Consider the following 230,686-nt stretch of genomic DNA (forward strand, 5'->3'; position numbering starts at 1 on the left):
GTCCGCCACTCGTCAGCGAAGCAGCAAGCTGCTTCCTGTTACCGTTCGACTTGCATGTGTTAGGCCTGCCGCCAGCGTTCAATCTGAGCCATGATCAAACTCTTCAATTTAAAAGTTTGATGCTCAAAGAATTAAACTTCGTAATGAATTACGTGTTCACTCTTGAGACTTGGTATTCATTTTTCGTCTTGCGACGTTAAGAATCCGTATCTTCGAGTGCCCACACAGATTGTCTGATAAATTGTTAAAGAGCAGTGCAACGCGGCTTTCGCTCACCGTTGCGAGGTGGCGTATATTACGCTTTCCTCTTTCAGAGTCAACCCTGAATTTCAGGATTTTTCTCTTCAACCGACCGGCTGTTTGTGTGAAGTGATTCACATCCGCCGTGTCGATGGAGGCGCATTATAGGGAGTCGGTTCAGGAAGACAAGCGGAAAAATGCATTTTTGTTTTAACCGCTCATCTTTTATCCATAACGCTTATTTTTGCTGCTTTTTTATCGCCGATGGCAGATCGGCAAGGCTGTTTAACACCCAGTCCGCCGCGTTTTCTGCTTCTGCCGTGACCGGTTTGCCCGTACGCACCAGCACTTTTGTCCCGACATTTGCCGCCGCAGCCGCCTGCATATCTTCCAGCTTGTCTCCCACCATATAAGAAGCCGCCATATCGATATGCAGGAAATCACGCGCCGAGATAAGCATTCCTGGATGCGGCTTGCGGCAATCACATACCTGACGGAACTCTTCTATACTGCCCTGCGGATGGTGAGGACAATAATAGATGCCGTCCAAATCAACATCGCGATCCGCCAACGACCAGTCCATCCATTCGGTTAACGTTTCAAACTGCGCCTCAGTGAATTTGCCGCGCGCGATTCCGGACTGGTTCGTCACCACCACCAACGCATAGCCCATTTTTTTTAGCTCGCGCATCGCGTCAATAACACCGTCTATAAACTCGAATGCATCGATTTCATGTACGTAGCCGTGATCCACATTAATGGTGCCGTCACGGTCGAGAAAAATTGCGGGTACAGACTTTGCCACCTTTTATAGCTCCTGAGTAAAGCAAGTGGCGCTAGTATCGCATGTTTCAGCAGGCAAGAAAGTGCTCATCGTATAAAGCCTGATTGATTTAGACGTCTGGATGCCTTAACATCCATTCTGTTGACGGCGTTGACCGTATTAGACAGACGAAAATGCCACGGCTAACTTAATTACGATAATAAATAACCAATGATTAAACTTTCTAATATTACCAAAGTGTTCCAGCAGGGGACGCGCACCATTCAGGCGCTAAATAATGTCAGCCTGCACGTGCCTGCCGGGCAGATTTATGGCGTCATTGGCGCCTCCGGCGCCGGTAAAAGTACGCTTATCCGCTGCGTTAACTTACTTGAACGCCCAACCGAAGGTAGCGTTCAGGTCGGCGGTCAGGAGCTGACAACGCTTTCAGAGTCTGAGTTGACCAAAGCTCGCCGTCAAATCGGCATGATTTTCCAACATTTTAACCTGCTCTCTTCCCGTACCGTGTTTGGCAACGTCGCGTTGCCGCTGGAACTGGATAACACACCAAAGGAAGAGATCAAACGCCGTGTCACAGAGCTGCTGGATTTAGTCGGTCTTGGCGACAAGCACGACAGCTATCCGGCAAATCTTTCCGGCGGTCAGAAACAGCGTGTCGCGATTGCCCGCGCGTTAGCCAGTAATCCAAAAGTGTTGCTGTGCGATGAAGCCACCAGCGCGCTTGATCCCGCAACGACCCGTTCGATTCTGGAATTGCTGAAAGATATCAACCGTCGTCTGGGGTTGACGATTCTGCTTATCACTCATGAAATGGATGTCGTGAAACGTATCTGCGACTGCGTTGCCGTTATCAGTAATGGCGAGCTTATTGAGCAGGATACGGTCAGCGAAGTCTTCTCGCATCCTAAAACGCCGCTGGCGCAGAAGTTTATTCAGTCCACTCTGCACCTGGACATTCCGGAAGATTACCAGGCGCGTTTGAAAGCGTCGCCGGAAACTGACAGCGTGCCGATGCTGCGCATGGAATTCACCGGACAGTCTGTGGATGCCCCGCTGCTTTCTGAAACCGCGCGTCGTTTCAACGTGAACAATAATATTATCAGCGCGCAGATGGATTACGCGGGCGGTGTGAAGTTCGGCATTATGCTAACGGAAATGCACGGCACACAAGAAGAGACGCAAGCCGCAATTGCCTGGCTGCAGGATCACCATGTGAAAGTAGAGGTACTGGGTTATGTCTGAGGCAATGATGTGGTTACTGGTTCGTGGCGTCTGGGAAACGCTGGCGATGACCTTTGTCTCCGGTTTCTTCGGTTTCGTGATTGGCCTGCCGGTTGGCGTATTGCTGTATGTTACGCGCCCGGGGCAGATTATGGAGAACGCCAGGCTGTATCGCTCCCTCTCTGCGGTGGTCAATATTTTCCGCTCGATTCCCTTTATCATCCTGCTGGTGTGGATGATTCCTTTTACCCGAATAATTGTCGGCACCTCCATTGGTTTGCAGGCCGCGATTGTACCGCTGACCGTCGGTGCCGCGCCTTTTATCGCCCGTATGGTGGAAAATGCATTGTTAGAGATCCCTGCCGGGCTGATTGAAGCCTCGCGAGCGATGGGCGCCACGCCGCTGCAAATTGTACGTAAAATCCTTTTACCGGAAGCGCTGCCTGGTCTGGTGAATGCGGCAACCATTACACTGATCACCCTGGTCGGTTACTCCGCAATGGGCGGCGCCGTCGGCGCAGGCGGCCTCGGTCAAATCGGCTATCAGTACGGTTATATTGGATACAATGCTACCGTGATGAATACGGTGCTGGTATTACTCGTCGTTCTGGTTTATTTAATTCAGTTATCCGGCGATCGCATCGTCAGGGCTGTCACGCATAAGTAACGTTAAACACAACACAAATACTCATTAAGGAAATAAGCATGGCGTTCAAATTCAAAACCTTTGCGGCAGTGGGTGCTCTGATTGGTTCTCTGGCACTTGCGGGTTGCGGTCAGGATGAAAAAGATCCGAATCATATTAAAGTCGGCGTAATCGTTGGCGCAGAGCAGCAAGTTGCCGAAGTCGCGCAGAAAGTCGCGAAAGAAAAATACGGCCTGGACGTGGAATTGGTGACCTTTAATGATTATGTTCTGCCTAATGAAGCACTGAGCAAAGGCGATATCGATGCCAATGCCTTCCAGCACAAACCGTATCTGGATCAGCAAATCAAAGATCGCGGCTACAAACTGGTTTCTGTTGGTAAGACTTTTGTCTATCCCATTGCAGGATATTCCAAAAAAATCAAATCTCTGGATGAGCTCAAGGACGGTTCCCAGGTCGCTGTGCCTAACGACCCGACCAACCTTGGTCGTTCCCTGCTGCTGCTGCAAAAAGTAGGGCTAATTAAACTGAAAGACGGCGTCGGTCTGCTTCCTACCTCGCTGGATATCGTGGAAAACCCGAAAAATCTGAAAATTGTTGAGCTGGAAGCGCCGCAGTTGCCGCGTTCGCTGGATGACGCGCAGATCGCGTTAGCGGTCATCAATACGACATACGCCAGCCAGATTGGCCTGACGCCAGCGAAAGACGGTATCTTCGTTGAAGATAAAGATTCTCCGTACGTTAACCTGATCGTGACGCGTGAAGATAACAAAGACGCCGAGAATGTGAAAAAATTCGTTCAGGCTTACCAGTCTGATGAAGTGTACGAAGCCGCAAATAAAGTTTTTAATGGCGGTGCGGTGAAAGGCTGGTAAGTTTTAGGCTGATTCCACAATCTGTAATATTATTCAGGACGGGCTATTGCCCGTCTTGTCATTTATGCAAGCTCCTGATTCAATATCTGGCAATTAGAACATTCATTGAGGAAATATTATGCGTGCTTTACCGATCTGTTTATTGGCACTCATGCTGGGCGGTTGTTCCATGCTAAGCAGATCCCCTGTTGAACCCGTTCAAAGCACCGCAACCCCGCCAAAAGCGGAGCCGGAGAAACCTAAAGCGCCGCGTGCCGCTCCCGTCAGGATTTACACCAATGCTGAAGACTTAGTCGGCAAACCTTTCCGCGATCTTGGCGAAGTTAGCGGCGAATCCTGCCAGGCGACAAATCAAGACTCTCCGCCTAACATTCCAACTGCGCGCAAGCGTATGCAGATTAATGCATCTAAAATGAAAGCCAACGCCGTCCTGCTGCACAGCTGTGAAATTACCAGCGGCACGCCAGGCTGCTACCGTCAGGCGGTTTGTATCGGGTCCGCCCTGAATATTTCGGCGAAATGAGCAGCTTTCAGTTTGAACAAATCGGCGTTATTCGCTCCCCCTATAAAGAAAAATTCGCCGTTCCGCGCCAGCCTGGTCTGGTCAAAAGCGCCTGCGGCGAACTGCATCTGATAGCGCCTTACAACCAGGCCGATGCCGTTCGCGGCCTGGAAGCGTTCAGCCATTTGTGGGTGCTTTTCGTTTTTCATCAGACGATGGACGGCGGCTGGCGGCCGACAGTTCGTCCGCCCCGTCTTGGCGGTAACGCCAGAATGGGCGTTTTTGCCACGCGCTCCACGTTCCGCCCCAATCCGATTGGCATGTCGCTCGTTGCGCTAAAAGGTATCGAGTGCCGGAAAGAGAGCGTAATTCTGAAATTAGGCAGTCTGGATCTGGTGGATGGCACGCCGGTGGTGGATATCAAACCGTATTTACCGTTTGCCGAGGCCTTACCGGACGCCGCCGCCAGCTATGCGCAACAGGCGCCGATAGCTGAAATGCCCGTGAGTTTTACCGCTGAGGTGGCTCAACAGCTTACGACGCTGGAAAGGCGTTATCCGCAGCTACGGACATTTATTTGCGATGTGCTGGCGCAAGATCCTCGCCCGGCTTATCGTAAGGGTGAAGAGACGGGCAAAACCTATGCCGTCTGGCTGCATGATTTTAACGTGCGCTGGCGTGTGGTTAACTCGGGATTTGAAGTGTTTGCGCTGGAACCACGGTAATTTCACGCCCTTCTCTTTTGACATCTCTTGCACGCTGGTAAACTAAATCACTTTTTTTGTATCAGGCTCACATTGAGCCTGTTCGATCGTTCAACTGGAACCGTAACAACATGCGTACTAGCCAATACCTGCTCTCCACTCTGAAGGAGACACCTGCCGACGCCGAGGTTATCAGCCACCAGCTGATGCTGCGCGCCGGGATGATCCGCAAGCTCGCCTCCGGGTTATATACCTGGCTGCCGACCGGCCTGCGCGTCCTGAAAAAAGTCGAAAACATCGTGCGTGAAGAGATGAACAACGCCGGTGCTATCGAGGTGTCGATGCCAGTCGTTCAGCCAGCCGACCTGTGGCAAGAGAGTGGTCGTTGGGAACAGTACGGTCCGGAACTGCTGCGTTTTGTCGACCGTGGCGAGCGTCCGTTCGTACTCGGCCCGACCCACGAAGAAGTTATCACCGATCTGGTGCGTAATGAACTCAGCTCTTATAAGCAGTTGCCGCTGAACTTCTTCCAAATCCAGACCAAATTCCGTGATGAAGTGCGTCCGCGCTTTGGCGTGATGCGTTCGCGCGAATTCCTGATGAAAGATGCTTACTCTTTCCACACCTCTCAGGAGTCGTTGCAGGAAACCTATGACGCCATGTACGCCGCGTATAGCCGTATCTTCAGCCGTATGGGGCTGGATTTCCGCGCGGTACAGGCCGATACCGGTTCTATCGGCGGCAACGCCTCGCATGAATTCCAGGTGCTGGCGCAAAGCGGCGAAGACGATATCGTTTTCTCTGATGTTTCTGATTACGCGGCTAACATTGAACTGGCAGAAGCTATCGCGCCGCAAACGCCGCGCGCAGCGGCGACGCAGGAAATGACTCTGGTCGATACGCCAAATGCCAAAACCATCGCGGAGCTGGTGGAACAATTCAACCTGCCAATTGAAAAAACGGTAAAAACGCTGCTGGTGAAAGCGGTGAAAGACAGCAAGTCTCCGCTGGTGGCTCTGCTGGTTCGCGGCGATCATGAACTGAATGAAGTTAAAGCGGAAAAACTGCCGCACGTTGCCAGCCCGCTGACCTTCGCTACCGAAGAAGAGATTCGCGCCGTGATTAATGCCGGCCCTGGCTCCCTCGGCCCGGTCAATATGCCGATTCCGGTCATCATCGATCGCACCGTTGCCGCCATGAGCGATTTTGCCGCTGGCGCCAACATCGACGGTAAACACTACTTTGGTATTAACTGGGATCGCGATGTGGCGACGCCTGTTGTTGCCGACATCCGTAACGTAGTCGCCGGCGATCCGAGTCCGGATGGTCAGGGAACGTTGCTTATCAAACGCGGTATCGAAGTGGGTCACATCTTCCAGTTAGGTACCAAGTACTCAGAAGCGCTGAAAGCCTCCGTTCAGGGTGAAGATGGCCGTAACCAGATCCTGACAATGGGCTGCTACGGTATCGGCGTAACACGTGTCGTTGCCGCGGCTATCGAGCAGAACTTTGACGAGCGCGGCATTGTATGGCCTGACGCCATTGCGCCTTTCCAGGTCGCTATTCTGCCGATGAATATGCACAAATCCTTCCGTGTGCAGGAGCTGGCGGAAAAGCTGTACAGCGAATTGCGCGCGCAGGGCATTGAAGTGCTGATGGACGACCGTAAAGAGCGCCCGGGCGTGATGTTTGCCGATATGGAGCTGATTGGTATTCCACATACTATCGTGATTGGCGATCGCAACCTGGATAACGACGATATTGAGTATAAATACCGTCGTAGCGGTGAAAAATCGCTGATTAAAACCGGCGATATCGTTGATTATCTGGTCAAGGCCATTAAAGGCTAAACGACATTTTGTTGGGATTGCCCGGCGCCATCCGGCAGATATGTAAAGGCCTCGCACCCTGCGAGGCCTTTTATTAGTGAGTGCAATCTTTACCCGGCGCAAACTTCACATTTTTATCAGCTATTAGCGTTTTTACCGGCTCGCCCGTGTCCGGATTCGCGGCTAACACAAAATGCCCTTCTACCGTCAGCAGCACCGGTTTTTCCGCTTCACCTTTCGCCGCCAGATAGCCGCGCTCAAGCTGGGCGTTACTGGCGACCGGCAGCCGTTTTCCGGTCGCGCAATCGGTAAAGGTCGCCGCATCGGCCCTGTATACATACATACCACGCAGCGGCATTGGCGTTACCGGCAGGCTGGCGGTAACAGGCACCAGCGTATAATTAAGCTGCGAAGCCACCGGATTGCCTTCTCTGTCGAGCATCTCCAGCGCATTGCCTTTCGCGCGATAATACGATTTCTCGCCATTGCTGTCGGTTAACACCAGTTTATCCGCCGTCCGCGCCCAGGTACCGTATGACGCAAAAGAGGAAGGTTCTTCGCGCACGCCCTGATAGCGCTCGTTCATCACCCATGTGCCGTCTTTTTCCAGAAACAGTGACGTTTCAATACCTTCACAATCCGCACAGGGCAGCACGCCGCGCCAGCTTTGCTGCATGGGTTTTAATTCCGCCGCCTGCGCAGGTTGCAGGGCGTCAACTTCCGCACGGTTATTACACCCTATCAATGCAAATAGCGTACAGGCTGCCGCTACTGACAATATTGCTGTTCTCACCATAAAATCCTTATGAAATTGCTATTCCTGCCCGTCAATCCAGTGGACGACGAACTTTGCCGCGAAGCGCCTTTACAGAAGATTTTTGCGCCTTTGAGGATAAGCGGCGCTCTTTCGAGGCACGCGTCGGACGGGTTGCGCGACGGCTTTTCTGCTCCGCGGTTAATTCTTTTATGACGGCAACCAGCCTGGCGATAGCCGCTTCCCGGTTGAGCTCCTGGCTCCGGAACTCCTGCGCCTTAATGATAATGACGCCATCATCGCTTATCAGATGGTGGCTGGCCGTCAGCAAACGCTGTTTATAATACTCTGGCAGGCCAGAGGCCCGAATGTCAAAGCGCAAATGAATCGCGCTAGAGGTCTTATTTACGTGCTGACCACCCGCGCCCTGCGCGCGAATGGCCGTAATTTCCAGCTCATTGTCGGCTATGGAGACCGTCCGGGAGATGGCAATCATGAGGGCTGTTGCCAGGCGGTTAGCTGTATTTCCAGATTATTCCGAGCATCAGAAAGCCAGATTGCGCCGTCCTGAATCGTCGCCTGTAGCGTCATGGTACGATCGGCAAATTCACTGAGCTGCGCCAGTTGCCCGTCATCCAGATACCAGACGGACAGGTTAGCGAACTGCGCGCACTTGCTTTGATGCTGCTGCCACCAGATTTGCGCCGCCCGGGAGTTATAAGCAAAGAGCGCGACGTCGCTCGCCTGAGTACAGGCTTTCTTAATACGGCGCTCATCCGGCAGCCCCAGCTCTATCCAGAGATCGATGCCCAGATGATCGTTACGCAGCCAGGCCTCCGGCTCATCTTCCGCGCTGAGCCCGCGTGTAAACTGCAACCGTTCATCAGCATATTTTATCCATGCCAACAGGCGCAGCATCATGCGCTCCTGCGTTTCAGAAGGGTGACGCGCCAGCGTCAATGCCGCATCCAGAAACCGGTTGCGATCAAGGTCAGCCACATTGACGACGGCTTTATAAATTGTCGCTTTAAGCGCCATGAGAAAACTCCTTTCGAATCAGGCGCCCATTGTAGCGAAAACCGCGCTAAAAGGCTGTTAACGAATCTTTTACCCACTCGCGTCAGGCGCTGATATTGCGCAAATGAGTATGGTATAGTCACCTTGCTAAACAAGATTTAACTTCGTAGGCTTAGACTTGCATCCACGGTTAAGTCAGAATGCTGACAGGAGGGCATGTGGAAAAATATTGTGAGTTAGTACGCAAGCAGTATGCGGAAATCGCCAGCGGAGACTTAGGGTATGTCCCGGATGCGCTGGGTTGTGTATTGAAAGTGCTTAATGAAGTGGCGGCAGATAGCGCCCTTTCAGAGTCGGTCAGGGAAAAGGCAGCTTATGCTGCCGCGAACTTACTGGTGAGCGATTATGTCAATGAATGAAACGTATCAACCCATTAATTGCGATGACTACGATAGTCTTGAGCTTGCCTGCATGCATCATTTAATACTGACGCTAACGTTAAAAGATGGCGAGGTTTTGCAGGCAAAAGCGAACGATTTGATCTTACGTAAAAACGTAGAATATCTGCTTGCCGAAGTTTCCGGCGAGTCTTGTGAGCTTCGTCTCGATAAAATCGCCAGTTTCAGCCACCCGGAAATTGGTACCGTGGTAGTTAGCGAATCCTGAGTATTTTGTTGCCGGATGGTGGTGCAAGCACCTTATCCGGCCTACGTTCCATGCGATACGCAGGCCTGATAAGCGCAGCGCCATCAGGCATGCCAAACCAGACTCACCCCTTCTTTATCTTCTGCTGCTCCCTCACGCGTCACAAAAACACCCGCAGCCGCAATCAGCGTTTCGCCGTAAAACAACAGCGGCGTGGTATCTCGTCGCCAGGGCGGGATCCCCTGCTCCTGCCAGATTTTCTTTAACTTACGTCCACCGTTACGCCCGACAATATGTAATACGCCTGGCGCTTTAAACCGAATGCTGACGGATTCTTCCTCTCGCGGTCGGCGCAGTTCGCCGCCAGGAGCGAGCTGTACCGTCCCTAAGCCGGCAGGCAGCGCCAGCGGTGTTTGCCAGACGGGCCAGGCGACCGTCGTTTCGTGTTGTCCGGCCACGGATTTAATCCACCACAGTTGCGACTGATAACGGCGAATCTCGTGATCGCCAAAACGTAAACAGGGAGAGGCATCGTCGCGCGCCAGCGCCACCTCCTGCCAGATACGTTCCAGCGCGTCGCGAGAGGGCATCGGCGCATTACGCATCGCCAGCCAGCGACGCAAAATCGCTGCCCGCCGTACATCGCTCATCGACATTAATGGAGAGAGCCGCAATGTTCCCTCCGTCGTGATACAGTCCGTAAGATCGCTGGCCAGAAGCTCGTCCAGCAGCCTTTCTTGCTCGGCGCAGAGCGTCGCGCTACGGGCTACCGCCGCAGGAAAATGCGGCCAGCGCTGCTGCAAGAGCGGAAGCGCGCGCAGGCGTAAAAAATTGCGATCGTAGGCATCATCCTGATTGCTTTCATCTTCAATCCAGCATAAGCCATGACGCACAGCCCACTGTTCCAGCGTCTTCCGCGTTTCTCTCAACAGCGGGCGAAGAAGCAGAGTTCCGGCAAAAGGCGAGCGTTCTCCCATCGCGGAAAGTCCGGCCGGACCGCTGCCGCGCTTTAACGCCAGCAGAAACGTTTCACACTGATCGTCAAGGTGCTGCGCGGTTGCCAGCACTTCGCCAGGCAATAGCGTCTGTGCGAACGCCCGGTAGCGCGCTTCACGCGCATGGGCCTCGATACCCAGGCCATTATCCGCCAGCGTCACCCGCTCCACTACCAGCGGAACCTGCCAGCGTTCGCATACGGTTTCGCAATGCCGCACCCAGCTATCAGCATGAGGGCTTAAACCGTGATGAATATGGATAGCACGCAGCGTGACGTCAGGATGGCGTTCTCGCCACAACACCAGTTGATGCAACAGCACCGTAGAATCCAGGCCGCCGCTAAAGGCAGCCAGAATACGGCGAGAAGAGAGTAACGAGGTATTCAACGTGAGAGTGGTCATGATCCATGCTTATAGTGACTTAGCCCGGCAACGTTACCTGGCGAGCGTCTTAATGACAAGCCTTACTGCTCATACAGCTCAAGCGGTAAACCGTCCGGATCGTTGAAAAAAGTAAAGCGCTTCCCGGTATACGGATCGATGCGTATCGGTTCGCACTTAACCTGATGCTTTTCCAGATGCGCAACGGCGTTTTCCACATTTTCCACGCTGAAAGCCAGATGGCGCAGGCCGCAGGCTTCAGGTCGGCTTGGACGCGCCGGAGGGAAGGGAAAAGAGAAAAGCTCAATCACATACTGCCCGTTTAGCGCCAAATCGCCCTTCCACGAGTCACGCTCTTCCCGCCAGACTTCGCTTAGCAGATCGAACCCCAGAATATCGCAATAAAACGCCTTGCTCACCGCATAGTCTGTCGCAATGATCGCGATGTGATGAACCTGTTTTAATCCCAGCATAGCGTCTCCTTTATTGATTATCAGTACGTTACTCGTCACATTCCCGTCAGGCAAGCTAGCAGGCGTGTTTTAAGACTCGTACCTGGTACACCCCGTCTTCATTCCGTTTCGCGCCGTGAATATCCGTTTCAAAACCGGGATAATGCTGGCCAATCGAGCAGAGCATCAGCAGAAAATCGAGCACGGCCCGACTCTGTTGCGTGATCCTCTCGCCGGGCATCAACAGCGGAACGCCTGGCGGATAAGGCAGGATCATATTCGCGGAAACGCGCCCTGGCAGTTGATCGAGCGCCACGGTTTCCACCTCACCTTTGATCTGACGCTGCCAGGCCTGGTGCGGGGTCATGATCATCTCCGGTAAAACCTCGAACGCCCGCAGCATCAGCCCCGGAAGATCGTGCTGGCGGATCAGTTTATGGATCCCCTGCGCCAGATCCTGAATGCGCATATTGCGATAAAAATCCGGATCTTCCGCATACAGATCCGGCAACATATTTTTGACGCGCAGGTTAAGATCGTAGGCGCGTTTAAATTCCGTCAGTCCGCGCAGCAGCCCCATCGCACGGGTCTTATCAATCCCTATGCTGAACAAAAACAGCAGATTATACGGCCCGGTTTTTTCCACCACCACGCCTCGCTCATCAAGGAACTTCGCCACCAGCGCGGCGGGTATCCCCTCTTCGCTCATGTTGCCCTGTTCATCCATCCCCGGCGTCAGGATTGTCACCTTAACCGGATCGAGGAACATATGATCGTCATCGGCATCGGTGAAGCCATGCCAGGTTTCTCCCGGCGTGACCGGCCAGCATTCGGCCTCATCAACCTCTTCCGGCTGCCAGATATCAAAGAACCAGCTATCGGACTCTTCACGTAGCCGCTGTACCTCTTTACGAAAATGGAGCGCCCGTTCCACCGAACGATTAATCAATCTTTTCCCTGGATTGCCGCGCAGCATCGCCGCTGCGGTCTCGATAGAGGCGACAATGGGATAGCTCGGCGATGTGGAAGTGTGCATCATAAACGCTTCGTTAAACGTCTCTTCGTCATATTCCCCTTTGATATGAATAAGCGACGCCTGCGAAAAAGCCGCCAGCATTTTATGGGTGGATTGCGTTTCGAAAATCACTTTTCCGGGCACCCGATCGCCGCTCATCCCGCTTTTCCCCTGGTAGATCGGATGGAAATGGGTATAGGGTACCCAGGCGGAATCAAAATGGATCGAGGGAACGTCCAGCATTTGCTTGATCCAGTTAGTGTTATACAGCAGACCATCGTAAGTCGAATTGGTGATAACCGCATGCACCGGCCATTGCGCCTGAGGGGTCTCCTCTATCTTGCTTTCGATGCTTGCACGGGTAAATTCCCTTCGGGGAATACCGCCGAGAATGCCGAGCGCATTGCGCGTCGGCTTCAACCAGAGAGGCACCACATCGCTCATCATCAGCAAATGCGCCAGCGATTTATGGCAATTGCGATCAATAAGTAGCGTACTTCCCGCAGGCGCGGCATACATACCGACAATTTTATTCGAGGTCGACGTACCGTTCGTCACCATATAACTCTGCTCGGCGCCAAAAGTACGGGCGATATACTCTTCCGCTTCCAGATGCGGCCCGGTGTGATCCAGCAGCGATCCCAGTTCAGTCACCGAAATCGACACATCGGCCTTTAAGGTATTGCCGCCAAAAAAGTCATAAAACAGACAGCCTGGCGGGCTTTTCTGATACGCCGTTCCCGCCATATGACCCGGCGTACAAAAGGTATATTTTCCTTCTTTGGCGTAGGTAAACAGCGCTTTGGTAAACGGCGGCGTAATATTATCGAGATATTCGTTTGTATATTGATGAATGCGCGTCGCGATATCTTCAGCCAGCCCCAATGCATACTCAAAAAACCACAGCGCCATGCGCATATCGTGAACGCTAACGTCCAGCGTGGAGTTGGTATTGATAAAGGCGTAGAGAGGAAGGTATTCATTTAGCTGGTTGATTTCGCTACAAAGGTCGAGACTGTATTCATCCCAGTCAAAAATAACGCCGCAGATGCGCGGGTTATGTTCAATAAACTTCAACAAGTCAACGCTATTTTGCGGCCAGATAATTTGAAATCCCAGGGATTGTAATGCACGCTCAAGCTCCTTGATGGGTTCATCTTTATAATAAACCCCGTGCGGCCCCATAATGGCGATGATGTTCATGCTTTCTCCTGAAAAAACCTGAGATAAGCATAGTAACAATCCTGCCGATGCAAAGCACCGACAGGATTTATCTTATTACAATGCGTTCCATGCATCGGCCCAGGCAATCCCTACGCCGGGCTCATAGTAGGCAGGCGCAACATTACACCATGAGCCTTCCGGGAACGGTTTGCACTGGTACAATGCGCCATTACTGTTAACGATGTCGCCCGGATTCCATTTCTGGCTGCTGCTCCAGGCAGGGTAGCTGGTGGTCTTATCTTCGTCATCCGCAGCGGCGGCCTTCGCTTTCACATTCAGCGTATAAACCGCTGTACTGGAGAGCGTACCGTCGCTAACGGTCAGATTCACCACATACTGGGTGTTCTGAGTGACATCCGGCGCGTTGAAAATCACAACGGCTTTATCCTGGCCGCTCAGCGTTTTGCCATCCTGCGACATCCAGGTATAGGTGAGCTTGTCGCCATTCGCGTCGGTCGATCCTTCCGCGCTGAGTGAAACCGGGCTACCAGCTTCCACCGCCCCGACCGGCCCGGCAATGCGCGCGACTGGCGCCACGTTTTCATCCGTCACTGGCGCCGGAGTTGGCGTGACATCCGGTTCAGTGGTTCCGTTATCATCGACGACATTAACGTTGAAATAATGCTGTACACATTTCGTGTAGTCGCCCTCTTTAAAGGCGGTATACGGCGTCTGATATCCCACTAACTGGCAGGAATAGGTTTTACCGTCCGCAGTATCGGCGCTCCAGCCCCAGTCTTGTTCCCAATAGATCGGTAACGCGCCAGCGCCGCCCTCATCGAACTGCTTCATCTTTTTACAGCCCAACACTTCGTCCGCCGGCACCGGCACTTTCAGGTAGTTGGCAAACTCTTTGTAGTAGGCGATACGGTTAAGCGACTGCGCATTCTCATCTGCGCCGCCGCACTCCACGCCGCCATTGATGATCTGAATGGTGACGCCGAAACCTGATACCAGGCCGTTTGCTTTATCGCGATCGTTTGGCTGCCAGGTACCGTCAATCACATGTAGCATAGACGGCTTCGGCGGCTGCGGGTACACAAAGAAGAAGACGGCGCTCGCCAGGTTCATCCAGGTATCCGCCACCAGCTCGGGTTTATCCAGCAGAGGGCGAACGTCGCCATACATCGCGTCAGAGAAAGGCCCATAGTTGTAGTTATAAGAAAGCTGTTTTGCCCCGCGACCAAAATAGCTGAGGAAATCGCCGTCCTTATCTTTACCGCACGGCCAGGTCTGGCCCTGCCATACATCCGGGTTACATTCGCCGTTGTAGCCGCCTTTCTGCCCTTCAGTCCAGCCGACTTCGCGCAGATAGACCAGCGCCTGACGCCATTCCGGAATGTCACGCCAGCTTTCGTGACCGCCCGTCTCCTGGGCAAAATGCGCAAACATAGTAGCCAGGGTTTTACGGCAGATAGCGTCGCTATCGCGTCCATCGGTGTAGGTACCACAAACCGCCGGGAATTTACCTATCGCTTTCAGGAAGTTAGAGTAAGTGTATTCCGGCGCGCGCATCGGGAACAGATAATCCCAGTCGGCCTCTTTCAGAATACTTTCAACGCGTTTTACGTTTGCCGGGTTAGCGGCGCGCCCCGGTTCGATTTGTTCGACCGCGCTGTTATCCAACGTCTGGATAGAGGATTTCACTGCCTCCATTAACGGAAAATCCGTCAGCGCTTTCTCTTTCGCCGCCAGATCGCTGGCGTTGATGGTCATTGGCTCACTACTGCTAAGCAGCGGCGCGGCCTGCGCACCGGATAAGCTCAACATGATTCCTGCCGCCACGGCGCTGAGCGCCAGTGTTTTTTGCAATCCCATAATTTTCTCCTTGAAGGGTAGTTCACTGCCTGCCCTGGCCACACGCCTGGCAGTTGCTACAGTGTCAGGGAGAACATGCCGTTGCGTTTAATCACATCAACTCATCAGCGTCTCATTTTTCCTCGTCCAAAAAAAAGAGGCCGGATTATCCGGCCTCCTGGGAAAAATGAGGTAAATGATTAGGCGTAACCGTAGCTCATCAAACGCTGGTAACGACGGTTTTTTAAATCATCGGTGCTTAACACATCGAGATCGGCTAAATCTTCCAGCAGCTGCGCTTTTAGCGATGCCGCCATCGCTTCCGGATTACGGTGCGCGCCGCCCAGCGGCTCCGGAATGATGGAATCGATTAGCTTCAGCTCTTTCAGACGCGGCGCGATGATGCCCATTGCTTCAGCAGCCAATGGCGCTTTGTCGGCGCTCTTCCACAAAATAGAGGCGCAACCTTCCGGGGAGATAACGGAATAGGTGCTGTATTGCAGCATATTCACTTTATCACCCACGCCAATCGCCAATGCGCCGCCGGAGCCGCCTTCGCCAATCACGGTGCAGATGACCGGTACGTTCAGACGAGACATCTCACGCAGGTTGCGGGCGATGGCTTCAGACTGACCACGCTCTTCCGCGCCCACGCCAGGGTAAGCGCCCGGGGTGTCGATGAAGGTGATAATCGGCATGTTGAAGCGTTCAGCCATTTCCATCAGGCGCAGCGCTTTGCGGTAGCCTTCCGGCGCTGGCATGCCAAAGTTACGACGAATTTTTTCTTTGGTTTCACGACCTTTCTGATGACCAATGATCATCACCGGTCGCCCTTCCAGACGCGCGATACCGCCGACGATGGCTTTGTCATCAGCATAGGCGCGATCGCCCGCCAGCTCATCAAACTCATCAAACGCCAGACGGACATAATCCAGGGTGTACGGACGCTGCGGATGGCGCGCCAGTTGGGCTACCTGCCATGCGCCGAGATCGGCGAAGATTTTGCGCGTCAGTTCTACGCTTTTTTCGCGCAGGCGATGGACTTCTTCATCGATATTAATATCCAGTTTCTCATCCTGGCGGCTTACCGCAGTCAGAGAATCGATTTTCGCTTCCAGCTCTGCTATCGGCTGTTCAAAATCAAGGAAATTCAGACTCATAGTATTCCTGTATTAGTCAAACTCCAGTTCCACCTGCTCCGAACCAATGAGGCCACGCAGATCGTTAAGTAAACGATCGCTCGGAGAGACACGCCACGTTGCGCCAAAACGCAGCCGCGCACGCGCATCCGCCCTCTGATAGTAGAGATGTACTGGAATGGTCCCCGAGCGGTGGGGTTCCAGAGACTGACGGAGTCGGTTTAAAAGCTGGTCATCAATTTGCCTGTCCGTCAGCGAGATAGCAAGCCCGCGAGCGTATTTTTCGCGAGCTTCGTCAATATCCATCACTTCGCGGGCGGTCATTTTAAGCCCCCCGCTGAAGTCATCAAAGCTGACCTGTCCGCTGACGATAAGTATGCGGTCTTTTTCCAGCAACTGCTGGTATTTATCCAGCGCGTCGGTAAATAACATCACTTCCAGACGCCCGGAACGGTCATCCAGCGTACAGATGCCGATACGATTGCCGCGCTTGGTGACCATAACCCTTGCGGCAATCACGAGCCCCGCAGCCGTGGTGACTTTACCACGTTCTGTCGGATGCATGTCTTTGAGCCTTACCCCGCCGACATAGCGCTCAATTTCTTTTAAATACTGATTGATAGGGTGGCCCGTCAGGTACAGCCCCAACGTTTCACGTTCCCCATCTAACACCACCTGCTCCGGCCACGGCTGGCAGCTGGCATAGGATTGCTCAATTTGTTCCGGCTCTTCCGCCAGTACGCCGAACATATCCGCCTGACCGATAGCTTCCGCTTTGGCGTGCTGGTCGGCGGCTTTCAGCGCATCGCCCAATGAGTTCATCAGCGCGGCGCGGTGCGGCCCCAGGCGGTCGAATGCCCCGGACATGATCAGCTTTTCCAGCACCCGGCGGTTGAGCTTTTTGGTGTCGGTCCGCGCGCACAGATCAAACAGCTCGCGGAAATAGCCGCCCTGATTACGCGCGTCGATGATCGCTTCGATCGGACCTTCGCCGACGCCTTTGATCGCGCCAATACCGTAGACGATCTCGCCCTCATCGTTAACGTGGAAATGGTACAATCCGGAGTTAATATCCGGCGGCAGAATTTTCAGTCCCATCCGCCAGCACTCGTCCACCAGGCCGACGACCTTCTCGGTGTTATCCATATCGGCGGTCATTACCGCCGCCATAAATTCAGCCGGATAGTGCGCCTTTAGCCATAGCGTCTGGTAAGAAACCAGCGCATAAGCGGCGGAGTGCGATTTGTTAAACCCGTAACCGGCGAATTTCTCCACCAGGTCAAAGATTTTCATCGCCAGTTCGCCGTCGATACCGTTCTTTTTCGCGCCCTCTTCAAAAACGGAACGCTGTTTGGCCATCTCCTCCGGCTTTTTCTTACCCATCGCACGACGCAGCATATCCGCGCCGCCGAGAGTATACCCGGAAAGTACCTGGGCAATCTGCATCACCTGTTCCTGATACAGAATGATGCCGTAGGTCGGCTCCAGTACCGGCTTCAGGCTTTCATGCTGCCACTGAACGTCCGGGTAAGAGAGTTCTTCACGACCGTGCTTACGGTCGATGAAGTTATCTACCATCCCTGACTGCAACGGGCCGGGACGGAACAGGGCCACCAGCGCGATCATATCTTCAAAGCAGTCCGGCTGCAGACGTTTGATTAGGTCTTTCATACCGCGCGATTCAAGCTGGAAGACCGCCGTGGTTTCCGAGCGTTGCAGCATGTCGAAGCTTTTCTTGTCATCCAGCGGAATGGCGGCGATATCCAGCGGCGGCTCGCCGTTTTTCTCGCGCCGCTTGTTGATCATCTCCAGCGCCCAGTTGATGATAGTCAGCGTACGCAAACCGAGGAAGTCGAACTTCACCAGCCCGGCATATTCCACGTCGCTTTTATCAAACTGGGTAACCGGATGCTTGCCCTCTTCATCGCAGTACAGCGGCGCAAAGTCGGTAATTTTGGTCGGCGCGATGACCACGCCGCCAGCGTGCTTACCGGCGTTACGCGTGACGCCTTCGAGCTTACGCGCCATATCGATCAGCGCTCTGACCTCTTCATCCGCCTCGTAAATTTCCGGTAGTTGCGGTTCCGCTTCAAAGGCTTTTGCCAGCGTCATGCCCGGATCGGGCGGCACCAGCTTCGAGATACGATCGACAAAACCGTACGGATGCCCCAGCACGCGGCCCACATCGCGGATAACGGCTTTCGCCGCCATCGTACCGAAGGTGATAATCTGCGATACCGCATCACGCCCGTACATGTCTGCGACGTGCTCAATCACCTGGTCGCGTTTCTCCATACAGAAGTCAACGTCGAAGTCAGGCATCGAGACACGTTCCGGGTTCAGGAAACGTTCGAACAGCAGGTCAAATTCCAGCGGATCAAGGTCGGTAATTTTCAGCGCGTAGGCCACCAGCGAACCAGCCCCGGAACCACGTCCCGGCCCTACCGGCACGCCGTTATCTTTTGACCACTGGATAAACTCCATCACGATGAGGAAGTAGCCAGGGAACCCCATCTGGTTGATAACCTGTAGTTCAATATCCAGACGCTCGTCATATTCCGGGCGACGCTTTTTGCGCTCTTCTTCGTCCGGAAACAGGAAAGCCAGACGCTCTTCCAGCCCCTCTTTCGCTTTTTTGACCAGATAATCTTCGGTGGTCATATCGCCGGTCGGGAACTGCGGCAGGAAATATTCACCCAGACGCACCGTTACGTTGCAGCGTTTGGCAATCTCCACCGTATTTTCCAGCGCCTCCGGAATATCGGAGAACAGCTCGCACATTTCTTCTTCACTGCGCATATACTGCTGCGGTGAATAATTGCGTGGACGTTTAGGATCGTCGAGCGTGAAACCGTCGTGGATCGCGACACGAATCTCATGGGCGTCAAAATCATCGCTTTCAAGGAAACGGACATCGTTTGTCGCGACAACCGGCAAACCACGTGCCTCAGCCAGTTCAACCGCAGCATGGAGATAAGTCTCTTCATCCTGTCTGCCGGTGCGGATCAGTTCCAGAAAGTAGCGATCGGGAAAATGCGTTTCATAGAAAGCAACGCACTCCTCCACCAGCGCCTGGTTGCCGCGTAGCAGACAGCGGCCTACGTCGCCCATGCGCCCGCCGGAAAGCAGGATCAAACCTTCTTTAAGCTCTACCAGCCAGTCGCGCTCGATAATCGGGCCTGCCGCGCCGTAGCCGCGCTGATACGCTTTCGAGATCAGCAACGTCAAGTTCTGGTATCCCGTATTATTCGCCGCCAGTACCGTCAGATGAGTCAGCTCATCTCCCAGCAGTTCGTTGTGAACGTTAAAGTCCGCCCCGACGATGGGTTTAATGCCCGCGCCATGACCCGCTCCGTAGAACTTCACCAGACCGCAGAGGTTGGTAAAATCGGTGATCGCCAGCGCAGGCATACCTAATGAGGCCGCCTTTTTCACCAGCGGCCCGGTCTTCGCCAGCCCATCGATCATAGAGTAGTCGCTGTGCACCCGCAGGTGAACGAAACGTGGTTCAGACATCTTCAGATTTCTCGATACAAGAATCAGGACACAAGTCCCAGAGCGCGTTTAACAGGCGCAAAACTGCGTCGGTGGTGCGCCGTCGCGCCATACTGGGCCAACTTTTCCAGATGAAAAGCGGTTGGATAGCCTTTGTGCTGCGCAAAGCCATACTGAGGAAAAACGATATCCAGCGCCGCCATTTCTGCGTCGCGGGTGACTTTCGCCAGAATAGACGCCGCGCTAATCTCCGCCACGCGGCTGTCGCCTTTCACCACGGCCATTGACGGCACAGGCAGTTCCGGACAGCGATTGCCGTCGATCAGCACATATTCTGGCGCAATATGCAGACCAGCGACAGCGCGCTGCATGGCGAGCATGGTGGCGTGCAAAATATTCAGCTCATCAATTTCATGCGCTTCCGCGCGTCCCAGACTCCAGCTTAACGCCTTTTCTTTAATCTCGTCATACAATGACAGACGACGCTTTTCAGACAATTTTTTGGAATCATTCAGACCGACGATCGGGCGAGCCGGATCGAGGATCACGGCGGCGGTCACTACGGCGCCCACCAGCGGGCCACGGCCCACTTCATCCACACCCGCCACTAAATGGGTGTGTGGATAAACAAATTCGATCATTGTGCTAACTCCAGGACGGCATCTGCCGCCTGCTCATCGGCATTACAGCGGATCTGCTGATGCAGTTCACGGAAGGTGTCGTGCATCGCATGGCTGGTTTTACCGTTCGCCAGTAGCGGCAACAGCGCTTCGGCGAGTTTTTGCGGTTCGCACTCTTCCTGCAACAGCTCTTTGACTAATTCTCTTCCCGCCAGCAGGTTAGGCAAAGACACATACTCCGTTTTCACCAGACGTTTCGCCAGCCAGAAAGTGAAGGGCTTCATACGATATCCCACGACCATCGGGCATTTTGCCAGCATACACTCCAGCGCCGCCGTACCCGAGGCCAGCAACGCCGCGTCGCTGGCGATCATCGCCTCGCGCGCCATGCCGTCCAGCAAATGAACGGCGAGATCCGGCGCAACCTCCGCTTTAATTTTTTCAAACTGCTCGCGGCGTTTCGCGTTCACCAGAGGCACTACCACTTCCAGATCGGGATAGCGCTGTCGCAGCAATTGTGCGGTTTTCAGGAAGTCGGCGCTGAGCATTTCCACTTCCGCGCCACGGCTGCCTGGCAGTAGCGCCAGACAATGGGCGTCATGCGGGATACCCAGCACGTCGCGCGCCGCATTTTTATCCGGGTCCAGCGGCATGGCATCCGCCATGGTGTGACCGATAAAGCGGCACGGGACGTTAAATTTATCGTAAAACGCTTTTTCGAAAGGCAGAAAAGCCAGCACCATATGGGTGGATCTGCCTATTTTGAAAACGCGTTTCTGTCGCCAGGCCCAAACGGACGGGCTGACATAATGAATGGTCTTAATCCCTTGTTTTTTCAGATTACCTTCGAGGGTAATATTGAAATCAGGGGCGTCAATCCCGACAAAGACATCGGGCTTGAGTTCGGTAAAACGGCGGGTCAGATCGGCGCGGATATGCAACAAACGGCGTAAACGTCCGAGCACTTCAACAATGCCCATGACCGCCAGCTCTTCCATTTCGTACCAGGCTTCACACCCTTCGGCCTGCATACGCGGCCCCGCAACGCCCACAAAGCGGGCGTTGGGTACGCGCGCTTTCAGCGCACGAATTAAGCCTGCACCAAGAATATCGCCGGACGTTTCACCGGCGACCAGGGCAATCGTTAAAGGACGCTGTGCCGCCATTAACGAATCGGACCGCGCGTTGAACGCTCAAAGAACTCGGTAAACGCCTTCACTTCCGGATGCTTTTCAGCAAGTTCAGCGATTTCCAGCTTCGCTTCGTCGAGCGTTTTACCACTGCGGTACAACAGTTTGTAGGCATTACGAATCGCCACCAGCCCTTCACGGCTAAAGCCGCGACGCTTCAGCCCTTCGATATTTACCCCGAACGGCGTCGCATGGTTACCCTGCGCAATCACATACGGAGGGACATCCTGCGCCACGCCGGAGCAGCCGCCGACCATCACATGCGCACCGATAATGCAGAATTGATGAACTGCCGTCATACCGCCGATGATCGCAAAATCATCGACTGATACATGCCCCGCCAGCGTGGCGTTGTTGGCGAGGATACAGCGATTACCTACCGTACAATCATGTGCGACATGCGCATTGATCATCAGCAGGTTATCGCTACCCACCTTCGTCAACCCACCGCCCTGCACTGTACCACGATGAATGGTGACGCTTTCGCGGATGCGGTTACGATCGCCAATTTCCACACGGGTCGGCTCACCCGCATATTTCAGATCCTGGTTCACTTCACCGATGGAGGCAAACTGATAAATCTCGTTGTCGCGGCCGATTTTGGTTTGACCATTCACGACCACATGAGACTTCAGTACGGTTCCCTCACCAATTTCGACCTGCGGCCCAACAATACAAAAGGGACCAATGTGGGCATTAGCGCCAATTACAGCGCCGTCTTCCACAATGGCGGTAGGATGAATAAAGGCGGATTTATCAATCACGAATCAGGCCTCCCGGCTACGAGCACACATCATGGTTGCTTCGCACACGACTTTACCGTCGACCAGCGCAACCCCTTTAAAGCGGGTCAGGCCACGGCGCGTTTTCTCGAAAGTGACTTCCATGATCATCTGATCGCCTGGCACCACCGGACGCTTAAAGCGCGCTTCATCAATACCCGCGAAATAATACAGTTCGCCAGGTTCCAGTTTACCAACGCTTTTAAACGCCAGAATACCGGTTGCCTGCGCCATCGCTTCCAGAATCAGCACGCCTGGCAAAATCGGTTTGCCCGGGAAGTGTCCCTGGAAAAACGGCTCGTTGACGGAGACATTTTTCACCGCACGCAGAAAACGACCTTCTTCAAAGTCCAGCACGCGATCGACCAGTAAAAACGGAAAACGGTGCGGCAGAAGCTCTAAAATCTCTTCAATCTGCAGAGTATGAGTGTTAGTAGTCAAAATACTCTTCCTGTCCAAATATACAAAAAGGCAATAATAACACGGCCTGCCGCAATCGTATGAATGTGACAGGCCGGAAAAGAATGGCAACTACAAGGCGGAACGTTAGTCTTGTTGATTAACCTTGCGCTCAATCGCTTTGAGACGCTTGCTCATATCATCAATGTTCATCACCAGTGCAGCAGTTTTACGCCATACTTTGTTGGGTTGCAGCGGAATGCCTGAGGAGTAGACGCCCGGTTCCGTGATGGGACGCATCACCATACCCATGCCAGTTACCGTGACTTTGTCGCATATTTCCATATGCCCATTGATCACGCTGGCGCCGCCAATCATGCAGTAACGGCCAATCTTCAGGCTACCCGCCATAATGACGCCACCGGCAACTGCCGTATTGTCGCCAATCACGACGTTATGTGCAATCTGGCACTGATTATCAATAATCACGCCATTGCCAATAACAGTATCATCCAACGCTCCACGGTCAATGGTGGTACAAGCGCCGATCTCGACACGATCGCCAATAATGACCCGGCCCAGTTGTGGGATCTTCACCCAGTTGCCACGATCGTTAGCGTAGCCAAAACCGTCCGCGCCGATCACCGTACTGGACTGGATCAGGCAATTCTCACCGATCTGAATGTCGTGGTAAATCGTTACGTTCGCCCACAAGCGTGAACCCGCCCCGATTTTGCTATTTTTTCCGACGAAACAGCCTGCGCCGATAACCACGTTATCGCCCAGTTGTACGCCAGATTCAATCACCGCATTCGCGCCGACTGAAACATTGCTACCCAGCGTTGCCGTCGCATCAATCACGGCGCTTGGCGCGATATTCTGCGCGGGCTGCGGCGTAGTATCTAAAATTTGCGCCATGCGCGCGTAGGTCAGGTAGGGATTTTTAACTACCAGCGCCGCGCTCTTAGCAAAAGGAAGATCGTCCTGCGTCATGACAACCGCAGAAGCCTGGCATAAACCTAAGTGTTCACGGTACTTAGGATTTACCATAAACGTAATGTGGCCTGTTGTTGCAGATTGCATGGACGCAACGCCGGTGATGACGATATCGCCATCACCGTGTAATTCTGCATCCAACTGTTCTGCTAAGTCAGCCAGTCGAATTGAAGGCATTACTTATTTAACCTGTTTCAGTACGTCAGCGGTGATGTCTTTCACATCGCTGCTGTTGTAAGCAACGGTGTTTGCGTCTACCACCAGATCGATACTCTGGTCGTTAGCCACTTTTTTCACCGCAGTCTGGATACGAGTCACCAGTTTGTTGCGTTCTTCGTTGGAACGACGAGCGCGATCTTTCTCAAAAGCCTGCGCTTTTTGCGCGAAAGTCTGGCGCTGAGACATCACGTCTTTTTCCAGCTTAGTACGATCGCTACCTGCTTTCATGGATTGCAGACGCTGCATTTTAGATTGCAGATCGGTTTCCATTTTTTGCAGTTCAGCCGCACGGCCTTTAAATTCATTTTCCAGTGTATTGGATACACCCGTCTTCTGCGCAACCTGTTGGAACAGATTACCCATGTTGACGATTGCAATTTTGTCAGCAGCCTGTGCGGACGTTACCATCGCCAAACCAAGACCTGCAGCTAATAACCACTTTTTCACAATAAACTCCTTACCATCCCATTTGCACCCGAAGGTACAGCTCTTTGCGTGGCCTGGCGATCCCTGGGGGCATCGCCAAAAGTCATCGCTACACTACCAATGCATTCCTTTGCAGTGAACAATTACCAGGTTTTACCAATGTTAAACTGGAACTGCTCGGCTTTGTCTCCATCGTACTTTTTAAACGGCTGGGCGTAGGAGAAGACCAACGGCCCCAATGGGGACATCCATTGTAATGCGATACCCGCGGACATACGGATGTTGCTCGGATCGCTGTAGTCCGGATAACCAGAATACTGGCTGGAATCCCAATTAGTATCCCAGACGGTCCCCATATCCCAGAAGAAAGAAGTACGGACCGAATTAGCATATTTCTCGCTGATAAACGGCGTCGGCGTGATAAATTCCAGGCTGGCGACCGCCATCGCGTTACCCCCTACCGCATCATCCGACTTACACATATCTTTTGCGCCGTCCTGCGTCGCGCAATCGTAGTCTTCATCAGCATCGTAATTTTTAGGGTTATAGGGATAATAGACCGCCTTAGGACCAATGGTATTGGACTGGAAGCCACGAACGGTACTGGAACCACCGGCATAGAAGTTCTCATAGAACGGCATTTCTTTACCGCCTAAACCATCGCCATAACCAAAGCGGGTACGGCCCAGAATGACCCACTTATGATCGTTATCGATCGGTACATAGGTCGCGGTATCCAACGTCGCTTTATAGTATTCGTTATCCGATCCCGGAATCGTCACCTTACCCGTCAGGTTGATACGCGTACCTTCCGTCGGGAAGTAACCACGGTCTAGTTTGTTGTAGGTCCAGCCGTAGTTAAAGGTGAAGTCATCAGTGCTAAAACTATTATCCTGATCATTAGTACTCGGATACTGACCCATTGATGCCAGATAACGCCACATTGCAACCTGCGGTTCCATATTGGACAGGGAGTTATGCACATACCCTAAACCAGCACGCAACGTGTTGTACTCGTTGATGGGGAAGCCAAGCGTCACATCCGTACCGTAACTCTTGTTGGTATAGTCGGATAGATCCGCGTCGTCCGCCTGGAAGTCGTTATAGAAGATACGACCACCGAGGCTCACGCCGTCAACGGTAAAGTATGGGTTAGTAACGGACAGTTCGCTGTAGGTCTGGTAGTCGTTTTTGGTGCCGTTAATCCCCACGGAATAACCGGTACCTAACCAGTTGTCCTGCTGAACGCCGGCCTGGAAGCTAACGCCGCTTTCTGTACCGTAACCGATACCGAAGTTAAAGCTACCGGTGTTGCGCTCTTTCACCTTGTACACCACATCAACCTGATCCGGGCTACCCGGAACGCGCTGCGTGTCGGTGTCGACGGTTTCAAAGAAGCCGAGACGGTTCAGACGCTCTTTCCCCTGGTCAACCAGGTCGCTGCCCAGCCACGCCCCTTCCATCTGGCGCATTTCACGGCGCAGAACGGAATCTTTTGAGGTGTCGTTGCCTTCAAAGCGGATCTTACGCACGTAGAAACGGTTGCCCGCATCGACGTTTACGCGCAGTTTTACGGTTTTGTCAGCATCGTTAATTTCAGGCTGTGACTGCACGCGCGGATAGGCGTAACCATAGCGACCCAGAAGCTTTTTGATGTCATCTTCCATTTTGGTCACTTTGGTGCCGTTATAGAGCTCGCCCGGTTCAATTTTCGTCAGGTTCTCAATTTCAGCGGAATGTCCGGCCAGGTTACCGCTCACCTGAACCCCGGAAAGCTTGTACTGATCGCCTTCGGTGATATTGACGGTGATGTAGATCCCTTTCTTATCCGGCGTCAGACTCACTTGCGTGGAGTCAATATTGAAACGCGCGTAGCCGCGATCCAGATAGTAGCTGCGCAAGGTTTCAAGGTCGCCCGCCAGCTTCTGTTTCTGGTATTTACGATCGCCGACGACGTTCCACCACGGCACTTCGTCACGCAACTGGAAATGAGAAATGAGTTCTTCGGTGCTAAAGGCATGGTTACCGACGATGTTGATCTGTTGGATCTTCGCCGATACGCCCTCCTGGAACACCAGTTTAAGATCAACACGGTTGCGCGGTAGCGGCGTGACGACCGCCTTAACGCTGGCGCTGTATTTACCTACGCTATAGTAAAAGTCTTCCAGACCTTTTTCGATATCAGACAACGTGGTGCGATCCAGAGACTCGCCAACACGTACGCCAGACGCTTCGAGGTTTTGCTTGAGCATGTCATCTTTCACCGACTTGTTCCCGGAGAAAGTGATGCTGGCAATGGTCGGACGTTCTTTTACCTGAACCAGAAGGGTATTACCATCGCGCAGGACGCGGACGTCCTCAAAGTTGCCGGTGGCGAACAGAGCGCGAATGGTGTTACTGATATCTTCATCATTAACCGTGTCGCCTGTGCGCACCGGCATACTGAGGAGAGCCGCACCAACGGCGACTCGCTGCAGGCCTTCGAAATGAATGTCCTTCACTACGAACCCTTCAGCACCGTATACGGTGGCGCTGCTGAACAGCAGCGACGCTATGAGCAACTTTTTCATCGCCATCGTTATTATGCGTTCTTCCTAACTAACTCTCTTACAACCGAGAGAAATCATTGAAAAGTGCAAGCCCCATTAACAACACCAGCAAAATCGAGCCAATGCGATAACTAAAGTCTTGAACCCGCTCGGATACCGGCCCGCCCTTAAGCTTTTCAATCGCCAGGAACAGCAGATGACCCCCGTCAAGAACGGGCAGCGGAAACAGGTTAATTATCCCTAAGTTCACGCTGATTAGCGCAAGGAACATCAGGTAATAAATCACCCCGAACTCCGCTGACATCCCAGCCCCCTGAGCGATAGAAATCGGCCCACTGAGGTTGTTCAGTTTCACATCACCGGTTATCAATTTACCCAGCATACTGACCGTCAGCTTCATCAACTGCCACGTCTTATCCGTGGCTTCGAGGATGGCGCTAAAAGGCCCATACTGGCGTATAGTCTTGTACTCTTCCGGCAGAGGAATAATTTTAGGCACCACGCCTGCAAACCCTTCCGCCTTTCCGTTAACCGATTTCGTATCCGGCGTTAACGTCAACGACAAGGCGCTCCCCTGCCTTTCAATCTCTAACGCTAACGGCTTACCGGGATTATCGCGTACAAACGTCACGAATTTCATCCACTGCGTTAACGGCTGACCATCGACTTTAACGATCCTGTCGCCCGCTTGCAAACCCGCTTTACTGGCTGCGGAATTCGCCTGCACTTCTGACAGTACCGGTTCAATCTGTGGCCCGCGGGGCCGAATCCCTAAAGAAGATACAGGATCTTGCTTATCAGGCTCAAATGCCCAGTGACGTAAATCAAGCGTTTTATCCTGCCGCTGGTCGCTACCAAACGGCGCGACGCTCACCGTCGTCTGCTGATCGCCAATTTTGGACACCAGTTGTAAACGCACGGCATCCCAATCAGGGGTTTCGATACCATCAACGGCTTTAAGTTCCGTACCAGGCGCAATTTGCGCCTGCGCAGCAATCGAGTTGGGCGTTATTTCGCCAATGACCGGACGAACGCCAGGGACGCCGATGATAAAGACCAGCCAGTAAGCAAAGATAGCAAAAATGAAGTTCGCAACCGGACCTGCGGCAATAATTGCGGCGCGCTGGCCCACCGTTTTGTTATTGAAGGCGTGACGACGCAATTCCGGCGCTACCGGTTCGGCGCGCTCATCCAGCATTTTGACGTAGCCGCCCAGCGGGATCAGGGCGATGACATACTCGGTGCCGTACCGATCGGTACGACGCCAGAGCGCTTTGCCAAAACCGATGGAAAAGCGCTCAACTCGCACACCGCAGCGCCGGGCAACCCAGAAATGACCAAATTCATGCACAGTGATCAGCACGCCCAGTGCGATGATGAATGCAGCCAGATTCCAGAGAATACTCAGCATAAAACCTTCCGTTAGAGCGTCCTGAACACCAGTAACAACAGGCAAGCAAAGACCGGTACGGCAGCCGTCAGGCTGTCAATTCGGTCCAGAATGCCGCCATGGCCTGGAATCAAGTGGCCGCTATCCTTAATTCCTGCTTCGCGCTTAAACATACTCTCGGTGAGGTCGCCCAGTACAGAAGCCAGAGCCGCCACCACAGAGCAAATCAGCAAGATAACAGGCGCAACATCCAGATTCGCCCACATACCGTAACCCCATGAGATCACGGCAGCTGTAGCAAGCCCGCCGATAAACCCTTGCCAGGTTTTACCCGGGGAAACCTTCGGCGCCAGCTTATGTTTGCCAAACAATTTACCAAACATATACGCGCCAGAGTCCGCTCCCCAGACCAGGATCATGACATAGAGTAGCCATATTGCGCCACTGTAATGATTCTCGTCATAGTGCCAGGCGCGCAGCGCCAGCATGCCCCAGAAAAATGGCACAATAGTTAACAAACCGAAAATGAGACGCAATGTTTTTGAGTTGCGCCAGATTGCCGCCGAACCGGGATAAAATAGCACCAGCAGTAGCGCGACAACCCACCATCCTAACGATGCCCAAAGCGACATCTCAACCAGCGGTTGACGAATGTTGTGATGATACTCAGGCAACAAAAATAGCATCAGCGCCAATAACAGACCACACAGCACCGCCAGCCAAACCCGCTGTGAACGCGCGGCGAAACCGCTTAACTGTCCCCATTCCCACGCGGCCAGCATACAGACAACCAGCGTAATAATGGCGAACCCCACCGGCGGCAATAAAAAAAGCGCAGCGATGACCGCGGGTATTAACACAAAAGCAGAAATCAGGCGATACTTCAGCAAAAGCAACCCCCATCAGGCTTTGTCATCACCAGGCTCGGTACCGCCGAAACGACGCTCTCGATTAGCAAAGGCATGCAGCGCACCTTCAAAGTCTTGTTCATCGAAATCGGGCCAAAGAACATCCGTAAAGTAAAGTTCGGCATAGGCAATTTGCCAAAGCAAAAAGTTACTAATGCGATGCTCTCCCCCAGTCCTAATTACTAAATCCACAGGCGCCAGCTCATTCATACAGATTTGCTGGCCTAGTCTCTCTTCATCAATCTGATCGGGGCGCAGCACTCCAGCCTGCACCTGTTCCGCCAGTTGTCGGACTCCCTGGACAATATCCCAACGTCCGCCGTAATTCGCAGCGATATTCAGCGTTAGACCCGTATTATGGGCGGTAAGCGCTTCTGATTTGCGAATACGTTCTTGTAAACGTGAGTTGAATCGACTGATATCGCCGATAATACGCAGGCGAACGTTATGGCGGTGCAGGCTTTTGACTTCGCTATCCAGCGCCCACACAAACAGCTCCATTAACGCGCTCACTTCCTGCGCCGGTCGGTTCCAGTTTTCACTACTAAAGGCATACAGCGTTAACGCATCAATACCGTTATTGGCAGCAAAAGAGACCGCTCGCCGGACGGACTTCGCCCCGGCTTTATGCCCAAAGGCCCGGATCTTCCCTTGCTTTTTCGCCCAGCGACCATTGCCATCCATAATTATTGCAACATGACGGCAGCCATGCGCTGGCAAATTTTCGCTTACTGGTTGAGTTGCAGACAACATAACGCGTTTTTTGTCCCTGAAAGGATTTAGCGGTACTCAGGAATACTGAAGCCTTTATACACATTCTCTTCGGTTCGCTTCGCGGATGACCGCGCGTCATCGCCCCTGTCGTGCGCTGTCTGCGCACGCCGGGAACGTACTCGCCTGCCGTCCCGATGCGTCCTGAATGATTTTGTGTATCCACAAAAAAGCCGTGTAAAACCACGGCTAACCTGACCGAAAAAAGCCAAAAACCTGCGATCAGGTGGCGCAGACTATATCACCGAAGCCCAACGCTAACAAATAGCACGATCTTCTGTCGCGGGATAATCGTCAGCGTGAGAGCCGTATCACTTGTTTTCTGGCTACTTCACGCGCGATGGCGTCAACCTGCAATACGTCCTCAACGCTTGCCGGTTCCTGTAAATCCATCCTCTCCAGCACCGCTAAATTGAGCCCGGCGATATCGGTAAAACGAATCTGTTGCGCCAGAAACGCGGCAACGGTGATTTCGTTTGCCGCATTGAGCGCCGTCGTTGCCGCCTGACCTTGCTCAAACGCCTCCATCGCCAGCTTCAGGCACGGATAACGCTGATAATCTGGCGCGCTAAACGTCAGCGCGCTGAGTTTGCAAAAATCAAGCGGCTGCGCGCCGGACGTGGCGCGATTCGGCCATGCCATCGTATGCGCAATAGGCGTACGCATGTCAGGTTCTCCAAGCTGCGCCAGGACGCTGCCGTCCTGATAACGCACCATCGAATGAATGACCGATTGCGGATGGATCAACACTTCCATCTGACGTGCGCTGGCATTAAATAACCAACGCGCTTCAATGTATTCCAGACCTTTATTCATCATGGTGGCGGAGTCGACGGAGATTTTTCGCCCCATCGACCAGTTCGGATGACGACATGCCTGATCCGGCGTCATCGCTGCCAGATCGCACATTGGCGTTTCACGAAACGGGCCACCAGACCCGGTAAGCAAAATCGACGTTACGCCATTTTGCTCAAGGTCAGCGTATCCCAGATTATGCTGAATAGATTGCGGCAAACTCTGAAAAATCGCGTTATGTTCGCTATCGACGGGTAAAAGCCGGGCGTTGCTGCGTTTTACTTCGTCCATAAACAGCCGCCCGCAGGTCACCAGCGATTCTTTATTCGCCAGCAGAATCGTCTTCCCTGCGCGAATCGCCGCCAGGGTCGGCAGTAAACCAGCCGCGCCCACAATGGCCGCCATCACATGCCCGACCTCATCAAGCGCCGCCATCTCACAGGCAGCCTGCTGACCGCTCAGAACCTCGGTGCGGCTGCCATGCTGCTGAAGCATTATTTTGAGCTGTTCTGCGCTCGACGTATCGTCCATCACGGCATAACGCGGCGAGAACTCCAGGCACTGCTCCGCCATGCGGGCGACATTTTTACCCGCCACCAGCGCGATAACGCGGAAGCTATCAGGATTATGGCGCACCACGTCCAGTGTGCTGCAACCAATAGAGCCGGTCGAGCCCAGAATGGTTAATTGCTTCATGAAACGTCCAGAAGTGTTGAAACGGAATAAAAAGCAAAACGCCGCACAGGAGACCTGATAATGTCTTCTGCGCGGCGCTTTGTACACCACTCATCCGCCAGGTTTAGCGGTGGAATGAGTTTATATCTGCGTACAGATCAATCAGAACTGCATCAGTTCTGCTTCTTTATCTGCCAACGCCGCATCCACTTTCTTAATTGCCGCGTCGGTCATTTTCTGTACTTCTTCCTGAGAGCGACGATCGTCATCTTCACTGATCGCTTTATCTTTCAGCAGAGCTTTTACTTTATCGTTCGCATCACGGCGGACGTTACGAACGGCGACACGCGCCTGCTCCGCTTCGCCACGGACAATTTTCGTCAGATCTTTACGACGTTCTTCGGTCAGCGGCGGCAGCGGAACGCGAATGTCGGTGCCCGCAGAGCTTGGATTCAAACCGAGGTCTGACGCCATGATCGCTTTTTCAACGGCTGGCCCCATAGAACGGTCAAACACGTTAATTTTTAAGGTACGGGAGTCTTCTACCGTTACGCTTGCCAACTGGCGCAGCGGGGTCGGAGTGCCATAGTATTCTACGACAATACCATCCAGCAGGCTGGGAGAAGCACGACCCGTGCGCACTTTGCTGATTTGGGTTTTGAACGCTTCAACGCATTTTTCCATGCGTACTTCAGCATCTTTTCTGATATCGCTAATCACGTTACGAATCCTTGAAAACTAGTCTCAGTCAGACCAGACGGTCACACAATACAAAGATGTGCTAAGTATAGTCTCGTTTAATTTCTGCCAGGTAATAAGACCCGTCAATAGAACAGAATCTTACCCGTATTTGGCGCTCACGGGAATTATTCCGTGATTAACGTCCCTTCTTTTTCGCCCATCACCACACGACGCAGCGCGCCTGGTTTGTTCATGTTGAAAACACGAATCGGCAGTTTGTGGTCACGAGCCAGCGTGAACGCCGCCAGATCCATCACTTTCAGCTCTTTATCCAGCACTTCGCTGTAGGTCAGCTGATCGTACATGGTCGCGGAAGGATCTTTTGCCGGATCGGCAGTGAATACGCCATCCACTTTGGTCGCTTTCAGTACGACATCCGCTTCAATTTCGATCCCGCGCAGACAGGCCGCAGAGTCGGTAGTGAAGAACGGGTTACCCGTACCTGCAGACAGAATCACAACACGGTTATTACGCAGCAGGCTAATCGCCTCGGCCCAACTGTAGTTGTCGCACACGCCGTTTAAAGGAATTGCCGACATCAGGCGGGCGTTCACATAGGCGCGGTGAAGCGCATCACGCATTGCCAGGCCGTTCATGACGGTGGCCAACATGCCCATGTGGTCGCCCACAACGCGGTTCATCCCCGCTTTTGCCAGACCCGCGCCACGGAACAGGTTACCACCGCCAATCACCACACCAACCTGAATACCCAGTTCAACCAGTTCTTTGATCTCCTGAGCCATACGATCCAGTATGCTTGCATCAATACCGAAGCCTTCCGTACCCTGCAGAGCTTCGCCGCTTAATTTAAGCAGAATGCGTTTATAGACGGGTTTTGCATTGGTAGCCATGTTTCTTTCCTGAGACTGTCAACGATTGATATGAGTTAATTCCGGCGACATTGTACGTCGCATTTCAGCGCAGACGCCAGGCGTCGGCTGATTTTACAAGAGAGGCGCAAAAAGAAGCCGCCCTCAGGCGGCTCCTCAGGAAAATCAGGACTGCTTAGACATCGCAGCAACTTCTGCTGCAAAGTCAGTCTCGACTTTCTCAATGCCTTCGCCCACTTCAAAGCGGATGAAGCCAGTCACGTCAGCGTTGTGCTCTTTCAGCAGTTGGCCAACAGATTTGCTCGGTTCCATGACGAAAGGCTGACCAGTCAGAGAAACTTCGCCGGTGAATTTCTTCATGCGGCCTTCAACCATTTTCTCTGCGATTTCTTTCGGCTTACCGGACTGCATCGCGATGTCCAGCTGTACCTGGTACTCTTTCTCTACCACGTCAGCAGACACGTCTTCCGGCTTAACGAATTCCGGCTTGCTTGCCGCAACGTGCATCGCCAGCTGCTTAACCAGCTCTTCGTCAGCGCCTTTAGCGGCAACCAGAACGCCGATGCGCGCACCGTGCTGGTAAGAACCCAGAACGTCGCCTTCCAGGGAAGCGACGCGACGAATGTTGATGTTCTCGCCGATTTTCGCTACCAGAGCAACGCGCTCTTCTTCGAACTGTGCTTTCAGAACTTCTACGTCAGTGATTTTGCCAGCAACAGCGGCGTCCAGCACTTTGTCAGCAAATGCCTGGAAGCCAGCATCTTTAGCCACGAAGTCAGTCTGGCAGTTAACTTCCAGAATGAAAGCGACGTTGCCGTCGATTTTGGTTTTGATTACGCCGTCAGCAGCCACGTTGCCTGCTTTTTTCGCCGCTTTGATAGCGCCGGACTTACGCATGTTTTCGATTGCCAGCTCAATGTCGCCATTCGCTTCAGTCAGCGCTTTTTTGCAATCCATCATGCCTGCGCCGGTACGCTCACGCAGCTCTTTTACCAGGGATGCGGTAATTTCAGCCATTCTAAAATCCTCGAAAGATTTGATCTGCCCGGCATCAAACCGCACAGATATAAAAGTGAAAAAGGGGGCCATATACAGGCCCCCTAACCAAACGTGATACTACCTGGTCTATAAGGGCTCTCCCCTTCATATTTCGAGCCGCAGGCGCGTTGCCTTCACTCGCTCATCCCGGTCACTTACTGATGTAAGCTCCCGGGAATTCTCGAGCTTGCCGCCTTCCTGCAACTCGAACTATTTTAGGGAGTTATCAAGCCTTATTACTCGGCTTCTACGAAGCTTTCTTCCGCCTGGGAAGCCAGATCCTGAGAACGGCCTTCACGAACGGTTGCAGCGACAGCGCCCAGGTACAGGCTAACAGCACGGATTGCGTCATCGTTACCCGGGATAACGAAGTCAACGCCGTCCGGATCAGAGTTGGTATCAACGATAGCAAATACCGGGATACCCAGGTTGTTCGCTTCTTTGATAGCAATGTGCTCGTGGTCAGCATCGATAACGAACAGAGCGTCCGGCAGACCGCCCATGTCTTTGATACCGCCCAGGCTGTTTTCCAGTTTCTCAAGCTCACGAGTACGCATCAGCGCTTCTTTCTTGGTCAGCTTTTCGAAAGTACCGTCCTGAGACTGAGTTTCCAGGTCTTTCAGACGTTTGATGGACTGACGAACTGTTTTCCAGTTAGTCAGCATACCGCCCAGCCAGCGATGGTTCACGAAGAACTGGTCGCAGCTGTTAGCAGCTTCTTTCACCGCTTCGCTTGCAGCGCGTTTAGTACCAACGAAAAGGATTTTACCTTTACGAGCAGAGATCTTGTTCAGTTCAGCCAGAGCTTCGTTGAACATCGGTACAGTTTTCTCAAGGTTGATGATGTGAACTTTGTTACGCGCGCCGAAGATGAAAGGCTTCATTTTCGGGTTCCAGTAACGGGTCTGGTGACCAAAGTGAACACCAGCCTTGAGCATGTCGCGCATGGAAACAGTTGCCATGATTTAAAACCTCTATAGATTAAGTTGGGGTTATGCCTCCACGTATCCCATATTACCGACCCCAAAGGGCACCCCGGAATATGTGCCGATACGTGTGTGTTGTTACACAAAGTGAGATTTGTCGCTCCCGTCCATCGTGTGTAGTCTTCGAATGGATCGGAAGTCCGGCGCGCTTTATACCACAAATACGCCACCGACACCAATAATTGTTGGCACTCAGTGCTGAATTGAACGATGAATTTCGTGTTACAGGCAGGCGGCAAATTTTTGCATCCCCGAGAGCTTACGGCCAGTCAGTGACTGGGGTGAAAAAATGTCGCCAACGCACCTGTGGCACGAAAGGCGAAGTTCAGAATGATTCTCAATTTGGCAGGGCACACCCCTGACTGATACCATTGTCAGCACTTACACAATTATTGCCGAAATCATCGGCACTGATGGACAGAATTCATGGCTATCTCTATCAAGACATCTGAAGACATCGAAAAAATGCGCGTCGCGGGCCGTCTGGCAGCCGAAGTGCTGGAAATGATCGAACCGTATATCAAACCGGGCGTCACCACCGGCGAACTGGACCGTATCTGTAACGATTACATCGTTAACGAACAACACGCGATCTCCGCCTGCCTCGGCTACCACGGCTATCCGAAATCCGTCTGTATCTCTATTAATGAAGTGGTGTGCCACGGCATTCCGGATGACGCTAAACATCTGAAAGATGGTGATATCGTCAACATCGACGTGACCGTGATTAAAGATGAATTCCACGGCGATACCTCGAAGATGTTTATCGTCGGCAAACCGACCATTCTGGGCGAGCGTCTGTGCCGCGTCACGCAAGAGAGCCTGTATCTGGGCATCAAAATGGTGAAACCGGGCATCCGCCTGCGCACCATTGGCGCCGCCATCCAGAAATATGCCGAAGGCGAAGGTTTCTCCGTGGTACGTGAATACTGCGGACACGGTATTGGTCGCGGCTTCCATGAAGAACCGCAGGTGCTGCATTATGATGCAGACGATGGCGGCGTCGTGTTGCAGCCTGGCATGGCCTTTACCATTGAACCGATGCTGAACGCCGGGGATTACCGTATCCGCACCATGAAAGACGGCTGGACGGTAAAAACCAAAGACCGCAGCTTGTCTGCTCAGTACGAGCATACTATTGTGGTAACGGAAAACGGCTGTGAAATTCTGACGCTGCGTAAAGATGACACCATCCCGGCGATCATCACACACGACGAATAATGTTTTGCCTGATGGCGATGCCTTCGCATCTTATCAGGCCTACAAATTACACCTTTACTCAAAATCATTCGAGTTGCCTCAAGGCGGCAAGAGAGTGAATCTTCAGGAGCGTACATAAGTACGTGACTGGAGTGAACGAGCGCAGCCAACGTAGAAGCAACTTGAAGGATGAAGAGTAAATACGTAGGCCGGATAAGGCGTTCACGCCACCATCCGGCTTTTTAATGGGTGGCGCATATGAATACTCTTCCTGAACAGCACGCGAATACCGCACTCCCCACCCTCCCGGACCAGCCGCAAAACCCTGGCGTCTGGCCGCGCGCTGAACTGACCGTCGCCGGTATCAAAGCCCGCATCGACATCTTTCAACACTGGCTGGGAGAGGCATTTGACAGCGGCATTTGTGCTGAACAGCTTATTGAAGCTCGTACCGAATTTATCGACCAGTTGTTGCAACGCCTGTGGATTGAGGCCGGTTTCGGTCAGATTGCCGATCTGGCGCTGGTCGCCGTCGGCGGCTATGGACGCGGCGAACTGCATCCGCTTTCCGATATTGATCTGCTCATTTTAAGCCGCAAAAAGCTGCCCGATGAACAGGCGCAAAAGGTCGGCGAGCTGCTGACTTTACTTTGGGACGTCAAGCTGGATGTCGGGCATAGCGTACGTACGCTGGAAGAGTGTCTGCTGGAAGGTCTGTCTGATTTAACCGTTGCGACAAACCTCATCGAAACGCGCCTGCTGATCGGTGATGTCGCTCTGTTTCTGGCACTACAAAAACATATTTTCAGCGAAGGTTTTTGGCCGTCCGACAAATTTTACGCCGCCAAAGTAGAAGAGCAGAACCAGCGCCACCAGCGCTATCACGGTACCAGCTATAATCTGGAGCCGGATATTAAAAGCAGCCCCGGCGGCCTGCGCGATATCCATACGTTACAGTGGGTCGCCCGACGTCACTTCGGCGCTACCTCGCTCGATGAGATGGTGGGATTCGGCTTTTTAACCCCCGCTGAGCGCGCGGAGCTCAACGAGTGCCTGCATATCCTGTGGCGCATTCGCTTTGCGCTACATCTGGTGGTCAGCCGCTACGATAACCGCCTGCTGTTCGACCGCCAGTTAAGCGTCGCTCAACGCCTTAACTACAGCGGCGAGGGCAATGATCCGGTTGAGCGGATGATGAAAGACTACTTCCGGGTTACGCGCCGGGTGAGCGAACTCAATCAGATGCTGCTTCAGCTATTTGACGAGGCGATTCTGGCGCTGCCTGCGGATGAAAAACCACGTCCTGTTGACGATGAGTTTCAACTGCGCGGCACGCTTATTGATCTGCGTGACGACACGCTGTTTATCCGCGAACCGCAAGCGATCCTGCGCATGTTTTATATGATGGTGCGCAATAGCGCGATCACCGGCATTTACTCTACGACGTTACGCCACTTGCGCCACGCCCGCCGCCACCTGAGCCAACCGCTGTGTTACATCCCGGAGGCGCGCACTCTGTTTCTTAGTATGCTGCGCCATCCCGGCGCGGTCAGCCGCGGCCTGCTGCCCATGCATCGCCACAGCGTACTGTGGGCTTATATGCCGCAGTGGTCGCACATCGTCGGACAAATGCAGTTTGACCTGTTCCACGCATACACGGTGGATGAACACACCATCCGCGTAATGCTCAAACTGGAGAGCTTTGCGAAAGAAGAGACGCGCCAGCGCCATCCGCTATGCGTCGATCTCTGGCCGCGGCTTCCCCATCCGGAACTGATCCTGATCGCCGCGCTGTTCCACGATATTGCGAAAGGTCGCGGCGGCGACCATTCGGTACTGGGCGCGCAGGATGTACTCACCTTCGCCGAACTGCACGGTTTGAACTCACGCGAAACGCAACTGGTCGCCTGGCTGGTGCGCCAACACCTGCTAATGTCAGTCACCGCCCAGCGCCGCGACATCCAGGATCCGGAAGTCATTAAGCAGTTTGCCGAAGAGGTGCAAACCGAAACACGGCTGCGTTTTCTGGTCTGCCTGACCGTCGCGGACATCTGCGCGACCAACGAAACCTTGTGGAATAGCTGGAAGCAGAGCCTGCTACGCGAGCTGTACTTCGCCACGGAAAAACAGCTCAGGCGCGGAATGCAAAATACGCCGGATATGCGTGAGCGCGTGCGTCACCATCAGCTTCAGGCGCTGGCGCTGCTGCGAATGGACAATATTGATGAAGCCGCGCTGCACAAAATCTGGACCCGCTGTCGCGCTAACTATTTTGTTCGTCATAGTCCAAATCAGCTCGCCTGGCACGCACGCCATTTATTGCAGCACGATCTGCGCCAACCGTTAGTGTTGCTTAGTCCGCAGGCCACGCGCGGCGGAACCGAAATTTTTATCTGGAGTCCGGACAGACCCTATCTGTTTGCCGCCGTCTGCGCCGAGCTGGACAGGCGTAATTTAAGCGTCCATGACGCGCAGATCTTTACCACTCGCGACGGCATGGCAATGGATACGTTTATCGTTCTGGAACCAGACGGCAGCCCGCTGGCGGCGGATCGCCATGAAGTCATTCGCACCGGTCTTGAACAGACCATTACGCAGCGTAGCTGGCAGCCGCCGCAGCCGCGTCGGCAACCGGCAAAGTTACGGCACTTTACGGTCGAAACGGAAGTCAATTTTTTGCCCACCCATACCGACAGAAAATCATTCATGGAATTGATCGCGCTCGATCAGCCTGGTCTGCTGGCCAGGGTCGGACAAATTTTTGCCGATCTGGGAATTTCGCTTCATGGCGCCCGAATTACAACCATTGGTGAACGAGTAGAAGATTTATTCATAATCGCCACAGCGGATCGGCGCGCACTTAATAATGTGCTGCAACTTGAGGTGCAACAACGGTTGACAGCGGCCCTCAATCCAAACGATAAAGGGTAGTGTGTTTATTTATATGAAAGAGTTTAACAATGCAGCAGTTACAGAACGTTATTGAGACCGCTTTTGAGCGCCGCGCCGATATTACGCCGGCTAATGTAGATACCGTGACCCGAGAGGCGGTAAAACAGGTCATTTCTCTACTTGATTCCGGCGCGCTGCGTGTCGCAGAAAAAATCGACGGTCAGTGGGTCACTCACCAGTGGTTGAAGAAAGCGGTTCTGCTCTCTTTCCGTATTAACGATAACCAGGTTATCGACGGTGCGGAAAGCCGCTACTTCGATAAAGTCCCGATGAAATTCGCTGATTACGACGAAGCGCGTTTTCAGAAAGAAGGCTTCCGCGTCGTTCCGCCTGCGGCCGTTCGTCAGGGCGCATTTATCGCCCGCAACACCGTGCTGATGCCGTCTTACGTTAACATCGGCGCCTACGTTGACGAAGGCACCATGGTTGACACCTGGGCGACGGTGGGTTCCTGTGCGCAGATTGGTAAAAATGTTCACCTTTCCGGCGGCGTGGGTATCGGCGGCGTACTGGAGCCGCTGCAGGCTAACCCGACCATCATTGAAGACAACTGCTTTATTGGCGCGCGTTCTGAAGTCGTGGAAGGCGTCATTGTCGAAGAAGGTTCCGTCATTTCCATGGGCGTATACCTCGGCCAGAGCACCAAAATATACGATCGCGAAACCGGTGAAGTTCACTATGGCCGCGTACCGGCGGGCTCCGTGGTCGTTTCCGGCAACCTGCCGTCAAAAGACGGTAAGTACAGTTTGTACTGCGCGGTGATCGTGAAAAAAGTCGACGCCAAAACGCGTGGTAAAGTGGGCATTAACGAATTATTGCGCACTATTGATTAAGCGAGTGAAAAGCGGGGGCGACAGCCCCCCTTTGCATTACGGCGAATGCGGTAACACGGTTTCCGGCGCAATCTTTGCCGCAAACGCCGAAGCCAGCGCAGTCAAAACGACATAACCGGCAACCAAAGTCCAACTGTTATCATAGACTGCGCTTAACGCTTTAGCGATAAACGGCGTGAATCCCCCTGCCACAACCGCCCCCAACTGAGCGCCAATTGATGAACCGCTGTAGCGTACAGGCGGATGAAACAGTCCGGCGAAAAAAGAAGGTTGCACGGCATTCAGTGAATTATGACCAATGTTAATAAGCAAAACGTAGCCCATTGTCATCAGTATGAGCGAACGGCTTTCCAGCAGCCAGAAAAAGGGAAAAGCCATTGCCGCGACAAAAAGCGCGCCGAAAATATACACCTGACGGCAGCCACGCCGATCCGACATGATGCCAAATAGCACGTGCATGGGATACGCCAGCAGACAGGTGAACATTACAATGTACAGAATAGTCAGGCTGGCAATCCCAAGCTGCGTCGTCGCCCAGGAAACCGCGAAGACGGTAGCAAGAAAAAAGGGAACGCTTTCCGCAAAACGCAGAATTATAATCAGCAAAATGCTGCGCCATTGTTCTCGTACTACTTTGACCACCGGCCTTTCTTCTCTTTGCTGCCTATGATTAATGGCCTGCTGCTTTTTAAACGCACGGAAGACAGGCGTCTCATCCAGACGATGACGCATATATAATCCAGGCAACACCAAAAGCGCACTGAGCAGAAAAGGAATACGCCATCCCCACGATAACAACGCCTCCTTCGGTAATTGGGTCACGACTATAAATACGCCTGTCGCCAATAATTGTCCCGTGAGTCCTCCTGTTTGCGATAGCGCGCTTAACCGCCCCCGGTGCTTTCCAGCAGCATATTCCACGACCATCAACATGGCGCCTCCCCATTCGCCTCCAACCATAAATCCCTGTAGAAAACGCAGAATAACCAGTAAAGCAGGCGCCAGCGCGCCGATACTGGCGTAAGAAGGCAGGCAACCGATGAGAAACGTGACCGCGCCCATCCCGCCTAACGTGATTAATAACGTGTTTTTACGCCCAAGCGTATCCCCCCTGTTGCCAAAAAATAGCGCGCCCAGCGGTCGGGAAATAAATCCCACGCCGAAACTGGCAAAAGAAGATAACGTTGCAGTCAATGGGCTGGCGCCAGGGAAAAAAAGCGGGCCAAATACCAGCGCGCTTGCCAGGCCATATAATAGAAAATCATAATATTCAATGGAGTTTCCTATCCAGGCGGAAATCACCACCCGGCGAATAGTGGCATTATACGTTCCGGACATAGATTCCGCCTCTCAAGGTTATCGACCACTGCATCCGGTCAATTTCCCACACTGACCTCAAACGCTTTCTCTATAAACGGAATATCGCGTTGAATTACTTAAGCTATCAATAACCGCCGCCCTTTTGCTCATGACGTTGCCGAGACGTCTTCTGCGATCAACCGCGCTTTTTTTGTAAACACTGGTGGCGAAAAACCAATTTTTCGTTAATTATTCAAAAGTTATAGTGTGATGAAGGATACCGCTATGTATGACAATCTAAAAAGTCTGGGCATTACCAATCCTGAGGAAATCGATCGTTACAGCCTGCGGCAAGAAGCCAATAACGATATCCTGAAAATCTATTTTCAAAAGGATAGAGGTGAATTCTTTGCTAAAAGCGTGAAGTTTAAGTATCCACGCCAGCGTAAAACGGTGGTGGCCGATGGCATCGGTCAGGGTTATAAAGAAGTACAGGAGATTAGCCCTAACCTACGCTATGTGATTGACGAGCTGGACCAAATCTGCCAGCGCGACCGCTCAGAACTCGATCTCAAACGTAAGATCCTCGACGACTTGCGCCACCTGGAAAGCGTCGTCGCGAATAAGATCAGTGAAATCGAAGCCGATCTGGACAAGCTTACCCGTAAGTAAGCTGTGTGTTGCCGGATGGCGACGTGTTACGCCTTATCCGGCCTACAGATATATCCCCGTAGGCCTGATAAGCGTAGCGCCGCCGGGCTTAACGCTGTTCATCCAGTTGTAGCGCCACATACAGCAACAGCCGATCGTCAAAATTTCCCAAATCCAGCCCGGTCAGTTCCGAAATACGATTTAGCCGATATTCCAGCGTGTTACGATGAATAAACAGCGCCTTAGAGGTCGCCAGCGGCTGGACATTATGGCGAAACCACGCCGTCAGCGTCCGACGTAATAACCCGTTGTTATCCATCGCTTTGAGTTTTACCAGCGGGCGCGCCAGCTCATTGGCCTGCCAGCCGCCACGCAGGCTATCTAACAGAACCGGCAGCATCAAATCCTGATAAAAATAGCTGCGGCTTTCTGGCATCCGCTGTTTGCCGACCATCATCGTAGTGCGCGCCGTGCGGTATGAACGTGCAATACTGCCCGGCCCGGTAAAGTAATTGCCCAGCGCCACGCGAAAACGTAGCTGACCATTCTCTTTCATTCGCGAGATAAGCTGCTCTACGCGCTTACGATGATCTTCAGCATCCCAGCGACCAAACGAGTTTAAGGCGGGTTTGAGCACCACCATCTCGGTGAGAGAAACAATGGCTATCAGGTTGTTACGCTCCGGCGTGGTAAGCGCATTCTGCAACTGCTGAAGTTCCGCCATTGCGCTATCGACGCCAAGCTGGCCGCTGTCGACTTCCACCACCGCCGCCACACGCGGCTGGTTCAAATCGATCCCCAAACGCTGCGCCCATTCCACCAGCGCCGGCGTATTTTCTTCGGCCTGAATCAGGTTCATCACCAGCTCTTCGCGCAAACGGCTATCCTGCGCCAAAAGGTGCATTAACCGCGACTGCTCCAGCATCATTTCGGCAGTCATACACACCAGCTCGCCATATTTACGCAGATGCTCTGGTTCGCCGGTGAGGCCGATCACGCCGACAATTTCGCCCTCAAGACGTAAGGGAAGATTAATCCCCTGACGCACCCCGTGCAGGTGTCGCGCCACGGCGTTGTCAATATCCACAACCCGGCCCTGCGACAGCACTAACAGCGCGCCTTCGTGCAATTCACCAATACGTTCCCGATCGCCGCTGCCGATAATACGCCCGCGGGCATCCATTACGTTGATATTGGTATCGATGATGCGCATAGTGCGCGCCACGATATCCTGCGCCATTTTGGTATCAAGATGCCAGCCAGCCATAAATCCCTCCTGTGAGCAGAGCACAAGCATAAGGAAGATAACAGGTCTCGACATTGTGCAAATGCACAAAACGGTGCAAATAAGTATGGAGTTGTGGGGGGTTTCACAGAAAAGTGTTGCCCCCTTCCATGGCGGAAGGGGGACAAAGGTGATTACTGCATCAGCAAATAAATAGAACTATCACCACGCTGAATATTCAGAGCCAGAACCGACGGCTTGCTGTCGAGAATCTTACGCAGTTCGGCGATATTTTTCACCGGCTGCTGGTTAGCGCCGATAATCACATCACCTTTTTTGAGGCCAATTTGCGCGGCGGGTGAGTTCGCTTTCACGCTGCTCACCACAACGCCTTTATCCTGGCCTTTATTGCTCATTTCAGCGCCTTCAATCCCGCTGAAGATGGTGCTGGAATCAACCTGACTCTGGCTGCTCTGCTGCAGTTCCAGATTAACCGTAATCGCTTTACCTTCACGCAGCAGACCGAGGCTGATTTTGCTGCCGACCGGCATAGTGCCAACCTGAGCGCGCAGCGCCGCAAAGCTGCTGATCGGTTTACCGTTCAGCGAGGTAATGACATCCCCGGCTTTGATACCCGCTTTCGCCGCGGACGAATTCGGCATCACCTGGCTGACGAACGCGCCACGCTGGGCATCGACTTTCATCGCTTTCGCCAATTCGGAATTCAGCTCAGTCCCCATGATCCCCAGTTCGCCGCGTTTCACCTGGCCGTATTCCACCATCTGCGACGTCAGGTTTTTCACCATGTTACTGGGGATAGCGAAGCCAATACCGATGTTGCCGCCGTCCGGCGCCAGAATCGCGGTGTTAATACCGATCAGCTCACCGTTCAGGTTCACCAGCGCGCCGCCGGAGTTACCGCGGTTAATCGCGGCGTCGGTCTGAATAAAGTTCTCATAATTTTCTACGTTCAGGCCGCTACGCCCCAGCGCCGAAACGATACCTGACGTCACCGTTTCGCCCAGACCAAACGGGTTACCAATAGCGACGGTATAATCCCCCACGCGCAGCGCGTCGGAGTCCGCCAGCTTAATCGCCGTCAGGTTCTTCGGATTCTGAATTTGAATCAGCGCGATATCAGAACGCGGATCTTTGCCTACCACTTTAGCATCGAATTTACGCCCATCGCTAAGCTGTACTTTAATCACGCTGGCGTTATCAACCACGTGGTTGTTGGTGACGACGTAGCCCTTCGCGGCGTCAATAATTACGCCGGAGCCCAGCGCCATGAATTTCTGTTGTTGACCGCCGTTGCCGCCGTTACCGCCGCCCTGGCAGAACGGAGAATTCTGGAACGGAGAACCGTCCTGGCAGAACGGGGAGTCATCGCCAAAGAACTGCTGGAAATTACGCGGCATACGCGGCGTATTCACCGTGGTGCTACCTTCTACATTAATACTGACCACCGATGGCATCACTTTTTCGAGCATCGGTGCCAGGCTTGGCATCTGCTGGGCAGTCATTGCTGAAGAGGACGTTTCAGCCGCCGTGGCAGACAGAGGCGACAATGCCAAACCTAAACTCAGAGCCAGTGCACTCATTGCTAATGTGGTTTTTTTCATGTGTTTCAATCTCGATTAACAGGTAACGCAAAATTGCTGTGTACGTCAGATTCATTTTATAACGCGAAGTTCCGGAACAAAGTTTCTGGAAAAAGTAAAAATTTATTGTCCATCTTTACAAAAGTCCATTTACTGTTCGACCGCCATCAAACGCCGATATTCATCCCATGCGTAAAGGTCAGTCATCCCGCTGATATAATCCTGAATCAACCGACAGCGATAATAATATTCCAGTACCGGGTACTCCGCCGAATCCGTGGGTAATTTACTGACGACTTCCACGTAGGCCAAACGATGGCGCGTAGAAAGTTTCTGAAATAAGCGCGATTCTATAGGGAAGCGTTTCAACCGTTCTTTTTCCACCAGCTCGCGAAAGTCGTTAAGCGACAAGCTTAATAGCGGCTGATAGATATCTAATAACCCGCTGATCACCCGGTATCCCTGTAGTTCAAGCTGTTCTACATCCGGATGGCTAAACACATGTTCAACCGCCACATTCTTATAGAGTTCAAGCAGGCGGCTAAAACCGCTGGCATCTTCCAGCAGCGCCTGATTGAAGGTACCGGCAAAAATCTGCGGCAAATTATCAATAAAACGCTGAGCGGCATAGGGCACCAGTTTATTTAATGTATTTACCCGTAAATACATAAAAAACTGATCTTCGGTACTGCGGCTTAATGTATTGGCGCGTGATTTTTCCCACGCATTTCCTACCACCAGCTCAAACAGCGAATCCTTCTCATGGTGGCCCCACGCGTGATATAAATGGTGATAAAGCTGCTCAACGCTAAAGATTCTTTTCTCTACCGCGTCTTCAAGATCGGCGACACAATAAGAAATATCATCTGCGGCTTCCATAATCCACGTTAATGGAAAGCGACTGTAAGGCGCTAACTGCAGTTCTTTACGTAACCTCGCAATATACTTCTCTTCAGAAAGATAATAGCCCGGTTTCTTCATTAAATAGCGATGGGAATCCGGCACCGGCCCTCGCCACCATGCCGGACGGGTATATTTTAAAATTCCGCCAACCTGCGCCCAGGTAAGATTCATCCGCATGAGCGTATGTACCAGACGAATTCCCTGTGCATTGCCTTCAAAATGGCAGATATCCTGACGTACCTTGCGGCGAATATCGTTCAGATTTTCTTCGCCTTCCTGTAGCCGTAGCGAGGAAACCACACAGCGATCATGCGTGAGCGGCTGACTTTCCGCATCTTCCGGATGCAGCCGCTGACGAAACCAGTCATTGATCGCCGCCTCGCCAAAATGACCGAACGGCGGATTACCGATGTCGTGCATCAGGCAGGCCATTTCCACAATACTTTCAAAGGGACCGGTCAGCGCATCCAGACCGTACTCCTCCAGTCGGTTTTGCTCTTTCAGGCGGCTTAAAACCTCTTTCGCGATATAACGCCCCACCTGCTGCACCTCCATCGAATGCGTCAGACGAGTACGCACCGCGGCATTGCGCTCCAGCGGGAAAACCTGCGTTTTTTGCTGCAAACGGCGTATAGCCGGAGAGTTGATAATCCGCCCGCGATCGCTTTCAAAAATCCGCAGGATCTCATGTTCCGTCTTTACGCCCTGCGGTGAACGATAACGACGATGCCAGTTAATTTTATTTCGGAAATCGATCGATGCCATATCCTCTCCCCGCCTGAGAAATGCGCTTCCCCATAAGCGCATGATAAACTATGCCCCCAAAACTGACTTATCGCGAGTAAATCTATGAAAATCGGCATCATTGGCGCAATGGAAGAAGAAGTTACGCTGCTGCGTGACAAAATTGACAACCGTCAGACGATTACGCTGGGCGGCTGCGAAATTTACACTGGCCAGTTGAACGGCACCGAAGTGGCGTTGCTGAAATCCGGTATCGGTAAAGTCGCGGCGGCGCTGGGCGCAACGTTGCTTCTGGAGCACTGCAAGCCGGACGTGATCATCAATACCGGTTCCGCAGGCGGTCTGGCGTCCACGCTGAAGGTCGGCGATATCGTCGTCTCTGACGAAGCGCGTTACCACGACGCTGATGTGACCGCTTTCGGCTATGAATACGGGCAATTACCGGGCTGTCCGGCCGGATTTAAGGCCGATGACAAACTGATCGCCGCCGCGGAATCCTGCATCAGAGAGCTGAATCTGAACGCGGTACGCGGCCTTATTGTTAGCGGCGACGCGTTTATTAACGGCTCCGTCGGGCTGGCGAAAATCCGGCATAACTTCCCCGACGCGGTCGCCGTAGAGATGGAAGCCACCGCTATCGCCCACGTCTGCCATAACTTCAACGTGCCGTTCGTGGTGGTACGCGCTATCTCTGACGTGGCCGATCAGCAATCGCACCTCAGCTTTGACGAATTCCTCGCGGTGGCGGCGAAACAGTCGACTCTGATGGTCGAAACGCTGGTACAGAAACTGGCGCATGGCTAAGCAAATGTTCAGGGCGCTGGTCGCCCTGCTGCTTACGCTCCCGGTGTGGCTTTACGCTGCGCCGCGCGTCATTACCCTCTCTCCCGCCAATACGGAGCTCGCTTTTGCCGCCGGGATTACGCCCGTTGGCGTCAGCAGCTATTCCGACTACCCGCCCGAAGCGCAAAAAATAGAACAGGTCTCTACCTGGCAGGGAATGAATCTGGAACGCATTGTGGCGCTGAAGCCGGATCTGGTCGTCGCCTGGCGCGGCGGTAATGCGGAACGCCAGGTAAACCAACTGACGTCATTAGGTATTAAGGTCATGTGGGTGGACGCGGTAAGCATCGAACAGATCGCCGACACGCTCCGTCAACTGGCCGCCTGGAGCCCGCAGCCGGAAAAGGCTCAGCAGGCAGCGCAGACATTGCTAAACGAGTACGCCGCGCTCAACGCCGAGTATGCCGGTAAAGCTAAAAAGCGCGTCTTTCTTCAGTTTGGCATGAATCCTCTGTTTACCAGTGGTAAAGGGTCTATTCAACATCAGGTTTTGACGACCTGCGGCGGAGAAAACGTCTTTGCTGACAGCCGCGTGCCGTGGCCGCAAGTCAGCCGTGAGCAGGTGCTGGCAAGGCATCCTCAGGCCATTATCGTGGCCGGAAAAGCGGGCGAAATTCTCAAAATTGAACAATACTGGGGAAACCTGTTAAAAATTCCGGTTATTCCGCTTAACAGCGACTGGTTTGAACGCGCAAGCCCGCGTATTATCCTCGCCGCAAAACAACTCTGTAATGCGCTTTCACAGGTGAATTAGAGCCTGTCTTACCAGGCTCCCAGTGGGGATTCGACAATGCTCGTCTATTGGCTGGATATTGTAGGCACGGCTGTATTTGCTATCTCTGGCGTGTTGCTGGCCGGGAAATTACGTATGGATCCGTTCGGCGTCCTGGTGCTCGGCGTCGTTACTGCCGTCGGCGGCGGGACAATCCGCGATATGGCGCTGGATAACGGCCCGGTATTCTGGGTTAAAGATCCTACCGACCTGGTCGTCGCCATGGTCACCAGTATGCTGACCATCCTACTGGTTCGCCAACCAAGACGTCTACCGAAATGGATGTTGCCGGTACTGGATGCGGTCGGGCTGGCGGTGTTTGTCGGCATTGGGGTGAATAAAGCCTTCCTCGCTGAAACGGGGCCATTAGTGGCTGTCTGTATGGGCGTGATTACCGGCGTCGGCGGCGGGATTATTCGCGATGTTCTGGCACGCGAGATCCCCATGATCCTACGCACCGAAATCTATGCCACGGCCTGTATTATCGGCGGGATTGTTCACGCCACCGCGTTTTATACGTTTTCAGTACCGCTGGAAAGCGCCAGCATGATGGGCATGGTGGTCACGCTGTTCATTCGGCTGGCGGCCATTCGCTGGCATTTGAAATTGCCGACGTTTGCCCTGGATGAAAACGGACGTTGATATTGTTTTGCCCGATGGCGCTACGCTTATCGGGCCTGGAACATCTTTCCTGTAGGCCGGATAAGACGCTCGCGTCGCCATCCGGCACAACGAACAGCAATCAAATGCTGAAGGAAGAGCCACACCCGCAGGTACTTTTCGCATTCGGGTTGGTTACAATGAAGCGGGAACCTTCCAGGCCTTCGGTATAATCGACCGAACCACCCACCAGATACTGCAAACTCATCGGGTCAACCACCAGGCCAACGCCCTGTTTTTCGATGGTCATATCCCCTTCGTTAACCTGATCGTCAAAGGTAAAACCATACTGGAAGCCGCTGCAACCACCGCCGGTGATATACACGCGCAGTTTCAGATTCGGGTTATCTTCGTCAGCGATAAGACTTTTTACTTTATTCGCTGCTGCGTCGGTAAACTGCAGCGGCAGCGCTACGTCATCACTCATATTTTGCTCCAAACGACATCGGTAATTGGATAAATTTTCACCCAATATTGGCAGTCATTATCTAATACCCTGGTAATTCGTTCAAGTATTCTCGCCCGCAGGCGCATTCTGGTTTTTCGCCGCCTGTTCCGCATCCTGCTTCGCCAGAGTGCGCGCCAGGATGGTTGAGTATAACGGTTTCCCGCCCAAAAACTGGGCTAATAGTGTCGCGCCAAGACAGGTGATAATCATTGGCAAAATGAGCTGATAGTTATCGGTCATCTCCAGCACCAGCACAATCCCTGTCAACGGGGCGCGCACCGACGCCGCCATCAGCGCCCCCATCCCGGCAATCGCAAAGGTACCGGCCTCCAGGTGATACTGCGGGAAAAGCACTGCCGCCGCCATACCGAAGGCCGTACCAAGCAGCGTTCCCAGCGCCAGCATCGGGGCGAAAATGCCCCCCGGCGCGCCGGAAGAAAAGCAAAGCAGCGTCGTGACAACCCGGGCAATAAAGATGAACAGCAGTAGCCCGACGCTAAAATTACCTGCCGCGGCGATAGGAATAAGGTTAAATCCGCCGCCTGCCGCTTCCGGCTCAATCAACCCCAGAATACCGCACAGGCCGCCGATCGCGCCGCCCATAAGCACCCATTTTTTAATTTCGCCGCCATGAAAGCGCTGAAACATATCCTGGGTACGCAGCACCAACGAATTAAATACCGGCCCGACGCAGCCAAAAATAATGCCGAGGATAAGGTATAACCACAGTGTATTAACCGGCGCATCAGACAGTTTGCCGACTTCAATAATCGGCGCTTCGCCGTTAAATATGCGGAACACAATGCTCGACATGATGACGCCGGTAAACACCGCTTTAATCGAAATCAGGTTGTAGCGAAACTGCGGGCGCATCTCTTCAATAATGAACAGGATACCCGCCAGCGGCGCGTTAAACGCCGCAGAGAGCCCCGCCGCCGCGCCGGTCGCCAGCAACGTATGCCGCGCTTCGGCGCTGCGCATACGAAAAACATCCAGCACCATGCGCCCCAGGTTGCCCCCGATTTGCACCGTTGGCCCTTCGCGCCCTAATACCATTCCTGCGCCCAACGTTCCCATCCCGCCGATAAACTTCACCGGCAACACGCGCCACCAGCGCACCGGACGTAGCTCCTCCAGCGCGCCTTCAATTTCCGGGATACCCGAGCCGCCGGCTTCCGGCGCAAATTTTCGCACCAAAAAGTAGCCGACCATCGCCAGTAACGCCGAAAGGATAAAGGCCAGCGGCCAAAGCAAAAACGCATGGTCCGCGACCTGAACCAGCGCGCCAATGCGCATGTTTTGTACCCAGGAAACCGCCTTTTCAAAGGCGACGCCAACCAGTCCGGTAAGCGTGCCGACAACGGCCGCCATGAACAGGATGGCCAGCGGCGTTTTATCCCGCTGCATTAACCGGCGAATCTGATCTCTGCGCCGTAAGCGCACAATTTGCTGAGCTAAAAAGGTGGAAGTGTCTGTTTTCATCAGAAGATCATTAATTGGTAATACAAATCTAAAGTCGGCATTCTACTCGCCAACGCCGCGAAAATCCCCTGCAAATCGTATTGTTTCAAATGCGTAAAACTTTCATAACCTTCTCTGAATAACTTAGAATAGCGGGTATTCACTTTTTCTACGAACCAGGAATCTTTCCATGAGTAAGTCTGAAAATCTCTATAGCGCGGCCCGCGAGCTGATCCCCGGCGGCGTGAACTCCCCTGTTCGCGCCTTCACTGGCGTAGGCGGTACTCCGCTGTTTATCGAAAAAGCGGACGGCGCTTATCTTTATGATGTCGATGGCAAAGCGTATATCGACTATGTCGGTTCCTGGGGGCCAATGGTACTGGGGCATAACCATCCGGCTATCCGCAATGCGGTGATCGAAGCTGCGGAGCGCGGTTTAAGCTTCGGCGCGCCAACCGAAATGGAAGTAAAAATGGCGGAACTGGTGACCAACCTGGTGCCGACCATGGACATGGTGCGCATGGTGAACTCCGGCACCGAAGCGACGATGAGCGCTATTCGCCTGGCGCGTGGTTTTACTGGCCGCGATAAGATTATCAAATTCGAAGGCTGCTACCACGGCCACGCAGACTGTCTGCTGGTCAAAGCCGGTTCTGGCGCGCTGACGCTCGGTCAGCCGAACTCGCCGGGCGTGCCGGCGGATTTCGCGAAACATACGCTGACCTGCACTTATAACGATCTGACGTCAGTGCGCGCGGCGTTTGAACAATATCCGCAGGAAATCGCCTGTATCATCGTCGAACCCGTAGCGGGCAATATGAACTGCGTCCCGCCGCTGCCGGAATTTCTGCCAGGTCTGCGCGCCTTGTGCGATGAGTTCGGCGCGCTGCTGATTATCGACGAAGTGATGACCGGTTTTCGCGTAGCGCTGGCCGGAGCCCAGGATTACTACGGCGTCGTGCCTGACCTGACCTGTCTGGGTAAAATCATCGGCGGCGGGATGCCGGTAGGCGCGTTTGGCGGTCGTCGCGATGTAATGGATGCGCTGGCGCCGACGGGCCCGGTTTACCAGGCGGGCACCCTTTCCGGCAACCCGATTGCGATGGCGGCCGGTTTCGCCTGCCTGAATGAAGTCGCCCAGCCCGGCATTCATGAAACGCTGGATGAGCTCACCACCCGCCTGGCGGAAGGGCTGTGCGAAGCGGCGCAGGAGGTGGGGATCCCACTGGTCGTCAACCATGTCGGCGGGATGTTCGGGATTTTCTTCACCGACGCTGAGAGCGTAACCTGCTATCAGGACGTGATGGCGTGCGACGTGGAACGCTTTAAGCGTTTCTTCCACCTGATGCTGGAGGAAGGCGTATATCTGGCGCCGTCCGCGTTCGAAGCAGGCTTTATGTCCGTGGCGCACAGTGAAGAAGATATCAATAACACCATCGACGCCGCGCGTCGGGTGTTTGCGAAACTGTAAAAGAGAACGTCCAGAAACAACGTAGGCCGGGTAAGGCGAAGCCGCCACCCGGCTTTTTTTTGGTTCATACCAGGTTAGCGTGAATCTTCGCCAAACACCCAGACAACCTAAATCTCATCAATAATATACTGGAAGCTACAGGTCGACGTGAACTGCCCGGAGCCAATGTTGCGGGTGTTCACCGCTACATTAATGTCATGAAGCTCAACATCGGTTATCGGATGATCAACGGCGCTGGTCGTGACGCTCGACTGGTCGCAGCCCAGCACATTGAGCGTAATACCCGATGAGACAAAACGGCAATAAGCGCCACGGTTGTCAAATTTGCTGCCATCGCACAGTTTCCCCCCCTCCATCAAATAGGTATGTAACGTGCGATTCACCGTGCCACCGGTGGCATCAAGCATGAGGGTTGTTTTCTGTTTCGAAACGTTCGCATCCCAGGAGATATCAAAAGTATCAACGGGAACTTTCGGGCAAACTGAGCTGCGCGTATCCGGCGCGCTATAGGTTTCCCCAGAAACCAGATCCTCAGCGGTGCTATGAGTGGCGGCCAGCCACGGGCAACCATAATTGTCGCTTTGTACGGTAATATCAACGGTATAATAACCGCAGCCATTCCAACTTGAGGGGAGGTTTTTACAGTTGGATTTCGAAATGCTGTTATCAAAATCCCGCAGAACAATAGTCGGTGCGGGGTCAGGCCCGGTCCAGGAGAGTAAGGTCGCAGTAGCTCCTTTTCTTGCCATTCCTGAGAATTTCCAGGAACCATAGTACACGCCATCAGGCGTGGTTACTGTAGAGTTCAGTATAACCGCTCTATCCGCATAACTAGGGCCAATACCATAATATAGCGTGGTGCTCCCAAACGTCGCTTTCAGCATGGGTCTGGCCGATACCGAACCACCATAAACGGCAATCAGCAGCAAAAATAAAGTCCGTATTATTTTCATCATAAATACTCAAAGGTAACTAGTGCGCTTGCGAAGAACGTTCCCGGAACCAGGTCCTCGCCAGGAAGGCGTTGTACCCAGGCATTCAGGTTTAGCGCGTTATTCCCCGTCACCAGCGTGAATATCGCACCCTCTTTATCGTTCATGCCCACGGGAACGCCGGATAGCGTTTCAATGCCAATCCCGATCCCGGAAGCGCCTGAATAGCTATCGATGGCCAGGATACCGCGCATTCCGGTCGCTTCGGTTCCAGTGAAAATTACCTGCACTCCGTTACTCAGCGCCGAATCGCAATCCGTTAGTTCAAACACCACAGGTTTGCGGGCAGACTGGCCGCCGGGAATAAAGTCAGAAGCATCAAGCGATGAAAAATCGACTTCAGCAATATCGGCTCCCTGCATTGTTAAGGTACACGGACTGGCGACCAGACTACCGGAAAAATGCAGATTATCTGCCGCTGAGACCGGCAATATCAGCGTTCCCCAGAGGATGAAGGCCACGCCGTGTAATAACGTCTGTTTTTTAACCATTACTGATAATCCACCTGTAATGTTGCCGTCGCATCGAAGTCGCCTTCTGTCAGCGAGGCTCCGCTCTTTTTAACCGGTATGGCTTTCAGAACAGGTGCCGACTGCTCATTTACAGTAATGGTGGACCCCAACGTAAACGGTTGGTCGTTCTGCCTGAGTTCAATCCCCAGCCCCGCCACGCTGGTGTTTATCGCCGCCTGATTAAAATCAGTCACAGAGCCGCTTAGTGTCAGGGTCATTGTCATCGTATCGTCGCGCACCGCTGAATCACAGGTGATCTCATACGGAACATTCTGTGCGTAACGCGTACCATCTATTTTACTAATCAGCATGTTACCGAACTTAACTTCGATCGTCTGATTATGGCTAATCGTGCAATTCGGCGGTGATATTAACGTACCGTGAAACTTAAGATTCTCAGCCGACTGCGCGGCAAAACTGCTGCTTATTAACACCATCAAAGCCATTTTTTTCATTGGTAATCCACCACCAGCGTAGCGCCTGCGTTAAACGCGCCACCTGTTAACGTTACGCCATTATCTTTGACAGGAATCGCCTCGATGGCCGGACCGCTGCCACCGCTGTATTGAAATGACAACCATTGCGTATTGCCGGGTGAAATCAGCTCGCCATCCGTGGCGGTTTGCAGACGGATACCCAATCCATCGACATCGGTTTGCAATACCGGCTCACCATTGATAGTCACCGCATTCCCCTGAATCTGTAACTTCAGGTAATCACTCACTCTGCCGTTACAGCTCAGGCTATAGCCCACCGCCTGCCGATAATTCACCCCATCCACTTTCGTCGTCAACACATTGCCAAATTCCACCTCACCGCCAGTCACAGTACAGGGCGGCGCGGCATTAACGACTATCGTCAGCGTCATGTTGACCGTCTTACTTCCCGCTGCCAGCGGCATACTGACCGCACTCAGCATGGCCGCACACGTTACCGTGCCCAGCCGTAACCGCCATTGCCTCATCTTGCGTCTCCTTGTCGGTTACGACTTTCTGCTTTTTGCTTCATCTACCGCACAACTGTTGTCAGTACAGTTAAAAATCAGCGGTAACCGCGCACCATAATCGTTGACGTAAGTCAGCACAGGCGAGTGACCTAATTCACTGGCGTCCCCTCCCAGCGTCACGTTGCTTTTTGGTGCAATCACTAAAGGGCTAAAGCCTCTGGCTGGTGTGCCGTCCATGCGGTTGCTGGCGTTGCTTAACACCACGTAGTAACCGGTCGGATTGCTCACCTGATAGCCATTGCCCTGACGCTGAAGGGTGATCTTGTATTGCCAGGGATGCTGCATATCGATTTTCGATAGCGCCTGCGGGCGGTAAAAAACTTTGATGCGCGTTTGCAGGGCGATTTGCAGCGTATTGGGCTTGTCGCTTTGCGGCGGAATTTCGCGCACGTTGTAATAAAAAAGGGTTTCCCGATCCTTAGGGAGCGACGCCAGCGCCGGCATCCCCTGAATTTTGACCTGTCCGATTGCCGACGGCTCAATGCGCTGGACCGGTGGGACGACGATTAAAGGCGAGGTGATTTTGACGCCCTTCTCATCTTCCACCCAGGACTGCGCCAGATAGGGCAGTTTGCTGTTGGCGTTTTTCAGATCGACGCTTATCGATTTATCTTCGCCGCGAAACACCAGGCGGGTGCGATCGGGCGCGATGGCAGCCTGGGCGCTACCGTAGCCGCCCAGCAAAAGCAGCAAAACAGCGGCCAGGTTATAACGTTTTAATGGCATCATGAATGCGGTTTCCTGAATCAATGTGTTGGATAACGAGAAGAGAGCGCTTCGGGTTGCGTCGAAGACGTCCGCCGCTGCGTATGAAGCTGGAGTAATGGTTTCTCTTCGGGCTGCGTTGCCTCAGGTGATGAAGCGTCGCCGATGCACGGCAGCAACAGGCCGCTAAACAGATCGCCCGGCAGCGGATCGGGCAACGCCGCTTCACACTGCGTTTTACCTTCCCATGTCACCTGCAACCGCTCGCCGGGGTTAATGCCGATCAGATAAACGCTGCCGCCTTCGCCGACGATCCCTAACTGTTGCTGGCGGCTGTTGTAAACCTCTGCGCCGAAGGGCGGCGTGCCGCCATCGCGCAGGCGGATACTGGCCATGGCTTTTTTACCGCTGAGCACCTCCATGCGGCGATAACCGATCGCCCCTTCCGTCAGGGTCGCCTGAGCGATGGAGAGGATTGCTTCCGCGTCTTCCGGCAACTGGGTAATGTCGATTTTCACCTGGTTGCGGTAGTAGTCGTTGACGTCGACAATGACGGCTTTACCAAACGCGTTGGTATATACCGGCGTGCTGTAGCCGGAGATGGGTACGTTCGCTTCATCGCCGACATCCACCAGCAGCCGCGAGCCGCCGTTGACGCTGGTGCGGTGCAGCGCCCCGCCTTTAGCAGTCAGCGTCGCGCCGCCCTGGATGTTCAGCCCGCCGGAGGTATAGTCGCCTTCCTGATAGTTTGCACTGACGTCAATGTCGGCATAGCTCGCTTGATGACGGTAATAGCCGTCGAGAGTCGCACCGTTATCCGCGCGGCCAGCGTTGATCTGGTAGTTATTGCGATCGTCAATGCGCTCGTAATAGCCGACCTGATTACTGTTGTTGTCATCGCTAAAGGAGCCGTTGTAGCTCAGCGTGCGGTTGTTGCCCCACGGAATACTGAGCGAGACGTACACGCCGTCATCTCGCTCATCATCATATTCATTGCGAAAACCGTTCACCGACAGACTGATCCCGCGCACTTCACCGACATCGAAATAGTGCGACAGCGTCAGGTTATAGCTGTCCTGGTTGGGTTGATTCCAGTAGGTGCGATGGGTGTAGTTGATATAGGCGTTAACGTTTATTGCCGAAAAGTTCTGGCTGTACGTCAGGGTATACATCTCTTTATCGTGGCCGGTGCGCTGACGATCGTTATCGTCATTATGCGTATCGATAAACTCGTCCATCGTCATGTAGTTTTCTTCGGAAAAGCGATAACCAGCAAACGTCAGACGGCTGTCTATATCATCAAAATCTTTAGCGTAGCTGGCACGGAACGAGTTACCCTGAATGGTGCCGTCGCCGTAGGCGCTACCCTCTGGCAGCGTCGCACGGGAATGGGTGACATCGACGGAAAACGCGCCCAGCAGCGCCAGATCGCGCCCCAGTCCTAACGCCAGCGCCTGATAATCCTGCTCGCCGATGGCGCCGCCGTACAGCGACCAGCCGTTAGCAATCCCCCAGGAGGCTTCGGCTGAAGTGAAAAAGCCGCCTTCCATATTGTGATCCCAGTCCTGCGGTCGCCCGGCGGCCAACTTGTAGCGCACCTGGCCGGGACGGGTCAGAAACGGAATGGAGGCGGTGCTGACGTCATATTCCTGTACCTGACCGCTTTGTTCTTCAATTTTGACGTGTAGATCGCCGGATACCGTTTCATTAATGTCCTGAATGCGAAACGGCCCCGCCGGGACCTGCGACTCATAAATCACCCGCCCGCGCTGGGTCACGGTAACTTTGGCGTTGGTGCGCGCCACGCCTGATATATCCGGGGCGTAGCCGCGCAGATTAGGCGGTAACATCTGATCGTCGGTGATAAGGCTGCCGCCGACATAGTTAAAGCCGTCGAAAATATCGGATTCCAGCGATCCTTCGCCCAGCGTTAGCTGCGCCTGAAGTTGCGGGATAGCCCGCCAGGCGTAATAGCGGTTCCAGTCCCAGTTCTGTTCGGAACTGGAGCCAAAGTTGTCTTTATCTTCGCTGTCATTTTCGTGACGATAGTTAGCCTGCCAGTCCGCGCGCAGACGCCACGCGCCGAGGTTGGCACCCACCGTGCCGTTGCCGCTGATGTCATATTCATCGCCGTCATCATGTTCAGCATGTCGCCACTGGCTGTTAACGTTGTAGTCAAATAATACGCCGGGAATCCCTTCATCCCAGCGGGAAGGTGGATCCCACTCTTCATCGCTGTATTCCAGATAGGCCTGCGGAATAATCACCGTCAGCGTTGACTGGCTTAAATCCGTTTGGGTTTCCATCCCTTCCAGTTGATCTGGTTGCAGACACTGACCGGCATTTATCCAGATCATTTTATCTGCTATTTCAGGTTTTAACCCCAGCAGCGATACCAGTTCAGGCGATAAACAGGGATAGGTGTTATCAGGATCGTTATTATCAACGGAATACGTAATAACATTATCCTGGGCAATTTGACTCTGGTTGACCAACACCTGGAGATGATAGCTCCCCGGCATAATGTAGCCTTTACGGGAAAAACGGGAGAGATCCAGGCTGGCATCATCTTTAACATCAAGAAATCGGGTATTAAATTGAATGGGCGCTTCCGCATAGCTATTTTCCGGACCGACAGCCAGAACAATACCCACCACGGCCGCAAGCGTGCTCAGACGAAATTTTTTATAGTGAGCCATCAGACAATCTATCCCTGAAATATATAATCTATTTTTTTACTTTAAGCATTATCCTGCGGCAGACTGCCGCAGGATGATATTTCACTTACAGATAGCTGATCGTGAAGTTTACGGTGCTGCTGAATTCGCCGGTATCGATAGTGGTGGCAGCGGAATCGCCTTTCACCCAGGCTTTGAAGTTAAGAGTCTGTTTCGCCGCCGCAACGCTGCCGTTCATCGTCAGATTTTCGCTGTAAGCGTCGCCCAATTTGATCGCGGAACCCAGGTGGTTGCCGATGACAATGCTGGAACCCGCCATTTCGCCGCCGCCGATACGCATCAGCGCAACGCTACCCGGATTAGCGCTGGATTCGTTACCGATGGCAGAGAAAACGGTAGACGCTTCTTTCTCAGTGGTGAATGCGCAGTTTTCCAGACCGATATGGAAATCGACTTTTGAAGATTCTTTACCGCCCATCAGAGAACCGGTACCGATATGGCCCAGGTTAACGGTCTGGTGTTCGTCGCCAACCACGATTGAACACGGTGAATCTTCAATAGTACCGGTAAAAGTCACCGTACCAGTATTACTGCCTGCAGCATTGGCAAAGCTGGAAACACCCATAACCAGTGCGGCAGCAACCGCAGCTTTTACTGCTGTATTCATTTTTCATCCTTATTAAAAGTTGGTGAGTATTTTTACGCTATTCACACGGAGTTATACTCAATACCCCATGTTTATATTAGTAGATATATATTATATGACGAGTTATGAAATTGCCGATGCAACATTCAAAAGAAGCAAACAACACGTTAATAAATAACATCCCTTAGGCGCGGTGAAGTATTTTCCATTAAAAACCCAAAGACAAGTGTTTTTTATTTAAAGGATTATCAGAATTAAATAATAAATATTTTTACCGTTCAAAAAACAAACAAAGCAAGCAAGACGGGAGAGCCAAAAAAGCAATAAACATGTCAAAATGAATAAAAAAAGATCAGAATTACAGTACTGAATATATAGCAATGACGCGTAACATTTATTTTTGGTATAAATTTCATTAAAAAAAACAAAAAATGCTAAATTACATTTTTTTTGTTTACTCGTGGCAATTAATTTATTTTAATAGAGTTGTTTTTTATTACTTCGATAAAAAAATAATATTTTATTATCGAAGTTTTATAATGAAAATTTATTATTAAATTAAAATTGATTTACGAGATGCATTAAAGATGCGGCATCCACATCTTAATATTTAAAAAGGCTTAATACCGAAACCGGTAATTCTTATTATTGAATAGATCATGCCGCAATTTATCATCAACGTTTCGGGCCTGGATATGTTGAAATTAGTCACCCTGTTCAGAAGACAGCAGCGCGCCACTGAAATAGCACATGACTTATCGATACAGAAATAACACCTGCTTCTTGCTGAAAATAAAAGCAGAATTCCCTCGATAAAACGTGACAGGACAGCTCTCGCACCTGATAGCGTTCAGCTATTTTTAGGTCTACAAAATATTGCCACAACATATTGATATTGTGTAATTTGTAGGTCGGGTTGAGCATGGCTGCCACCCGACATAAATGTGGCACAGCCTTTTTTTACCGGCTCTGTTTACGTAGCAAATAGATAAAATACGGCGCGCCAATAAAGCTTGAAAGCAGTCCCGCCGGGATCTGATACGGAAATAGCGCCATCCTGCCGCACCAGTCGGCAAAGACCAGTAAAACGCCCCCTGCCAGCGCCGAGATGACCATATGCGGCATCGTCCGGCGAAAACCGAGCATCCGCGCAATATGCGGCGCCATCAGTCCAACGAAACTCAGCGGCCCAATGGTCATCGTCGCGGTTGCCGTCAAACACGCCGCCAGCGCCAGCAGCGCGATACGCGACGGCGTAAGCGCCATGCCCACCGCGCGCGCGGCATCGCCGCCCAGGGGCAAAATCGTTAACCAGCGGCGACACAACGGCACAATGGCCAGCAAAATCACCATCACGATCGCGGTTCGCGTAACCTGCCCGCCAGTGGCGTTATAGGTAGATCCTGCGATCCAGGTCAACACTTCCGCCATCCGCGGGTCGCCGCTCGCCTGGAGCATCATTAGCAGCATGGTAAACGCGGTGCTGAGCGCCATCCCCGCCAGCAACATCCGTTGCGGCGAGAAACCGCCGCGCCCGGCGGCTAACATAATAATCAGCAGTGTCGCCGCCGCGCCCAGGCTTCCGGCAGGCAGTAGCCAACCGAAAGCATTCCCCGGCACCAAAAACAGCATCAACACCACGCCAAACGCGGCTCCGGAACTGATCCCCAGCACTTCCGGACTGGCCATTGGATTACCGGTCAGACGCTGAATAATGCAGCCCGCCACCGCCAGCATGACGCCCGCCATTAACGCCGCCAGTATCCGCGGCCAGCGCCACGGCATCAGTTCTTCAAGCAGCGTTCCGCTCGCCCACGTCCAGCCGTGCGCGTCGCGACCAAAAGAGAGCGCGCCCCATGTTGCCAGCAGCAGGAGCGCGCCACCGGCAACGGCAAAAGCAAGAACGTGCCGACGTTCCGCCGCCACACGATCGCTGGCGTTCATATCCGGCGCGCTCATGCTTTTAAGCCGCGGCAGCAGCCACAGGAGCAGCGGCGCGCCGATTAACGCCGTCACTGACCCGGTGGAAACCTCCATCCATACGCGGGTTAGCCAAAGGATAATCTGATCGGATAGCCACAAAATAAGCGCCCCAATGAGCGGCGCCAGCATCAGGCGCGCCAGCAGACGTCTTGCGCCAAGCATTTTCGCCAGCAGCGGCGCAAACAGGCCGATAAAACCGATAATGCCCACCGCGTTGACCAGCAGAGCGCTCAACACAATCGCCAGCGACAGCGCCGCCAGACGCGCTAACGACAGCGCCAGACCCAGATTACGCGCAACGCCGTCATCCAGCCCCATCAGCGTCATCGGACGTAACAACAATAACGTGAGCATCACACCGCCCAGCAACTGCGGCCACAGACGCTGCACGCCGCTCCAGTCGGTTTGCGTTAGCGTTCCGGTGCTCCATAAAAACATGCTTTGCAACTGATCGTGGTGGAAAATCACCAGTAACTGGTTGATTGCGCCACAGTAAAGGCTGACCACCAGCCCGGCGAGGATCAGGGTCACTGGCGACAGGCGTTTGCCCCACGCTACGCCAAACACCAGCGCGCCGACGATGCAGGCTCCCGTCAGGGCGGCAAACTGCGTCGCCAGCGCGCCGGGAATCGCCCAAAGCGTAGTCACCGTGATCCCCAATTGCGCGCCGGTCGCCACGCCCAGCGTGGTCGGTTCCGCCAGCGGGTTACGCAATACTTGCTGGAACAGGACGCCTACCAGCCCAAGCCCCGCGCCCACCAGCAGCGAAATCGCCAGTCTTGGCAACAGGCTGTAATGAAAAATCATCTGCTCAATGATGTCGATATCCGGTGACCAGATAGCCTGTTGCCACTGGCTGCGCGGTAGCGCAACGGAGAAGTTAACCCATGTCAGCCAGCAGGCGGCAACAAACAGCGCCAATAACAGCAACGCCGGATGGCGGCTTCGCCTTATCCGGCCTACAAAGCGCCCGAACCGTAGGTCGGATAAGGCGTTTTTCACGCCGCCATCCGGCATTTCACGTTTTCTGCTCACGCTTTGCCTCCCAACACGTTATTCAGGATGCGGACAAAATGCATCGTGGAGAGGGTCGCGCCATAGAACCAAACGGCGGGCACCCGGTGAAAGCGCCCGGCGCGGACAAACGGCATGGCCTGCCACAGCGGCGTTGCCATCAGCGCGTTCATATCGGTGCTATTCCCGTGATCGAAGCAGATCACATCCGCTTCTTTATACATCGCCAGCCGATCGATGCTAACCGCCGTACTGCCCCAAAAGTTGGTTTCACCCTGCCAGGCATTGACAATGCTATACTCGTCCAGCACCTCCTGGAACAGGCAATTCGGGCCGAGCACCAGCATATGCCGCGGATCGATAAGCGTCGTCATCAGTAACGGACGCCCCCCGCGGCGGATAAAATGCGGCTTCTGGCTGGCGATGAAGCGATCGTATTGCGCCAGATGTTTTTCTGCCGCAGCTTCCAGATTCAGCGTCTGCGCCAGTTCAACCAGCGAGCGTCGGGCTACCGCCAGCGGCTTTTTGCCGTCGCTAAAATCGAACCCGCGCCCCGGCGCGATCCGCGCCAGTTTTTCCGGCGAGGGACCGTAACCTGCCGACCAGACCATAAACGACGGCTTCATCTCCGTCAGTAGTTCGAGATTGGGTTCAGTGCGAAGACCCACATCAATCACCGAATCCGGCAACGGCGGTTCGCTAACCCACAGCTTATAATTTGGCACGTCCGCCACGCCATAAGGCGTAATACCGAGCGCCAGCAGCAGCTCAACCGGCAGCCACTCCAGCGCCACAATCCGGCGGGGATCGATAGCGGCAGCCTGCGCCGTATTCATTTGCCACAGCAGCGGCGAGAGCGCCATCGCCGTTAATAAACGGCGGCGAGTCAGAGGATATAAATCACGCATTAATACACAAAACTCACAGGTGCCGCGCCCGCCGGATGCGGAAGGATACCCATCGGGATACCGTAAATCCGTTCCAGCGTGTCACTGCGCATCAGTTCCGCAGGCGTTCCTTGCGCAATCATTTCACCGCCGCGTAGCGCGACTAAATAATCACAGTAGCGGGCCGCCATGTTGATATCGTGCAGCACCGCAACCACCGTCAGCCCGCGCTGCTGGCTTAAACGATGCACCAGCGCCAGCACGTCCACCTGATGGGCGATATCCAGCGCTGACGTCGGCTCATCCAGCAGCAGACAACGGCTGTCCTGCGCGACCAGCATGGCAATCCACGCGCGCTGGCGCTCGCCGCCGGAAAGGCTGTCTACCAGACGATGCGCCAGCGGTTTTAAGCCGACCAGCGTAATCGCCTCGTCTACTTTTTCCCGGTCCGCGACGCCAAAGCGTCCCAGCGCGCCGTGCCACGGATAGCGGCCAATCGCCACCAGTTCGCGCACCGTCATTCCTTCCGCCTGCGGCAATTGTTGAGGCAGATAGGCAACTTTGCGGGCAAACGCCTTGCTGCTCCAGCTCGCCAGCGGCTGATTGTCGAGCAGAATATCCCCTTCGGAAGGCGGCTGATGGCGGCCCAGCATTTTTAACAGCGTGGATTTACCGGAACCATTATGACCGATAAGTCCGGTGACGCGACCTGCGGGAAACGTTAACGAGAGAGGGTGTAAAAGCGTGCGGCCCGGCACACGAAAGGCGACGCTTCGCAGCGCAAAGGTGGTATCGGAATGAATGTGGTTTTCCTGCATCGCAGCCAACTTGTAAAACGGGCACGGCAAGCCGTGCCCAAAAAGAAATTAGAAACGGAAGGTTGCCGTTGCAACGACCTGACGTTCTGCGCCCCAGAAACAGCCGTAGGTCTGGAAGCAGCTGGCGACGTATTCGCGGTCGAGCAGATTATTAACGTTAACCGCAATGCTGGAGCCCGCCATACCAAAACGCGCCAGATCGTACTTGACGACCGCATCCATCACCGCTGCGCTGCCTACCTTGAAGCTATTAGCCGGATCGCCGTAACTGGAACCAATAAAACGACCGCCTGTTCCCAGCGTTAAACCTGACAACGGACCGTCGTTGAAGGTGTAATCGCCCCACAACGACGCCATGTGTTCAGGCACCTGCTCTGGCGTATTCCCTTTCAGATTAGTGTCTTTCGTGTATTCAGCATCAGTATAAGTGTAAGACGCCGTCATATTGATGTTAGCCGTCAATGCTGCTTTGGCTTCCAGCTCTACACCTCGCGCACGAATTTCGCCTGCCGGCACCTGCGCTAATGGGTTGGTTGGATCGGCGGTCAGGTTATTGGTTTTGGTCAGCTGATAAACGGCACCCGTAACAACAACCGGCATGTCTTTCGGTACATATTTCACCCCTGCTTCATATTGCTCGCCTTTTGACGGCTTGTAAGAAACGCGTGGGGTGCTCCACAAATCGAAGGCGCTTGGCTCGAAAGATTGGCTATAGCTGAAGTAAGGTGAAATTCCATTATCGAATACGTAGTTTACGCCACCGCGCCAGGTGAACTGGTGGTCATTACGTTCAATATATCCTTCTGTCGGCGTAGTGGAATTCTGACGCACCGTTGTCGCTTGTTTAGACCAGTCATAGCGGCCGCCGAGAGTAAATACCCACTTATTCCATTCCGCCTGATCCTGAACATAGAGGCCTGTTTGTTTACTTTCGTTCATCTGGTACGGCTCAGCGCCGCCGAAAGCAAAGTATTCAGGATGGTAATTGTTATAGAGATCGATTGACGGCGCGCTACCAAACGTCGCGTTAATATCATTACGCATACGCATGAAATCGACACCCGTCAGCAACGTATGATCAATATCGCCGGTCGCGAATTTACTTTCCAGTTGTGTATCTACGCTGAAATTCTGTAAACGCTCGTTGTCAACGATAGTACCGCGGTTAAGCGTATGTCCGTCCGCCGCAATCCCCGTGCCATAGACGCTTTTTTGCGCGGTTTTCATTTCGACAAAACGTAAATTCTGGCGCACGGTAAAGGTGTCGTTGAAGCCATGCTCGAAACTGTATCCCACCATTTTCTCGTTACGAGAATAGGTGTTGTTTGACGCCCCTTCATTAAAATCTGTTGGCAAGCGTTTACCATTCGGTAACGGTTCAACCGTTCCTTCTTTCGGCAGCCAGCCGTAGTAGCCGGTCTCTGGTTCGTTCTGGAAATAAGAAAGGAACGTAAAATTCGTTTTCTCATCAGGACGCCAGGTAAAAGAGGGCGCAATCGCATAGCGCTGCGACTCAGAACTCTTTTGCTGCTCATTTGTCGAACGCGCCAGTCCCGTCAGACGATATGAGAACTCACCGTTGTCATCCAGGGAATCACTAAAATCAAAACCGGTCTGGAACAAATTGTCCGTCCCCATTTTGAATTGAATTTCTTTCAGCGGCTCAGTAGTCGGCCGCTTGCTAACCATCGAAATGATACCGCCCGGGTTGCTCTTACCGTAGAGGACGGACGTTGGGCCACGCATCAACTCAACACGCTCAAGCATGTAGGGATCAATAACCGCATCGTTGTAGAAGTTCCCCTGCAATTTCAGGCCATCCAGATAGTTGTTCTGGCTCAGGCCGACGGAAGAGAAGCCACGGATAATCACGAAGTCATAGGTATTGGAAGCGCCGCGGCTGCTTACCGTTACACCCGGCGTGTAACCCAACGCTTCTTTTACTGACTGGAATTGATGCATCTGCATCTCTTCGTTAGTGACCACCGAAACCGACTGTGGCGTTTTTTCGATAGGTGTATCAGTTTTGGTGGTGGTGGCGGAACGCTTCGCGGCGATGGTCGGAGCCGGTCCCCAGGCACTTTCCTGCGCGGCAGGCGCTGCGGTTACGGTAATGGTTTCTTCTTTCGGTTGAACCGCCGCCTGTGCATAGACAGACATGCCGCTAACCGCTGTGGCTACTACAACTGCGATTTTACGCAGTGAGGAGTTTGGCTGAGCAGTTTTAAGACGCGCCATTGGTATATCTCTGATGAAAGTGAATGATAACGTAAACGATAATTATTATTATAACCGCAGCATGATAGGCGAAATATCGTCGCAATGGCAAGCGATACGCGGCCCTACGAAAACTAAGGGGTTAAGAAACAACCAGATGAAAAGGAAGGGTTAATAAATTAGACTGAAATGTTATTTATGGAGGATTTGCCGGATGGCGACGTAAGCGTCTTATTCGGCCTACGTCGCACATAATGGAGTCGTAACGGTGTAGACCGGGTAAGCACAGTGCCACCCGGCACTATTACCGTGATTAATTGCCGCCGAACATCTCCTTAATCCAGCCGGCAACGCCGTCGCTCTTCTCTTCTTTCGGCGGCTGTTGCTGCGCAGGCTGCTGCGGCTGAGACGACTGATCGAACGGATTGCCTGACGGCTGCTGCTGTTGCTGCATCATCTCGCCCTGCTGGCACAGCGTATTTGGATCGTCCGTCCAGACCGGCAGAGTGCGCATACCGCCGCTACAGACAAAATTACCGTCGTAATCAACGCCCATATCCACCACATCTTCCGGCGGCGTCAGAACTAAAGGCGTCGGCGTCTGGTTCGCCAGATAGCGCTGGTAAATCGCCATCGCGCCGCTGGCGCCGTACAATTTCGTCGGCTGGTTGTTATCACGGCCTACCCAGGTGATAGTCACCTGGCTGCCGTCGATACCGGCAAACCAGGTATCGACATTGTTGTTTGTCGTCCCGGTTTTACCCGCCAGATGCAGACCCGGATATTTCGCGCCAAGCTGACGCCCCGTACCACGCTGGACGACCTGCTGCATTGTCCAGAGCGTCAGGTAAGCCGCCTGTGCCGGTACGGCGCGTTCAGCTTGCGGATAACTTTGGTACAGCACCTTACCATCTTCCGCAATAACCGAACGCAGCGCTGATAACGGCGCGCGATTTCCGCCGCTGGCGATAGTCTGGAACGCCTGCGCCACTTCGATCGGCGTCAGGTTCAGCGCTCCTAACAGCATAGCCGGAACCGGATTGAGCTGATCTTTCGGCACGCCGAGCTTCGTCCAGGTATCGGTTACCGCCGGTAAACCTAACGCCATCCCCAGATTGACCGTCGGTACGTTCATTGAGCGAGTTAACGCATCCACCAGCATCACTTTCCCGCTTTCGCTGTAGCGACGATCGTCGTTCTGCGGCGACCAGACCTGACCATTCGGCTGGCGCAGAGAAATCGGCGCATCGGCAATCCAGGTGTTCAGACGGTATAAGTTCGGCTGACTTAACGCGGTCAGATAGGTCGCCGGTTTCGCCAGCGACCCGATGGAACGGCGCGCCTGCATGGCACGGTTATAGCCGGCATACTGCGGCTCCGCCCCGCCAACCATCGCGCGCACCTCGCCGCTAAAGCGATCCACTACCACCATCGCGGTTTCCAGATCGCTCAATTTACGCTGCTTCTTCAACGCCGGAATGCCTTCGACAACGGCTTTTTCTGCGGCATCCTGCGCCACGGAGTCAAAGGTGGTGAAGATCTTCACGCCGGAGAGATCTTTAATTTTATCCCCCAGCTTCGCCTGCAGTTCCTGACGAACCATCTGCATAAACGCTGGCTGCGGTGAAATAACGCCGCCGCGCGGCTGTACGCCAAGCGGACGCGCGCTCAGCATGTCATAGAGTTCCTGATCGATGATTTTCTGCTGCTGTAACAGGCGTAACACCAGGTTACGACGCTCCAACGCCAGTTTCGGGTTACGCCACGGGTTATAAATCGACGCCCCTTTTACCATCCCCACCAGTAACGCCTGCTGATCGAGGCTCAGTTCCTCTACCGGACGACCAAAGTAATACAGGCTCGCCAGCGGAAAACCGCGAATTTCATTGTCCCCGCTTTGACCGAGGTAGACCTCGTTCATGTACAGCTCAAGAATACGATCTTTACTGTAACGGGCATCCATGATCAGCGCCATGTAGGCTTCATTCGCTTTACGCCAGTATGATCTTTCGCTGGAGAGGAACAGGTTCTTCACCAGCTGCTGGGTCAGCGTACTGGCCCCCTGCACCGTGCGTCCCGCCGTCAGGTTGGCCAGCACCGCACGCCCGATAGAGTAAAGACTAATGCCATCATGCTCATAGAAATGACGGTCTTCCGTCGCCAACAGCGTATCGACCAGCAGATCCGGGAAACCGCTGCGCGGGACGAATAAACGCTGCTCGCCATTTGGCGAAGAAAGCATGGTGATAAGCCGCGGATCGAGACGGAAGAAGCCAAACTGGCGGTTGTTATCCAGATTGACGATGGTTTCCAGACGCCCGTCACTGAACGTCAGCCGCGCGCGCACCTGCCCTTCTTTGCTGTCCGGGAAGTCAAACGGACGACGGATCATCTCAATGCTATTGGCCTGCACGGTAAATTCGCCGGGACGGGTCATCTTCGTCACCAGACGATACTGCGTCGCTTCCAGCAATTTCACCATCTCGTTTTTGCTGACAGGCATGTCTGGCTCAAGGTTCACCATCCGGCCATATACCGCCGCCGGAAGCTGCCAGACCTTGCCATCGATACGGCTGCGGATTTTTTGATCCAGATAGACGCCGTAAATGGCGAACAGCACCACAAAAACGATAAACAGTTTTAGCAATAGCCACAGCCAGCCGCGCTTGCCACGAGGCTTACGCCCTTTGCCCTTACCTTTACGCGGCATCGGTTCTTCATCCTCATAGTCATCATCATAATCGTCGTCATGCTGCCGACGACGGCTCACCTTTTGTTTCACAGGACGTGACGGTTTCCCCTTACGTCCAATCGGCTCGCGGTCATTCCCCGCCATGCTTTTTCTCCGCAACATACAGGCGCAAAGGCCCGATTCTCTATTCTTCCGCCAGACGACAGAAGAAGAAATCTCTCAATTTACTCTTTTGCCGGATGGCGATTAACGCCTTATCTGGCCTGGAGGCAACGTATAACACGTCACGAATACTTCTTCGTGCGCCGCGTTGGGGCCGTATTCGCCGGATCGTCCGGCCAGACATGTTTGGGGTAACGGCCCTTCATCTCTTTTTGCACTTCGCGATACGCCCCCTGCCAGAAAGCGCTTAAATCGCGCGTAATCTGTAGCGGTCGCTGCGCTGGCGAAAGCAGTTCCAGCACCAGCGGCACGCGGCCCTGAGCGATGGTTGGGGTCTTCGCTTCGCCAAACATTTCCTGCATTCTGACCGCCAGCGCGGGCGGGTTATCTTCATGATAACGAATCGTTATTCGGCTTCCCGTCGGCACAGTGTAATGCCCAGGCAGTTCACTATCCAGACGTTGCAGCATGGCATAGTCAAGCAGTCCCCGTAACGCCTGATTAACGTTCAGGGATTTTAGCCCTCGTAACGACTGTACGCCTGTCATGTGCGGCAGCAACCAATTTTCCAGAGTTGCCAGCAGCGACGCCTCATCCACGGCAGGCCAGTCATATTCCGGCAGCCATTTCGCCGCACAGTGCAGACGCAGACGGAACTGCTCCGCTTCCGGCGTCCAGTTAAGGACGGACAGACCTTTATCGCGGATGCCGTTCAGCATCGCCTGATGAAGCTCCTCTTCAGACGGCTTCGCCAGTGGCTGAACGCTAACCGTCAACTGTCCAATACGCATTCTGCGCCATGCTTTCAACGTTCCCTGCGCCTCGTCCCATTCAACCGTGTCGGACTGGCGCAGTAAATCAGGACACGCCTGAATCAGCGAGGCAATATCCAGCGGCTGCGCCAACAATATTCGGGCGTCCGGCGAGGCGCTACCTTGCAGTAACAGCGGCGCGATCAGCCATTCATGACGTCCCAACGCGTCATCCGCATCTAACATCGCGCCCATACCATTGGCTAACTGATAGCGCCCTTCCTGACCACGACGCCGCGCGATGCGGTCGCTAAACGCTCTGGCCAACAGCGGCATAATAAGCGCGCTATCCGGCTCGCCATTACGCACCTGCAGCCGTTTTAAAAGCTGCTGGCTACGCTGCTGCCAGCCCGGCTGTCGCCGCGAAAATACTACGCTTAAATCCGTACCGCCGCCGCGCGGCGGGTCCTCAAGGATGGCCGCGAGCATGGCGGCAGTGGCGGCGCTATCGCCCTCGCCAGCGTTGACTAACATCGCCGCCAGGCGCGGATCGTTACCCATTGCCGCCATTTTCCGGCCCCGCGCGCTTAACCGCTCGCCCTCCAGCGCGCCTAACATCAATAATAAACGGCGGGCGGCCTGAAGATTCACCTCCGGCGGCCTGTCCAGCCAGAAAAGCGATGCCGGATCGTGACATCCCCACTGCAACACCTCCATCAATAAACCGGAAAGGTCGCTGTGTAAGATTTCCGGATCGCTTTGCGCCGCCGCCCGCTCCGCCTGTTCTTTGGCCAGCAGATGTAAACAGATACCCGGCGCCAGTCGTCCGGCGCGCCCCGCGCGCTGCGTCATTGATGCCTGACTGATACGCTGCGTAACCAGCCGCGTCAGTCCCGTTCGCGCGTCAAATCGCGCCACGCGCTCCTGAGCGCTATCGACGACCAGACGAATCCCTTCAATCGTCAAACTGGTTTCGGCAATGTTAGTCGCCAACACCACTTTACGCATCCCGGCGGGTGCCGGAACAATCGCTTTGCGTTGCGCCTCCAGAGACAATGCGCCATACAGCGGACAAAGCAGGACATCGCTGCCTACCCGCGACGCCAGATGTTCATGAACGCGCTGTATTTCGCCTACGCCGGGTAAAAATAGCAGCAGCGAACCGTTTTCATTGCGCAACAGTTCCGCTGTCGCCATCGCGACGGCTTCATCAAAACGCAAATGCGTCGCGAGCGGCTGATAACGTCGCTCCACCGGGAACGCGCGCCCCTCCGAGACGATCGTCGGCGCATCAGGCAGTCGCTGACAAAGCCTGTCGTTATCCAGCGTCGCAGACATGATTAACAGCCTGAGATCGTCACGGAGCCCTTGCTGGATATCCAGCAACAGCGCTAACGCTAAATCCGCCTGTAAACTGCGCTCATGAAATTCATCCAGTATCACCAGCCCCACGCCGCGTAATTCGGGATCGCGCTGAATCATTCTGGTCAATACGCCTTCGGTCACCACTTCCAGCCGGGTACGCGGCCCCACGCAGCTTTGCGCGCGCATCCGGTAACCTACCGTTTCGCCAGGCTTTTCATTCAACGCTTCCGCCAGACGCTGCGCGACATTACGCGCCGCCAGACGACGCGGTTCAAGCAGGAGGATTTTTCCAGCAACCGGCCCCTGTTGCAGGAGTTGCAACGGCAGCCAGGTGGATTTCCCCGCCCCGGTAGGCGCGGACAACAAAACCTGCGGCGCGGTTTTTAGGGCTGTCAACAATTCAGGCAATACGGCGGCAACGGGCAATGACGTCACAAACGGCTCCACGGGGTTAACTTTCTTTGCGCCGCATTGTAGCATCGTGTTAATCCATAACCGAGTATCCCTATGTCTGAGCCAAAACGGCTGTTTTTTGCGATTGACTTACCCGACGACGCGCGCGCGCAAATTATCGCCTGGCGCGCCGCCCATTTTGCGTCTGAAGACGGACGCCCCGTCGCAGCGGCGAACCTACACCTGACGCTGGCCTTTTTAGGCGACGTCAGTAGCGATAAGCAGCGCGCTCTTGCGCAACTGGCCGGACGAATTCGCCAGCCGGGCTTTACGCTACATCTGGATGACGCCGGTCAGTGGCTGCGTTCACGCGTGGTGTGGCTGGGGATGCGCCAGCCGCCGCGCGGGTTGTTGCAGTTGGCTAATATGCTGCGCGCGCAGGCCGCCCGCAGCGGTTGTTACCAAAGCCCGCAGCCTTTTCACCCGCATATTACGCTGCTGCGCGACGCCAGCCATACGGTGGCTATCCCGCCGCCGGGCTTTTGCTGGTCATTTCCGGTCACGTCGTTTGCACTTTACGCCTCTTCGTATGGGCAAGGCCGTACCCGCTATGCCGAGCTGCAGCGCTGGACGCTGGGCGAATAATAATGAAGGAATGTCGATGCTATTCTCACCCCCTTTACAACGCGCTACGCTGATTCAGCGCTATAAACGTTTTTTAGCCGATGTGATCACCCCTGACGGTACAACGCTTACGCTGCACTGTCCTAATACTGGCGCGATGACCGGCTGCGCCACGCCTGGCGATACCGTCTGGTATTCGACATCAGAAAATACTAAACGCAAATATCCGCATACCTGGGAATTGACTGAAACGCAATCCGGCGCATTCATTTGCGTGAATACGCTGCGGGCGAACCAGCTAACGAAAGAAGCAATTCAGGAGAATCGCCTGCCGGCGCTGGCGGGGTACAATATTCTGAAAAGTGAAGTCAAATATGGCGCCGAGCGCAGCCGTATAGATTTTATGTTACAGGCAGATTTCCGCCCGGACTGCTATATTGAAGTGAAATCGGTCACGTTAGCGGAAAAAGAAAACGGTTATTTTCCCGACGCCATCACCGAACGAGGGCAAAAACATCTTCGGGAATTGATGGGCGTTGCGGCGGCAGGTCATCGCGCAGTGGTGGTGTTCGCGGTGCTGCACTCCGCCATTACACGTTTTTCACCCGCACGTCATATCGATATAAAATACGCGCAGCTATTGAGCGAGGCTCAGAATAAAGGCGTGGAAGTTTTAGCTTATAAAGCAGAACTTTCAGCCCAAAAAATGGAACTGAACGAACCAGTACCCATAACGTTGTAGTGGAATAACAGCCTGATTATTAAGTATTCTGGCCGCGTGCGTAAATACGCTTTTCCTCACAGGGTTGTCAAGTGTTACGTTTAGATAATTGCTATCCGGAAAAGCATCTGCTATTTATAGCGACCTGATTTTCCCCCGAACATGGGGATCGATAGTGCGTGTTAAGGAGAAGCAACATGCAAGAAGGGCAAAACCGTAAAACATCGTCCCTGAGTATTCTCGCCATCGCTGGGGTGGAGCCGTACCAGGAGAAACCGGGCGAAGAGTATATGAACGAAGCCCAGCTATCGCACTTCAAGCGTATTCTTGAAGCATGGCGTAATCAACTCCGGGATGAAGTCGATCGCACTGTGACGCACATGCAGGACGAAGCCGCCAACTTCCCCGATCCGGTCGATCGCGCCGCGCAGGAAGAGGAGTTTAGCCTGGAGTTACGTAATCGTGACCGTGAGCGCAAACTGATCAAAAAGATCGAGAAGACGCTGAAGAAAGTGGAAGATGAAGACTTCGGTTATTGCGAGTCCTGCGGGGTGGAGATTGGTATCCGCCGCCTGGAAGCGCGTCCAACAGCCGATCTGTGCATCGACTGCAAAACGCTGGCTGAAATTCGCGAAAAACAGATGGCGGGTTAATCCCGTTCGTTTCTACCCTATTTATGACAGGCGGGAGTTTTCCCGCCTTATTCTTTATTGCCCGCAGCATGACTGACTCACACTATATTGGCCGTTTCGCGCCGTCGCCATCCGGCGAACTGCATTTCGGCTCGTTAATCGCCGCCCTCGGCAGCTATCTACAAGCCCGTGCGCAACGCGGAATTTGGCGCGTTCGCATCGAGGATATCGACCCCCCACGTGAAGTTCCCGGTGCCGCAGCGACCATTCTGCGCCAGCTGGAACATTACGGCCTGCACTGGGATGGCGAGGTCTTATGGCAATCACAGCGTCATGAGGCTTATCGCGAGGCGCTGGCCTGGCTTCACGAGCAGGGACTGAGCTACTACTGCACTTGCCCCCGCTCGCGCATTCAACGTCTGGGCGGTATTTACGACGGCCATTGTCGGACGTTATGCCACGGGCCGGAGAATGCCGCCGTCAGAATTAAACAGCAGCATCCGGTGATGCATTTCCATGATGCCTTGCGCGGCGACATCCAGGCTGACCCACAGCTGGCGAGCGAAGATTTTATTATCCACCGCCGCGACGGACTGTTTGCTTATAATCTGGCCGTGGTGGTCGACGATCATTTTCAGGGGGTGACGGAGATCGTCCGCGGCGCAGATTTAATCGAACCCACTGTCCGACAACTTTCGCTGTATAAACAGTTTGGCTGGCGTGCGCCAGGCTACGTGCACCTTCCGCTGGCGCTCAACGAACAAGGCGCTAAACTTTCCAAGCAAAATCATGCCCCTGCCCTGCCGCAAGGCGATCCGCGCCCGGTACTGGTCCAGGCATTGCGCTTTTTAGGCCAACGCGACGTCGTAGCGTGGCAGGAGATGTCTGTTGAGGAGTTGCTGCGCTTTGCGGTGGCGCACTGGAGGCTTACAGCCGTACCCACATCGGCTAATGTAAATCCGGCATTCTCAAATGCGTCTCGCTGAGCTATGATTAGCCGCTATTTTTGCTCATCGTCTTTCGCATTGCTGCGGCGTTAATGATGCTTACAGCCCAGGTCGCGTTGCTCTCTTACGCCCGTCTGCCGTAATGCGAAAGACATAGAGTAAGTTGATCTTATTAATGTATGACACTACCGAGGTGCGCTATTTTTACCCGAGTCGCTAATTTTTGCCGTAAGGTGTTAAGCCGCGAGGAGAGCGAGGCAGAACAAGCCGTCGCCCGTCCACATATGACGATTATCCCGCGTGAACAGCACGCTATCTCCCGCAAAGATATCAGTGAAAATGCCCTCAAGGTACTGTACAGGCTGAACAAAGCGGGCTATGAAGCCTACCTGGTCGGCGGCGGCGTCCGCGATCTCCTGCTCGGCAAAAAGCCGAAGGATTTCGACGTGACTACCAACGCAACACCGGATCAGGTACGGAAATTATTCCGCAATTGCCGTCTGGTGGGACGTCGTTTCCGCCTGGCTCACGTGATGTTTGGCCCGGAAATTATCGAAGTGGCAACGTTTCGTGGTCATCATGAAGGCAGTGAAAGCGACCGTACGACCTCCCAGCGTGGGCAAAACGGTATGCTGCTGCGCGACAACATCTTCGGCTCTATCGAAGAAGATGCCCAGCGCCGCGATTTCACCATCAACAGCCTTTACTACAGCGTGGCGGATTTTACCGTGCGCGATTACGTCGGCGGGATGCAGGATCTGCAAGAAGGCGTGATTCGCCTGATCGGCAATCCGGAAACGCGCTACCGCGAAGATCCGGTTCGAATGCTGCGCGCCGTGCGTTTCGCTGCGAAGCTCAATATGCGTATCAGCCCTGAAACGGCTGAGCCAATCCCGCGTCTGGCAACCTTGCTAAACGACATTCCTCCCGCGCGCCTGTTCGAAGAGTCGCTGAAGCTGTTGCAGGCGGGGAACGGTTACGAAACCTATCAACAACTGCGGGAATACCACCTCTTCCAGCCGTTGTTTCCTACCATTACGCGTTATTTCACCGAAAACGGCGACAGCGCAATGGAACGCATCATTGCGCAGGTGTTGAAGAATACGGATAACCGCATCCGTAACGAGATGCGCGTTAATCCGGCATTTTTGTTTGCCGCCATGTTCTGGTATCCGCTGCTGGAGATGGCGCAAAAAATCGCTCAGGAGAGCGGTCTGGCCTATTACGACGCTTTCGCGCTGGCCATGAATGATGTGCTGGATGAGGCCTGCCGTTCACTGGCGATCCCGAAACGCCTTACCACGCTTACCCGTGATATTTGGCAGCTTCAGTTACGCATGTCGCGACGTCAGGGCAAACGCGCCTGGAAACTGATGGAACATCCCAAATTCCGCGCCGCGTTTGATTTACTGGAGCTGCGCGCTCAGGTGGAAAATAATACTGAACTGCAACGTCTGGCGCAGTGGTGGGCCGAGTTTCAGGCTTCCGCGCCGCCGGAACAAAAAGGGATGCTCAACGAGCTGGACGACGATCCTGCTCCACGCCGCCGCCGTTCACGTCCGCGCAAACGCGCGCCGCGCCGCGAGGGCACCGTATGACGATCGCGTATATCGCGCTTGGCAGTAATCTGGCCTCTCCGCTGGAGCAGGTCAATGCCGCCCTGAAGGCTATCGCCGACATTCCCGATAGCCGTATCGTCACGGTGTCTTCGTTTTACCGCACGCCGCCGCTTGGCCCACAGGATCAGCCCGATTACCTGAACGCTGCGGTGGCGCTGGATACCGCCCTCGCCCCCGAAGAATTGCTTAACCATACCCAGCGCATTGAGCTGCAACAGGGCCGGGTGCGCAAGGCCGAACGCTGGGGGCCACGCACGCTGGATCTCGACATTATGCTGTTTGGCGATGAAGTCATTAACACCGACCGTCTGACCGTGCCGCACTACGACATGAAAAACCGCGGTTTTATGCTGTGGCCGTTATTCGAAATCGCTCCTGATCTGATCTTTCCGGATGGTATCAGCCTGCATCAGCATCTCACCCATCTTGGTGCTGCAAAACCCGCCCACTGGTAAAACATCGCCTCCCCTTTAGCGTTTACTGCTTTAGCGCCAAACGATTGCTTAAATCAATTGCCCCCCTGAATATGACTGTTAGAATGCCGGGAAATATAACTTTTACCATCAGGAAACGTTATGAAACCCACCACTATTTCACTGCTGCAGAAATGCAAGCAAGAGAAAAAACGCTTCGCGACAATTACCGCCTACGACTACAGCTTCGCTAAGTTATTTGCCGACGAAGGTATCAATGTGATGCTGGTTGGCGACTCTCTGGGCATGACAATTCAGGGGCACGACTCCACCCTGCCGGTCACCGTGGAAGATATCGCCTACCACACCCGCGCGGTACGCCGCGGCGCGCCCAACTGTCTATTGCTCTCCGACCTGCCGTTTATGGCTTACGCCACCCCGGAACAGGCATGTGAAAACGCGGCTATCGTGATGCGTGCGGGGGCCAATATGGTCAAAATTGAAGGCGGCGCCTGGCTGGTTGATACGGTGAAAATGCTCACCGAACGCGCCGTGCCGGTTTGTGGTCATCTGGGGTTAACGCCCCAGTCGGTGAATATCTTCGGCGGCTATAAAATTCAGGGCCGTGGAGATGCAGGACAAGTGCTGCTGGATGACGCGCTGGCTTTAGAAGCCGCTGGCGCTCAACTGCTGGTGCTGGAGTGCGTGCCGGTTGAGCTGGCGAAGCGCGTCACGGAAGCGCTGTCGATTCCGGTGATCGGCATCGGCGCGGGCAACGTCACCGACGGTCAGATCCTGGTGATGCACGATGCGTTTGGCATCACCGGCGGTCATATTCCAAAATTCGCGAAAAATTTCCTCGCCGAAGCGGGCGACATGCGCGCCGCCGTACAGCAGTATATGGCTGAAGTGGAGTCCGGCGTTTATCCGGGCGAAGAACACAGCTTTCACTAATTTTTCTGACCGTGCCGGATGGCGACGCGACGCGTCTTATCCGGCCTACAGATCCTCAACGGATGTAGGCCTGATAAGCGCAGCGCCATCGGGCAGGATCATCAAGCAACTCAAGGAGTTTTGTTGTGCTAATCATTGAAACCCTGCCGCTGCTGCGCCAGCATATTCGTCGTCTGCGTCAGGAAGGTAAACGCGTCGCACTGGTTCCCACCATGGGCAACCTGCACGACGGCCATATGAAGCTGGTCGATGAGGCAAAAGCCCGGGCTGATGTGGTGATCGTCAGCATTTTCGTCAATCCGATGCAGTTTGATCGGCCGGACGATCTGGTGCGTTATCCGCGCACGCTGCAGGAAGATTGTGAAAAGCTGAACAAACGCAAAGTCGATTATGTCTTTGCGCCAGCCGTTGAGGAAATCTACCCACAGGGGCTGGAAGGCCAGACGTACGTTGATGTTCCCGGCCTCTCCACCATGCTGGAAGGCGCCAGCCGTCCAGGTCATTTCCGCGGCGTCTCGACTATCGTCAGCAAGCTGTTCAACCTGATCCAGCCGGATATCGCCTGCTTTGGCGAGAAGGATTTCCAGCAACTGGCGCTGATCCGCAAAATGGTGGCGGATATGAGTTATGACATTGAGATCGTCGGCGTGCCGATTATTCGCGCTAAAGACGGTCTGGCGCTCAGCTCACGTAACGCTTATCTGACCGCAGAGCAGCGCAAAATTGCGCCGGGTCTATACAACGTGATGAATAGCATCGCTGAAAAACTGATTGCGGGTAATCGTGAGCTGCAAGAGATTATTGCCATTGCCGAACAGGAACTGAATGAAAAAGGCTTCCGTGCCGACGACATTCAAATCCGTGATGCCGACACGCTGCAGGAGCTGACGGAAACCAGCAAACGCGCAGTGATTCTGGCCGCCGCCTGGCTGGGTCAGGCGCGTCTGATCGATAATCAAAGCGTTACATTAGCCCAGTAGACAGGGGTTAAAAATCGGGCAATACTGCCTGAGAATTTCCAAAGCAGGCCACAAGCGCCTGCTTAGCCAAGGTAAACGACAGGGTAAAGAAGTTATGATTCGCACCATGCTGCAAGGCAAGCTCCACCGCGTAAAAGTCACGCAGGCGGACCTGCACTACGAAGGTTCTTGTGCCATTGACCAGGATTTCCTTGATGCCTCCGGTATTCTGGAAAACGAAGCGATTGATATCTGGAACGTGACCAATGGGAAACGTTTCTCAACCTATGCGATTGCGGCTGAACGCGGCTCCAGAATCATCTCGGTGAACGGTGCGGCGGCGCACTGCGCTGAAGTTGGCGACATTGTGATTATCGCCAGCTTCGTCACCATGTCTGATGAAGAAGCGCGTACATGGCGTCCGAAAGTGGCCTATTTTGAAGGCGACAACGAAATGAAGCGCACCGCGAAAGCTATTCCGGTACAGGTTGCCTGATTTTCAATAATAGGACAACCCTTCCAGAAAAACATATTTTGGGACGGGTTGTCTTTTTTTTAAATCACCAATAAATAATATTATTTATTATTTATCTTATTGCTTAAATAATAAAGCATTAGTTTTACTTAAAAAAACATAAAGTATTTCTAATGAGTAGCTTTATTCCCTTTCATTGCCACTCTCTATAAAATTCGCCTCGAAATATAATATTTCAACAAATAAGATATATAAATATATTTTATTTATATTTATCACTAAAATATGGATATTCTAAATGTTTTTCAGAAAATATGGCGTAGCCGCTTTTATTGCAATGACTTTGAGTGCCGGGTCTGCAATGGCAGCAGATCCAGATACGGGTACTATTACTTTCCACGGTCTGGTTTCTAACAATACCTGTAAAATCTCTCTTGATAATAAAATAGATCAAGACGGTAATGATTTTGACATTACGCTGGATACCGTTTTTGTTAAAAACTTCGCTACCGCACTGGGTGATAACAGTACTCTGGGCGAAAAACAGTTCACTCTGAATCTGAGCGAATGTGATAACGCAACGGTAAAAGATGCCTCCGCGCAGTTTAATTCCTGGGGCGGTTCCAGCTCAACATCAGGTGGTCTGTTAGTACCACCGGCTAATCTGCAAGGAGCAGCAGAAAACGTTAACCTGGTGCTGGCTAACAACGGTAACGGCGCTACCGATCTGATCAAAATTGACCAGACTAACAACGCGCAGAAAGCCACTATTTCCGCTGATGGCACCGGTGACCTGTTCTATCGCGTAGCCTACACCCAGGGCCAGAAGTGGAATGCAGACACCAGCCCGGTAACGGCAGGAACCGTACAGGCGCAAGTTGCCTTCACCGTTATTTATAACTAATCCTTTGTATTTAAAAAGATTAGCCAATCCCTCAGCAGCTGTGCTGGGGGATTTTAATTTTAAAATATACCTACAGGGAGGGTAAAATGGCCAATACGGTTATTACAAAAGGATTTAAAACCACCTGCTTCGCTGCAGCGGCCTTCACGGCATTTGCCACATTCCAGGTAAACGCAGATATCGTCATATCCGGAACACGTATTGTGTACCCAGCGTCATCAAAAGACGTGATTGTGAACCTGGATAACCGGGGCAATAAACCTCTACTGGTGCAAACCTGGCTGGATGACGGGCGTGACGGTGTTGACCCGCAGGAGCTAAAACTGCCGTTTGTCATTACGCCTCCGGTATCTCGTATCGATCCACAAAAAGGGCAATCCTTGCGTATTACGTATATGGGTAGCGCATTACCTCAGGATCGGGAATCGCTGTTTTGGTTTAACGTGCTGGAAATTCCGCCAAAATCAAAAGCGAAAGAAGGCGAGAGTTTAAATCAACTTCAACTCGCCTTTCGCACGCGGATCAAATTATTTTTCCGCCCGGATGGCCTGAAAGGCACGCCTGGCGATGCGGCTGCAAACCTGAAATGGTCGCAGAAAAAAGAAGGCAATACGCTTTCACTGTTTGCCCAAAATGACAGCGCGTACAACGTTTCTATTTCCAACGTAAAATTAAAAGTGGGCGGTAAAGAATATACTGTCGACAGCAAATCCGTTTTACCCTTTAGCGGGGTCAGCATGCCCGTAAAAGGCCTTTCGAATAATATTAACGGTACCGTTATCTATAGCACCATTAATGACAATGGTGGCACAAATAAACGAGAAGCCAAAATAGACTAATCAATTATAACAATTACGTACCAATGTAGTGGGCCATTCTGGTCCACGTTAATTATTCGGAAAAACAATGCTATTTCAACGCTCATTATTATGTCTTACTATTGGCGCTGCACTCCCTTTTTCCGTTTCTGCTGCAAATTCAGCAGCAGAAAAAACCGTTGTTGAGTCGGACGAAGCCGTAGAATTTAACGAGCAATTTTTACTTAATAGCAGCGCTAATATCGATATTAGTCGCTATGCGTATGGCAACCCGGTGCTTGCCGGAACCTATCGTGTGAAAGTGAATCTTAACAATGCGTTGAAATCTACCTCTGAAATTACCTTTAATGAAAACGGTACGCCACGCGCCAGTGCATGTCTGACGCCGCTTTTACTCACCCAGGCAGGTGTTGATCCCGCCGCAATGCGCGATGACGTCGAGGTCGACGACAACACCACGTGTCTGGATATAAAAAAATACTACCCCGGTGCGACGGCGAATTACGATTCCGGCAAACAGGCGATGGATCTCAACTTCCCGCAGATTTATATCCTGAAACGTCCTGCCGGGTATGTTGACCCCTCACTGTGGGAAGATGGCGTTCCGGCGGCCATCGTCTCTTATGATATGAACGCCTGGCACAGTGAAGGCAATGGCACAACGTCCGATACCGCTTACGTGGGGCTACGTTACGGTTTAAATATGGGACCGTGGCGTTTGCGTTCCCGAGGTAGCCTTAACTGGAACAAAGATACCGGTAGCGAATACAACAATCAGGACGTTTATTTACAGCGAGATATCACCGCGCTGAAAGCGCAAATGGTGATAGGCGATTCCTACACCCGTGGCGATGCGTTTGACTCCTTCAGCCTGAGCGGGATACGGATGTATAACGATGACCGCATGTTACCGATGGGCTCCAGCAACTACGCGCCTGTTATCCGCGGCGTCGCCAACAGCAATGCCAAAGTCACGGTGATGCAAAGCGGCAATAAAATCTACGAAACCACCGTACCGCCGGGGGCGTTCGAGATTAACGACCTTAGCACCACAGGTTATGGTAACGATCTGCTGGTCACCGTAGAAGAAGCGGACGGCAGCAAACGCAGCTTTACCGTTCCCTTTTCGTCAGTCACCCAAATGTTACGCCCCGGCGCGACACGCTGGGATATCGGCGTCGGCGAGCTGAACGATGATTCTTTACATGATAAACCGCAGGTGGGTTACGCGCAGTTTTACTATGGCCTGAACAACACCTTTACCGGCTATATCGGCGCGCAATATACCGATATGAATTTCTATGCTGGGTTATTAGGTCTGGCAATGAACACCGGTATTGGCGCATTCGCCTTTGATGTGACGCAATCTCACGCCAGTATTGATGATTTAGGCACGCTCAGCGGGCAAAGCTACCGGCTGACCTATAGCAAAATGATCGAGGCGACCAATACCTCATTTAACGTCGCCGCTTATCGTTTTTCTACTGAAGACTACCTCAGCCTGAATGACGCCGCGTCTTTGCAAGACAGCGTTAAACATCAGCAATATGCGCAGCAAAGTTATCGCTCAGGTGATGAGTTATATGCCGATTACCAGCGTACCAAAAATCAGGTGCAAATCAGCATCAACCAGCCCTTAAACCAGGGAGAAACAACCTGGGGCTCTGTGTATGTCAGCGGAACATGGCAGGACTACTGGAATGATGCGGGCTCCACGGCCAACTATAGCGTGGGTTACAACAACAGTTTTGCCTACGGCAGCTATAGCGTGTCATTACAACGCGCCTATGACCAGAACGGCAGTAAAGACGACAGCGTCTATTTAAGTTTCAGTATTCCGTTGAGTATGTTCTCCCACAACGGGGAACGCTCTGGCGGTTTCTCCAATATCAACATGGGCCTGCGTTCTGACATGAAGGGCGGTACTAACGTCAACTCCACCGCCAGCGGTAATACCAAAGATAGCGACATCAGCTACTCCGTGAGCGCCACCTCCAGCAGCGGTAATTACGGCAACCTGAATCAGGTAAGTGGCTTTGGCTCCCTTAACAGCAGCTATGGCCCATTAGGGCTTTCCGCCTCGTTTGGCGACGACAATAGCCAGCAATATTCCGCCAGTTACAGCGGTGGCATGGTGCTGCATTCTGGCGGCGTAGCGTTCGCGCCGGGCAGCATTGGCGAAACCGACGCCGTCGCACTGGTGAAAGCCAGCGGCGCACAAGGCGCAGGACTGGGCTACAGCAGCAGCGAAATCGGCAGTTCGGGCTATGGCATTTTACCGTATATGTCAGCCTACCGCGAAAACCGGGTGTCGCTGGATATCAGCACACTGGAGAACGATGTTGAAATCAAAAGCACCAGCACGGTTACCGTACCGCGTAGCGGCGCCGTCGTGCTGGTGAATTTTGAAACCGATGAAGGTCGCTCACTGATTCTGGAATTACTGCGTAGCGATAAAGGCTTTATTCCTTTAGGCGCAGATGTCCTTAACGAGAAAAATGAAACTGTCGGTACCGTAGGCCAGGCCGGACAGGCGTACGTGCGCGGCGTAGAACAGCAAGGCGAACTTCGCGTGGTGTGGGGCAGTGGTAAAGAAAGCACCTGTACAGTGCGTTACCAATTAACTGAAACCACGGCAAAAGCGGGACTCACCCCCGTACTGAGCAATCAACTTTGTCACCTGTAATGACCTGTTTAGGGAAAAACTAATGAGAGTTTATATGAAAAGAAACCGCCTCAGTCTTCCCATCGCGGCACTTGCCGTAATGGCAGCTTCTGGAAGTGCGCTTGCCGCTAACTCCACTAACCTGGATGTTAACTTCACGGCCACAATTAAAGAAACCACCTGTGACATGAAACTGGTCGGTGGTACAGGCTCCGACACGGTACAGGAATTAATCATTGGTAATAGTAGTGGTGAAGTTCGTATTGATGATGTAAGAGCGGGAACAGCAACGGCAGATTTTAAATTAGTGATTGTTGAATGCCCGGCATCGCTTCAATCGTTAAAGACATCAATCAACGGAACGCCATCCGGGTTTTCAACAAAAATATTAACGAATGGAATAAAAGGCTCAGCCGACTATATAGGGGTGTCAGTAGCGCGCGCATCCAAACCAGATGAACCTTTTGTTATTAACTCCACCGCCGATTCAGAACGTCTGGTCTGGAGTGAGGTAGAAATTAACAGTAAAGAGGTTCCGCTGATCGCCATCATGAAAGAGACCAAGGCAAATTCGGCTACCACAGGGGCTTTCTCAGCCGTTGCGACTTTCGTATTTAGCTACGAGTAATTAACGCAGATCTACGGAGCATCACTATGAAATTTACATCAGCTTTAATCACATTATCCGTTTCTGCCGTCTTATTCTCTGGAATGGGCAGAGCCGCCATTACCGGTACCGACAGTGTACAAATGACCTTCAAGACCACAGTGACAACCGGTACCTGTAAAGCTATCGTCGTTAATGGTGACGGAAAAAATGTCAGCACCATTGGCTATGGTGAGACATATAAATCGGATCTTAACAAGAAAGCGATGCCACTGAGCATTGTCTTCAGCAATTGTTCCGGCGTAACCATCGCAGAAGTAGAAGCAAAAGCGGGCACCGGCGGCACCTGCTCCGGTGATAATTTAGACGGCGATTCTTACGCGGCAGGCCTGAATACCGCCTTCGAAATTTGGGGCGGCGATGCAGACACGGGGGTGAAACTGTCTTGTAAAACGCCACCAGCCGCACAGGAGGTGACCATTACCAACGGTGCGGGTACCTACCCAATGACGTCACGCATTGTGGTGGCAAACGGTAAAAGCCTGAGCGACGTCACCGCCGGCGATGTCACGGCTCCGGTCACCTTTGTTGTGACATACCCTTAATTTTCAGGTGATTTGTTCATGCAACAGTTACTGTTTCTTTTACGCCAGCCCAGTCTTGTGTTGCTTATGGGTCTGACGGGCGGGTTTTGGTCTGGCATCAGCCAGGCGGGTTCCAATTTGGATATCAATCTGACCGCCAGTATTGTTAACAGCACCTGCAAACTCAGTCTGGAAAATGGGGGGGAAGTCTACCTTCCCAACGTCACGCGGGCATGGTTTTACAATAACGACGGCAGCAGTAAATATGCGCCTACCGACGAGGCGGGCGGCACGCCTTTTAACGTGCGTCTCGAAGACTGTGCAGATAACAGTAGCATCAAGCAGTTGATGTTCAGCTTTACGCCGCAATCCGGTTTTTGGAGCAACCAAAACCAGGTTTTCAAAAATGATGCCACAACAGGCGCGGCGCAAAACGTGGGGATCGTCATTTTCTCGGCAGACTATAAAACTAACGTCTTAAACAGCGATGGCAGTTCTAACGTAGTTTACGACGTCAGCGGAAAAAGCAGTTCGCTGTATTTAACGGATTATCAGTTTTACGCGCGCTATCAGAATACGGGCGCAGTTGTCAGCGGCGTTGTCACCAGCAACGTGTTGGTTGACGTCAGCTACGAATAAAAGGATTTATGATGAAGCTATTCCCTTATCTGGCCGCACTGTTATTGTTGAGCGCATCCGGCGTAGCCTATGGTGCCCTGGAATGTAAATTTTACAATGGCGATACACGACAGATAATGTCGCCAGGCGTTCAACCAATCATTACCTTTCACCCCTCGGTGCAAACCGCCACGCTGCTGGCTAGCGGTATTACGATGGAATTAACGCCGGAAATGCATAGCCACTGTGCAGTGGGGGATGATGGAGAGAACATTTACCAGATGACGGACAACACCTTACTTGAAGGGTATGTCGACGGTAAGGCGTTGTTTCGCACCAATATACCCGGCATTACGTATGCCATTGGGTTATACCCCGCAGGGAAAGGCATTACCGGATGGTTTCCCGTCAATCCTGGTCAATATTATATGACCGCTTATGCTGACGACAACGAAGGCTATTTCGAACATGAAAAAAAATGGTACGCCGTGATGGAAATCTACCAGATGCCCGGCTTTAATGGCGTGCCTTCGGGAGTCGGTTTTATTAGCTCAATCGGCGGCCCATTGGGGCACATTGTTCTCGGAGACCCCATAGGTTCTGAATCTGACCATCCTCGCCCGCTAATCACCATTTCTGATATGATGTTTAACATTCCATTCTCCGAACCGACCTGTATTCTTACCGCGCCCACCACCGTGAATTTAGGTGATTGGTACCGAAGCGACGTGGAGAAAGATCAGACCACCGAGGTGCCTTTTCAGATTACCGGAACCTGTACCGGGACGATTGAAGTCTCGTTCGTGGCGAAATCCTCATATACCAATGCGGATAAGAACCTGTTTACCAACTCGATTACCAGCAACTCAAACGTTACCGCGGCTGGCGGCGTCGGCGTAAAAATAAGCTCACCGGCCTATTCGCAAATTCATGCCGACAGTTCGCCAGAAGTCATTGCCGTGGGCGATATAATCGGGAGGCCGGTGACCTCAGTAAACGCCAACTTTAAAGCAAAGCTGGTCAAAACAGGGACGGAGGCCGTGACACCCGGTATTTTCGGATCGTCTGTCACCTTCCAGGTAACCTACGAGTAAACTACCCCTGCGGCTGATTGACTATCAGCCGCGACATGGTTTCCAGCGAATCCGTGCGCAGAATATACAGCCTTTTGAGCAGCATCGGATTATCTCCCGGCTTCACCTTCCCTCTCACCGTGGTGACCGCCAGATGGAAACCGGCGTCTTTTGCTGCTTTGATCGCGGTCGCGTTATAGCCGCCAAAGGGATAAGAAAGATAAAATACGTGCGGAGTAAACTGTGTGAGCGCCCTCCGCGAACGTTCAAAATCAAACAGAATATTATGGTAGCTGCGGCTATATAAAATCGGGCGGCGATGCCCGTCTACCCGGTGTAAAAAATGGGTATGCGACTGAAAATCAAAAACATCGCTTATCTTGCGCAATTCGGACACGCTCATAAATTGCAGCGACCTGGGATTCCATGTTTGCGGATGGCGCTTAATACGCGATGAGATAATAAATGCCGTCGCTTTCATATCGTACTGCTTTAATACCGGATATGCATAGCGACTCACCGATTTAAGGCCATCGTCAAAGGTGATAACCACCGCGCGCGCCGGGAAATTCGCGCGGTTATGGATGTAATCCTCCAGTTGGTACATCGTCAACGTGGCATAGCCGCGATCGCGAAGCCAGGTCATTTGGTTGCTGAATGCCCGAACCGAAGTCGTGGTGGACGTATGGCGAAAACGAGTATTCTCTTCATCACGTAAGATGTGATGATAGGTCAAAATCGGAATGCCGTTGTCTTCCTGCGCATCCATGGCGCTGACATAAGCCAGCCTGTCGCCAATACGGATCTGATACCAGGTTTGATGTAGCCGGCCTTTCAGCTTGCTAATAATGGGGTAACGCAAATTATCCACCAATACGCCAAACGGGGCGCTACTGATGTCCGGCGCGTTATACACCGGCGTGTCCTTCCAGGTCACCAGATTCTGATTGCTGAGCGGCTTGTTAAGATCGCCCAGGCCATCTTCCACTTTTTGTTTTCCCTGCACGGATTCCAGATGGCCTTTATCGATAAACCCCACACCGAAGCCGAATTTAAAGGCATAATAATCAGCCGCAACAGGCGTTACGGAAAGAATTTGTCCGGCGCGGATATTCCCTACGGTCACCATTTTGTCGCCAATCTGCGACCAGATGGCGGCATCTTTCGTCGTTTGCATATAACGAGCGGGCAAGGCAGCCAACACATTACCGGCGAAAAAGAACAGCAAGATAAGAACAACGCGCATAACCATATATCATAACCAAGACGAAAAAACGCCGTCATTGTAGCAAAAGCGTCGTCAATGGTATTGATCAAAACTCATACGAATCATGCAGCAATACAAAAGGCGGATTTTTCTGCTGCTGATGCCAGAGACTGGTGACATCCGGCGCGCCAAGCGCGACAATCTGGTCGCGAAATGCTGAACTGCTCATTGACTCTCGCCAGGGAATCATTTCCTCCATCAATGAATAGCTGACACCTGAAATAACTTCACATTGAGAATGTTTATGGCTCATCAGCGACGCGACACGATAAGGCGCCGCGCCGGAAATGTCGGTTAAAAATATCACGCCTTCACCGGAGTCGGTGGCATGGAGGGCGTCACACATCATGCGGCTGAGCATATTTACGCTTAACCCACGCCAGAAATTGACCGCCCGACACTGCGCCAACGGCCCATACTTCTTTTCAAGACCTTCGAGCATTTCCTGCGCCCGATCGTCATGACAGGAAATGACCCATCCCAGCATAACTTCTCCTCCATTGAGCTCCAATCCTGCATGATGTCAGCATGTTTTTTTGGCCGACAATACACTATGACCACGATCATTTTTTATTCAAAAAAATTTGCATTATTTTTAAAATTGTTAGCAGCCTTCATAGGATCTGGCCCATTAAAGGGTAATCACGGCGATTCAATTAAACAAACACTCACCAAAATAATTGATTAAATATATATTATAAATATTTCATATTTATGTATTCTGAATTTTTCTTCGCGCCGCAAAAATCATCGGACATTATATTTACTCATTCGGGAATAAAAAGAACAATAACTTCCCACACTATAGATATTGTTACTATGTCAATATTTATAATATCTTAAAGGATCAAAGATAATGAAACTCACCTTAAAAACACTCACTGTGGCACTGGCTGCCATCACCCTCTCCCCCGCCGCGCTGGCAGACACCGCCAAAGACGGCACCGTACATATCACCGGCCTCATTAAGCAAAACGCCTGTACGGTAACAACGGATTCAATAGATGTGACATTACAGGACGAATTTGCCTCTCTTTTCACTGCCGCAGGGCAGACGGCAGGGGATACAGACTTCACCATCGAACTCGAAAACTGCGACGCAAACATCTACAGCAGTGTACAGGCGCGCTTTGAAGGTACGCTCGACGGAACCGATGCGACCATCCTGAAAAATGACGCTGATGCTGAGAATATTGGCGTGCAGATTCTTGATAACGCTGGCACCACTATGACCTTTAACGATCTTCAGGCATGGTCTGCCCCAGTCAACCTCCCTACAGCAGAGGGGGTGACGTCACTCTCAATGCCTTTCACCGCCCGCTATATCTCCACCGCGGTTCCCGTTAAGTCGGGAACGGTCGATGCAACCGCAACATTCTATCTGCAATATAACTGATCCTGGCGGCCAGCGTCGGCTGGCCCCTTTGTTTATTGAGGTCATCAATGAATTCATTGGCTAAAGCAGGGTTGCTTTGTTGCCTGTTGTGCGGTTCGCTGGCGCATGCCGCAGGGATAAACATCGGCACAACGCGGGTTATTTTTCACGGCGACGCCAAAGATGCGTCCATATCGATAAGCAATAGCGACAACGTTCCCTATTTAATTCAGTCCTGGGCGCAATCGATCAGCGAAACCGGGGCGAGCGGCGATGCGCCGTTTATGGTCACCCCGCCGCTTTTTCGCCTTAATGGCGGGCAAAAGAACGTACTGCGAATTATCCGTACCGGCGGCAATTTGCCGGAAGATCGCGAGTCGCTGTACTGGCTGGATATTAAATCGATTCCCAGCAGCAATCCGGACAATAAACACAACACACTCATGCTGGCCGTTAAAGCGGAATTTAAGCTGATTTACCGGCCAAAAGCGTTAACCCAAAAACCAGAAGAAGTTGCCGATCGGTTAACTTGGTCGCGTCAGGGTCGCACGCTCACCGTGAAGAACCCCACGCCCTATTATATGAACTTCGCCACCCTTTCCGTTGGCAGTCAAAAAGTGAAAGCCCCGCGCTATGTGGCGCCTTTCGGCAACGCGCAGTACACGCTGCCTGCCGCCGCCAGCGGCCCGATTGTCTGGTCTATCATCAACGATTTTGGCGGTACTGGCCCCGAACATAAACAAACGCCTTGAGAAGAGTGACAGGGATGAGAGTGCCGATGCGCAAAAGGCAACACCGGGTATTTTATTTATCGCGCTGCGCTGTGTGTATCGCGCTGGGCAGCACGTTTACACACGTTGCATGGGCGCGCGACTATTTCAATCCGGCATTTATTGAAAACCATGGGCAGGCGAGTCGCACAAGCGTCGATCTGTCGACATTTGATAACGACAAAAGCCAGCTGCCTGGCACCTATTACGTCACTATCAATATCAACAAAACAGAAATCGGCGCGCGAAACGTTGATTTTCAACTCACGACGCTCAGTGACGGTCAACAGGCATTACAGGGCTGTTTACGGCTTCAGGAACTAAAAGATAACGGCGTCAAAACCGACCTTTTTCCAACCCTGGAGAGTGAAAAAGGCTGCGTCGATCTCAACGTTATCCCCGGCGCCAGCCAGCAGTTTGATTTTCAGCGACAGGCATTATCAGTAAGCATCCCGCAACTCTACATCGCCAACAACGCGCGCGGCTACGTGCCGCCGGAAAAGTGGCAGGAGGGGATTACCGCGCTGATGCTGAACTACAGCTTCAGCGGCTATAAAGAGTACGGTTCCAGCGAGGATTCCGACGATGCGGAATCGAAGTATCTCGCTCTCCAGCCGGGTTTTAACCTCGGGCCGTGGCGTTTTCGCAACTACAGTAACTGGAGTTCAAATAACGGCGAGAGCGGTAGCTGGAACAGCGTTTATAACTATTTACAGCGCGACATTATCGCGCTGAAAAGCCAGTTCACCGCCGGAGACAGCAATACGCCATCCGATGTGTTCGACAGCGTACCTTTTCGCGGTCTCCAGCTTACCTCTGACGATCAAATGCAGCCCAACAGCCAGCGTGGTTACGCCCCGACGATTCGCGGCATTGCCCGCTCAAACGCGCAGGTTATCGTGCGGCAAAACGGCTATATCGCCTATCAGACCGCCGTTTCGCCGGGCGAATTTGAAATCAACGATATGTTTCCCACCGGCAGCAACGGCGACTATGACGTAACGGTAAAAGAAGCCGACGGCAGCGAACAGCATTTTATCGTGCCCTACTCTTCGCTGCCGATTCTGCAGCGCACCGGACGGGCAAAATACAGCGTGACCGTGGGTAAATACCGCGATTATAACAACCACACGCTGGACGGCTTCGGCCAGGCGACCCTGCTGTACGGCCTGCCATGGGGCATCACCCTGTACGGCGGCAGCCAGATTGCCGGCGATAAATACCAGTCCGTCGCCTTCGGCGTCGGGCAAAATATGCAGATGCTGGGGGCCATTTCCCTGGACGGCATCTGGTCGCACGCCAAATTTGACGATGGCCGCAAAGAAATCGGGCAATCCTGGCGCGTCCGCTACAGCAAGGGCGTCGTCAGTACGGGTACCACGTTTTCGCTGGCCGGCTATCGTTACGCCAGCGAAAACTACAATTCGCTGAGCGAGGTGATCAACCCGGACGACGATTTTTATGATAACTACGGCAAGCGCCATAATCGTTTCGAAGCTTCGGTCAACCAGCAAATTAGCGATACGCTCGGTTCCTTAACGCTAAGTTGGGTCAAAGAAGATTACTGGCACAGCGCGCAGCAGATGGAATCCCTGAGCGCCAGTTACAACAATAGCTGGGGTCCGGTGAGCTATACGCTGAGCTACAGCTATAACAAAAACACCTACCAGTACCGTTCGAACAATGACGATGATGACAACGACGACGATCGTTATAACCAGAACGATCGGCTGTTCACGCTGTCGCTGCACGTTCCGTTTACGGTGTTCGATTCCAGGCTATACGCCAGCTATATGCTGAACACGCGTAAGCACGATGCCACGGTGAATAGCACCACCCTTAGCGGCACCGCGCTGCGTGACAGAAACCTGAACTGGTCGTTACAGCAGAGCCACAGCACACAAGACGGTGATTCCGGCGGGGTAAACGCCAGCTACAAAGGCACTTATGCCAACCTCAACGCCGGTTACAATCAGTCGCCAGATAGCCAACAGGTCAGCTACGGCATCAGCGGCGGCATTCTGGCGCACGAAAACGGTATTACCCTGAGCCAGCCGATTACCGGCGCAGCGATTTTAATTAAAGCGCCCGGCGCCAGCGGCGTTTCGGTTGAAAACCAGACCGGCGTCGCCACCGACTTCCGGGGTTATACGGTGATCCCCAACGTCACGCCGTATTATCGCTACGATATCTCGCTCGACAGCAGCACGTTTGCTGACAACGTGGATATTCCGCTCAACAACCAGACCGTCTATCCGACGCGTAATGCGGTGGTGCGCGCGGCGTATGACACGCATAAGGGCTATCGCGTGCTGTTAACGCTGACGCGCAGCAATGGCGAGCCCGTGCCCTTTGGCGCGACGGCAAGCGTCGATGGGCAGGATGCGAACCTGGCCAGTATCGTCGGCGATAAAGGCCAGGTCTTCCTCAGCGGCCTGCCGGAAGAGGGCCTGCTGCTGGTGAACTGGGGAAGCGCCTCTTGCCGCGCGGATTACCGCCTGGAGATCAGCAAAAATATGAACGGCATAGTGATGGCGAACGCCGTCTGCCAGTGAGGAACACAATGAAGAATTTATGGATACTGCTGGCGCTGTCGCTATTTTCAGACCATGCGCTGGCAGAAGGAACGATGGGCAACGGAAGCGGCTGGTGTCAACCCACCAACGGCACGCATACTTTTCCTTTTAGTTTTAATCAAACCATTACCGATACAGATGGGAACCAGACGGGAACCATCGTTGAAGAGCACTGGTCAGCTGGCGGAGAATATTCGGCTAAATGCGACTGCGATAACAGTGATTATCGCGGGTACAACTATTTCACCGCGACCACCGGCGATCTGACGCAGAAAGGCACGCACAGCGAGACGCGATACTACGGACATATGGATTACTATGTCCTCGTGGCAGGCAAACTGGAAATTGGCACCGAAGCGTATGTAGCCGGGAAGTTGAACCAGAATATTCCTGTCCCGTTTTCCTCAATCAGCAATGAAGATAGTTCCGCAGGCGGCTGTGGCGATGCAGAAATGAAATCAATGACGGCGGGCAATAAAGGCACGGTAAGGATTTATATTACTCATCCTTTGGTCGGCGAAATCTCGATCCCGCAAACAACGATCATGAATCTCTATTTATCAAAAACGCCGGGCAGCAGCGGAGATAATATTTCCCCCGCCGTTCCCCCTGTCGCGCACGTCACCATGTCCGGAACTATTACCGTGCCGCAGTCCTGTTCCATCAACGCCGGGCAGGTTATCGAGGTCAGGCTGCCGGATATTGAGGGCAAAGATATTCGTAATCTCGGCGACAGTCCGCAGAACTCGCACGTCACCACTCAGGTAAACTTTACCTGTAGCAACGTGGCGGACGGCACCAACCTGTCAATGTCATTGAACGGAGAAACCGATCCGCACAACCCGGAATACCTGAAAACCGACAATGAGAATTTAGGGATACGGATTTCCGATAAATACGATAAGACCATCGTTCCCGGCGGCAGCGCCGAATTGCCGATTGAAGATTACACAGACGGTAAAGGCAGCACCGAGTTCACCGCCGCGCCGGTCAATACCACCGGACATGTTCCCCACACCGGAGAATACCAGGCTACCGCCACGCTGGAGATTCAGATTCGCTGAGAGAAGCGTTGGGGTTCAGCAAGCCTCCCCCCACCTACAGACCCGTAACCCATTGATATTACGGAGCCGTAGATGGGGTGAAGCAAAGCGCAACCCAACGCCCCTGTCAACGCTTAACTGCGCAAACCGCGCCCACGCTGGATCAGCGACCAGCACAGCAGGTAGAAAGCGGCGATAAAGATCACCAGTACGCCAAACGTCGTCACCAGCGGTACATCATGGATACCCAGGAAGCCGTAGCGGAAGCCGCTGATCATGTAGACGATCGGGTTCAGGTGCGACAGCCCTTGCCAGAACGGCGGCAGCAGCGTCAGCGAGTAAAATACCCCGCCGAGGTAGGTCAGCGGCGTCAGCACGAAGGTCGGGATCAGGCTGATATCGTCAAAAGTTTTCGCAAACACGGCGTTCAGCAGTCCGGCCAGCGAGAACAGAATCGCAGTCAGAATCAGCGTTAGCGCGACAAATATCCAGGAATGCACCTGGAAAGGCACGAAAAAGAGCGAAATCGCCGTCACCAGAATCCCTACGCACAGCCCGCGCGCTACGCCGCCGCCGACAAATCCGGCGATGATCACGTGCGTTGGCACCGGCGCGACCAGCAGTTCCTCAATATTGCGCTGAAACTTGGCGCTAAAAAATGACGACGCGACATTCGCGTAGGAGTTAGTAATGACCGCCATCATAATCAGGCCCGGCACAATAAATTGCATATAGCTAAAACCATGCATTTCGCCGATGCGCGAACCAATCAGGTTACCGAAAATAATAAAATAGAGCGTCATGGTGATGACAGGCGGCACCAGCGTTTGCACCCAGATCCGCATAAAGCGGTGGATCTCTTTCGCCCAGATGCTTTTAAGGGCAACCCAGTAAAGCTGCATCATGCGCGATCTCCTTGTTTTTCATGCACCAGCGACACAAACAGTTCTTCCAGACGGTTGGCTTTATTACGCATACTTAATACCTGAACCCCCTGCTCGCTCAGTTGGCTAAAGACGCTGTTAACCCCCTGCTCGCGTAACACTTCCACCTCCAGAGTCGAGGTATCCACCAGACGATATTGATAACCCGTAAGCTTAGGTAGCGGGCTTTTTGGCGCTAAATCCAGAATAAATGTCTCCGATTTCAGCTTTGAAAGCAGATTTTTCATGGAAGTATTTTCCACCAGCTCACCGTGCTGAATAATACCGATATTGCGGCACAGCATTTCCGCCTCTTCCAGATAGTGGGTGGTGAGAATAATGGTGGTGCCTTTGGCGTTTAAGTCTTTCAGGAATCCCCACATCGAGCGACGCAATTCGATATCGACGCCCGCCGTCGGCTCATCGAGAATCAATAGTTTAGGCTCATGCATCAGCGCGCGGGCGATCATCAGGCGGCGCTTCATCCCACCGGAGAGCATCCGCGCGCGTTCATGACGTTTTTCCCACAGATCGAGCTGTTTTAAATACTTTTCGCTACGTAAAACCGCCTCTTTATGTTCCACGCCATAATAACCCGCCTGATTCACTACGATCTGTTGCACCGTTTCAAACGGGTTAAAGTTAAACTCCTGTGGCACCAGTCCAAGCTGTCGCTTGGCGTTAACCACGTCTTTTTCCAGGTCGTAACCAAAAACGTTAACGCGCCCGGACGTTTTATTAACCAATGAGCTGATAATACCGATGGTGGTCGATTTCCCTGCTCCATTTGGCCCCAGAAGCGCGTAAAAATCCCCCGCTTCGACCTGCAAATCTATGCCGCGCAACGCCTGAACGCCGCCGGGATAGGTTTTTTTAAGTTGTTGAAGTTCCAGCGCAATGGTCATAAATTCTCACTTACTTTACGTTCTTACACTTTATATATGGTTTAAATAATTACGGAGTTGCCCTATATTAGCCCAACGCACTTATTTGGTTACAGGTCGTTAACTTCCATGAAAGACATAGATACACTCATCAGCAACAATGCACTATGGTCAAAAATGCTGGTGGAAGAGGACCCCGGATTTTTTGAGAAACTGGCGCAAGCGCAAAAACCGCGCTTTCTATGGATTGGATGTTCCGACAGCCGCGTTCCCGCAGAGCGTTTAACCGGGCTTGAACCGGGCGAATTGTTTGTTCACCGTAATGTGGCTAACCTGGTTATTCACACCGATCTGAACTGTCTCTCCGTGGTTCAGTATGCGGTAGATGTTCTGGAAGTTGAGCATATTATCATTTGCGGCCACTCCGGTTGCGGCGGTATCAAGGCTGCGGTAGAAAACCCTGAGCTGGGCTTGATTAATAACTGGCTGCTGCATATCCGCGACATCTGGCTTAAACATAGCTCGCTGTTGGGAAAAATGCCCGAAGAGCAACGTCTGGACGCGCTCTATGAATTGAACGTCATGGAGCAGGTCTATAACCTGGGGCATTCCACCATTATGCAGTCAGCGTGGAAACGCGGTCAGAATGTGACCATTCACGGCTGGGCGTACAGTATCAATGATGGCCTGCTGCGCGATCTTGACGTCACCGCCACCAACAGAGAAACGCTGGAGAACGGCTATCATAAGGGTATTTCCGCCCTAAGTCTGAAATACATTCCCCACCAATAAGCCATTAGCTATAGGCCGGATAAGTCGCTTTAGCGACGCCATCCGGCATTTCTGCGCTTACTCGTCCAGCAGCACCACTTTACCAACATACGGTAGATGGCGATAACGCTGAGCGTAGTCGATACCGTAACCGACTACAAATTCGTCCGGAATCGAAAAGCCAACGAACTCAACCGGCACGTCCACTTCGCGGCGAGACGGTTTATCCAGCAGCGTACAAATCGCCAGCGATTTCGGCTCGCGCAGGCCCAGGATTTCACGGACCTTCGACAGCGTATTACCGGAATCAATAATGTCTTCGACAATCAGCACGTCTTTACCACGAATATCTTCATCCAGATCTTTGAGGATTTTCACGTCGCGGGTGGTGGACATGCCGCTACCATAACTGGAGGCGGTCATAAAATCGACTTCATGAGGAACCTGAACTTCACGGCACAGGTCCGCCATAAACATAAATGAGCCACGCAACAGACCTACCAGCACCATTTCACTGCCGCTGTCTTTATAACGTTCGGTAATCTGACGACCCAGCTCGGCAATACGTGCTTTGATCTCCGCTTCGGGGATCATGACTTCAACAGTATGTTTCATATTTATAACCATATGATTTAAAAACAAATCACTCAATGCCGGTGACTAATAACGCCGCATTGACGCGCAAGGCACGCAGTATAACAGCAAACGTATTCATTCGCGGCATTTGATAAGAAAGCTCATTTTGTGATGACGATCACACATGTTAATTCCTATACTTAATTGCTACTAAAAAATTAACAATTTGGGATGGTGTCTTTTTATGGCAGAAAATAACGCACGATCGCCACGATTACTCGTGACGCTGACGGCCCTCTTTGCAGCACTTTGTGGGCTGTATCTTCTTATCGGAGGTGTCTGGCTGGTTGCTATTGGCGGTTCCTGGTACTACCCCATCGCGGGCCTCGTGATGCTGGTTGTGGCCGGATTGCTATGGCGCAGTAAACGTGCCGCACTGTGGCTGTATGCCGCCCTGCTGCTGGCGACAATGATTTGGGGCGTGTGGGAAGTCGGGTTCGACTTCTGGGCGCTCACGCCGCGTAGCGATATCCTGGTGTTTTTCGGCATCTGGCTAATATTGCCGTTTGTCTGGCATCGGCTGGTGGTTCCTTCCAGCGGCGCAGTGGCGGCGCTGGTCGTGGCGCTGCTGATTAGCGGCGGCATTCTGACCTGGGCTGGCTTCAACGACCCGCAGGAGATCAACGGTACGCTTCGCGCCGACGCCACGCCCGCCGCAACAAGCTCGTCGATCGCCGACGAAGACTGGCCGGCCTATGGACGCAATCAGGAAGGCCAACGCTATTCACCGCTGAAACAGATCACTGCGGATAACGTTCACCAACTGAAAGAAGCGTGGGTCTTCCGCACCGGCGATCTGAAACAACCCAACGATCCGGGTGAAATCACCAACGAAGTGACCCCGATTAAAGTCGGCGATACGCTTTATCTGTGTACGGCTCACCAGCGTCTGTTCGCGCTGGACGCCGCCAGCGGTAAAGAGAAGTGGCATTTTGATCCTCAGTTGAAGACCGATTCGTCTTTCCAGCATGTGACCTGCCGCGGCGTCTCTTATCATGAGGCCAAAGCGGATACCGCCTCGCCGGAGGTCATCGCCGACTGTCCGCGCCGTATTATCCTCCCGGTCAACGACGGTCGCCTTTTCGCGGTGAATGCCGAAACCGGCAAGCTGTGTGAAACCTTCGCCAACAAAGGCGTCCTGAATCTGCAAACCAATATGCCGGATACCACGCCGGGACTGTATGAACCGACGTCGCCGCCGATTATCACCGATAAAACAATTGTCATTGCCGGTTCGGTCACGGATAACTTCTCTACCCGCGAAACGTCCGGCGTTATCCGTGGTTTTGATGTTAATAGCGGTAAACTCATGTGGGCCTTCGATCCGGGGGCGAAAGATCCGAACGCGATTCCAGCCGATGAGCACGCTTTTACCTTTAACTCGCCGAACTCCTGGGCGCCTGCCGCCTATGATGCGAAACTGGATCTGGTCTATCTGCCGATGGGCGTGACCACGCCGGATATCTGGGGCGGTAACCGCACGCCGGAGCAGGAACGTTATGCCAGCTCCATCCTGGCGCTGAATGCCACCACCGGGAAACTGGCCTGGAGTTATCAGACCGTCCATCACGATCTGTGGGATATGGACCTGCCGGCACAGCCGACGCTGGCGGATATTACCGTTGACGGTACTACCGTTCCGGTTATCTATGCGCCAGCGAAAACCGGTAATATCTTTGTGCTGGACAGACGTAATGGCGAGCTGGTCGTGCCCGCCCCGGAAAAACCGGTCCCGCAGGGCGCGGCAAAAGGCGATTACGTCGCCAAAACTCAGCCGTTCTCTGATTTAACCTTCCGCCCGAAAAAAGATCTCTCCGGCGCGGATATGTGGGGCGCGACCATGTTCGACCAACTGGTGTGCCGCGTCATGTTCCACCAGTTGCGCTATGAAGGTATCTTCACCCCGCCGTCCGAGCAGGGGACATTGGTATTCCCTGGCAACCTGGGGATGTTTGAATGGGGCGGTATTTCCGTCGATCCAGACCGTCAGGTCGCTATCGCTAACCCGATGGCGCTGCCGTTTGTCTCGAAGCTGATCCCACGCGGCCCGGGTAATCCGATGGAGCCGCCGAAAGACGCGAAAGGTACCGGTACAGAAGCGGGTATTCAGCCACAGTACGGCGTACCATTCGGCGTCACGCTGAATCCGTTCCTTTCGCCGTTTGGCCTGCCGTGTAAACAACCGGCCTGGGGCTATATTTCCGCGTTGGATCTGAAGACCAATGAAATCGTGTGGAAGAAACGTATAGGGACGCCGCGCGACAGTATGCCGTTCCCGATGCCGGTTCCGGTGCCGTTCAACATGGGGATGCCAATGCTGGGCGGGCCAATCTCAACCGCCGGTAATGTGCTGTTCATTGCCGCGACCGCCGACAACTACCTGCGCGCTTATAACATGAGCAACGGGGAAAAACTGTGGCAGGGACGTTTACCCGCCGGAGGCCAGGCAACGCCTATGACCTATGAGGTAAACGGTAAGCAGTACGTGGTCGTTTCTGCCGGAGGCCACGGTTCGTTTGGTACGAAGATGGGCGACTATATAGTGGCCTATGCTTTGCCTGACGACGCGAAATAACCATTAATGCCCGGCGTATGCCGGGCATTGTGCCGGGTGGCGGCTTCGCCTTACCCGGCCTGCGTCACAGACATCGGTCAGACCGTAAATCCTAACATCATTCCCGTATCTTCATGTTCTAACAGATGACAGTGCGCCATATAGGCATGTTCCTTCGGCGCGTCGTGATCGAACTTGACCAGCACTTCGCTGATACCGCCCTCAACGCGTACCGTATCCTTCCAGCCCGTTCTGTGCGCCGCTGGCGCTTTGCCGTTCTCTGACAGAATACGGAACTGCGTGCCGTGAATATGGAAAGGATGCAGCATCATGTCGCCCACGCCGGAAATGACCCAACGTTCATGTCGGCCTTTTTGCGCCGCGAACATCGGTTTGTTCATATCGAAGACCTGGCCGTTGATAAAGTTAGCGTTATGGAAGTCGAATTTTCCGCCGTGATTCATATTGCCCATCGCGCCATGATTCATCCCGCTGTGATCCATGTTGCCATGATCCATCTCGCCATGCCCCATATTGCCGCCCTGCATATGCGCGTTCATGCTGTCATGATCCATGCCGCTCATCGCCTGAGCGCCATATTTCTTCATCAGCATTTGCATCCCCATCATATCAAGGCGCGGGTCCATCGACAGTTTCAGGTTGCGCACCGTCAGCCCTTCCAGCGACGGCAGCGCCGGCATCGTCGTCAACGTATCCGGCAGCGTACCGGAGGCGGTAATCCGCAGCGGCTGGATACGCATCACCGGATGCGGTTTATCAAACGGAGCGATCGCCATTCCCATCTGGCTGACCGGCAGGGTCACCAGATCAAAGGCTTTCCCGTCGCTGATATCCACCAGCACTTCAAAACGCTCGCCCATTAATAACGGCAGTTCGGTGACTTTCACCGGCTCCGCCAGCAGGCCGCCGTCGCTGGCGATCACATAAAGCGGGCGATTATCGCTGGCGGCGATATTCAGCGAGCGCGCATTACAGCCATTTAGCAAGCGCAGACGTAGCCAGCCTTTCGGCGCGGAATGCTGCGGATAGATAGCGCCATTGGTCAGCAGCGTATCGCCAAACCAGCCGACGGCGGCGGTCATAATATCCAGTTGATAATCAATCTGGCCATCGGCGGAGAAGCGTTTGTCCTGAATGATCACCGGCACATCGTCGATGCCCCACTGTTTCGGCAGGCGCAATTTGCGAATCTCGTCATCTTCAATCAGCACCAGCCCGGCAAGGCCCATCGCCACCTGGCGCCCGGTTTTGCCGTGTTTGTGCGGATGAATCCAGCAGGTCGCGGCGCGTTGCTCCGGCGTAAACGTCACCGTGCGGGTTCCGCCTGCGGGAATAATCCCCTGCGGGCCGCCGTCGACGATGCCCGGAATCTCCAGACCATGCCAGTGAAGCGTCGTGTCTTCGGCCAGTTGGTTATGGATATCAACGGTCACACTTTTTCCTTTGTGAAGCTGTACCGCTGGCCCCAGCAAATTACCGTTGTAGCCCCAGGTTGTCGCGTTCTTACCGGCGAATGTCGACTGTCCGGCTTTAACAATTAACTGCATACGGTTGCTCGCATCTGCCGTTAACAGGTCAGGAATAGGCAACGCGGGACGTTCGGCGGCAAAAGCGGCGCGGCTCCACAGCGGCAGCGCTGATGCAACCCCCAGCGCCACTGAATATTTTAAGAAATCACGGCGTAACATAATCATTTCCTTATAATGAACAGGCGGGTGTCTAAGCTTAGACCCTGCCCTAACGGGAAGGTCAAGCCAGCAACACGTCTTTACCATTCCTGACAGCAATACAATAAGAATGAAAACGCCGCGACCAATCCTGATAATAAAAGTCGTCGCTACGTTCTCAGTATGCTAACGTTGACTTTCCCTGATGCCGTGGTAGAAGCAATGAAGACGTTTTTCAGACCCGTGTTGTTTGGCAGCCTGATGGCCTTATGCGCAAATAGCTATGCGCTTACTGAATCCGAAGCTGAAGATATGGCCGATTTAACGGCAGTTTTCGTTTTTCTGAAAAATGACTGTGGTTACCAAAATTTACCCAATAGTCAGATTCGCCGTGCGCTGGTCTTTTTTGCCCAGCAAAATCAGTGGGACCTGAGTAACTACGACACCTTCGATATGAAATCGTTGGGCGAAGACAGCTACCGCGATCTTAGCGGCATCGGTATTCCGGTCGCTAAAAAATGCAAAGCTCTGGCCCGCGATTCTCTGAGCCTGTTAGCCTACGTTAAATAATCCTCCGCGATCCTATTGCTGAAATAATGACCGTGCATCCACGGTCATTGTTAGCTATGATGTTGCGCCCTTTTTTTACGGGTGTTAACAATGGAGGTATCAGCCAATGGCCGAAAATACGATGTGGCATGAAACGCTACACGACCAGTTTGGTCAGTACTTTGCCGTAGACAACGTTCTGTATCATGAAAAAACCGATCACCAGGATTTAATCATCTTTGAAAACGCCGCTTTTGGCCGCGTGATGGCGCTGGACGGCGTGGTACAGACCACCGAACGCGACGAGTTTATTTATCATGAAATGATGACCCACGTCCCGCTGCTGGCGCACGGTCATGCGAAACACGTTCTGATTATCGGCGGCGGCGACGGCGCAATGCTACGTGAAGTTACCCGGCATAAAAACGTCGAAACCATCACTATGGTGGAGATCGATGCTGGCGTAGTCTCGTTTTGCCGCCAGTATTTACCCAACCACAATGCCGGCAGCTACGACGATCCGCGCTTTACGCTGGTGATCGACGACGGCGTGAATTTCGTCAATCAGACCCATCAGACCTTTGATGTGATCATTTCCGACTGTACCGATCCGATAGGCCCCGGCGAAAGCCTGTTTACCTCCGCCTTTTATGAAGGCTGTAAGCGTTGCCTGAATCCGGGCGGCATTTTTGTCGCCCAGAACGGCGTGTGCTTCCTGCAGCAGGATGAAGCGCTCGACAGCCACCGCAAGCTGAGTCATTACTTCAGCGATGTCGGCTTCTACCAGGCGGCGATTCCGACCTATTACGGCGGCATTATGACCTTCGCCTGGGCGACGGACAACGACGCTCTTCGCCACCTGTCGAGCGAAATTATTCAGGCGCGTTTTCATGCCGCCGGCCTCAAATGTCGCTATTACAACCCGGCTATTCATGCCGCTGCATTTGCGCTACCGCAATATCTACATGACGCACTGTCCGCACAGTGACGTTAAGGAGGTGATAAAAATTGAAAAAGCTGAAACTGCATGGCTTTAACAATCTGACGAAAAGCCTGAGTTTTTGTATTTACGATATCTGCTACGCCAAAACCGCAGAAGAGCGCGATGGCTATATCGCCTATATCGATGAACTCTATAACGCCAACCGACTGACCGAGATCCTGTCGGAGACCTGCTCCATTATCGGCGCGAACATCCTGAACATCGCCCGTCAGGATTATGAACCCCAGGGCGCCAGCGTCACGATTCTGGTGAGCGAAGAACCGATCGACCCGAAACTTATCGATCAAACCGAACATCCCGGCCCGCTGCCGGAAACCGTAGTGGCGCACCTCGATAAGAGCCATATCTGTGTGCATACCTATCCGGAAAGCCATCCGGAAGGCGGGCTATGCACCTTTCGCGCCGACATCGAAGTGTCAACCTGCGGGGTGATTTCACCGCTAAAAGCGCTCAATTACCTGATCCACCAGCTAGAGTCCGATATTGTCACCATCGATTACCGCGTGCGCGGCTTTACGCGCGACGTCAACGGTATGAAACACTTTATCGATCATGAGATTAATTCTATTCAGAATTTTATGTCGGAAGATATGAAATCGCTGTATGACATGGTGGATGTAAACGTGTATCAGGAAAATATTTTCCATACCAAGATGCTGCTTAAAGAGTTCGATCTTAAGCACTACATGTTTCACACCAAACCGGAAGATCTCACTGAAACCGAACGCCAGCAGATCACCGCCGCGCTGTGGAAAGAGATGCGCGAGATTTACTACGGCCGCAATATTTCTGCGGTCTGATTCACCACTGGCAGCGCCTGACGGCGCTGTCACTCCGGCTGCACCAGCGTTAGCGCAAAAGCGCGCCCTTTCAGTTCAACCTGCGCTGACGGCGGCAGATTGACGTCGGTAATCACGTCATTAAAGCACTCAAGCGGCACCACATTAAAGAGCGAATGCGCGCCATACTTACTGCTGTCCGCCAGCAACACTTTGCGCTGCGCATTAGCAATAATCTCCTGTTTAAGCCCGGCCTTATCTTCCGTTGGGGTCGTCACGCCCGTTTTTACCCCCCATGAATTACAGCTCATAAACGCGATGTTCGGGTAAACGCTGCGTAACAGCTTGCGCCCATGCTCACCGATACAGGACTGACTGCTGTCATCGATACGACCGCCGACAATCGTCACTTCAATTTGCCGGAACTCAGCTAAAAACAGCGCAATATGCAGATCGACGGTGATGACCCGCAGCGGAAGATGGGTTAAGCATTTCGCCAGTTCCATCATTGTCGTACCGGCATCCAGCACGACGGCATCGCCAGCATTGACCAGCGATGCGGCAACGCGTGCGATCGCCCGTTTTTCAGCGGGCGATCGCAGTTGTTTTTCATTGGTGGTGGGCTGGGCGGGTTCAAAACGCCGCAGCGCCACGCCGCCATGACTACGGCTGATCACGCCCTGCTCATCCAGCTTGATCAAATCGCGACGGATAGTGGCTGGCGATGCGTCAACCGCCTCAACCAGCTGTTCTACCGTAACCAGCGTATGGTTTTTCAGATACGCCACAATGAGATCCAGACGGTGTTGTCCTTTCATAACAGGGAATTATGCCAGTTGCATTGCCAGTTTGATCGATACGGCCATGCTCTCAGATTTTGCTTTTCCCGTCCAGGCGATATCAAATGCGGTGCCATGATCGGCAGAAGTCCGGATAAACGGCAGCCCTGCGGTGATATTCACGCCATCATAAAAGCCAAGCAATTTCAACGGAATATGCCCCTGGTCATGATACATCGCCACCACCATATCATACTGCCCCTCATAAGCCTGGAGAAATACAGTATCCGGCGGGCACGGCCCATAAACGTCCATACCTTTTGCACGGGCATCGGTAATGGCTGGCGTCAGGATACGCGTCTCTTCATCGCCAAACAGGCCATTCTCGCCCGCATGAGGGTTCACGCCTGCCACGGCGATACGCGGTTTAACGTAACCCACACGCTTGAGGAAAGTATCAGCAATACCAATCACCGTTTCGACACGCGCGGTACTTAACGTATCAAGGAATTTACGCAGCGCGATATGCGTTGAAACGTGAATCACTTTTAGTTTATCGGTGTAAAGTACCATCGCGTAATCGCGGCTATGGGTCAGGGTCGCGAGCAGCTCGGTATGGCCCGGATAGTTGTGCCCCGCCAGGTGCAGCGCCTCTTTATTCAGCGGCGCGGTAGCGATAGCCTGTACGTCGCCCCGTAACGCTAACTCGGTGGCGCGCTTCACGCAGCGATACGCTAAATCCCCCGCCTGCGCCTGAACTTTCCCGGCCTCCAGCGCCTCCGGCTGCGCCAGCGGCTCATCAATCACATGAATGATGCCGGGCGCAAAACGCGCTTCGGCGACCCGTTCAATGGCCCGTAACTCGACGTTCGGCGTGATGCCCTTCGCCTGTAAACGTTTCAACGTTGCGAGGCATCCAATAACCACCAGCGGCGCGCCGTTGAGACCGTCTTCGCTTAGCGCTTTAACAATAATTTCCGGCCCAATGCCCGCTGGATCGCCCATGGTAATGGCAACGGTTTTAGTCTCCACAATACATCTCCTCAATATAATAAAGCGCGTCACACAACGTACTGTCTGAACCGAATCCGCCCGCTTTGGTAATGACCGGCAGATCGTCAATTTCGCTGTTTACAAACGTTCCACAGGGAATACAGGGCGCCACCTCGCTCTGAATGCGATAACCTTCAGCGCCAAGCGCGCCGGCGACGGCGGTAGCGATATCGCCGCCGGTCAGAAACAACCCGCCAATCCGCGCCTGCTCGATAATGTTTAACGTGACGACGCCAAGCCGCTGACTCAGTCGCTCGCCCAATTGCTGACGACTCATCGCGGATTTTTCGCACAGCGCGTCGATTAACTGTCGATCTTCTGCGCGACGGCTGGTGCGTAAAATCGTATGTCGATGCTGACTTAACAGCGCGCAGGCCTGCTCTACGACAGACGCGATTTCCTGCTCCGCGCTATCCGACACCATGCGCGCGGCATCGATATCCACGACCTCCGCACGTCCCCGGCACAGCGCATTATCCACCTGACGTCGCGTGGCTTCGCTCATCGAACCGGCCACCACCAGTACCGGCAGCCGCTGCCGGTCTTGCATAAAAAGTTCAACCGGCAACGCATTCGCCAGACCCGCTGCGCCGACGAGCAGCGGCATCGACGGTTGTTCACACGCCGCTTGCGCAATCAACGTCAGGTCCCGCTCTTCCACCGCATCCACGACGATAATCCCTTCGCCCTCAGCCGCATAAGCCGTAAGTAAGGCGCTTAACCCGCCGCGTCGGACATCCTGCAAAAAGACTTCATACACAGGGATCTCACTTTGCAACGCCACTATCTCGGCAATACGGGAAGAGACAATGGGCGTTTTCGGATCGCTGGCAAATTCGGTTTCCAGTAGCGGGACGCCATTAACCAGACATTTTCCTTCAAGCGTCGTGCGTCCGGCCGCAGGGATCGCGGCGGCGATAACGGCCAGTTTTCGCTGACTGGCGCGCATGGCCGCCGTCACTTCGGCGCCGATATTGCCGCGAAATGTGGAGTCGATTTTTTTGTACACCAGCGGCGCTGGCGATGTCTCACACCACGGGGAAAGCGCGGCATAAACGGCAGATGCCGCCTGATCTGCGGGCATCGCCCGGCTTTCGGTGTTAATGACTAACACATCGGCGCGGCGGGACGGTTTTTGCGACGCGCTCAACATGACTTCCGTTCTCGCCCCCTTCTTCGCCAACTGGACGCCGGTATCATTCGATCCGGTAAAATCATCGGCGATAACCATCATTTTCATGCGTTTTTCTCCAAAGAAGCCTGACGCGCCTGTTTTTTTGCAACCCAGGAGGTCAACACTGGCGTCAGGATTGCCGTGGTGATCACCGAGGCGGCAATCAGCGGAGCAGCAGCAGCGGCCACCTCGGCGAGCGAAGGGTCGGCCTGCGCAATAGCCAGCGGCGTCGCAACGGCATTACCCGCGGTGCTGGAGGCCGCCGCCCCGGCAATGCCAGTTCCGCCAACCAGACGATCTGCGCGAATATTAAAGAAACCGCCAACGAACGTTGTCAGCACGCCGAGCAGAATTCCGGCAAGTCCGCCTTGCAGTAACATTTCCAGGTTGATGCCCGCCCCCAGCGCAAAAGCAAAGAAAGGAATGAGCAGCGGGCCGCCTTTGGTCAAAAAATCGCGCATATGAGGATCAAGATTGCCGAGGATCATGCCGACAACCAGCGGAACCAGCACCGCCACCAGCGCCATAATGGGAATGTTCGCCATCCCTGCCGCGCCCAGCGCAATCATCGTAAAGAAAGGGCCATCATTAAGAGACAAAATAGAGATAGCGCCGACGTCGCGCTCATTGCCGAATTCGCCTACCAACGCAGCATAAAGTCCGCCATTCGAATTGCTCATCGCCGCGATAATCGCCACGCCGCTCAGGCCAAAAATACCCTCCGCGCCGAAAAGATGCTCCACGCCCAGGCCAATCCCGATGGCGACAAGCAACTTAGTGAGCGTAATCGTCCCGCCCTGCAATAACGCCTGGGGCGCGGCTTTCACACTGATACCGGCTCCCATACACAGCAGAAAAGCGCCAATCAGCGGCGCCGCGCCGTTTTTAAATAAGGCGGTGGTAAAACCGCCGATCTCAAGCGCCTGTGGAGCGAAGGTGTTAATGACTGCGCCAATAACGAGCGGTACGACCATCATGCCGCCGGGTACGCGCTCTATTGCTTTTTTGATGTTCATGGTCTTACCGCCTGTTGCTTGTTGTGATTGAATAAAATCATAACGATTATATTCAATCAAATTAAGATCACAAACGCGTCAGATCACAGTTTTAAAATGATTAATAAAAATCAAAAAATCATTCTGCAATAAAAAAGCCGGGATACTCCCGGCTGGAATGTGTGGTGATTTCGTTTCCACTACCGCCCCCAACTGTCCGTCGACTGGCGTTGCGGGACAATAACGAAGAGAGGGTCAGGCTTTACTGACGAATTCCCGATACGCGGCGACGACCCGTAGAAAATCCTCCATGCCGCACAGGGATAAACTCTCTTCATCGTAATAACTCATCCCCTCTTCCATCTCATCGCCGGAAAAATCCAGCTGATTGGCGCGAATCATCACCTCTTCGCCGTCCATCCAGATCGTGTATTCATGCCCTGCTCGTTGCCAGGAGCGTTCGCTGCCTTTGACCGTACGCGCGGCTTGTTCTACTTCATCCAGTAGCGAGAGGTTGTCTTTAACCTCTTCATTAAACCAGTGACCGACCACCTCGTGGCCCATCGACATTCGTACTTTTACCCCTCCGGTAACGTCGCGCAGAAATTCGTAATCCATAATTGTTTTCCTCTGCCCTGGCAATGCGCCAATACCGCATTGCGCCTTAAGGTAATTATCGCAGCACGGTGAAAGAAAAACAGCGGGGCGCACAAAAGATAAAATAAAAATGCCAAAACAGTTTATTATTCATACAGAAAGTCACTCTAGCGCTTCAATATATCTACACGCACTCCGACAAAGTGCTACGTGCCGCACCGTGGGGTATTAAGTCTCCACGATTCACACACTCGCCGTTAGCGAAGCGCGATCTGGAAGAGTATTTATTTAATGAATGTGCTTTTCATATGCAGCCGAAATCAATGGCGCAGCCCCACGGCGGAGCAGGTGTTCCGCCGCTATCCTGGCCTTAGCGTCCGTTCCGCTGGCACCAGCCGCAACGCCAAAAAAAGCGTGTCGTGCGGGTTACTTCAGTGGGCTGACGTTATCTGCGTTATGGAGCAGAAACATAAAGACCGGTTGATGGCTGAATATCGTCGTATTATTGAAAATAAGCCCCTGCACGTACTTGATATCCCCGACGATTATCGCTATATGGACCCTGAACTGGTCAGGCAACTGGAAGAGCTGGTGCCGGAAGTGCTGGGGATATAGGCGTTGCCGCAAGGAAATGTCCATCATCGATCACGATTACATTCACTTACTCTCCGTTAAGCGAAAACTCGACGACAAATTTCACATCAGGCAGCGCGCCGTTTAGATGACCTTTTATTATGCGCCGGAAGAGAGCAGTCATTAAAAACGGCTGCCCCTCATCCAGCTATAGCATTACCAGCCCGGCGTCCCTCTGGCGTTTTTTCAGAAATCATCAATACCCTGCCCACGCCGACGCCTGCTAGTCTTTCAGACGCTTCCTTATCATCCGGGTCGTTGTCATGAAATTGTTGGCTACTTGATAAGCACTTTTCAACTGAACTCCAGCAATGGGCGATATCAGCAGAGAAGCCGTAGTGAGTTGTATTTTTTGTCAGACGGTTGAAGGAAAATTAAGGAAGGATACATTATGTCTGTATTTCGACGAATAATTTATCATAGCGGTTGGTTTATTCTGCTTGGGCCGTTAATAGGCGCAGCCACCGCGATAGGTATCATAAACTTTTTACCCGCCATTATTGGCGGACCAGACTCATTTTTGTTCTATTTCTGCAGAACAATACCAGAATTAGTGATTATTACCGGCTGGATATACAGTCTCCTCCCCGCATGGTTAACCGGTGTCGCCTGCGCGCTGATACCCCTGAAATTATATCAAAAAATAATTAACAGGATGATCCTTTGCGCCATTGCAGGTGGTCTGATCACGACGCTGTTTAATTTTGCGCGATATGGTTTTGACATAAGCATACTACCATTAATATATGGTGAAGTATTGATTATGCTTATTCCAGCGATTGTAGCCGGGGCAATAATGGGCGGGGTAATTACGTATTTGCCGGGGCTACGGGAAGTGAAGCGTAATAATAAATAAGAAGCGCCATTCGGGCCCGGAAATCCGGGCCCGTCTCTGTTACACCGCAGTCTGGAAAATCACCCCATCTGCTTTCTCAGTGTACTGAGAGAGCTGGTCGAAGTTCAGGTAACGGTAAGTATCCACCGCCGTCTTATCCACCTGTGCCACGTAGGTCTGGTACTCTTCCGGCGTCGGCAGTTTGCCGATCAGCGCCGCAACCGCCGCCAGCTCCGCAGAAGCCAGGAAGACGTTCGCACCGGTACCTAAACGGTTCGGGAAGTTACGGGTAGAAGTGGAAACCACCGTCGCACCGTCAGCCACACGCGCCTGGTTACCCATACACAGGGAACAGCCAGGGATCTCAATACGCGCACCGCTCTTACCGAACACGCTGTAGTAACCTTCTTCGGTCAGCTGCGCGGCGTCCATACGGGTTGGCGGCGCCACCCACAGGCGAGTCGGCAGTTGGCCTTTATGGTTGTCCAGCAGCTTGCCGGCTGCACGGAAGTGGCCGATGTTGGTCATGCAGGAACCGATGAACACTTCGTCGATCTTCTCGCCCTGCACGTCAGACAGCAGACGCGCGTCGTCCGGATCGTTCGGCGCACAGAGGATTGGCTCTTTGATATCCGCCAGATCGATGTCGATCACCGCCGCGTACTCTGCGTCAGCATCGGCTTCCAGCAGCTGCGGGTCCGCCAGCCATTTTTCCATGCCCTGGATACGACGTTCCAGCGTACGGCGGTCGCCGTAGCCTTCGGCGATCATCCACTTCAGCAGGACGATGTTGGAGGTCAGGTATTCAATGATCGGCTCTTTGTTCAGCTTGATGGTACAGCCCGCAGCAGAACGCTCGGCGGAAGCATCGGTCAGCTCAAACGCCTGCTCCACTTTCAGATCCGGCAGACCTTCGATTTCCAGGATGCGGCCAGAGAAGATGTTTTTCTTGCCTTTCTTCTCAACGGTCAGCAGGCCCTGTTTGATGGCGTACAGCGGGATGGCATGGACCAGATCGCGCAGGGTGATGCCCGGCTGCATTTTGCCTTTGAAGCGTACCAGCACGGATTCCGGCATATCCAGCGGCATCACGCCGGTCGCGGCGGCAAACGCCACCAGACCAGAGCCCGCCGGGAAGGAGATACCGATCGGGAAACGGGTATGGGAGTCGCCGCCGGTACCCACGGTATCTGGCAGCAGCATACGGTTCAGCCAGGAGTGAATCACGCCGTCGCCCGGACGCAGAGAGACACCGCCACGGTTCATAATGAAGTCTGGCAGCGTGTGGTGCGTGGTGACGTCAACCGGCTTCGGATAGGCTGCGGTGTGACAGAACGACTGCATGACCAGATCGGCGGAGAATCCCAGACAGGCCAGGTCTTTCAGCTCATCGCGGGTCATCGGGCCGGTAGTATCCTGAGAACCGACGGAGGTCATTTTCGGTTCGCAGTACGCGCCCGGACGGATACCTTTCACACCACAGGCGCGACCGACCATTTTCTGCGCCAGAGAGAAGCCACGGCTGCTTTCTGCCACGTCTTTTGCCTGACGGAATACATCAGAGTGCGGCAGACCCAGCGCTTCACGCGCTTTGGTGGTCAGGCCACGTCCGATAATCAGCGGAATACGACCACCGGCACGCACTTCGTCGATCAGCACGTCGGTTTTCAGTTCGAAGGTTGCCAGCAGTTCATCGGTTTCATGATTGCGCACTTCGCCTTTGTACGGGTAGACGTCAATCACATCGCCCATATTCAGGTTAGAAACGTCAACTTCGATTGGCAGTGCGCCCGCATCTTCCATAGTGTTAAAGAAGATAGGCGCAATTTTGCCACCGAGGCACAGGCCGCCGCCGCGCTTGTTCGGCACGTTCGGGATGTCATCGCCCATGAACCACAGCACGGAGTTGGTCGCGGATTTACGGGAAGAACCGGTGCCCACCACGTCGCCCACGTAGGCCAGCGGGTAGCCTTTTTTCTGCAATGCTTCGATTTGTTTGATGGGGCCGACAACGCCTGGCTGATCCGGCTCAATGCCTTCACGGGCGTTTTTCAGCATCGCCTGCGCATGTAACGGGATATCCGGTCTCGACCACGCATCCGGCGCCGGAGAGAGATCGTCGGTATTCGTTTCGCCGGTCACTTTGAAAACGGTGACGGTGATTTTTTCCGCCAGCGGCGGACGGCTCAGGAACCATTCGGCGTCGGCCCAGGATTGCATCACCTGTTTGGCATATTCATTGCCCGCTTTGGCTTTCTCTTCTACGTCGTAGAAGTTATCGAACATCAGCAGGGTGTGGGACAGTGCTTTGGCAGCAATCGGCGCCAGTTTCGCATCGTCCAGCGCATCAATCAGCGGATGAATGTTGTAACCACCCTGCATGGTGCCCAGCAGTTCAATGGCTTTTTCTGGGGAGACCAGCGGGGAGGTGGTGTCGCCTTTCGCGACAGCAGCGAGAAAACCGGCTTTAACATAAGCGGCTTCATCTACGCCAGGAGGAACGCGGTTGATCAACAGGTCTAACAGGAATTCTTCTTCGCCCACAGGCGGGGTCTTCAGCAGCTCGACAAGCGCAGCCATTTGGGTTGCGTCTAAAGGTTTTGGCACAATCCCCTGGGCAGCACGCTCAGCTACGTGCTTACGGTATTCTTCTAGCACGACGATATCTCCTCGCTCTCATTGTCATAATGCGGCGCTTTTGTTGATGGGCGATTCTCTTCACGCTCCTGTGAGACAGTAGTTAGTAGGGTAAATGCCCGGTACCGCATAAGGCACAATAACAGGATTTTCTTTAAGTGTTAATCTGTTTACAAAAAAGCAACATAAAAAAGTGGCTGAATCGTTAAGGATGGTCTAATGCTCTACTGAGACGGGAGCTGCAGCCATAAATGCTTACCTCATTTCGTGCTTTGATCGTCACGTAACGTTACCGATCCCAACATTAGCTAAAAATTAAACTATCGTCCCTTTATACTCACGCCAAACTGCACCCCGTAGGCGGCAGGCATAATGACCATAGCGATTCTCGGGAATCGGGAGAGATAAAATGACGTTGCCCTTTAAACCCCATCTCATTGCCCTTGTGTGCAGTGCCGGGTTATTTGCCGCTTCGGGCGTACTGTATGTTAAAAGCCGCGCTCCCGAAGCGCCCGCGCAGGCGGCGACTCCCGCCCCTGAGCAAACGCAGACCGCTGTGCCCGCGCCTGTCGCGAAAACGACCTTTACCACTGCGCAAATTGATCAATGGGTCGCGCCTGTCGCGCTTTATCCCGATGCCCTGCTTTCGCAGGTGCTCATGGCCTCCACCTACCCGGCGAACGTAGTTCAGGCCGTCCAGTGGTCGCGCGATAACCCTACGCTGCAGGGCGATGCCGCTATTCAGGCGGTGGCCAGCCAACCGTGGGACCCCAGCGTCAAATCGCTGGTCGCCTTTCCCCAGTTGATGGCGCTTATGGGCGAGAATCCGCAATGGGTGCAAAACCTGGGCGATGCGTTCTTAGCCCAGCCACAGGATGTGATGGATGCGGTGCAAAGGCTGCGTCTGCTCGCTCAACAAACCGGTTCGCTAAAATCCACGCCACAGCAAACCGTCACCAGCGTGCCGAAGTCCAGCGCTTCTACCGCCGTCACGACGACAACCACCACATCCGCCAGTACGCCAGCGACACCGTCGACCGTTATAAAAATTGAACCCGCGAATCCGCAGGTGGTGTACGTGCCGAACTATAACCCCGCGACGGTGTATGGCGCCTGGCCCAATACCGCTTATCCGCCGGTGTATTTACCGCCCCCTCCGGGGCAGCAGTTTGCCGATAGTTTTGTTAAAGGTTTTGGTTATAGTCTGGGCGTCGCCACCACCTATGCGTTGTTCAGCAGCATAGACTGGGATGACGACGATCATCACCACCATGACGACGACCACCATGATGATGATTACCATCATGGTGGTAACGGTTATCAACATAATGGCGATAATATCAACATCAATGTCAATAATTTCAATCGAATATCCGGGCAAAACCTGCCGGGCCAAACGATGGGCTGGCAGCATAATCCCGCCTGGCGCAATGGCGTCCCCTATCCGAATAATACCGTTGCGCAACGGTTCCATCCCACCAATGTTAGCGGCGGGTTAAGCGCAACGCAGCAAGCGCCAGTGTCTCGCGACAGTCAGCGCCAGGCGGCCATGACGCAATTCCAACAGCGCAGCCATACGGCGAACGCTTCTTTGCCAGCGCCAGGCACCCGCGATGCCCAGCGTAAGGCGGCCTCACAACAATTAAATCAGATAGCCAGGCGTAATAGTTATCGCGGTTATGACAATCAGTATGACAGCGCGCGTCGACAGACGGCGCAGCAGCATAGCGCGACGCTGAAATCCCAGACGCAGCAGCATCCCTTATCGCAGCAACAGCGTAACGCGGCGCATCAGCGGATCGCGTCCTCTACGCCGCAACAGCGTCAGGCATTTCGCCAGAATATGCACGCCAATGTGTTTAGCGGGAACGACAGTCGATCGCCGTCATGGCAATCGCAACAGCTACGCGGCCTGGAAAGCCGTCGCGGCAGTCACTTGAACACCGAGCAACGCGCCGCCGCGCGGGAACATTTTTCTGAACATCATGAATTTCATCGCCGTTAACCGGAGCAGATAATGAAAAAGGTTATGTTAAGCGCTCTGTTACTGTCGTTACCCTTGTTGGGCTACGCGCAGGAACGGTTCCCCTCCCCGGAAGCGGCCGCCAGCGCCTTCGCCGCGGCGGTAGCCGGAAAAAACGAAACGCAGCTTACCGCGCTACTGGGCGATGACTGGCGGCAATTTCTGCCGCCGGAAGGTGCCGATCCCGAGGCCGTGGCCCGCTTCAATCGTGACTGGCGCGAAGGCCATCGCATTGTACAAAAAGACAATACGGCGCACCTGAATGTCGGACGAGAAGACTGGCAGCTCCCGGTGCCCATGGTGAAAGAGACTGGCGGCTGGCGCTTTGATATGGCGGCAGCCGGGAATGAGATCCTCACCCGTACTATTGGGCGAAATGAACTTTCTACCTTACAGGCCATGCATGCTTACGTTGATGCGCAGCAGGACTATTACTTACAAAACCATCGCTGGGCGCACAGGATAATCAGTAGCGAAGGCCAAAAAGATGGCCTGTACTGGCCAACCAAAGCAGGCGACGTCCCCAGTCCGTTAGGCCCAAACTTTAGCCCCGCAGCGCCAGACGAGGGTTACCACGGCTACCATTTCCGTATTATCAGCGATAACGACGGTCACGGCGCGGCACTTCTGGCCTGGCCGATGCATTACGGCGAAACCGGGGTGATGAGTTTTATGGTCAACCAGGACGATCGTATTTATCAGGCGGATTTAGGCAAGGAGACGGAGAGTAAAGTTCAGGCTATCACGCGTTTTGCGCCAGACGCGCAGTGGCAGGTCGCCGAATAACCCGTAAGCGCCTGGCGTTATCGCCAGGCCATGATCATTAGCCCTGATGCGGCATTAATTCCGGATGGCCTTGTACCGGCGGCTTGTTGCTGGTCAGCGCAGCTTCATCAGCCTGAATGCTGCCGGAATTAGCCGCCCATACGCCTTCATGCGTGTGGGTGATCTGCTGATGCTGCGCATTCAAATCCTCGCCCATTGCCGCAATATGCGTGCTTTCCGTACCGCCGCTGTTAGTCGCCCAGGGGATGACGGGATCGCTGGCAAATGCCATGCCGGAAATCAAGGTCGCAGTTAGCGCTGCTGTTGTCAGAAAAAGTTTCATATATCAAACCTCATAATTAGCTCGCTATTATTTTATAGCGTTACCAATTTCAGGATGATGACAAAGTAAGGAGAGGTATTTCTTATGAAACAATTAGTTGGTCGAAAATGACAGACAAAGGCACTACCGACGGCATAAGCTTTGAAAAACGTACTGCTGCGGAAACGATAAATTTTGCGGTTTCGTTATCCTTCGCCATCATTTGACACATCTGATTTGCCATGCATAAAAAAAGCGGCTGTAAAGCCGCTTTTTTGTATCGGGTGGCGCATTGCCACCTACAGAAGATTATTTCTTCTTCGCTTTCGGGTTCGGCAGGTCGGTAATACTACCTTCGAACACTTCAGCAGCCAGACCGACGGACTCGTGCAGCGTCGGGTGCGCATGAATGGTCAGCGCGATGTCTTCCGCGTCACAGCCCATTTCGATCGCCAGACCGATTTCACCCAGCAGCTCGCCGCCGTTGGTGCCGACAATCGCCCCGCCGATCACGCGGTGAGATTCTTTGTCGAAAATCAGTTTGGTCATACCGTCTGCACAGTCAGAAGCGATAGCACGGCCAGAAGCTGCCCACGGGAAGGTGGCGGTTTCATAGCTGATGCCTTTTTCTTTCGCTTCTTTCTCGGTCAGGCCAACCCATGCCACTTCTGGCTCGGTGTACGCGATAGACGGGATAACTTTCGGATCGAAGTAGTGTTTCTTCCCGGCGATAACTTCAGCGGCAACGTGGCCTTCGTGAACGCCTTTATGCGCCAGCATCGGCTGACCGACGATATCGCCGATAGCGAAGATGTGCGGCACGTTGGTGCGCAGCTGTTTGTCCACGCGGATAAAGCCACGGTCGTCAACTTCCACGCCAGCTTTGCCCGCGTCGAGGTTTTTACCGTTCGGCACACGACCAATCGCCACCAGAACCGCATCATAACGCTGCGCTTCAGCCGGGGCTTTTTTGCCTTCCATCGAAACGTAGATACCGTCTTCTTTCGCTTCAACGGCAGTCACTTTGGTTTCCAGCATCAGGTTGAATTTCTTGCTGATGCGCTTGGTGAAGACTTTAACGATGTCTTTATCAGCCGCCGGGATAACCTGGTCGAACATTTCAACCACGTCAATCTCTGAACCCAGCGCGTGGTATACGGTACCCATTTCCAGACCGATGATACCGCCGCCCATGACCAGCATACGCTTCGGTACTTCTTTCAGTTCCAGAGCGTCGGTAGAATCCCATACGCGCGGGTCTTCATGCGGAATAAACGGTAATTGGATCGGACGAGAACCTGCCGCGATGATCGCGTTGTCGAAGTTGATCACGGTTTTGCCGTTTTCGCCTTCCACTTCCAGGGTGTTCGCCCCGGTGAATTTACCCAGACCGTTGACCACTTTCACTTTACGGCCTTTGGCCATACCCGCCAGACCGCCGGTCAGCTGCGTGATCACTTTCTCTTTCCAGGTACGAATCTTGTCGATATCGGTTTTCGGCTCACCGAAGACGATACCGTGTTCAGCCAGCGCTTTGGCTTCTTCGATAACTTTTGCTACGTGCAGCAGCGCTTTAGAAGGGATACAGCCGACGTTCAGACAAACACCGCCAAGGGTGTTGTAGCGTTCTACAATTACGGTTTCCAGACCTAAATCAGCGCAACGGAAAGCGGCAGAATAGCCTGCCGGGCCCGCCCCAAGTACCACGACCTGAGTTTTGATTTCAGTACTCATCATGACCTCTTTATTTGTATCCGGCGGTCCGGGGTACTTGATCGCCCATCATCCACCGGGTCGTTCTATCCGCCCGTATCTTACAAAATTGTTAACAATTTTGAAACAACAAACGGATCACGAATTATCGCTTTCGCTAATAACCTCACAAAATACATGAGATTATCAAAAAAAAGCCGGCCGTCGGGCCGGCTTTTTCGCTTACATCACCAGACGGCGAATGTCAGACAACATATTGTTGATAATGGTAATGAAACGCGCACCATCAGCACCATCGATCACACGGTGGTCGAAAGAAAGAGAGATAGGCATCATCAGACGCGGCACAAACTCTTTCCCATTCCACACCGGTTCCATCGCCGACTTAGAAACGCCGAGGATAGCCACTTCCGGCGCGTTGACAATCGGCGCAAAGTGGGTAGTTCCCAGGCCGCCGATGCTGGAGATAGTGAAGCAACCACCCTGCATTTCGCCAGCGGTCAGCTTACCATCACGCGCTTTTTTGGAGATGGTGGTCAGTTCACGAGACAACTCGGTCACGCTCTTCTTATTCACGTCTTTAAAGACCGGAACCACCAGGCCATTCGGGGTATCAACCGCCACGCCGATGTTGATGTATTTTTTCAGGGTCAGACGCTGACCGTCTTCGGACAGAGAGCTGTTGAAGCGCGGCATCTGTTCCAGAGCAGCGGCAACCGCTTTCATGATGAAGACCACCGGCGTGTATTTCACATCCAGTTTGCGCTTCTCAGCTTCGGCGTTCTGCTGTTTACGGAACGCTTCCAGATCGGTGATATCGGTTTTGTCGAAGTGCGTAACGTGCGGGATCATCACCCAGTTACGGCTCAGGTTCGCGCCAGAGATTTTCTGGATACGGCCCAGTTCCACTTCTTCAACTTCACCAAACTTGCTGAAGTCCACTTTCGGCCACGGCAGCATACCCGGGATACCGCCGCCCGCAGCAGCCGGCGCAGCTTCCGCGCGTTTGATAGCGTCTTTCACGTAAGCCTGAACGTCTTCGCGCAGAATACGGCCTTTACGACCGGTGCCTTTCACTTTCGCCAGGTTGACGCCAAACTCGCGCGCCAGACGGCGAATCAGCGGAGTAGCGTGAACGTACGCGTCGTTTTCAGCGAACTCAGATTTGCCTTCCGCTTTGGCAGCCGGAGCCGCTGGCTTCTCAGCTTTCGCCGCTGGAGCCGGCGCCGCCGCTTCCTGTTTAGCCGGAGCGGCCGCAGGCGCTGCGCCTTCTACTTCGAAGACCATAATCAGAGAACCGGTTTTCACTTTATCGCCGGTGCTGATCTTGATTTCTTTCACGGTACCCGCGAACGGAGCCGGAACTTCCATAGAGGCTTTGTCGCCTTCTACGGTGATCAGTGATTGTTCAGCGGTAACTTTATCGCCGACTTTGACCATCACTTCGGTGACTTCAACTTCGTCGCCGCCGATGTCCGGTACGTTAACGTCTTTCACGCCCGTCGCTGCTGCTGGAGCAGCCTCAGCCGGAGCGGCTTCCGCTTTCGCTGGTGCTGCTGCGCCTGCTTCACCCGCCACTTCGAAGACCATAATCAGTGAGCCGGTAGACACTTTATCACCGGTGTTCACTTTGATCTCTTTCACGGTGCCCGCGAACGGCGCCGGCACTTCCATAGAGGCCTTGTCGCCTTCGACGGTGATCAGCGACTGTTCAGCTTCAACGGTGTCGCCCACTTTCACCATCACTTCAGTCACTTCAACTTCGTCACTGCCGATATCCGGTACGTGAACGTCTTTCGCCGCTGCCGCAGCAGGTGCTGCTGCCGGAGCCGCTTCTTTCTTCTCTTCTGCCTTAGCAGGCGCAGCGTCGGCTGCACCTTCGGCGGAATCGAAAATCATGATAAGTGCACCGGTCTCGGTTTTGTCGCCGACAGAGACTTTGATCTCTTTCACGACGCCAGCCTGCGGAGACGGGACTTCCATAGAGGCTTTGTCGCCTTCTACGGTGATCAGCGACTGTTCAGCTTCAACTTTGTCGCCCACTTTGACCAGAATCTCGGTGATTTCAACTTCATCTGTCCCGATGTCCGGTACTTTGATTTCGATAGCCATTATTCTTTTACCTCTTACGCCAGACGCGGGTTAACTTTATCTGCATCGATGTTGAATTTGGTAATCGCATCCGCTACCACTTTCTTGTCGATTTCGCCACGTTTAGCCAGTTCGCCCAGCGCTGCGACAACCACATAAGAAGCATCAACTTCGAAGTGGTGACGCAGGTTCTCACGGCTGTCGGAACGACCGAAGCCATCCGTACCCAGTACGCGATAGTCGTCAGCCGGTACGTAAGTACGAACCTGCTCGGCGAACAGTTTCATATAGTCAGTAGATGCCACTGCCGGAGCGTCGTTCATCACCTGAGCGATGTACGGTACGCGCGGGGTTTCCAGCGGGTGCAGCATGTTCCAGCGCTCACAATCCTGACCATCACGCGCCAGTTCGGTGAAGGAGGTTACGCTGTACACGTCAGAACCTACGCCGTAGTCTTTCGCCAGGATCTCTGCCGCTTCACGCACGTGACGCAGGATAGAACCGGAGCCCAGCAGCTGAACTTTACCTTTGCTACCTTCAAGGGTTTCGAGTTTGTAGATACCTTTACGGATACCTTCCTCGGCACCTGCTGGCATGGCCGGCATGTGGTAGTTTTCGTTCAGGGTGGTGATGTAGTAGTAAACGTTCTCTTGTTTCTCACCGTACATACGCTCCAGACCATCATGCATGATGACAGCCACTTCATAAGCGTAAGCCGGGTCGTAAGAGATACAGTTCGGGATAGTCAGCGACTGAATGTGGCTGTGACCATCTTCGTGCTGCAGACCTTCACCGTTCAGCGTAGTACGACCGGAAGTCCCGCCGATCAGGAAGCCGCGAGCCTGCTGGTCGCCAGCCTGCCAGCACAGGTCGCCGATACGCTGGAACCCGAACATGGAGTAGTAGATATAGAACGGGATCATCGGCAGATCGTTGGTGCTGTAAGAGGTCGCCGCAGCCAGCCAGGATGCGCCTGCGCCCAGCTCGTTGATACCTTCCTGCAGAATCTGGCCTTTCTCGTCTTCTTTGTAGTAAGCAACCTGCTCACGGTCCTGCGGGGTGTACTGCTGGCCGTTCGGGCTGTAGATACCAATCTGACGGAACAGACCTTCCATACCGAAAGTACGCGCTTCGTCGGCGATGATCGGAACCAGACGATCTTTGATCGACTTGTTCTTCAGCATCACGTTCAGGGCACGCACGAAAGCGATCGTAGTGGAAATCTCTTTACTTTGCTCTTCCAGCAGCGCGCCGAAATCTGAAAGTTGAGGCAGCTCTAACTTCTCGGTGAAGTTCGGCTGACGGCTTGGCAGGTAGCCATGCAGCGCCTGACGGCGTTCATGCAGGTATTTGTGTTCTTCAGAACCTTCCGGGAAGGTAATGTACGGCAGTTTTTCGAGATCAGCATCGGCAACCGGCACGTTGAAACGATCGCGGACGTAACGCACGCCGTCCATGTTCATTTTCTTCACCTGGTGAGCGATGTTTTTGCCTTCCGCGGTGTCACCCATGCCGTAACCTTTAATGGTATGGGCCAGGATTACGGTCGCTTTGCCTTTGGTTTCCTGCGCTTTTTTCAGTGCCGCGTAGACTTTCTTCGGATCGTGACCACCACGGTTCAGCGCCCAAATCTGCTCGTCAGTCCAGTCGGCCACCAGCGCGGCGGTTTCCGGATATTTACCGAAGAAGTGCTCACGCACGTAAGCGCCGTCTTTGGATTTGAAGGTCTGGTAGTCGCCGTCAACGGTTTCGTTCATCAGCTGGATCAGTTTACCGCTGGTGTCTTTACGCAGCAGTTCATCCCAACGACCGCCCCACATGACTTTGATAACGTTCCAGCCAGCACCTGCAAAGATGCCTTCCAGTTCGTTAACAATCTTGCCGTTACCGGTGACCGGGCCGTCAAGACGCTGCAGGTTACAGTTGATAACAAAGACCAGGTTGTCCAGTTTTTCACGGGTGGCGATGGTGATCGCGCCTTTGGATTCCGGCTCATCCATCTCGCCGTCGCCGAGGAAGGCGTAAACGGTTTGTTTAGAGGTATCTTTCAGGCCGCGGTGTTCCAGATATTTCAGGAATTTCGCCTGGTAGATAGCACCGATTGGGCCCAGACCCATAGAGACGGTCGGGAACTGCCAGAATTCCGGCATCAGTTTCGGGTGCGGATAGGAAGAGAGGCCATTGCCGTGAACTTCCTGACGGAAGTTATCCATCTGTTCCTGGGTCAGACGACCTTCCAGGAACGCGCGAGCGTAGATGCCCGGAGAGATGTGGCCCTGGAAGTACACCAGGTCGCCGCCATCCTGTTCGTTGCGCGCACGGAAGAAATGGTTAAAACAGACATCATAGATCGTGGCGGAAGACTGGAAGGACGCCATGTGGCCGCCCAACTCCAGGTCTTTTTTAGACGCGCGCAGCACGGTCATGATGGCGTTCCAGCGGATCGCAGAACGAATGCGACGTTCCAGCTCCAGATTACCCGGGTATTCCGGTTCGTCTTCAACGGCAATAGTGTTGATGTAATTACTGGCCCCTGCGCCTGCCGCGACTTTCACGCCGCCTTTACGAGCTTCAGAAAGCAGTTGGTCAATCAGATACTGAGCGCGCTCAACACCTTCTTCACGGATGACCGATTCGATCGCCTGTAGCCAGTCGCGAGTTTCGATCGGATCCACGTCATTTTGGAAACGTTCTGACATGGGGGTATTCCTTATCTATCTAATACGTTGAGTTATCTGGAACCTGTCCCATTAAACTTTCGTCAGAAAGCTTAATAAGACAGGTTCTGCGTTTAGTTGCCGCGCACATTTTTGCGCGTTATTCACAACATCTTCTGGTTAACGTTCTGCCAGAAAAAACTAATTCTTGCGCTGTTCCAGGCGGCGTAAAGCGCGTTCACGACGGCTCTCCTCACGGCTTCTGTCCAGCATAATCTCTTCGATAAACGCCAGATGGCGGTGTGACGCTTCACGCGCTTCTTCTGGTTTTCCGGCCATAATGGCTTCAAATATACGGGTGCGATGCGTACTCACCAGCGGCAGCATCTCCCGACGCGCATACAGCAATTCGAAGTTCTGCCGCACGTTTTGCGCCAGCATCGGCTCCATACACCTTAGCAGATGAAGCAATACCACGTTGTGCGCCGCTTCGGTGACGGCGATTTGATACTGGAGCACGGCTTCGGACTCGGCATCCAGATCGCCGGACTCTTGCGCCAGCTCAATAGCATGGTGCAGCTCGCGAATACGGTCTTTATCTTCGTCGGTGCTGCGCAGCGCCGCGTAATAAGCCGCAATGCCTTCCAGCGCATGGCGCGTTTCGAGCAGGTCAAACTGGGATTCAGGGTGATCGGAGAGCAGTTCCACCAGCGGGTCGCTAAAGCTCTGCCACAGGCTGCTCTGCACGAAGGTTCCGCCGCCCTGGCGACGAAGCAACAATCCCTTCGCTTCGAGACGTTGAATCGCCTCGCGCAAGGAGGGACGGGAGACGTCGAACTGTTTTGCCAGTTCACGTTCCGGTGGGAGTTTTTCTCCGGGACGCAATGTTCCCTCAAGGATTAAAAACTCCAGCTGCTGCTCGATCACATCGGAGAGTTTTGGTTGGCGGATTTTGCTGTAGGCCATGATTTCCTGTCTTAAGCCATTTGCCCGGAGTCAATTGGTCTTACCAATTTCATGTCTGTGACGCTAAAGTAACAAAGTATTCACCTTCTGTCCATACAGGTTTTGATTGAAATCAGTAAAGGAGGCACATTTTAACAATTTTACAGAAATCATGTTTCAAAACTGTAACTGTGCACAAATGTTAAATTTACCCACCAGGAGGTAGATTTAACGTATTTGAAACGATAAAAAATCTCATCTGAACCGATTCAACAGTAGATTAAATGCATTTTTATGCATAAATAATGAATAAAAATAAATCAACCTTTGTAAGGGAAAATAAAAGGAGGTATTTACAAGTGCTTTCTTTTTACGCAACTCGTCATCACCCCTGCACAAAGCAGGTGCATTCGCGGTCACATACCATTATTCTGATCAAGACGAAAGAGTTTAAGTGACATTTAAAAAAACGAATCTGTAAATAAATCAATACAAAAAGCGGAATTGCAAACTTACACACGCACTACTGCATCGTTCAAAATAAGCGCGTTATGAATAAACCGCGCCCGATACACGAGGTTTTATGATGGACAGTCAGCAGCACGGCGAGCAGCTCAAGCGCGGCCTGAAAAACCGCCATATTCAGCTTATCGCATTGGGCGGCGCGATAGGGACAGGCTTGTTCCTGGGAAGCGCCTCCGTTATTCAGTCGGCGGGGCCAGGAATTATCCTGGGCTATGCGATTGCAGGCTTTATTGCCTTTCTGATTATGCGCCAGCTGGGAGAGATGGTGGTTGAAGAACCGGTCGCCGGCTCTTTTAGCCACTTCGCCTATAAATACTGGGGCGGCTTTGCCGGATTCGCTTCCGGCTGGAACTACTGGGTGCTGTACGTATTAGTTGCCATGGCGGAACTGACCGCAGTGGGTAAATATATCCAGTTCTGGTATCCGGAGATCCCCACCTGGGCTTCTGCGGCAGCCTTCTTTGTGATTATCAACGCCATCAACCTGACCAACGTTAAAGTGTTCGGTGAGATGGAGTTTTGGTTCGCCATTATTAAAGTGATCGCCGTCATCGCTATGATTCTGTTCGGCGCGTGGTTACTCTTCAGCGATACCGCTGGTCCGCAGGCCACCGTGCGCAACCTGTGGGAACAGGGCGGCTTTCTGCCGCATGGCTGGACCGGGCTGGTGATGATGATGGCCATTATTATGTTTTCGTTCGGCGGACTGGAGCTGGTAGGGATCACCGCCGCTGAAGCCGATAACCCGGAACAGAGCATTCCCAAAGCTACCAATCAGGTTATCTATCGCATCCTGATTTTTTATATCGGCTCGCTGGCGGTTCTGCTTTCGCTGCTGCCATGGACTCGCGTCACCGCCGATACCAGCCCGTTTGTCCTTATCTTCCATGAGCTGGGCGATACGTTTGTCGCCAATGCGCTGAATATCGTGGTTCTCACCGCCGCGCTATCGGTTTATAACAGCTGCGTTTACTGCAACAGCCGTATGCTGTTCGGTCTGGCCCAGCAGGGAAATGCGCCGAAAGCGCTGCTGAACGTCGACAAACGCGGCGTGCCGGTGAGCTCCATTTTGGTTTCCGCCGTCGTGACTGCGTTGTGCGTGCTGCTCAACTACCTGGCCCCAGAGTCCGCATTCGGACTGCTGATGGCGCTGGTGGTCTCCGCGCTGGTCATTAACTGGGCGATGATTAGCCTTGCCCATATGATGTTCCGTCGCGCGAAACAGCAGCAGGGCGTGAAAACCCGCTTCCCGGCCCTGTTTTATCCGTTCGGCAACGTTCTCTGCCTGCTGTTTATGGCGGCGGTATTGATCATTATGCTGATGACGCCAGGTATGGCGATCTCCGTGTGGCTGATTCCGGTATGGCTGCTTATCCTGGGCGTCGGCTATCTGTGTAAAGAAAAAACGGCAAAAACGGTGAAAGCCCACTGATCGTGACGTTACTTTTCCGCCCTCCCCGTCCGGGGAGGGTGTTATCTGCCTCACAGTTTCCCACGTATAACCATTTTATCCATATCAGCGGCGTGATCCTGCTACGCAAAAAAAAGCTCGCAGGCGAATAATTACCGCCATCATCTGATGGGGAGAAGTCTCAATGGATAAGGGCAGACTTTCGGTAAGAGAGAAAATCGGGTATGGCATGGGCGACGCCGGATGTAACATTATTTTTGGCGCTATCATGCTGTTTGTTAATTATTTTTATACGGATATTTTTGGTCTTGCCCCGGCGTTAGTCGGTGTTTTACTCCTTTCAGTACGCGTTATCGATGCCGTTACCGATCCGGTGATGGGCGCGCTTGCCGATCGTACCCAAAGTAAATATGGTCGTTTCCGCCCCTGGCTACTGTGGATTGCATTTCCCTACGCGCTGTTCAGCGTTCTGATGTTCACGACGCCGGACTGGGGCTATAACAGCAAAGTTGTCTATGCTTTCGTCACCTATTTTCTGCTTTCCGTGACCTACACCGCCATCAATATTCCCTATTGCTCACTGGGCGGCGTGATCACCAACGATCCAAAAGAGCGCGTGGCCTGTCAGGCTTATCGCTTCGTGTTAGTCGGCATCGCGACGCTGTTGCTATCGTTAACGCTATTGCCGATGGTGGACTGGTTTGGCGGCGGCGACAAAGCCAAAGGCTATCAGTTGGCGATGACCGTGCTGGCGATTATCGGCATGGGTATGTTTCTGTTCTGCTTTGCCAGCGTCCGCGAACGCGTCCGCCCTGCCGTTCCGACGCACGATGATATGAAGAATGATTTCAAAGATGTGTGGAAAAACGATCAATGGGTACGCATTCTGCTATTGACCTTATGTAACGTCTGCCCGGGGTTTATCCGTATGGCGGCGACCATGTATTACGTCACCTGGGTGATGGGACAAAGCACCCATTTCGCTACGCTTTTTATTAGTCTTGGCGTGGTCGGTATGATGATCGGCAGTATGCTGGCGAAAGTCTTAACCGATCGCTGGTGTAAATTGAAGGTATTTTTCTGGACCAATATTGCGCTGGCGATTTTCTCCTGCGCGTTCTATTTCTTTGATCCGAAAGCCACCGTGATGATAGTGGCGCTCTACTTCCTGCTCAATATTCTGCATCAGATCCCTTCCCCGCTGCACTGGTCGCTGATGGCGGACGTCGATGATTACGGCGAATGGAAAACCGGCAAACGCATTACCGGTATCAGCTTCTCCGGTAACCTGTTCTTCCTCAAGCTGGGCCTGGCGATTGCCGGGGCGATGGTCGGCTTTTTGCTCTCCTGGTACGGTTATGACGCCAGCGCTAAAGCGCAAAGCGCCTCGGCGATGAACGGTATTATGCTGTTGTTTACCGTTATCCCCGGCGTTGGCTATCTGATTACCGCAGGCGTGGTACGTCTGCTGAAAGTTGACCGTGAACTGATGAAAAAAATCCAGGACGATTTGGAAAAACGTCGCACTAATTACCGCGAATTGAGTGAGTTGCAGGAGCTCAACGCCGCTGAAAGCGTAAGGAAAGCCTGATGGCAAACTGGCCAAACCCGTTTATTGAACAACGTGCCGATCCATTTATTTTACGCGACGGCAGCGATTACTACTTTATTGCCTCCGTACCGGAATATGACAGACTGGAAATCCGCCGGGCTAATTCGCTGGAAGGGTTGCGCGCCGCCGACCCCGTTGTCGTCTGGCGCAAACCGAAAACAGGCCCGATGAGCCAGCTTATCTGGGCACCGGAAATGCACCGCATCAACGGTAAGTGGTACATCTATTTTGCCGCTACCCATACTCAAGCGCTTGATAAGCTGGGAATGTTCCAGCACCGCATGTTTGCCCTGGAGTGCGCCGATGCCGACCCACTCACCGGCAAGTGGACGGAGAAAGGTCAAATTAAAACACCGTTTGATACCTTCGCCCTCGATGCCACCACTTTTTATCATCAGGGAAAGCAGTGGTATCTGTGGGCGCAAAAAGCGCCGGATATTGCCGGTAACTCAAATATTTATCTGGCTGAACTGGAAAATCCGTGGACGATTAAAGGCGAGCCGGTAAGACTCAGTAAGCCAGAGTACGACTGGGAGTGTCGGGGTTTTTGGGTTAACGAAGGTCCGGCCGTCGTGGTGCATGGCGACAAGCTGTTTATTAGCTATTCGGCCAGCGCCACCGATGAAAACTACTGTATGGGATTACTGTGGATTAACGTAAACGACGATCCGCGCGATCCGGCCAACTGGCATAAATCACCGCGCCCGGTCTTTACCACCAGCTATGAAAATCGCCAGTATGGGCCGGGACATAACAGCTTTACGCAAACGCCGGAAGGTGAAGATGTACTGGTGTACCACGCGAGAAATTACACCGAAATTGAAGGCGATCCGTTGTACGATCCCAACCGCCATACGCGTCTGAAACGGGTGCGCTGGGACGAAAACGGGATGCCTGATTTTGGCGTGCCGCCAGCCGATACGATCTAAGCCGTTGCACTGCCCGGTGGCGCTAACGCTTACCGGGCCTACAGATTTTTCCATTGTAGGCAGCATAAGCGTTAGCGCCATCGGCACAACGCTACACTAATGCCCCATAAATGGTGAGCAACGCAATAATCACCACCACCACAAACGAGGCCTTCTTCGCCATCGACACCGCCGCTTTGGGGGTTTCTACTTTGTCAGTATGCGGTTCACGCGCCAGTGAGAACTGCGCCAGACGTGTGAGCACCTGATACTGCGAAGTATGCAGATCCGCCAGCGAGGCAAACCAGGCCGGCAACGCTTTCTCGCCATGCCCCAGTAATGCATACACTACGCCCGCCAGACGTACCGGAATCCAGTCCAGCACATGAAGAATAGCGTCAATGCCGGATTGCAAACGTTGGTGCGGCGTCTGATAGCGCGCCAGCCAGGTCTGCCAGGCCCGTAAAAACGCATAGCCCACCAGCGTTACCGGCCCCCATGGACCGCCAACGATAAACCAAAATAGCGGTGCGAGGTAAAAACGGAAATTTATCCATAACAACGCATTTTGCAGCTCACGCAAAAATTCACGCTCATTACAATCCGGCGGCACGCCGTGAATCAGCGTAAGCTCGCTGGCCATCGCCTCGCAAGGATGCGGATCGTTACGGGATGCCGCTTTCAGCCAGGCGTGATAATGTACTCGCACTTTGCCCGCGCCGATACACAGCACGCCCAGGAGAATCCACACCACCAGTGTCGGCACGTTAAATAGCAGCCCTTTTAACGCCTGGAGCAGTAGAAAAGTCACCACCATCGCGATCGCCGTCATTCCCATCGTGCGCAACATCGAAAAATGCGTAATCCGACGGAATAGCGCCTCCAGCCGATGATCGAGCTGCCAGTGCTCGCCCAGCTTAAACAGGCGCTCGACAATCAGCACCAGTAATGTCGTAAACAGCGTCATGTCATCTCCTTGTGCGACGAGAGGGCTACCAAAGCGCGAAAGCGCGGCCAGTCAAAGGCAGGGCCAGGGTCCGTTTTACGGTCAGGCGCAATGTTGCAGTGTCCGGTCATATTGTCGGCGATCGCCGGATAGCTAGCGATAAGCGTGCGCGTCACGGCGGCTAGCTGCTGATACTGCGCATCGGTATAAGCCAGCGTATCCGTCCCCTCCAGCTCAATACCAATGGAGAAATCATTACAACGTTCCCGCCCCTGATAGTTTGACACGCCCGCATGCCACGCACGCTTATCAAAAGGCACATACTGGACGATTTCACCGTCGCGACGAATCAGACAATGGGCCGAAACACGAAGATGAGCGATTTCTGCAAAAAAAGGATGGGCGTCTGGATCTATCGTTCCGGTGAATAATGCATCGATCCACGGACCGCCAAACTCGCCGGGGGGCAGGCTAATATTATGCACCACCAGCAAGGACGGTTTTTCGTCATCCGGACGGCAATCATAATGCGGAGAAGGGACGCGTCGCGCCTCTACCAACCAACCCTTATCTGGCAACATGCGGAGTCTCCTTTTGAGTGGTGCTTATAGCTGCTTCAGAGTAGCATGTTTCTACCTTATGATTCGTTAGCAATTTGGAGTTTTATCATGCCGCCTCGCCGTTATAACCCAGACGACCGACGTGACGCGCTACTGGAACGCATTAATCTCGATATCCCTGCCGCCGTTGCTCAGGCGCTGCGTGAAGATTTAGGTGGAGAAGTCGATGCTGGCAACGATATCACCGCGCAACTTTTGCCGGCAGATACGCAAGCCCATGCCACGGTGATCACTCGTGAAGACGGCGTTTTCTGCGGCAAGCGCTGGGTTGAAGAGGTCTTCATCCAACTGGCGGGCGATGATGTGCGCCTCACCTGGCATGTCGATGACGGCGACGCCATTCACGCCAACCAAACAGTGTTTGAACTGAACGGCCCGGCTCGCGTATTGCTGACCGGCGAGCGCACGGCGCTAAACTTTGTCCAGACCCTTTCCGGCGTCGCCAGTGAAGTACGCCGCTACGTTGGACTGTTGGCTGGCACCCAAACCCAGTTGCTCGACACGCGTAAAACGCTGCCGGGTCTGCGCACCGCGCTCAAATATGCGGTTTTATGCGGCGGCGGCGCCAATCATCGTCTGGGCCTCACTGACGCGTTCCTGATTAAAGAAAACCATATTATCGCCTCCGGTTCGGTTCGTCAGGCGGTGGAAAAAGCGTTCTGGCTACATCCGGACGTGCCGGTAGAAGTCGAGGTCGAAAATCTGGATGAACTGGACGATGCGCTGAAAGCAGGCGCGGATATTATCATGCTGGATAATTTCAACACCGACCAGATGCGCGAGGCGGTGAAACGCGTCAACGGCCAGGCGCGGCTGGAAGTATCCGGCAACGTCACCGCGGAAACCTTACGCGAATTTGCTGAAACCGGGGTGGATTTCATCTCCGTTGGCGCGCTGACCAAGCACGTGCGCGCGCTCGATCTCTCCATGCGTTTTTGCTGATCCTCTCCACCCGATGGCGCTGCGCCGTCGGGTCTATAAATCACCTGTCCGTAGATCCGCGTCATTATTCGGTAAAATATTCGTAGCGCCTCGCAATAACGTTGCCGTGTCATGTAACGCAGCGAAAATCTTCAGAATCCGCCTTCCCGTTTTACCTTTTGCCGCTCGCCCGCTCTTCCCGCGTTTGCCACAGTAGCGCCAGCTAACTCAAGGAGCGAACAATGGAAAAACAACGCGGTTTCACGCTTATCGAACTGATGGTCGTTATTGGCATCATCGCCATTTTAAGCGCCATTGGCATTCCGGCTTACCAGAACTATCTGCGTAAAGCGGCGCTGACGGATATGTTGCAAACGTTTGTCCCCTACCGTACTGCCGTCGAACTCTGCGCTCTGGAACATGGTGGGACGAGCACATGCGATGCGGGCGTCAACGGTATCCCCTCGCCCGTCATCACCCGTTATGTTTCGGGCATGAGCGTGGAAAAAGGCGTCATCACGCTTACCGGCCAGGAGAGTCTGAGCGGGCTTAGCGTCATCATGACGCCCGCCTGGGACAATGCTAACGGCATTACTGGCTGGACGCGTAACTGCAATATTCAAAGCGACAGCGCGTTACAACAGGCTTGTGAAGATGTCTTCCGTTTTGACGCCAACTAAGGAGACAAGATGAAAGACGCTCAGCTCAACACCTTGTGTCAACGTCATCAGGCTGTACTGATCAATAGCGCCAGCAACAGTATCACTGTTGCGGTGGTCGACGCGCCCTCTCATGCGTTACTGGACGCTCTGCATTTCGCCACGCAAAAACAGATTGATATTGTGTGCTGGACTCGCCAGCAAATGGAAAATCATCGGCATAAGCCGGATCAGGCACCCTCGGCAAACGCCGCGAAAGGCGGAGAAACCGCAGCCCAGCTTCTCAATCAGACATTACGCTCGGCGATGGCGAAACGCGCCTCTGATATCCATCTCGAACCCGGCGCCAGCCGCTACCGAATAAGACTCCGCATCGACGGCGTTCTTCATATTCTGCAGGACATCGCCAAAGAGACGGGGCTTGCGCTGACGGCCAGATTGAAAGTCCTGGGAAATTTGGACATCGCTGAACATCGACTGCCGCAGGACGGGCAATTTACCGTTGACCTGGCGGGCGACAGCATCTCTTTTCGTATCGCCACGCTTCCCTGTAAAGAAGGCGAAAAAGTCGTCTTACGGTTGTTGCATCAGGTTGAACAAACGCTGGATCTGGACACGCTGGGCATGTACGGGGCACAACTTACCGCTTTTAGACAAGCCCTACAGCAACCTCAGGGGCTGGTACTGGTGACTGGCCCCACCGGTAGCGGAAAAACGGTCACGCTATACAGCGCGCTACAAACCCGGAATACGCCGGGTATCAACCTCTGTAGCGTTGAGGATCCGATAGAAATTCCACTGGATGGGATTAACCAGACGCAGATCCATCCCCGCGCCGGGCTCACCTTTCAAAATGTGCTGCGCGCGCTTTTACGCCAGGACCCTGACATCATCATGGTAGGTGAAATTCGTGACGGCGACACCGCAGAAATCGCCATTAAGGCGGCACAAACGGGCCATCTGGTACTTTCAACGCTCCATACGAACTCCACCAGCGAAACCCTGATACGTTTGCAGCAAATGGGCGTAGCACGCTGGATGATCTCATCGGCGCTTACGCTGGTGGTAGCGCAACGCCTGGTAAGGAAGCTTTGCCCGCACTGCAAACAGCGCCTGAGCGATCCCGTAGTGCTATCGCCCAATCTTTGGCCCAGCGCGATACCGCGCTGGCAGGCAAGCGGCTGTCAGCATTGCTACCACGGCTTTTATGGCCGAACCGCGTTATTCGAAGTGTTAACCGTTACCCCGGCATTACGTCAGTTAATTGCGAGCGGCGCATCGGCGCAAGCACTGGAAGCCCACCTCCAACAGACCGGTACAGGGACGCTTTTTGAAAATGGCTGTCGCGCCGTTGAGCAAGGCATGACGTCCTTTGAAGAGATACTGCGCGTTCTGGGAATGCCCCATGAGCGTTAAACAGCTCTGGCGCTGGCAAGGCGTTAACGATAAAGGTCAACTGGAACAAGACGTTGTATGGGTGGACAATCGTCTGGCGCTGATCATCACCCTGCAACATCAGCGCATTATGCCGCTTCGCATCAAGCGCATAGGCGTTAATGCCGCACTGTGGAAAGAAGAGCAAAGCGCTGAAATTATTCATCAGTTGGCCACGCTCATTCATGCCGGGCTGACGCTTTCTGAAGGGCTGGAACTCCTTGCGAAACAGCATCCACACCGACAATGGCAAGCGCTGTTGCGCACGCTGGCTCACGAGCTTGAACAGGGCGTCCCTTTTTCCAGCGCATTAGTCTCCTGGCCGCAGGTATTTCCGCCGCTCTACCAGACGATGATCCGCACCGGAGAACTGACCGGCAAACTGGCCGAATGCTGCTTTGAACTGGCCCGTCAGCAAAAAGCGCAACGGCAGATTACGGTTAGCGTGAAAAAGGCGCTGCGCTATCCCGCCATTATTCTGACAATGGCCGCTCTGGTCGTTTTCGCCATGCTGCACTTTGTTCTGCCGGAATTTGCCGCCATTTACCGTAGCTTCAATACCCCGCTCCCTCTTCTGACGCGCGGTATTATCGCGATAGCGCAATGGGGGGCGGCATGGGGTTGGCTCATCTTGTTCCTGACGATGCTCATTGCTATCGCTCACCGCAGGGTAAAACAAAAGCCGTCCTGGCAAGCGCAGCGGCAGCGTCTTCTGCTACGGCTTCCCGTTATGGGTCGCCTGATAAGAGGCCAGAAACTAGCGCAAATATTCACCGTACTGGCATTGACCCAAAGCGCAGGCATTCCTTTTCTTCAGGGACTGGAAAGCGCTATCGAGAGTCTCGGCTGCCCTTACTGGTCACAGCGTTTAACGCAGGTACATCAGGAGATCGCCGCAGGCAATCCGGTCTGGTTGGCGCTAAAAAATACCCAGGAATTTAGTCCGCTATGCCTGCAACTGGTCAGAACGGGCGAAGCGTCCGGTTCACTCGATATCATGCTGCATAACCTTGCCCGTCACCACAGTGAAACTACGCTGGCGCTGGCCGATAATCTGGCGTCGCTGTTGGAACCGGCGTTATTGATCATCACCGGCTTAATTATCGGTACGCTGGTGGTGGCGATGTATTTGCCGATTTTTCATCTGGGAGACGCGATGAGCGGGATGGGATAAGGCTGGCGCACATTTACGCCAGCCAGAATATTAGAGGCTATTGAAAATGCGGTTTTCTTGTTCCTGCACCCGAATAAAGGTGGTGCGTTTGGTCAACTCTTTCAGGCGAGACGCGCCGACATAAGTGCAGGCTGAGCGTAGACCGCCCAGGATATCGCGGGCGGTATTGCCCACCGGCCCACGCAGCGGCAATTTAACCGTTTTACCTTCTGCCGCGCGGTATTTCGCAACGCCGCCGACATGACGGTTCATCGCAGATTCCGAACTCATGCCGTAGAACAGCATAAATTTCTCGCCGTTCTCTTCTACCACGCTGCCGCCGCTCTCTTCGTGCCCCGCCAGCATGCCGCCCAACATAACGAAATCCGCGCCGCCGCCGAAGGCTTTTGCTACGTCGCCAGGCATGGTGCAGCCGCCATCGCTGACGATCATGCCGCCCAGGCCATGCGCCGCGTCAGCACATTCGATAACCGCCGACAGTTGCGGATAACCAACGCCAGTTTTTACACGCGTCGTGCATACGGAGCCGGGACCAATTCCCACTTTCACGATATCGGCGCCGGAGAGGATAAGCTCTTCGCACATCTCGCCCGTTACCACATTGCCTGCGCAGATTGTTTTTGTCGGCCATGCTTCACGTGCTTTCGCGACGAACTGCACAAAATGTTCTGAATAGCCATTGGCTACATCAATACAGACAAAGTTCAGCGCAGGATTCAGCGCCAGAATCTGCACGGTTTTTTCGAAATCAGCATCAGAGGTCCCGGTGGAAACCATCACATGCTTCAGAACATCAGCCGAAGCCTTGTTGATAAAGGCTGCCCATTCTTCAACGGTATAATGTTTATGTACAGCAGTCAGAATATCAAACCCGGCCAATGCTTGCGCCATTTCAAACGTCCCGACGGTATCCATATTGGCCGCAATAATCGGTACGCCAGACCAGGTCTGACCTGAGTGTTTAAAGGTGAATTGACGTTCCAGTTCGACATCGGAACGGCTTTTGAGGGTAGAACGTTTAGGACGGATAAGAACGTCTTTGAAACCTAACTTCAGATCTTCTTCAATACGCATGTGCGGATTCCTGGGGTTAATGGCGAAAAATCGAAACTCACAACTCCAGTGACGCTATCATACGCACTAATCATGGCCGTACAAGACTGCGAAATTCTCTTTTTTTACGTTACAATCCCATAAATTTACCTGGCGAATAGTAGGTTAATGCTCAGAGCGCATCGTCTTTGTATGTTTAAAATTTAACCTTTTGATTGTCAAACTAAAATTCCGGAAGCTGGAGATATGAGGTATACCGTAGCCTTAACCGGCGGTATTGGCAGCGGTAAAAGTACCGTCGCTGATGCCTTCGCTGACCTCGGAATAACCGTCATCGACGCGGATATTATCGCGCGCCAGATGGTTGAGCCAGGGCAGCCCGCCCTGAACGCAATAGCGGAACATTTTGGTTCTGAACTTATCGCCGCCGACGGCACGTTACGTCGCCGGGCGCTGCGTGAGCGTATTTTTTCGCATCCGGAAGAAAAAGCCTGGCTTAACGCTCTGCTTCATCCCTTAATTCAGCAGGAAACCCAACGACAGTTTCAACAGGCTACGTCGCCCTATGTGTTATGGGTTGTGCCTCTGCTGGTTGAAAACAGGCTGTATCAAAAAGCCAACCGCGTACTGGTGGTTGACGTGACGCCCGAAACGCAGCTCATACGCACAATGCAGCGTGATGATGTTACGCGCGAGCATGTTGAACACATTCTCGCTGCGCAGGCGACGCGTGAAGCGCGCCTTGCCGTGGCGGACGATGTTATTGATAATAACGGCGCACCGGATGCTATCGCATCAGATGTGGCCCGCCTGCACGCCAGTTATCTTAAGCTCGCGTCGCAGTTTGTCTCACAGGAAAAACCGTAATGCACACCCAGGTCCTATTTGAACACCCTCTCAATGAGAAGATGCGTACGTGGCTGCGCATAGAGTTTTTGATCCAACAGCTTTCCATCAACCTGCCAATTGCAGACCATGCTGGCGCACTGCATTTTTTCCGTAACATCAGCGATCTACTGGATGTGTTCGAACGGGGCGAAGTCCGTACCGAACTGCTGAAAGAACTGGAGCGCCAGCAGCGTAAATTACAGGCCTGGGTTGAGGTTCCCGGCGTCGATCAAGACCGTATTGAAGCCCTGCGCCAGCAGTTAAAATCCGCGGGCAGCGTGCTGATCTCCGCCCCGAGGATTGGCCAGCAGCTACGCGAAGATCGCTTGATTGCCCTTGTGCGTCAACGCTTAAGTATTCCTGGCGGCTGTTGCAGTTTCGATTTACCCACTCTGCATATCTGGTTGCACCTACAACAGGCGCAGCGCGACGCCCAGATTGAAACCTGGCTTGCCAGCCTGAATCCCCTCACCCAGGCACTGACTTTGGTGCTTGATCTGATCCGTAATTCAGCACCTTTCCGTAAGCAAACCAGCCTGAACGGTTTTTATCAGGATAACGGGGACGACGCCGATTTGCTGCGTCTTATGCTGACGCTCGATTCACAACTTTATCCGCAAATTTCCGGCCATAAGAGCCGTTTTGCCATTCGCTTTATGCCGCTGGATAGTGAAAATGGTCTGGTGCCGGAGCGTCTTGATTTTGAACTGGCCTGTTGCTAAGGAGTAAAAATGTCTGACGTGACCGTCGTAAACTGTCCGACCTGCGGTAAACCGGTCGTCTGGGGGGAAATTAGCCCCTTCCGCCCATTTTGTTCTAAACGCTGTCAGCTAATTGATTTGGGCGAATGGGCCGCCGAAGAGAAACGAATCGCCAGCAGCGGCGACCAGTCTGATAGCGACGACTGGAGCGAAGAGCGCTAACAGTGATGGCTCTGTTGAGACGGCAATATCGCCTTATGACAAAAATAATCAATAAATACGCGTAGTTTTGGTGCCATATGCGCGCGGCCGGGATAATACAAATAAAACCGGTCCGCCGCAGGCAGCCACTCGTCAAGTACGGAACACAACCGCCCATCCTGTAAGTCTTCGTGGACATCCTGTTCAAAAACATAGGTTAGCCCTGCCCCATCACGCGCGGCGGAGAGACGCAACGCTTTATCATTCACCATTAACGCGGCTTCCGGCGTAATTTCCAGCCGTTGCGCTCCGTGAACAAACTCCCACCGATATAGCCCGCTCTCACGCGTAAAACGATGGCAAAGGCAGCGGTGATTGATGAGTTCCTGAGGGTGCAGCGGCGTGCCAAAACGCGCAAGGTATGCAGGGGATGCTACGATCGCCGGGCGTAAAACATCACCGAGCGGAACGACATTCATATCAAGTTGTACCGCATCGCCAAAGCGAATACCGGCATCAAAGCGTTCGTTAATTAAATCCACAAAACCGTCATTCACATCGATATCCAGCCGAATATCGGGATAATCGCGCATGAAACCGGCGAGATTAGGTTGTAACAAAAGCGTAGCCGCCGTGCGCGGTACGGTCAGGCGTAATGTCCCTCCGGGTATATCGCGGCTCTGGCGGGCATGTTCCATCGCCTCATCAATATGGTTTAATGCGGGCCTGATACTGGCAAGAAAGGCATGTCCTGCTTCTGTCAAACCGACACGCCGGGTGGTTCGGTTCAACAATTTCACGCCAAGTTCATCCTCCAGTTGGCGCATATTCTGACTTAACGCCGACGTGGAAATATGTAACTGCGCCGCTGCCCGCGTGAAGCTATGGTTTTCAGCAATCATGCAAAAAGCATGCAATACGGACATCACATCATGACGCATTATTAAGCCAGCCTTCATAAACCATGCTTATTCCCCCTATTTTTCATCTTATACGCCAGGTATAGACTGCCTGCCATGCTCAAAATATCCTCATGGAGGCAGTATGCAATATCGTACATTAGGCGCAAACGGACCGCGAGTGTCAGCCATCGGACTGGGATGTATGGGCATGAGCGCATTTTACGGCGCTCATGACGACAGCACCTCAATTAAGACGCTACATTATGCGTTAGATCAGGGGGTAACACTGCTCGATACCGCAGATATGTATGGCCCTTATACCAATGAAAGGTTAGTCGGAAGAGCCATCGCCGATCGTCGCGATCGGGTATTTTTAGCGACGAAATTTGGTATCGTTCTCGACCCTGCTAACCCTATGGCGCGTGGCGTCAATGGCAGACCAGAGTACGTTCGCCGTAGTTGTGAGCAAAGTCTGCAACGCCTGGGGGTCGATCATATCGATCTGTACTACCAACATCGCGTTGATCCATCAGTCCCCATAGAAGAGACTGTCGGTGCAATGGCGGACCTGGTGCGCGAGGGAAAAGTGCGTTATCTCGGGCTATCCGAAGCATCAACGCAAACGCTGGAACGCGCCCATAACGTTCACCCTATTACCGCGCTGCAAAGTGAGTATTCGCTTTGGTCCCGCGAAGCGGAAATTTCAGCACTTTCCACCTGTGAACGGTTGGGTATAGGATTCGTCGCTTACAGCCCGCTGGGACGCGGATTTCTGACCGGTACGATTAAAACGCCAGAAGATTTTGCTGCGAATGACTTCCGTCGCACAAATCCCAGGTTCATGGGTGAGAACTTCTCGCGCAATTTACGTCTGGCTGAAGCAATAAAACAAATGGCACGCGAAAAAGAGTGTACCCCCGCACAATTAGCGCTGGCCTGGCTGCTGGCCCGCAACAGGCACATCGTTCCCATTCCCGGCACCCGCCACTGCGCCAGGGTGGATGAAAACCTCGGCGCGTTATCACTGACCCTAAGCCCGCAGGAGCTGGCGGCAATTGAGGCGGTTTTTCCTCACGACGCCGCGGCCGGCCCCCGCTACTGGCCGGAAATTATGTCGACATTAAATCGCTAATAAGATCGATGGGGATCGTGTTGCGATCCCCCACTAAGGCGAAAATTGGCGTAATTTACGAATAATCGGTTCATTGGCCGGCGGAAAATCTTCCGTATTCAACGCGTTCTGCGCGATCCACCGTCCCGGCTGTCCTTCTTTCCCCCACGGTTCGCCCTCCCAGCGTTCAACCAGCCAAAACCACAGCGTAATGTGTCTATCCGGGAATTGATATTCCAGAGTGTCGAATAATGTCACCTGTGTTGGCGTAATCCCCACCTCTTCCTGTAACTCCCGGATCAACGCCTGCTCTGGTGTTTCGTCGGCTTCAATTTTTCCGCCGGGAAATTCCAGCTTGTTCGCCATATGCGCATCAGCGGCGCGTCGGGTAATAAAAATTTCGTCGTTCGGGTTGCGGATAATCCCAACCGCGATTTGCAGTTTTTTCATCTTGTTGCATCCATAAAAAAGGCGCAGTCGCCTGCGCCTTTTTATCTGTGTTCAATGCCAGGCCGAATAAGCGTAGCGCCCTTCGGCAATAATGCCAGTACTGACCTGATGGCAACACATTATGTCTTATCAGGCCGGTAAGTTTATCGCATTAGCTCAGGCGACCGTGACACTGTTTGTATTTCTTACCAGAACCGCAAGGGCAAGGATCGTTACGTCCAATCTTACGTTCGCCGGTTTGGGCGGCCAGATCGGCAGCCACGGCGGCATCGTCATCCTGATGGCTTAGCTGCTGCATCTGCGCCAGGCGCTCCGCCTCTTCGCGACGCTGCATTTCCATCGCTTCGACCTCTTCCGGCATACGTACCTGGACTTTGCTCAGGGTACTGATTACTTCATATTTCAGCGATTCCAGCATCGCGGCGAACATAGCGAAGGATTCGCGCTTGTATTCCTGCTTCGGATCTTTTTGCGCATAGCCACGCAGATGAATACCCTGACGCAGGTAATCCATCGCCGCCAGATGCTCTTTCCACAGGGAATCAAGCGTTTGCAGCATCACGCCTTTTTCGAAATGACGCATCATTTCAGCGCCAACCACCTCTTCTTTACGCTGATACACCTCGATGGATTGCGCCAGGATGCGCTCACGCAGCGTCTCCTCATGCAGCTCTGGCTCTTTATCCAGCCATTCGGCAATCGGCATCTCCAGGTCGAAGTCGTTTTTCAGGCGTTCCTGCAAACCCGGGATATCCCACATCTCTTCCAGCGACTGCGGCGGAATGTAGGCGTCGATAGTCGCCTTAAAGACATCTTCGCGAATGCTGTTAATGGTGTCGCTCACGTCAGACACATCCAGCAGTTCGTTACGCTGGGTATAAATTGCACGACGCTGATCGTTCGCCACATCATCATATTCCAGCAGTTGCTTACGAATATCGAAGTTACGGCTTTCTACTTTACGCTGCGCGTTAGCGATAGCTTTCGTCACCCATGGGTGCTCAATCGCTTCGCCCGGCTTCATCCCCAGTTTACGCATCATACCGGAGACACGATCGGAGGCGAAAATACGCATCAGCGCATCTTCCATCGACAGGTAGAAACGGGAAGAACCCGGATCGCCCTGGCGACCGGAACGGCCACGAAGCTGGTTGTCGATACGGCGGGATTCATGGCGCTCGGTGCCAATGATATGCAGACCGCCGGCAGCCAGAACCGCGTCATGGCGTACCTGCCAGTCCGCTTTAATCTGCGCAATCTGTTCTTCCGTCGGCGCTTCCAGCGCGGCGACTTCCGCCTGCCAGCTACCGCCCAGCATAATATCGGTACCACGACCCGCCATGTTGGTAGCGATAGTGACCGCCGCTGGATAACCAGCCTGCGCAACGATGCCTGCTTCGTTGGCGTGGAATTTTGCGTTCAGTACGTTATGTTTGATGCCCGCTTTGGTCAGCTCTCTGGAGACCACTTCAGATTTCTCGATAGAAATCGTCCCGACCAGCACTGGCTGACCGTTCGCGGTACGCTCTTTAATATCTTCGATAATGGCCTGGATTTTTTCCGCCTCGGTCATGTAGACCAGATCCGGCAAATCTTTACGGATCATCGGACGGTTGGTCGGAACAACGACGGTGTCCAGCTTATAGATAGAGCTAAATTCGAAGGCTTCAGTATCCGCCGTACCGGTCATACCGGCCAGCTTTTCATACAGACGGAAGTAGTTCTGGAAGGTAATAGACGCCAGCGTCTGGTTTTCATTCTGAATTTCAACGCCTTCTTTTGCTTCTACCGCCTGGTGCAGACCGTCAGACCAGCGACGCCCCTGCATGGTACGACCGGTATGTTCATCAACAATGATGACTTCGCCGTCTTTCACAATGTAATCCACGTCACGGGTAAACAGCGCGTGCGCGCGCAGCGCGGCGGTGACGTGATGCATCAGCATAATATTGCCAGGCGAGTAGAGCGACTCGCCCTCATCCATAATGCCTTCTTGCACCAGTAGCTCTTCAATCAGCACCAGACCGCGTTCGGTCAGGTTAACCTGGCGCGCTTTCTCATCAACGGAGAAGTGGCCTTCGCCCTGGAAAGTGTCAGAATCTTCTTTCTCCTGACGAATCAGGTGCGGAATGATTTTGTTCACTTTTTTGTACATTTCCGAGCTATCTTCCGCCGGGCCGGAAATAATCAGCGGCGTACGCGCTTCATCGATCAGGATGGAGTCGACTTCATCCACCAGCGCATAATGCAGTTTACGCTGCACGCGCTCTTCCGGGCTGAACGCCATGTTGTCGCGCAGGTAGTCAAAACCGTATTCGTTGTTAGTGCCGTAAGTGATGTCGGCAGCGTAAGCTTCACGTTTGGCGGGCGCAGGCATACCTGGCAGGTTGATACCAACGGACATACCGAGGAATTCGAATAGCGGACGGTTGTTTTCGGCGTCACGCTGCGCCAGATAGTCGTTCACGGTTACCACATGAACGCCTTTGCCGGACAGCGCGTTCAGGTAGGCTGGCAGCGTTGCGGTCAGCGTTTTACCTTCACCAGTACGCATTTCGGCGATACAGCGATCGTTGAGCACCATACCACCCAATAGCTGAACGTCGAAGTGACGCATCCCAAAGACGCGTTTACTGGCTTCACGCACCACCGCGAATGCTTCCGGAATCAGGCTCTCTACGCTTTCGCCTTTTTCAATACGGGCGCGAAATTCGTTGGTTTTCGCTTTCAGTTCGTCATCGGAGAGTTTTTCCATCTCCGGTTCCATCGCATTAATAAGGCTGACGGCCTTACGCATACGACGCAGCGTACGATCGTTACGGCTACCGAATACTTTGGTTAATAATTTGATTAGCATAATAAAGTCTCAAATGCCCCGCGCCGCGGAGCTACAAATAAAGTAAAAGGGTCTTTTTTCGTTAGCTGAGACGTTGCGGACCGGCGCGGATACCCTGCGCCTGACTTATCCAGGCCGGGATGCTAAATGCGGTTTGTGGCGCAAAATACGCCAGGGAGAGGCGACGAACAATCGCCGGCGGCGTGCCCTCCTGCGTGAGCATCGCGCTGAGCGTATTCAGTAAGGCGATATGATGCGCCTGTAATGGCGACGGCGCGTCGGCAACGGGCAGCGTTTGCGGCGCCATTGCAAAAGAAAGGTGGCGAATCACCGTGCGAATAGCGTGCTGATGCCAGTAATCTACGGTGAAATTGGGACGACGGTTAGAGGCTTCTAACAGCGCAAGATGGCTAAAGTTAACTTTAGACGCGGTGCTGGCGGTCGTCTTTGCAGGCGTATTGGTTTCAGCGGCGTTACTGAGCGCGGGCAAACCAAAACTCGCCGCGACCATCCCTAATAAGAGATGCGGCCAGAAGTATCGTCTGCCTAACTGTCGCCAGCGCGTCAGTATTCCACTCACGTCATTGCCACCTGATATGCCCCTCATGGGCTTACGGAATCAAAACAATTTGCGCACAAATCTTATCATTAAAGCGTACGCGCTACAGCAGTAATGACGAGAAGCTAAGGTGAAAATCGGCTAAGAAAACAGCGAACGCGCCGTGTTTCCATTTAACCCTGTCAAAATGGCTGTATTAAGGAAAGCGCAGATAAAGGATAGTAAAAAAAAACGACTGGCTCGCCTGGCCGGAGAGAGTGCCAGGTTAACCAGTCGAATTTTATACGACAGCGTATGTCGTTATGCCAGTACCGTCGAAGGCGCTTTGAAAGCCAACGGCAGTTCTGCGTCGTCCTGGAAGGTCACAAATTCCCAGGCTTCCTGTTTTGCCAGGACTGCCTGTAACAATTTGTTATTCAATGCGTGACCGGATTTATACGCGGTAAACGCACCTATAATATTGTGACCACACATGAACAAGTCACCGATCGCGTCGAGCATTTTGTGACGAACGAATTCATCTTCAAAACGCAGGCCGTCTTCGTTCAATACGCGATAATCGTCAACAACGATGGCACAATCGAAGCTGCCGCCCAGGCACAGGCCGCGGGACTGCAGATATTCGATATCACGCATAAAACCGAAGGTACGCGCACGGCTGATCTGGCGCATGAACGCATCCGCAGAGAAGTTCATCGCGTAGCGCTGGCTGCTGGAATCGATCGCCGGATGGTTAAAGTCGATGGTGAAATCCAACGTAAAACCATTGTACGGTCTGAATTCAGCCCATTTATCGCCATCTTCAACCCGAACAGTCTCTTTGATGCGTACGAATTTTTTGGCGCAGTTCAGTTCATCAATACCGGCATCAAGCAGCAGGTAGACAAACGGAGCGGCACTGCCATCCATGATCGGGATTTCCGGGGCATTAACCTCAATAACGATGTTATCGATACCTAAGCCCGCCAGAGCAGCGTTCAGGTGCTCAACGGTTGAAATCCGTACATCATGCTCATTCACCAGACACGTACAGAGCATGGTATCACGCACAGATTTGGCATCGGCCGGGAAATCTACCGGTGGATTCAAGTCGGTGCGACGATAGATGACCCCGGTATTGGCCGGCGCAGGGCGTAATGTCAGGGTGACTTTTTTGCCGGTGTGTAAACCGACGCCAGTCGCCTGAACGATACGTTTAAGTGTCCTTTGTTTGATCATCGTATAATCTCGCCAAATTACCTATCCAACCGAAGTGTACTATACATTCGGCGGGCCAGTTTAGCACAAAGAGCCCAGAATCCCAAATTCCAGCTAATTCTTAATCAGCTTGCTTACGCAGGAATGCGGGGATATCCAGATAATCCGGCTCTTTCGCCGCCTGTGGTGTATTGTCGTTAACCACTTTCGCGACCGTTTTTTGCTCCTGCGTCAGCGGCGCCATACCGTGCTGCTGATAACGATCCAACACCGGCTGCTGCACCTGTTTATTGGTGACCAGAGTGATTTCAGGACGCTTGTCCATACCAATTCCAGTGGCAACAACGGTCACGCGCAGTTCGTCGTTCATATCCGGGTCCAGAGAGGTACCGATAACCACGGTGGCGTTATCCGATGCAAAGGCACGGATGGTGTTACCGACGGTTTCGAACTCATCCAGACGCAGGTCGAAGCCCGCAGTAATGTTGACCAACACGCCGCGCGCGCCGGACAGGTCGATATCTTCCAGCAGCGGAGAAGAAATAGCCATTTCAGCCGCTTCTTCCGCACGGTCTTCACCGCTCGCCACGCCGGAGCCCATCATTGCGTAGCCCATTTCAGACATCACGGTACGCACGTCAGCAAAGTCGACGTTCATCAGACCCGGGCGGGTGATCAGCTCTGCGATGCCCTGAACCGCGCCTTTCAGCACGTCGTTAGCCGCGCCGAACGCGTCGAGCAGGGAGATACCACGGCCCAGCACTTTCAGCAGCTTGTCGTTCGGGATGGTGATCAACGAGTCCACATGCTTGGACAGCTCAGTGATACCCTGCTCCGCAAATGCCATGCGCTTTTTACCTTCAAAATTGAAAGGTTTAGTCACCACGGCAACGGTCAGAATACCTAAATCTTTTGCCACTTCAGCAACCACTGGCGCCGCGCCGGTTCCGGTACCGCCGCCCATGCCTGCCGCGATAAATACCATGTCTGCGCCTTCAAGCGCCGCACGCAGCGCTTCACGGTCTTCGTCCGCCGCGTTACGACCGACTTCCGGGTTAGCGCCGGCGCCCAGACCTTTGGTAATGCCGCTACCAATTTGAATGGTCTGGCCAACCGCCGTTTTACGCAACGCCTGAGCGTCGGTATTCACCGCGAAGAATTCAACACCTTCGATGCGCTCGCGCACCATGTGTTCAACAGCGTTACCGCCGCCACCACCGACGCCGATGACTTTAATCACCGCGTCGTTGGTTAGTTCCATAGGTTCAAACATAATCTCTCTCCGTCATGTGCCTGTCGCCTGAGGCCGTAATATCTGGCGGCCTCATAAAAATTAAAACTCTTTTCGCAGCCAGCTATTAAGTCGCTTGATCCACGAGCCAACTGATGCCGTAACACGTTTTTCCACTTCTGCTTCACCGTTTAAGTGGGACTCTTTCCCGTAGTGAAGCAATCCCACCGCCGTTGAGTAATACGGCTCCTGGGCATAATCCGTCAGACCGGTGATATTCAGCGGCGCGCCGATACGCACCTGCGTATGAAACACGCGCTGAGCGCAAGCAGCAAGCCCTTCGATTTGCGCCGCGCCGCCGGTTAACACAATCCCCGCCGCCAGGTGATGTTTTACCCCTTGTTGGCGAAGCTGTTCCTGTAATTGCAATATCTCTTCGTTGACCAGATTGAGCAGCTCGGTGTAACGCGGCTCAATCACTTCCGCCAGCGTCTGACGTTGCAGGCTGCGCGGCGGACGCCCGCCCACGCTCGGTACTTCAACGCTCTCGTCTTTACCGACGATGGAGCCCAGCGCGCAACCGTGGCGGACTTTAATGGCTTCAGCATCGCTCGGCGGCGTACCAAAGGCATAAGCGATATCGCTGGTCACCACGTTCCCCGCGTAAGGGATCACTTTGGTATGACGCAGCGCGCCGCCAGTATAAACGGCGATATCCATTGTACCACCGCCGATATCCACGACACAGACGCCCAGTTCACGTTCATCTTCCGTTAACACGGAATAACTGGCCGCCAGTCCGGCAAATATCAGTTGGTCAACTTTCAGACCACAACGTTCAACAGCTTTGACAATGTTTTTTGCCATATCGTTGTGGCAGGTAATCAAATGTACTTTCGCCTGCATACGCACGCCGGAAAGACCGACCGGATTTTTAATGCCTTCCTGGTAGTCAATGGCGTACTCCTGAGGAATCACATGCAGCACGCGATGTTCATCGCGCACGCGCACTGACTTCGCAGTATGCACGACGTTTTCCACATCTTCCTGCGTCACTTCCTCTTCGGAAATGGGCACCATACCAATTTCATTCTGACAGCTAATATGTTTGCCGGAAAGCGCCAGATATACCGAGGAGATCTGGCAATCGGCCATCAATTCCGCCTGGTCAATGGCGCGCTGAACGCATTTCACCACTGACTCAAGGTCATTCACCCCGCCTTTATCCATACCCCGCGATGGGCAACTGCCCACGCCAATGATATTGACCATACCGTCGGGCAGAACTTCCCCTACTAAAGCGGCAACCTTCGCGGTGCCAATCTCCAGTCCTACTACCAGTTTTCTGTCCGTCGCCTTGATCATTGTTGTTCTGCCTGTGCCTGATTCTGTTGCTGATTAGATTCCTCAGGGGGGAGCGGCGCCCAGCCAACTGCCGCACCTGAGTCATAACGCAAATCAACGTAGCTAATCCGTTTGCCATCGGTTTGCGCCTGCTGCTGTAAAACCGGATAGAGTTCTACAAAGCGAGCCAACCTTTTCATCGTATCGCCCCTGCCGAGATTGAGCTTAATGCCGTTATTAAGCGTCAATTGCCAGGAGCGACGTGCGGTCATCGCCGCTTCCTTTAGAGTGAATTTATCCTTAGCCAGCACCTGCCCCATCTCGCGGTATCCCTGCAACACTTCACTCGCGCTGCCTTCCGGGCCATACAACATGGGTAAAACCTGTTTGCCGATGCGGTCTGACGGCACGCTGAAGGTGTTCCCTTCAGCATCGACCATATGTTGATCATTCCAACGCGCAATCGGCACATATTCAACCAGATGAATCTTCAATTCATCAGGCCACTGTTTTCTGACGCTGGCCTGTTTAATCCACGGCAAACGCTCAATCTGGCTCTGGATAATGTTCACATCCTGCGTCATGAAGGTTCCCGGCGCGCCCAGAGCCAGTATCGCCTGACGGATATCATCGTTACGCGTGTAGTGACGCTCGCCGGTTAATACCAGCTTTGATAACGGTAAACGCTGCGCATCTTCCATCCACCCTAACACGACCCACCCGCTAACAAACACGGTGCACAGTACCGTCAGCAGGAATAAAATTCCTGCAAGACGCGTTCCATTATTGCGGCGTGAAGAAGGCGTCTCTTCATCACTGTTTCGCGTGTTCAGCGCAGCCTGCGACATATCAGTCCGCCAACTCCAGAATTCGTACCACTAACTGCGAGAAGCTCATTCCCGCCTGACGCGCCGCCATCGGCACCAGACTATGGCTGGTCATCCCCGGAGAAGTATTGGCTTCCAGCAGATAAAACTGACCATCGCTGTCCAGCATGACGTCAATACGCCCCCATCCCGTGCAGCCTAAAGCTTTCCATGCCTGCAGGACGAGAGACTGTAGCGCGGCTTCCTGGGACGCTTCTAAACCGGCAGGGCAGAAATACTGAGTCTCATCAGAGAGATACTTCGCCTCATAATCATAGAAGGTTCCTGCCGGTTGGATACGAATTGACGGTAAAATTTCTTCGCCAACTATCGCCACCGTAAATTCCGGACCGCACAGCCATTTCTCAATCAGTATTTCGTCATCATGCTGAAAAGCCAATGATAACGCACCCTGTAAAGCATTTTCTTCTACTACTTTCGTCATACCGACGCTGGAGCCTTCACGGCTGGGTTTGACGATCAGCGGTAAACCCAGCGCCGAAATTCGCGCTTTTTGTTCTTCGCTAAGGCCTTTTTCAAACTCAGCGCGCGTCAGCGCGACCCACGGCGCAACCGGTAAGCCTGCGCCCTGCCACAGCAATTTACTGCGCAGTTTATCCATGGAAAGCGCCGAGGCCATCACGCCGCTGCCGGTATAAGGCAGGCCGAGCAGTTCAAGCATTCCCTGTAAGGTGCCATCTTCACCGCCACGGCCATGCAACGCAATAAAGACCTTCTGAAAGCCCATTGCTTTAAGCTGCGCGACATCGACCTCTTGCGGATCGACGGGATGCGCATTAATGCCGCCTTCACGTAGCCCGGCCAACACTGCCGCGCCGGAATTTAACGAAACGTCCCGCTCCGCAGAGGTTCCGCCCAACAGGACCGCGATTTTATCAGCCATGTTGCTCTTCCTCCTGGATTTGCGGCTTCAGCTTGATTTCAGATAAGTAACGCGCAATTTTGCCAACATTTCCTGCGCCTTGCACTAATATCAAGTCGTTACCCGTCAGCACCGGCGCTAACATTGTCGCAACCTGAGCCGGATCGGAAACCAGAATCGGGTCAATTTTTCCCCGATTACGAATCGTACGACATAAAGAACGGCTATCCGCGCCCGGAATCGGCGCTTCACCCGCCGGGTAAACGTCCAGCATCAGCAGCGCATCGACCTGGGTCAGCACATTGGCGAAATCGTCATACAGATCGCGCGTGCGCGTGTAACGGTGCGGCTGAAACAGCATCACCAGGTTTTTATCCGGCCACCCTGCTCGCGCAGCTTTAATGGTGGCGTCTACTTCGGTCGGATGATGGCCATAGTCATCCACCAGCATCGCCGTCCCGGCTTTACCATTCACCGGCTCAAGCGGGAACTCGCCGAGGAAGTCAAAACGACGCCCGGTCCCCTGGAAGCTTTCCAGCGCGCGCAGGATAGCGTCATCGGCGATGCCTTCTTCGGTCGCTACCGCCACTGCCGCAGCGGCATTCAGGGCATTGTGGCGACCCGGCGCATTCAACGTGACATGCAGATCCGGCATTCCCTGGCGCAACAGCGTAAAGTGCCCCTGCGGCCCTATCTGCTGATAATCTTCTACGCGGACGTCAGCATCCTCGCTAAAGCCATACGTCGTGGTCTGACGCCCCACCCGCGGCAGCAACTCGCGGATGACCGGATCGTCGACGCACATTACCGCGCGACCATAGAACGGCAGGTTATGCAGGAAGTTAATAAACGTCTGCTTTAAATTTTCAAAGTCGCCATGATAGGTATCCATATGGTCGGCTTCGATGTTGGTGACGATCGCGACCATCGGCTGCAAATGCAGGAAAGATGCGTCGCTCTCATCTGCCTCGGCAATCAGGTAACGACTATGGCCCAGACGCGCATGAACGCCTGCGGCTTTCACCAGTCCGCCATTCACGAAAGTCGGGTCCAGCCCCGCTTCGGCATAAATACTGGACACCATCGCGGTCGTTGTGGTTTTTCCGTGCGTCCCGGCAATGGCGATGCCGTGGCGAAAACGCATCAGTTCCGCCAGCATTTCCGCACGGCGAATAACCGGAATACGCGCTTCATGCGCCGCGACAATTTCCGGGTTATCCGCGGAAATTGCGCTGGAAACGACGACCACGCTGGCATCACGCACATTTTCCGGACGATGGTTAAAGAAAATCGTCGCCCCCAGGCTCGTCAACTGCTGGGTCACCGGATTCGGCGCTAAATCGGAACCACTGATCTGATACCCTTCATTGGCCAGAACTTCGGCAATACCGCCCATACCAGCACCACCGATGCCGACAAAGTGAATGTGCCGAACGCGACGCATTTCGGGCACGATGGAACGCAGTTTTGCCAGTTGTTGTGTATTCATTCTTTACGCCATTAACTCCAATACCCGCCATACTTCAAATTGCAGATGCGTTGGCTTGCCTGCAACCCAAATTATTGAGGGTAGAAAAACCCTGCGATGCAAAAGGCACCGCCACAAATTATGTCCGGGCAACCCGGCTGACTTCACTGGCGACGCGTTCGGTAGCATCCGGAATGGATACCGCGCGGGCACGCTCCGCCATGGTTAACAACGCCTCGCGCGACCACCCCGCCAGGGTGTCGGCGACAGCCTCTACAGTAAACTGCGGCTGCTCAAAAATCTTAGCTGCGCCGGCGTTTTCTAACGGCAGCGCATTCCAGTACTGCTGCCTGTCTTTATGCTGAAACGGCACGAATATCGCCGGTAATCCGGCGGCGGCGATCTCGCTCACCGTTAAAGCGCCGGAACGACATACCACCACATCCGCCCACGCATAGGCGGCGGCCATGTCATCGATAAATTCCGTTACCTTATGTTGCGGTTGTCCCGCCCCGGCATATGCCTGCTCTACCGTGAGCTGCGCGCCTTTTCCGCTTTGATGCCAGATTGTAACCGTATCGCCCAGTCTGGCGGCAACCTGCGGCATCGTCTGGTTCAGGACTCGCGCCCCCTGAGAACCGCCGACCACCAACACGCGAATCGGGCCGTCACGACCGGCCAGACGCACCTGCGGCAACGGCAACGCCAGTACGTCGGTACGCACCGGGTTACCCACCACTTCCGCGTTCGGAAACGCACCGGGAAACGCCTGCATCACCGTGGTCGCGATTTTGGCCAGCCACTGATTGGTTAGCCCGGCGATACCGTTTTGCTCATGCAAAACGACCGGAATACCCAATGACCAGGCGGCAAGACCGCCGGGGCCGGAAACATAACCGCCCATTCCCAGCACGACATCCGGCTTAAATCGCTTCATGATCGCCCGCGCCTGCCGCCAGGCGTTAAAAATCCGCAGCGGCGCCGCCAGAAGCGCTTTTACGCCTTTACCGCGCAGACCGGAGATCCGAATAAAGTCAATGTCGATGCCATGCTTCGGCACTAAATCCGCTTCCATACGATCGGCGGTACCCAGCCAGCGAACTTGCCAGCCCTGGGCCATTAAATGATGCGCAACGGCCAGTCCCGGGAACACGTGCCCGCCGGTACCGCCCGCCATCACCATTAACCGCTTCGGTTGACCACTCATCGAGAACCTCGTGTAAACGCCTGCGCTTTTTCCAGACGCGTTTCATAATCAATACGTAATAAAAACATAATGGCCGTCGACATAATCAACAGACTCGACCCGCCATAACTGATCAGCGGCAGCGTAAGGCCTTTGGTCGGCAGCATCCCCGCGGCCGCGCCAACGTTTACCAGCGCCTGGAAACTAAACCAGATACCGATAGAACACGCTAAAAATCCGGAAAAACGGTGGTCAATCTCCAATGCCTTACGGCCAATCGACATCGCGCGAAAAGCGACGAAGAATACCATTAAAAGCGCCAATACCACACCGATATAACCCAGTTCTTCCCCAATAATGGCGAAGATGAAATCGGTGTGCGCCTCGGGCAAATACTCCAGTTTCTGCACCGAATTCCCCAGCCCTTGCCCCCATATCTCACCGCGACCAAAAGCCATCAGCGACTGCGTCAGCTGATAACCGCTGCCGAACGGATCTTCCCAGGGGTTCCAGAACGAAGTAACGCGACGAATACGATACGGTTCGGCGAGAATTAACAGAATCACCGCCGAGATGCCCATCCCGATAATGGCGATGAACTGCCATAATTTCGCCCCGGCAAGAAACAGCATCGCCAGCGTGGTGACAAACAGTACGACCACCGTCCCGAGGTCAGGCTGCGCCAGCAGTAACACCGCCAGCACCAGAATCACGCCCATTGGTTTTAAAAAGCCGCGCAGGTTATTTCGCACTTCATCAACCTTACGCACCAGATAGTTCGCGAGGTAGCAGAACAGCGACAGCTTGGTAAACTCCGCAGGCTGAATACGCAGCGGCCCCAGCGCAATCCAGCGCGACGCCCCGTTGACCGAGCTCCCGACGACCAGCACGATAAGCAGCATAATGATTGACGCAATCAGCATCGTCGTGCTGTATTTTTGCCAGAAGGTCATGGGCAAACGTAGCGTGACCATCGCCAGACAAAATGCCAGGAAGATATAGAGCGCATCACGTTTGGCAAACAAAAACGGATCGTTCGCCAGGCGCTGCCCGACTGGCATGGAGGCCGACGTCACCATGACAAAACCAATCGCCGCCAGCCCGAAGGTCAGCCATAGCAGCGTGCGGTCATACATGATCAGACTGTCGGCGTCTTTATCGCGCGAAGCCATCACCCAGCCTTTAAGCGCCGCAAACAGCCAGGCCAGGAGGCCAAAGCCTGGTACGCGCGGCATTCTCAGACGGGGGAGAGATAAACGCATCAACCTAACTCCTTCGCCAGACGGGTAAAGACATCGCCTCGTTGCTCAAAATTTTTAAACTGATCGAGGCTGGCGCAGGCGGGCGACAGCAGCACCATATCACCCGGCTGAACGCGCGGCGCCAACAAACGCATCGCCTCTTCCATCGTCTCAGTCTGTTGGGCGATTTCCGGACGCAGTGCGGCAAGCTGCGCCCCATCGCGCCCAAAGCAATACAGGCGGATACGATCGCCGGTCAGATAGCGCGCCAGCGGAGAAAAGTCTGCCGACTTACCGTCGCCGCCCAGCAGCAGATGCAGCGTACCGTCCACATGCAAACCGTTTAGCGCCGCTTCGGTACTGCCGACATTGGTCGCTTTCGAGTCGTTGATCCAACGTACGCCGTTATGCTCCAACGCCAGCTGGAAGCGATGCGCCAGACCGGTAAATGTCGTCAACGCCTTCAAACTGCTGGCGCGCGGCAGACCTACGGCATCCGCCAGCGCCAGCGCCGCTAACGCATTGGTATAGTTATGCTGCCCGGAAAGCTTCATCTCTTTCACGTTCAGCACCTTCTCGCCTTTGACTCGCAGCCAGGTTTCGCCCTGCTGACGATTAAGGTGATAATCACCCATATTGACGCCAAAGCTGACGCAGCGCTCATCGGCCCCACGAACCGGCATCGTCAACGCATCATCGGCATTCACTACGCACACTTTCGCCTTCTCGTAGACGCGCAGTTTCGCCGCCCGGTACTGTTGCAAACCAAACGGATACCGGTCCATATGATCTTCAGTGACGTTGAGCACCGTTGCCGCCGCCGCTTGCAAACTTGAGGTAGTTTCCAGTTGGAAACTGGATAATTCCAGCACGTACAATTCGCGATCGGCATCCAGCAGCATCAGCGCCGGAAGACCGATATTGCCGCCAACGCCGACATTGACGCCCGCCGCTTTCGCCATCTCGCCCACTAAGGTGGTCACGGTGCTTTTGCCGTTCGAGCCGGTGATGGCTACAATCGGCGCTTGCGCTTCGCGGCAAAACAGTTCGATATCGCCGACAATTTCTACTCCAGCGCTGGCGGCAGCGCTCAGCGAAGGGTGCGCCAGAGCAATACCAGGGCTGGCGACGATTAAATCCGCCGCTAAGAGCCACTCGTCGTTCAGGCCGCCAACGTGACGCTCAACCTCTTGCGGCAGCTTATCCAGACCCGGCGGCGTCACGCGAGTATCCATCACCCGCGGCGTCACGCCGCGAGCGAGAAAAAAGTCCACGCAAGAGAGTCCGGTTAAGCCCAGACCAATAATGACGACGTTTTTGTCCTGGTAATCAGCCATGATTAACGTACCTTCAGCGTTGCCAGGCCAATCAGCACCAGCATCAGCGAAATAATCCAGAAGCGCACAATCACGCGCGGTTCCGGCCAGCCTTTCAGTTCATAGTGGTGATGGATAGGCGCCATACGGAAAATACGCTGTCCGCGTAGTTTAAAGGAACCCACCTGCAGGATGACCGACAGAGTTTCCACCACAAAGACGCCGCCCATGATCACCAGCAGAAATTCCTGACGCAGCAGCACGGCGATAATGCCCAACGCGCCGCCCAACGCCAGCGATCCGACATCGCCCATAAAAACCTGCGCCGGATAGGTGTTAAACCACAAGAATCCTAATCCCGCGCCGACAATCGCCGTACAGACAATCACCAGCTCCCCCGCATGGCGTAAATACGGAATATGCAGGTAATTGGCGAAGTTCATGTTCCCGGTCGCCCAGGCCACCAGCGCAAAGCCGGCGGCAACGAAAACAGTCGGCATAATCGCCAGACCATCAAGCCCGTCGGTCAGGTTTACGGCGTTACCCGTACCGACGATGACAAAGTAGGACAGCAGAATGTAAAACAGCCCCAATTGCGGCATAACATCTTTAAAGAACGGCACCACCAGTTGGGTCGCGGGCGTGTCTTTCCCGACGAGATAAAGCGCAAAGGCCACGCCGAGCGCGATAACCGACATCCAGAAATATTTCCAGCGCGCAATCAGCCCTTTGGTATCTTTCCGCACCACTTTGCGGTAGTCATCGACAAAACCGATAATGCCGTAGCCAATCAATACCACCAGCACGCACCAGACGTACGGGTTAGACGGGTAAGCCCATAACAGAACGGAAATCACAATCGCCGTCAGGATCATGATGCCGCCCATCGTCGGCGTACCGCGTTTACTGAAGTGCGATTCCGGGCCATCGTTACGTACCACCTGGCCAAAAGAGAGTTTTTGCAGACGAGCGATCATACGCGGGCCCATCCATAAAGAGATGAACAGCGCGGTCAACAGGCTGACGATGGCGCGAAACGTCAGATAAGAAAAGACGTTAAAGCCGGAATAATATTTGACCAAATGCTCGGCCAGCCAAACTAACATGAACCTTTCTCCTGTAACGCATGAACCACATCTTCCATCGCGGCGCTGCGTGATCCTTTCACTAAAATAGTCATCATCGGTTGCTCCTGAAGCAGAGCGTGTAAACGCGCAATGAGCGCGGCTTTATCGGCAAAATGTTCGCCGACGCCGCTGGCGTGGCTGATAGCCTGACTGAGTTTTCCGGTGCTTAACACGCGATCAATACCCGCCGCTTTTGCGGCCTCGCCAACCTGGAGGTGGCACGCTTCGCTTTCTGCGCCCAGCTCGGCCATATCGCCTACCACCAGCACGCGGTAGCCGGGCATTTCAGAAAGGACCTGCACTGCGGCGGTCATCGAACCGACGTTGGCGTTATAAGCGTCATCCAGTACCAGTTGGTTTTCACTTAGTTGAATCGGGAACAGACGCCCGGGTACGGCTTTTAACGCCGCCAGCCCTGCTTTAATCGCCGTCAGCGTCGCCCCCACCGCCATTGATAAAGCAGCGGCCGCCAGCGCGTTGGCAATATTGTGCCGCCCCGGCAACGGCAGCAGCACATCAATGCTGCCCATCGGCGTTTGCAGGGTAAATTCGGTACCGTGTGACGTCACGTGGATATTCGCAGCGGTAAAGTCGCTGTTTGCCGCATTCGGCGAAAATCGCCACACCTGACGATCGCCAATAATGCTTTGCCAGTTCAGCCAGTCATTATTATCGGCATTCATAATCGCGATACCGTTCTCAGGCAAACCGGTATAGATTTCGCCTTTCGCTTTCGCCACGCCGGCCAACGAGCCGAAGCCTTCCAGATGCGCCGCCGCCAGGTTATTGACCAGCGCCGCTTCCGGGCGCGTCAGGCTAACGGTCCAGGCGATTTCTCCCTGGTGATTAGCGCCTAACTCGATTACCGCATAGTCATAATCATGGTTTAAGCGCAGCAGCGTTATCGGCACGCCGATGTCGTTGTTAAAATTGCCTGCGGTATACAGAGTATTTCCGCACTGGCTAAGAATCGCGGCGGTCATCTCTTTGACCGAGGTTTTGCCGGACGAACCGGTTAACGCCACCACCCGCGCCGGTACCTGCATACGTACCCAGGCGGCCAGTTGGCCAAATGCCTGACGCGTGTCTTTTACAATCACCTGCGGGAGATCGATATCCAGAGGACGACTGACCAGCAGGGCGCCAGCGCCGTTCGCTTTTGCTTTATCAGCAAAATCATGCGCATCAAAGCGTTCCCCTTTCAGCGCCACGAACAGGCATCCCGGCGTCACTTTCCGTGTGTCGGTAATGACCGTATCGAACGTGAGATCCGCCCCGCGGTGTTCGGCGCCAAGGACATCGGCAATTTTGCTGAGCGTTACGCTAATCATGCGATCACCCCCAGCAAACGCGCTGCGGTCACGCGGTCTGAATAATCAAGACGCTGCGTGCCGACAATCTGGTAATCCTCGTGCCCTTTACCTGCAATCAGCACGACGTCATTGTCTTTTGCCTGCATAATGGCATTGGTTACCGCCTCAGCGCGGCCTTCCATTACCCTGACCTGCCCGGCGTCCAGCATTCCGGCCAGAATATCGTTGATAATGGCGCGCGGCTCCTCGGTACGCGGGTTATCGTCAGTCACCACGACGATATCCGCGAATTCTTCGGCAATGGCCCCCATGAGTGGGCGCTTACCTTTGTCACGATCCCCGCCACAGCCAAAGACGCACCACAATTTTCCGGCGCAGTGCAGGCGCGCCGCCTGCAACGCTTTTTCCAGCGCATCCGGTGTGTGCGCGTAATCCACCACCACCGTCGGTTTGCCTGGCGCAGTGAACACTTCCATACGCCCGCAAACCGGCTGCAAACGCGCGGCGGTTTTCAGCAAATCCGTTAACGGATAGCCCAGCGCCAGCAGCGTCGCCAATGCCAGCAGTAAGTTGCTGACGTTAAACGCGCCCATCAGGCAGCTTTCGATTTCGCCTTCACCCCAGCTTGAAGCAAAACGAATCGTCGCTCCGCGGTCGTGGTACTCCACCGCCTCCGCTTTCAGCCAACGACCGTGACAGTTAGGGTTGATATGCCCTTCCATTGAAACCGCGACCGCATCGGGTAGCGACGCCAGCCAGCGGCGTCCAACTTCATCATCGGCGTTGACGATTGCCTGACCGTGATGGTGGGTGGAATAAAGCATCCATTTTGCTGCCTCGTAATGCGCCATATCGCCATGATAGTCGAGATGGTCGCGGCTCAAATTAGTAAACACGGAGGCGGCAAATTTCAACGCCGCCACGCGATGCTGCACCAGGCCGTGAGAAGAGACTTCCATCGCGCCGAAGGTCGCGCCCTGCGCAACCAGACTGGCCAGCACATGCTGAACATCCACAGCGGAACCGGTTGTGTTCTCCGTCGGGATCACTTTACCCAACAGTCCGTTGCCTACCGTTCCCATCACTGCGCTGGTTTCGCCGAGCAACTGGCTCCACTGCGCCAGTAGTTGGGTGGTGGTGGTCTTGCCATTGGTGCCGGTCACCGCCACCAGACGCATGTTTTCAGATGGCTCATGGTAAAAGCGGCCCGCCAGCGCAGATAAACGCTCATTGAGCTGGCTGAGATAGACGACCGGTACGCCGTGCATTTCGCGAATCTCACCGTCGGCCGCCTCGTCTTTCGCCTCTGCAATAATGGCAGCTACGCCTTGCGCTATCGCCTGCGGGATATATCGACGCCCGTCCGCCTGATGACCCACCACTGCCACAAAGAGATCGCCCGCCGCAGCCACACGGCTGTCGAGCGTCATCTCTCGCAGTTCTCGCGCGGGTAGTCCAGCCACCCACGGAGCAAGAAGGTCGCGCAAATTACGATCTGCCACCTGTTCCCTCGCCTTGATTAATTACGAATTCATTTTTTTCGCCCGTTGCCAACGCGTCCGGTTCGATGTTCATGGTGCGCAGAACGCCGCCCATGATGGCACCAAATACCGGCGCGGAAACGGCGCCGCCGTAGTATTTACCCGCCTGCGGATCGTTGATGACAACCACCAGCGCGAAGCGCGGCTGACTCGCAGGCGCGACGCCTGCGGTGTAAGCAATGTATTTGTTGATGTAGCGACCGTCCGGCCCCACTTTTTTCGCCGTACCGGTTTTAATCGCGATACGGTAGCCTTTAATCGCTGCCTTCACGCCGCCGCCGCCCGGCAGCGCTACGCTTTCCATCATATGCACCACGGTGCGTACGGTGGATTCAGGGAAGATGCGTTCTCCGGGTACAGGCGGATCAACTTTGGTAATCGACAGCGGGCGATAAATGCCATAGCTGCCGATCGTTGCATAGACTCGCGCTAATTGTAACGGCGTTACCATTAGCCCGTAGCCGAAAGAGAAGGTGGCCCTCTCTATGTCGGACCACCGTTGTTTTTGAGGATATAAGCCACTGCGTTCTCCGACCAACCCCAAATTGGTCGCCTTTCCTAGCCCAAAACGTGAGTAAGTATCTACTAACGCTGAGGACGGCATCGCTAACGCCAGTTTGGATACACCGACGTTACTCGACTTCTGTAGAACCCCGGTCAGGGTTAATTCGCTGTAGCGCGCCACGTCTTTAATTTCGTGGCCGTTAATTCGGTATGGAACGGTATTCAACACCGTATTTTCGTTGACGATACCGCGCTGAAGCGCAGTCATCACCACCATCGGCTTAACCGTAGAACCCGGTTCAAACACGTCGGTGATGGTACGGTTACGCATCGCGTCTTTCGGCGTACCGGCAAGGTTGTTGGGGTTATAGGAAGGGCTATTCGCCATCGCCAGTACTTCACCGGTATTGACATCGACCAGCACCGCGCTACCGGATTCCGCCTTGTTAAACGCCACCGCGTTGTTCAGTTCGCGGTAAACCAGCGCCTGTAAGCGTTCATCAATGCTTAACGCCAGGTTGTGCGCTGCCTGACTGTCAGTGGAGGAGATATCCTCAATCACGCGGCCATAGCGGTCTTTACGCACGATTCGCTCGCCAGGCTGACCGGTAAGCCACTTATCAAAGCTCTTTTCAACGCCTTCAATCCCCTGACTATCGACGTTGGTAAAACCGATGAGGTGAGCGGTTACTTCTCCTGACGGGTAGTAGCGGCGTGATTCTTCACGCAAATGAATCCCCGGCAGTTTGAGTTTTTTGATGTAGTCCGCCATGTCAGGATTTACCTGGCGCGCCAGATAAATAAAACGCCCTTTCGGGTTGGCGTTGATACGGGCGGAGAGCTGATCGAGCGGAATATTGAGCGCAGTAGAAAGCGCTTTCCAGCGATCGCCGACGCTGATGCCGCCGGCGTCATGAACTTCTTTAGGGTCGGCCCAGATCGCCTTAACCGGTACGCTGACCGCCAGTGGACGCCCGGAACGATCGGTAATCATACCGCGTGAGGTGGAGACTTCCTGAACACGCAGCGAACGCATATCGCCCTGACGCACCAGCATATCCGGGGCGATAATCTGTAGCCACGCCGCGCGTCCAAGTAAAAAAACCAGCGCCAGTAAAATACAGCCGCACAGCAACGCAAAACGCCAACTGATGAAGTTGGTCTGTTCTTCCTGGCGCTTCGATTTTTGCGTTTTTGCCGCTGCTTTCATGCGTCGCGTTTATCCTTATTTTTGCACTACGATATTTTCTTGGGACGGATCAACATGCTGCATTTGCAGCTTTTCCGTTGCGATCCGCTCCACCCGGCTGTGATCGCCGAGCGCATTTTCTTCAAGGATCAGGTTGCGCCATTCAATGTCCAATGCATCGCGCTCCAGAACCAGTTGTTCACGCTGCGCGGTGAGTAAACGAGTATGGTGCGCCGTCGTGACCACCGTCACCGCCGTTAAAATGATGCAAATGAACAAGCAGAGTGGCAGCTTCCCGAACCGCAAAAGATCGTCACCGATCACGCCAGGCAAGGCATGGCGCTCGTTGCTTCCTATCGATCCCTTCACTTTGCTTAGGGCTTCTGTCACTCTGCTGATCATGCGTTCGTCCTCTCTGCGATACGCAGAACTGAACTACGGGCCCGAGGATTTTCAGCTACCTCTTTTTCACCCGGCATCAACTTGCCTAACGCTCGTAACTCACGACCGCCCAGTTTTTTGAGCTGCGCTTCCGTCATCGGCAATCCCGCCGGCACCTGCGGACCGCGGCTTTGCTCACGCATAAAGCGTTTCACAATACGGTCTTCCAGCGAGTGGAAACTGATGATTGAAAGCCGCCCGCCTGGGGCCAGTACGCTGAGCGAGCTTTTTAGCGCCTGCTCTATCTCCTCCAGTTCACTGTTTACCCAGATGCGCACCGCCTGGAAGGTACGGGTCGCGGGATGTTTGAATTTGTCTTTTACCGGGGTCGCCGCCGCAACCACTTCCGCCAGCTCTTTGGTGCGGGTCATCGGCTGTTCGCGATTGCGCTCAACAATGGCGCGAGCAATACGTTTGGCAAAACGCTCCTCGCCGAATGTTTTCAGCACCCAGGCGATATCCGCCTCCTCCGCCGTTTGTAACCACTCGGCGGCAGACTGGCCGCGCGTCGGGTCCATTCGCATATCCAGCGGACCGTCGCGCATAAATGAAAAACCGCGCTCCGCATCGTCAAGCTGCGGAGAAGAGACGCCAAGATCGAGAAGGATCCCGTCAATCTTGCCGGTAAGCTCGCGCTCGGCGACATAATCAGCCAGCGCGGAAAAAGGTCCATGAATGATGGAGAAGCGAGGATCATTAATGGTCTGTGCAACGGCGATCGCCTGCGGATCGCGATCGATCGCCAGCAAGCGCCCCTCTTCGCCCAGTTGCGAGAGGATCAGGCGCGAGTGGCCGCCGCGACCAAATGTGCCATCAATATAGATACCATCCGGACGAATATTCAGCCCATTAACGGCTTCATCCAACAGTACCGTAGTGTGTTTAAAATTTTCCATCATCTTATAGAGACAAGTCCTGCAGCCGCTCCGATAACGTTTCGGTAGCTGACTGTTCAGCGTCGATATCTTCCTTGACCTGTTGATACCAGGTCGTTTCATCCCACAGCTCAAATTTGTTGAACTGTCCAACCAGCATCACTTCTTTCGTCAGTCCGGCATGTTGCCGCAGAACTGGCGCGATCAGTAATCGACCTGCACCATCCATCTGACATTCGCTGGCATGGCCCAACAGTAAACGCTGTACGCGACGTTCTACCGGGCTCATGCTCGACAGACGAGATAACTTTTGCTCAATAATTTCCCATTCAGGCAGGGGGTAAAGCAGCAGGCATGGGTGATGGATGTCAATGGTACATACCATTTGACCGGTAGCGCTCTCGATCAGTTGCTCCCGATAACGGGTCGGCACGGTCAGGCGCCCTTTACTGTCGAGATTGACTAACGTTGCCCCCCGGAACATGCCAGTCTCACCCCTTCTTACCACTTTATCCCACAAATTCCCACTCGAAGGAGTTTACGGAGCGGAGGAAAAGCTTGTCAAGCAAGTCACAACGCTTACCTAAGTAAAAAAGCCAATGTTTACGGCGAATATCTGCGTTGATTAATTTCCACCCAGCGTGCAAGCCAAATTAACGTTATGAATATTTGTAAGAAAAAAACCAAAGACCCACCGCCGTTTAAAACGGACTCAATATAATCCGAGAAAAATATAAAGTGTCAGTTTGCGACGCGAGCGGCATTTTAGGACATATTGCACCGTGTTAACAGTGCCTGTTTAACGTGTGCGGCGCCTGCTATACCAGCGCCTACGAGCGACTGTCGCGCCAAAGACAAAAAGTGGCTGTTAATTCGACGATTTCTTGCCTGCTTGTAACAAAACAAGACAAAGGAAAAGACTCGTTACGTCTTAATTAGTGGAATATGGACGATTTCGGACAAAAGAAAGGTAATAAAAAAGAATTTTCGGATAATTTTAAGGAATAATCTTAATTATTTAAGGGATATTTTTACTGATACGCATTTGTTTGACGGCGGCAGAAGAGAGAGTCTTTTACCGCCGGTCCTTTAGCTACGGCTCAGAATGCCGCGACGATACAGGTTTCGCCGAATACGCGTTAAGCCGGGTTTCGGTTTACGCGGTTCATCAAGACTTGCCAGCACAATCTCCAGCACGCGTTCCGCGACATCACGATGACGCTGCGCCACCGCCAGTACCGGGCATTGCAGAAAATCCAGCAGCTCATGATCGCCGAAGGTCGCAATCGCCAAATCCGAGGGCAGTTTTCCATCGCGCCGCAGCGTAACGTCCATCACGCCCTGTAATAGCGCGAACGATGTCGTAAAGAGCGCCTGCGGCATAGGATGCGTTTCCAGCCATTTCTCAAACAACTGCGCGGCGGCTTCGCGCTCATAGCTGTTGGCATATAAGAAATTCACCTCCCGCGGATCGTCTTTCCATGCGGTGCGGAACCCCTGTTCGCGCAGGAAACTGACGGACAACTCCGGCAGCGCGCCCAAATAAAGCACCTTTTCCGCCGGGAATTTACGCAGCTCTTCCGCCAACATCTCGGCATCATCCTGATCGGCGCCGACCACGCTGGTGAAATGTTCGCGATCCAGCGCGCGGTCGAGCGCGACGATGGGGAACGGATCGTTGGCCCAGCGTTGATAGAAGGGATGCTCCGGCGGTAACGAAGTTGAAACAATGATTGCATCCACCTGGCGTTGCAAAAGGTGCTCAATGCAGCGCATTTCGTTATCCGGCTGATCTTCAGAACAGGCGATCAGCAGTTGGTAGCCACGCTGGCGTGCCTGGCGCTCAAGATAGTTTGCGATACGGGTGTAGCTCGTGTTTTCAAGGTCCGGGATCACCAGACCAATGGAACGTGTGCGTCCAGCACGCAGCCCGGCAGCCACAGCGTTAGGATGGTAATTGTGCTCACGCACTACCGCCATGACTTTTTCTACGGTTTTGTCGCTCACGCGGTATTGCTTTGCTTTACCGTTTATAACGTAGCTTGCAGTTGTGCGCGAGACACCGGCCAGCCGAGCGATTTCATCCAGTTTCACAATTGCCCCTTGTGTAAATTGTACAAACCATAACCTTTATGTCGGCATGGGTTAAAATCGTTAACATCTAAGCGCAGTTTGATCACTCCGGCAACCGCTTTTATTCCGGGTTACCACGGATTTCGCAAAAAAAAAGCCCAACCGGTGATATTGGGTTGGGCGATAATTCCTGTTGGCTGATATCCGGCAAACCTGCCTGATGGCGCTACGCTTATCGGACCTGGGCCAGATATCAGCCTGTAGACCGGATAAAACGCAACCGCGTCGTCATCCGGCGAATCTGCTCAGCGCATAATCTTATCGCCGCGCGAAAGCCCGACGACGCCTGAACGCGCCACTTCAACAATTTTCGCCACGTCGCGCAGCGAGGCCAGAAAAGCATCCAGTTTATCGCTGGTGCCCGCCAGTTGAACGGTATACAGCGTTGGCGTAACGTCAATAATCTGACCACGGAAAATTTCCGTATTACGCTTCACCTCTTCCCGTCCGTAGCCGCTGGCCTGGATTTTCACCAGCATGATTTCCCGCTCAACGTGCGCTCCCTGTCCCAGCTCGCTGACGCGCAGCACATCAACCAGCTTGTGCAGTTGCTTTTCAATTTGCTCAAGCACTTTTTCATCGCCTACCGTCTGGATAGTCATGCGCGACAACGTCGGATCGTCTGTCGGCGCGACGGTCAGGCTTTCAATATTATATCCGCGTTGCGAAAAGAGGCCGATAACCCGCGATAACGCCCCAGATTCGTTTTCCAGTAATACCGATAAAATCCGGCGCATCATCAGGTCCTCTCCGTTTTGCTTAACCACATTTCGTCCATCCCGCCCCCGCGAATCTGCATCGGATAGACATGCTCGCTGCCATCAACGGTGACATCGACGAACACCAGTCGGTTATTACGCACATGCTCAAGGGCTTCGCTGAGTTTACTTTCCAGCTCATCCGGACGGTTAATCTGCAGCCCGACATGGCCATATGCTTCCGCCAGGCGCACAAAATCCGGTAACGACTGCATATAAGACTGAGAATGGCGACCGGAATAGATCATATCCTGCCACTGTTTCACCATCCCCAGATAACGGTTGTTCAGGTTCAGAACCAGTACCGGCAGTTCATACTGTAAGGCTGTCGACAGCTCCTGAATGTTCATCTGTATACTGCCATCGCCGGTCACGCAGACCACCATTTCTTTCGGCAGGGCCATTTTAACGCCCAGCGCAGCCGGTAGGCCAAAACCCATCGTGCCGAGCCCGCCGGAATTAATCCAGCGACGTGGTTTATCGAACGGGTAATAGAGAGCGGCAAACATCTGATGTTGTCCTACATCGGACGTTACGTACGCGTCGCCCTTCGTCAGACGCCAGAGGGTTTCAATCACCGCCTGGGGTTTAATGCTTTCGCTTTCCGCGTCATATTTCAGGCACTGACGGGCGCGCCAGATCTCTATCTGCTGCCACCAGTCGCGAATATCATCCTGCGGCTGAGACGGCGCATCCTGCGCCAGTAGCTCCAGCATTTGTTCCAGTACCAGGCGGGCATCGCCCACCACCGGGATATCAGCGTTAACCGTTTTGGATATGGACGTCGGGTCAATGTCGATGTGTAATACCGTCGCGTTCGGACAATATTTAGCGAGATTATTCGTCGTGCGGTCGTCAAATCGTACGCCAACAGCGAAAATCACGTCGGCGTTATGCATGGTCATATTGGCTTCATAAGTGCCATGCATTCCCAGCATTCCTAACGACTGGCGATGAGTAGCAGGAAACGCGCCCAGTCCCATTAATGAAGAGACCACCGGCAGGTTAAAGATTTCAATGATGTGGCGCAGCGGCGCATAGCAGGCCGCGCTTATCGCCCCTCCCCCAACATAGACCACCGGCTTTTTTGCCGACGCCAGCGTTTGCAAGGCACGCTTAATTTGTCCTTTATGTCCTGATGTTGTGGGATTGTAAGAGCGCATACTGACCGTCTCAGGCCAGGCATACGGCATTTTTTTCGCCGGATTCAAAATATCTTTCGGCAGATCCACGACCACCGGCCCAGGACGTCCGCTTGCCGCCAGCCAGAAGGCCTTTTTAAGCACCTGGGGAATATCTTCCGTCTGTTTGACCAGGAAGCTATGTTTGACCACCGGTCGGGAAATCCCCACCATGTCGCACTCCTGAAAGGCATCATAGCCAATCAATGAGGTGGCGACCTGGCCGGAAAGAATCACCAGCGGAATGGAATCCATATAGGCCGTAGCAATCCCGGTAATCGCATTGGTCGCTCCCGGTCCGGAAGTCACCAGCACCACGCCAACGTCGCCAGTGGCTCGCGCCAGGCCATCCGCCATATGCACCGCGGCCTGCTCATGACGCACCAGCACATGATCGATCCCTCCAACGGTATGTAGCGCATCATAAATATCAAGCACTGCGCCTCCAGGATAGCCGAACACCTGCTTTACGCCTTGATCGATAAGCGATCGGACGACCATCTCGGCTCCAGACAACATCTCCACGGCTTGCCTCCACTTTATACCTGTCATCACGGTTTGACGGACACCTTAACCGCTCGCTATCACGCCTGGCAATTGGGTGGAATGACGTAAAGATGGGGAAGGTTAGAATAATCAGGAGGCAAGAAGAGAAGAAATGGAGAAATACTCCGTCTGAATCACACCAGGTAATAAATAATCGCTTATAAATGCAGACTTACAGCAATTCATCTATTTTTCACAACGACGAAAAGAATCGCTCACCGTTAATTCAGCATAAAATTTTTTATATACGCTAAAAAGCAGAATAAACCAGAATTTGTTTCTGATTTATTCTGCCCGGTTTTATCGCTTACAAACAGAAACTAATAAATCTTCCATCCATTGGTGCCCTTTATCACGCCCAGCCGCTTCATGCCAGGAAAGGTAGCATGTCCGGCTATTCAGTTTTAAAGGCAACGGCAATATTTGCAGATCCAGCGATTCCGCAAACTCTTCCGCCAGCCAGCGCGGGGCAATAGCGACCAAATGCGTCTGCGAAACCACGTTCAGAACGCTGATAAGCGCCATGCCCTGATAAGCCACGCTCGACTGTTTATCCGGCGTGTCATACCACGGCTGACTAAATGACGCATAACGATCGAGAGAAACAACCGCATGTTGTTCATTATAAACATCGCCTTCCAGTAGCGGGCCGCTAATACGCGGGTGTTTTCGGCTGGCGACTAAAACCATTTCATCTTTAAATAGCGGTACGCTGGTAAACTCAGGACGACGGAATTCTTCATAACTAATAACGAATTCGGTTTCCTGATAGCGTAACTGATGCTCAGTATTCTGATTCAACGACGCTTTAAAAACGACATGAATATTTGGCGCAATTTTTTCTACACGATTATAAATCTGTGACGTCAGGATATTATCCAGCGGACTGCACACGCAAAGATTGAATACACGTTCGCTGCTGGTCGGCTCAAACCCCGATCCCGGCAATTCATTTTGCACCAATTGTAACGCCTGACGGACTGAACCAAATAACTGAAATGCACGGGCAGTCGGCTGAATTCCTCGTCCATATCGAACAAAAAGTTCGTCATTAAACATAACCTTCAGACGCGCTACGGCGTTACTAACCGCAGGCTGCGACATTCCCAGCGTGTGGGCGGCGCGCGTAATATTCTGCTCTTGCATTACCGCATCGAACACGGTCAATAGGTTCAAATCAACCATGCGAAGCTGTGGTTTGCCCATATCTAAAAGATGCGGCTTTTCGGTTTTGACCTCTGGCATATTTAACTCCACTGTCACGCTTAACTCCCTTTTTCTGGCTGAAGGCAGAAATAATTCCTGAAAATATGATTTACCATGCATATAAAATAAGAAAAAGGGAAAGCGTTAAAATTCGGAAAACATAAAGACGCTGACAGAGACAAATAGAATGCCAGCGCAAGCGTAATGTGTCCTGAGTCACACCATTGCGATTCATAATGTTTAAATTACGCAAGCAATATAACCATAACTATGGCGAATACACAATCATACACCAAGTGAATGATCATTTAAGTTTCAATTAAATGTTTATATTATTAATAGCTAAAAAGTTAACATTAATTTATCAATAACTTTATCCTTATCCATTAAGTAAACAAGGTTATTTGTTAAAATATAAAACAAATCAAAAAGATAAACCAAACCTTTAGCATACCTTTAACAGTCCATTCCCCTAACCAATTTGCAAACAAAAATGCCTAAATATTTCAAACAATGAAAAGTATGAATGTCCACTCGTTCTTTTATCCTTTATTGGACGCGCAGCCCAGCACAATTAGCTAAAGTACGTATCCGGATATCGTCAACAAAATGCAATGGCGACAGAAAATAGAGTTGACATTAAACGGCATATCCAGTACCACTAAAAGCATAACGCATTCGCTGGAGCTGAATTAATGTCACATATCGTTCGTTTCACTGGGCTACTACTACTCAACGCATTTATTGTGCGCGGTAGACCGGTGGGCGGCATTCAACATTAAGTCAGCTCGAAGTCAAACAAAACCCGCGCCGTTGCGCGGGTTTTTTTATGCCTGACGCAAGGCGCCCCTGGAGACAAGGACCACATCATGAGCCAGCAAGTCATTATTTTTGATACGACCTTACGCGACGGCGAACAAGCGTTACAGGCCAGCCTGAGCGCGAAAGAGAAGCTGCAGATTGCCCTGGCCCTTGAGCGCATGGGTGTTGATGTCATGGAAGTAGGCTTCCCGGTCTCTTCTCCGGGTGATTTTGAATCTGTCCAAACCATCGCCCGCACCATTAAAAACAGCCGCGTTTGCGCCCTGGCGCGTTGTGTAGAAAAAGACATCGACGTCGCGGCACAGGCGCTGAAGGTCGCCGACGCGTTTCGCATCCATACTTTTATCGCCACCTCGCCAATGCACATCGCCACCAAGCTGCGCAGCACGCTGGATGAGGTCATCGAACGCGCGGTATACATGGTTAAGCGGGCGCGTAATTACACTGATGACGTAGAGTTCTCCTGCGAGGATGCTGGCCGGACGCCTGTTGACGATCTGGCGCGCGTGGTGGAAGCCGCTATAAACGCCGGCGCGAGAACCATTAATATTCCCGATACCGTGGGCTATACCATGCCGTTTGAGTTCGCGGGAATCATTTCCGGCCTGTATGAACGTGTCCCCAATATCGACAAAGCTATCATCTCCGTTCATACCCACGACGATTTAGGGATAGCAGTAGGCAACTCGCTGGCGGCAGTACATGCGGGCGCGCGTCAGGTTGAAGGCGCGATGAACGGTATCGGAGAACGTGCCGGTAACTGCGCACTGGAAGAAGTGATCATGGCGATTAAAGTGCGCAAAGACATCATGAACGTACACACCAACATCAATCACCACGAAATCTGGCGCACCAGCCAGACCGTCAGCCAGATCTGTAACATGCCGATCCCGGCCAACAAAGCGATTGTCGGCAGCGGCGCTTTTGCCCACTCTTCCGGCATCCACCAGGATGGCGTCCTCAAGAACCGCGAAAACTATGAAATCATGACGCCAGAGTCCATCGGTCTGAACCAGATACAGCTGAACCTGACCTCCCGCTCTGGCCGTGCCGCCGTGAAACATCGCATGGAAGAGATGGGTTACAAGGACACAGACTACAACATGGATCACCTGTACGACGCGTTCCTGAAGCTGGCGGACAAAAAAGGCCAGGTGTTCGACTATGACCTGGAAGCGCTGGCGTTTATTAATAAACAGCAAGAAGAACCAGAGCATTTCCGTCTGGATTACTTCAGCGTGCAGTCCGGCTCCAGCGATATCGCCACCGCTTCCGTGAAGCTGGCCTGTGGTGAAGAGATCAAGGCCGAGGCGGCGAACGGCAACGGCCCGGTCGACGCCATCTATCAGGCGATTAACCGCCTCACCGGTTACGACGTTGAGTTGGTTAAATACGACCTGAACGCCAAAGGCCAGGGCAAAGACGCGCTGGGTCAGGTCGACATCGTCGTGAACTATCATGGTCGCCGCTTCCACGGCGTCGGGCTGGCGACGGATATCGTCGAATCCTCCGCCAAAGCGATGGTACACGTACTGAACAATATCTGGCGCGCCGCCGAAGTTGAAAAAGAATTGCAACGCAAAGCTCAAAATAAAGAGAACAACAAGGAAACCGTGTAATGTCGAAGAACTATCATATTGCCGTACTGCCGGGCGACGGTATCGGCCCGGAAGTCATGGCGCAAACCCAGAAAGTTATGGATGCGGTACGCAGCCGTTTTGATATGCGTATCACCACCAGCCGCTATGACGTCGGCGGTATTGCTATCGACAATCATGGTCATCCACTGCCGAAAGCCACCGTTGAAGGGTGCGAGCAGGCGGATGCCATTCTGTTTGGCTCCGTCGGCGGCCCGAAATGGGAAAATTTGCCCCCGGAAAGCCAGCCGGAGCGCGGCGCCCTGCTGCCGCTGCGCAAACATTTCAAATTATTCAGTAACCTGCGTCCGGCGAAACTGTATCAGGGGCTGGAAGCATTTTGCCCGTTGCGCGCCGATATCGCCGCTAACGGTTTCGATATCCTGTGCGTGCGCGAGCTGACCGGCGGGATCTATTTCGGACAGCCAAAAGGCCGTGAAGGCAGCGGTCAGTACGAAAAAGCCTTTGATACCGAAGTTTATCACCGCTTTGAGATCGAGCGCATTGCCCGTATCGCCTTTGAATCGGCGCGTAAACGCCGCCGTAAAGTCACCTCTATTGATAAAGCCAACGTACTGCAAAGCTCTATCCTGTGGCGTGAGATCGTCAATGATGTCGCGAAAACGTATCCCGATGTGGAACTCGCGCACATGTATATCGATAACGCCACCATGCAGTTGATTAAAGACCCGTCGCAGTTTGACGTACTGCTGTGCTCTAACCTGTTCGGCGACATTCTGTCCGACGAATGCGCCATGATCACCGGCTCAATGGGGATGTTGCCCTCCGCCAGCCTGAACGAGCAAGGATTTGGCCTGTATGAACCGGCTGGCGGCTCCGCGCCGGATATCGCCGGGAAAAATATCGCCAACCCAATTGCGCAGATCCTGTCGCTGGCGCTGCTGCTGCGCTACAGCCTGGATGCCAACGATGCGGCAACAGCCATTGAACAGGCGATCAATCGCGCATTAGAAGAGGGCGTTCGCACCGGCGATTTAGCCAGGGGCGCTGCCGCAGTCAGTACCGATGAGATGGGCGATATTATCGCCCGCTATGTCGCAGAAGGGGTGTAATCATGGCCAAAACGTTATACGAAAAATTATTTGATGCCCACGTGGTCTTTGAGGCGCCAAACGAAACGCCGCTGCTGTACATCGACCGCCACCTGGTGCATGAAGTCACCTCGCCGCAGGCGTTTGATGGTCTGCGCGCGCACCATCGTCCGGTACGTCAGCCAGGGAAAACCTTCGCCACGATGGATCACAACGTCTCGACGCAGACCAAAGACATTAATGCCTCCGGTGAAATGGCGCGTATCCAGATGCAGGAGCTGATTAAGAACTGTAACGAATTCGGCGTCGAACTGTATGACCTGAATCACCCATATCAGGGCATCGTCCATGTGATGGGGCCGGAACAGGGCGTCACCCTGCCGGGCATGACCATCGTCTGCGGCGACTCCCACACCGCCACCCATGGCGCGTTTGGCGCGCTGGCCTTCGGCATCGGCACTTCTGAGGTAGAACATGTACTGGCGACGCAAACCCTGAAACAGGGGCGCGCTAAAACCATGAAGATTGAAGTCACGGGCAACGCCGCGCCGGGCATTACCGCCAAAGACATCGTGCTGGCGATCATCGGTAAAACCGGCAGCGCCGGCGGCACCGGGCACGTGGTTGAATTTTGCGGCGACGCTATCCGCGCGCTGAGTATGGAAGGCCGCATGACTCTGTGCAATATGGCGATTGAGATGGGCGCCAAAGCCGGTCTGGTCGCCCCGGATGAAACCACTTTCAACTACGTAAAAGGGCGTTTGCACGCGCCGAAGGGCCGCGATTTTGACGAAGCCGTCAAGTACTGGAAAACGCTGAAAACCGATGACGGCGCGACTTTTGATACTGTCGTCACCCTGCGAGCAGAAGAGATCGCGCCGCAGGTGACCTGGGGCACGAATCCGGGCCAGGTGATTTCCGTCACCGACATCATCCCCGATCCCGCCTCCTTTAGCGATCCGGTTGAACGCGCCAGCGCCGAAAAAGCGCTGGCTTATATGGGCTTACAGCCGGGCGTACCGTTAACGGACGTTGCTATCGATAAAGTCTTTATCGGCTCTTGTACCAATTCGCGCATTGAAGATTTGCGCGCGGCGGCGGAAGTCGCCAAAGGGCGCAAAGTCGCGCCGGGCGTACAGGCACTGGTGGTGCCGGGTTCAGGTCCGGTGAAAGCGCAGGCGGAAGCGGAGGGTCTGGACAAGATCTTTATCGAAGCAGGATTTGAATGGCGCTTACCGGGCTGTTCCATGTGCCTGGCCATGAATAATGACCGCCTGAACCCGGGCGAGCGCTGCGCATCCACCAGCAACCGTAACTTTGAAGGCCGTCAGGGCCGCGGGGGTCGCACGCATTTAGTCAGCCCGGCGATGGCCGCCGCTGCCGCCGTTACCGGCCACTTCGCCGACATTCGCAGCATCAAATAAGGAAACTACCATGGCAGAGAAATTTACCCAGCATACCGGCCTGGTTGTCCCACTGGATGCCGCCAACGTCGATACCGATGCAATTATCCCTAAACAGTTTTTGCAGAAGGTTACGCGCACCGGTTTTGGCGCCCATCTGTTTAACGACTGGCGTTTCCTGGACGAAAAGGGCCAACAGCCAAATCCGGAATTCGTGCTGAACTTTCCGGAATATCAAGGCGCGTCGATTCTGTTAGCGCGGGAAAACTTTGGCTGCGGCTCTTCACGCGAACACGCGCCGTGGGCGTTGACCGATTACGGCTTTAAAGTGGTGATCGCGCCAAGCTTCGCCGACATTTTCTACGGCAACAGCTTTAACAACCAACTGCTGCCGGTAACCCTGAGCGACGCACAGGTCGATGAGCTGTTTGCTCTGGTGAAAGCCAATCCGGGGATTCATTTTGAAGTGGATCTGGAAGCACAGGTGGTGAAAGCAGGCGATAAAACCTATAGCTTTAAAATCGACGACTTCCGCCGCCACTGCATGTTGAACGGTCTGGACAGCATTGGGCTGACGCTGCAGCACGAAGACGCGATTGCCGAGTACGAAGACAAGCAGCCTGAGTTTATGCGTTGATACCAAAACGACCAGCAATAAGCGATACTCATCGCTTATTGCTGGTATCTATCTTATTTTAATCCCAGAGCCTGTTTAATCTGAACCATTGACGCCAGAGCCTGCTTACACGCAGCATCCTGGTCGGATGCAGCTACAGTTTCCAACTGTTTTTTTGACGCTTCGAGTTGAGGCTTCATCGCGTCAACTTGCTGTTTTGCCTGTTCACTCGTTGCTGCAGCCTGCTCAACCAGGGCATCAATATCATTAAAATATTGCTGACAACTTTCAGCCATTGCCGCGAAAGAGGAGTTGGACATAGCAAAAAGCGCTGCAAGCAAAAAAACCTTTTTCATTATCATTCCTTTGTACTAAACACGTTAAAGCACCATGCGATAACGCGTATAAGATTAGCGATGATAAAAATAAAAAAAGTCTGTTTCAGTACCATGCAAAATGGCGCTTGTCACGCAACATTACACGTCTTTTACTCGCCCGCTCACCCCCGCGTGACCACAGAAACCGCCGCATAAATCCCGTTGAGACGCCGTCCCATCGTCGTCATCCAGAAACAGCCGAAATAAAAAAAGCCAGCAGATATTATCTGCTGGCGGGTGATTTTAGGCTATCGCCTACACCAATACTCAGTCACACATGATGTCTGCAATTGGCTTCAATCGGTCGCCTCCCACTGCATCAGTTCCGCGAGCATTTTTAAGCGCTGCGGCGCGCTCAGGCAAGCCAGCCAGGACGTTTTTTCCGTCGCGGCAAAATATCTCAACCAGAACTGGCGCATAGTGACCTCTTCCTCTTGCTTCATCGAAAGATATTATTGGCCTAATATAGGGATAATAAAATTGCTGAGTTTTTCATCGGAGTTCCCCTTTTATGCCCTCAGGTCGCCTGCAACAACAATTTATCCGTCTCTGGCAATGTTGTGACGGTAAAACGCAAGACACCACGCTTAATGAGCTGGCGGATCTGCTGAACTGTTCGCGTCGCCATATGCGTACGCTGCTAAATACGATGCAGGCGCGCGGTTGGCTAACATGGGAAGCCGAGGTTGGACGCGGAAAGCGTTCGCGTCTGACGTTCCTGTATACCGGACTGGCGCTGCAACAGCAGCGGGCGGAAGACCTGCTGGAACAAGATCGAATCGATCAACTGGTACAACTGGTCGGCGATAAAAGCGCTGTCAGGCAAATGCTGATTTCCCATCTGGGACGCAGCTTCCGCCAGGGGCGGCATATTCTGCGGGTTCTTTACTATCGTCCGATGCACAATCTCCTGCCGGGAACCGCATTACGTCGCTCGGAAACTCATATTGCCCGGCAAATTTTCAGTTCGCTCACGCGGGTAAATGAGGAAAACGGGGAACTAGAAGCGGATATTGCGCACCACTGGCAGCAAATTTCCCCTTTACTGTGGCGCTTCTACCTGCGCCCCGGCATTCATTTTCATCATGGCCGCGAGCTGGAGATGGAAGATGTCATCTCCTCGCTGACGCGTATCAATACGCTTCCGCTTTACTCGCACATCACAAAGATAGACTCCCCTACCGCGTGGACGCTGGATATTCATCTTTCCCAGCCGGATCGCTGGTTGCCGTGGCTGCTGGGCCAGGTCCCGGCGATGATTTTGCCGCGGGAGTGGGAAACGCTGGCTAATTTCGCCAGCCACCCTATCGGCACCGGGCCTTATGCCGTGCGGCGTAATACGCCAAACCAGCTCAAGATACTCGCCTTTGATGATTACTTCGGCTATCGGGCGTTGATAGACGAAGTGAACGTCTGGGTACTGCCGGATATCAGTGAAGAACCGGCCTGCAGCTTGATGCTGGAAGGGCCGATACAAGGCGGTGAAAAAGCGATAGAAAGCCGACTGGAAGAGGGGTGCTATTACCTACTATTCGACGCCAGAACGCCGCGCGGCGCACATCCGCAGGTCAGAGAATGGGTAAGCCACGTCCTCTCCCCCACCAATTTACTCTATCATGCCGATGAACCGCTACAGCAGCTCTGGTTCCCGGCCTATGGGCTTTTACCGCGCTGGCATCACGCCCGTCCAGGCCCGGGCGAAAAACCCGCCGGGCTGGAAACCCTCACGCTGACCTTCTATCGCGAACACATTGAGCACCGGGTTATCGCCCGTATCATGAGCGCGCTTCTGGCTGAACATCAGGTGCATCTGCATATTCAGGAGATCGACTACGATCAATGGCACGCCGGCGAGATCGAAAGCGATATCTGGCTCAATAGCGCTAACTTTACGCTGCCGCTGGATTTCTCGCTGTTCGCGCACTTGTGCGAAGTACCGCTCTTGCAGAACTGCATTCCGCGCGACTGGCAGGGCGACGCCGCGCAGTGGCGCGCTGGCGAGATGAACCTGGCGAACTGGTGCCAGCAACTGCTGGCCAACAAAGCGATTGTGCCGTTGATCCACCACTGGCTGATTATCCAGGGACAGCGCAGTATGCGCGGGCTGCGCATGAATACCCTCGGCTGGTTTGATTTTAAATCGGCGTGGTTTGCGCCGCCAGATCCTTAACGCCAGCTCTTGATTGCTGCCCGGCAACAAAATCACTACACTAACGCCGAACTCAACGGGGTGCCGCGCTCATGCGCGCGCTGAGAAAATACCCGTCGAACCTGATCCGGATAATGCCGGCGAAGGGATTTGAGGCTACCTCTCAAGTCCTTTGCCACTCTTTAACTGAGGTGCAAAGTGTTAAAAAAATATCTTCCACTTTTACTCCTGTGCGCGGCGCCTGCTTTCGCCAAACCCGTTCTCACCGTCTATACCTACGACTCGTTCGCCGCCGACTGGGGGCCAGGCCCGGCGGTGAAAAAAGCGTTTGAAGCCGATTGCAACTGCGAGCTGAAACTGGTGGCGCTGGAGGATGGCGTTTCGCTGCTCAACCGCCTGCGGATGGAGGGGAAGAACAGCAAAGCCGATGTGGTGTTGGGGCTGGACAATAATCTGCTGGAAGCGGCCACGCAAACTAAACTTTTTGCCAAAAGCGGCGTGGCGAATGAAGCGGTCAAGGTGCCCGGCGGCTGGAAAAACGACACATTTGTGCCGTTCGATTACGGCTATTTCGCCTTTGTCTACGATAAAAGCAAGCTGAAAAATCCGCCGAAAAGCCTGAAAGAACTGGTCGAGAGCGATCAAAAATGGCGGGTAATTTATCAGGACCCGCGTACCAGTACGCCAGGGCTGGGGCTGTTACTGTGGATGCGCAAAGTCTATGGCGATAACGCGCCGCAGGCCTGGCAAAAACTGGCGGCCAAAACGGTGACGGTGACGAAAGGCTGGAGCGAGGCCTACGGTTTATTTCTGAAAGGTGAAAGCGATTTGGTGCTCAGTTACACCACCTCTCCGGCGTATCACATTATTGAAGAGAAGAAGGACAATTACGCCGCCGCGAACTTCAGCGAAGGCCATTACTTACAGGTAGAAGTCGCGGCGCGTACCGTCGCCAGTAAGCAGCCGGAACTGGCGGAGAAATTCCTCAAATTTATGGTTTCTCCGGCGTTTCAGAACGCCATACCCACCGGCAACTGGATGTACCCGGTAGCGGACGTCGCCCTACCAGCAGGGTTTGAATCATTGGCAAAACCCGCCACAACGCTGGAATTCACGCCGCAACAAGTGGCAGCACAACGCCAGGCATGGATTAGCGAATGGCAACGCGCCGTCAGCCGTTAATTCCCGGCTGGCTGATTCCGGGGCTGTGCGCCGCCGCGCTGATGATAACCGTCTCGCTGGCGGCCTTTCTGGCGCTTTGGTTGAACGCGCCGTCGGGCGCGTGGTCGACAATCTGGCGGGATAGCTATCTGTGGCATGTGGTGCGCTTCTCATTCTGGCAGGCGTTTCTGTCCGCAGTGCTGTCTGTGGTCCCGGCGGTTTTTCTCGCCCGCGCGCTTTATCGACGCCGTTTTCCTGGACGTCTGGCGCTGCTGCGTCTGTGCGCCATGACGCTGATTCTGCCGGTACTGGTTGCCGTGTTCGGCATTCTTAGCGTGTATGGCCGTCAGGGCTGGCTGGCCTCGCTGTGGCAGATGCTGGGGCTTCAGTGGACATTCTCCCCCTACGGCTTGCAGGGCATTTTACTGGCGCACGTCTTTTTTAACCTGCCAATGGCGAGCCGTTTGTTGCTGCAATCTTTGGAAAGCATTCCCGGCGAGCAGCGCCAGCTCGCCGCCCAGCTCGGTATGCGCGGCTGGCATTTTTTCCGTTTTGTCGAATGGCCGTGGCTGCGCCGCCAAATTCCGCCCGTCGCGGCGCTGATTTTTATGCTCTGCTTCGCCAGTTTCGCAACGGTTCTGTCGCTCGGCGGCGGCCCGCAGGCCACCACTATCGAACTGGCTATCTTTCAGGCGCTCAGTTATGACTACGATCCCGCCCGCGCGGCGATGCTGGCATTAATCCAGATGGTCTGCTGCCTGGCGCTGGTACTGCTAAGCCAACGGTTGAGCAAAGCGATTGCACCGGGGATGACGCTGACGCAGGGCTGGCGCGATCCTGACGATCGTCTCCACAGCCGTCTGACGGACGCCTTATTAATCGTGCTGGCGCTGCTGCTGCTGCTTCCGCCGCTGGTCGCCGTGGTGGTCGATGGCATCAACCGCAGCCTGCTGGAGGTGCTGGCGCAACCCATTCTGTGGCAGGCTGTCTGGACATCGCTACGCATTGCGCTGGCGGCGGGCGTTCTGTGTGTGGTGCTGACCATGATGCTACTGTGGAGTAGCCGCGAGCTACGCCAACGCCAGCAACTATTCGCCGGACAAACGCTGGAACTCAGCGGGATGTTGATCCTCGCGATGCCGGGGATCGTGCTGGCGACAGGCTTCTTTTTACTGCTCAATAACAGCGTTGGCTTACCGGAATCCGCCGACGGCATCGTGATTTTCACCAATGCGCTGATGGCAATCCCCTACGCGCTAAAAGTCCTGGAAAACCCAATGCGCGATATTACCGCCCGTTATGGAATGCTGTGCCAGTCATTAGGAATTGAAGGCTGGTCGCGGTTAAAGGTCGTGGAACTGCGGGCGCTGAAACGTCCGCTGGCGCAGGCGCTGGCGTTTGCCTGCGTACTTTCTATCGGTGATTTTGGCGTCGTCGCGCTTTTCGGCAATGACAATTTCCGCACGCTGCCGTTTTATCTGTATCAGCAGATCGGCTCCTACCGCAGCCAGGACGGCGCGGTGACCGCGCTGATACTATTGCTGCTCTGCTTTACGTTATTTACCCTCATAGAGAAACTACCGGGCCGACATGCTAAAACTGATTGATATCACCTGGCTTTACCATCATTTGCCGATGCGTTTTACGCTGGCGGTAGAACGCGGCGAGCAGGTGGCGATTCTTGGCCCCAGCGGCGCGGGGAAAAGCACGTTGTTGAATTTAATTGCCGGTTTTCTTGCACCTGCCAGCGGTACGCTACTGATTGCCGGCGAAGATCATACGCTTACGCCGCCCTCACGCCGTCCGGTCTCAATGCTGTTTCAGGAGAATAATTTATTCAGCCACCTGAATGTGCAGCAAAATATCGGTCTGGGTCTAAACCCCGGGTTAACGCTCAACGCCAGCCAGCGGGAAAAACGGGACGCTATCGCACGTCAGATGGGCATTGAGAGTCTGATGGCGCGTTTGCCGGGCGAGCTGTCCGGCGGCCAGCGTCAGCGGGTAGCGCTGGCGCGCTGCCTGGTACGTGAACAGCCGGTACTGCTGCTGGATGAACCGTTCTCCGCGCTCGATCCCGCGCTGCGTCAGGAGATGCTGACGTTGGTCAGCGATATCTGCCGCGAGCGACAGCTTACGCTGTTGATGGTCTCGCACAGCGTGGAAGATGCGGCGCGAATTGCGCCCCGGTCAATCGTCGTGGCCGACGGACGCATTGCGTGGCAAGGCAAAACAGACGAGCTACTAAGCGGTCAAGCCAGCGCCTCAGCGCTATTGGGCATCAAATCCCATATTTTGTAGGCCGGATAAGGCGAAGCCGCCATCCGGCAAAGGAATCGTTAGTAACCCACAACTTTGCGCAGAATATCGATATATACCGGCATCAGCGGGTGGCGAACCAGCACCACCAGTGCGACCACGCCGATCCCGAGCGTCAACGGCGCCAGATACAGCAAACGGCTGCGGGGGAAATACGCGGTTAAACGATCGACTGCCGCTTTGCCGCTGCGCCACAGCCGCCAGCATAGCCAGCCTCCGACCCACAGCAGTAACGCCGTCGCCAGCAGCAGCCATTTGAAATCTCCGCTCTGCATATCGGAAGGAATATCGATTGCCGCTCCCGCCAGAATGCCCGGCAGGAAATAAAACGGCGGCCACAGCAAACAGCCAATCAAGTTCGGCCCAATAAATTTCGCTACGGGAAGATCCAGCATCCCTGCCACCATCGGCACCAGCGGCCTCGTCGGACCGACAAAACGTCCGACCAGGATCGTGAACATACTGTGCTGATGCAGCGCGTGTTCGGTTTTATCCAGCAGCGACTTGTTCTTTTTCATAAAAGACCAGCGGTGTAGCGGCTTTTTAAAGCGCCACCCCAGCCAGAACGAAATCCAGTCGCCCATCAGACAGCCGATAATACCCACCAGCCAGGCATGCCAAAAATTGAGCTCGCCGCTGCCGATAAGCGCGCCCAGCCCCGCCATCAGTACCGTGCCGGGTAAAATCAACCCCACCAGCGCCAGCGATTCCAGGAAGGCGACCAGCAACACGGCGATAAGCGAATACAGAGTGGATTGGGTGATAAAGTGTTCCAGCAGTGCTTGCATAGTGTGTCCGTCAGCGTGATGAAGCAGGGATTCTGCTTACCCCGTCCCCCTTCGTCAAGCCGTCAATTATCCGAATAGTTACGGCTTATGACATCTTTGTGGACACATCATTCACTTTTTATTCACATCCGGCCCTGAACTCGCTAGGACTGGCCCCGGTGCATTTTTTAAATACCCGCGAAAAATAGAGCTGATCGTCAAATCCAACATTGCGCCCAACGGACGCTATCGGCATTCGCGTAGTGCTAAGCAGAAGTTTCGCCTGGCTGATACGCTGATCTTCGCGCCAGCTCAATACGCTAATGCCTAACTGCTGGCGGAACAGATGCGATAACCGGGAGGGCGACAGGCAGACATGCTGGGCGACGCTGGCGATATCAAAATGACTGTCCGCCAGATGGTCGCTGATATACTGGCAGGCATCGCGCACACGGCTATCCATCGGCGGGTGCAACGACTCATTAATTACCGCCATACGTCTGAGCAACAACTGCTCCAGCAGATTGATCGCCAGTAGCTCAGAATAGCGGCCTTCCCCTTGCCCGGCGCTGATGATCTGCCCGAACAGTTCGCTGAAATGCGGCTGGCGCGCCTCGTCCGGGCGGAAAAATCCTGTCTGGGCAAAGATTGTCGGCCAGGTCAGCCACTCCTGCCAGTAGGCGCGAGGCCGGAAATAAACCCACTGGTGATACCACTCGCTGGCGTCCGGATGCCGTCCATAGTGATGAATCTCGCCCGGCGGAAACAATAATATATCGCCAGGCCGACAGACAAACTGCTCGCCATTATTATTAATGACGCCCTCTCCGCGGATGGTCAGGTTAAGAATATATCCCTTCATGCCCAACGGACGATCGATAAAAAAATCCAGATATCCATTCGCTTCAATTGGCGTCAGTCCGGCGACCAGATGGGCATTAAATGAATATCCCGGCAATAGCGGATCATTTTGCGTTTCAGCCATGATTTCTCTACCCCCCGATGTTCAGAGAAGAAACAAATTGTCCATATTGAACAGGACGACAGTGCTTACGTCTCCGCAAGACCTTGCGCTTGATGAAAGCACGTATCAACCCCGCTTGTGAAAAGCGCTTTGTAACAAAAGCGTACAGTTCAGGCGATAAAATTAAGTAACAGAAGTGTCTATAACTATGGCTGGAATGTCCACATTGAATATTTGCACAGCGTCACACTTTGCAAAGCATTAGCATTTTTGTCCATAAGATTAGCGAATCCTGCCTGACGGTTTTTGCCGCGACTCTCTACTGTTTCTCCATACCTGTTTTTCTGGATGGAGTAAGACGATGGCAATTGCAATTGGCCTCGATTTTGGCAGTGATTCAGTGCGCGCTCTGGCAGTGGACTGCGCCACCGGCGACGAGATCGCCACCAGCGTAGAGTGGTATCCGCGCTGGCAAGAAGGCCGTTATTGCGACGGCCCGAACAACCAGTTCCGTCATCATCCGCGCGACTACATGGAGTCAATGGAGGCCGCGCTGAAAGCCGTTCTGGCACAATTAAGCGCCGCGCAACGCGCAAATGTCGTTGGCATTGGCGTTGACAGCACCGGCTCTACGCCAGCGCCGATTGACGCCGACGGTAACGTCCTGGCGCTGCGTCCGGAGTTCGCCGAGAACCCGAATGCGATGTTTGTGCTGTGGAAAGATCACACCGCGGTGGAAGAGGCCGACGAAATCACTCGTCTGTGCCATAAGCCAGGCAAGGTCGACTACTCCCGCTATATTGGCGGCATTTACTCCAGCGAATGGTTCTGGGCGAAGATTCTGCACGTTACCCGTCAGGATAGCGCCGTCGCGCAGGCCGCCGTCTCGTGGATTGAACTGTGTGACTGGGTGCCGGCGCTGCTTTCCGGCACCACTCGCCCGCAGGATATCCGCCGTGGCCGCTGCAGCGCCGGGCACAAAACACTGTGGCATGAAAGCTGGGGCGGTCTGCCGCCTGCGAGCTTCTTTGATGAACTCGATCCGTGTATTAACCGTCATCTGCGCTACCCGTTATTTAGCGAAACCTTCACCGCCGATCTGCCCGTGGGCACCCTGTGCGCCGAATGGGCGCAGCGCCTCGGCTTGCCGGAAAGCGTGGTGATTTCCGGCGGCGCGTTCGACTGTCACATGGGCGCGGTCGGCGCGGGCGCACAGCCCAATACGCTGGTGAAAGTCATCGGCACGTCTACCTGCGACATTCTGATTGCGGATAAACAGAGCGTCGGGGATCGCGCCGTGAAAGGCATTTGCGGTCAGGTTGACGGCAGCGTGGTGCCGAACTTTATCGGTCTGGAAGCGGGCCAATCTGCTTTCGGCGATATCTACGCCTGGTTTAGCCGCGTGTTGAGCTGGCCGCTGGAGCAACTTGCCGCGCAGCACCCAGAACTGAAAACCCAGATTAACGCCAGCCAGAAGCAGTTACTGCCAGCGCTCACCGACGCCTGGGCGAAAAATCCGTCCCTGGATCACCTGCCGGTGGTGCTCGACTGGTTTAACGGTCGCCGCACGCCAAACGCTAATCAGCGTCTGAAAGGCGTCATTACCGATCTCAATCTCGCCACCGACGCGCCAGCGCTGTTTGGTGGTCTGGTCGCTTCGACCGCCTTCGGCGCGCGCGCCATTCAGGAGTGTTTTACCGATCAGGGTATCGCGGTCAATAACGTGATGGCGCTTGGCGGCATCGCCCGTAAAAATCAGGTCATTATGCAGGTCTGCTGCGACGTACTGAATCGTCCGTTGCAGATCGTCGCTTCCGACCAGTGTTGCGCATTAGGCGCCGCTATCTTTGCCGCCGTCGCTGCGAAAGTCCATGCCGATATTCCTGCCGCCCAGCAAAGCATGGCAAGCGCGGTAGAACGCACTCTGCGTCCCCGCCCTGAACAGGCGCAACGCCTCGAACAGCTTTACCGCCGCTACCAGCAGTGGGCGCTAAGCGCAGAACAACATTATCTTCCGACTGCCGCGCCGGCGCCAACGACCCCGGCCAATCAGGCAATCCTGACTCATTAAGGACACGACAATGACGATTTTTGATAATTATGAAGTATGGTTTGTGATTGGCAGCCAGCATTTGTATGGCGCAGAAACCCTGCGTCAGGTCACTCAACATGCCGAGCATGTGGTCAACGCGCTGAATACCGAAGCCAAACTGCCATGTAAACTGGTATTAAAACCGCTGGGCACCTCGCCGGATGAGATTACCGCCATTTGTCGTGACGCCAATTATGACGATCGCTGCGCGGGGCTGGTGGTCTGGCTGCACACCTTCTCCCCGGCCAAAATGTGGATCAACGGGCTGAGTATTCTTAACAAACCACTACTGCAATTCCATACCCAATTTAACGCCGCCCTGCCGTGGGACAGCATCGATATGGACTTTATGAACCTGAACCAGACTGCGCACGGCGGTCGTGAGTTCGGTTTTATCGGCGCGCGGATGCGCCAGCAGCACGCGGTCGTCACTGGTCACTGGCAGGATAAAGAGGCCCATACGCGTATCGGCGCCTGGATGCGCCAGGCGGTCTCTAAACAGGATACCCGCCAGCTAAAAGTCTGCCGCTTCGGCGACAATATGCGTGAAGTCGCAGTGACTGACGGTGATAAAGTGGCCGCGCAAATCAAATTTGGCTTTTCGGTCAATACCTGGGCGGTCGGCGATCTGGTGCAGGTGGTGAATTCTATCGGCGACGGCGATATCAACGCTCTGATTGACGAGTATGAAAGCAGCTATACCCTGACGCCCGCAACCCAAATCCACGGCGATAAACGCCAGAACGTGCGGGAGGCGGCGCGTATTGAACTCGGTATGAAGCGTTTCCTGGAACAGGGCGGCTTCCACGCCTTTACGACGACATTTGAAGATTTGCACGGCCTGAAACAACTTCCGGGTCTGGCCGTACAGCGTCTTATGCAACAGGGCTACGGCTTTGCGGGCGAAGGCGACTGGAAAACCGCCGCTCTGCTTCGCATTATGAAAGTGATGTCAACCGGTCTGCAGGGCGGCACCTCATTTATGGAGGATTACACCTACCACTTCGAGAAAGGCAACGATCTAGTGCTCGGCTCGCACATGCTGGAAGTGTGTCCGTCCATCGCAGTGGAAGAGAAACCGATCCTCGACGTCCAGCACCTCGGCATTGGCGGCAAGGAAGATCCGGCGCGTTTGATTTTCAATACCCAAACCGGCCCGGCGATCGTCGCCAGCCTGATCGACCTCGGCGATCGTTATCGCCTGCTGGTCAACTGCATTGACACCGTAAAAACGCCGCACTCCCTGCCGAAACTGCCGGTGGCTAACGCGCTGTGGAAGGCGCAGCCGGATCTGCCGACCGCCTCCGAAGCGTGGATTCTGGCTGGCGGCGCGCACCATACCGTCTTCAGCCACGCGCTGGATCTGAACGATATGCGCCAGTTCGCAGAAATACACGATATCGAAATCGCGGTAATTGATAACGATACCCGTCTGCCGGCCTTTAAGGACGCGCTGCGCTGGAACGAGGTGTATTACGGTTTAAAACGCTAAAAGTGAAGTCTGAATGCCCGGTGGCACTGCGTTTACCGGGCCTACGGTCCTGTAGGCCGAATAAGGCATTTATGTCGCCATCCGGCACACCGTCGCTCGTAGGCCGGATAAGCGAAGCGCCATCCGGCAGGGAGAAAACAATGTTAGAAGATCTCAAACGCCAGGTACTGGAAGCTAATCTGGCGCTGCCAAAACACAACCTGGTCACCCTCACCTGGGGTAACGTTAGTGCCGTCGATCGCGAACGCGGCGTACTGGTGATTAAGCCGTCCGGCGTCGATTATAGCGTCATGACCGCTGACGATATGGTGGTGGTCAGCCTGGAGACCGGTGAAGTCGTTGAAGGTCATAAGAAACCGTCGTCCGATACGCCAACCCACCGTTTGTTATATCAGGCATTTCCGACTATCGGCGGCATCGTACACACCCATTCGCGCCACGCGACTATCTGGGCGCAGGCGGGCCAGCCGATTCCGGCGACGGGAACCACCCATGCCGACTATTTCTACGGTACGATTCCCTGCACTCGCAAAATGACCGAGGCGGAAATTAATGGCGAGTATGAATGGGAAACGGGCAATGTCATTGTTGAAACCTTTGAAAAACAAGGTATTGACGCCGCTCAAATGCCCGGCGTGCTTGTCCATTCGCACGGCCCGTTTGCCTGGGGTAAAAATGCCGAGGATGCCGTGCATAACGCCATCGTGCTGGAAGAAGTGGCCTATATGGGGATCTTCTGCCGCCAGCTTGCGCCGCAGTTGCCCGACATGCAGCAATCCCTGCTGGATAAACACTATCTACGCAAACACGGCGCAAAAGCCTATTACGGGCAGTAATGCCTCTAAAAACGCGTCCCATTGGGGGCGCGTTGATGAATCTGGTCGGTGATATATTCAGCAAATGCGCTTTGATAGACGTAATGATCAGAACTCACATATTCAATAATATTATCATAATGTCCCTGCCACGCTTTTCCTTCCAGCGCATGGAAGAAAATATAATCTTCGATTGTTGACTGCCAGCGTTGCCCATTTAACAGATAATTAATAATGGTATCCCGATGTCCGTTTTTTCTGTCGTGTCCTTGCCAGTGAAAAAAAGCATTGCCGTTTTCAATAATCTCGGTACGCCAAATTTGTTCTGTCCATGTTTTATACTCAAAAAATCGACTCACGGTTTTTATGGAAGGGTTAGCGCGTTGAGTATTGACGAAAAGATAACGGTCGCTCCCTACCAGACGCGCCTGCATACTCACATTCATAAAAGATCATTCCCGAATACCACAAATTTTGATAAAAACACCCGCACCCGAAAGTCAAAATAAAATTATATTCTAAAATAAAAATTAAATTATGCAGAGAGTTCCCGACGAATTCGCACTGTAATCCATTTTTATTTAACCATAGCGGCCAATTGGAATATTATATTTCTACCTGACGGTGCGGATGTTCCAAATGAAATTGTTACACTTTTCATTAATTAAAACAAACAAAAAATATCGCTTTTTTGTTAATCCGAGAAATAAGTAACAGATTCGAACAAGCGCCTTTCTGAAAAATACTGAATGTATGAAAACAGACTTGACACAAAACGGCTAATACATGGGTAAAAACTGTAAATAAACATGATTTAAAATTAGCAGTTATAGGATAATTATATCTGCTGTATATACCGGCATCATTATATTGATAAATATACGTCAGCAAAAATATCTGACGCTAAAAGCCATTTTATCGTTAAAATATCCATTACACCCGTCACGGGGAACGAACTCATTCATGAAATATCGCTACATCATCAGAATCGCGGCAGGCATAATTCTCATTATGGCTACGGTGTTTATCCATAATGCCATCGCTATTTATCAGTTCAGTCAGCAAAACCAGACGCGCGTAGCTGACTGCGCGATTGTCGCAGGAGCAGGTGTTAGCGGAAAAACGCCTTCTCCCGTTTTTCAGGCCAGACTGGATCATGCCATCTGGCTTTACCAACAACACATTGTCCGCGCGTTGGTATTAACCGGCGGCTACGGCGCTGGCGCAACGGTTTCCGACGCGGCGATAGCCCGTCAATACGTTCTGGAAAAAGGGATTCCGGCTAAGGCGATTTTTATTGAAGAGCGCTCTACCGTGACGCGCGAAAATATTCGTTACGCAAAACAGATCCTGCGACAACAACAATGGCGCACAGCGTTACTGGTCAGCGATCCGCTGCATATGCTGCGTCTGAAAACTATCGCTCAGGATAATGGTATCGATAGCCGCTCATCACCCACGCGATCCACCCGCTATAAATCCTGGTGGGCGAAAACCCGCTTCTTACTGCGAGAAACTTTTTATTACAGCGGATATCGGCTTTTACGTTATATGCCTGTACAAAATAACAGTATTACCCCCTAAAACAGGTTATAATTAGCGTGAATTTTTTAGACAGGTAATCATCGTGGCGCAGGCAGGTTTCATTTTAACCCGGCACTGGCGGGATACGCCGCAAGGGACGGAGGTCTCTTTCTGGCTGGCGACAGACAACGGCCCTGTGCAGGCAACGCTGGCACCGCAAGAGTCCGTGGCGTTTATTCCGACCAGCCAGACCTCCCGCGCCGCCTCGCTGCTACAGGCGGAAAAAGACTATCGCCTGACGCCGCTCCAGCTGCGAGACTTTCATCGTCAGCCGGTATCCGGTCTGTATTGCCGCACTCACCGCCAGCTTATGCGGATGGAGAAACTGCTGCGCGAAAACGGCGTCACCGTTTATGAAGCGGATGTACGCCCGCCGGAACGTTACCTGATGGAGCGTTTTATTACGTCGCCCGTTTGGGTAGACGGCGAGATGCGCAACGGCGTTATCCGCAATGCGCGTCTTAAACCCCACCCCGACTATCGACCGCCGCTAAAATGGGTCTCGCTGGATATCGAAACCACGCGACACGGCGAACTGTATTGCATTGGTCTGGAAGGATGCGGTCAGCGTACCGTTTATATGCTGGGCCCGGCGAATGGCGATGACCGCCAACTGGACTTCGAGCTTGTGTATGTCGCCAGCCGCCCGCAGCTGCTGGAAAAACTCAACGCCTGGTTTGCCGAGCATGATCCTGACGTCATCATCGGCTGGAACGTGGTGCAGTTCGACCTGCGTATGCTGCAAAAACATGCCGAACGCTACCGTATCCCTTTACGGCTGGGGCGAGACAATAGCGAACTGGAGTGGCGCGAACATGGCTTCAAAAACGGCGTTTTTTTCGCCCAGGCCAGAGGGCGAGTCATTATCGATGGTATCGACGCGCTTAAATCCGCGTTCTGGAATTTTTCGTCTTTTTCGCTGGAAGCCGTCTCGCAGGAACTGCTCGGCGAAGGAAAATCCATTGATAACCCCTGGGATCGTATGGATGAGATCGATCGCCGCTTTGCCCAGGATAAACCCGCCCTCGCCACCTACAACCTGAAAGACTGCGAGCTGGTCACGCGCATTTTCCATAAAACCGAGATCATGCCGTTTTTGCTGGAACGCGCGACGATCAACGGCCTGCCGGTCGATCGCCACGGCGGTTCAGTCGCCGCATTCGGGCATCTTTACTTTCCGCGAATGCACCGCGCCGGCTATGTCGCGCCCAATCTCGGCGAAGTGCCGCCGCTGGCAAGTCCCGGCGGCTACGTAATGGATTCACAACCCGGATTATACGATTCAGTACTGGTGCTGGATTATAAAAGCCTGTACCCGTCGATTATCCGCACGTTTTTGATTGATCCCGTCGGGCTGGTCGAAGGCATGGCGCAGCCGGATCCGGAACACAGTACCGAAGGTTTCCTTGACGCCTGGTTTTCACGAGAAAAGCACTGCCTGCCGGAAATTGTTAGCCAAATCTGGCACGGGCGCGATGAAGCCAAACGTCAGGGCAATAAACCGCTCTCGCAGGCGCTTAAAATCATTATGAACGCCTTTTATGGCGTACTCGGCACCACGGCCTGCCGCTTTTTCGATCCCCGTCTGGCGTCGTCAATCACCATGCGCGGTCATGCGATTATGCGCCAGACCAAAGCGCTGATTGAGGCGCAGGGTTATGACGTGATTTATGGCGATACCGATTCCACTTTCGTCTGGCTCCGGCGCGCGCATTCAGAAGCCGATGCGGCGGAAATCGGGCACAGGCTGGTGCGTCACGTGAACGAATGGTGGGCGCAGACGTTACAACAGCAAAATTTGACCAGCGCGCTGGAGCTGGAGTTTGAAACCCACTTTTGCCGTTTTCTGATGCCGACCATCCGCGGCGCGGATACTGGCAGTAAAAAACGCTACGCGGGCCTGATTCAGGAAGGCGACAGCCAGCGCATGGTATTTAAAGGTCTGGAAACGGTGCGGACCGACTGGACGCCGCTGGCGCAGCGCTTTCAACAGGAGCTGTATCTGCGTGTTTTTCGCAATGAACCTTATCAAGACTATGTGCGTGAGACTATCGATAAACTGATGGCGGGCGAACTGGACGCACAGCTGGTTTATCGTAAGCGTCTGCGTCGCCCTTTACATGAGTACCAACGTAACGTTCCGCCGCACGTTCGCGCCGCCCGGCTGGCGGATGAACAAAACCTGAAGCAGGGTCGTCCGGCGCAGTATCAGAATCGCGGCGCCATAAAATATGTCTGGACTGTTAACGGCCCCGAGCCCGTGGATTACCAGCAGTCGCCGCTGGATTACGAACACTATCTTACCCGCCAGCTACAACCCGTGGCGGAAGGAATTCTTCCCTTCGTTGAAGATAATTTTGCTACACTACTGACCGGGCAACTGGGGCTATTTTGACGCGTGACGAAAGCGCCGCCTTCCAGTACCATAGCGCCCTTTCCATTCCTGGACCTAATTAACGCCACTACCACATTAGCCTGGTAGCGGGGTCGTATACTCGCAATTATCCAGTGCTGTCGCCTGGGAATGGCGAGTAATGCCTGCAATTAAAGATATAGAGCCGAACACATATGCCTTTTACACTTGGTCAACGCTGGATCAGCGATACAGAAAGCGAGCTGGGACTTGGAACCGTTGTTGCGATGGATGCGCGAACCGTCACCTTACTTTTCCCGTCCACGGGGGAAAACCGCCTGTATGCGCGCAGTGATTCTCCCGTGACCCGCGTCATGTTCAACCCTGGCGATACGATTACAAGCCATGAAGGCTGGCAGCTACATATCGATGAAGTAAAAGAAGAAAATGGCCTGCTTGTTTATGTCGGCACCCGCCTGGATACCGAAGAGACCAATGTGACGTTGCGCGAAGTTCTGCTCGACAGCAAGTTGGTTTTCAGTAAGCCCCAGGATCGTCTGTTCGCCGGTCAAATCGATCGAATGGATCGGTTCGCGCTGCGCTATCGCGCCCGTAAATTTCAGAGCGAGCAGTACCGGATGCCATACAGCGGCCTGCGCGGCCAGCGGACCAACCTGATCCCGCATCAGCTTAATATCGCTCATGATGTGGGTCGCCGCCACGCGCCGCGCGTACTGCTGGCGGATGAAGTGGGCTTAGGTAAAACCATTGAAGCCGGGATGATTCTGCATCAACAGTTATTATCCGGCGCGGCGGAACGCGTATTGATCATCGTGCCGGAAACCCTGCAACACCAGTGGCTGGTAGAAATGCTGCGCCGTTTCAACCTGCGCTTCGCGCTGTTCGATGACGAACGCTATACCGAAGCGCAGCACGACGCGTATAACCCGTTTGAAACCGAACAACTGGTGATCTGTTCGCTGGATTTCGCCCGCCGTAATAAGCAGCGTCTGGAACATTTGTGCGACGCCGAGTGGGATTTGCTGGTGGTCGACGAAGCGCATCATCTGGTGTGGAGTACCGATGCGCCGAGCCGTGAATATATGACCATCGAACAGTTAGCTGAACGCGTGCCGGGCGTGCTGCTGCTGACCGCCACGCCAGAACAGCTGGGGATGGAAAGCCATTTCGCCCGTCTGCGCCTGCTCGATCCGAACCGTTTCCACGATTTCGAACAGTTTGTCGAAGAACAGAAAAACTACCGCCCTGTCGCCGATGCGGTGGCCATGCTGCTGGCGGGCAATAAACTCAGCAACGACGAACTGAACAGGCTGGGCGATCTGATCGGCGAACAGGATATTGAACCGCTGTTACAGGCCGCTAATAGCGATCGCGACGACGCGCAGGCCGCCCGTGATGAGCTGGTGTCGATGCTGATGGATCGCCACGGCACCAGCCGCGTTCTGTTCCGCAACACCCGTAACGGCGTCAAGGGGTTCCCGAAACGTGAACTGCATACGGTAAAACTGCCGCTGCCGACCCAGTATCAGACCGCCATTAAGGTCTCCGGCATTATGGGCGCGCGTAAAAGCGCGGAAGATCGCGCCCGCGATATGCTCTATCCGGAACAAATTTATCAGGAGTTCGAAGGCGATACCGGCACCTGGTGGAACTTCGACCCACGCGTTGAGTGGCTAATGGGCTATCTGACCAGCCATCGTTCGCAAAAAGTGCTGGTGATCTGCGCCAAAGCGACCACCGCGTTACAGCTGGAGCAGGTGCTGCGCGAACGCGAAGGCATCCGCGCCGCCGTGTTCCATGAAGGCATGTCGATTATCGAACGCGACCGCGCCGCCGCCTGGTTCGCCGAAGAAGATACCGGCGCGCAGGTACTGTTATGTTCCGAAATCGGCTCTGAAGGACGTAACTTCCAGTTTGCCAGCAATCTGGTGATGTTCGACTTGCCGTTTAACCCGGATCTGCTGGAACAGCGTATTGGTCGTCTGGATCGTATCGGCCAGGCGCATGATATCCAGATCCACGTCCCGTACCTGGAAAAAACCGCCCAGTCGGTGCTGGTTCGCTGGTATCACGAAGGGCTGGACGCCTTTGAGCACACCTGCCCGACCGGTCGCGCGATTTATGATTCAGCCTACGCCAGTCTGATTAACTATCTGGCCGCGCCTGAAGAAACCGACGGGTTTGACGATCTGATCAAATCCTGCCGCGAGCAACATGAAGCGCTAAAAGCCCAGTTAGAACAGGGCCGCGACCGCCTGCTGGAGATCCACTCCAACGGTGGTGAAAAAGCCCAACAACTCGCACAAAGCATTGAAGAACAGGACGACGACACCAACCTGATCGCGTTCGCCATGAACCTGTTCGATATCGTCGGCATTAACCAGGACGATCGCGGCGACAACCTGATCGTGCTGACGCCGTCCGACCACATGTTGGTGCCGGATTTTCCCGGCCTGCCGGAAGACGGCTGTACTATCACGTTCGAACGTGACGTAGCCCTGTCTCGCGAAGATGCGCAGTTTATTACCTGGGAACATCCGCTCATCCGTAACGGACTGGATCTGATCCTCTCCGGCGATACCGGCAGCAGCACCATTTCGCTGTTGAAAAATAAAGCGCTGCCAGTCGGCACGCTGCTGGTCGAACTGGTTTACGTCGTGGAAGCGCAGGCGCCGAAACAGCTACAACTGAACCGCTTCCTGCCGCCGACGCCGGTACGTATGCTGTTAGATAAAAACGGCAACAATCTGGCCGCCCAGGTCGAGTTTGAAACCTTCAACCGTCAGCTCAGCGCCGTGAATCGCCACACCGGCAGCAAACTGGTTAACGCCGTGCAACAGGACGTCCATGCCATTTTGCAACTGGGCGAGACGCAGATTGAAAAGTCCGCCAGAGCGCTGATTGATAACGCGCGTCGCGAGGCGGATGAAAAACTGTCCGGGGAACTGTCGCGTCTGGAAGCGCTGCGCGCCGTCAACCCGAACATTCGCGACGACGAACTTGCCGCTATCGACAGCAACCGTCAGCAGGTGCTGGAAAGCCTGAATCAGGCAGGCTGGCGTCTGGACGCGCTGCGTCTTATCGTCGTCACGCACCAATAACGGAGCCGTACATGGGGATGGAAAACTACAATCCGCCGCAGGAACCCTGGCTGGTTATCCTGTATCAGGATGAGCACATTATGGTGGTCAATAAGCCCAGCGGCCTGTTGTCCGTGCCGGGGCGTCTGGAAGCGCACAAAGACAGCGTTATGACGCGTATCCAGCGCGACTACCCGCAGGCAGAATCGGTGCATCGTCTGGATATGGCCACCAGCGGCGTGATTGTAGTGGCGCTGACCAAAGCCGCGGAGCGGGAGCTAAAACGCCAGTTCCGCGAACGTGAGCCGAAAAAGCAGTATGTGGCGCGCGTATGGGGGCATCCCTCCCCGGCGGAAGGACTGGTTGACTTACCGCTTATCTGCGACTGGCCGAACCGGCCAAAGCAGAAAGTGTGTTATGAAACCGGCAAACCGGCGCAAACGGAATATAACGTGGTGGAGTTTGCGGCGGATAATACCGCCCGCGTGGTGCTCAAACCGATCACCGGACGTTCGCATCAGCTTCGTGTGCATATGCTGGCGTTAGGCCACCCGATTTTAGGCGATCGGTTTTACGCCTCGCCGGAAGCGTTGTCGCTGGCGCCGCGTTTGCAGTTACACGCCGAAATGCTGACCATTACCCATCCCGCTTACGGTAACAGCATGACGTTTAAAGTCCCGGCAGATTTTTAAATTCAGAGCCAATTTATGCCGGGGCGCTTCGCTTGCCCGGCCTACATTCATTAACGTAGGCCGGATAAGGCGCTAGCCGCATCCGGCAATTCAATCACTTGAAGCCTTTCTGTTCTTTGATTAGCTCATACGCTTTCTGAATTTCCTGCGCTTTTTGCTTCGCCATTTCCATCATTTCCGGCGGTAAACCTTTCGCGACCAGTTTGTCCGGATGATGCTCGCTCATCAGTTTGCGATAAGCGCGTTTAATGGTGGTTGCATCGTCGGTGGTTTTAACCCCCAGCACATTACAGGCATCTTCCAGCGTCGGGCCGCGCTGCGCCTGCTGCCAGCCGCCGCCGGACTGTTGATGATAACCGCCGCCAAACTGCGCGCCGCCCTGCATCATGCGCAGAAACTGATCGAACTGTACGCGGGAAATACCTAACTCTTCCGCAATCACATACAGCACTTCCCGCTCATTAGGATGTAGCGAGCCATCGGCAAACGCCGCCTGGATCTGAATTTCCAGAAACATCCGGATCAGATCAAAACGCCCGAAGCAGACGCTACGAAACTGCCGCATCTTTTCACGTAATGGGTAATTATCCGCTTTTCCGACCCGAAAGGCGTTCTGCGCGGCAGTACGTGAATCGCCGTGTAAATTCATACGATCCATCAACTGACTGGCGATATGAATATCCGCTTCCGTCACCCGTCCTTTTGATTTGGTTAAGTGGCCCATCACCTCAAAGGTGGTGGCAAAAAACAGCGCCTGCCGTTCCCGCTGGTTGGCAAACCACGCCATTTTTCGGCTGCGGGCTTTGTCGAACATATGGCCCACCAGCAGACCCAGGACCACGCCCCAAAAGCCGCCGCCCATCATCAGGGCTACGGCGACGCCAATTATCTTTCCCCAGTACTGCATAGACTCCCCAAAACGTTACGCTATCGGTGAGGCTATCTCCCACAAAATAAGGTGCTTTTCTGCGAATGAAGGCTACGGTCAATTGTGGGACATCGCCTATAATTTGCATTATCATACCTGTCATTCAATGCCGTGCCTAACACCACAGACGCTAAACGGCAGGATTAACACTGGCGCAGCGAAGATGAGTAAGTTAGGCTGTGACCGTTTGTCACGCGCAACGCTACCGATGATGGAACAATAAATACAACGTATGAAAAAACGTATTCCCACTCTTCTGGCCACCATGATCGCCAGCGCCCTTTATAGTCATCAGGGGCTGGCAGCCGATCTCGCCTCACAGTGTATGTTGGGCGTGCCGAGCTACGATCGTCCTCTGGTAAAAGGCGATACCAACGATCTGCCGGTTACTATCAATGCTGATAACGCTAAAGGTAACTACCCGGACGATGCCGTTTTTACCGGCAACGTGGACATTATGCAGGGGAATAGCCGCCTGCAAGCGGATGAAGTGCAGCTTCATCAGAAGCAGGCGGAAGGTCAGCCGGAACCTGTACGCACCGTCGATGCGCTGGGTAATGTGCATTATGATGATAATCAGGTCATCCTTAAAGGGCCGAAGGGCTGGGCGAACCTGAACACCAAAGACACGAACGTCTGGGAAGGCGATTACCAGATGGTGGGCCGTCAGGGGCGCGGTAAAGCCGATCTCATGAAGCAGCGCGGCGAAAACCGCTATACCATTCTGGAAAACGGCAGCTTTACCTCCTGTCTGCCTGGCTCCGATACCTGGAGCGTGGTGGGGAGTGAAGTCATCCATGACCGTGAAGAACAGGTTGCGGAGATCTGGAACGCCCGGTTTAAAGTAGGTCCGGTTCCGATCTTTTATAGCCCCTATTTACAGCTACCCGTCGGCGACAAACGTCGCTCAGGTTTCCTGATCCCGAACGCGAAATACACGACCAAGAACTATTTCGAGTTCTACTTACCGTATTACTGGAACATCGCGCCCAATATGGACGCCACCATCACCCCGCACTATATGCACCGCCGCGGCAATATTATGTGGGAGAACGAATTCCGTTATCTCACGCAGGCAGGCGCCGGGTTGATGGAATTAGATTATCTGCCTTCTGATAAAGTCTACGAGGACGATCATCCCAAAGAGGGCGATAAGCACCGCTGGTTATTCTACTGGCAGCACTCAGGCGTGATGGATCAGGTGTGGCGTTTTAACGTCGATTACACCAAAGTCAGCGACTCCAGCTACTTTAACGATTTCGACAGTAAGTACGGTTCCAGTACCGACGGTTACGCAACGCAGAAATTCAGCGTCGGCTACGCCGTACAAAACTTTGACGCTACGGTGTCGACCAAACAATTCCAGGTCTTTAACGATCAAAACACCAGCAGCTACTCTGCGGAGCCGCAGTTAGACGTTAACTACTACCATAACGATCTCGGGCCGTTTGATACCCGGATTTACGGCCAGGCGGTACATTTCGTCAACACAAAAGACAATATGCCGGAAGCGACCCGCGTCCACCTGGAGCCAACCATTAATTTGCCGCTCTCCAACCGATGGGGCAGCCTGAACACCGAAGCGAAGCTGATGGCGACGCACTATCAGCAAACGAATCTGGACAGCTATAACAGCGATCCAAACAATAAAAATAAGCTGGAAGATTCGGTTAACCGCGTCATGCCGCAGTTTAAAGTCGACGGTAAGCTCATCTTCGAACGCGATATGGCGATGCTGGCGCCGGGGTATACCCAGACGCTGGAACCACGCGTGCAGTACCTGTATGTGCCGTACCGCGACCAGAGCGGCATCTATAACTACGATTCTTCTTTGCTGCAATCCGACTATAACGGCCTGTTCCGCGACCGCACTTATGGCGGTCTCGACCGTATTGCTTCCGCCAACCAGGTCACGACCGGCGTCACAACACGCATTTATGATGATGCCGCCGTTGAACGTTTTAACGTTTCTGTTGGTCAAATCTACTATTTCACGGAGTCTCGCACCGGCGATGACAACATTAAATGGGAGAATGACGACAAAACCGGTTCGCTGGTTTGGGCAGGCGACACTTACTGGCGTATTTCAGAACGCTGGGGGCTGCGTAGCGGAGTGCAGTACGATACCCGTCTGGATAGCGTCGCTACCAGCAGCAGCAGCCTCGAATACCGTCGGGATCAGGATCGTCTGGTACAGTTGAACTACCGCTATGCCAGCCCGGAATATATTCAGGCTACGTTGCCTTCGTATTATTCCACGGCAGAGCAGTATAAAAACGGCATCAACCAGGTGGGCGCGGTGGCAAGTTGGCCGATTGCCGATCGCTGGTCGATTGTCGGCGCGTACTACTTCGATACCAATTCGAGCAAACCTGCAGACCAGATGCTCGGCTTGCAGTACAACTCTTGCTGCTATGCGATCCGCGTCGGATACGAACGTAAGCTGAACGGTTGGGATAACGATAAACAACACGCGATTTATGATAACGCGATTGGCTTCAACATTGAGCTGCGCGGTTTGAGCTCTAACTACGGCCTCGGCACGCAAGAAATGTTGCGTTCGAACATTCTGCCGTACCAAAGCTCTATGTAATCTGATTGATTTACAACGTAATCCGCATTGCGGTTAATTGAAATGGAAAAAGTATGAAGAACTGGAAAACGCTGCTTCTCGGTATCGCCATGATCGCGAATACCAGTTTCGCTGCCCCCCAGGTAGTCGATAAAGTCGCAGCCGTCGTCAATAATGGCGTCGTGCTGGAAAGCGACGTTGATGGCTTAATGCAATCAGTCAAACTCAACGCGGGTCAGGCAGGTCAGCAGCTTCCGGACGACGCCACGCTGCGTCACCAGATCCTGGAACGTTTGATTATGGATCAAATTATCCTGCAGATGGGTCAGAAGATGGGGGTGAAGATCACGGATGAGCAGTTGGATCAGGCCATCGCCAACATCGCCAAACAAAACAATATGACGATGGATCAGATGCGCAGCCGTCTGGCTTACGATGGGCTGAACTATTCAACCTACCGTAACCAGATTCGTAAAGAGATGATTATCTCTGAAGTGCGCAACAACGAGGTTCGTCGCCGTATCACCGTTTTGCCGCAAGAAGTTGACGCGCTGGCAAAACAGATTGGCACCCAAAACGACGCCAGCACCGAGCTGAACCTGAGCCATATCCTGATTGCTCTGCCGGAAAACCCAACCTCCGAGCAGGTTAACGACGCGCAGCGCCAGGCGGAAAGCATTGTTGAAGAAGCGCGTAACGGCGCAGATTTCGGCAAACTGGCGATTACCTACTCTGCCGACCAGCAGGCGCTAAAAGGCGGTCAGATGGGCTGGGGCCGTATCCAGGAGCTGCCGGGGATTTTCGCCCAGGCGCTGAGCACCGCGAAGAAAGGCGACATTGTCGGCCCGATTCGCTCCGGCGTCGGCTTCCACATTCTGAAAGTAAACGACCTGCGCGGTCAGAGCCAGAGTATCTCCGTGACCGAAGTTCACGCTCGTCACATTCTGCTTAAGCCGTCGCCTATCATGAACGATCAGCAGGCGCGCCTGAAGCTGGAAGAAATCGCGGCTGACATTAAGAGTGGTAAAACCACCTTTGCCGCTGCGGCGAAAGAGTACTCTCAGGACCCGGGCTCCGCTAACCAGGGCGGTGATTTGGGTTGGGCTACGCCAGATATTTTCGATCCGGCGTTCCGCGACGCGCTGACGAAGCTGCATAAAGGCCAAATAAGCGCGCCGGTACACTCCTCTTTCGGCTGGCATCTGATCGAATTGCTGGATACGCGTAAGGTAGACAAAACCGATGCGGCGCAGAAAGATCGCGCTTATCGTATGCTGATGAACCGTAAGTTCTCAGAAGAAGCGGCGACCTGGATGCAAGAACAGCGCGCCAGCGCTTACGTTAAGATTTTGAGTAACTAATGAGCAGTGCGCAACGCGTTGTTATCACTCCCGGCGAACCCGCCGGGATTGGCCCCGATCTTGTCGTCCAACTGGCGCAACGCGCGTGGCCGATTGAACTGGTCGTCTGTGCGGACGGCGCGCTCCTGACGGAGCGGGCCGCCATGCTCGGCCTGCCCCTCTCGCTTCTCCCTTACTCGCCTGATGTCCCCGCTGCGCCGCAGCCCGCGGGAACGCTGACCCTATTGCCGGTCTCGCTGCGCGCGCCTGCCATCCCCGGTCAGTTGACGGTAGAAAATGGCCCCTACGTGGTAGAGACGCTGGCGCGAGCGTGTGATGGCTGTCTGAACGGTGAATTTGCCGCGCTGATCACAGGCCCCGTGCACAAAGGCGTTATTAACGACGCAGGCATTCCGTTTACCGGTCATACCGAGTTTTTCGAAGAGCGTTCGCAGGCGAAAAAAGTCGTGATGATGCTGGCAACCGAAGAACTTCGCGTGGCGCTGGCGACCACGCATCTGCCGCTACGGGCGATTGCAGACGCCATCACCCCTGCGCTTTTGCACGAAGTGATTGCTATTTTGCATCACGATTTGCGGACCAAATTTGGTATTGCCGAACCGCGCATTCTTGTCTGTGGCCTGAATCCGCACGCGGGCGAAGGCGGTCATATGGGCACGGAAGAGATAGACACCATCATTCCGGTGCTCGACGAGCTGCGGGCGCAGGGGATGAAACTCAACGGGCCGCTACCTGCTGATACGCTGTTTCAGCCCAAATATCTCGATAATGCCGACGCGGTGCTGGCAATGTACCACGATCAGGGCCTGCCCGTGCTAAAATACCAGGGATTCGGTCGGGGAGTGAATATTACGCTCGGCCTACCTTTTATTCGAACCTCCGTTGATCACGGCACCGCGCTTGAACTGGCGGGCCGAGGAAAAGCGGATGTCGGCAGTTTTATTACGGCGCTTAATCTCGCCATCAAAATGATTGTTAATACCCAATGAATAATCGAGTCCATCAGGGCCATTTAGCCCGTAAACGCTTCGGGCAAAACTTTCTCAACGATCGGTTTGTGATCGACAGTATTGTTTCTGCTATTAATCCGCAAAAAGGCCAGGCGATGGTTGAAATCGGCCCCGGTCTGGCGGCGCTGACGGAGCCGGTCGGCGAACGACTGGATAAGCTCACGGTCATTGAACTTGACCGCGATCTGGCGGCGCGTTTGCAAACCCATCCGTTTTTAGGGCCGAAGCTGACTATTTATCAGCAGGACGCCATGACCATGAACTTTGGCGAACTGTCTGCGCAGTTGGGCCAACCGCTGCGTGTGTTCGGCAATCTGCCCTATAATATCTCCACCCCGCTGATGTTCCATCTCTTTAGCTATACTGATGCCATTGCCGACATGCACTTTATGTTGCAAAAAGAAGTGGTAAATCGTCTGGTTGCAGGGCCGAACAGCAAAGCGTATGGTCGTTTAAGCGTGATGGCGCAATATTACTGTCAGGTGATCCCGGTGCTTGAAGTGCCGCCATCCGCCTTCACGCCGCCGCCCAAAGTGGACTCCGCCGTGGTGCGTCTGGTTCCACACGCAACAATGCCTTACCCGGTTAAAGATATTCGCGTGTTGAGCCGTATTACCACCGAGGCCTTTAACCAGCGCCGTAAAACGATCCGTAACAGTCTCGGCAACCTTTTTAGCGTTGAGACGTTGACGGAAATGGGTATTGACCCGGCAATGCGCGCGGAAAATATCTCTGTCGCGCAGTACTGCCAGATGGCCAACTATCTGTCGGAAAACGCGCCTTTGAAGGAGAGTTAAACATGATCAATTCGCCCAGAGTGTGTATTCAGGTGCAAAGCGTCTACATTGAGGCGCAATCCTCACCTGACGATGAACGTTACGTTTTTGCCTATACCGTAACCATCCGCAATCTGGGCCGGGCGCCAGTGCAGCTATTGGGCCGCTACTGGCTGATTACCAATGGTCATGGCCGTGAAACCGAAGTCCAGGGCGAAGGTGTGGTTGGCGTCCAGCCGCGCATTGCGCCTGGCGAAGAGTATCAGTACACCAGCGGCGCGGTAATTGAAACGCCGCTGGGCACCATGCAGGGTCATTACGAAATGATCGATGAAAATGGCGACGCCTTTACCATCGACATTCCCGTGTTTCGACTCGCCGTCCCTACACTCATTCACTAAAATTATAACAATGGCAACTTATCTCATCGGCGACGTTCACGGTTGCTACGACGAACTGATCGCCTTATTACAGCAAGTGGAATTTACGCCAGATACAGACACTCTATGGCTGACTGGCGATTTGGTCGCCCGCGGTCCCGGTTCGCTGGACGTGTTACGCTACGTCAAATCACTTGGCAATAGCGTGCGTTTGGTGCTGGGGAATCACGATTTACACCTGTTGGCCGTATTCGCCGGGATTAGCCGCAACAAACCTAAAGACCGGCTGACCCCGCTTCTTGAAGCGCCGGACGCCGATGAGCTGTTGAATTGGTTACGCCGTCAGCCGCTGTTGCAGGTAGATGAAGAGAAAAAGCTGGTCATGGCGCATGCGGGTATTACCCCGCAGTGGGATTTGCAGACGGCAAAAGAGTGCGCCCGCGATGTTGAAGCGGTGCTGTCGAGCGACTCGTACCCGTTTTTCCTCGACGCGATGTATGGCGATATGCCGAATAACTGGTCGCCGGAGTTAAGCGGTCTGGCGCGGCTACGCTTTATTACTAATGCTTTTACCCGTATGCGTTACTGCTTTCCTAACGGTCAACTGGATATGTACAGTAAAGCGTCGCCGGAAAATGCCCCTGCGCCGCTGAAGCCGTGGTTCGCCATTCCGGGGCCGGTGAGCGAGGCTTACAGTATTGCGTTCGGGCACTGGGCGTCTCTGGAAGGGAAAGGGACGCCGGAAGGTATTTACGCGCTGGATACCGGCTGCTGCTGGGGCGGGGAGTTGACCTGTTTACGCTGGGAAGATAAACAGTATTTTGTGCAGCCGTCAAACCGCCAGATGGATATGGGCGAAGGCGAAGCGGTCAACGCCTGATAGGTTTATGCCTGATGGCGCTACGCTTATCAGGCCTACATCTGTCTACATCTGGCTCAAGAGTAGGCCGGATAAGGCGTTTCGCCGCCATCCGGCACTTACAGTGTTAACGACGCTCCAGAATCTCGAAACAATAGCTGTGAGAATTCTGCGCGTCGGCATCGTGAAACTCACTGAATACCGATTCCCAGTCATCCGGTTCATAATCCGGAAAATGGGTATCGCCTTCGACTTCCGCATCAATATGCGTCAGATAAAGCTTCTGCGCCTTTGGCAGGAACTGCTCGTACACGCGCCCGCCGCCAATGACCATAATTTCCGGCGCATCGCCGCAAGCGGCAATCGCCTCATCGACAGACTTCACCCACTGCACGCGATCGTCGGTGCCTGGCTGGCTGCTGATAACAATATTTTTACGTCCCGGTAAGGGGCGTCCGATGGACTCCCAGGTGTGACGTCCCATGACGACAGGTTTATTTAACGTGTTACGTTTAAACCAGGCGAGATCGGCAGGCAGGTTCCACGGCATGGCGTTTTCCATACCGATGACGCGATCCACCGCTAACGCCGCAATCAGACTGATCATTAATTATTTCCTGATACAAAAAAAATTGCCGCCACTATACGTAAAGCGCAATCTTTCGTCGACTGACGAAAAGAGGATGAGCACGAAAATTTTTCGTTCTGCTGGCGACGCCACTCATTTGATGTGGAGCGCCAGCATTACAGTAGTTCAAAAACAGCCAATTAGCAGTAAAGTTTGCAGAACATCACATTTTTTACTTTAGATTGACGGTTTGACCTCGGGTTCATCAGCGGCCTCCCCGGAATGTTTGCCCTCAGCCGTTCCCTGCCAGCCGTGGCGCTGAATCAACGACAGATGCTCCCGGTCCTCGGTAATAATTTCGCTCAACATCGCGCTGGTACGTTTATAGGCGGCGGCGCGAGATAACGGATCGTTTTCCCCTTTCGCCATCTCTTCCACCATCCGGGTATTAAAATGGCGGAACAGATCCGCGCGCTCGCGGGCTTCATAACGCCCCAGCCCCAGCGCTTCCAGCGCCTGTCTCCCGCTTTTGAGCGCGCCTTCGAAGGTTTCACGTTCGGGCATCGCCACACCAGCCTGGCGCAGGCGAATATAATGATCGACATCACGGGCGCGGGCGATAATCTGCAGATGCGGGAAATGCGACTTCACCAGTTCACTCAGTTGCAAATTGGTTTGCGGATCGTCAATGGCGTTAATCAATACCTCCGCCTTCGCCGCTCCGGCAGATTCCAGTAAATCCATACGCGTCGCATCGCCATAAAAAACCTTCATGCCGAATTTACGCAGCGTTTCGATATGATCGGGGTCGTGATCGAGCACCACCATCTTCACCCCGCTCGACAGCAGCAAACGCCCGGCTATCTGCCCAAATCGTCCAAACCCGGCCACAATAACCCGCGGTTGCTCTTCGTCGATTTCATCCGCCTCGCGCGCTTCCCCCGTCGCGGTCTTCTCCATGCGCGTCAGCAGCACCAGAAAAATCGGCGTAGCCGCCATCGACAGCGCGACCGCCAGCGTCAGCGCTTTTGCCCATTCCGGCTCAAGTACATCCGCCATTTGCGCCGCGCCAAAAACCACAAACGCAAACTCACTTCCCTGGCCTAATAAGACGGCAAACCAGCGACGCTGTTTTGCCGGTACGCCCAGCGGCCTCGCGACCAGCCACAGCATGACGATTTTGATTGCCAGAAAACCGGCCAACAACAGCAGAATGCGCAGCGGATTCTCCACCAGCGTGCCGAAATCAATCGACATGCCGACGCCAATAAAGAACAGCCCCAGCAGCAACCCCTTAAAGGGTTCAATATCGCTTTCCAGCGCATGACGGTATTCCGAACTCGCCAGCAGAACGCCCGCCAGGAACGCGCCCATCGCCATTGACAGCCCAACCTCTTCCAGCAACAGGCCGAAACCAAACACCAGAAATAGCGCCACGGCGCTGAACACTTCCCGCAAACCAGAACGCGCGACAAAGCGCAGCGCCGGGCGCGTAACGTAGCGTCCCAGCAACACCACCAGCGCCAACGCGCCTGCGACTTTCAACGCCGATAGCGCAAACGCGCCAAGCGTGGTGGATGCGCCGCTGGCGGCCAGCAGCGGAATCATCGCCACCAGCGGGATCGCCGCGATATCCTGGAACAAGAGCACTGCAAATGCGCTACGCCCTACTTGTGAAACGGTCAGGTTACGCTCATTCATTGCCTGCATGGCGATAGCCGTGGACGAAAGCGCCAGCGTCATGCCAATCAGTTCCGCCACCTGCCAACGCAGGCCAAGAAACATGCAGAACAGACCAATCAGTCCGCCGCAGACCACCATCTGTAACGCGCCGCCGCCAAATACCGAGGCGCGCAGCTTCCATAACCGTTGCGGGTCCAGTTCAAGCCCAATAACAAACAACATCAGCACGACGCCGATTTCCGCAAAATGCAGAATAGATTCGGCGTCCGTCACCAGCCGTAGCCCCCAGGGGCCGATAATGCAACCCGCAATCAGATACCCCAGCACCGATCCTAAGCCCAAACGTACCGCAATCGGCACAATTAGCGCCGCCGAACCAAGATAGATCAGCGCCTGCAGTAGAGTATGGCTATCCATGATTCACCTCCTGCCATGTCAGTAAACGCTGTTTATACTGACGCGCCTGCGCCTGTAAGGTATCGTCATCGCAAATGAACGTGCAGTGCATGGCAAACGGCGGCAGCCATTTGAGGCCACAATAGAGCGCCGTCGCCTGTAGCGGCTGAGAAAGGACGTCAAATCCGGGATGGGAGCCGATAGCAAAGTGGTTTTCACCACCGCCGGTCGTTACCGCCCACAGCAGATGTTTACCATGCAATGCCGTACCGCCATGACCGTAAGCCCAGCCGTGGGTGAGGACTTTATCCATCCATAATTTGAGTAAAGGAGGGACGCTGTACCACTGCATCGGATGCTGCCAGACGATAAGACTCGCGCGCGACAGCGCCTCCTGCTCGGCGGCAACGTCAATATTGAAATCGGGATAGAGGTGATAAAGCGAACGTATTTCGACGTTTTCCAGCGTCCCTGCCTGTTCAAGCATCCGCTTATTCGCATGAGAATGATGCGGATACGGATGCGCATAAATAATGAGGATCATGATTAGCCTGTGATGATCTGTTTTTTATTACAAAGTGTAGTGACAAATTCGCCAGGCTAATAGTGAATATTATTGAGCGGCTAATCAGAAAAAATTGAATTAACGCCAGCCAGGAGCTGGCGCCATCCTGCCCCCGGAAGACGCTCTCGAAGGGCCGCAGGCGTTTGCGGAAAAGCGCGATCCGGTGTGGAAAGGTCGGTGATGATAGCAGCCTTAAATCGCTGACAAATCGGTTTAAGGCCTTCTTGTCGGGCGGCGCTGCGCTAAATTTGCCTGTAATGACTGTAATATCAATCCATTACATGATGACACAGGCCCAATAAGCGCAGCGCCAACAGCATCTGAACCTCCAGACACGCTGGATGCCAGATCGCCGACGAATAAAATAGCCTAATGGGCCAGGCTCTTAATCTTTCGCCATGCGGTTAAACTGCTCAATGGTAAGATCCCACGGCTCATGGGCCGCATCCGGCATAAAACTGCCGTCATCCACGCCAATTTCGTCCTTGATAATTTTATTCAGTTTTTCATTCATCGTAAGAATGAGATCCTGATATTTCTGTTTATCAGCAGCAAGGTTATGGTTCTCATCGGGATCATTTTTAAGATCGTAAAGTTCAAGATCGTTGTACTTAATAAGATCCTCCCAGGTTTCCGGCGTATTATGCTCCCTTAGCGAGAAATAGCGTGCAAACTTATAACGGCCATCGTTAATCATCCGCGTCCCTGAACGATGGCTGAAATCAGGATGCAAATGGGATATTTCCTGCTTGATTTGCGCCACCGTTTTTTGTTTATCTCTTTGTAGCGCGATAACGCGGTGGAGATAATGGGCATCGGTATACAAGATCATGCCATAGCAATATAAGCTGGCATTTCTCACCGCATTAACCGCAACGCCCTCCGGATTTTTTAGCAATCCGCTAAAATTAACGCCTTTGCGGTTGCCTAACGCCTGGTGCTGTTTTTCTTCCGGCAAACCGGTCAGCCCAACTAATGTCGGCGCGATATCAAGATGACAGGTCAACGCCTGACATTTCTTATTACCGGGGTACGCCGGGTGGGAAATAATCATCGGTACATGGATCTGTTCTTTATAAACGGAGGCGCCTTTACCGTGCATCTGATGGCTTCCGCCTAATTCGCCATGATCGGCAGTAAATACAACAATCGTTTTATCAGTTAACTTGAGGGCATCAAGTTCATTTAATATCCGATCAAGGTGAGTATCACAATCGCGGATACAGTTGAAATAGTAGTCAAGCAGTTTACGCCAACGACGATCTTCATCAGGAAACTGCCCTTCCAGCGCAGCGCGCGCCGTCTGGTATTCAAGATGCGCCGGCGGTCTTCCCTGCTCATTGAATGATTGATGCCTGTTTGCCGGCAGCGGATAGTTCGGCCAGCTTGCCTGATAAAGTTCATTTTCCGGCGGCTGCGTGGGCGCCAGGGTATTATCATCCTGATCCAACTCGCCACGCCACTGTACCTTTTCTCCCTCTTTATCGGTATCAATAAACATGACGTCATGAGGATTAACGAGGTTAACGGCCAGGAACCAGGGCTTGTGTTGGTCATTCAAGGGCTGCCCCTTGCATCTTAACCAATTTATAGTCTGAGCCGTGGTGGTTGAATCATAAAAATAGCCGCCTTTACTATGGCCTATAATATCGCCGATGCCGTGATAGTCAGCAAAACCATATTTTTCCATAATTTTATGTAATTCTGGTTCAGGAATATCCCCGACATCAATATCCTCATCTTTTTCGTCAGGCAAAGGCTTCTCCAGTTTTTCTGTAAGATGCCACTTACCTTTATAGGCCGTATAGTATCCCAGTTCCCGCATCATATGACCTGTGGTTCCAAGAGCGGGGTCAAGGTCATAAGGCATCCAGGGTAATCCCAAATTATCAAACATCTTTGTCTGGGGCATATGTAAGCCGGTATACAATACGGAGCGGGAAGGCGTACAGACATTACTGGTATTCTGATGATTACAGAATGTCACCCCCGTTTTCATGAGCCGCTCTCTGCCGGGTACCGGGAAAGGAAACGTAGGAAAAAAACGCTCCTGGTCGGTCACGACTAACAGAATATTATATCCTTCTGGCAATTTTTCCGGGATTTCGCCAGTAAACGGTTTATCCCACGCCGGTTTCGCCTTGACGGCGCATTTTTCATCAGCCTTTACCGCGCCGGATAACATACCGCCTGCGGCAAGAATACCGGCACTGGTTAACAGTTTCCTACGCGTAAGATCCGTCTCTTCTGCGGACAGATTTTTTTTATTACTCATATTATTATACCTGTAGTCAGTAACTTTATCACATATTCATTTATTACTGTACGAGGAAGCGTGGATATGTATCAATGCCTTCCGGGTAAGAATATGTGTTATAAATTGATTTGTATTTCAAATTAGAAATATATTAATAAATGAGCATAATTCATTGAAAAATTATTTAGATGAAAAGTTCATTGTTTTTATTTTAGAGATACAACTGCAGACATTACTTCATAAAAAAATACATTATTAAACATACTCTATAGCTCTGTGTTCGTGCCTTTTCCCTTCAACTACGGTGATTACCCTATGCCGCTACAATAAAATCGCCCCGAAAGAAACACTATCAGTAACAGGCCGCGCAACCATAGACATACAACCGGTAATATCACGCTGGGAAATTAAAACATAACTCAATTCTGTTATGTTGCTTATGAATAAAACTAGCGTATTACCGCGTGATTCAATAAAAATTACGCCATTAAAAGAAATAATATAAAAACTATTATTTACAGGGGGTTAAGTTTCTTTTTAGCTGGCAGTGCATTATTTTACATTGACAACAACATAAAGAGGTGACTATAACAAGATATAAAACGGTCACACCAAATAAGGCTATTTTCAGATAATCAACCGAGGTTATTACCCAAAATAATTCGAGTTGCTTAAAGGCGGCAAGGGAGTGAGTCCCCAGGAGCATAGATAATTATGTGATTGAGGTGAGCGACAAATTTGCCGGGAGCAGATTTGAACGTCGCGTGCGACGGCCCGTCAGGGCGAGGCCCATGGGTGGGCCGAGTAATCCGTAGCCAACCCATAAGCAACCTGAAGTATGAAGGGGATAAATAATTTCGTTACGGATTACTGATATTGCGCAAACCTTATCATCAATGCAACAGGAACAGAACTATGAAAAAACGCATTATTGCCGCCGCATTACTGGCAACGGTTGCTTCATTCAGCACACTTGCGGCAGAGCAGGTCTCTAAACAAGAAATCAGCCACTTCAAACTGGTTAAGGTCGGCACCATAAATGTGTCCCAGAGTGGCGGGCAGATTTCCTCACCCTCTGATCTACGCGAAAAACTGTCAGAATTAGCCGATGCGAAAGGCGGAAAATATTATCATATTATCGCTGCACGTGAGCATGGTCCGAATTTTGAAGCCGTTGCCGAAGTTTATAACGATGCGACGAAATAAAGCTCTGATTGCGCCATAACGAGGGCACAGGCATGAAATAATAAGAGAGCGCCAGCAAGGTGCCATGTTACGTCACAATCCACTCAGGGCCGTCTGGAAACAGATGCTGGCCCTCTTTTTTATCAACAGTTCATCCGGGGCAGGCAAGCCGTTGGAATGTGCGCGCGCAGGCAGTAAGCCCTTCGTGAATAAGACGGTTTTGCGGGCTGTTTTAAGGTAATATTTAGTGCGCTTTTACCTGCCTGAACCAGTAATTCTCCATTTTCGTTATCCATTTCCCCTTTTTATTTTTCGGTATTACGCCAGCCCAAAGTAATTGCAGCTGTCGGTTATAGGTTCCAATAGCGTGTCCACCATACGCCCCTTCAAATGCTATCACCATGGGTCCCTGCCCTTTTACCCCCTCTTGTCCTTCATGGCAATAAAGCGCGTTGCGGTGAGTCACGTCAAGTTCATACTGCACGTTCAGTTTCACACATTTTTCCCCGCAGCCTTCTACTGGCGGCAATATTGTCATGGTATAAGGCGGGTTATCTGCCGTGGTTTTCCATGTTCCGATCAGGTCTTTGCAGGCGTTTATCTCCGTAGCCCCGGAGGCGGCAGAAAATAGCGCGAGAAAATAAAAAGGTATTAGTTTCAGTTTCATTACAGACTCCTGTTCCTTATACCTCATCATTTATACCTAATCATAAGGATAAATGCCCTGCGATATGTTTTTTTCCGGGAAATGTTGAGCCGCCGTTCAGAGAAATGTCGATGAGTGTAACCTCATGTAAGCGGACAGCGCGGTGGGGAAAGCGGGAACACGGGCGAATGGTCTAACGTATTTCGACGTTTTCCGGCGTCCCTGCCTGTTCAGGCATCCGTTTATTCGCATGGGAATAAATGGATGCGCATAAAGAGAGAATATTATTGAGCGGCTAACCAGAAAAAATTGAATTAATTATCCAGCTCGCTCATATTTTTCAGCTGATCGCGGTTAATCTGTTCGGTTTTCCCGGTGGCGGCGTTTTTGTAAGACACCATACCGGTATCGTTATCGACCTCGGGTTTCCCGTCGGTGACAATAGTTTTGCCATCCGTGGTTTCAACCGCCTGGTTAGAAGAGCATCCTGCGACGGTGAATAGTGTTGCTGCGGTAAACAGTGCGGTCATAAGACGTTTTTGCATGGTGTTCTCCCTGCTTTTCAGTTGTTTTAGCATGTGACTGTTAACTGTAGCGTTATTGGCGAAAAGCAGGGAGAAATGCAGAACACTCTTAACGAGGGTTATCCGATGGCGTTCCGCGCAAAGTCATGTTTCCGGTCTGTGTTAGCGTCAAGCCGCGGGTTTCCGGGGCAAACATCACCGATACGCCAAGCCCGACTAACGAAATCAACGCGCCAATCAGCATGACGTTATTAATACCGTAACGAGTAATAAAAATCGGTAATGCCCAGGTGGAGACAATGGTTCCGATGCGGCTTAATGACATGATGACCCCCACGGCCGAAGCGCGAATATCCGTCGGGAAGAGTTCATTAGGATAAAGCCATTGCAGTATGCCCGGTCCGCCGGAAAAGAAGGCGTATACCGCAAACGCTACCACGACCAGTATGATGCCCAGATTTGACACCAGCCCCAGCAGCGCCAGCGCGATAGTCATCATGGCGAAGCTGCCAATAAGCAGAGGGCGACGGCCAATACTGTTTAGCCAGAACATCGCCGGTATACAGCCCAGCATAAAAAAGAGGCTAATCACCACATTGCCGAGCGCCGCGTTGCGCCCCTGCTCCCAGCCGAGTAACCCGACGATCTGCGGCCCAAAGGTATAGATAGCGAACATCGGGATTACCTGACAGGTCCAGATAGCCGCAACGAACAGTACAAACGGGAAATGACGGCGGTTAAACAGTTGCAGGAAGCGGGTCTCCTGCGGCGGCTCATCGTCAAAGCAGACCGGTTCACCGAACAGTTTGATCATCATTTGTTCGCACTCTTTTACCCGTCCTTTTCGCAATAGCCAGCGTGGCGATTCCGGCAGGTCAAAGCGGCCAATCAAAATGATTAAGCATGGGATAAAGGCGCTGCCAAGCATCCAGCGCCAGCCGCCTTCCATGTCATACAGCCAGTAACCCACCAGGTTGGCGCAGGTCGCGCCGACGTACCACATCGCGGCGATAAAACCGATGGAGAACGCGCGCTGGCGGGTGTTGGAAAACTCCGTAATCATGGAAGTGGCGATAGGGTAATCCGCGCCGATAACAATGCCAATTAAAACGCGCATCACCAGCAATTCAAGCGGCGTGGAAACAAACATGGTCGCCACGGAGATAACGCCGATAGCGATAATATCAAGCAGGAACATTTTACGCCGCCCGACTTTATCGCAAATATAGCCAAACAACGAGGTGCCGATAAACAGTCCGGCAAGCGTAGCCGCGCCGAGCGCGCCAATCCATTCAGCATCAAGGTGCAATAGCGGCGTCAGTTGTTCCAGCGCCACGCCAATGATCACCAGCACGTAGCCATCAAGGAACGGGCCGCCGCTTCCCCACAGCATAATTCTGCGATGAATGGAGGAGAATTTAAGGTCATCAAAGTTCCTGGGCTGCTGCATGGTGATGTCCTGTTTCAACACGGGCAAAGCGCATCTGTAGGCCGGATAAGGCGTTTCCGCCGCCATCCGGCATTGGCGCCACATGATTGCCGGATGGCGACGCTACCGCATCTTATCCGGCCAACGGGGGCACAACTTCGTACTTATTAGCCGTAGCGGAACTCCACGCCAAACGTCCCGCGCGGGTATTCCCATTTTTCCAGCGCCGTATCAAGGCCGAGGATCCGGCACGTTCCGCACTCCAGGCACCCGGCGTAATCAAAACGAACGCTACCGTCGTCCTGCTTTTTATACAGTCCCGCCGGACAGGCCTTAATCAGCACCTCCAGCGCCTGTTTATCAGGATCGGTTTTGAGAATGATGTGCGGGCTGTCTTCATCCACATTAAACTTATTGACGCCCAGTTTGACGTCCACATTGACGGGAGATGTCATAATACGGTCACTCCTTTCAGGCCATCTTTCATCAGGTTGATGAAGCCCACTTTCTTCGCATGGCGCAGGATTTTTTTACGCATCGGCACCGGAGCGGAGCCATCCACGGTGAACAGGTCGCGCGCGATACTGACCGCCATTTCGGGATAAGCGGTAAACATGCGGGGATTATCAAGAAAAGCTGGCAGTTTCTGATACATACGCATATCGCGCATCGGACCTTCGTCCAGATGCTGACGGTATTCCCCCAGCGACTGCTTGCTAAAATCGTCGCGCTTCATCGCCGAAAGCACCGTCTTCGCCGCCGCTTCGCCTGCGGATATGGCGAGATCCATACCACGGATGGTAAAGCCGAGGTTCATACACATGCCGGCAGCATCCCCGGCAATCAGTACGCCATCGCCCACCAGTTCAGGCTGCATATTCATTCCCGCCTCGGGTACAACGTGTGCGGCATATTCCACCAGCTTGCCACCGGCGATCAGCGGCGCAACTGCCGGATGCTGTTTGAAATCTTCCAGCATTTGCGGGACCGATTTTTTCGCGTCTTTCAGATGATGAAGACCGCAGACCAGCCCCAGGGAAAGGGTTGTTTCATTCGTATACAGGAAGCCACCGCCCATCAGACCATCGGTTGGCGCCCCGGCAAACAGACAGGCGGCACCTTCGTTGCCCTGTAACTGGAAACGATCTTCAATGACCGACTTCGGCAATTCGATCAGTTCCTTCACACCGACGGCAACATGCGATGCCTCAACACGCTTGGCCATGCCCAGCTTTTCAGCCAGCAGAGAATTCACCCCGTCAGCGAGGATCACGACTTTGGCTTCCAGAATATCGCCATCGGCTTCCACGCCCACGACTTTGCCATCACGCTGAACGACGTTATCGACGCGAATACCGGTGATCAGTTGTGCCCCCGCCTCTTCGGCCTGCTCCATCAGCCAGGCGTCAAATTTACTGCGTAAGACGGAATAGGAAACCTGCGACGCTGAAGCATCTTCACCATTGCAGTAGTCGATAGTCATCGCCCCGTTGTCGGTCATAAAGGCGAGTTTTTCGTGGGTGATCATGCGTTCAATGGGGGCCTGATCCGCAAAGCCGGGAATGATGCGTTCCAGGCTATGTGCATACAAACGCCCACCGGTGACATTCTTCGCGCCAGCAGAATTGCCGCGCTCGATAACCAGCACCTGTGCACCTTCGCGAGCAAGCACCAGCGCCGCAACCGAACCGGCCAGACCTGCACCCACGATGATGGCATCAAAGATATCTTCGGACATACGTACTCCTGTCAGCGGCAGGATACCTTCGCATCCTGCCCGAAATGGTTTATCGCGCTAAGGCAGCCGTCAGCGCAGGCAGGATCTTCAGCGCATCGCCAACGATGCCAAAATCCGCATACTGGAAGATTGGCGCGTTTTTATCTTTGTTGATGGCGAAAATCGTCTGCGCGCCGTTGGCGCCAACCATATGTTGGATCTGCCCGGAGATCCCCACCGCCAGATACAGTTCAGGTTTGAGCATCAGGTTGGAGATACCGACGTAGCGCTCGTGCTCCATCCACTTCTCGTTTTCCGCCACCGGGCGGGAACAGGCCAGCTCGGCGCCAATCGTCTGGCACAGCGCTTCGGCCAGCGAGATATTCTCTTTGCTGCCGATGCCGCGTCCCACGCTGACCACCAGACGCGCTTTGTCGAGGTCAACGCTGTTGCTCTGACGCGCCTGGGTTGCGGTGCGGGTCACGGCAGTGGCCGGAGCCTGCCACTGCACGGTATGCATCTCGCCGCTGCGAGAAGTGTCCGGGTCTTGTGCGTCAAACGTTCCGCTGCTGAGCGTGATCACGGCAAACGACGAAGCGATGGATTCTACCCCTATCGCCAGACCGCCGTAGACCATATGTTTAACCGCCGCTTTTCCATCCTGCAGGGAGACGTCGCTGGCGTCGTTGGAAACCGCAGCCGACAAGCGATAGCCCAGCTTTGCCGCCAACAGCTTGCCCCGACGCGTATTCGGCAGCAGCACCGCGCCGCCCTCGCTATGCTGACGAATAGTCTCAGCCATCGCAGCAGCGTAGTCTTCGATCATGCGGTCTTCTGGTTTGCCGCTGAGCAGCCAGACATGATCCGCGCCCAAATGACATGCTGTCGCGCTGTCTGCTTCGTTCAGTACGAACGCGTTAACTTTTTCACCTACAGCCTGCGCGCCACTCATCAGTTCGGGCAGACGAGAAGGGGTATCGCTGAATACCCAGACACTGGAAAATTTGTTCATAACATCCCCTGATAATTAAATGATTTTGCGCAGATTCTCGACAAACGCGGCGATTTGTTCTTCACCGTCACCTTCAATCACCACACGCTGACGCTCGCGCTGCTTCGGTGCGGCAACCTGTTGTGCGGAATACGCGGGTACGCTGTTCAGCCCGATATCCGCAGGCGACCAGACCTGAACCGGTTTTTTCGCCGCGCCAAGAATGGCTTTCATCGAAGGGATTTGTGGGGTGTTAATGTCGGTGGAAACCGCGATCACCGCCGGGAGCGGGATGCTCAGCGTTTCAACTTCATCTTCCAGTTCGCGTTCTACCGTCAATGTGCTGTCGGTAAGAGAGAGGATTTTACTCACGCCGTTAATCGCCGGAATGTTCAGCGCTTCGCCCACCAGCAAACCAACCTGCTGAGCATAAAGATCGGAAGAACCGTCGCCGCAGATAAGTAGATCGAAACCTGATTTTTGCGCGGCAGAGGCCAGCGCAGTTGCGGTGTGTTGCGGCAGCGCCTGCTCAAATTGATCGTCAATGATCACAATCAGTTCATCAGGGCCACGAGAGAGGACATCTTTGCGCCCTTTTGCATTAGTCAGCGCTTTGCCGCCAACGCTCATGGCGACAACCTGAGCGTCTCCCAACTGCTGTTTTAACTGGCAAGCAGCTTCAATTGCATTCAGATCATATTGGCTGATTTTGCTATCCGCTTTGCTGAAATCGAGTGTTCCGTCAGCATTATTAATCGCAATATCCTGCTCATCAGGTACGCATTTGTAGCAAGTAATTATCTTCATTGCATCTCCAGAAATCATGAAGGAAACGTATTTATATCGGCGGTGTTAAATACAGATATCACGCTCTTTAATTCGGAAATAAAACCTTAATCACCAATATTGAAAATGTCACACATTGATATTCGTAACTTTCAATAGTGTTACGCACCTCACCAATATTGAAAGAAATATGCCAAATATGAAAATTTTCAATATTGTTTGCTGGCTCAACAATATTGAACATCAGATACTTAAAAAAGTTAAAAAACCACAACCAATCAATTGATAAATAAAGCAAAAATCAAAATTTAGACACAAAATAATCAACACAAAAAAGTGTGACGAAGATAACAGAATCACCCGAAGTGAATACCCATCATGAGTTACTCATTGAGGCGTCCCAGAGGTTAAAAACTTATCAACAAATCATTAATAATAAATAAACAAACGTTCATGGACTGGCACGCTAAATAAATTTCGTTTTCACACTGGAATTCACTTATGAAAAATGAAAAGAAAAAATCGGGAATTGAACCGAAGGTTTTTTTTCCGCCATTAATAATTGTCGGGATACTTTGCTGGCTAACAGTCAGAGATCTTGATGCCGCTAACGTCGTTATTAATGCGGTATTCAGTTATGTCACCAACGTCTGGGGTTGGGCATTTGAATGGTATATGGTCGTTATGCTCTTCGGCTGGTTCTGGCTGGTTTTTGGCCCCTATGCCAAAAAGAGATTAGGTGACGAAAAACCGGAGTTTAGCACCGCCAGCTGGATTTTCATGATGTTCGCCTCCTGTACATCCGCTGCGGTTCTGTTCTGGGGCTCTATTGAGATCTACTACTATATCTCCACCCCGCCGTTCGGCTTGGAACCAAATTCCACGGGCGCGAAAGAGATAGGCCTGGCGTACAGCCTGTTCCACTGGGGGCCGCTACCGTGGGCAACCTATAGCTTCCTTTCCGTGGCCTTCGCCTACTTCTTCTTTGTACGCAAGATGGATGTCATCCGCCCCAGCTCCACGCTGGTACCGCTCGTCGGTGAAAAGCATGCGAAAGGGTTGTTCGGTACCATCGTCGATAACTTCTACCTGGTGGCGCTGATCTTCGCGATGGGCACCAGCCTCGGTCTGGCTACCCCGCTGGTCACCGAGTGTATGCAATGGCTGTTCGGTATTCAGCATACGCTGCAACTCGACGCCATCATCATTACCTGCTGGATCATTCTGAACGCGATTTGCGTGGCCTGCGGCCTGCAAAAAGGGGTCAGAATCGCCAGCGATGTGCGTAGCTACCTGAGCTTCCTGATGCTCGGCTGGGTGTTTATCGTCAGCGGCGCCAGCTTCATCATGAACTACTTCACCGACTCCGTCGGGATGCTGTTAATGCACCTGCCACGGATGCTGTTCTATACCGACGCCATCGGTAAAGGCGGCTTCCCGCAGGGCTGGACCGTTTTCTACTGGGCGTGGTGGGTTATTTACGCCATCCAGATGAGTATCTTCCTGGCCCGTATTTCCCGTGGTCGTACCGTACGTGAGCTGTGCTTCGGGATGGTGATGGGTCTGACCGCGTCTACCTGGATCCTGTGGACAGTCCTTGGCAGCAACACGCTGCTGCTGATGGATAAAAACATCCTCAACATTCCGCAACTCATTGAGCAACACGGCGTGGCGCGCGCCATTATCGAAACCTGGGCCGCCTTGCCGCTCAGCACCGCCACCATGTGGGGCTTCTTCATCCTCTGCTTTATTGCCACCGTCACGCTGATTAACGCCTGCTCTTACACCCTGGCGATGTCGACCTGTCGTGAAGTTCGCGATGGTGAAGAGCCGCCTCTGTTAGTGCGTATCGGCTGGTCGGTGCTGGTCGGCATCATCGGTATCGTTCTGCTGGCGCTGGGTGGGTTGAAGCCGATTCAGACCGCGATTATCGCCGGAGGATGTCCGCTGTTCTTCGTCAACATTATGGTGACACTGTCCTTTATTAAAGACGCCAAAGTGCACTGGAAAGACAAGTAATTCTTATTAACCCAATTGATCAAGAGGCTGAAAGATGGATTTCAACTTAAATGACGAACAGGAGCTGTTTGTCGCCGGTATTCGCGAACTGATGGCCAGTGAGAACTGGGAAGCTTATTTTGCCGAGTGCGATCGTGACAGCGTCTACCCTGAGCGTTTTGTAAAAGCGCTGGCGGATATGGGTATTGATAGCCTGCTGATCCCGGAAGAACACGGCGGTCTGGAAGCGGGTTTTGTTACCGTCGCCGCCGTCTGGATGGAGCTGGGACGTCTTGGCGCGCCAACTTACGTGTTGTACCAATTGCCGGGAGGTTTTAACACTTTCCTGCGTGAAGGAACTCAGGAGCAAATTGATAAAATCATGGCGTTCCGGGGCACCGGTAAGCAGATGTGGAACTCTGCTATCACCGAACCGGGAGCGGGATCGGATGTTGGTAGTCTGAAAACCACTTATACACGCAAAAATGGTAAGGTTTATCTTAATGGCAGTAAGTGCTTTATCACCAGTAGCGCCTATACCCCGTACATCGTGGTCATGGCGAGAGACGGTGCATCGCCGGATAAACCGGTTTACACCGAGTGGTTTGTGGACATGAGCAAAGCAGGTATCAAGGTCAACAAACTGGAGAAACTCGGTCTGCGCATGGATAGCTGCTGTGAAATCACCTTTGACGACGTTGAACTGGACGAAAAAGACATGTTCGGTCGGGAAGGTAACGGCTTCAACCGCGTGAAAGAAGAGTTTGACCATGAGCGCTTCCTCGTCGCGCTGACCAACTACGGTACCGCAATGTGCGCTTTTGAAGACGCTGCGCGTTACGCTAATCAGCGCGTGCAGTTTGGTGAAGCTATTGGCCGTTTCCAGCTGATTCAGGAGAAGTTTGCGCATATGGCGATCAAACTGAACTCCATGAAAAATATGCTGCTGGAAGCCGCGTGGAAAGCGGATAACGGCACCATTACCTCCGGCGACGCGGCAATGTGCAAATACTTCTGCGCCAACGCCGCGTTTGAAGTGGTAGACACCGCCATGCAGGTACTGGGAGGTGTTGGTATCGCGGGCAACCACCGCATCACGCGTTTCTGGCGTGACCTGCGCGTTGACCGTGTTTCTGGTGGTTCTGACGAAATGCAGATCCTGACGTTGGGTCGTGCGGTACTCAAGCAATACCGCTAATCGATCTCTTGCAGGCCTGATAAGACGCGGGGCGTCGCCATCAGGCAATCATGCCGGATGGCGCTGTGCTTATCCGGCCTACATACCGCAAAAAATGCCAGGAGAAAAATGATGAATCATTTACCAATGCCAACCTTTGGCCCGCTTGCTGGGGTACGCGTTGTTTTTTCGGGAATCGAAATCGCCGGTCCGTTCGCCGGACAGATGTTCGCCGAATGGGGCGCCGAGGTTATCTGGATTGAAAACGTCGCATGGGCCGATACCATCCGCGTACAGCCTAACTACCCGCAGCTCTCACGCCGCAACCTGCACGCCCTGTCGCTGAATATTTTCAAAGATGAAGGTCGGGAAGCGTTTCTGAAACTGATGGAAACCACCGATATTTTCATTGAAGCCAGTAAAGGCCCGGCCTTTGCCCGCCGCGGTATTACTGATGAAGTGCTGTGGGAGCATAACCCGAAACTGGTGATAGCCCACCTTTCCGGCTTCGGCCAGTATGGTACCGAGGAGTACACCAATCTTCCGGCGTATAACACCATCGCGCAGGCATTCAGTGGTTATCTGATCCAAAACGGCGACGTTGATCAGCCGATGCCAGCCTTCCCGTATACCGCCGATTACTTCTCTGGGATGACCGCGACGACAGCCGCGCTGGCAGCCCTGCACAAAGTACGCGAAACGGGTAAAGGTGAAAGCATCGATATCGCCATGTACGAAGTGATGCTGCGTATGGGTCAGTATTTCATGATGGACTACTTCAACGGCGGCGAAATCTGCCCACGTATGACGAAAGGGAAAGACCCCTACTACGCCGGTTGCGGCCTGTATAAATGCGCCGATGGTTACATCGTCATGGAGTTGGTCGGCATCACGCAAATCAACGAGTGTTTTAAAGATATTGGCCTGGCCCACATTCTCGGTACGCCGGAAGTTCCGGAAGGCACACAGCTCATCCATCGCGTGGAATGCCCTTACGGCCCGCTCGTCGAAGAGAAACTGGACGCCTGGCTGGCAACACACACCATCGCCGACGTTCAGGCGCGTTTTGCTGAACTGAATATCGCCTGTGCGAAGGTGCTCACCATTCCGGAACTGGAAGGTAACCCGCAGTACGTTGCCCGCGAATCGATTACTCAGTGGCAAACAATGGACGGTCGCACCTGTAAAGGGCCGAACATCATGCCGAAATTTAAAAACAACCCGGGGAAAATCTGGCGTGGCATGCCGTCACACGGCATGGATACCGCCGCCATTCTGAAAAACATTGGTTATAGCGAAGCAGATATTAAGGAACTGGTCGGCAAAGGCCTGGCCAAAGTTGAGGATTAAACGCGATGCGCTAATCGGTTTTCCGGTTAGCGCTCACGCCTGATTTCAGTGGATAAAGCAATATGGATATCGTTGGCGGACAAAACTTACGTCAGATGTGGGACGACCTGGCCGGGGTGTACGGAGATAAAACGGCGTTAATTTTCGAATCTTGTGAGGGAATCGTTCGGCAGTTTAGCTATGCTTCGCTCAATGAAGAGATTAACCGCACGGCGAACCTTTTTTATTCCTTAGGGATCCGCAAGGGTGATAGGGTCGCGCTGCATCTGGATAACTGTCCGGAATTCATCTTTTGCTGGTTTGGACTGGCAAAAATCGGCGCCATTATGGTGCCGATTAATGCCCGCTTACTGGGCGAAGAAAGCGCCTGGATCCTGCAAAACAGCCAGGTGAGTCTGCTGGTTACCAGCGCCCAGTTTTATCCTATGTACCGTGAAATACGCCAGGACAATAGCACTCCGCTTAATCATATCTGTCTGATTGGCGAGCAGCTTCCGGCTGACGACGGCGTGAGTCACTTTACCCAACTGCAATCCCGCCAGTCCACCACGCTGTGCTATACGCCCGTGTTATCCACTGACGATACGGCGGAAATTCTGTTTACCTCCGGTACCACCTCGCGTCCAAAAGGGGTGGTGATTACCCACTATAACCTGCGTTTTGCAGGCTACTACTCTGCCTGGCAAATCGCCCTGCGCGATGATGACGTGTACATGACGGTGATGCCCGCTTTTCATATCGACTGCCAGTGTACCGCCGCAATGCCAGCCTTTTCCGCCGGCAGCACCTTTGTGCTCCTGGAAAAGTACAGCGCCAGGGCCTTCTGGGATCAGGTACGTAAATATCAGGCGACGGTGACCGAGTGCATTCCTATGATGATCCGCACGCTGATGGTCCAGCCCGCCGCACCAACGGACAGGCAGCATCATCTGCGCGAAGTGATGTTCTATCTCAATCTATCCGCGCAAGAAAAAGACGCCTTTACCGAACGCTTTGGCGTCAGGCTGCTGACCTCTTATGGTATGACTGAAACCATTGTCGGAATTATTGGCGACCGTCCCGGAGACAAACGGCGCTGGCCTTCCATTGGTCGCGTGGGTTTTAGCTATGAAGCTGAAATTCGCGACGATCAAAATCGCCCGCTGCCCGCCGGAGAAATTGGCGAAATCTGTATTAAAGGCATCCCCGGCAAGACTATCTTCAAAGAGTATTACATGCAGCCGGAGGCAACCGCCAGGGCGCTGGAACCAGAGGGCTGGTTACATACCGGTGATTCGGGTTACCAGGATGAGGATGGCTATTTTTATTTCGTCGACAGGCGCTGCAACATGATTAAACGCGGCGGGGAAAATGTCTCCTGCGTCGAGCTGGAAAATATTATTTCTGCGCATCCGAAAATTCAGGACATTGTGGTGGTCGGTATTAAAGACGCGATCCGTGATGAGGCCATTAAAGCGTTTATCGTCCTTAATGAAGGTGAAACATTAAGCGAGGCCGAGTTTTTCAGCTTCTGCGAAAACAATATGGCGAAATTCAAGGTTCCCTCTTTTATGGAGATCAGAACTGACCTGCCACGCAACTGTTCAGGAAAAATAATCAAAAAAAATCTGAAATAAACCTTCCGGCAGGAATCCCTCCCGCCGGGAAACTATTTATCTGGAGATGAACTATGAGTGAGTCATTACATCTGACCCGTAACGGCCCGATCCTGGAAATTACCCTCGACCGACCTAAAGCGAATGCCATTGACGCCAAAACCAGCTTTGCAATGGGTGAAGCTTTTCTTAATTTCCGTGACGATCCGGAATTACGCGTAGCAATCATTACCGGCGGCGGGGAGAAATTCTTTTCTGCTGGCTGGGACTTAAAAGCGGCAGCGGAAGGTGAAGCGCCGGATGCCGATTTTGGTCCCGGCGGCTTTGCTGGTTTAACCGAAATATTTGACCTCGATAAGCCGGTTATCGCCGCGGTGAACGGCTACGCGTTTGGCGGCGGTTTTGAGCTGGCGCTGGCGGCGGACTTTATTGTCTGCGCCGAAAACGCCAGCTTCGCGCTGCCGGAAGCCAAGCTCGGCATCGTGCCTGACAGCGGCGGCGTATTGCGTCTGCCTAAGCTGCTGCCACCGGCTATCGTCAACGAAATGGTAATGACCGGCAGACGAATGAGCGCCGAAGAAGCGCTGCGTTGGGGAGTCGTGAACCGCGTTGTCAGCCAGAACGAACTGATGGAGAGCGCGCGCGAACTGGCGCAACAACTGGTCAATAGCGCCCCGCTGGCTATCGCGGCGCTGAAAGAGATTTATCGCGCGACCAGCGAAATGCCGGTAGAAGAAGGCTACCGCTACATCCGCAGCGGCGTGCTGAAGCATTATCCGTCGGTACTGCATTCAGAAGATGCGCTCGAAGGACCGCAGGCATTTGCCGAAAAACGCGATCCGGTGTGGAAAGGTCGTTAATGTGACTATGCCGGATGGCGCTTCGCTTATCCGGCCTACAGCACATGCGCAACCGTAGGCCGGATAAGGTGTTTACACCGCCATCCGGCAAAAAAAGCGAGGTACAACTATGAGCTATTACGCCTTTGAAGGACTGATCCCGGTGGTGCATCCGGACGCGTTTGTCCATCCCTGCGCCGTGCTGATTGGCGATGTCATCGTGGGCGCCGGTGTTTATATTGGCCCACTCGCGTCATTGCGTGGGGATTATGGTCGCCTGATCCTGGAGGCAGGCTCTAATCTGCAGGATGGCTGCATTATGCATGGCTACTGCGATACCGATACCATCGTGCATGAAAACGGCCATATCGGCCACGGCGCTATTTTACATGGCTGCGTGGTGGGACGGGACGCCCTGGTCGGCATGAATAGCGTCATTATGGACGGCGCAGTGATTGGCGAAGAGAGCATTGTCGCCGCCATGAGTTTTGTCAAAGCCGGATTTCAGGGTGAGGCAAGGCAACTGCTGGTGGGATCACCGGCGCGCGTACTACGCCAGGTTACGGACCAGGAGCTGCACTGGAAACGCCTCAATACCAAAGAATATCAGGATCTTGCGATCCGTTGTCGAACGGGGTTATCTGAAACGAAGCCGTTAACGCAGGTCGAAGAAAACCGACCGCGCCTGAAAGGCACGACGGACGTGAAGCCAAAATCAGCACAGTAATTGATGCCGGATGCGTTCACGCTTATCCGGCCTACGCGTCAATTACCGTTTACCCCGCCATCAGGTTAAACAGACAATTAGCGACGCATACTCTTGGAGAGCATCATCTGCCATTTCTGCTCACGGTTTAGCTCTGTGGGGGGAACGGCAGACAGCCGCGGCGCTTTCGCCACGCTCACTTTTCTTTCCTGCAAATTATGATTCAATCGGCGATAGAGTTGAGAGTCGATACTCACGACTTTCACCAGACGCTGGCACTGGCAGCCTCGTCCTGCAATTTGGTTAGGGATCATCTTCACTTCACAAACAATTTCCCCCACTTCTGACAGAATATAGGAGAGCGTATTAATTGCTTTGCAATGTTCAATATCAAATTGACGGGAAATCTCCCTGGCAGTGATCCATCGGTTCTCTGCCATCATCCAGTCAGCAATTAACAAATAAAGCGGTCTTTCAACATATTTTTCACACATAAGCACACCATTTCACAAATTAAAAATCTGGCTACGGCCTGTCCAAACTAATAAAAACTAAGCCATATTAAAATTGTGGATATGCAAGATAGTATGCGACTTAAATATTGATTAGTGTGAGCAATATCGTGCTTATTACATTGAAAATGTGGTTACGGAAACGGACTTCTCCAGGAATGACCTTACGCAAGATAAAAAAAGGGTTTCTTTACAGAAACCCTTTCAACATTATATTACAGGTCCGGTTAGAGCAATATCCACCGGACCCTTTGTTTACGACTTTTTGATCTGCGCGTGCATTTCCTGCACCGAGGTTACCTTCTCGGTGGCATCGGCATTGAGCGCCATCGTCGTGGCAAAACCGCCGTTCAGCGTGGTGTCATAATGCACTTTATACTGCAGCGCGCTGCGGCGAATCACCCTGGAGTCTTCAATCGCCCGGCGGCCTGCGGTGGTGTTGATGATGTAGGTATATTCGCCATTCTTGATGCGGTCCTGAATGTGCGGACGACCTTCGTGCACCTTGTTCACCAGACGCGGGTTGATACCGGCTTCGCCCAGCACAATCGCCGTACCGTGGGTGGCATCCAGCTCAAAGCCCTGTTTCAGCAGCTTAGCGGCCAGGTCAACTACGCGCTCTTTGTCGCCTTCGCGAACGGAGAGCAGCGCACGGCCCTGTTTCTTCATGGTGGAGTTACTGCCCAGCTGCGCCTTAGCGAACGCTTCCGCGAAGGTACGGCCCACGCCCATCACTTCCCCGGTGGAGCGCATTTCTGGCCCTAACAGCGGGTCAACGCCGGGGAATTTGTTGAACGGCAGCACCACTTCTTTCACCGAGTAGTACGGCGGGATAATTTCTTTGGTCACGCCCTGCTCGGTCAGCGATTTGCCGGCCATCACGCGCGCCGCCACTTTCGCCAGCGGCACGCCGGTGGCTTTGGAGACGAACGGTACGGTACGCGCCGCACGCGGGTTGACTTCAATCAGGTAGACTTCGTTGTCCTTGACCGCAAACTGCACGTTCATCAGGCCGCGCACCTGCAACTCGAAGGCCAGCTTCTGCACCTGCTGGCGCATCACGTCCTGAATTTCCTGGCTCAGCGTGTAGGCCGGCAGGGAACAGGCGGAGTCGCCGGAGTGTACGCCCGCCTGCTCAATGTGCTCCATAATGCCGCCAATCAGCACCATTTCGCCGTCGCAGATAGCGTCCACGTCCACTTCAACCGCGTCATCAAGGAAGCGGTCCAGCAGCACCGGCGCATCGTTAGAGACGCTGACCGCCGTCTGGAAGTAGCGACGCAGGTCGGCTTCGTCATAGACAATTTCCATCGCCCGACCGCCCAGCACGTAAGAAGGACGTACCACCAGCGGGTAGCCGATCTCTTTCGCTTTTTCGACAGCCTGTTCAATGGCGGTGACGGTGGCGTTGGCCGGTTGCTTCAGCTTCAGACGGTCAACCGCATGCTGGAAGCGTTCACGGTCTTCCGCGCGGTCGATGGCGTCCGGGCTGGTGCCGATAACCGGCACGCCTGCCGCTTCCAGCGCGCGCGCCAGCTTCAGCGGGGTCTGGCCGCCGTACTGCACGATAACGCCTTTCGGCTTCTCGATGCGCACGATTTCCAGCACGTCTTCCAGCGTCACCGGCTCGAAGTACAGACGGTCGGAAGTGTCGTAGTCGGTGGAGACGGTTTCCGGGTTACAGTTGACCATGATGGTCTCGTAACCGTCTTCGCGCAGCGCCAGCGAGGCGTGTACGCAGCAGTAGTCAAATTCGATACCCTGGCCGATACGGTTCGGGCCGCCGCCGAGGACCATGATTTTATCGCGGTCAACGGACGGGTTCGCTTCGCACTCATCTTCATAAGTGGAGTACATGTAGGCGGTATCGGTGGCGAATTCCGCAGCGCAGGTATCCACGCGTTTGTAAACCGGGTGCAGGTCATACTGGTCACGCAGCTTACGGATTTCCGCTTCGCGTACGCCCGCCAGTTTCGCCAGACGCGCATCGGCAAACCCTTTACGCTTCAGCTGACGCAGGAAGTCGGCGTTGAGGCCGGTAATACCGACTTCAGCCACTTTCTCTTCCAGACGCACCAGTTCTTCAATCTGTACCAGGAACCAGCGGTCGATGTTGGTCAGGTTGAACACGCCGTCGACGGAGAGGCCTGCGCGGAAGGCATCGGCGATATACCAGATACGATCCGCGCCCGCGTCTTTCAGCTCGCGGCGGATTTTGGTCAGCGCTTCCGGGTCGTCGAGGCTGACTTTCGGGTCGAAGCCGGTGGCGCCCACTTCCAGGCCGCGCAGCGCTTTTTGCAGGGATTCCTGCTGGGTGCGGCCAATCGCCATCACTTCCCCGACCGATTTCATCTGGGTGGTCAGACGGTCGTTAGCACCGGCGAATTTCTCAAAGTTAAAGCGCGGAATTTTAGTAACCACATAGTCGATGGACGGCTCGAAGGAGGCCGGAGTGCGCCCGCCGGTGATGTCGTTCATCAGTTCGTCAAGGGTGTAACCCACCGCCAGTTTGGCGGCTACTTTGGCAATCGGGAAGCCGGTGGCTTTCGACGCCAGCGCCGAGGAGCGGGATACGCGCGGGTTCATTTCGATAACGATCAGACGGCCGTTTTTCGGGTTCACTGCGAACTGGACGTTAGAACCGCCGGTTTCGACGCCGATTTCACGCAGAACCGCCATCGAGGCGTTACGCATGATTTGGTATTCTTTGTCGGTCAGAGTCTGCGCGGGCGCCACGGTGATCGAGTCACCGGTGTGGATACCCATGGCATCGAAGTTTTCGATAGAGCAGACGATGATGCAGTTGTCGTTTTTATCACGCACCACTTCCATCTCGTACTCTTTCCAGCCGATCAGCGATTCATCAATCAGCAGCTCGTTGGTTGGCGAGAGGTCCAGACCGCGTTCGCAGATTTCTTCGAACTCTTCACGGTTGTAAGCGATACCGCCGCCGGTGCCGCCCATGGTAAAGGACGGACGGATGATGCACGGGAAGCCCACGTCAGCGGCAACCGCCAGCGCTTCTTCCATAGTGTGCGCGATACCGGAACGCGCGGTGTCGAGACCAATTTTCTTCATCGCGATATCGAAGCGACGACGGTCTTCGGCTTTATCAATGGCGTCGGCGGTGGCGCCAATCATGGTGACGCCGAACTCTTCCAGCACGCCCTGCCGCTCCAGCTCCAGCGCACAGTTCAGCGCCGTCTGGCCGCCCATGGTCGGCAGCACTGCATCCGGACGCTCTTTTTCAATGATTTTGCGCACCACTTCCCAGTGAATCGGCTCGATGTAGGTGGCATCGGCCATTTCCGGGTCGGTCATGATGGTGGCCGGGTTGGAGTTCACCAGAATGACGCGATAGCCCTCTTCGCGCAGGGCTTTACACGCCTGAGCGCCGGAGTAGTCAAACTCACACGCCTGACCGATAACAATCGGGCCCGCGCCCAGAATCAGGATACTTTTTATATCTGTACGTTTTGGCATGGCTCTTATTACTCCTGATTATTTCGCGGACTGACGGTATTGCTCAATAAGCTCGATAAAGTGGTCGAACAGCGGCGCCGCATCGTGCGGGCCTGGGCTCGCCTCCGGGTGGCCCTGGAAGCTGAACGCCGGTTTGTCGGTACGATGAATACCTTGCAGGGTGCCGTCGAACAGCGACTTGTGGGTCACGCGCAGGTTGGCTGGCAGCGAGTCTTCATCCACCGCAAAACCGTGGTTCTGCGCAGTGATCATCACCACGTTTCTGTCCATATCTTTTACCGGATGATTGCCGCCGTGATGGCCGAACTTCATCTTAACGGTCTTCGCACCGCTCGCCAGCGCCAGTAGCTGATGACCGAGGCAGATGCCGAACACAGGAATGTCGGTCTGGAGGAATTTCTCAATCGCCTCGATGGCGTAGTCGCACGGTGCCGGGTCGCCAGGGCCGTTCGACAGGAAGATGCCGTCCGGATTCATTTTCAGCACCTCTTCAGCAGAGGTCTGCGCTGGCACCACCGTCAGGCGGCAGCCGCGATCCACCAGCATACGTAGAATGTTGCGCTTGGCGCCAAAATCGTAGGCCACCACGTGGAACGGCAGGTCATCCTCAGATTTCGCTTCCGGTAAACCGTCTTTCAGCGTCCAGCTACCCTGCGTCCAGCGGTAAGTTTCCGCCGTGGTCACTTCTTTCGCCAGATCCATACCGTTCAGTCCAGGAAATGCTTTCGCTTTTTCCAGCGCCAGCTTCGCATCCGGGCTATCGCCTGCAATGATACAGCCGTTCTGTGCGCCTTTCTCACGCAGCAGACGCGTCAGCTTGCGGGTATCGATATCGGCAATCGCCACAATGTTATGGCGTTTCAGGTAAGAAGAGAGGTCTTCGGTGTTACGGAAGTTGCTGGCAATCAACGGCAGATCGCGAATCACTAAACCTTGCGCATGAACCTGAGAAGATTCTTCATCGGCTTCATTGGTGCCGACATTACCAATATGGGGATAAGTAAGAGTGACGATTTGGCGGGAATAGGAAGGATCAGTGAGGATTTCTTGATAACCGGTCATTGAAGTATTGAAAACGACTTCCCCAACCGCCGAACCCGTTGCCCCAATGGCCCGACCGTGAAACTGGGTTCCGTCTTCCAGAACCAATAGCGCTGACTTAATCAAAACACCCTCCAGAGAATATTCACTCACTTTATTTGCATATTAATTCATTCAGTCAGTATGAAGCAATGCAAATTTGCTTACCCGTGGATTTCTGGCAAACGGCGGCATTCTGAAGTTAAGCCGGATAAAAGTCAACTTAAAGAGGGTATTTTTTATGTTATTTTGCACATTATAAGGAAGTTATTCTGTTTAAGAGGCAAAAAGATCAACTAAGTAACGATAGAAAACGCTTGCGCTTCCTTGAGTTCGCAAAAAACTGGCTGCCATGATAAAAAGTGGACCAAATGGTCAAATTTCACATTAAAACAACAAAAAACAACGATAAAAACTCATTTAATAGTCATCAACATCATTAAATGCATAAAAATTCAAAATTAAGAAAATTAACTACAAAAACATTTTAAAAATCAAGATGTTAAAAATATAAAAAATAAAACAAATGCATCATAAAACCAACAAAAAACAGCAAATTAAGACAATGTAATAAGAATTACAATCGCGATATAAAGATCCAACTTCTTTTTCTTTAAGACTAGCGCATAAGATTGGAACACAACCAGCCTCACTACAGCATAAAAAAGCTAACCTATTGAAGCAAAAGAGATAAAACGATCCCGTGGAACAGCACTACCCCCGATGGATATCAGTCTTATCAGTCTGGTCGAGGTGCCTTTTGCATACGGTAAACCACTGCGGCAGAACATGTCGTGGGCGAAGAAACTGTCGAAACATGAATGGTGAAAGGCGTTACTTATCTGACCGAATAACCGGGGGGCAAAAAAACAAAAGGGCAATAATATATTGCCCTTTGTAATCAATTAATCTTGATTACCACAACCACATCACGAAGGTATTTAGTCGCTATAATACATCCAGCCCCAGCACGTCCCGCATGTCAAATAGCCCATTTTTCTTCGTTTTTAGCCATAATGCCGATCGCAACGCGCCATTTGCAAACGTCATGCGGCTGGAAGCTTTATGCGTAATCTCTACGCGCTCGCCGATATCGGCAAACATCGCGGTATGTTCGCCGACGATGTCGCCCGCGCGTACGGTCGCAAAGCCAATCGTGCCCGGTACGCGCTCGCCGGTATAACCTTCACGCGAGTAGACCGCGCAGTCCTTCAGATTTTTATCCAGCGCCCCGGCGATTGCCTCGCCCATTGCCAGCGCCGTACCCGACGGTGCATCCACTTTATGGCGGTGGTGCGCTTCAATAATTTCAATATCGCTATAGTCGCCCATTACCTTCGCGGCTTTCTCCAGCAGCTTGAGCATGACGTTAACGCCGACGCTAAAGTTTGCGGCGAAAACGATCGCAATCTCTTGCGACGCCTCGCGAATGGCCTGTTTACCGGCGTCGTCAAAGCCGGTAGTACCAATCACCATCCCTTTACCATGCTGGCGGCAAAACGCCAGATGCGTCAACGTGCCTTCCGGACGGGTAAAATCGATGAAAACGTCAAAATCATCTTTTACCGCCTCAAGGCTGCTTTGAACGATCACGCCGGACTTTCCCGCCCCCGCCAGTTCGCCAGCATCGCTGCCCAGCAAGGAAGAGCCTTCGCGCTCCAGCGCGGCACCCAGCTGAACACCTTCCATCGCCATGGCGGCCTGGATTAACTGCCGTCCCATGCGGCCACCGGCGCCGGCAATGGCGACGCGGATTTGTGCTTCATGCATAGCTATTCTCTTTTGTAAAAATTGCGTAAACCGTTTTCAGAGTAACCAGCGCGCCCGGAGGCCGCCATCTAAAATCGCCGATAATTAGAAATTAATGATAAACAGGGAGCGATATCAGTAAAAGACATGATTCATCCCGCAGGATGAATCATTGCTGGAGAGAATGAAAGAAGAGAAACTTACTCAGGATAGAGGGAACCGGCAGGAAAATGACTTAAAAACCAGGTCACTGCCAGTAAATCCGCGCTACCGCCAGGGCTTAAGTTACGCAGGATGAGTTCATCATCGAGGGACTGCATCGCTTCAATGCCCCCCTCAACCAATACGCCCCCTTGCCACAACAATTTTTGTGCCTGCTGCTGCACGTAGTAAAGCCCTTCCAGGCCTCCCCGTGACACCAGATTGGTATCATCATTCCACGCCATCAGATGCAACAATGTTTGCAGCAGGGCAAGATGGGTATCGTCATGCTCCTGCACGACCCGGTTAAACACCGGCAAAGCCTGCGTTCTGACGGTTCGAAAACCGCTTTCCGCTTCTCCCCGCGCGCCCGACAGGCCATAACACTGGAAATGGGTTTCACTCTTTGTCAGTTTTCCCGCTTTTTTTGCTGAGAGCTCGTGGGCAACAATATTCCGACTCAGGCGAGCAACCTGGTCGCAGATACGATTTTGCTCCAACGGTTCTCCCCGCGCGAGAAGTCGGCCAATCGCTGCGCTCAGCAGGCCAAAAGCGAAAATCGCCCCGCGATGGGTATTCACACCATTGGTCGCCTGTAGCATATCGTTCTCACAGGCCATCCCCAGCGGACGCAGCATCACCAGGACATTTTCTGCCGCCAGCGCCGCCGTGTTGTTGCCCATGATAAAAAACTTTTCCATCCACGGAGCAATGGCGGTAGTACTACGTTCAAATGCCGCCAGATCCATATCCCTATGCGCTCCCGAATTACGAATATCGACCAGACCGGGTTTTGGTGTCAGCCTGGCTTCCGTCAGCAGCGCTCTTGCAACCAACCCGTTAAGATCGCCAGCCGCCAGCGATGAGTACGCTGGCGTACGCCGTTCAGTTACAACGCTCACGCTCATAGCATTCAATCCTTCGTGCAATTTCATCCAACAAAAGGTCAAGGGTGTGATGCTTGCCCCGGGCACAGAGATGAGCATCCTGCTGGCATATCAAACATGGCCGGGCAGGATACCCGAGTTCACGGCGTGATAGCGACTTACCGTCGCTATCAATAATGTCGATGTCCCAAAGCCGCCCTAACGGATGGCTCATCTCTAGTGTCGACATGTGCTGTTTCAACGCCATTGCCGGCGCACAGACCGCTGCCATCCATTCCGGGCCGCTGCGTTCATTTACCTGCATTTCCCAGACGTTGACCCACTCCTTCTGTTCGCAAAGCGCCAGTATTTCGGCAATTGCGTAATCGGCGACACGCCGCCAGACCGCTGAGTTTTTAACGGCGCCCGGTGCAACCAGCGTGAGGGAAATCAACGGTAGCCGATAGCAGTTCAACGCCTGACGCTGCCTGGCGGCACGTTTATCGCGCGCTTGTAGCATCTCCTCCAGCGTAACTGCCTGGCCCTGGTACAGCAGGTCTGTGCCCTTCATCAGCCTTTAACCTGGCGAATCACGTCAATCACTGAACCGTCGCGATAACGCACCACAGCCACCACCCGATCGGTAAACTCAATCGGCTGCGGTTTACCGGTCAGTTGCTCAGCGCGCTGTTGCAGTTGTTCGATGGTCATCAGCGCCACGCCCGCAGCACGCAGGTTATCAAGCAGATCCTGACGCGCAGGGTTCACTGCAATACCATGGTCGGTAACCAGCACATCAACACTTGCCCCAGGCGTGACGGTAGTCAGCACTTTTTCCACCACACATGGGATTCGGCCACGGACCAGCGGTGCGGTAATAATGGTGAGATCGGCCCCTGCTGCCGTATCGCTATGGCCGCCCGATGCGCCACGCAGTACGCCGTTTGAACCGGTCATCACGTTAACGTTGAAATTCACGTCAATTTCCAGTGCGCTCAGCATCACCACGTTCAGGCGTTCGCATGCCGCGCCTTTAGAGACGGGGTTAGCGTATTGATTGGTTGAGATTTCAATATGATGTGGATTCTGCGCCAGCGAACGGGCGGCATCGCCATCGAATGATTGCGTATCCAGCAGCGCTTTGATCAACCCTTTCTCATGCAGATCCACCATGGTGCCGGTGATCCCACCCAGGCCAAAACTCGCCGTAATGTTGTGGCGACGCATTTTGTCTTCCAGGAAACGGGTGACCGCCAGAGATGCGCCACCGGTGCCGGTTTGCAGCGAGAAACCATCACAAAAATAACCTGAGTGTTCGATCACATTAGCCGCCTGCCGGGCGATCAACAGTTCACGCGGGTTGCTGGACAGACGAATCGCGCCCGCGGTGATTTTTTCCGGATCCCCTACTTCGTCCACCTGTACGATCAAATCAACCTGATCCTGCGCGATACTGGCCGGATAATTGGGGAATTCGACCCACTCTTCAGTCAGGAGCACCACACATTTAGCGTACTGCGCATCAACCTGCGCATACCCCAAAGAGCCGCAGCGTGACTTGCCGCTAAAGCCGTTCGCATTACCAAATTCGTCGCAGCACGGCACGCCGAGGAAAGCGACATCAATATTCAGCTCACCGCTCTGAATCAGCTTTACGCGGCCGCCGTGAGAGTGGATCTGTACCGGGTTTTCCATCAGGCCAGCGGAGATCTCTTCCCCTAACTTGCCGCGCAGCCCGGAGGTGTAAATCTGCCGCACCACGCCATTTTTAATGTGTTCGATAAGCGGCCAGTGGGCATCAATTAATGAGCTGGAGGCAAGCGTCAGATCGCGGAATCCCATTTCCGCCAGCTTCGCCATCACCATATTGACAACTTTGTCGCCACCACGAAACGCATGGTGGAAGGATATCGTCATGCCATTTTTAAGCCCGGAACGACGGATAGCCTCTTCAAGCGAGTCACAAATTTTACGCCGACGCTTTTCCGTTTCACTGGCAAGCCACGGGCTGTTCGCTGTTACCCCCTGGTAGGGCTGTAATCCTTCCGGTACGACATATTGCTGGTTGAGCATGGTTACAGTCTCTTTCATGGTTCCTTCCTTAATCACGAATACCGGAAGCCGACAGCGCCACCACTTTACGCGCGTGGTCGATAATCGGGCCGTCAATCATTTTGCCGTTGAGTGAAACGACGCCCAGACCGCGAGACTCAGCCTCTTCAGCGGCGGCAATCACCTCATACGCATGCTCAACTTCTTTACGTGTCGGAGAATAAGCCTGATGTAACAGCTCAATCTGACGTGGGTTCACTAAGGACTTACCGTTAAAACCAAGCCCTTTCGCCAACTGCACTTCCTTCAGGAAGCCTTCTTCATTATTGATATCCGACCAAACGACATCATAGGCGGCAATACCCGCAACGCGCGCCGCATGCAGCACTGCGCAGCGGGCGTAGAACAGTTCGGTGCCATCGCCCCGGCAGGTGCCCATATCCATCACGTAATCAAATGCCGCCAGCGCAATTGCCACCATGCGCGGGCTGGAGGTGGCGATGTCGACGGCATTGACCACGCCTTTCGCTGATTCGATCGCCGCCATCAGCCTGGTACTGCCGACCTCACGTCCACATTCACGTTCGATCCGTTCGACCTGCGCTTCCAGCTCCAGCACATCGTTTTTGCTGTCGGTTTTCGGCAGACGCACGATATCCGCGCCACCACGCACGACGGCCTCAAGATCGGCCAGACCGAACGGCGTGTTCAGTGGATTAATGCGCACCACTTTTTCAACATCCTGATAGAACGGATGTTGAAGCGCGTGATGGACTAAAAGACGGGCGGTATCTTTCTCACGTAATGCTACGGCGTCTTCTAAGTCGAACATCACCGCGTCCGCACCGTAGACAAACGAGGTGCTCAACATGGCCGCATTTGCGCCGGGAATAAACAACATACTGCGACGAGGTCTCATAACGCACTCCATTGAATTTCCGTTTGTTCTGCAGCGCGTAACGCCGCCGCCTGCACTCGGGCGCGTAAAATACACTCCAGTGCGCCTTTGTCATCGACGCTAACCAGCGCGCGTTCAACGCCCAGCTTCGCCAGCGTTTCGCGCACGACTTGCTCAATCGCCGCGCCAAACTGCTGCTTCACCAGACTCTCTAGCTCCAGCCGAATTCCTGGCTCGCTGGATGGACCAATCCTGATCATCACATCGCTGGATTCCAGCGTGCCTGCCAGGGCATCTTTAATGATTTTCATTAGTTATGTTCCTTGTTAACGGTGTTACGTCATATGGTTTCAGTGTGTCTGGCGGCATGCCGCTGCAGATATGCCAGGGTACCAGCAGGCACCAGCGCGCTTATCGCCGGCCAATTACGTTCGCTATACAGTTTTCTGACGCGAGAGGCGGAAATAGCCGTGCCGTTTTTCTCCACCCGCGCCAGCTCGACGACCTCAATAACCGGGCCGCTGCGCTTCGGATCGTGTAAAATGTCGTGCATTCGCTGGTTATAGGCACAGGTCAGAGGACAAAACGGTTCACTGCCGACAAAACGATGGGTAATCCCCAGAGCTGGAGCCAGATGTTCACGGAAGAGTTGCAGATCGATCTGGCAATGGCAGTCGTCCACAACCCCTTTTTCTTTGAGGAAATAGCCGGGAAACGTCGCACGCGAGATCATATAAGCGGAGCCGGAATGCAACGTGACGTTGTCAATACCCGCGATTCCTTGTTCGATCAGCGCCCAACGGTCGGTATAGGAAAAAAATGAAGCATCTTCTTTGACCACAAACAGATGCAGCCAGTCACAGGCCGCAGCCGCTTGCTCCACCAGATAACGGTGGCCCAATGTAAACGGATTGGCGTTCATGACGATGGCGCCGATCGTTTTTCCCGGTTGACGATAAAGCGCCAGTTGGCGACAAAAGCGCGCTAACCGTTCACTGCTGTTCTCCATTAACACCGCCAGCTCACCTGCCTGCGCAATGGGCCAAAACCCCGCGCCAGAAAACAGCAACCGATTTTGCGGCTTAGTGAACAGGAAAAGCTCGCTGCGGTTTAACTCGTAGGCCAATGTAAGCAGCTCGGTCAGCAGTTTGAGGCTGAGCCCTTCCCCTTGTAAAACCGGGGAAACGGCGATGCATTTCAGTACGTTTCCGGCCAGCGAGCCGCATCCAACTATCTCACCCTGCCAATATGCGCATACCGCGATTTCACAATCATCTTCCAGGGCGAGTCCCACGCCCTCCAGAAACATGGCGACCGACTCGCGACGCAATACATCCTTTTGCAAATAAATGCGTTTAAATATTAGATTCACTCTATTCTGCATCCGTCAGCAAATAACGTCGCATATTTCGCCAGCGTTTGTATTACTCGTCTGGAATAGACATCACACTTTCCCCCTTGCTTTTATAAGCTTTATGGTTTTTATTTCCTTAATTAACCAGAGTTAATAAAAATAATTAAATTAATTAAAAACACAACCATTCAGTGAAGATAGTCACATCTCACGGTTCATTGAATTTATTAGTATGCGCGGGTCTTGTTACCCATCAATACACAGGAAAATGTTTATGACCAACATGACCCAGGCTTCGGCGACGGAGAAAAAGGGGGCTGGCGATTTACTCAGATTCAAAATCTTTGGTATGCCGCTACCGCTTTATGCTTTTGCATTAATTACTTTATTACTGTCTCATTTCTATAACGCTATACCGACTGACTTAGTCGGTGGTTTTGCTCTTATGTTTGTTATGGGGGCCATTTTTGGTGAAATCGGCAAACGTTTACCGATCTTCAATAAATATATTGGCGGCGCACCGGTTATGATATTTCTGGTTGCAGCTTATTTTGTCTATGCTGGCATATTTACGCAGAAAGAAATTGATGCGATCAGCAACGTAATGGATAAAAGCAACTTCCTTAACCTGTTTATCGCAGTGTTGATCACAGGCGCGATCCTGTCGGTAAACCGTAAGCTGCTATTAAAATCACTGCTGGGCTATATCCCAACCATCCTCGCCGGGATTGTCGGCGCGTCCCTTTTCGGTATCGTCATTGGTCTGTGCTTCGGTATC

At 53.5% G+C, this 230,686-nt stretch carries 201 protein-coding genes, 1 rRNA gene, 1 pseudogene and 1 riboswitch (1 of these 204 cut by a window edge); of the genes and pseudogenes, 87 read left to right on the forward strand and 116 right to left on the reverse strand.

The window, feature by feature from the left end:
- Window positions 1-110, reverse strand: a 16S ribosomal RNA gene (locus ACH0VJ_RS05015); the annotation flags it as partial.
- A 368-nt stretch (window positions 111-478) separates the two neighbouring features.
- Window positions 479-1,045 (reverse strand): D-glycero-beta-D-manno-heptose 1,7-bisphosphate 7-phosphatase, encoded by a 567-nt coding sequence (gene gmhB, locus ACH0VJ_RS05020; RefSeq protein ID WP_001140158.1) that lies wholly within the window; start codon window positions 1,043-1,045, stop codon window positions 479-481.
- Window positions 1,046-1,234: 189 nt separating this feature from the next.
- On the opposite strand from gmhB, the gene metN reads away from it, so the two are divergent.
- The 6 genes from metN (at window position 1,235) to proS (ending at window position 6,822) form a co-directional block, all read left to right on the forward strand.
- Complete coding sequence (gene metN, locus ACH0VJ_RS05025; protein WP_000594021.1) at window positions 1,235-2,266, forward strand: methionine ABC transporter ATP-binding protein MetN; 1,032 nt, start codon at window positions 1,235-1,237, stop codon at window positions 2,264-2,266.
- Complete coding sequence (locus ACH0VJ_RS05030; RefSeq protein ID WP_001287486.1) at window positions 2,259-2,912, forward strand: methionine ABC transporter permease MetI; 654 nt, start codon at window positions 2,259-2,261, stop codon at window positions 2,910-2,912. Before metN ends, ACH0VJ_RS05030 begins: the two co-directional genes overlap by 8 nt.
- Window positions 2,913-2,950: 38 nt before the next feature.
- Window positions 2,951-3,766 (forward strand): methionine ABC transporter substrate-binding lipoprotein MetQ, encoded by an 816-nt coding sequence (metQ, locus tag ACH0VJ_RS05035; protein WP_000874215.1) that lies wholly within the window; start codon window positions 2,951-2,953, stop codon window positions 3,764-3,766.
- Between the two features lie 118 nt (window positions 3,767-3,884).
- A complete protein-coding gene (rcsF, locus tag ACH0VJ_RS05040; protein ID WP_001202315.1) occupies window positions 3,885-4,289 on the forward strand; it encodes an Rcs stress response system protein RcsF in 405 nt (134 codons plus the stop codon).
- Window positions 4,286-4,993 (forward strand): tRNA (N6-threonylcarbamoyladenosine(37)-N6)-methyltransferase TrmO, encoded by a 708-nt coding sequence (gene tsaA, locus ACH0VJ_RS05045; RefSeq protein WP_000093986.1) that lies wholly within the window; start codon window positions 4,286-4,288, stop codon window positions 4,991-4,993. Before rcsF ends, tsaA begins: the two co-directional genes overlap by 4 nt.
- Before the next feature lie 110 nt (window positions 4,994-5,103).
- A complete protein-coding gene (gene proS / locus ACH0VJ_RS05050) occupies window positions 5,104-6,822 on the forward strand; it encodes a proline--tRNA ligase (protein ID WP_001260683.1) in 1,719 nt (572 codons plus the stop codon).
- A 73-nt stretch (window positions 6,823-6,895) separates the two neighbouring features.
- Here the strand turns inward: proS and nlpE are convergent, their stop codons facing one another.
- Genes nlpE through ACH0VJ_RS05065 form a run of 3 tightly spaced genes read right to left on the reverse strand, consistent with a single transcriptional unit; the run spans window position 6,896 to window position 8,593 of the window.
- Window positions 6,896-7,597, reverse strand: coding sequence for an envelope stress response activation lipoprotein NlpE (nlpE, locus tag ACH0VJ_RS05055; protein ID WP_000252575.1), 702 nt, complete (start codon window positions 7,595-7,597; stop codon window positions 6,896-6,898).
- A gap of 31 nt (window positions 7,598-7,628) precedes the next feature.
- On the reverse strand, window positions 7,629-8,051 hold the full coding sequence (gene arfB, locus ACH0VJ_RS05060; RefSeq protein ID WP_000560527.1) for an alternative ribosome rescue aminoacyl-tRNA hydrolase ArfB: 423 nt from the start codon (window positions 8,049-8,051) through the stop codon (window positions 7,629-7,631).
- Window positions 8,048-8,593 carry a YaeQ family protein gene (locus tag ACH0VJ_RS05065; RefSeq protein ID WP_001185319.1) on the reverse strand — a complete coding sequence of 182 codons (546 nt, stop codon included), beginning with the start codon at window positions 8,591-8,593 and terminating at the stop codon, window positions 8,048-8,050. Before ACH0VJ_RS05065 ends, arfB begins: the two co-directional genes overlap by 4 nt.
- A 197-nt stretch (window positions 8,594-8,790) precedes the next feature.
- Between ACH0VJ_RS05065 and ACH0VJ_RS05070 the strand changes: the two genes are divergently transcribed.
- Both ACH0VJ_RS05070 and rof read left to right on the forward strand, forming a co-directional pair.
- On the forward strand, window positions 8,791-8,991 hold the full coding sequence (locus ACH0VJ_RS05070) for a YaeP family protein (protein ID WP_001536583.1): 201 nt from the start codon (window positions 8,791-8,793) through the stop codon (window positions 8,989-8,991).
- Window positions 8,978-9,238, forward strand: a complete 261-nt coding sequence (rof, locus tag ACH0VJ_RS05075; protein ID WP_000062330.1) for a Rho-binding antiterminator — start codon at window positions 8,978-8,980, stop codon at window positions 9,236-9,238. Before ACH0VJ_RS05070 ends, rof begins: the two co-directional genes overlap by 14 nt.
- 83 nt (window positions 9,239-9,321) lie before the next feature.
- On the opposite strand, the gene tilS is transcribed toward rof, so the two are convergent.
- From tilS to rpsB, 21 genes are all read right to left on the reverse strand, one after another.
- Window positions 9,322-10,614 carry a tRNA lysidine(34) synthetase TilS gene (tilS, locus tag ACH0VJ_RS05080; RefSeq protein ID WP_000210061.1) on the reverse strand — a complete coding sequence of 431 codons (1,293 nt, stop codon included), beginning with the start codon at window positions 10,612-10,614 and terminating at the stop codon, window positions 9,322-9,324.
- Window positions 10,615-10,676: 62 nt separating this feature from the next.
- On the reverse strand, window positions 10,677-11,066 hold the full coding sequence (locus tag ACH0VJ_RS05085) for a VOC family protein (RefSeq protein ID WP_000901088.1): 390 nt from the start codon (window positions 11,064-11,066) through the stop codon (window positions 10,677-10,679).
- A gap of 55 nt (window positions 11,067-11,121) precedes the next feature.
- The gene (gene ldcC, locus ACH0VJ_RS05090) at window positions 11,122-13,263 is read right to left on the reverse strand and encodes a lysine decarboxylase LdcC (protein WP_001021054.1); all 2,142 of its coding nucleotides are present in this window, start codon (window positions 13,261-13,263) and stop codon (window positions 11,122-11,124) included.
- Window positions 13,264-13,338: 75 nt separating this feature from the next.
- Entirely contained in the window at window positions 13,339-15,102 is a 1,764-nt protein-coding gene (locus ACH0VJ_RS05095; RefSeq protein ID WP_000524168.1) for a chitinase, read from the reverse strand.
- Window positions 15,103-15,281: 179 nt separating this feature from the next.
- Window positions 15,282-16,241, reverse strand: a complete 960-nt coding sequence (gene accA, locus ACH0VJ_RS05100; RefSeq protein WP_000055753.1) for an acetyl-CoA carboxylase carboxyl transferase subunit alpha — start codon at window positions 16,239-16,241, stop codon at window positions 15,282-15,284.
- Window positions 16,242-16,253: 12 nt separating this feature from the next.
- Entirely contained in the window at window positions 16,254-19,736 is a 3,483-nt protein-coding gene (gene dnaE / locus ACH0VJ_RS05105; protein WP_001294835.1) for a DNA polymerase III subunit alpha, read from the reverse strand.
- A gap of 23 nt (window positions 19,737-19,759) precedes the next feature.
- Window positions 19,760-20,356: a ribonuclease HII gene (gene rnhB, locus ACH0VJ_RS05110; protein WP_000569412.1), complete on the reverse strand. Its 597-nt coding sequence runs from the start codon at window positions 20,354-20,356 to the stop codon at window positions 19,760-19,762.
- Window positions 20,353-21,501: a lipid-A-disaccharide synthase gene (lpxB, locus tag ACH0VJ_RS05115; protein WP_000741216.1), complete on the reverse strand. Its 1,149-nt coding sequence runs from the start codon at window positions 21,499-21,501 to the stop codon at window positions 20,353-20,355. Before lpxB ends, rnhB begins: the two co-directional genes overlap by 4 nt.
- Window positions 21,501-22,289, reverse strand: a complete 789-nt coding sequence (lpxA, locus tag ACH0VJ_RS05120) for an acyl-ACP--UDP-N-acetylglucosamine O-acyltransferase (protein ID WP_000565950.1) — start codon at window positions 22,287-22,289, stop codon at window positions 21,501-21,503. Before lpxA ends, lpxB begins: the two co-directional genes overlap by 1 nt.
- 3 nt (window positions 22,290-22,292) lie before the next feature.
- Window positions 22,293-22,748, reverse strand: a complete 456-nt coding sequence (gene fabZ / locus ACH0VJ_RS05125; RefSeq protein ID WP_000210741.1) for a 3-hydroxyacyl-ACP dehydratase FabZ — start codon at window positions 22,746-22,748, stop codon at window positions 22,293-22,295.
- 105 nt (window positions 22,749-22,853) lie between these two features.
- On the reverse strand, window positions 22,854-23,879 hold the full coding sequence (gene lpxD, locus ACH0VJ_RS05130; protein WP_001139265.1) for a UDP-3-O-(3-hydroxymyristoyl)glucosamine N-acyltransferase: 1,026 nt from the start codon (window positions 23,877-23,879) through the stop codon (window positions 22,854-22,856).
- 3 nt (window positions 23,880-23,882) lie between these two features.
- Window positions 23,883-24,368: a molecular chaperone Skp gene (gene skp, locus ACH0VJ_RS05135; protein ID WP_000758966.1), complete on the reverse strand. Its 486-nt coding sequence runs from the start codon at window positions 24,366-24,368 to the stop codon at window positions 23,883-23,885.
- Between the two features lie 122 nt (window positions 24,369-24,490).
- On the reverse strand, window positions 24,491-26,923 hold the full coding sequence (bamA, locus tag ACH0VJ_RS05140; protein WP_001240936.1) for an outer membrane protein assembly factor BamA: 2,433 nt from the start codon (window positions 26,921-26,923) through the stop codon (window positions 24,491-24,493).
- Between the two features lie 31 nt (window positions 26,924-26,954).
- Complete coding sequence (gene rseP, locus ACH0VJ_RS05145) at window positions 26,955-28,307, reverse strand: sigma E protease regulator RseP (RefSeq protein WP_000949017.1); 1,353 nt, start codon at window positions 28,305-28,307, stop codon at window positions 26,955-26,957.
- Between the two features lie 11 nt (window positions 28,308-28,318).
- Window positions 28,319-29,176, reverse strand: a complete 858-nt coding sequence (cdsA, locus tag ACH0VJ_RS05150) for a phosphatidate cytidylyltransferase (protein ID WP_000922421.1) — start codon at window positions 29,174-29,176, stop codon at window positions 28,319-28,321.
- Window positions 29,177-29,188: 12 nt separating this feature from the next.
- Window positions 29,189-29,947, reverse strand: a complete 759-nt coding sequence (gene ispU / locus ACH0VJ_RS05155; RefSeq protein WP_057526164.1) for a (2E,6E)-farnesyl-diphosphate-specific ditrans,polycis-undecaprenyl-diphosphate synthase — start codon at window positions 29,945-29,947, stop codon at window positions 29,189-29,191.
- Between the two features lie 312 nt (window positions 29,948-30,259).
- Window positions 30,260-31,456 (reverse strand): 1-deoxy-D-xylulose-5-phosphate reductoisomerase, encoded by a 1,197-nt coding sequence (gene ispC / locus ACH0VJ_RS05160; RefSeq protein ID WP_000811898.1) that lies wholly within the window; start codon window positions 31,454-31,456, stop codon window positions 30,260-30,262.
- A 141-nt stretch (window positions 31,457-31,597) separates the two neighbouring features.
- Window positions 31,598-32,155 (reverse strand): ribosome recycling factor, encoded by a 558-nt coding sequence (gene frr / locus ACH0VJ_RS05165; RefSeq protein ID WP_000622423.1) that lies wholly within the window; start codon window positions 32,153-32,155, stop codon window positions 31,598-31,600.
- Between the two features lie 146 nt (window positions 32,156-32,301).
- Window positions 32,302-33,027 (reverse strand): UMP kinase, encoded by a 726-nt coding sequence (gene pyrH, locus ACH0VJ_RS05170; RefSeq protein ID WP_000224567.1) that lies wholly within the window; start codon window positions 33,025-33,027, stop codon window positions 32,302-32,304.
- 144 nt (window positions 33,028-33,171) lie between these two features.
- Complete coding sequence (tsf, locus tag ACH0VJ_RS05175; protein WP_000808106.1) at window positions 33,172-34,023, reverse strand: translation elongation factor Ts; 852 nt, start codon at window positions 34,021-34,023, stop codon at window positions 33,172-33,174.
- Window positions 34,024-34,280: 257 nt separating this feature from the next.
- Window positions 34,281-35,006: a 30S ribosomal protein S2 gene (gene rpsB, locus ACH0VJ_RS05180; protein ID WP_000246886.1), complete on the reverse strand. Its 726-nt coding sequence runs from the start codon at window positions 35,004-35,006 to the stop codon at window positions 34,281-34,283.
- Between the two features lie 450 nt (window positions 35,007-35,456).
- Between rpsB and map the strand changes: the two genes are divergently transcribed.
- The 3 genes from map to dapD all read left to right on the forward strand — a co-directional run bounded on the left by map (window position 35,457) and on the right by dapD (window position 40,015).
- Complete coding sequence (gene map, locus ACH0VJ_RS05185; RefSeq protein WP_001018211.1) at window positions 35,457-36,251, forward strand: type I methionyl aminopeptidase; 795 nt, start codon at window positions 35,457-35,459, stop codon at window positions 36,249-36,251.
- Window positions 36,252-36,488: 237 nt separating this feature from the next.
- Window positions 36,489-39,161, forward strand: a complete 2,673-nt coding sequence (glnD, locus tag ACH0VJ_RS05190; RefSeq protein WP_001094520.1) for a bifunctional uridylyltransferase/uridylyl-removing protein GlnD — start codon at window positions 36,489-36,491, stop codon at window positions 39,159-39,161.
- Between the two features lie 29 nt (window positions 39,162-39,190).
- Window positions 39,191-40,015: a 2,3,4,5-tetrahydropyridine-2,6-dicarboxylate N-succinyltransferase gene (dapD, locus tag ACH0VJ_RS05195; protein ID WP_001186670.1), complete on the forward strand. Its 825-nt coding sequence runs from the start codon at window positions 39,191-39,193 to the stop codon at window positions 40,013-40,015.
- Between the two features lie 36 nt (window positions 40,016-40,051).
- Here the strand turns inward: dapD and ACH0VJ_RS05200 are convergent, their stop codons facing one another.
- Window positions 40,052-41,353: an MFS transporter gene (locus tag ACH0VJ_RS05200; protein WP_000017181.1), complete on the reverse strand. Its 1,302-nt coding sequence runs from the start codon at window positions 41,351-41,353 to the stop codon at window positions 40,052-40,054.
- Between the two features lie 246 nt (window positions 41,354-41,599).
- On the opposite strand from ACH0VJ_RS05200, the gene ACH0VJ_RS05205 reads away from it, so the two are divergent.
- Window positions 41,600-41,986, forward strand: coding sequence for a DUF3461 family protein (locus ACH0VJ_RS05205; RefSeq protein ID WP_000272193.1), 387 nt, complete (start codon window positions 41,600-41,602; stop codon window positions 41,984-41,986).
- 88 nt (window positions 41,987-42,074) lie between these two features.
- On the opposite strand, the gene cdaR is transcribed toward ACH0VJ_RS05205, so the two are convergent.
- The 3 genes from cdaR to dgt all read right to left on the reverse strand — a co-directional run bounded on the left by cdaR (window position 42,075) and on the right by dgt (window position 46,459).
- A complete protein-coding gene (cdaR, locus tag ACH0VJ_RS05210) occupies window positions 42,075-43,232 on the reverse strand; it encodes a DNA-binding transcriptional regulator CdaR (protein ID WP_000929458.1) in 1,158 nt (385 codons plus the stop codon).
- 152 nt (window positions 43,233-43,384) lie between these two features.
- Window positions 43,385-44,812: a serine endoprotease DegP gene (gene degP / locus ACH0VJ_RS05215; protein ID WP_000753958.1), complete on the reverse strand. Its 1,428-nt coding sequence runs from the start codon at window positions 44,810-44,812 to the stop codon at window positions 43,385-43,387.
- Window positions 44,813-44,941: 129 nt separating this feature from the next.
- Window positions 44,942-46,459, reverse strand: a complete 1,518-nt coding sequence (gene dgt / locus ACH0VJ_RS05220; RefSeq protein ID WP_000146457.1) for a dGTPase — start codon at window positions 46,457-46,459, stop codon at window positions 44,942-44,944.
- An 84-nt stretch (window positions 46,460-46,543) separates the two neighbouring features.
- Between dgt and mtnN the strand changes: the two genes are divergently transcribed.
- The 3 genes from mtnN to ACH0VJ_RS05235 are packed head-to-tail and all read left to right on the forward strand — an operon-like array spanning window position 46,544 to window position 48,695.
- A complete protein-coding gene (mtnN, locus tag ACH0VJ_RS05225) occupies window positions 46,544-47,242 on the forward strand; it encodes a 5'-methylthioadenosine/S-adenosylhomocysteine nucleosidase (protein ID WP_000689821.1) in 699 nt (232 codons plus the stop codon).
- Complete coding sequence (btuF, locus tag ACH0VJ_RS05230) at window positions 47,235-48,035, forward strand: vitamin B12 ABC transporter substrate-binding protein BtuF (RefSeq protein ID WP_001118838.1); 801 nt, start codon at window positions 47,235-47,237, stop codon at window positions 48,033-48,035. The genes mtnN and btuF overlap by 8 nt, the downstream gene beginning before the upstream one ends.
- 36 nt (window positions 48,036-48,071) lie before the next feature.
- Entirely contained in the window at window positions 48,072-48,695 is a 624-nt protein-coding gene (locus ACH0VJ_RS05235; protein WP_000964234.1) for a TRIC cation channel family protein, read from the forward strand.
- 100 nt (window positions 48,696-48,795) lie between these two features.
- On the opposite strand, the gene erpA is transcribed toward ACH0VJ_RS05235, so the two are convergent.
- Window positions 48,796-49,140: an iron-sulfur cluster insertion protein ErpA gene (gene erpA, locus ACH0VJ_RS05240; protein ID WP_001278668.1), complete on the reverse strand. Its 345-nt coding sequence runs from the start codon at window positions 49,138-49,140 to the stop codon at window positions 48,796-48,798.
- Window positions 49,141-49,221: 81 nt separating this feature from the next.
- Window positions 49,222-50,643 carry a H(+)/Cl(-) exchange transporter ClcA gene (clcA, locus tag ACH0VJ_RS05245; RefSeq protein WP_000845428.1) on the reverse strand — a complete coding sequence of 474 codons (1,422 nt, stop codon included), beginning with the start codon at window positions 50,641-50,643 and terminating at the stop codon, window positions 49,222-49,224.
- A 169-nt stretch (window positions 50,644-50,812) separates the two neighbouring features.
- Between clcA and hemL the strand changes: the two genes are divergently transcribed.
- Window positions 50,813-52,093 carry a glutamate-1-semialdehyde 2,1-aminomutase gene (gene hemL, locus ACH0VJ_RS05250; RefSeq protein WP_000045259.1) on the forward strand — a complete coding sequence of 427 codons (1,281 nt, stop codon included), beginning with the start codon at window positions 50,813-50,815 and terminating at the stop codon, window positions 52,091-52,093.
- A gap of 107 nt (window positions 52,094-52,200) precedes the next feature.
- On the opposite strand, the gene stfH is transcribed toward hemL, so the two are convergent.
- The 13 genes from stfH to hrpB form a co-directional block, all read right to left on the reverse strand.
- A complete protein-coding gene (gene stfH, locus ACH0VJ_RS05255) occupies window positions 52,201-53,046 on the reverse strand; it encodes a fimbrial adhesin StfH (protein ID WP_023193152.1) in 846 nt (281 codons plus the stop codon).
- On the reverse strand, window positions 53,046-53,576 hold the full coding sequence (locus tag ACH0VJ_RS05260; RefSeq protein WP_000239534.1) for a fimbrial protein: 531 nt from the start codon (window positions 53,574-53,576) through the stop codon (window positions 53,046-53,048). The genes stfH and ACH0VJ_RS05260 overlap by 1 nt, the downstream gene beginning before the upstream one ends.
- Entirely contained in the window at window positions 53,576-54,052 is a 477-nt protein-coding gene (stfF, locus tag ACH0VJ_RS05265; RefSeq protein ID WP_000737997.1) for a fimbrial minor subunit StfF, read from the reverse strand. The genes ACH0VJ_RS05260 and stfF overlap by 1 nt, the downstream gene beginning before the upstream one ends.
- Window positions 54,049-54,561 (reverse strand): fimbrial protein, encoded by a 513-nt coding sequence (locus ACH0VJ_RS05270; RefSeq protein WP_001250320.1) that lies wholly within the window; start codon window positions 54,559-54,561, stop codon window positions 54,049-54,051. Before ACH0VJ_RS05270 ends, stfF begins: the two co-directional genes overlap by 4 nt.
- An 18-nt stretch (window positions 54,562-54,579) precedes the next feature.
- The gene (stfD, locus tag ACH0VJ_RS05275) at window positions 54,580-55,332 is read right to left on the reverse strand and encodes a fimbrial chaperone StfD (RefSeq protein ID WP_000982721.1); all 753 of its coding nucleotides are present in this window, start codon (window positions 55,330-55,332) and stop codon (window positions 54,580-54,582) included.
- Window positions 55,333-55,349: 17 nt separating this feature from the next.
- On the reverse strand, window positions 55,350-58,007 hold the full coding sequence (locus ACH0VJ_RS05280) for a fimbrial biogenesis outer membrane usher protein (protein WP_000951671.1): 2,658 nt from the start codon (window positions 58,005-58,007) through the stop codon (window positions 55,350-55,352).
- Between the two features lie 85 nt (window positions 58,008-58,092).
- Window positions 58,093-58,653, reverse strand: a complete 561-nt coding sequence (gene stfA / locus ACH0VJ_RS05285; protein ID WP_001090554.1) for a fimbrial major subunit StfA — start codon at window positions 58,651-58,653, stop codon at window positions 58,093-58,095.
- Window positions 58,654-59,592: 939 nt separating this feature from the next.
- Window positions 59,593-61,632, reverse strand: coding sequence for a Fe(3+)-hydroxamate ABC transporter permease FhuB (gene fhuB, locus ACH0VJ_RS05290; protein ID WP_023196610.1), 2,040 nt, complete (start codon window positions 61,630-61,632; stop codon window positions 59,593-59,595).
- Between the two features lie 14 nt (window positions 61,633-61,646).
- Window positions 61,647-62,537 (reverse strand): Fe(3+)-hydroxamate ABC transporter substrate-binding protein FhuD, encoded by an 891-nt coding sequence (gene fhuD / locus ACH0VJ_RS05295; protein WP_001205361.1) that lies wholly within the window; start codon window positions 62,535-62,537, stop codon window positions 61,647-61,649.
- Complete coding sequence (gene fhuC, locus ACH0VJ_RS05300; protein WP_001157206.1) at window positions 62,537-63,334, reverse strand: Fe3+-hydroxamate ABC transporter ATP-binding protein FhuC; 798 nt, start codon at window positions 63,332-63,334, stop codon at window positions 62,537-62,539. The genes fhuD and fhuC overlap by 1 nt, the downstream gene beginning before the upstream one ends.
- Before the next feature lie 48 nt (window positions 63,335-63,382).
- Complete coding sequence (fhuA, locus tag ACH0VJ_RS05305; protein WP_000113219.1) at window positions 63,383-65,572, reverse strand: ferrichrome porin FhuA; 2,190 nt, start codon at window positions 65,570-65,572, stop codon at window positions 63,383-63,385.
- A 292-nt stretch (window positions 65,573-65,864) separates the two neighbouring features.
- Complete coding sequence (gene mrcB, locus ACH0VJ_RS05310) at window positions 65,865-68,387, reverse strand: bifunctional glycosyl transferase/transpeptidase (RefSeq protein WP_000918127.1); 2,523 nt, start codon at window positions 68,385-68,387, stop codon at window positions 65,865-65,867.
- A gap of 140 nt (window positions 68,388-68,527) precedes the next feature.
- The gene (gene hrpB / locus ACH0VJ_RS05315; RefSeq protein WP_023137738.1) at window positions 68,528-70,957 is read right to left on the reverse strand and encodes an ATP-dependent helicase HrpB; all 2,430 of its coding nucleotides are present in this window, start codon (window positions 70,955-70,957) and stop codon (window positions 68,528-68,530) included.
- A gap of 72 nt (window positions 70,958-71,029) precedes the next feature.
- Between hrpB and thpR the strand changes: the two genes are divergently transcribed.
- The 16 genes from thpR to ACH0VJ_RS05395 all read left to right on the forward strand — a co-directional run bounded on the left by thpR (window position 71,030) and on the right by ACH0VJ_RS05395 (window position 85,549).
- Window positions 71,030-71,560, forward strand: coding sequence for an RNA 2',3'-cyclic phosphodiesterase (gene thpR, locus ACH0VJ_RS05320; RefSeq protein ID WP_001294178.1), 531 nt, complete (start codon window positions 71,030-71,032; stop codon window positions 71,558-71,560).
- Between the two features lie 16 nt (window positions 71,561-71,576).
- Window positions 71,577-72,281 (forward strand): DNA/RNA nuclease SfsA, encoded by a 705-nt coding sequence (sfsA, locus tag ACH0VJ_RS05325; protein ID WP_000899412.1) that lies wholly within the window; start codon window positions 71,577-71,579, stop codon window positions 72,279-72,281.
- Window positions 72,282-72,457: 176 nt separating this feature from the next.
- The gene (gene dksA, locus ACH0VJ_RS05330) at window positions 72,458-72,913 is read left to right on the forward strand and encodes an RNA polymerase-binding protein DksA (protein WP_001155232.1); all 456 of its coding nucleotides are present in this window, start codon (window positions 72,458-72,460) and stop codon (window positions 72,911-72,913) included.
- A 68-nt stretch (window positions 72,914-72,981) separates the two neighbouring features.
- Window positions 72,982-73,878, forward strand: coding sequence for a tRNA glutamyl-Q(34) synthetase GluQRS (gene gluQRS / locus ACH0VJ_RS05335; RefSeq protein WP_023196614.1), 897 nt, complete (start codon window positions 72,982-72,984; stop codon window positions 73,876-73,878).
- Window positions 73,879-74,039: 161 nt separating this feature from the next.
- Window positions 74,040-75,437 (forward strand): polynucleotide adenylyltransferase PcnB, encoded by a 1,398-nt coding sequence (gene pcnB / locus ACH0VJ_RS05340; protein ID WP_125540466.1) that lies wholly within the window; start codon window positions 74,040-74,042, stop codon window positions 75,435-75,437.
- Window positions 75,434-75,913: a 2-amino-4-hydroxy-6-hydroxymethyldihydropteridine diphosphokinase gene (gene folK / locus ACH0VJ_RS05345; protein ID WP_000150777.1), complete on the forward strand. Its 480-nt coding sequence runs from the start codon at window positions 75,434-75,436 to the stop codon at window positions 75,911-75,913. Before pcnB ends, folK begins: the two co-directional genes overlap by 4 nt.
- 120 nt (window positions 75,914-76,033) lie before the next feature.
- Window positions 76,034-76,825, forward strand: coding sequence for a 3-methyl-2-oxobutanoate hydroxymethyltransferase (panB, locus tag ACH0VJ_RS05350; RefSeq protein WP_000805487.1), 792 nt, complete (start codon window positions 76,034-76,036; stop codon window positions 76,823-76,825).
- A 125-nt stretch (window positions 76,826-76,950) separates the two neighbouring features.
- Complete coding sequence (panC, locus tag ACH0VJ_RS05355) at window positions 76,951-77,805, forward strand: pantoate--beta-alanine ligase (RefSeq protein ID WP_000905348.1); 855 nt, start codon at window positions 76,951-76,953, stop codon at window positions 77,803-77,805.
- Window positions 77,806-77,899: 94 nt separating this feature from the next.
- On the forward strand, window positions 77,900-78,280 hold the full coding sequence (gene panD / locus ACH0VJ_RS05360) for an aspartate 1-decarboxylase (RefSeq protein WP_000621526.1): 381 nt from the start codon (window positions 77,900-77,902) through the stop codon (window positions 78,278-78,280).
- Window positions 78,281-78,557: 277 nt separating this feature from the next.
- Complete coding sequence (locus ACH0VJ_RS05365; protein WP_000466116.1) at window positions 78,558-79,163, forward strand: fimbrial protein; 606 nt, start codon at window positions 78,558-78,560, stop codon at window positions 79,161-79,163.
- An 86-nt stretch (window positions 79,164-79,249) separates the two neighbouring features.
- On the forward strand, window positions 79,250-80,002 hold the full coding sequence (locus ACH0VJ_RS05370) for a fimbrial chaperone (protein ID WP_000024306.1): 753 nt from the start codon (window positions 79,250-79,252) through the stop codon (window positions 80,000-80,002).
- A 67-nt stretch (window positions 80,003-80,069) separates the two neighbouring features.
- Window positions 80,070-82,667 (forward strand): outer membrane usher protein, encoded by a 2,598-nt coding sequence (locus tag ACH0VJ_RS05375; protein WP_000898831.1) that lies wholly within the window; start codon window positions 80,070-80,072, stop codon window positions 82,665-82,667.
- A gap of 22 nt (window positions 82,668-82,689) precedes the next feature.
- Window positions 82,690-83,274: a fimbrial protein gene (locus ACH0VJ_RS05380; protein WP_001267116.1), complete on the forward strand. Its 585-nt coding sequence runs from the start codon at window positions 82,690-82,692 to the stop codon at window positions 83,272-83,274.
- A 26-nt stretch (window positions 83,275-83,300) separates the two neighbouring features.
- Complete coding sequence (locus ACH0VJ_RS05385) at window positions 83,301-83,858, forward strand: fimbrial protein (protein WP_000673422.1); 558 nt, start codon at window positions 83,301-83,303, stop codon at window positions 83,856-83,858.
- 18 nt (window positions 83,859-83,876) lie between these two features.
- The gene (locus ACH0VJ_RS05390; protein WP_001186621.1) at window positions 83,877-84,476 is read left to right on the forward strand and encodes a fimbrial-like protein; all 600 of its coding nucleotides are present in this window, start codon (window positions 83,877-83,879) and stop codon (window positions 84,474-84,476) included.
- 11 nt (window positions 84,477-84,487) lie between these two features.
- Window positions 84,488-85,549, forward strand: coding sequence for a fimbrial protein StkG (locus tag ACH0VJ_RS05395; RefSeq protein ID WP_000765501.1), 1,062 nt, complete (start codon window positions 84,488-84,490; stop codon window positions 85,547-85,549).
- Between the two features lies 1 nt (window position 85,550).
- On the opposite strand, the gene ACH0VJ_RS05400 is transcribed toward ACH0VJ_RS05395, so the two are convergent.
- The gene (locus ACH0VJ_RS05400) at window positions 85,551-86,780 is read right to left on the reverse strand and encodes a polysaccharide deacetylase family protein (protein ID WP_000245310.1); all 1,230 of its coding nucleotides are present in this window, start codon (window positions 86,778-86,780) and stop codon (window positions 85,551-85,553) included.
- Between the two features lie 61 nt (window positions 86,781-86,841).
- The gene (locus ACH0VJ_RS05405; protein WP_000901958.1) at window positions 86,842-87,282 is read right to left on the reverse strand and encodes a PTS sugar transporter subunit IIA; all 441 of its coding nucleotides are present in this window, start codon (window positions 87,280-87,282) and stop codon (window positions 86,842-86,844) included.
- A 369-nt stretch (window positions 87,283-87,651) separates the two neighbouring features.
- Here ACH0VJ_RS05405 and ACH0VJ_RS05410 point away from each other — a divergent pair, with 369 nt between their 5' ends.
- From ACH0VJ_RS05410 to ACH0VJ_RS05425, 4 genes are read left to right on the forward strand one after another with little or no spacing between them, the layout of a single operon-like run.
- Window positions 87,652-88,191, forward strand: a complete 540-nt coding sequence (locus ACH0VJ_RS05410) for a fimbrial protein (RefSeq protein WP_023196616.1) — start codon at window positions 87,652-87,654, stop codon at window positions 88,189-88,191.
- A gap of 47 nt (window positions 88,192-88,238) precedes the next feature.
- A complete protein-coding gene (gene stiB / locus ACH0VJ_RS05415) occupies window positions 88,239-88,922 on the forward strand; it encodes a fimbrial biogenesis chaperone StiB (protein ID WP_001086408.1) in 684 nt (227 codons plus the stop codon).
- 26 nt (window positions 88,923-88,948) lie between these two features.
- On the forward strand, window positions 88,949-91,495 hold the full coding sequence (locus ACH0VJ_RS05420) for a fimbrial outer membrane usher protein (protein ID WP_001231785.1): 2,547 nt from the start codon (window positions 88,949-88,951) through the stop codon (window positions 91,493-91,495).
- A gap of 8 nt (window positions 91,496-91,503) precedes the next feature.
- Window positions 91,504-92,580, forward strand: a complete 1,077-nt coding sequence (locus ACH0VJ_RS05425; RefSeq protein ID WP_031622256.1) for a fimbrial protein — start codon at window positions 91,504-91,506, stop codon at window positions 92,578-92,580.
- Window positions 92,581-92,693: 113 nt separating this feature from the next.
- On the opposite strand, the gene ACH0VJ_RS05430 is transcribed toward ACH0VJ_RS05425, so the two are convergent.
- Complete coding sequence (locus ACH0VJ_RS05430) at window positions 92,694-93,464, reverse strand: ABC transporter permease (RefSeq protein ID WP_000983416.1); 771 nt, start codon at window positions 93,462-93,464, stop codon at window positions 92,694-92,696.
- Window positions 93,461-94,387 (reverse strand): ABC transporter ATP-binding protein, encoded by a 927-nt coding sequence (locus ACH0VJ_RS05435; RefSeq protein WP_000150619.1) that lies wholly within the window; start codon window positions 94,385-94,387, stop codon window positions 93,461-93,463. Before ACH0VJ_RS05435 ends, ACH0VJ_RS05430 begins: the two co-directional genes overlap by 4 nt.
- Window positions 94,388-94,495: 108 nt before the next feature.
- Between ACH0VJ_RS05435 and can the strand changes: the two genes are divergently transcribed.
- Entirely contained in the window at window positions 94,496-95,158 is a 663-nt protein-coding gene (can, locus tag ACH0VJ_RS05440) for a carbonate dehydratase (protein WP_000651591.1), read from the forward strand.
- 57 nt (window positions 95,159-95,215) lie between these two features.
- On the opposite strand, the gene hpt is transcribed toward can, so the two are convergent.
- Window positions 95,216-95,752, reverse strand: coding sequence for a hypoxanthine phosphoribosyltransferase (gene hpt, locus ACH0VJ_RS05445; RefSeq protein WP_000683342.1), 537 nt, complete (start codon window positions 95,750-95,752; stop codon window positions 95,216-95,218).
- A 205-nt stretch (window positions 95,753-95,957) separates the two neighbouring features.
- On the opposite strand from hpt, the gene ACH0VJ_RS05450 reads away from it, so the two are divergent.
- Window positions 95,958-98,348 (forward strand): glucose/quinate/shikimate family membrane-bound PQQ-dependent dehydrogenase, encoded by a 2,391-nt coding sequence (locus ACH0VJ_RS05450; RefSeq protein WP_000829731.1) that lies wholly within the window; start codon window positions 95,958-95,960, stop codon window positions 98,346-98,348.
- A 77-nt stretch (window positions 98,349-98,425) separates the two neighbouring features.
- On the opposite strand, the gene cueO is transcribed toward ACH0VJ_RS05450, so the two are convergent.
- Entirely contained in the window at window positions 98,426-100,036 is a 1,611-nt protein-coding gene (cueO, locus tag ACH0VJ_RS05455) for a multicopper oxidase CueO (RefSeq protein ID WP_000946047.1), read from the reverse strand.
- A 201-nt stretch (window positions 100,037-100,237) separates the two neighbouring features.
- Here cueO and ACH0VJ_RS05460 point away from each other — a divergent pair, with 201 nt between their 5' ends.
- The 3 genes from ACH0VJ_RS05460 to speD all read left to right on the forward strand — a co-directional run bounded on the left by ACH0VJ_RS05460 (window position 100,238) and on the right by speD (window position 102,367).
- Window positions 100,238-100,585: a YacC family pilotin-like protein gene (locus tag ACH0VJ_RS05460; RefSeq protein ID WP_000846613.1), complete on the forward strand. Its 348-nt coding sequence runs from the start codon at window positions 100,238-100,240 to the stop codon at window positions 100,583-100,585.
- A gap of 106 nt (window positions 100,586-100,691) precedes the next feature.
- Window positions 100,692-101,552 (forward strand): polyamine aminopropyltransferase, encoded by an 861-nt coding sequence (gene speE, locus ACH0VJ_RS05465; RefSeq protein WP_000829968.1) that lies wholly within the window; start codon window positions 100,692-100,694, stop codon window positions 101,550-101,552.
- A gap of 20 nt (window positions 101,553-101,572) precedes the next feature.
- Entirely contained in the window at window positions 101,573-102,367 is a 795-nt protein-coding gene (gene speD / locus ACH0VJ_RS05470; RefSeq protein WP_000734279.1) for an adenosylmethionine decarboxylase, read from the forward strand.
- 29 nt (window positions 102,368-102,396) lie between these two features.
- On the opposite strand, the gene ACH0VJ_RS05475 is transcribed toward speD, so the two are convergent.
- The 5 genes from ACH0VJ_RS05475 to yacL form a co-directional block, all read right to left on the reverse strand.
- Complete coding sequence (locus ACH0VJ_RS05475; protein WP_000678252.1) at window positions 102,397-103,164, reverse strand: DeoR/GlpR family DNA-binding transcription regulator; 768 nt, start codon at window positions 103,162-103,164, stop codon at window positions 102,397-102,399.
- Between the two features lie 9 nt (window positions 103,165-103,173).
- Window positions 103,174-104,157 carry a D-threonate 4-phosphate dehydrogenase gene (locus ACH0VJ_RS05480; RefSeq protein WP_000448745.1) on the reverse strand — a complete coding sequence of 328 codons (984 nt, stop codon included), beginning with the start codon at window positions 104,155-104,157 and terminating at the stop codon, window positions 103,174-103,176.
- Entirely contained in the window at window positions 104,147-105,418 is a 1,272-nt protein-coding gene (locus ACH0VJ_RS05485; protein ID WP_000783302.1) for a D-threonate kinase, read from the reverse strand. Before ACH0VJ_RS05485 ends, ACH0VJ_RS05480 begins: the two co-directional genes overlap by 11 nt.
- Window positions 105,415-106,368 carry a 2-keto-3-deoxygluconate permease 1 gene (locus ACH0VJ_RS05490; RefSeq protein WP_001022089.1) on the reverse strand — a complete coding sequence of 318 codons (954 nt, stop codon included), beginning with the start codon at window positions 106,366-106,368 and terminating at the stop codon, window positions 105,415-105,417. The genes ACH0VJ_RS05485 and ACH0VJ_RS05490 overlap by 4 nt, the downstream gene beginning before the upstream one ends.
- A gap of 234 nt (window positions 106,369-106,602) precedes the next feature.
- Window positions 106,603-106,965 carry a protein YacL gene (gene yacL, locus ACH0VJ_RS05495; RefSeq protein WP_000384308.1) on the reverse strand — a complete coding sequence of 121 codons (363 nt, stop codon included), beginning with the start codon at window positions 106,963-106,965 and terminating at the stop codon, window positions 106,603-106,605.
- Between the two features lie 270 nt (window positions 106,966-107,235).
- Here yacL and ACH0VJ_RS05500 point away from each other — a divergent pair, with 270 nt between their 5' ends.
- Both ACH0VJ_RS05500 and ACH0VJ_RS05505 read left to right on the forward strand, forming a co-directional pair.
- Window positions 107,236-107,559, forward strand: a complete 324-nt coding sequence (locus ACH0VJ_RS05500) for a low molecular weight protein tyrosine phosphatase family protein (protein WP_001101536.1) — start codon at window positions 107,236-107,238, stop codon at window positions 107,557-107,559.
- 409 nt (window positions 107,560-107,968) lie between these two features.
- Complete coding sequence (locus ACH0VJ_RS05505; protein WP_000110440.1) at window positions 107,969-108,433, forward strand: membrane protein; 465 nt, start codon at window positions 107,969-107,971, stop codon at window positions 108,431-108,433.
- A gap of 39 nt (window positions 108,434-108,472) precedes the next feature.
- Here ACH0VJ_RS05505 and acnB read toward each other — a convergent pair whose 3' ends face one another.
- Window positions 108,473-111,070, reverse strand: a complete 2,598-nt coding sequence (acnB, locus tag ACH0VJ_RS05510) for a bifunctional aconitate hydratase 2/2-methylisocitrate dehydratase (protein WP_000888950.1) — start codon at window positions 111,068-111,070, stop codon at window positions 108,473-108,475.
- Between the two features lie 388 nt (window positions 111,071-111,458).
- Between acnB and ACH0VJ_RS05515 the strand changes: the two genes are divergently transcribed.
- Window positions 111,459-113,054: a DUF3300 domain-containing protein gene (locus ACH0VJ_RS05515; protein ID WP_000174535.1), complete on the forward strand. Its 1,596-nt coding sequence runs from the start codon at window positions 111,459-111,461 to the stop codon at window positions 113,052-113,054.
- A gap of 12 nt (window positions 113,055-113,066) precedes the next feature.
- A complete protein-coding gene (locus tag ACH0VJ_RS05520; RefSeq protein WP_000757452.1) occupies window positions 113,067-113,858 on the forward strand; it encodes a DUF2950 family protein in 792 nt (263 codons plus the stop codon).
- Window positions 113,859-113,895: 37 nt separating this feature from the next.
- Here the strand turns inward: ACH0VJ_RS05520 and ACH0VJ_RS05525 are convergent, their stop codons facing one another.
- The 5 genes from ACH0VJ_RS05525 to pdhR all read right to left on the reverse strand — a co-directional run bounded on the left by ACH0VJ_RS05525 (window position 113,896) and on the right by pdhR (window position 121,586).
- On the reverse strand, window positions 113,896-114,180 hold the full coding sequence (locus ACH0VJ_RS05525) for an outer membrane protein (RefSeq protein ID WP_000765363.1): 285 nt from the start codon (window positions 114,178-114,180) through the stop codon (window positions 113,896-113,898).
- Between the two features lie 288 nt (window positions 114,181-114,468).
- The gene (gene lpdA, locus ACH0VJ_RS05530; RefSeq protein ID WP_001519338.1) at window positions 114,469-115,893 is read right to left on the reverse strand and encodes a dihydrolipoyl dehydrogenase; all 1,425 of its coding nucleotides are present in this window, start codon (window positions 115,891-115,893) and stop codon (window positions 114,469-114,471) included.
- 201 nt (window positions 115,894-116,094) lie between these two features.
- Window positions 116,095-117,984, reverse strand: a complete 1,890-nt coding sequence (gene aceF, locus ACH0VJ_RS05535; RefSeq protein WP_000963614.1) for a pyruvate dehydrogenase complex dihydrolipoyllysine-residue acetyltransferase — start codon at window positions 117,982-117,984, stop codon at window positions 116,095-116,097.
- A 14-nt stretch (window positions 117,985-117,998) separates the two neighbouring features.
- Entirely contained in the window at window positions 117,999-120,662 is a 2,664-nt protein-coding gene (aceE, locus tag ACH0VJ_RS05540) for a pyruvate dehydrogenase (acetyl-transferring), homodimeric type (RefSeq protein WP_000003851.1), read from the reverse strand.
- A 159-nt stretch (window positions 120,663-120,821) separates the two neighbouring features.
- The gene (gene pdhR, locus ACH0VJ_RS05545; RefSeq protein ID WP_000331771.1) at window positions 120,822-121,586 is read right to left on the reverse strand and encodes a pyruvate dehydrogenase complex transcriptional repressor PdhR; all 765 of its coding nucleotides are present in this window, start codon (window positions 121,584-121,586) and stop codon (window positions 120,822-120,824) included.
- A 562-nt stretch (window positions 121,587-122,148) separates the two neighbouring features.
- Between pdhR and aroP the strand changes: the two genes are divergently transcribed.
- The 3 genes from aroP (at window position 122,149) to ACH0VJ_RS05560 (ending at window position 126,042) form a co-directional block, all read left to right on the forward strand.
- Window positions 122,149-123,522: an aromatic amino acid transporter AroP gene (gene aroP, locus ACH0VJ_RS05550; RefSeq protein ID WP_000969487.1), complete on the forward strand. Its 1,374-nt coding sequence runs from the start codon at window positions 122,149-122,151 to the stop codon at window positions 123,520-123,522.
- A gap of 163 nt (window positions 123,523-123,685) precedes the next feature.
- A complete protein-coding gene (locus ACH0VJ_RS05555; protein WP_000357540.1) occupies window positions 123,686-125,092 on the forward strand; it encodes a glycoside-pentoside-hexuronide (GPH):cation symporter in 1,407 nt (468 codons plus the stop codon).
- Window positions 125,092-126,042: a family 43 glycosylhydrolase gene (locus ACH0VJ_RS05560; RefSeq protein WP_000024788.1), complete on the forward strand. Its 951-nt coding sequence runs from the start codon at window positions 125,092-125,094 to the stop codon at window positions 126,040-126,042. Before ACH0VJ_RS05555 ends, ACH0VJ_RS05560 begins: the two co-directional genes overlap by 1 nt.
- A 91-nt stretch (window positions 126,043-126,133) precedes the next feature.
- Here the strand turns inward: ACH0VJ_RS05560 and ampE are convergent, their stop codons facing one another.
- On the reverse strand, window positions 126,134-126,988 hold the full coding sequence (gene ampE / locus ACH0VJ_RS05565; protein ID WP_000172039.1) for a beta-lactamase regulator AmpE: 855 nt from the start codon (window positions 126,986-126,988) through the stop codon (window positions 126,134-126,136).
- The gene (gene ampD / locus ACH0VJ_RS05570) at window positions 126,985-127,548 is read right to left on the reverse strand and encodes a 1,6-anhydro-N-acetylmuramyl-L-alanine amidase AmpD (RefSeq protein WP_000936329.1); all 564 of its coding nucleotides are present in this window, start codon (window positions 127,546-127,548) and stop codon (window positions 126,985-126,987) included. The genes ampE and ampD overlap by 4 nt, the downstream gene beginning before the upstream one ends.
- Before the next feature lie 87 nt (window positions 127,549-127,635).
- Between ampD and nadC the strand changes: the two genes are divergently transcribed.
- The 4 genes from nadC (at window position 127,636) to hofC (ending at window position 131,775) form a co-directional block, all read left to right on the forward strand.
- Window positions 127,636-128,529 carry a carboxylating nicotinate-nucleotide diphosphorylase gene (nadC, locus tag ACH0VJ_RS05575; RefSeq protein ID WP_001135135.1) on the forward strand — a complete coding sequence of 298 codons (894 nt, stop codon included), beginning with the start codon at window positions 127,636-127,638 and terminating at the stop codon, window positions 128,527-128,529.
- Window positions 128,530-128,750: 221 nt separating this feature from the next.
- Window positions 128,751-129,188: a prepilin peptidase-dependent pilin gene (gene ppdD, locus ACH0VJ_RS05580; protein ID WP_000414989.1), complete on the forward strand. Its 438-nt coding sequence runs from the start codon at window positions 128,751-128,753 to the stop codon at window positions 129,186-129,188.
- A gap of 9 nt (window positions 129,189-129,197) precedes the next feature.
- Window positions 129,198-130,583 carry a type II secretion system protein GspE gene (gene gspE, locus ACH0VJ_RS05585; protein ID WP_000650592.1) on the forward strand — a complete coding sequence of 462 codons (1,386 nt, stop codon included), beginning with the start codon at window positions 129,198-129,200 and terminating at the stop codon, window positions 130,581-130,583.
- Window positions 130,573-131,775 (forward strand): protein transport protein HofC, encoded by a 1,203-nt coding sequence (gene hofC, locus ACH0VJ_RS05590; protein WP_000114099.1) that lies wholly within the window; start codon window positions 130,573-130,575, stop codon window positions 131,773-131,775. Before gspE ends, hofC begins: the two co-directional genes overlap by 11 nt.
- 30 nt (window positions 131,776-131,805) lie before the next feature.
- On the opposite strand, the gene ACH0VJ_RS05595 is transcribed toward hofC, so the two are convergent.
- Window positions 131,806-132,849 carry a GMP reductase gene (locus ACH0VJ_RS05595; RefSeq protein ID WP_001217361.1) on the reverse strand — a complete coding sequence of 348 codons (1,044 nt, stop codon included), beginning with the start codon at window positions 132,847-132,849 and terminating at the stop codon, window positions 131,806-131,808.
- A 225-nt stretch (window positions 132,850-133,074) separates the two neighbouring features.
- Here ACH0VJ_RS05595 and coaE point away from each other — a divergent pair, with 225 nt between their 5' ends.
- Genes coaE through yacG form a run of 3 tightly spaced genes read left to right on the forward strand, consistent with a single transcriptional unit; the run spans window position 133,075 to window position 134,639 of the window.
- A complete protein-coding gene (gene coaE / locus ACH0VJ_RS05600) occupies window positions 133,075-133,695 on the forward strand; it encodes a dephospho-CoA kinase (RefSeq protein WP_001270913.1) in 621 nt (206 codons plus the stop codon).
- A complete protein-coding gene (gene zapD, locus ACH0VJ_RS05605) occupies window positions 133,695-134,438 on the forward strand; it encodes a cell division protein ZapD (protein WP_000557443.1) in 744 nt (247 codons plus the stop codon). Before coaE ends, zapD begins: the two co-directional genes overlap by 1 nt.
- A gap of 9 nt (window positions 134,439-134,447) precedes the next feature.
- A complete protein-coding gene (gene yacG / locus ACH0VJ_RS05610) occupies window positions 134,448-134,639 on the forward strand; it encodes a DNA gyrase inhibitor YacG (RefSeq protein ID WP_001286419.1) in 192 nt (63 codons plus the stop codon).
- On the opposite strand, the gene ACH0VJ_RS05615 is transcribed toward yacG, so the two are convergent.
- The gene (locus tag ACH0VJ_RS05615; RefSeq protein WP_023196622.1) at window positions 134,636-135,577 is read right to left on the reverse strand and encodes a LysR family transcriptional regulator; all 942 of its coding nucleotides are present in this window, start codon (window positions 135,575-135,577) and stop codon (window positions 134,636-134,638) included. The two genes, yacG and ACH0VJ_RS05615, sit on opposite strands and share 4 nt — an antisense overlap.
- Before the next feature lie 85 nt (window positions 135,578-135,662).
- Between ACH0VJ_RS05615 and ACH0VJ_RS05620 the strand changes: the two genes are divergently transcribed.
- The gene (locus tag ACH0VJ_RS05620; RefSeq protein WP_001200034.1) at window positions 135,663-136,652 is read left to right on the forward strand and encodes an aldo/keto reductase; all 990 of its coding nucleotides are present in this window, start codon (window positions 135,663-135,665) and stop codon (window positions 136,650-136,652) included.
- A gap of 33 nt (window positions 136,653-136,685) precedes the next feature.
- Here ACH0VJ_RS05620 and mutT read toward each other — a convergent pair whose 3' ends face one another.
- From mutT to leuO, 23 genes are all read right to left on the reverse strand, one after another.
- Window positions 136,686-137,081, reverse strand: a complete 396-nt coding sequence (gene mutT, locus ACH0VJ_RS05625) for an 8-oxo-dGTP diphosphatase MutT (RefSeq protein ID WP_000736060.1) — start codon at window positions 137,079-137,081, stop codon at window positions 136,686-136,688.
- Between the two features lie 151 nt (window positions 137,082-137,232).
- The gene (secA, locus tag ACH0VJ_RS05630) at window positions 137,233-139,938 is read right to left on the reverse strand and encodes a preprotein translocase subunit SecA (RefSeq protein WP_000905756.1); all 2,706 of its coding nucleotides are present in this window, start codon (window positions 139,936-139,938) and stop codon (window positions 137,233-137,235) included.
- A 61-nt stretch (window positions 139,939-139,999) separates the two neighbouring features.
- Window positions 140,000-140,497: a secA translation cis-regulator SecM gene (secM, locus tag ACH0VJ_RS05635; RefSeq protein WP_000014332.1), complete on the reverse strand. Its 498-nt coding sequence runs from the start codon at window positions 140,495-140,497 to the stop codon at window positions 140,000-140,002.
- A gap of 279 nt (window positions 140,498-140,776) precedes the next feature.
- The gene (lpxC, locus tag ACH0VJ_RS05640) at window positions 140,777-141,694 is read right to left on the reverse strand and encodes a UDP-3-O-acyl-N-acetylglucosamine deacetylase (RefSeq protein ID WP_000595487.1); all 918 of its coding nucleotides are present in this window, start codon (window positions 141,692-141,694) and stop codon (window positions 140,777-140,779) included.
- Window positions 141,695-141,794: 100 nt separating this feature from the next.
- Window positions 141,795-142,946, reverse strand: a complete 1,152-nt coding sequence (ftsZ, locus tag ACH0VJ_RS05645) for a cell division protein FtsZ (protein WP_000462785.1) — start codon at window positions 142,944-142,946, stop codon at window positions 141,795-141,797.
- A 60-nt stretch (window positions 142,947-143,006) separates the two neighbouring features.
- The gene (ftsA, locus tag ACH0VJ_RS05650; RefSeq protein ID WP_000588463.1) at window positions 143,007-144,269 is read right to left on the reverse strand and encodes a cell division protein FtsA; all 1,263 of its coding nucleotides are present in this window, start codon (window positions 144,267-144,269) and stop codon (window positions 143,007-143,009) included.
- Window positions 144,266-145,096 carry a cell division protein FtsQ gene (ftsQ, locus tag ACH0VJ_RS05655; protein ID WP_000075728.1) on the reverse strand — a complete coding sequence of 277 codons (831 nt, stop codon included), beginning with the start codon at window positions 145,094-145,096 and terminating at the stop codon, window positions 144,266-144,268. Before ftsQ ends, ftsA begins: the two co-directional genes overlap by 4 nt.
- Before the next feature lies 1 nt (window position 145,097).
- Window positions 145,098-146,018 carry a D-alanine--D-alanine ligase gene (locus tag ACH0VJ_RS05660; RefSeq protein WP_000763906.1) on the reverse strand — a complete coding sequence of 307 codons (921 nt, stop codon included), beginning with the start codon at window positions 146,016-146,018 and terminating at the stop codon, window positions 145,098-145,100.
- Window positions 146,011-147,486: a UDP-N-acetylmuramate--L-alanine ligase gene (gene murC / locus ACH0VJ_RS05665; RefSeq protein ID WP_001096070.1), complete on the reverse strand. Its 1,476-nt coding sequence runs from the start codon at window positions 147,484-147,486 to the stop codon at window positions 146,011-146,013. Before murC ends, ACH0VJ_RS05660 begins: the two co-directional genes overlap by 8 nt.
- A 118-nt stretch (window positions 147,487-147,604) precedes the next feature.
- On the reverse strand, window positions 147,605-148,672 hold the full coding sequence (gene murG, locus ACH0VJ_RS05670) for an undecaprenyldiphospho-muramoylpentapeptide beta-N-acetylglucosaminyltransferase (RefSeq protein WP_000016613.1): 1,068 nt from the start codon (window positions 148,670-148,672) through the stop codon (window positions 147,605-147,607).
- Window positions 148,669-149,913, reverse strand: a complete 1,245-nt coding sequence (gene ftsW, locus ACH0VJ_RS05675) for a cell division protein FtsW (RefSeq protein ID WP_001239803.1) — start codon at window positions 149,911-149,913, stop codon at window positions 148,669-148,671. Before ftsW ends, murG begins: the two co-directional genes overlap by 4 nt.
- Entirely contained in the window at window positions 149,913-151,229 is a 1,317-nt protein-coding gene (gene murD, locus ACH0VJ_RS05680; RefSeq protein ID WP_000796443.1) for a UDP-N-acetylmuramoyl-L-alanine--D-glutamate ligase, read from the reverse strand. The genes ftsW and murD overlap by 1 nt, the downstream gene beginning before the upstream one ends.
- A gap of 2 nt (window positions 151,230-151,231) precedes the next feature.
- Window positions 151,232-152,314, reverse strand: a complete 1,083-nt coding sequence (gene mraY, locus ACH0VJ_RS05685; protein ID WP_000964138.1) for a phospho-N-acetylmuramoyl-pentapeptide-transferase — start codon at window positions 152,312-152,314, stop codon at window positions 151,232-151,234.
- The gene (gene murF / locus ACH0VJ_RS05690; protein WP_000626626.1) at window positions 152,308-153,666 is read right to left on the reverse strand and encodes a UDP-N-acetylmuramoyl-tripeptide--D-alanyl-D-alanine ligase; all 1,359 of its coding nucleotides are present in this window, start codon (window positions 153,664-153,666) and stop codon (window positions 152,308-152,310) included. Before murF ends, mraY begins: the two co-directional genes overlap by 7 nt.
- A complete protein-coding gene (gene murE / locus ACH0VJ_RS05695; RefSeq protein ID WP_000775065.1) occupies window positions 153,663-155,150 on the reverse strand; it encodes a UDP-N-acetylmuramoyl-L-alanyl-D-glutamate--2,6-diaminopimelate ligase in 1,488 nt (495 codons plus the stop codon). Before murE ends, murF begins: the two co-directional genes overlap by 4 nt.
- Window positions 155,137-156,903 (reverse strand): peptidoglycan glycosyltransferase FtsI, encoded by a 1,767-nt coding sequence (ftsI, locus tag ACH0VJ_RS05700; protein ID WP_000642235.1) that lies wholly within the window; start codon window positions 156,901-156,903, stop codon window positions 155,137-155,139. The genes murE and ftsI overlap by 14 nt, the downstream gene beginning before the upstream one ends.
- A 15-nt stretch (window positions 156,904-156,918) precedes the next feature.
- Window positions 156,919-157,284, reverse strand: coding sequence for a cell division protein FtsL (gene ftsL, locus ACH0VJ_RS05705; protein ID WP_000625651.1), 366 nt, complete (start codon window positions 157,282-157,284; stop codon window positions 156,919-156,921).
- On the reverse strand, window positions 157,281-158,222 hold the full coding sequence (rsmH, locus tag ACH0VJ_RS05710) for a 16S rRNA (cytosine(1402)-N(4))-methyltransferase RsmH (protein ID WP_000970444.1): 942 nt from the start codon (window positions 158,220-158,222) through the stop codon (window positions 157,281-157,283). Before rsmH ends, ftsL begins: the two co-directional genes overlap by 4 nt.
- 1 nt (window position 158,223) lies before the next feature.
- On the reverse strand, window positions 158,224-158,682 hold the full coding sequence (gene mraZ / locus ACH0VJ_RS05715) for a division/cell wall cluster transcriptional repressor MraZ (RefSeq protein WP_000488296.1): 459 nt from the start codon (window positions 158,680-158,682) through the stop codon (window positions 158,224-158,226).
- Between the two features lie 605 nt (window positions 158,683-159,287).
- Window positions 159,288-160,292: a catabolite repressor/activator gene (cra, locus tag ACH0VJ_RS05720; RefSeq protein WP_000762392.1), complete on the reverse strand. Its 1,005-nt coding sequence runs from the start codon at window positions 160,290-160,292 to the stop codon at window positions 159,288-159,290.
- Window positions 160,293-160,576: 284 nt separating this feature from the next.
- Window positions 160,577-161,068, reverse strand: coding sequence for an acetolactate synthase small subunit (gene ilvN / locus ACH0VJ_RS05725; RefSeq protein ID WP_001563086.1), 492 nt, complete (start codon window positions 161,066-161,068; stop codon window positions 160,577-160,579).
- Between the two features lie 2 nt (window positions 161,069-161,070).
- Window positions 161,071-162,795, reverse strand: coding sequence for an acetolactate synthase 3 large subunit (gene ilvI / locus ACH0VJ_RS05730; RefSeq protein WP_000425610.1), 1,725 nt, complete (start codon window positions 162,793-162,795; stop codon window positions 161,071-161,073).
- Window positions 162,796-163,116: 321 nt separating this feature from the next.
- Window positions 163,117-164,061: a transcriptional regulator LeuO gene (leuO, locus tag ACH0VJ_RS05735; protein WP_001115420.1), complete on the reverse strand. Its 945-nt coding sequence runs from the start codon at window positions 164,059-164,061 to the stop codon at window positions 163,117-163,119.
- Between the two features lie 656 nt (window positions 164,062-164,717).
- Here leuO and leuL point away from each other — a divergent pair.
- The 5 genes from leuL (at window position 164,718) to leuD (ending at window position 169,573) form a co-directional block, all read left to right on the forward strand.
- Window positions 164,718-164,804 (forward strand): leu operon leader peptide, encoded by an 87-nt coding sequence (gene leuL, locus ACH0VJ_RS05740; protein ID WP_001575587.1) that lies wholly within the window; start codon window positions 164,718-164,720, stop codon window positions 164,802-164,804.
- 87 nt (window positions 164,805-164,891) lie between these two features.
- Complete coding sequence (leuA, locus tag ACH0VJ_RS05745) at window positions 164,892-166,463, forward strand: 2-isopropylmalate synthase (protein WP_000082821.1); 1,572 nt, start codon at window positions 164,892-164,894, stop codon at window positions 166,461-166,463.
- Window positions 166,463-167,554: a 3-isopropylmalate dehydrogenase gene (gene leuB, locus ACH0VJ_RS05750; RefSeq protein ID WP_371354645.1), complete on the forward strand. Its 1,092-nt coding sequence runs from the start codon at window positions 166,463-166,465 to the stop codon at window positions 167,552-167,554. The genes leuA and leuB overlap by 1 nt, the downstream gene beginning before the upstream one ends.
- 2 nt (window positions 167,555-167,556) lie before the next feature.
- Window positions 167,557-168,957 (forward strand): 3-isopropylmalate dehydratase large subunit, encoded by a 1,401-nt coding sequence (gene leuC / locus ACH0VJ_RS05755; protein ID WP_001140634.1) that lies wholly within the window; start codon window positions 167,557-167,559, stop codon window positions 168,955-168,957.
- A 10-nt stretch (window positions 168,958-168,967) separates the two neighbouring features.
- Window positions 168,968-169,573: a 3-isopropylmalate dehydratase small subunit gene (leuD, locus tag ACH0VJ_RS05760; RefSeq protein WP_000818265.1), complete on the forward strand. Its 606-nt coding sequence runs from the start codon at window positions 168,968-168,970 to the stop codon at window positions 169,571-169,573.
- Window positions 169,574-169,626: 53 nt separating this feature from the next.
- Here the strand turns inward: leuD and ACH0VJ_RS05765 are convergent, their stop codons facing one another.
- Both ACH0VJ_RS05765 and sgrT read right to left on the reverse strand, forming a co-directional pair.
- Entirely contained in the window at window positions 169,627-169,908 is a 282-nt protein-coding gene (locus ACH0VJ_RS05765; protein WP_000755259.1) for a DUF5339 family protein, read from the reverse strand.
- Between the two features lie 317 nt (window positions 169,909-170,225).
- Entirely contained in the window at window positions 170,226-170,348 is a 123-nt protein-coding gene (gene sgrT / locus ACH0VJ_RS05770; protein WP_001248755.1) for a glucose uptake inhibitor SgrT, read from the reverse strand.
- A 92-nt stretch (window positions 170,349-170,440) separates the two neighbouring features.
- Between sgrT and sgrR the strand changes: the two genes are divergently transcribed.
- The 4 genes from sgrR (at window position 170,441) to thiQ (ending at window position 175,537) form a co-directional block, all read left to right on the forward strand.
- Window positions 170,441-172,099 carry an HTH-type transcriptional regulator SgrR gene (gene sgrR / locus ACH0VJ_RS05775; protein ID WP_001139041.1) on the forward strand — a complete coding sequence of 553 codons (1,659 nt, stop codon included), beginning with the start codon at window positions 170,441-170,443 and terminating at the stop codon, window positions 172,097-172,099.
- A gap of 46 nt (window positions 172,100-172,145) precedes the next feature.
- Window positions 172,146-172,245: riboswitch (TPP riboswitch) on the forward strand.
- Window positions 172,246-172,276: 31 nt separating this feature from the next.
- Window positions 172,277-173,260 carry a thiamine ABC transporter substrate binding subunit gene (gene thiB / locus ACH0VJ_RS05780; RefSeq protein WP_000915326.1) on the forward strand — a complete coding sequence of 328 codons (984 nt, stop codon included), beginning with the start codon at window positions 172,277-172,279 and terminating at the stop codon, window positions 173,258-173,260.
- Window positions 173,236-174,846 carry a thiamine/thiamine pyrophosphate ABC transporter permease ThiP gene (thiP, locus tag ACH0VJ_RS05785; RefSeq protein ID WP_000235631.1) on the forward strand — a complete coding sequence of 537 codons (1,611 nt, stop codon included), beginning with the start codon at window positions 173,236-173,238 and terminating at the stop codon, window positions 174,844-174,846. Before thiB ends, thiP begins: the two co-directional genes overlap by 25 nt.
- Entirely contained in the window at window positions 174,830-175,537 is a 708-nt protein-coding gene (gene thiQ / locus ACH0VJ_RS05790; RefSeq protein ID WP_000915973.1) for a thiamine ABC transporter ATP-binding protein ThiQ, read from the forward strand. The genes thiP and thiQ overlap by 17 nt, the downstream gene beginning before the upstream one ends.
- A gap of 38 nt (window positions 175,538-175,575) precedes the next feature.
- Here the strand turns inward: thiQ and ACH0VJ_RS05795 are convergent, their stop codons facing one another.
- Both ACH0VJ_RS05795 and araC read right to left on the reverse strand, forming a co-directional pair.
- Complete coding sequence (locus tag ACH0VJ_RS05795) at window positions 175,576-176,343, reverse strand: DedA family protein (protein ID WP_001148369.1); 768 nt, start codon at window positions 176,341-176,343, stop codon at window positions 175,576-175,578.
- A gap of 118 nt (window positions 176,344-176,461) precedes the next feature.
- Window positions 176,462-177,307: an arabinose operon transcriptional regulator AraC gene (araC, locus tag ACH0VJ_RS05800; protein WP_000852385.1), complete on the reverse strand. Its 846-nt coding sequence runs from the start codon at window positions 177,305-177,307 to the stop codon at window positions 176,462-176,464.
- A 340-nt stretch (window positions 177,308-177,647) separates the two neighbouring features.
- Here araC and araB point away from each other — a divergent pair, with 340 nt between their 5' ends.
- From araB to araD, 3 genes are all read left to right on the forward strand, one after another.
- Window positions 177,648-179,357 carry a ribulokinase gene (gene araB, locus ACH0VJ_RS05805; RefSeq protein ID WP_000951817.1) on the forward strand — a complete coding sequence of 570 codons (1,710 nt, stop codon included), beginning with the start codon at window positions 177,648-177,650 and terminating at the stop codon, window positions 179,355-179,357.
- 10 nt (window positions 179,358-179,367) lie between these two features.
- Window positions 179,368-180,870, forward strand: a complete 1,503-nt coding sequence (araA, locus tag ACH0VJ_RS05810; RefSeq protein ID WP_000151693.1) for an L-arabinose isomerase — start codon at window positions 179,368-179,370, stop codon at window positions 180,868-180,870.
- Window positions 180,871-181,010: 140 nt separating this feature from the next.
- Window positions 181,011-181,706, forward strand: a complete 696-nt coding sequence (gene araD, locus ACH0VJ_RS05815) for an L-ribulose-5-phosphate 4-epimerase (RefSeq protein ID WP_000888685.1) — start codon at window positions 181,011-181,013, stop codon at window positions 181,704-181,706.
- 5 nt (window positions 181,707-181,711) lie between these two features.
- Here the strand turns inward: araD and ACH0VJ_RS05820 are convergent, their stop codons facing one another.
- Window positions 181,712-182,131 carry a DUF4751 family protein gene (locus ACH0VJ_RS05820; protein ID WP_001103155.1) on the reverse strand — a complete coding sequence of 140 codons (420 nt, stop codon included), beginning with the start codon at window positions 182,129-182,131 and terminating at the stop codon, window positions 181,712-181,714.
- A gap of 517 nt (window positions 182,132-182,648) precedes the next feature.
- Here ACH0VJ_RS05820 and ACH0VJ_RS05825 point away from each other — a divergent pair.
- From ACH0VJ_RS05825 to rluA, 4 genes are all read left to right on the forward strand, one after another.
- Entirely contained in the window at window positions 182,649-183,269 is a 621-nt protein-coding gene (locus tag ACH0VJ_RS05825; protein WP_000877511.1) for a YdcF family protein, read from the forward strand.
- A gap of 43 nt (window positions 183,270-183,312) precedes the next feature.
- Window positions 183,313-185,664 carry a DNA polymerase II gene (gene polB / locus ACH0VJ_RS05830; RefSeq protein WP_000035715.1) on the forward strand — a complete coding sequence of 784 codons (2,352 nt, stop codon included), beginning with the start codon at window positions 183,313-183,315 and terminating at the stop codon, window positions 185,662-185,664.
- A gap of 173 nt (window positions 185,665-185,837) precedes the next feature.
- Complete coding sequence (gene rapA / locus ACH0VJ_RS05835; RefSeq protein ID WP_001116978.1) at window positions 185,838-188,744, forward strand: RNA polymerase-associated protein RapA; 2,907 nt, start codon at window positions 185,838-185,840, stop codon at window positions 188,742-188,744.
- Between the two features lie 11 nt (window positions 188,745-188,755).
- Complete coding sequence (gene rluA / locus ACH0VJ_RS05840) at window positions 188,756-189,415, forward strand: bifunctional tRNA pseudouridine(32) synthase/23S rRNA pseudouridine(746) synthase RluA (RefSeq protein ID WP_000525202.1); 660 nt, start codon at window positions 188,756-188,758, stop codon at window positions 189,413-189,415.
- Between the two features lie 94 nt (window positions 189,416-189,509).
- Here rluA and djlA read toward each other — a convergent pair whose 3' ends face one another.
- The gene (gene djlA / locus ACH0VJ_RS05845; RefSeq protein WP_001200595.1) at window positions 189,510-190,322 is read right to left on the reverse strand and encodes a co-chaperone DjlA; all 813 of its coding nucleotides are present in this window, start codon (window positions 190,320-190,322) and stop codon (window positions 189,510-189,512) included.
- Window positions 190,323-190,575: 253 nt separating this feature from the next.
- Between djlA and lptD the strand changes: the two genes are divergently transcribed.
- From lptD to apaH, 6 genes are read left to right on the forward strand one after another with little or no spacing between them, the layout of a single operon-like run.
- Entirely contained in the window at window positions 190,576-192,936 is a 2,361-nt protein-coding gene (lptD, locus tag ACH0VJ_RS05850) for an LPS assembly protein LptD (protein ID WP_000746116.1), read from the forward strand.
- Between the two features lie 53 nt (window positions 192,937-192,989).
- Window positions 192,990-194,276, forward strand: coding sequence for a peptidylprolyl isomerase SurA (surA, locus tag ACH0VJ_RS05855; protein ID WP_000800482.1), 1,287 nt, complete (start codon window positions 192,990-192,992; stop codon window positions 194,274-194,276).
- Window positions 194,276-195,265: a 4-hydroxythreonine-4-phosphate dehydrogenase PdxA gene (gene pdxA / locus ACH0VJ_RS05860; RefSeq protein WP_000093001.1), complete on the forward strand. Its 990-nt coding sequence runs from the start codon at window positions 194,276-194,278 to the stop codon at window positions 195,263-195,265. The genes surA and pdxA overlap by 1 nt, the downstream gene beginning before the upstream one ends.
- Complete coding sequence (gene rsmA, locus ACH0VJ_RS05865; RefSeq protein ID WP_001065397.1) at window positions 195,262-196,083, forward strand: 16S rRNA (adenine(1518)-N(6)/adenine(1519)-N(6))-dimethyltransferase RsmA; 822 nt, start codon at window positions 195,262-195,264, stop codon at window positions 196,081-196,083. The genes pdxA and rsmA overlap by 4 nt, the downstream gene beginning before the upstream one ends.
- Before the next feature lie 2 nt (window positions 196,084-196,085).
- Window positions 196,086-196,463 carry a Co2+/Mg2+ efflux protein ApaG gene (gene apaG / locus ACH0VJ_RS05870; RefSeq protein WP_000610894.1) on the forward strand — a complete coding sequence of 126 codons (378 nt, stop codon included), beginning with the start codon at window positions 196,086-196,088 and terminating at the stop codon, window positions 196,461-196,463.
- 10 nt (window positions 196,464-196,473) lie between these two features.
- On the forward strand, window positions 196,474-197,322 hold the full coding sequence (apaH, locus tag ACH0VJ_RS05875; protein WP_000257211.1) for a bis(5'-nucleosyl)-tetraphosphatase (symmetrical) ApaH: 849 nt from the start codon (window positions 196,474-196,476) through the stop codon (window positions 197,320-197,322).
- A 106-nt stretch (window positions 197,323-197,428) separates the two neighbouring features.
- Here the strand turns inward: apaH and folA are convergent, their stop codons facing one another.
- The 3 genes from folA to kefF all read right to left on the reverse strand — a co-directional run bounded on the left by folA (window position 197,429) and on the right by kefF (window position 200,492).
- The gene (gene folA, locus ACH0VJ_RS05880; protein ID WP_000624379.1) at window positions 197,429-197,908 is read right to left on the reverse strand and encodes a type 3 dihydrofolate reductase; all 480 of its coding nucleotides are present in this window, start codon (window positions 197,906-197,908) and stop codon (window positions 197,429-197,431) included.
- 198 nt (window positions 197,909-198,106) lie between these two features.
- A complete protein-coding gene (gene kefC / locus ACH0VJ_RS05885; protein ID WP_000377163.1) occupies window positions 198,107-199,969 on the reverse strand; it encodes a glutathione-regulated potassium-efflux system protein KefC in 1,863 nt (620 codons plus the stop codon).
- Window positions 199,962-200,492, reverse strand: a complete 531-nt coding sequence (gene kefF / locus ACH0VJ_RS05890) for a glutathione-regulated potassium-efflux system oxidoreductase KefF (RefSeq protein ID WP_000600707.1) — start codon at window positions 200,490-200,492, stop codon at window positions 199,962-199,964. The genes kefC and kefF overlap by 8 nt, the downstream gene beginning before the upstream one ends.
- A gap of 121 nt (window positions 200,493-200,613) precedes the next feature.
- Here kefF and ACH0VJ_RS05895 point away from each other — a divergent pair.
- Window positions 200,614-200,694 (forward strand): annotated as a pseudogene (locus ACH0VJ_RS05895) (hypothetical protein); the annotation flags it as partial.
- Between the two features lie 204 nt (window positions 200,695-200,898).
- On the opposite strand, the gene ACH0VJ_RS05900 reads toward ACH0VJ_RS05895, so the two are convergent.
- Complete coding sequence (locus tag ACH0VJ_RS05900; protein ID WP_000066315.1) at window positions 200,899-202,788, reverse strand: sulfatase-like hydrolase/transferase; 1,890 nt, start codon at window positions 202,786-202,788, stop codon at window positions 200,899-200,901.
- 897 nt (window positions 202,789-203,685) lie between these two features.
- Between ACH0VJ_RS05900 and srfN the strand changes: the two genes are divergently transcribed.
- The gene (srfN, locus tag ACH0VJ_RS05905) at window positions 203,686-203,976 is read left to right on the forward strand and encodes a DUF1471 family virulence protein SrfN (protein WP_000745961.1); all 291 of its coding nucleotides are present in this window, start codon (window positions 203,686-203,688) and stop codon (window positions 203,974-203,976) included.
- Between the two features lie 223 nt (window positions 203,977-204,199).
- On the opposite strand, the gene ACH0VJ_RS05910 is transcribed toward srfN, so the two are convergent.
- From ACH0VJ_RS05910 to ACH0VJ_RS05940, 7 genes are all read right to left on the reverse strand, one after another.
- Window positions 204,200-204,616 (reverse strand): hypothetical protein, encoded by a 417-nt coding sequence (locus ACH0VJ_RS05910; protein WP_161460226.1) that lies wholly within the window; start codon window positions 204,614-204,616, stop codon window positions 204,200-204,202.
- Window positions 204,617-204,915: 299 nt separating this feature from the next.
- Window positions 204,916-205,146: a YgdI/YgdR family lipoprotein gene (locus ACH0VJ_RS05915; protein ID WP_001172089.1), complete on the reverse strand. Its 231-nt coding sequence runs from the start codon at window positions 205,144-205,146 to the stop codon at window positions 204,916-204,918.
- 88 nt (window positions 205,147-205,234) lie between these two features.
- Window positions 205,235-206,575, reverse strand: coding sequence for an MFS transporter (locus tag ACH0VJ_RS05920; RefSeq protein WP_001187057.1), 1,341 nt, complete (start codon window positions 206,573-206,575; stop codon window positions 205,235-205,237).
- A 146-nt stretch (window positions 206,576-206,721) separates the two neighbouring features.
- Entirely contained in the window at window positions 206,722-207,009 is a 288-nt protein-coding gene (gene fixX, locus ACH0VJ_RS05925) for a ferredoxin-like protein FixX (RefSeq protein WP_000203736.1), read from the reverse strand.
- Complete coding sequence (locus tag ACH0VJ_RS05930) at window positions 207,006-208,292, reverse strand: FAD-dependent oxidoreductase (protein ID WP_001287774.1); 1,287 nt, start codon at window positions 208,290-208,292, stop codon at window positions 207,006-207,008. Before ACH0VJ_RS05930 ends, fixX begins: the two co-directional genes overlap by 4 nt.
- A 49-nt stretch (window positions 208,293-208,341) precedes the next feature.
- On the reverse strand, window positions 208,342-209,283 hold the full coding sequence (locus ACH0VJ_RS05935) for an electron transfer flavoprotein subunit alpha/FixB family protein (protein WP_001032193.1): 942 nt from the start codon (window positions 209,281-209,283) through the stop codon (window positions 208,342-208,344).
- A 15-nt stretch (window positions 209,284-209,298) separates the two neighbouring features.
- On the reverse strand, window positions 209,299-210,069 hold the full coding sequence (locus ACH0VJ_RS05940; RefSeq protein WP_000692179.1) for an electron transfer flavoprotein FixA: 771 nt from the start codon (window positions 210,067-210,069) through the stop codon (window positions 209,299-209,301).
- Between the two features lie 480 nt (window positions 210,070-210,549).
- Here ACH0VJ_RS05940 and caiT point away from each other — a divergent pair, with 480 nt between their 5' ends.
- The 6 genes from caiT to caiE all read left to right on the forward strand — a co-directional run bounded on the left by caiT (window position 210,550) and on the right by caiE (window position 217,734).
- Entirely contained in the window at window positions 210,550-212,067 is a 1,518-nt protein-coding gene (gene caiT, locus ACH0VJ_RS05945) for an L-carnitine/gamma-butyrobetaine antiporter (RefSeq protein ID WP_000787077.1), read from the forward strand.
- A gap of 34 nt (window positions 212,068-212,101) precedes the next feature.
- Window positions 212,102-213,244 (forward strand): crotonobetainyl-CoA dehydrogenase, encoded by a 1,143-nt coding sequence (caiA, locus tag ACH0VJ_RS05950; protein ID WP_000347134.1) that lies wholly within the window; start codon window positions 212,102-212,104, stop codon window positions 213,242-213,244.
- A 111-nt stretch (window positions 213,245-213,355) separates the two neighbouring features.
- Window positions 213,356-214,573, forward strand: a complete 1,218-nt coding sequence (gene caiB / locus ACH0VJ_RS05955; protein WP_001016212.1) for an L-carnitine CoA-transferase — start codon at window positions 213,356-213,358, stop codon at window positions 214,571-214,573.
- A gap of 62 nt (window positions 214,574-214,635) precedes the next feature.
- On the forward strand, window positions 214,636-216,189 hold the full coding sequence (caiC, locus tag ACH0VJ_RS05960; protein WP_000355809.1) for a crotonobetaine/carnitine-CoA ligase: 1,554 nt from the start codon (window positions 214,636-214,638) through the stop codon (window positions 216,187-216,189).
- A 53-nt stretch (window positions 216,190-216,242) separates the two neighbouring features.
- On the forward strand, window positions 216,243-217,028 hold the full coding sequence (gene caiD, locus ACH0VJ_RS05965) for a crotonobetainyl-CoA hydratase (RefSeq protein ID WP_000004379.1): 786 nt from the start codon (window positions 216,243-216,245) through the stop codon (window positions 217,026-217,028).
- A gap of 109 nt (window positions 217,029-217,137) precedes the next feature.
- Window positions 217,138-217,734: a carnitine operon protein CaiE gene (caiE, locus tag ACH0VJ_RS05970; protein ID WP_000122858.1), complete on the forward strand. Its 597-nt coding sequence runs from the start codon at window positions 217,138-217,140 to the stop codon at window positions 217,732-217,734.
- Window positions 217,735-217,811: 77 nt separating this feature from the next.
- Here caiE and caiF read toward each other — a convergent pair whose 3' ends face one another.
- The 10 genes from caiF to citC form a co-directional block, all read right to left on the reverse strand.
- Entirely contained in the window at window positions 217,812-218,207 is a 396-nt protein-coding gene (gene caiF / locus ACH0VJ_RS05975; protein ID WP_000333324.1) for a carnitine metabolism transcriptional regulator CaiF, read from the reverse strand.
- 273 nt (window positions 218,208-218,480) lie between these two features.
- Window positions 218,481-221,708 (reverse strand): carbamoyl-phosphate synthase large subunit, encoded by a 3,228-nt coding sequence (gene carB, locus ACH0VJ_RS05980; RefSeq protein WP_001126307.1) that lies wholly within the window; start codon window positions 221,706-221,708, stop codon window positions 218,481-218,483.
- Window positions 221,709-221,726: 18 nt separating this feature from the next.
- A complete protein-coding gene (gene carA, locus ACH0VJ_RS05985) occupies window positions 221,727-222,875 on the reverse strand; it encodes a glutamine-hydrolyzing carbamoyl-phosphate synthase small subunit (RefSeq protein ID WP_000597272.1) in 1,149 nt (382 codons plus the stop codon).
- Window positions 222,876-223,736: 861 nt separating this feature from the next.
- Window positions 223,737-224,558: a 4-hydroxy-tetrahydrodipicolinate reductase gene (gene dapB, locus ACH0VJ_RS05990; protein WP_000544032.1), complete on the reverse strand. Its 822-nt coding sequence runs from the start codon at window positions 224,556-224,558 to the stop codon at window positions 223,737-223,739.
- 179 nt (window positions 224,559-224,737) lie between these two features.
- Window positions 224,738-225,646, reverse strand: a complete 909-nt coding sequence (gene citG / locus ACH0VJ_RS05995; RefSeq protein WP_000117014.1) for a triphosphoribosyl-dephospho-CoA synthase CitG — start codon at window positions 225,644-225,646, stop codon at window positions 224,738-224,740.
- A complete protein-coding gene (gene citX, locus ACH0VJ_RS06000; RefSeq protein ID WP_000679052.1) occupies window positions 225,624-226,175 on the reverse strand; it encodes a citrate lyase holo-[acyl-carrier protein] synthase in 552 nt (183 codons plus the stop codon). Before citX ends, citG begins: the two co-directional genes overlap by 23 nt.
- Window positions 226,175-227,695 carry a citrate lyase subunit alpha gene (gene citF / locus ACH0VJ_RS06005; protein WP_000665578.1) on the reverse strand — a complete coding sequence of 507 codons (1,521 nt, stop codon included), beginning with the start codon at window positions 227,693-227,695 and terminating at the stop codon, window positions 226,175-226,177. The genes citX and citF overlap by 1 nt, the downstream gene beginning before the upstream one ends.
- 10 nt (window positions 227,696-227,705) lie before the next feature.
- The gene (citE, locus tag ACH0VJ_RS06010; protein ID WP_001247809.1) at window positions 227,706-228,575 is read right to left on the reverse strand and encodes a citrate (pro-3S)-lyase subunit beta; all 870 of its coding nucleotides are present in this window, start codon (window positions 228,573-228,575) and stop codon (window positions 227,706-227,708) included.
- The gene (citD, locus tag ACH0VJ_RS06015; RefSeq protein ID WP_000691461.1) at window positions 228,572-228,865 is read right to left on the reverse strand and encodes a citrate lyase acyl carrier protein; all 294 of its coding nucleotides are present in this window, start codon (window positions 228,863-228,865) and stop codon (window positions 228,572-228,574) included. Before citD ends, citE begins: the two co-directional genes overlap by 4 nt.
- 29 nt (window positions 228,866-228,894) lie before the next feature.
- Window positions 228,895-229,938 (reverse strand): [citrate (pro-3S)-lyase] ligase, encoded by a 1,044-nt coding sequence (gene citC / locus ACH0VJ_RS06020; protein ID WP_001181444.1) that lies wholly within the window; start codon window positions 229,936-229,938, stop codon window positions 228,895-228,897.
- A gap of 244 nt (window positions 229,939-230,182) precedes the next feature.
- Here citC and citS point away from each other — a divergent pair, with 244 nt between their 5' ends.
- A protein-coding gene (gene citS, locus ACH0VJ_RS06025; protein ID WP_000183596.1) for a citrate/sodium symporter CitS crosses the window boundary here: on the forward strand, window positions 230,183-230,686 show its beginning. Its footprint extends 837 nt past the window's final position; 504 of the gene's 1,341 nt are visible here — the first part of the coding sequence; its start codon is at window positions 230,183-230,185; the stop codon falls past the right edge of the window.

Origin of the sequence: Salmonella sp. 2020_1459 (assembly GCF_043847915.1) — a bacterium.
Taxonomy (GTDB): domain Bacteria; phylum Pseudomonadota; class Gammaproteobacteria; order Enterobacterales; family Enterobacteriaceae; genus Salmonella; species Salmonella enterica.

Coding starts and splice junctions, on each gene's coding strand:
- metN (WP_000594021.1), top strand. CDS start 1,235: ATGATTAAACTTTCTAATATTACCAAAGTGTTCCAGCAGGGGACGCGC.
- ACH0VJ_RS05030 (WP_001287486.1), top strand. CDS start 2,259: ATGTCTGAGGCAATGATGTGGTTACTGGTTCGTGGCGTCTGGGAAACG.
- metQ (WP_000874215.1), top strand. CDS start 2,951: ATGGCGTTCAAATTCAAAACCTTTGCGGCAGTGGGTGCTCTGATTGGT.
- rcsF (WP_001202315.1), top strand. CDS start 3,885: ATGCGTGCTTTACCGATCTGTTTATTGGCACTCATGCTGGGCGGTTGT.
- tsaA (WP_000093986.1), top strand. CDS start 4,286: ATGAGCAGCTTTCAGTTTGAACAAATCGGCGTTATTCGCTCCCCCTAT.
- proS (WP_001260683.1), top strand. CDS start 5,104: ATGCGTACTAGCCAATACCTGCTCTCCACTCTGAAGGAGACACCTGCC.
- nlpE (WP_000252575.1), bottom strand. CDS start 7,597: ATGGTGAGAACAGCAATATTGTCAGTAGCGGCAGCCTGTACGCTATTT.
- arfB (WP_000560527.1), bottom strand. CDS start 8,051: ATGATTGCCATCTCCCGGACGGTCTCCATAGCCGACAATGAGCTGGAA.
- ACH0VJ_RS05065 (WP_001185319.1), bottom strand. CDS start 8,593: ATGGCGCTTAAAGCGACAATTTATAAAGCCGTCGTCAATGTGGCTGAC.
- rof (WP_000062330.1), top strand. CDS start 8,978: ATGTCAATGAATGAAACGTATCAACCCATTAATTGCGATGACTACGAT.
- tilS (WP_000210061.1), bottom strand. CDS start 10,614: ATGACCACTCTCACGTTGAATACCTCGTTACTCTCTTCTCGCCGTATT.
- ACH0VJ_RS05085 (WP_000901088.1), bottom strand. CDS start 11,066: ATGCTGGGATTAAAACAGGTTCATCACATCGCGATCATTGCGACAGAC.
- ldcC (WP_001021054.1), bottom strand. CDS start 13,263: ATGAACATCATCGCCATTATGGGGCCGCACGGGGTTTATTATAAAGAT.
- ACH0VJ_RS05095 (WP_000524168.1), bottom strand. CDS start 15,102: ATGGGATTGCAAAAAACACTGGCGCTCAGCGCCGTGGCGGCAGGAATC.
- accA (WP_000055753.1), bottom strand. CDS start 16,241: ATGAGTCTGAATTTCCTTGATTTTGAACAGCCGATAGCAGAGCTGGAA.
- dnaE (WP_001294835.1), bottom strand. CDS start 19,736: ATGTCTGAACCACGTTTCGTTCACCTGCGGGTGCACAGCGACTACTCT.
- rnhB (WP_000569412.1), bottom strand. CDS start 20,356: ATGATCGAATTTGTTTATCCACACACCCATTTAGTGGCGGGTGTGGAT.
- lpxB (WP_000741216.1), bottom strand. CDS start 21,501: ATGGCGGCACAGCGTCCTTTAACGATTGCCCTGGTCGCCGGTGAAACG.
- lpxD (WP_001139265.1), bottom strand. CDS start 23,879: ATGCCTTCAATTCGACTGGCTGACTTAGCAGAACAGTTGGATGCAGAA.
- bamA (WP_001240936.1), bottom strand. CDS start 26,923: ATGGCGATGAAAAAGTTGCTCATAGCGTCGCTGCTGTTCAGCAGCGCC.
- rseP (WP_000949017.1), bottom strand. CDS start 28,307: ATGCTGAGTATTCTCTGGAATCTGGCTGCATTCATCATCGCACTGGGC.
- ispU (WP_057526164.1), bottom strand. CDS start 29,947: ATGTTGTCTGCAACTCAACCAGTAAGCGAAAATTTGCCAGCGCATGGC.
- ispC (WP_000811898.1), bottom strand. CDS start 31,456: ATGAAGCAATTAACCATTCTGGGCTCGACCGGCTCTATTGGTTGCAGC.
- pyrH (WP_000224567.1), bottom strand. CDS start 33,027: ATGGCTACCAATGCAAAACCCGTCTATAAACGCATTCTGCTTAAATTA.
- tsf (WP_000808106.1), bottom strand. CDS start 34,023: ATGGCTGAAATTACCGCATCCCTGGTAAAAGAGCTGCGTGAGCGTACC.
- rpsB (WP_000246886.1), bottom strand. CDS start 35,006: ATGGCAACTGTTTCCATGCGCGACATGCTCAAGGCTGGTGTTCACTTT.
- map (WP_001018211.1), top strand. CDS start 35,457: ATGGCTATCTCTATCAAGACATCTGAAGACATCGAAAAAATGCGCGTC.
- glnD (WP_001094520.1), top strand. CDS start 36,489: ATGAATACTCTTCCTGAACAGCACGCGAATACCGCACTCCCCACCCTC.
- dapD (WP_001186670.1), top strand. CDS start 39,191: ATGCAGCAGTTACAGAACGTTATTGAGACCGCTTTTGAGCGCCGCGCC.
- ACH0VJ_RS05200 (WP_000017181.1), bottom strand. CDS start 41,353: ATGTCCGGAACGTATAATGCCACTATTCGCCGGGTGGTGATTTCCGCC.
- ACH0VJ_RS05205 (WP_000272193.1), top strand. CDS start 41,600: ATGTATGACAATCTAAAAAGTCTGGGCATTACCAATCCTGAGGAAATC.
- cdaR (WP_000929458.1), bottom strand. CDS start 43,232: ATGGCTGGCTGGCATCTTGATACCAAAATGGCGCAGGATATCGTGGCG.
- degP (WP_000753958.1), bottom strand. CDS start 44,812: ATGAAAAAAACCACATTAGCAATGAGTGCACTGGCTCTGAGTTTAGGT.
- dgt (WP_000146457.1), bottom strand. CDS start 46,459: ATGGCATCGATCGATTTCCGAAATAAAATTAACTGGCATCGTCGTTAT.
- mtnN (WP_000689821.1), top strand. CDS start 46,544: ATGAAAATCGGCATCATTGGCGCAATGGAAGAAGAAGTTACGCTGCTG.
- btuF (WP_001118838.1), top strand. CDS start 47,235: ATGGCTAAGCAAATGTTCAGGGCGCTGGTCGCCCTGCTGCTTACGCTC.
- ACH0VJ_RS05235 (WP_000964234.1), top strand. CDS start 48,072: ATGCTCGTCTATTGGCTGGATATTGTAGGCACGGCTGTATTTGCTATC.
- erpA (WP_001278668.1), bottom strand. CDS start 49,140: ATGAGTGATGACGTAGCGCTGCCGCTGCAGTTTACCGACGCAGCAGCG.
- clcA (WP_000845428.1), bottom strand. CDS start 50,643: ATGAAAACAGACACTTCCACCTTTTTAGCTCAGCAAATTGTGCGCTTA.
- hemL (WP_000045259.1), top strand. CDS start 50,813: ATGAGTAAGTCTGAAAATCTCTATAGCGCGGCCCGCGAGCTGATCCCC.
- stfH (WP_023193152.1), bottom strand. CDS start 53,046: ATGAAAATAATACGGACTTTATTTTTGCTGCTGATTGCCGTTTATGGT.
- ACH0VJ_RS05260 (WP_000239534.1), bottom strand. CDS start 53,576: ATGGTTAAAAAACAGACGTTATTACACGGCGTGGCCTTCATCCTCTGG.
- stfF (WP_000737997.1), bottom strand. CDS start 54,052: ATGAAAAAAATGGCTTTGATGGTGTTAATAAGCAGCAGTTTTGCCGCG.
- ACH0VJ_RS05270 (WP_001250320.1), bottom strand. CDS start 54,561: ATGAGGCAATGGCGGTTACGGCTGGGCACGGTAACGTGTGCGGCCATG.
- stfD (WP_000982721.1), bottom strand. CDS start 55,332: ATGATGCCATTAAAACGTTATAACCTGGCCGCTGTTTTGCTGCTTTTG.
- ACH0VJ_RS05280 (WP_000951671.1), bottom strand. CDS start 58,007: ATGGCTCACTATAAAAAATTTCGTCTGAGCACGCTTGCGGCCGTGGTG.
- stfA (WP_001090554.1), bottom strand. CDS start 58,653: ATGAATACAGCAGTAAAAGCTGCGGTTGCTGCCGCACTGGTTATGGGT.
- fhuB (WP_023196610.1), bottom strand. CDS start 61,632: ATGCCGGATGGCGGCGTGAAAAACGCCTTATCCGACCTACGGTTCGGG.
- fhuD (WP_001205361.1), bottom strand. CDS start 62,537: ATGCGTGATTTATATCCTCTGACTCGCCGCCGTTTATTAACGGCGATG.
- fhuC (WP_001157206.1), bottom strand. CDS start 63,334: ATGCAGGAAAACCACATTCATTCCGATACCACCTTTGCGCTGCGAAGC.
- fhuA (WP_000113219.1), bottom strand. CDS start 65,572: ATGGCGCGTCTTAAAACTGCTCAGCCAAACTCCTCACTGCGTAAAATC.
- mrcB (WP_000918127.1), bottom strand. CDS start 68,387: ATGGCGGGGAATGACCGCGAGCCGATTGGACGTAAGGGGAAACCGTCA.
- thpR (WP_001294178.1), top strand. CDS start 71,030: ATGTCTGAGCCAAAACGGCTGTTTTTTGCGATTGACTTACCCGACGAC.
- sfsA (WP_000899412.1), top strand. CDS start 71,577: ATGCTATTCTCACCCCCTTTACAACGCGCTACGCTGATTCAGCGCTAT.
- dksA (WP_001155232.1), top strand. CDS start 72,458: ATGCAAGAAGGGCAAAACCGTAAAACATCGTCCCTGAGTATTCTCGCC.
- gluQRS (WP_023196614.1), top strand. CDS start 72,982: ATGACTGACTCACACTATATTGGCCGTTTCGCGCCGTCGCCATCCGGC.
- folK (WP_000150777.1), top strand. CDS start 75,434: ATGACGATCGCGTATATCGCGCTTGGCAGTAATCTGGCCTCTCCGCTG.
- panB (WP_000805487.1), top strand. CDS start 76,034: ATGAAACCCACCACTATTTCACTGCTGCAGAAATGCAAGCAAGAGAAA.
- panD (WP_000621526.1), top strand. CDS start 77,900: ATGATTCGCACCATGCTGCAAGGCAAGCTCCACCGCGTAAAAGTCACG.
- ACH0VJ_RS05365 (WP_000466116.1), top strand. CDS start 78,558: ATGTTTTTCAGAAAATATGGCGTAGCCGCTTTTATTGCAATGACTTTG.
- ACH0VJ_RS05370 (WP_000024306.1), top strand. CDS start 79,250: ATGGCCAATACGGTTATTACAAAAGGATTTAAAACCACCTGCTTCGCT.
- ACH0VJ_RS05375 (WP_000898831.1), top strand. CDS start 80,070: ATGCTATTTCAACGCTCATTATTATGTCTTACTATTGGCGCTGCACTC.
- ACH0VJ_RS05380 (WP_001267116.1), top strand. CDS start 82,690: ATGAGAGTTTATATGAAAAGAAACCGCCTCAGTCTTCCCATCGCGGCA.
- ACH0VJ_RS05385 (WP_000673422.1), top strand. CDS start 83,301: ATGAAATTTACATCAGCTTTAATCACATTATCCGTTTCTGCCGTCTTA.
- ACH0VJ_RS05390 (WP_001186621.1), top strand. CDS start 83,877: ATGCAACAGTTACTGTTTCTTTTACGCCAGCCCAGTCTTGTGTTGCTT.
- ACH0VJ_RS05395 (WP_000765501.1), top strand. CDS start 84,488: ATGAAGCTATTCCCTTATCTGGCCGCACTGTTATTGTTGAGCGCATCC.
- ACH0VJ_RS05400 (WP_000245310.1), bottom strand. CDS start 86,780: ATGGTTATGCGCGTTGTTCTTATCTTGCTGTTCTTTTTCGCCGGTAAT.
- ACH0VJ_RS05405 (WP_000901958.1), bottom strand. CDS start 87,282: ATGCTGGGATGGGTCATTTCCTGTCATGACGATCGGGCGCAGGAAATG.
- ACH0VJ_RS05410 (WP_023196616.1), top strand. CDS start 87,652: ATGAAACTCACCTTAAAAACACTCACTGTGGCACTGGCTGCCATCACC.
- stiB (WP_001086408.1), top strand. CDS start 88,239: ATGAATTCATTGGCTAAAGCAGGGTTGCTTTGTTGCCTGTTGTGCGGT.
- ACH0VJ_RS05420 (WP_001231785.1), top strand. CDS start 88,949: ATGCGCAAAAGGCAACACCGGGTATTTTATTTATCGCGCTGCGCTGTG.
- ACH0VJ_RS05425 (WP_031622256.1), top strand. CDS start 91,504: ATGAAGAATTTATGGATACTGCTGGCGCTGTCGCTATTTTCAGACCAT.
- ACH0VJ_RS05430 (WP_000983416.1), bottom strand. CDS start 93,464: ATGATGCAGCTTTACTGGGTTGCCCTTAAAAGCATCTGGGCGAAAGAG.
- ACH0VJ_RS05435 (WP_000150619.1), bottom strand. CDS start 94,387: ATGACCATTGCGCTGGAACTTCAACAACTTAAAAAAACCTATCCCGGC.
- can (WP_000651591.1), top strand. CDS start 94,496: ATGAAAGACATAGATACACTCATCAGCAACAATGCACTATGGTCAAAA.
- hpt (WP_000683342.1), bottom strand. CDS start 95,752: ATGAAACATACTGTTGAAGTCATGATCCCCGAAGCGGAGATCAAAGCA.
- ACH0VJ_RS05450 (WP_000829731.1), top strand. CDS start 95,958: ATGGCAGAAAATAACGCACGATCGCCACGATTACTCGTGACGCTGACG.
- cueO (WP_000946047.1), bottom strand. CDS start 100,036: ATGTTACGCCGTGATTTCTTAAAATATTCAGTGGCGCTGGGGGTTGCA.
- ACH0VJ_RS05460 (WP_000846613.1), top strand. CDS start 100,238: ATGAAGACGTTTTTCAGACCCGTGTTGTTTGGCAGCCTGATGGCCTTA.
- speE (WP_000829968.1), top strand. CDS start 100,692: ATGGCCGAAAATACGATGTGGCATGAAACGCTACACGACCAGTTTGGT.
- ACH0VJ_RS05475 (WP_000678252.1), bottom strand. CDS start 103,164: ATGAAAGGACAACACCGTCTGGATCTCATTGTGGCGTATCTGAAAAAC.
- ACH0VJ_RS05485 (WP_000783302.1), bottom strand. CDS start 105,418: ATGAAAATGATGGTTATCGCCGATGATTTTACCGGATCGAATGATACC.
- ACH0VJ_RS05490 (WP_001022089.1), bottom strand. CDS start 106,368: ATGAACATCAAAAAAGCAATAGAGCGCGTACCCGGCGGCATGATGGTC.
- yacL (WP_000384308.1), bottom strand. CDS start 106,965: ATGGATTACGAATTTCTGCGCGACGTTACCGGAGGGGTAAAAGTACGA.
- ACH0VJ_RS05500 (WP_001101536.1), top strand. CDS start 107,236: ATGAATGTGCTTTTCATATGCAGCCGAAATCAATGGCGCAGCCCCACG.
- ACH0VJ_RS05505 (WP_000110440.1), top strand. CDS start 107,969: ATGTCTGTATTTCGACGAATAATTTATCATAGCGGTTGGTTTATTCTG.
- ACH0VJ_RS05515 (WP_000174535.1), top strand. CDS start 111,459: ATGACGTTGCCCTTTAAACCCCATCTCATTGCCCTTGTGTGCAGTGCC.
- ACH0VJ_RS05520 (WP_000757452.1), top strand. CDS start 113,067: ATGAAAAAGGTTATGTTAAGCGCTCTGTTACTGTCGTTACCCTTGTTG.
- ACH0VJ_RS05525 (WP_000765363.1), bottom strand. CDS start 114,180: ATGAAACTTTTTCTGACAACAGCAGCGCTAACTGCGACCTTGATTTCC.
- lpdA (WP_001519338.1), bottom strand. CDS start 115,893: ATGAGTACTGAAATCAAAACTCAGGTCGTGGTACTTGGGGCGGGCCCG.
- aceF (WP_000963614.1), bottom strand. CDS start 117,984: ATGGCTATCGAAATCAAAGTACCGGACATCGGGACAGATGAAGTTGAA.
- aceE (WP_000003851.1), bottom strand. CDS start 120,662: ATGTCAGAACGTTTCCAAAATGACGTGGATCCGATCGAAACTCGCGAC.
- pdhR (WP_000331771.1), bottom strand. CDS start 121,586: ATGGCCTACAGCAAAATCCGCCAACCAAAACTCTCCGATGTGATCGAG.
- aroP (WP_000969487.1), top strand. CDS start 122,149: ATGATGGACAGTCAGCAGCACGGCGAGCAGCTCAAGCGCGGCCTGAAA.
- ACH0VJ_RS05555 (WP_000357540.1), top strand. CDS start 123,686: ATGGATAAGGGCAGACTTTCGGTAAGAGAGAAAATCGGGTATGGCATG.
- ACH0VJ_RS05560 (WP_000024788.1), top strand. CDS start 125,092: ATGGCAAACTGGCCAAACCCGTTTATTGAACAACGTGCCGATCCATTT.
- ampE (WP_000172039.1), bottom strand. CDS start 126,988: ATGACGCTGTTTACGACATTACTGGTGCTGATTGTCGAGCGCCTGTTT.
- ampD (WP_000936329.1), bottom strand. CDS start 127,548: ATGTTGCCAGATAAGGGTTGGTTGGTAGAGGCGCGACGCGTCCCTTCT.
- nadC (WP_001135135.1), top strand. CDS start 127,636: ATGCCGCCTCGCCGTTATAACCCAGACGACCGACGTGACGCGCTACTG.
- ppdD (WP_000414989.1), top strand. CDS start 128,751: ATGGAAAAACAACGCGGTTTCACGCTTATCGAACTGATGGTCGTTATT.
- gspE (WP_000650592.1), top strand. CDS start 129,198: ATGAAAGACGCTCAGCTCAACACCTTGTGTCAACGTCATCAGGCTGTA.
- hofC (WP_000114099.1), top strand. CDS start 130,573: ATGAGCGTTAAACAGCTCTGGCGCTGGCAAGGCGTTAACGATAAAGGT.
- ACH0VJ_RS05595 (WP_001217361.1), bottom strand. CDS start 132,849: ATGCGTATTGAAGAAGATCTGAAGTTAGGTTTCAAAGACGTTCTTATC.
- coaE (WP_001270913.1), top strand. CDS start 133,075: ATGAGGTATACCGTAGCCTTAACCGGCGGTATTGGCAGCGGTAAAAGT.
- zapD (WP_000557443.1), top strand. CDS start 133,695: ATGCACACCCAGGTCCTATTTGAACACCCTCTCAATGAGAAGATGCGT.
- yacG (WP_001286419.1), top strand. CDS start 134,448: ATGTCTGACGTGACCGTCGTAAACTGTCCGACCTGCGGTAAACCGGTC.
- ACH0VJ_RS05615 (WP_023196622.1), bottom strand. CDS start 135,577: ATGAAGGCTGGCTTAATAATGCGTCATGATGTGATGTCCGTATTGCAT.
- ACH0VJ_RS05620 (WP_001200034.1), top strand. CDS start 135,663: ATGCAATATCGTACATTAGGCGCAAACGGACCGCGAGTGTCAGCCATC.
- mutT (WP_000736060.1), bottom strand. CDS start 137,081: ATGAAAAAACTGCAAATCGCGGTTGGGATTATCCGCAACCCGAACGAC.
- secA (WP_000905756.1), bottom strand. CDS start 139,938: ATGCTAATCAAATTATTAACCAAAGTATTCGGTAGCCGTAACGATCGT.
- lpxC (WP_000595487.1), bottom strand. CDS start 141,694: ATGATCAAACAAAGGACACTTAAACGTATCGTTCAGGCGACTGGCGTC.
- ftsZ (WP_000462785.1), bottom strand. CDS start 142,946: ATGTTTGAACCTATGGAACTAACCAACGACGCGGTGATTAAAGTCATC.
- ftsA (WP_000588463.1), bottom strand. CDS start 144,269: ATGATCAAGGCGACGGACAGAAAACTGGTAGTAGGACTGGAGATTGGC.
- ftsQ (WP_000075728.1), bottom strand. CDS start 145,096: ATGTCGCAGGCTGCGCTGAACACGCGAAACAGTGATGAAGAGACGCCT.
- ACH0VJ_RS05660 (WP_000763906.1), bottom strand. CDS start 146,018: ATGGCTGATAAAATCGCGGTCCTGTTGGGCGGAACCTCTGCGGAGCGG.
- murC (WP_001096070.1), bottom strand. CDS start 147,486: ATGAATACACAACAACTGGCAAAACTGCGTTCCATCGTGCCCGAAATG.
- murG (WP_000016613.1), bottom strand. CDS start 148,672: ATGAGTGGTCAACCGAAGCGGTTAATGGTGATGGCGGGCGGTACCGGC.
- ftsW (WP_001239803.1), bottom strand. CDS start 149,913: ATGCGTTTATCTCTCCCCCGTCTGAGAATGCCGCGCGTACCAGGCTTT.
- murD (WP_000796443.1), bottom strand. CDS start 151,229: ATGGCTGATTACCAGGACAAAAACGTCGTCATTATTGGTCTGGGCTTA.
- mraY (WP_000964138.1), bottom strand. CDS start 152,314: ATGTTAGTTTGGCTGGCCGAGCATTTGGTCAAATATTATTCCGGCTTT.
- murF (WP_000626626.1), bottom strand. CDS start 153,666: ATGATTAGCGTAACGCTCAGCAAAATTGCCGATGTCCTTGGCGCCGAA.
- ftsI (WP_000642235.1), bottom strand. CDS start 156,903: ATGAAAGCAGCGGCAAAAACGCAAAAATCGAAGCGCCAGGAAGAACAG.
- ftsL (WP_000625651.1), bottom strand. CDS start 157,284: ATGATCAGCAGAGTGACAGAAGCCCTAAGCAAAGTGAAGGGATCGATA.
- rsmH (WP_000970444.1), bottom strand. CDS start 158,222: ATGATGGAAAATTTTAAACACACTACGGTACTGTTGGATGAAGCCGTT.
- mraZ (WP_000488296.1), bottom strand. CDS start 158,682: ATGTTCCGGGGGGCAACGTTAGTCAATCTCGACAGTAAAGGGCGCCTG.
- ilvN (WP_001563086.1), bottom strand. CDS start 161,068: ATGCGCCGGATTTTATCGGTATTACTGGAAAACGAATCTGGGGCGTTA.
- leuO (WP_001115420.1), bottom strand. CDS start 164,061: ATGCCAGAGGTCAAAACCGAAAAGCCGCATCTTTTAGATATGGGCAAA.
- leuL (WP_001575587.1), top strand. CDS start 164,718: ATGTCACATATCGTTCGTTTCACTGGGCTACTACTACTCAACGCATTT.
- leuA (WP_000082821.1), top strand. CDS start 164,892: ATGAGCCAGCAAGTCATTATTTTTGATACGACCTTACGCGACGGCGAA.
- leuB (WP_371354645.1), top strand. CDS start 166,463: ATGTCGAAGAACTATCATATTGCCGTACTGCCGGGCGACGGTATCGGC.
- leuC (WP_001140634.1), top strand. CDS start 167,557: ATGGCCAAAACGTTATACGAAAAATTATTTGATGCCCACGTGGTCTTT.
- leuD (WP_000818265.1), top strand. CDS start 168,968: ATGGCAGAGAAATTTACCCAGCATACCGGCCTGGTTGTCCCACTGGAT.
- ACH0VJ_RS05765 (WP_000755259.1), bottom strand. CDS start 169,908: ATGAAAAAGGTTTTTTTGCTTGCAGCGCTTTTTGCTATGTCCAACTCC.
- sgrT (WP_001248755.1), bottom strand. CDS start 170,348: ATGCGCCAGTTCTGGTTGAGATATTTTGCCGCGACGGAAAAAACGTCC.
- sgrR (WP_001139041.1), top strand. CDS start 170,441: ATGCCCTCAGGTCGCCTGCAACAACAATTTATCCGTCTCTGGCAATGT.
- thiP (WP_000235631.1), top strand. CDS start 173,236: ATGGCAACGCGCCGTCAGCCGTTAATTCCCGGCTGGCTGATTCCGGGG.
- thiQ (WP_000915973.1), top strand. CDS start 174,830: ATGCTAAAACTGATTGATATCACCTGGCTTTACCATCATTTGCCGATG.
- ACH0VJ_RS05795 (WP_001148369.1), bottom strand. CDS start 176,343: ATGCAAGCACTGCTGGAACACTTTATCACCCAATCCACTCTGTATTCG.
- araC (WP_000852385.1), bottom strand. CDS start 177,307: ATGGCTGAAACGCAAAATGATCCGCTATTGCCGGGATATTCATTTAAT.
- araB (WP_000951817.1), top strand. CDS start 177,648: ATGGCAATTGCAATTGGCCTCGATTTTGGCAGTGATTCAGTGCGCGCT.
- araA (WP_000151693.1), top strand. CDS start 179,368: ATGACGATTTTTGATAATTATGAAGTATGGTTTGTGATTGGCAGCCAG.
- araD (WP_000888685.1), top strand. CDS start 181,011: ATGTTAGAAGATCTCAAACGCCAGGTACTGGAAGCTAATCTGGCGCTG.
- ACH0VJ_RS05820 (WP_001103155.1), bottom strand. CDS start 182,131: ATGAATGTGAGTATGCAGGCGCGTCTGGTAGGGAGCGACCGTTATCTT.
- ACH0VJ_RS05825 (WP_000877511.1), top strand. CDS start 182,649: ATGAAATATCGCTACATCATCAGAATCGCGGCAGGCATAATTCTCATT.
- rapA (WP_001116978.1), top strand. CDS start 185,838: ATGCCTTTTACACTTGGTCAACGCTGGATCAGCGATACAGAAAGCGAG.
- rluA (WP_000525202.1), top strand. CDS start 188,756: ATGGGGATGGAAAACTACAATCCGCCGCAGGAACCCTGGCTGGTTATC.
- djlA (WP_001200595.1), bottom strand. CDS start 190,322: ATGCAGTACTGGGGAAAGATAATTGGCGTCGCCGTAGCCCTGATGATG.
- lptD (WP_000746116.1), top strand. CDS start 190,576: ATGAAAAAACGTATTCCCACTCTTCTGGCCACCATGATCGCCAGCGCC.
- surA (WP_000800482.1), top strand. CDS start 192,990: ATGAAGAACTGGAAAACGCTGCTTCTCGGTATCGCCATGATCGCGAAT.
- pdxA (WP_000093001.1), top strand. CDS start 194,276: ATGAGCAGTGCGCAACGCGTTGTTATCACTCCCGGCGAACCCGCCGGG.
- rsmA (WP_001065397.1), top strand. CDS start 195,262: ATGAATAATCGAGTCCATCAGGGCCATTTAGCCCGTAAACGCTTCGGG.
- apaG (WP_000610894.1), top strand. CDS start 196,086: ATGATCAATTCGCCCAGAGTGTGTATTCAGGTGCAAAGCGTCTACATT.
- apaH (WP_000257211.1), top strand. CDS start 196,474: ATGGCAACTTATCTCATCGGCGACGTTCACGGTTGCTACGACGAACTG.
- folA (WP_000624379.1), bottom strand. CDS start 197,908: ATGATCAGTCTGATTGCGGCGTTAGCGGTGGATCGCGTCATCGGTATG.
- kefC (WP_000377163.1), bottom strand. CDS start 199,969: ATGGATAGCCATACTCTACTGCAGGCGCTGATCTATCTTGGTTCGGCG.
- kefF (WP_000600707.1), bottom strand. CDS start 200,492: ATGATCCTCATTATTTATGCGCATCCGTATCCGCATCATTCTCATGCG.
- ACH0VJ_RS05900 (WP_000066315.1), bottom strand. CDS start 202,788: ATGAGTAATAAAAAAAATCTGTCCGCAGAAGAGACGGATCTTACGCGT.
- srfN (WP_000745961.1), top strand. CDS start 203,686: ATGAAAAAACGCATTATTGCCGCCGCATTACTGGCAACGGTTGCTTCA.
- ACH0VJ_RS05915 (WP_001172089.1), bottom strand. CDS start 205,146: ATGCAAAAACGTCTTATGACCGCACTGTTTACCGCAGCAACACTATTC.
- ACH0VJ_RS05920 (WP_001187057.1), bottom strand. CDS start 206,575: ATGCAGCAGCCCAGGAACTTTGATGACCTTAAATTCTCCTCCATTCAT.
- fixX (WP_000203736.1), bottom strand. CDS start 207,009: ATGACATCTCCCGTCAATGTGGACGTCAAACTGGGCGTCAATAAGTTT.
- ACH0VJ_RS05930 (WP_001287774.1), bottom strand. CDS start 208,292: ATGTCCGAAGATATCTTTGATGCCATCATCGTGGGTGCAGGTCTGGCC.
- ACH0VJ_RS05935 (WP_001032193.1), bottom strand. CDS start 209,283: ATGAACAAATTTTCCAGTGTCTGGGTATTCAGCGATACCCCTTCTCGT.
- ACH0VJ_RS05940 (WP_000692179.1), bottom strand. CDS start 210,069: ATGAAGATAATTACTTGCTACAAATGCGTACCTGATGAGCAGGATATT.
- caiT (WP_000787077.1), top strand. CDS start 210,550: ATGAAAAATGAAAAGAAAAAATCGGGAATTGAACCGAAGGTTTTTTTT.
- caiA (WP_000347134.1), top strand. CDS start 212,102: ATGGATTTCAACTTAAATGACGAACAGGAGCTGTTTGTCGCCGGTATT.
- caiB (WP_001016212.1), top strand. CDS start 213,356: ATGAATCATTTACCAATGCCAACCTTTGGCCCGCTTGCTGGGGTACGC.
- caiC (WP_000355809.1), top strand. CDS start 214,636: ATGGATATCGTTGGCGGACAAAACTTACGTCAGATGTGGGACGACCTG.
- caiD (WP_000004379.1), top strand. CDS start 216,243: ATGAGTGAGTCATTACATCTGACCCGTAACGGCCCGATCCTGGAAATT.
- caiE (WP_000122858.1), top strand. CDS start 217,138: ATGAGCTATTACGCCTTTGAAGGACTGATCCCGGTGGTGCATCCGGAC.
- caiF (WP_000333324.1), bottom strand. CDS start 218,207: ATGTGTGAAAAATATGTTGAAAGACCGCTTTATTTGTTAATTGCTGAC.
- carB (WP_001126307.1), bottom strand. CDS start 221,708: ATGCCAAAACGTACAGATATAAAAAGTATCCTGATTCTGGGCGCGGGC.
- dapB (WP_000544032.1), bottom strand. CDS start 224,558: ATGCATGAAGCACAAATCCGCGTCGCCATTGCCGGCGCCGGTGGCCGC.
- citG (WP_000117014.1), bottom strand. CDS start 225,646: ATGAGCGTGAGCGTTGTAACTGAACGGCGTACGCCAGCGTACTCATCG.
- citX (WP_000679052.1), bottom strand. CDS start 226,175: ATGAAGGGCACAGACCTGCTGTACCAGGGCCAGGCAGTTACGCTGGAG.
- citF (WP_000665578.1), bottom strand. CDS start 227,695: ATGAAAGAGACTGTAACCATGCTCAACCAGCAATATGTCGTACCGGAA.
- citE (WP_001247809.1), bottom strand. CDS start 228,575: ATGAGACCTCGTCGCAGTATGTTGTTTATTCCCGGCGCAAATGCGGCC.
- citD (WP_000691461.1), bottom strand. CDS start 228,865: ATGAAAATCATTAAAGATGCCCTGGCAGGCACGCTGGAATCCAGCGAT.
- citC (WP_001181444.1), bottom strand. CDS start 229,938: ATGCAGAATAGAGTGAATCTAATATTTAAACGCATTTATTTGCAAAAG.